At 63.5% G+C, this 220,551-nt stretch carries 223 protein-coding genes, 1 tRNA gene, 1 other RNA gene and 1 pseudogene (1 of these 226 only partly in view); 124 read left to right on the plus strand and 102 right to left on the minus strand.

Annotated features, from left to right (window positions below):
* Positions 1–98: 98 nt before the first annotated feature.
* Complete coding sequence (locus KG722_RS12690; protein ID WP_300998499.1) at positions 99–392, minus strand: TM2 domain-containing protein; 294 nt, start codon at positions 390–392, stop codon at positions 99–101.
* 129 nt (positions 393–521) lie between these two features.
* On the opposite strand from KG722_RS12690, the gene KG722_RS12695 reads away from it, so the two are divergent.
* Both KG722_RS12695 and KG722_RS12700 read left to right on the plus strand, forming a co-directional pair.
* Positions 522–758: a hypothetical protein gene (locus KG722_RS12695; protein ID WP_213272161.1), complete on the plus strand. Its 237-nt coding sequence runs from the start codon at positions 522–524 to the stop codon at positions 756–758.
* Positions 759–816: 58 nt separating this feature from the next.
* Entirely contained in the window at positions 817–1,317 is a 501-nt protein-coding gene (locus tag KG722_RS12700; protein WP_213272163.1) for a hypothetical protein, read from the plus strand.
* A 2-nt stretch (positions 1,318–1,319) separates the two neighbouring features.
* Here the strand turns inward: KG722_RS12700 and KG722_RS12705 are convergent, their stop codons facing one another.
* Positions 1,320–1,604, minus strand: a complete 285-nt coding sequence (locus KG722_RS12705) for a DUF6471 domain-containing protein (RefSeq protein ID WP_213272164.1) — start codon at positions 1,602–1,604, stop codon at positions 1,320–1,322.
* 95 nt (positions 1,605–1,699) lie between these two features.
* Here KG722_RS12705 and KG722_RS12710 point away from each other — a divergent pair.
* From KG722_RS12710 to KG722_RS12720, 3 genes and pseudogenes are all read left to right on the plus strand, one after another.
* A pseudogene (locus tag KG722_RS12710) lies at positions 1,700–2,661 on the plus strand (IS1595 family transposase).
* 309 nt (positions 2,662–2,970) lie between these two features.
* On the plus strand, positions 2,971–3,516 hold the full coding sequence (locus KG722_RS12715) for a hypothetical protein (RefSeq protein WP_213272166.1): 546 nt from the start codon (positions 2,971–2,973) through the stop codon (positions 3,514–3,516).
* Positions 3,517–3,745: 229 nt separating this feature from the next.
* A complete protein-coding gene (locus KG722_RS12720) occupies positions 3,746–3,937 on the plus strand; it encodes a hypothetical protein (RefSeq protein ID WP_213272168.1) in 192 nt (63 codons plus the stop codon).
* Between the two features lie 54 nt (positions 3,938–3,991).
* On the opposite strand, the gene KG722_RS15505 is transcribed toward KG722_RS12720, so the two are convergent.
* The 3 genes from KG722_RS15505 to KG722_RS12735 all read right to left on the minus strand — a co-directional run bounded on the left by KG722_RS15505 (position 3,992) and on the right by KG722_RS12735 (position 5,833).
* Positions 3,992–4,489: a GNAT family N-acetyltransferase gene (locus tag KG722_RS15505; protein ID WP_213272169.1), complete on the minus strand. Its 498-nt coding sequence runs from the start codon at positions 4,487–4,489 to the stop codon at positions 3,992–3,994.
* 367 nt (positions 4,490–4,856) lie between these two features.
* Complete coding sequence (locus KG722_RS12730; RefSeq protein WP_213272170.1) at positions 4,857–5,318, minus strand: hypothetical protein; 462 nt, start codon at positions 5,316–5,318, stop codon at positions 4,857–4,859.
* Positions 5,319–5,467: 149 nt separating this feature from the next.
* Complete coding sequence (locus KG722_RS12735; RefSeq protein WP_213272171.1) at positions 5,468–5,833, minus strand: PRC-barrel domain-containing protein; 366 nt, start codon at positions 5,831–5,833, stop codon at positions 5,468–5,470.
* 137 nt (positions 5,834–5,970) lie between these two features.
* On the opposite strand from KG722_RS12735, the gene KG722_RS12740 reads away from it, so the two are divergent.
* Both KG722_RS12740 and KG722_RS12745 read left to right on the plus strand, forming a co-directional pair.
* On the plus strand, positions 5,971–6,354 hold the full coding sequence (locus tag KG722_RS12740) for a DUF1330 domain-containing protein (protein WP_213272172.1): 384 nt from the start codon (positions 5,971–5,973) through the stop codon (positions 6,352–6,354).
* 53 nt (positions 6,355–6,407) lie between these two features.
* Complete coding sequence (locus KG722_RS12745) at positions 6,408–7,265, plus strand: 50S ribosomal protein L11 methyltransferase (RefSeq protein WP_213272173.1); 858 nt, start codon at positions 6,408–6,410, stop codon at positions 7,263–7,265.
* Between the two features lie 159 nt (positions 7,266–7,424).
* On the opposite strand, the gene KG722_RS12750 is transcribed toward KG722_RS12745, so the two are convergent.
* Positions 7,425–7,607, minus strand: coding sequence for a hypothetical protein (locus KG722_RS12750; protein ID WP_213272175.1), 183 nt, complete (start codon positions 7,605–7,607; stop codon positions 7,425–7,427).
* 166 nt (positions 7,608–7,773) lie between these two features.
* Between KG722_RS12750 and KG722_RS12755 the strand changes: the two genes are divergently transcribed.
* Positions 7,774–9,585: an aminopeptidase P family protein gene (locus KG722_RS12755; protein ID WP_213272177.1), complete on the plus strand. Its 1,812-nt coding sequence runs from the start codon at positions 7,774–7,776 to the stop codon at positions 9,583–9,585.
* 80 nt (positions 9,586–9,665) lie between these two features.
* On the opposite strand, the gene KG722_RS12760 is transcribed toward KG722_RS12755, so the two are convergent.
* Entirely contained in the window at positions 9,666–10,790 is a 1,125-nt protein-coding gene (locus tag KG722_RS12760; RefSeq protein ID WP_213272179.1) for an alpha-L-fucosidase, read from the minus strand.
* Between the two features lie 21 nt (positions 10,791–10,811).
* Positions 10,812–11,543 (minus strand): DUF2459 domain-containing protein, encoded by a 732-nt coding sequence (locus KG722_RS12765; protein WP_213272180.1) that lies wholly within the window; start codon positions 11,541–11,543, stop codon positions 10,812–10,814.
* Positions 11,544–11,675: 132 nt separating this feature from the next.
* On the opposite strand from KG722_RS12765, the gene KG722_RS12770 reads away from it, so the two are divergent.
* A complete protein-coding gene (locus KG722_RS12770; protein WP_213272182.1) occupies positions 11,676–13,355 on the plus strand; it encodes a DNA repair protein RecN in 1,680 nt (559 codons plus the stop codon).
* Positions 13,352–15,457 (plus strand): NAD-dependent DNA ligase LigA, encoded by a 2,106-nt coding sequence (ligA, locus tag KG722_RS12775; protein ID WP_213272183.1) that lies wholly within the window; start codon positions 13,352–13,354, stop codon positions 15,455–15,457. The genes KG722_RS12770 and ligA overlap by 4 nt, the downstream gene beginning before the upstream one ends.
* Positions 15,458–15,486: 29 nt before the next feature.
* On the opposite strand, the gene KG722_RS12780 is transcribed toward ligA, so the two are convergent.
* Positions 15,487–16,320, minus strand: coding sequence for an outer membrane protein assembly factor BamD (locus KG722_RS12780; RefSeq protein ID WP_213272184.1), 834 nt, complete (start codon positions 16,318–16,320; stop codon positions 15,487–15,489).
* Between the two features lie 222 nt (positions 16,321–16,542).
* Here KG722_RS12780 and KG722_RS12785 point away from each other — a divergent pair, with 222 nt between their 5' ends.
* On the plus strand, positions 16,543–16,983 hold the full coding sequence (locus KG722_RS12785; RefSeq protein ID WP_213272185.1) for a helix-turn-helix transcriptional regulator: 441 nt from the start codon (positions 16,543–16,545) through the stop codon (positions 16,981–16,983).
* Positions 16,984–17,042: 59 nt separating this feature from the next.
* Here the strand turns inward: KG722_RS12785 and lpxC are convergent, their stop codons facing one another.
* The 7 genes from lpxC to KG722_RS12820 form a co-directional block, all read right to left on the minus strand.
* A complete protein-coding gene (gene lpxC / locus KG722_RS12790) occupies positions 17,043–17,954 on the minus strand; it encodes a UDP-3-O-acyl-N-acetylglucosamine deacetylase (protein ID WP_213272186.1) in 912 nt (303 codons plus the stop codon).
* A gap of 289 nt (positions 17,955–18,243) precedes the next feature.
* Positions 18,244–19,716: a cell division protein FtsZ gene (ftsZ, locus tag KG722_RS12795; RefSeq protein WP_213272187.1), complete on the minus strand. Its 1,473-nt coding sequence runs from the start codon at positions 19,714–19,716 to the stop codon at positions 18,244–18,246.
* 136 nt (positions 19,717–19,852) lie between these two features.
* Complete coding sequence (ftsA, locus tag KG722_RS12800) at positions 19,853–21,148, minus strand: cell division protein FtsA (RefSeq protein ID WP_213272189.1); 1,296 nt, start codon at positions 21,146–21,148, stop codon at positions 19,853–19,855.
* Entirely contained in the window at positions 21,148–22,023 is an 876-nt protein-coding gene (locus KG722_RS12805; RefSeq protein WP_213272191.1) for a cell division protein FtsQ/DivIB, read from the minus strand. The genes ftsA and KG722_RS12805 overlap by 1 nt, the downstream gene beginning before the upstream one ends.
* Entirely contained in the window at positions 22,011–22,919 is a 909-nt protein-coding gene (locus KG722_RS12810) for a D-alanine--D-alanine ligase (RefSeq protein WP_213272193.1), read from the minus strand. Before KG722_RS12810 ends, KG722_RS12805 begins: the two co-directional genes overlap by 13 nt.
* 381 nt (positions 22,920–23,300) lie before the next feature.
* Complete coding sequence (murB, locus tag KG722_RS12815) at positions 23,301–24,248, minus strand: UDP-N-acetylmuramate dehydrogenase (RefSeq protein WP_213272195.1); 948 nt, start codon at positions 24,246–24,248, stop codon at positions 23,301–23,303.
* 71 nt (positions 24,249–24,319) lie between these two features.
* Positions 24,320–24,892, minus strand: coding sequence for an EF-hand domain-containing protein (locus KG722_RS12820; protein ID WP_213272197.1), 573 nt, complete (start codon positions 24,890–24,892; stop codon positions 24,320–24,322).
* A gap of 257 nt (positions 24,893–25,149) precedes the next feature.
* Between KG722_RS12820 and KG722_RS12825 the strand changes: the two genes are divergently transcribed.
* Positions 25,150–27,597: a PAS domain-containing sensor histidine kinase gene (locus KG722_RS12825; protein ID WP_213272198.1), complete on the plus strand. Its 2,448-nt coding sequence runs from the start codon at positions 25,150–25,152 to the stop codon at positions 27,595–27,597.
* 122 nt (positions 27,598–27,719) lie between these two features.
* Here the strand turns inward: KG722_RS12825 and KG722_RS12830 are convergent, their stop codons facing one another.
* Positions 27,720–29,033, minus strand: coding sequence for a dicarboxylate/amino acid:cation symporter (locus tag KG722_RS12830; protein WP_213272199.1), 1,314 nt, complete (start codon positions 29,031–29,033; stop codon positions 27,720–27,722).
* 125 nt (positions 29,034–29,158) lie between these two features.
* Here KG722_RS12830 and hrpB point away from each other — a divergent pair, with 125 nt between their 5' ends.
* Positions 29,159–31,597, plus strand: a complete 2,439-nt coding sequence (hrpB, locus tag KG722_RS12835; protein ID WP_213272200.1) for an ATP-dependent helicase HrpB — start codon at positions 29,159–29,161, stop codon at positions 31,595–31,597.
* Between the two features lie 22 nt (positions 31,598–31,619).
* Entirely contained in the window at positions 31,620–33,062 is a 1,443-nt protein-coding gene (dacB, locus tag KG722_RS12840; RefSeq protein WP_213272201.1) for a D-alanyl-D-alanine carboxypeptidase/D-alanyl-D-alanine-endopeptidase, read from the plus strand.
* 12 nt (positions 33,063–33,074) lie between these two features.
* On the opposite strand, the gene KG722_RS12845 is transcribed toward dacB, so the two are convergent.
* Entirely contained in the window at positions 33,075–33,503 is a 429-nt protein-coding gene (locus KG722_RS12845) for a hypothetical protein (protein ID WP_213272202.1), read from the minus strand.
* Between the two features lie 279 nt (positions 33,504–33,782).
* On the opposite strand from KG722_RS12845, the gene KG722_RS12850 reads away from it, so the two are divergent.
* A complete protein-coding gene (locus KG722_RS12850) occupies positions 33,783–34,340 on the plus strand; it encodes a hypothetical protein (RefSeq protein ID WP_213272203.1) in 558 nt (185 codons plus the stop codon).
* 383 nt (positions 34,341–34,723) lie between these two features.
* Here the strand turns inward: KG722_RS12850 and KG722_RS12855 are convergent, their stop codons facing one another.
* The 6 genes from KG722_RS12855 to KG722_RS12880 form a co-directional block, all read right to left on the minus strand.
* The gene (locus tag KG722_RS12855; protein WP_213272204.1) at positions 34,724–35,371 is read right to left on the minus strand and encodes a pseudouridine synthase; all 648 of its coding nucleotides are present in this window, start codon (positions 35,369–35,371) and stop codon (positions 34,724–34,726) included.
* Positions 35,368–36,792, minus strand: a complete 1,425-nt coding sequence (locus KG722_RS12860; protein WP_213272205.1) for an ATP-binding protein — start codon at positions 36,790–36,792, stop codon at positions 35,368–35,370. The genes KG722_RS12855 and KG722_RS12860 overlap by 4 nt, the downstream gene beginning before the upstream one ends.
* 61 nt (positions 36,793–36,853) lie before the next feature.
* Positions 36,854–38,287: an FAD-dependent oxidoreductase gene (locus KG722_RS12865; RefSeq protein ID WP_213272206.1), complete on the minus strand. Its 1,434-nt coding sequence runs from the start codon at positions 38,285–38,287 to the stop codon at positions 36,854–36,856.
* Positions 38,280–39,029: a VTT domain-containing protein gene (locus KG722_RS12870; RefSeq protein ID WP_213272207.1), complete on the minus strand. Its 750-nt coding sequence runs from the start codon at positions 39,027–39,029 to the stop codon at positions 38,280–38,282. Before KG722_RS12870 ends, KG722_RS12865 begins: the two co-directional genes overlap by 8 nt.
* Before the next feature lie 67 nt (positions 39,030–39,096).
* Positions 39,097–39,924: a DUF547 domain-containing protein gene (locus KG722_RS12875; RefSeq protein WP_213272208.1), complete on the minus strand. Its 828-nt coding sequence runs from the start codon at positions 39,922–39,924 to the stop codon at positions 39,097–39,099.
* 124 nt (positions 39,925–40,048) lie between these two features.
* Positions 40,049–41,227 carry a serine hydrolase domain-containing protein gene (locus tag KG722_RS12880; RefSeq protein WP_213272209.1) on the minus strand — a complete coding sequence of 393 codons (1,179 nt, stop codon included), beginning with the start codon at positions 41,225–41,227 and terminating at the stop codon, positions 40,049–40,051.
* A 194-nt stretch (positions 41,228–41,421) separates the two neighbouring features.
* On the opposite strand from KG722_RS12880, the gene rpmH reads away from it, so the two are divergent.
* From rpmH to dapD, 10 genes are all read left to right on the plus strand, one after another.
* On the plus strand, positions 41,422–41,556 hold the full coding sequence (gene rpmH / locus KG722_RS12885; RefSeq protein ID WP_011645442.1) for a 50S ribosomal protein L34: 135 nt from the start codon (positions 41,422–41,424) through the stop codon (positions 41,554–41,556).
* A gap of 38 nt (positions 41,557–41,594) precedes the next feature.
* The gene (gene rnpA, locus KG722_RS12890) at positions 41,595–41,960 is read left to right on the plus strand and encodes a ribonuclease P protein component (protein ID WP_213272210.1); all 366 of its coding nucleotides are present in this window, start codon (positions 41,595–41,597) and stop codon (positions 41,958–41,960) included.
* Between the two features lie 55 nt (positions 41,961–42,015).
* On the plus strand, positions 42,016–43,836 hold the full coding sequence (yidC, locus tag KG722_RS12895; protein WP_213272212.1) for a membrane protein insertase YidC: 1,821 nt from the start codon (positions 42,016–42,018) through the stop codon (positions 43,834–43,836).
* Positions 43,837–43,839: 3 nt separating this feature from the next.
* A complete protein-coding gene (gene yihA / locus KG722_RS12900; protein ID WP_213272214.1) occupies positions 43,840–44,502 on the plus strand; it encodes a ribosome biogenesis GTP-binding protein YihA/YsxC in 663 nt (220 codons plus the stop codon).
* A gap of 36 nt (positions 44,503–44,538) precedes the next feature.
* Complete coding sequence (locus KG722_RS12905; RefSeq protein ID WP_213272216.1) at positions 44,539–45,000, plus strand: GNAT family N-acetyltransferase; 462 nt, start codon at positions 44,539–44,541, stop codon at positions 44,998–45,000.
* 101 nt (positions 45,001–45,101) lie between these two features.
* Entirely contained in the window at positions 45,102–45,248 is a 147-nt protein-coding gene (locus KG722_RS12910; RefSeq protein WP_213272218.1) for a hypothetical protein, read from the plus strand.
* Between the two features lie 103 nt (positions 45,249–45,351).
* Positions 45,352–46,245: an acetylglutamate kinase gene (gene argB, locus KG722_RS12915; protein WP_213272219.1), complete on the plus strand. Its 894-nt coding sequence runs from the start codon at positions 45,352–45,354 to the stop codon at positions 46,243–46,245.
* Positions 46,220–47,254 carry a DUF1036 domain-containing protein gene (locus KG722_RS12920; protein WP_213272220.1) on the plus strand — a complete coding sequence of 345 codons (1,035 nt, stop codon included), beginning with the start codon at positions 46,220–46,222 and terminating at the stop codon, positions 47,252–47,254. The genes argB and KG722_RS12920 overlap by 26 nt, the downstream gene beginning before the upstream one ends.
* Positions 47,251–47,994, plus strand: a complete 744-nt coding sequence (locus KG722_RS12925; RefSeq protein ID WP_213272221.1) for a pyrimidine 5'-nucleotidase — start codon at positions 47,251–47,253, stop codon at positions 47,992–47,994. The genes KG722_RS12920 and KG722_RS12925 overlap by 4 nt, the downstream gene beginning before the upstream one ends.
* A 16-nt stretch (positions 47,995–48,010) precedes the next feature.
* Complete coding sequence (gene dapD, locus KG722_RS12930; protein ID WP_213272222.1) at positions 48,011–48,838, plus strand: 2,3,4,5-tetrahydropyridine-2,6-dicarboxylate N-succinyltransferase; 828 nt, start codon at positions 48,011–48,013, stop codon at positions 48,836–48,838.
* 385 nt (positions 48,839–49,223) lie between these two features.
* Here dapD and KG722_RS12935 read toward each other — a convergent pair whose 3' ends face one another.
* Entirely contained in the window at positions 49,224–49,988 is a 765-nt protein-coding gene (locus KG722_RS12935) for an alpha/beta hydrolase (RefSeq protein WP_213272223.1), read from the minus strand.
* An 86-nt stretch (positions 49,989–50,074) separates the two neighbouring features.
* On the opposite strand from KG722_RS12935, the gene KG722_RS12940 reads away from it, so the two are divergent.
* Both KG722_RS12940 and KG722_RS12945 read left to right on the plus strand, forming a co-directional pair.
* Positions 50,075–51,214: a glycosyltransferase family 4 protein gene (locus KG722_RS12940; protein ID WP_366910242.1), complete on the plus strand. Its 1,140-nt coding sequence runs from the start codon at positions 50,075–50,077 to the stop codon at positions 51,212–51,214.
* A 4-nt stretch (positions 51,215–51,218) separates the two neighbouring features.
* A complete protein-coding gene (locus KG722_RS12945; protein ID WP_213272226.1) occupies positions 51,219–52,256 on the plus strand; it encodes a glycosyltransferase family 9 protein in 1,038 nt (345 codons plus the stop codon).
* Between the two features lie 27 nt (positions 52,257–52,283).
* Here KG722_RS12945 and KG722_RS12950 read toward each other — a convergent pair whose 3' ends face one another.
* Positions 52,284–54,800 carry a zinc-dependent metalloprotease gene (locus KG722_RS12950; RefSeq protein WP_213272228.1) on the minus strand — a complete coding sequence of 839 codons (2,517 nt, stop codon included), beginning with the start codon at positions 54,798–54,800 and terminating at the stop codon, positions 52,284–52,286.
* A 186-nt stretch (positions 54,801–54,986) separates the two neighbouring features.
* Here KG722_RS12950 and infC point away from each other — a divergent pair, with 186 nt between their 5' ends.
* The 12 genes from infC (at position 54,987) to KG722_RS13010 (ending at position 64,189) form a co-directional block, all read left to right on the plus strand.
* Entirely contained in the window at positions 54,987–55,529 is a 543-nt protein-coding gene (infC, locus tag KG722_RS12955; protein ID WP_213272872.1) for a translation initiation factor IF-3, read from the plus strand.
* Between the two features lie 157 nt (positions 55,530–55,686).
* Positions 55,687–56,688 carry an HWE histidine kinase domain-containing protein gene (locus KG722_RS12960; protein ID WP_213272230.1) on the plus strand — a complete coding sequence of 334 codons (1,002 nt, stop codon included), beginning with the start codon at positions 55,687–55,689 and terminating at the stop codon, positions 56,686–56,688.
* Positions 56,689–56,841: 153 nt separating this feature from the next.
* Positions 56,842–57,042, plus strand: a complete 201-nt coding sequence (rpmI, locus tag KG722_RS12965; RefSeq protein ID WP_011645460.1) for a 50S ribosomal protein L35 — start codon at positions 56,842–56,844, stop codon at positions 57,040–57,042.
* A gap of 58 nt (positions 57,043–57,100) precedes the next feature.
* Complete coding sequence (gene rplT, locus KG722_RS12970; protein ID WP_011645461.1) at positions 57,101–57,463, plus strand: 50S ribosomal protein L20; 363 nt, start codon at positions 57,101–57,103, stop codon at positions 57,461–57,463.
* Between the two features lie 21 nt (positions 57,464–57,484).
* Positions 57,485–57,646, plus strand: coding sequence for a hypothetical protein (locus KG722_RS12975; protein ID WP_213272232.1), 162 nt, complete (start codon positions 57,485–57,487; stop codon positions 57,644–57,646).
* A 132-nt stretch (positions 57,647–57,778) separates the two neighbouring features.
* Positions 57,779–58,855, plus strand: coding sequence for a phenylalanine--tRNA ligase subunit alpha (gene pheS, locus KG722_RS12980; protein ID WP_213272234.1), 1,077 nt, complete (start codon positions 57,779–57,781; stop codon positions 58,853–58,855).
* Entirely contained in the window at positions 58,852–59,331 is a 480-nt protein-coding gene (locus KG722_RS12985) for an ASCH domain-containing protein (protein WP_213272236.1), read from the plus strand. Before pheS ends, KG722_RS12985 begins: the two co-directional genes overlap by 4 nt.
* Positions 59,328–61,721 (plus strand): phenylalanine--tRNA ligase subunit beta, encoded by a 2,394-nt coding sequence (pheT, locus tag KG722_RS12990; RefSeq protein ID WP_213272238.1) that lies wholly within the window; start codon positions 59,328–59,330, stop codon positions 61,719–61,721. Before KG722_RS12985 ends, pheT begins: the two co-directional genes overlap by 4 nt.
* A gap of 25 nt (positions 61,722–61,746) precedes the next feature.
* Positions 61,747–62,568, plus strand: coding sequence for an ion transporter (locus KG722_RS12995; protein WP_213272240.1), 822 nt, complete (start codon positions 61,747–61,749; stop codon positions 62,566–62,568).
* Positions 62,561–63,391, plus strand: coding sequence for a 4-hydroxy-tetrahydrodipicolinate reductase (gene dapB, locus KG722_RS13000; protein ID WP_213272242.1), 831 nt, complete (start codon positions 62,561–62,563; stop codon positions 63,389–63,391). The genes KG722_RS12995 and dapB overlap by 8 nt, the downstream gene beginning before the upstream one ends.
* A 100-nt stretch (positions 63,392–63,491) precedes the next feature.
* On the plus strand, positions 63,492–63,896 hold the full coding sequence (locus KG722_RS13005; RefSeq protein WP_213272244.1) for a PTS fructose transporter subunit IIA: 405 nt from the start codon (positions 63,492–63,494) through the stop codon (positions 63,894–63,896).
* Positions 63,896–64,189, plus strand: coding sequence for an HPr family phosphocarrier protein (locus KG722_RS13010; protein ID WP_213272246.1), 294 nt, complete (start codon positions 63,896–63,898; stop codon positions 64,187–64,189). Before KG722_RS13005 ends, KG722_RS13010 begins: the two co-directional genes overlap by 1 nt.
* 21 nt (positions 64,190–64,210) lie before the next feature.
* Here the strand turns inward: KG722_RS13010 and KG722_RS13015 are convergent, their stop codons facing one another.
* The 3 genes from KG722_RS13015 to KG722_RS13025 all read right to left on the minus strand — a co-directional run bounded on the left by KG722_RS13015 (position 64,211) and on the right by KG722_RS13025 (position 67,723).
* On the minus strand, positions 64,211–65,773 hold the full coding sequence (locus KG722_RS13015) for a 2-isopropylmalate synthase (RefSeq protein WP_213272248.1): 1,563 nt from the start codon (positions 65,771–65,773) through the stop codon (positions 64,211–64,213).
* A gap of 151 nt (positions 65,774–65,924) precedes the next feature.
* Positions 65,925–66,701, minus strand: a complete 777-nt coding sequence (locus KG722_RS13020; protein ID WP_213272250.1) for a VTT domain-containing protein — start codon at positions 66,699–66,701, stop codon at positions 65,925–65,927.
* 53 nt (positions 66,702–66,754) lie between these two features.
* Positions 66,755–67,723 carry an oxidoreductase gene (locus tag KG722_RS13025; RefSeq protein WP_213272252.1) on the minus strand — a complete coding sequence of 323 codons (969 nt, stop codon included), beginning with the start codon at positions 67,721–67,723 and terminating at the stop codon, positions 66,755–66,757.
* Between the two features lie 146 nt (positions 67,724–67,869).
* Here KG722_RS13025 and KG722_RS13030 point away from each other — a divergent pair, with 146 nt between their 5' ends.
* A complete protein-coding gene (locus tag KG722_RS13030; RefSeq protein ID WP_213272254.1) occupies positions 67,870–68,475 on the plus strand; it encodes a hypothetical protein in 606 nt (201 codons plus the stop codon).
* On the opposite strand, the gene KG722_RS13035 is transcribed toward KG722_RS13030, so the two are convergent.
* Complete coding sequence (locus tag KG722_RS13035; protein ID WP_213272255.1) at positions 68,472–68,948, minus strand: polymer-forming cytoskeletal protein; 477 nt, start codon at positions 68,946–68,948, stop codon at positions 68,472–68,474. The genes KG722_RS13030 and KG722_RS13035 overlap by 4 nt on opposite strands.
* Before the next feature lie 87 nt (positions 68,949–69,035).
* Here KG722_RS13035 and KG722_RS13040 point away from each other — a divergent pair, with 87 nt between their 5' ends.
* Positions 69,036–69,710, plus strand: a complete 675-nt coding sequence (locus KG722_RS13040; protein WP_213272257.1) for a glycoside hydrolase family 25 protein — start codon at positions 69,036–69,038, stop codon at positions 69,708–69,710.
* On the opposite strand, the gene KG722_RS13045 is transcribed toward KG722_RS13040, so the two are convergent.
* The 7 genes from KG722_RS13045 to miaA form a co-directional block, all read right to left on the minus strand.
* A complete protein-coding gene (locus tag KG722_RS13045) occupies positions 69,707–70,270 on the minus strand; it encodes a GNAT family N-acetyltransferase (RefSeq protein WP_213272259.1) in 564 nt (187 codons plus the stop codon). The genes KG722_RS13040 and KG722_RS13045 overlap by 4 nt on opposite strands.
* Positions 70,271–70,284: 14 nt before the next feature.
* On the minus strand, positions 70,285–71,304 hold the full coding sequence (ilvC, locus tag KG722_RS13050) for a ketol-acid reductoisomerase (RefSeq protein WP_213272261.1): 1,020 nt from the start codon (positions 71,302–71,304) through the stop codon (positions 70,285–70,287).
* 50 nt (positions 71,305–71,354) lie between these two features.
* Positions 71,355–71,972 (minus strand): hypothetical protein, encoded by a 618-nt coding sequence (locus tag KG722_RS13055; RefSeq protein ID WP_213272262.1) that lies wholly within the window; start codon positions 71,970–71,972, stop codon positions 71,355–71,357.
* Entirely contained in the window at positions 71,969–72,535 is a 567-nt protein-coding gene (gene ilvN, locus KG722_RS13060) for an acetolactate synthase small subunit (RefSeq protein WP_213272264.1), read from the minus strand. The genes KG722_RS13055 and ilvN overlap by 4 nt, the downstream gene beginning before the upstream one ends.
* Complete coding sequence (locus KG722_RS13065) at positions 72,532–73,230, minus strand: hypothetical protein (RefSeq protein WP_213272266.1); 699 nt, start codon at positions 73,228–73,230, stop codon at positions 72,532–72,534. Before KG722_RS13065 ends, ilvN begins: the two co-directional genes overlap by 4 nt.
* A 35-nt stretch (positions 73,231–73,265) precedes the next feature.
* Positions 73,266–74,999, minus strand: coding sequence for an acetolactate synthase 3 large subunit (locus tag KG722_RS13070; RefSeq protein WP_213272874.1), 1,734 nt, complete (start codon positions 74,997–74,999; stop codon positions 73,266–73,268).
* Between the two features lie 250 nt (positions 75,000–75,249).
* On the minus strand, positions 75,250–76,200 hold the full coding sequence (miaA, locus tag KG722_RS13075; protein ID WP_213272267.1) for a tRNA (adenosine(37)-N6)-dimethylallyltransferase MiaA: 951 nt from the start codon (positions 76,198–76,200) through the stop codon (positions 75,250–75,252).
* Positions 76,201–76,280: 80 nt separating this feature from the next.
* On the opposite strand from miaA, the gene serB reads away from it, so the two are divergent.
* Positions 76,281–77,180, plus strand: a complete 900-nt coding sequence (serB, locus tag KG722_RS13080; RefSeq protein WP_213272269.1) for a phosphoserine phosphatase SerB — start codon at positions 76,281–76,283, stop codon at positions 77,178–77,180.
* 6 nt (positions 77,181–77,186) lie between these two features.
* Entirely contained in the window at positions 77,187–77,657 is a 471-nt protein-coding gene (locus tag KG722_RS13085; protein ID WP_213272270.1) for an NUDIX domain-containing protein, read from the plus strand.
* On the opposite strand, the gene KG722_RS13090 is transcribed toward KG722_RS13085, so the two are convergent.
* The 5 genes from KG722_RS13090 to KG722_RS13110 all read right to left on the minus strand — a co-directional run bounded on the left by KG722_RS13090 (position 77,645) and on the right by KG722_RS13110 (position 82,776).
* A complete protein-coding gene (locus KG722_RS13090; protein WP_213272271.1) occupies positions 77,645–78,409 on the minus strand; it encodes a murein L,D-transpeptidase family protein in 765 nt (254 codons plus the stop codon). The two genes, KG722_RS13085 and KG722_RS13090, sit on opposite strands and share 13 nt — an antisense overlap.
* A gap of 291 nt (positions 78,410–78,700) precedes the next feature.
* Positions 78,701–78,844 carry an EAL domain-containing protein gene (locus tag KG722_RS13095; RefSeq protein ID WP_213272876.1) on the minus strand — a complete coding sequence of 48 codons (144 nt, stop codon included), beginning with the start codon at positions 78,842–78,844 and terminating at the stop codon, positions 78,701–78,703.
* 236 nt (positions 78,845–79,080) lie between these two features.
* Entirely contained in the window at positions 79,081–79,734 is a 654-nt protein-coding gene (locus KG722_RS13100) for a CDP-alcohol phosphatidyltransferase family protein (RefSeq protein ID WP_213272272.1), read from the minus strand.
* A 45-nt stretch (positions 79,735–79,779) separates the two neighbouring features.
* On the minus strand, positions 79,780–81,312 hold the full coding sequence (locus KG722_RS13105) for a TadE/TadG family type IV pilus assembly protein (RefSeq protein WP_213272273.1): 1,533 nt from the start codon (positions 81,310–81,312) through the stop codon (positions 79,780–79,782).
* 45 nt (positions 81,313–81,357) lie between these two features.
* Positions 81,358–82,776 (minus strand): pilus assembly protein, encoded by a 1,419-nt coding sequence (locus KG722_RS13110; protein WP_213272274.1) that lies wholly within the window; start codon positions 82,774–82,776, stop codon positions 81,358–81,360.
* A 159-nt stretch (positions 82,777–82,935) separates the two neighbouring features.
* On the opposite strand from KG722_RS13110, the gene KG722_RS13115 reads away from it, so the two are divergent.
* Positions 82,936–83,730: a thymidylate synthase gene (locus tag KG722_RS13115; protein WP_213272275.1), complete on the plus strand. Its 795-nt coding sequence runs from the start codon at positions 82,936–82,938 to the stop codon at positions 83,728–83,730.
* Positions 83,731–83,739: 9 nt separating this feature from the next.
* Here the strand turns inward: KG722_RS13115 and KG722_RS13120 are convergent, their stop codons facing one another.
* Positions 83,740–84,243 (minus strand): hypothetical protein, encoded by a 504-nt coding sequence (locus tag KG722_RS13120; RefSeq protein WP_213272277.1) that lies wholly within the window; start codon positions 84,241–84,243, stop codon positions 83,740–83,742.
* A gap of 150 nt (positions 84,244–84,393) precedes the next feature.
* On the opposite strand from KG722_RS13120, the gene aqpZ reads away from it, so the two are divergent.
* Entirely contained in the window at positions 84,394–85,074 is a 681-nt protein-coding gene (gene aqpZ / locus KG722_RS13125; protein WP_213272279.1) for an aquaporin Z, read from the plus strand.
* A 127-nt stretch (positions 85,075–85,201) separates the two neighbouring features.
* On the opposite strand, the gene KG722_RS15225 is transcribed toward aqpZ, so the two are convergent.
* Both KG722_RS15225 and KG722_RS15230 read right to left on the minus strand, forming a co-directional pair.
* Entirely contained in the window at positions 85,202–85,702 is a 501-nt protein-coding gene (locus KG722_RS15225) for a VUT family protein (protein WP_366910243.1), read from the minus strand.
* Positions 85,699–85,863 (minus strand): hypothetical protein, encoded by a 165-nt coding sequence (locus KG722_RS15230; protein ID WP_300998504.1) that lies wholly within the window; start codon positions 85,861–85,863, stop codon positions 85,699–85,701. The genes KG722_RS15225 and KG722_RS15230 overlap by 4 nt, the downstream gene beginning before the upstream one ends.
* A 140-nt stretch (positions 85,864–86,003) precedes the next feature.
* Here KG722_RS15230 and KG722_RS13135 point away from each other — a divergent pair, with 140 nt between their 5' ends.
* Together KG722_RS13135 and KG722_RS13140 are read left to right on the plus strand one after the other, a co-directional pair.
* Positions 86,004–86,534, plus strand: a complete 531-nt coding sequence (locus KG722_RS13135) for a dihydrofolate reductase (protein WP_213272281.1) — start codon at positions 86,004–86,006, stop codon at positions 86,532–86,534.
* Between the two features lie 292 nt (positions 86,535–86,826).
* Positions 86,827–87,747, plus strand: a complete 921-nt coding sequence (locus KG722_RS13140) for an SMP-30/gluconolactonase/LRE family protein (RefSeq protein ID WP_213272283.1) — start codon at positions 86,827–86,829, stop codon at positions 87,745–87,747.
* A gap of 102 nt (positions 87,748–87,849) precedes the next feature.
* On the opposite strand, the gene KG722_RS13145 is transcribed toward KG722_RS13140, so the two are convergent.
* The 3 genes from KG722_RS13145 to KG722_RS13150 form a co-directional block, all read right to left on the minus strand.
* Complete coding sequence (locus KG722_RS13145; RefSeq protein ID WP_213272285.1) at positions 87,850–88,530, minus strand: hypothetical protein; 681 nt, start codon at positions 88,528–88,530, stop codon at positions 87,850–87,852.
* A gap of 71 nt (positions 88,531–88,601) precedes the next feature.
* Positions 88,602–88,736 carry a hypothetical protein gene (locus KG722_RS15235; protein ID WP_300998505.1) on the minus strand — a complete coding sequence of 45 codons (135 nt, stop codon included), beginning with the start codon at positions 88,734–88,736 and terminating at the stop codon, positions 88,602–88,604.
* A gap of 141 nt (positions 88,737–88,877) precedes the next feature.
* Positions 88,878–90,089 carry an Mrp/NBP35 family ATP-binding protein gene (locus tag KG722_RS13150; RefSeq protein WP_213272287.1) on the minus strand — a complete coding sequence of 404 codons (1,212 nt, stop codon included), beginning with the start codon at positions 90,087–90,089 and terminating at the stop codon, positions 88,878–88,880.
* Positions 90,090–90,244: 155 nt separating this feature from the next.
* On the opposite strand from KG722_RS13150, the gene hflK reads away from it, so the two are divergent.
* From hflK to KG722_RS13185, 7 genes are all read left to right on the plus strand, one after another.
* Positions 90,245–91,393 (plus strand): FtsH protease activity modulator HflK, encoded by a 1,149-nt coding sequence (hflK, locus tag KG722_RS13155; protein ID WP_213272289.1) that lies wholly within the window; start codon positions 90,245–90,247, stop codon positions 91,391–91,393.
* The gene (locus KG722_RS13160; protein ID WP_213272291.1) at positions 91,393–92,289 is read left to right on the plus strand and encodes a protease modulator HflC; all 897 of its coding nucleotides are present in this window, start codon (positions 91,393–91,395) and stop codon (positions 92,287–92,289) included. Before hflK ends, KG722_RS13160 begins: the two co-directional genes overlap by 1 nt.
* A gap of 18 nt (positions 92,290–92,307) precedes the next feature.
* Positions 92,308–92,508 carry a DUF2065 domain-containing protein gene (locus KG722_RS13165; protein ID WP_213272293.1) on the plus strand — a complete coding sequence of 67 codons (201 nt, stop codon included), beginning with the start codon at positions 92,308–92,310 and terminating at the stop codon, positions 92,506–92,508.
* A gap of 89 nt (positions 92,509–92,597) precedes the next feature.
* Positions 92,598–94,076, plus strand: a complete 1,479-nt coding sequence (locus tag KG722_RS13170) for a Do family serine endopeptidase (protein WP_300998506.1) — start codon at positions 92,598–92,600, stop codon at positions 94,074–94,076.
* 259 nt (positions 94,077–94,335) lie between these two features.
* Entirely contained in the window at positions 94,336–95,328 is a 993-nt protein-coding gene (locus tag KG722_RS13175) for a sodium:calcium antiporter (protein ID WP_213272294.1), read from the plus strand.
* On the plus strand, positions 95,325–96,077 hold the full coding sequence (locus KG722_RS13180) for an SDR family oxidoreductase (RefSeq protein WP_213272296.1): 753 nt from the start codon (positions 95,325–95,327) through the stop codon (positions 96,075–96,077). The genes KG722_RS13175 and KG722_RS13180 overlap by 4 nt, the downstream gene beginning before the upstream one ends.
* 10 nt (positions 96,078–96,087) lie before the next feature.
* Positions 96,088–97,125, plus strand: coding sequence for a beta-eliminating lyase-related protein (locus KG722_RS13185; RefSeq protein ID WP_213272298.1), 1,038 nt, complete (start codon positions 96,088–96,090; stop codon positions 97,123–97,125).
* Here the strand turns inward: KG722_RS13185 and KG722_RS13190 are convergent.
* Positions 97,112–97,738 (minus strand): TetR/AcrR family transcriptional regulator, encoded by a 627-nt coding sequence (locus tag KG722_RS13190; protein WP_213272300.1) that lies wholly within the window; start codon positions 97,736–97,738, stop codon positions 97,112–97,114. The two genes, KG722_RS13185 and KG722_RS13190, sit on opposite strands and share 14 nt — an antisense overlap.
* Before the next feature lie 108 nt (positions 97,739–97,846).
* An RNA gene (gene rnpB, locus KG722_RS13195) (RNase P RNA component class A) lies at positions 97,847–98,222 on the minus strand.
* Positions 98,223–99,343: 1,121 nt separating this feature from the next.
* Between rnpB and KG722_RS13200 the strand changes: the two genes are divergently transcribed.
* Positions 99,344–100,225, plus strand: a complete 882-nt coding sequence (locus KG722_RS13200) for a YhjD/YihY/BrkB family envelope integrity protein (RefSeq protein ID WP_300998510.1) — start codon at positions 99,344–99,346, stop codon at positions 100,223–100,225.
* On the opposite strand, the gene KG722_RS13205 is transcribed toward KG722_RS13200, so the two are convergent.
* The 3 genes from KG722_RS13205 to KG722_RS13215 form a co-directional block, all read right to left on the minus strand.
* Positions 100,207–100,917: an N-acetylmuramoyl-L-alanine amidase gene (locus tag KG722_RS13205; protein ID WP_213272302.1), complete on the minus strand. Its 711-nt coding sequence runs from the start codon at positions 100,915–100,917 to the stop codon at positions 100,207–100,209. The two genes, KG722_RS13200 and KG722_RS13205, sit on opposite strands and share 19 nt — an antisense overlap.
* Positions 100,917–101,819 carry a DMT family transporter gene (locus KG722_RS13210; RefSeq protein WP_213272304.1) on the minus strand — a complete coding sequence of 301 codons (903 nt, stop codon included), beginning with the start codon at positions 101,817–101,819 and terminating at the stop codon, positions 100,917–100,919. The genes KG722_RS13205 and KG722_RS13210 overlap by 1 nt, the downstream gene beginning before the upstream one ends.
* Positions 101,820–101,984: 165 nt before the next feature.
* Complete coding sequence (locus tag KG722_RS13215) at positions 101,985–102,848, minus strand: MBL fold metallo-hydrolase (protein WP_213272306.1); 864 nt, start codon at positions 102,846–102,848, stop codon at positions 101,985–101,987.
* Positions 102,849–103,000: 152 nt separating this feature from the next.
* On the opposite strand from KG722_RS13215, the gene KG722_RS13220 reads away from it, so the two are divergent.
* From KG722_RS13220 to KG722_RS13245, 6 genes are all read left to right on the plus strand, one after another.
* On the plus strand, positions 103,001–103,786 hold the full coding sequence (locus KG722_RS13220; RefSeq protein WP_366910244.1) for a sulfite exporter TauE/SafE family protein: 786 nt from the start codon (positions 103,001–103,003) through the stop codon (positions 103,784–103,786).
* Between the two features lie 125 nt (positions 103,787–103,911).
* On the plus strand, positions 103,912–104,631 hold the full coding sequence (locus KG722_RS13225; RefSeq protein WP_213272310.1) for a hypothetical protein: 720 nt from the start codon (positions 103,912–103,914) through the stop codon (positions 104,629–104,631).
* Positions 104,631–105,257 (plus strand): class I SAM-dependent methyltransferase, encoded by a 627-nt coding sequence (locus KG722_RS13230; RefSeq protein ID WP_213272312.1) that lies wholly within the window; start codon positions 104,631–104,633, stop codon positions 105,255–105,257. The genes KG722_RS13225 and KG722_RS13230 overlap by 1 nt, the downstream gene beginning before the upstream one ends.
* 13 nt (positions 105,258–105,270) lie before the next feature.
* Entirely contained in the window at positions 105,271–106,098 is an 828-nt protein-coding gene (locus tag KG722_RS13235; protein WP_213272314.1) for a heme-dependent oxidative N-demethylase subunit alpha family protein, read from the plus strand.
* Between the two features lie 80 nt (positions 106,099–106,178).
* Positions 106,179–106,358, plus strand: coding sequence for a DUF4188 domain-containing protein (locus tag KG722_RS15510; RefSeq protein WP_213272316.1), 180 nt, complete (start codon positions 106,179–106,181; stop codon positions 106,356–106,358).
* Between the two features lie 10 nt (positions 106,359–106,368).
* Positions 106,369–106,806: an EVE domain-containing protein gene (locus KG722_RS13245; RefSeq protein ID WP_213272317.1), complete on the plus strand. Its 438-nt coding sequence runs from the start codon at positions 106,369–106,371 to the stop codon at positions 106,804–106,806.
* A gap of 3 nt (positions 106,807–106,809) precedes the next feature.
* Here the strand turns inward: KG722_RS13245 and KG722_RS13250 are convergent, their stop codons facing one another.
* Positions 106,810–107,340: a D-glycero-beta-D-manno-heptose 1,7-bisphosphate 7-phosphatase gene (locus KG722_RS13250; RefSeq protein ID WP_213272319.1), complete on the minus strand. Its 531-nt coding sequence runs from the start codon at positions 107,338–107,340 to the stop codon at positions 106,810–106,812.
* A 142-nt stretch (positions 107,341–107,482) separates the two neighbouring features.
* On the opposite strand from KG722_RS13250, the gene KG722_RS13255 reads away from it, so the two are divergent.
* The gene (locus KG722_RS13255) at positions 107,483–107,752 is read left to right on the plus strand and encodes a hypothetical protein (protein ID WP_213272321.1); all 270 of its coding nucleotides are present in this window, start codon (positions 107,483–107,485) and stop codon (positions 107,750–107,752) included.
* Between the two features lie 30 nt (positions 107,753–107,782).
* Here KG722_RS13255 and KG722_RS13260 read toward each other — a convergent pair whose 3' ends face one another.
* Positions 107,783–109,036 carry a TCR/Tet family MFS transporter gene (locus KG722_RS13260; protein WP_213272323.1) on the minus strand — a complete coding sequence of 418 codons (1,254 nt, stop codon included), beginning with the start codon at positions 109,034–109,036 and terminating at the stop codon, positions 107,783–107,785.
* A 101-nt stretch (positions 109,037–109,137) separates the two neighbouring features.
* Between KG722_RS13260 and KG722_RS13265 the strand changes: the two genes are divergently transcribed.
* The gene (locus KG722_RS13265) at positions 109,138–109,749 is read left to right on the plus strand and encodes a GNAT family N-acetyltransferase (protein ID WP_213272325.1); all 612 of its coding nucleotides are present in this window, start codon (positions 109,138–109,140) and stop codon (positions 109,747–109,749) included.
* A gap of 36 nt (positions 109,750–109,785) precedes the next feature.
* On the plus strand, positions 109,786–110,040 hold the full coding sequence (locus KG722_RS13270) for a hypothetical protein (RefSeq protein ID WP_213272327.1): 255 nt from the start codon (positions 109,786–109,788) through the stop codon (positions 110,038–110,040).
* On the opposite strand, the gene KG722_RS13275 is transcribed toward KG722_RS13270, so the two are convergent.
* A complete protein-coding gene (locus KG722_RS13275) occupies positions 110,037–111,218 on the minus strand; it encodes a VWA domain-containing protein (RefSeq protein WP_213272329.1) in 1,182 nt (393 codons plus the stop codon). The two genes, KG722_RS13270 and KG722_RS13275, sit on opposite strands and share 4 nt — an antisense overlap.
* 221 nt (positions 111,219–111,439) lie before the next feature.
* Here KG722_RS13275 and KG722_RS13280 point away from each other — a divergent pair, with 221 nt between their 5' ends.
* Positions 111,440–112,138, plus strand: a complete 699-nt coding sequence (locus tag KG722_RS13280) for a hypothetical protein (protein WP_213272331.1) — start codon at positions 111,440–111,442, stop codon at positions 112,136–112,138.
* Positions 112,139–112,199: 61 nt separating this feature from the next.
* Complete coding sequence (locus tag KG722_RS13285; RefSeq protein ID WP_213272333.1) at positions 112,200–112,952, plus strand: DUF2270 domain-containing protein; 753 nt, start codon at positions 112,200–112,202, stop codon at positions 112,950–112,952.
* Positions 112,953–112,955: 3 nt separating this feature from the next.
* Here the strand turns inward: KG722_RS13285 and KG722_RS13290 are convergent, their stop codons facing one another.
* Both KG722_RS13290 and KG722_RS13295 read right to left on the minus strand, forming a co-directional pair.
* Complete coding sequence (locus KG722_RS13290; protein WP_213272335.1) at positions 112,956–113,282, minus strand: antibiotic biosynthesis monooxygenase; 327 nt, start codon at positions 113,280–113,282, stop codon at positions 112,956–112,958.
* Between the two features lie 125 nt (positions 113,283–113,407).
* A complete protein-coding gene (locus KG722_RS13295) occupies positions 113,408–114,292 on the minus strand; it encodes a MoxR family ATPase (protein ID WP_213272337.1) in 885 nt (294 codons plus the stop codon).
* Positions 114,293–114,658: 366 nt separating this feature from the next.
* Between KG722_RS13295 and KG722_RS13300 the strand changes: the two genes are divergently transcribed.
* From KG722_RS13300 to KG722_RS13310, 3 genes are read left to right on the plus strand one after another with little or no spacing between them, the layout of a single operon-like run.
* Positions 114,659–115,039, plus strand: a complete 381-nt coding sequence (locus KG722_RS13300) for a flagellar biosynthesis repressor FlbT (protein ID WP_213272339.1) — start codon at positions 114,659–114,661, stop codon at positions 115,037–115,039.
* Positions 115,036–115,350, plus strand: coding sequence for a hypothetical protein (locus tag KG722_RS13305; RefSeq protein ID WP_213272341.1), 315 nt, complete (start codon positions 115,036–115,038; stop codon positions 115,348–115,350). Before KG722_RS13300 ends, KG722_RS13305 begins: the two co-directional genes overlap by 4 nt.
* 11 nt (positions 115,351–115,361) lie before the next feature.
* Positions 115,362–116,012, plus strand: a complete 651-nt coding sequence (locus KG722_RS13310) for a MarC family protein (protein WP_213272343.1) — start codon at positions 115,362–115,364, stop codon at positions 116,010–116,012.
* Positions 116,013–116,027: 15 nt separating this feature from the next.
* Here KG722_RS13310 and KG722_RS13315 read toward each other — a convergent pair whose 3' ends face one another.
* Entirely contained in the window at positions 116,028–117,401 is a 1,374-nt protein-coding gene (locus KG722_RS13315) for a hypothetical protein (protein ID WP_213272345.1), read from the minus strand.
* A 227-nt stretch (positions 117,402–117,628) separates the two neighbouring features.
* On the opposite strand from KG722_RS13315, the gene dksA reads away from it, so the two are divergent.
* Positions 117,629–118,075: an RNA polymerase-binding protein DksA gene (dksA, locus tag KG722_RS13320; protein WP_213272347.1), complete on the plus strand. Its 447-nt coding sequence runs from the start codon at positions 117,629–117,631 to the stop codon at positions 118,073–118,075.
* Positions 118,076–118,360: 285 nt separating this feature from the next.
* Complete coding sequence (locus tag KG722_RS13325; protein WP_213272349.1) at positions 118,361–119,440, plus strand: FliM/FliN family flagellar motor switch protein; 1,080 nt, start codon at positions 118,361–118,363, stop codon at positions 119,438–119,440.
* Here the strand turns inward: KG722_RS13325 and KG722_RS13330 are convergent.
* Positions 119,418–120,080: a YceI family protein gene (locus KG722_RS13330; protein ID WP_213272351.1), complete on the minus strand. Its 663-nt coding sequence runs from the start codon at positions 120,078–120,080 to the stop codon at positions 119,418–119,420. The two genes, KG722_RS13325 and KG722_RS13330, sit on opposite strands and share 23 nt — an antisense overlap.
* Positions 120,053–121,912: a DUF885 family protein gene (locus KG722_RS13335; protein WP_213272353.1), complete on the minus strand. Its 1,860-nt coding sequence runs from the start codon at positions 121,910–121,912 to the stop codon at positions 120,053–120,055. The genes KG722_RS13330 and KG722_RS13335 overlap by 28 nt, the downstream gene beginning before the upstream one ends.
* Positions 121,913–122,105: 193 nt before the next feature.
* On the opposite strand from KG722_RS13335, the gene KG722_RS13340 reads away from it, so the two are divergent.
* Positions 122,106–124,706, plus strand: coding sequence for a response regulator (locus KG722_RS13340; protein ID WP_213272355.1), 2,601 nt, complete (start codon positions 122,106–122,108; stop codon positions 124,704–124,706).
* 34 nt (positions 124,707–124,740) lie between these two features.
* Here the strand turns inward: KG722_RS13340 and KG722_RS13345 are convergent, their stop codons facing one another.
* Positions 124,741–125,478 carry an alpha/beta hydrolase gene (locus tag KG722_RS13345; RefSeq protein ID WP_213272357.1) on the minus strand — a complete coding sequence of 246 codons (738 nt, stop codon included), beginning with the start codon at positions 125,476–125,478 and terminating at the stop codon, positions 124,741–124,743.
* Positions 125,479–125,482: 4 nt separating this feature from the next.
* Positions 125,483–126,379, minus strand: coding sequence for an HAD family acid phosphatase (locus KG722_RS13350; RefSeq protein ID WP_213272358.1), 897 nt, complete (start codon positions 126,377–126,379; stop codon positions 125,483–125,485).
* Positions 126,380–126,547: 168 nt separating this feature from the next.
* Here KG722_RS13350 and KG722_RS13355 point away from each other — a divergent pair, with 168 nt between their 5' ends.
* From KG722_RS13355 to KG722_RS13390, 8 genes are all read left to right on the plus strand, one after another.
* Positions 126,548–127,525 carry a nitronate monooxygenase family protein gene (locus KG722_RS13355; protein ID WP_213272360.1) on the plus strand — a complete coding sequence of 326 codons (978 nt, stop codon included), beginning with the start codon at positions 126,548–126,550 and terminating at the stop codon, positions 127,523–127,525.
* Positions 127,526–127,674: 149 nt separating this feature from the next.
* A complete protein-coding gene (gene rmuC, locus KG722_RS13360) occupies positions 127,675–129,012 on the plus strand; it encodes a DNA recombination protein RmuC (protein ID WP_213272362.1) in 1,338 nt (445 codons plus the stop codon).
* A gap of 42 nt (positions 129,013–129,054) precedes the next feature.
* Entirely contained in the window at positions 129,055–129,585 is a 531-nt protein-coding gene (def, locus tag KG722_RS13365; RefSeq protein WP_213272364.1) for a peptide deformylase, read from the plus strand.
* 182 nt (positions 129,586–129,767) lie between these two features.
* Complete coding sequence (gene fmt / locus KG722_RS13370) at positions 129,768–130,709, plus strand: methionyl-tRNA formyltransferase (RefSeq protein ID WP_213272365.1); 942 nt, start codon at positions 129,768–129,770, stop codon at positions 130,707–130,709.
* Complete coding sequence (locus KG722_RS13375) at positions 130,709–131,197, plus strand: N-acetyltransferase (RefSeq protein WP_213272367.1); 489 nt, start codon at positions 130,709–130,711, stop codon at positions 131,195–131,197. Before fmt ends, KG722_RS13375 begins: the two co-directional genes overlap by 1 nt.
* Before the next feature lie 44 nt (positions 131,198–131,241).
* The gene (gene truA / locus KG722_RS13380; protein WP_213272882.1) at positions 131,242–131,985 is read left to right on the plus strand and encodes a tRNA pseudouridine(38-40) synthase TruA; all 744 of its coding nucleotides are present in this window, start codon (positions 131,242–131,244) and stop codon (positions 131,983–131,985) included.
* A gap of 73 nt (positions 131,986–132,058) precedes the next feature.
* Entirely contained in the window at positions 132,059–133,294 is a 1,236-nt protein-coding gene (locus tag KG722_RS13385) for an acyl-CoA dehydrogenase family protein (protein WP_213272369.1), read from the plus strand.
* A 17-nt stretch (positions 133,295–133,311) separates the two neighbouring features.
* Positions 133,312–133,680: an EthD domain-containing protein gene (locus KG722_RS13390; protein WP_213272371.1), complete on the plus strand. Its 369-nt coding sequence runs from the start codon at positions 133,312–133,314 to the stop codon at positions 133,678–133,680.
* Positions 133,681–133,683: 3 nt separating this feature from the next.
* Here KG722_RS13390 and KG722_RS13395 read toward each other — a convergent pair whose 3' ends face one another.
* The gene (locus tag KG722_RS13395) at positions 133,684–134,886 is read right to left on the minus strand and encodes a methionine gamma-lyase (RefSeq protein ID WP_213272373.1); all 1,203 of its coding nucleotides are present in this window, start codon (positions 134,884–134,886) and stop codon (positions 133,684–133,686) included.
* A gap of 110 nt (positions 134,887–134,996) precedes the next feature.
* Here KG722_RS13395 and KG722_RS13400 point away from each other — a divergent pair, with 110 nt between their 5' ends.
* The 8 genes from KG722_RS13400 to tsaB all read left to right on the plus strand — a co-directional run bounded on the left by KG722_RS13400 (position 134,997) and on the right by tsaB (position 144,459).
* Complete coding sequence (locus tag KG722_RS13400; RefSeq protein WP_213272375.1) at positions 134,997–135,467, plus strand: Lrp/AsnC family transcriptional regulator; 471 nt, start codon at positions 134,997–134,999, stop codon at positions 135,465–135,467.
* 35 nt (positions 135,468–135,502) lie between these two features.
* Complete coding sequence (locus KG722_RS13405; protein WP_213272376.1) at positions 135,503–138,346, plus strand: [protein-PII] uridylyltransferase; 2,844 nt, start codon at positions 135,503–135,505, stop codon at positions 138,344–138,346.
* Positions 138,347–138,369: 23 nt separating this feature from the next.
* Positions 138,370–139,926, plus strand: a complete 1,557-nt coding sequence (gene murJ / locus KG722_RS13410; RefSeq protein WP_213272378.1) for a murein biosynthesis integral membrane protein MurJ — start codon at positions 138,370–138,372, stop codon at positions 139,924–139,926.
* A 25-nt stretch (positions 139,927–139,951) separates the two neighbouring features.
* A complete protein-coding gene (trpS, locus tag KG722_RS13415; protein ID WP_213272380.1) occupies positions 139,952–140,986 on the plus strand; it encodes a tryptophan--tRNA ligase in 1,035 nt (344 codons plus the stop codon).
* A gap of 375 nt (positions 140,987–141,361) precedes the next feature.
* The gene (locus KG722_RS13420) at positions 141,362–142,420 is read left to right on the plus strand and encodes a hypothetical protein (RefSeq protein ID WP_213272382.1); all 1,059 of its coding nucleotides are present in this window, start codon (positions 141,362–141,364) and stop codon (positions 142,418–142,420) included.
* 80 nt (positions 142,421–142,500) lie between these two features.
* Positions 142,501–143,070: a NifU N-terminal domain-containing protein gene (locus KG722_RS15515; RefSeq protein ID WP_213272384.1), complete on the plus strand. Its 570-nt coding sequence runs from the start codon at positions 142,501–142,503 to the stop codon at positions 143,068–143,070.
* A 135-nt stretch (positions 143,071–143,205) separates the two neighbouring features.
* The gene (locus tag KG722_RS13430; RefSeq protein WP_213272386.1) at positions 143,206–143,805 is read left to right on the plus strand and encodes a malonic semialdehyde reductase; all 600 of its coding nucleotides are present in this window, start codon (positions 143,206–143,208) and stop codon (positions 143,803–143,805) included.
* 9 nt (positions 143,806–143,814) lie between these two features.
* Positions 143,815–144,459, plus strand: coding sequence for a tRNA (adenosine(37)-N6)-threonylcarbamoyltransferase complex dimerization subunit type 1 TsaB (gene tsaB / locus KG722_RS13435; protein WP_213272388.1), 645 nt, complete (start codon positions 143,815–143,817; stop codon positions 144,457–144,459).
* On the opposite strand, the gene KG722_RS13440 is transcribed toward tsaB, so the two are convergent.
* Complete coding sequence (locus KG722_RS13440; protein WP_300998512.1) at positions 144,456–145,751, minus strand: Hsp70 family protein; 1,296 nt, start codon at positions 145,749–145,751, stop codon at positions 144,456–144,458. The two genes, tsaB and KG722_RS13440, sit on opposite strands and share 4 nt — an antisense overlap.
* Positions 145,752–145,859: 108 nt before the next feature.
* On the opposite strand from KG722_RS13440, the gene KG722_RS13445 reads away from it, so the two are divergent.
* The 3 genes from KG722_RS13445 to KG722_RS13455 all read left to right on the plus strand — a co-directional run bounded on the left by KG722_RS13445 (position 145,860) and on the right by KG722_RS13455 (position 147,741).
* Positions 145,860–146,315 carry a GNAT family N-acetyltransferase gene (locus KG722_RS13445; RefSeq protein ID WP_213272390.1) on the plus strand — a complete coding sequence of 152 codons (456 nt, stop codon included), beginning with the start codon at positions 145,860–145,862 and terminating at the stop codon, positions 146,313–146,315.
* 72 nt (positions 146,316–146,387) lie between these two features.
* Positions 146,388–147,284 (plus strand): dienelactone hydrolase family protein, encoded by an 897-nt coding sequence (locus KG722_RS13450; RefSeq protein WP_213272391.1) that lies wholly within the window; start codon positions 146,388–146,390, stop codon positions 147,282–147,284.
* A gap of 46 nt (positions 147,285–147,330) precedes the next feature.
* Positions 147,331–147,741: a Fur family transcriptional regulator gene (locus KG722_RS13455; protein ID WP_213272393.1), complete on the plus strand. Its 411-nt coding sequence runs from the start codon at positions 147,331–147,333 to the stop codon at positions 147,739–147,741.
* Positions 147,742–147,834: 93 nt separating this feature from the next.
* On the opposite strand, the gene KG722_RS13460 is transcribed toward KG722_RS13455, so the two are convergent.
* The 3 genes from KG722_RS13460 to KG722_RS15255 all read right to left on the minus strand — a co-directional run bounded on the left by KG722_RS13460 (position 147,835) and on the right by KG722_RS15255 (position 151,988).
* Entirely contained in the window at positions 147,835–148,986 is a 1,152-nt protein-coding gene (locus KG722_RS13460; RefSeq protein WP_213272395.1) for a PQQ-dependent sugar dehydrogenase, read from the minus strand.
* A 141-nt stretch (positions 148,987–149,127) separates the two neighbouring features.
* Complete coding sequence (locus tag KG722_RS15250) at positions 149,128–150,708, minus strand: TonB-dependent receptor (protein WP_366910253.1); 1,581 nt, start codon at positions 150,706–150,708, stop codon at positions 149,128–149,130.
* Entirely contained in the window at positions 150,603–151,988 is a 1,386-nt protein-coding gene (locus KG722_RS15255; protein WP_300998513.1) for a TonB-dependent receptor plug domain-containing protein, read from the minus strand. The genes KG722_RS15250 and KG722_RS15255 overlap by 106 nt, the downstream gene beginning before the upstream one ends.
* Positions 151,989–152,218: 230 nt before the next feature.
* Between KG722_RS15255 and queC the strand changes: the two genes are divergently transcribed.
* The 4 genes from queC (at position 152,219) to KG722_RS13485 (ending at position 155,414) form a co-directional block, all read left to right on the plus strand.
* The gene (queC, locus tag KG722_RS13470) at positions 152,219–152,938 is read left to right on the plus strand and encodes a 7-cyano-7-deazaguanine synthase QueC (protein WP_213272397.1); all 720 of its coding nucleotides are present in this window, start codon (positions 152,219–152,221) and stop codon (positions 152,936–152,938) included.
* Positions 152,935–153,582: a 7-carboxy-7-deazaguanine synthase gene (gene queE / locus KG722_RS13475; protein WP_213272399.1), complete on the plus strand. Its 648-nt coding sequence runs from the start codon at positions 152,935–152,937 to the stop codon at positions 153,580–153,582. The genes queC and queE overlap by 4 nt, the downstream gene beginning before the upstream one ends.
* Complete coding sequence (locus KG722_RS13480) at positions 153,537–153,965, plus strand: 6-carboxytetrahydropterin synthase (protein ID WP_213272401.1); 429 nt, start codon at positions 153,537–153,539, stop codon at positions 153,963–153,965. The genes queE and KG722_RS13480 overlap by 46 nt, the downstream gene beginning before the upstream one ends.
* 84 nt (positions 153,966–154,049) lie before the next feature.
* Entirely contained in the window at positions 154,050–155,414 is a 1,365-nt protein-coding gene (locus tag KG722_RS13485) for a mechanosensitive ion channel domain-containing protein (RefSeq protein WP_300998515.1), read from the plus strand.
* 73 nt (positions 155,415–155,487) lie between these two features.
* Here the strand turns inward: KG722_RS13485 and KG722_RS13490 are convergent, their stop codons facing one another.
* Positions 155,488–155,958 carry a hypothetical protein gene (locus KG722_RS13490; protein WP_213272403.1) on the minus strand — a complete coding sequence of 157 codons (471 nt, stop codon included), beginning with the start codon at positions 155,956–155,958 and terminating at the stop codon, positions 155,488–155,490.
* 114 nt (positions 155,959–156,072) lie between these two features.
* The gene (locus KG722_RS13495; protein WP_213272405.1) at positions 156,073–156,768 is read right to left on the minus strand and encodes a pirin family protein; all 696 of its coding nucleotides are present in this window, start codon (positions 156,766–156,768) and stop codon (positions 156,073–156,075) included.
* A gap of 186 nt (positions 156,769–156,954) precedes the next feature.
* Between KG722_RS13495 and recQ the strand changes: the two genes are divergently transcribed.
* The 3 genes from recQ (at position 156,955) to KG722_RS13510 (ending at position 161,271) form a co-directional block, all read left to right on the plus strand.
* Positions 156,955–158,790 carry a DNA helicase RecQ gene (gene recQ / locus KG722_RS13500; RefSeq protein ID WP_213272407.1) on the plus strand — a complete coding sequence of 612 codons (1,836 nt, stop codon included), beginning with the start codon at positions 156,955–156,957 and terminating at the stop codon, positions 158,788–158,790.
* Positions 158,791–158,958: 168 nt separating this feature from the next.
* Positions 158,959–159,561: an ATP-dependent Clp protease proteolytic subunit gene (locus tag KG722_RS13505; protein ID WP_213272409.1), complete on the plus strand. Its 603-nt coding sequence runs from the start codon at positions 158,959–158,961 to the stop codon at positions 159,559–159,561.
* A 105-nt stretch (positions 159,562–159,666) separates the two neighbouring features.
* On the plus strand, positions 159,667–161,271 hold the full coding sequence (locus tag KG722_RS13510) for an ATP-binding protein (RefSeq protein WP_213272411.1): 1,605 nt from the start codon (positions 159,667–159,669) through the stop codon (positions 161,269–161,271).
* Positions 161,272–161,281: 10 nt separating this feature from the next.
* Here the strand turns inward: KG722_RS13510 and KG722_RS13515 are convergent, their stop codons facing one another.
* From KG722_RS13515 to KG722_RS13525, 3 genes are all read right to left on the minus strand, one after another.
* Positions 161,282–163,516, minus strand: a complete 2,235-nt coding sequence (locus KG722_RS13515) for a patatin-like phospholipase family protein (protein ID WP_213272413.1) — start codon at positions 163,514–163,516, stop codon at positions 161,282–161,284.
* 55 nt (positions 163,517–163,571) lie between these two features.
* A tRNA-Met gene (locus KG722_RS13520) sits at positions 163,572–163,648 on the minus strand.
* Positions 163,649–163,705: 57 nt separating this feature from the next.
* The gene (locus KG722_RS13525) at positions 163,706–164,836 is read right to left on the minus strand and encodes an NAD(P)/FAD-dependent oxidoreductase (RefSeq protein ID WP_213272415.1); all 1,131 of its coding nucleotides are present in this window, start codon (positions 164,834–164,836) and stop codon (positions 163,706–163,708) included.
* A gap of 63 nt (positions 164,837–164,899) precedes the next feature.
* Between KG722_RS13525 and KG722_RS13530 the strand changes: the two genes are divergently transcribed.
* Positions 164,900–165,649 (plus strand): TRAP transporter TatT component family protein, encoded by a 750-nt coding sequence (locus tag KG722_RS13530; protein WP_213272416.1) that lies wholly within the window; start codon positions 164,900–164,902, stop codon positions 165,647–165,649.
* Positions 165,650–165,658: 9 nt separating this feature from the next.
* On the opposite strand, the gene trxB is transcribed toward KG722_RS13530, so the two are convergent.
* The 3 genes from trxB to KG722_RS15260 form a co-directional block, all read right to left on the minus strand.
* On the minus strand, positions 165,659–166,630 hold the full coding sequence (trxB, locus tag KG722_RS13535; RefSeq protein WP_213272417.1) for a thioredoxin-disulfide reductase: 972 nt from the start codon (positions 166,628–166,630) through the stop codon (positions 165,659–165,661).
* 94 nt (positions 166,631–166,724) lie between these two features.
* Entirely contained in the window at positions 166,725–167,576 is an 852-nt protein-coding gene (locus KG722_RS13540; protein ID WP_300998516.1) for a cation diffusion facilitator family transporter, read from the minus strand.
* On the minus strand, positions 167,573–167,737 hold the full coding sequence (locus KG722_RS15260) for a hypothetical protein (protein ID WP_300998517.1): 165 nt from the start codon (positions 167,735–167,737) through the stop codon (positions 167,573–167,575). Before KG722_RS15260 ends, KG722_RS13540 begins: the two co-directional genes overlap by 4 nt.
* A 201-nt stretch (positions 167,738–167,938) precedes the next feature.
* Between KG722_RS15260 and KG722_RS13545 the strand changes: the two genes are divergently transcribed.
* Positions 167,939–168,664 carry a VOC family protein gene (locus tag KG722_RS13545; protein WP_213272418.1) on the plus strand — a complete coding sequence of 242 codons (726 nt, stop codon included), beginning with the start codon at positions 167,939–167,941 and terminating at the stop codon, positions 168,662–168,664.
* Positions 168,665–169,063: 399 nt separating this feature from the next.
* On the opposite strand, the gene KG722_RS13550 is transcribed toward KG722_RS13545, so the two are convergent.
* The 3 genes from KG722_RS13550 to KG722_RS13560 all read right to left on the minus strand — a co-directional run bounded on the left by KG722_RS13550 (position 169,064) and on the right by KG722_RS13560 (position 174,134).
* Positions 169,064–169,246: a DUF3008 family protein gene (locus tag KG722_RS13550; RefSeq protein WP_213272419.1), complete on the minus strand. Its 183-nt coding sequence runs from the start codon at positions 169,244–169,246 to the stop codon at positions 169,064–169,066.
* A 131-nt stretch (positions 169,247–169,377) separates the two neighbouring features.
* Entirely contained in the window at positions 169,378–171,822 is a 2,445-nt protein-coding gene (gene gyrB, locus KG722_RS13555; protein WP_213272420.1) for a DNA topoisomerase (ATP-hydrolyzing) subunit B, read from the minus strand.
* Between the two features lie 173 nt (positions 171,823–171,995).
* Positions 171,996–174,134, minus strand: coding sequence for a DEAD/DEAH box helicase (locus KG722_RS13560; protein WP_213272422.1), 2,139 nt, complete (start codon positions 174,132–174,134; stop codon positions 171,996–171,998).
* 131 nt (positions 174,135–174,265) lie between these two features.
* Here KG722_RS13560 and hemN point away from each other — a divergent pair, with 131 nt between their 5' ends.
* Positions 174,266–175,618 carry an oxygen-independent coproporphyrinogen III oxidase gene (gene hemN, locus KG722_RS13565; protein WP_213272424.1) on the plus strand — a complete coding sequence of 451 codons (1,353 nt, stop codon included), beginning with the start codon at positions 174,266–174,268 and terminating at the stop codon, positions 175,616–175,618.
* On the opposite strand, the gene fghA is transcribed toward hemN, so the two are convergent.
* Positions 175,615–176,457 carry an S-formylglutathione hydrolase gene (fghA, locus tag KG722_RS13570; RefSeq protein ID WP_213272426.1) on the minus strand — a complete coding sequence of 281 codons (843 nt, stop codon included), beginning with the start codon at positions 176,455–176,457 and terminating at the stop codon, positions 175,615–175,617. The two genes, hemN and fghA, sit on opposite strands and share 4 nt — an antisense overlap.
* Before the next feature lie 147 nt (positions 176,458–176,604).
* On the opposite strand from fghA, the gene KG722_RS13575 reads away from it, so the two are divergent.
* The gene (locus tag KG722_RS13575) at positions 176,605–177,696 is read left to right on the plus strand and encodes a glutathione S-transferase (protein WP_213272427.1); all 1,092 of its coding nucleotides are present in this window, start codon (positions 176,605–176,607) and stop codon (positions 177,694–177,696) included.
* A 9-nt stretch (positions 177,697–177,705) separates the two neighbouring features.
* Here KG722_RS13575 and KG722_RS13580 read toward each other — a convergent pair whose 3' ends face one another.
* From KG722_RS13580 to KG722_RS13595, 4 genes are read right to left on the minus strand one after another with little or no spacing between them, the layout of a single operon-like run.
* The gene (locus KG722_RS13580; protein WP_213272428.1) at positions 177,706–177,996 is read right to left on the minus strand and encodes a hypothetical protein; all 291 of its coding nucleotides are present in this window, start codon (positions 177,994–177,996) and stop codon (positions 177,706–177,708) included.
* Between the two features lie 21 nt (positions 177,997–178,017).
* Positions 178,018–178,395: a VOC family protein gene (locus KG722_RS13585; RefSeq protein WP_213272429.1), complete on the minus strand. Its 378-nt coding sequence runs from the start codon at positions 178,393–178,395 to the stop codon at positions 178,018–178,020.
* Between the two features lie 31 nt (positions 178,396–178,426).
* Positions 178,427–178,894 carry a GFA family protein gene (locus KG722_RS13590; RefSeq protein ID WP_213272430.1) on the minus strand — a complete coding sequence of 156 codons (468 nt, stop codon included), beginning with the start codon at positions 178,892–178,894 and terminating at the stop codon, positions 178,427–178,429.
* A complete protein-coding gene (locus KG722_RS13595; RefSeq protein ID WP_213272431.1) occupies positions 178,894–180,000 on the minus strand; it encodes an S-(hydroxymethyl)glutathione dehydrogenase/class III alcohol dehydrogenase in 1,107 nt (368 codons plus the stop codon). The genes KG722_RS13590 and KG722_RS13595 overlap by 1 nt, the downstream gene beginning before the upstream one ends.
* A gap of 130 nt (positions 180,001–180,130) precedes the next feature.
* Here KG722_RS13595 and KG722_RS13600 point away from each other — a divergent pair, with 130 nt between their 5' ends.
* Both KG722_RS13600 and KG722_RS13605 read left to right on the plus strand, forming a co-directional pair.
* Positions 180,131–181,282, plus strand: coding sequence for a hypothetical protein (locus KG722_RS13600; protein ID WP_213272432.1), 1,152 nt, complete (start codon positions 180,131–180,133; stop codon positions 181,280–181,282).
* Positions 181,282–181,764 (plus strand): MarR family transcriptional regulator, encoded by a 483-nt coding sequence (locus KG722_RS13605; protein ID WP_213272434.1) that lies wholly within the window; start codon positions 181,282–181,284, stop codon positions 181,762–181,764. Before KG722_RS13600 ends, KG722_RS13605 begins: the two co-directional genes overlap by 1 nt.
* On the opposite strand, the gene recF is transcribed toward KG722_RS13605, so the two are convergent.
* The 6 genes from recF to KG722_RS13635 form a co-directional block, all read right to left on the minus strand.
* Positions 181,761–182,873, minus strand: a complete 1,113-nt coding sequence (gene recF, locus KG722_RS13610) for a DNA replication/repair protein RecF (protein WP_213272436.1) — start codon at positions 182,871–182,873, stop codon at positions 181,761–181,763. The two genes, KG722_RS13605 and recF, sit on opposite strands and share 4 nt — an antisense overlap.
* A 6-nt stretch (positions 182,874–182,879) precedes the next feature.
* Complete coding sequence (locus KG722_RS13615) at positions 182,880–183,275, minus strand: putative quinol monooxygenase (RefSeq protein ID WP_300998519.1); 396 nt, start codon at positions 183,273–183,275, stop codon at positions 182,880–182,882.
* A 3-nt stretch (positions 183,276–183,278) separates the two neighbouring features.
* Positions 183,279–184,400 (minus strand): DNA polymerase III subunit beta, encoded by a 1,122-nt coding sequence (gene dnaN / locus KG722_RS13620; protein WP_213272438.1) that lies wholly within the window; start codon positions 184,398–184,400, stop codon positions 183,279–183,281.
* Between the two features lie 183 nt (positions 184,401–184,583).
* Complete coding sequence (locus tag KG722_RS13625) at positions 184,584–186,035, minus strand: chromosomal replication initiator protein DnaA (RefSeq protein WP_213272440.1); 1,452 nt, start codon at positions 186,033–186,035, stop codon at positions 184,584–184,586.
* Positions 186,036–186,587: 552 nt separating this feature from the next.
* A complete protein-coding gene (gene rpsT, locus KG722_RS13630) occupies positions 186,588–186,851 on the minus strand; it encodes a 30S ribosomal protein S20 (RefSeq protein ID WP_213272442.1) in 264 nt (87 codons plus the stop codon).
* Between the two features lie 117 nt (positions 186,852–186,968).
* A complete protein-coding gene (locus tag KG722_RS13635; protein ID WP_213272444.1) occupies positions 186,969–187,751 on the minus strand; it encodes an enoyl-CoA hydratase-related protein in 783 nt (260 codons plus the stop codon).
* 587 nt (positions 187,752–188,338) lie between these two features.
* Between KG722_RS13635 and KG722_RS13640 the strand changes: the two genes are divergently transcribed.
* Positions 188,339–188,656, plus strand: a complete 318-nt coding sequence (locus KG722_RS13640) for a BrnA antitoxin family protein (protein WP_213272446.1) — start codon at positions 188,339–188,341, stop codon at positions 188,654–188,656.
* Positions 188,657–188,704: 48 nt separating this feature from the next.
* On the plus strand, positions 188,705–190,069 hold the full coding sequence (locus KG722_RS13645; RefSeq protein WP_213272448.1) for an AarF/UbiB family protein: 1,365 nt from the start codon (positions 188,705–188,707) through the stop codon (positions 190,067–190,069).
* Positions 190,070–190,213: 144 nt separating this feature from the next.
* Here KG722_RS13645 and KG722_RS13650 read toward each other — a convergent pair whose 3' ends face one another.
* Entirely contained in the window at positions 190,214–191,488 is a 1,275-nt protein-coding gene (locus tag KG722_RS13650) for a cytochrome P450 (protein ID WP_213272450.1), read from the minus strand.
* A 111-nt stretch (positions 191,489–191,599) separates the two neighbouring features.
* On the opposite strand from KG722_RS13650, the gene KG722_RS13655 reads away from it, so the two are divergent.
* Positions 191,600–192,274, plus strand: coding sequence for a TetR/AcrR family transcriptional regulator (locus tag KG722_RS13655; protein WP_213272452.1), 675 nt, complete (start codon positions 191,600–191,602; stop codon positions 192,272–192,274).
* On the plus strand, positions 192,271–192,447 hold the full coding sequence (locus KG722_RS13660; protein WP_213272454.1) for a rubredoxin: 177 nt from the start codon (positions 192,271–192,273) through the stop codon (positions 192,445–192,447). The genes KG722_RS13655 and KG722_RS13660 overlap by 4 nt, the downstream gene beginning before the upstream one ends.
* Here the strand turns inward: KG722_RS13660 and KG722_RS13665 are convergent.
* A complete protein-coding gene (locus KG722_RS13665) occupies positions 192,444–193,220 on the minus strand; it encodes a hypothetical protein (RefSeq protein ID WP_213272456.1) in 777 nt (258 codons plus the stop codon). The genes KG722_RS13660 and KG722_RS13665 overlap by 4 nt on opposite strands.
* An 83-nt stretch (positions 193,221–193,303) precedes the next feature.
* On the opposite strand from KG722_RS13665, the gene KG722_RS13670 reads away from it, so the two are divergent.
* Positions 193,304–193,774, plus strand: a complete 471-nt coding sequence (locus KG722_RS13670) for a PaaI family thioesterase (protein WP_213272458.1) — start codon at positions 193,304–193,306, stop codon at positions 193,772–193,774.
* A gap of 16 nt (positions 193,775–193,790) precedes the next feature.
* Here the strand turns inward: KG722_RS13670 and KG722_RS13675 are convergent, their stop codons facing one another.
* Positions 193,791–194,846: a TerC family protein gene (locus KG722_RS13675; RefSeq protein WP_213272460.1), complete on the minus strand. Its 1,056-nt coding sequence runs from the start codon at positions 194,844–194,846 to the stop codon at positions 193,791–193,793.
* A gap of 152 nt (positions 194,847–194,998) precedes the next feature.
* Positions 194,999–196,291: a chromate efflux transporter gene (gene chrA / locus KG722_RS13680; protein ID WP_300998561.1), complete on the minus strand. Its 1,293-nt coding sequence runs from the start codon at positions 196,289–196,291 to the stop codon at positions 194,999–195,001.
* A gap of 337 nt (positions 196,292–196,628) precedes the next feature.
* Between chrA and hisS the strand changes: the two genes are divergently transcribed.
* From hisS to KG722_RS13710, 6 genes are all read left to right on the plus strand, one after another.
* Positions 196,629–198,110 (plus strand): histidine--tRNA ligase, encoded by a 1,482-nt coding sequence (gene hisS / locus KG722_RS13685; protein WP_213272464.1) that lies wholly within the window; start codon positions 196,629–196,631, stop codon positions 198,108–198,110.
* A complete protein-coding gene (locus tag KG722_RS13690; protein WP_213272466.1) occupies positions 198,107–199,228 on the plus strand; it encodes an ATP phosphoribosyltransferase regulatory subunit in 1,122 nt (373 codons plus the stop codon). Before hisS ends, KG722_RS13690 begins: the two co-directional genes overlap by 4 nt.
* Positions 199,225–199,935: an ATP phosphoribosyltransferase gene (hisG, locus tag KG722_RS13695; protein WP_213272468.1), complete on the plus strand. Its 711-nt coding sequence runs from the start codon at positions 199,225–199,227 to the stop codon at positions 199,933–199,935. The genes KG722_RS13690 and hisG overlap by 4 nt, the downstream gene beginning before the upstream one ends.
* A 396-nt stretch (positions 199,936–200,331) precedes the next feature.
* Positions 200,332–201,522 (plus strand): aspartate aminotransferase family protein, encoded by a 1,191-nt coding sequence (locus KG722_RS13700; RefSeq protein WP_213272470.1) that lies wholly within the window; start codon positions 200,332–200,334, stop codon positions 201,520–201,522.
* A gap of 39 nt (positions 201,523–201,561) precedes the next feature.
* Entirely contained in the window at positions 201,562–201,921 is a 360-nt protein-coding gene (locus KG722_RS13705; protein WP_213272472.1) for a GFA family protein, read from the plus strand.
* Positions 201,922–202,209: 288 nt separating this feature from the next.
* The gene (locus KG722_RS13710) at positions 202,210–204,837 is read left to right on the plus strand and encodes an AAA family ATPase (RefSeq protein ID WP_213272474.1); all 2,628 of its coding nucleotides are present in this window, start codon (positions 202,210–202,212) and stop codon (positions 204,835–204,837) included.
* Position 204,838: 1 nt separating this feature from the next.
* On the opposite strand, the gene KG722_RS13715 is transcribed toward KG722_RS13710, so the two are convergent.
* Positions 204,839–206,041 carry a lipase family protein gene (locus KG722_RS13715; RefSeq protein WP_213272475.1) on the minus strand — a complete coding sequence of 401 codons (1,203 nt, stop codon included), beginning with the start codon at positions 206,039–206,041 and terminating at the stop codon, positions 204,839–204,841.
* A gap of 128 nt (positions 206,042–206,169) precedes the next feature.
* On the opposite strand from KG722_RS13715, the gene KG722_RS13720 reads away from it, so the two are divergent.
* Positions 206,170–207,012: a carbon-nitrogen hydrolase family protein gene (locus KG722_RS13720; protein ID WP_213272476.1), complete on the plus strand. Its 843-nt coding sequence runs from the start codon at positions 206,170–206,172 to the stop codon at positions 207,010–207,012.
* On the opposite strand, the gene nspC is transcribed toward KG722_RS13720, so the two are convergent.
* Genes nspC through KG722_RS13735 form a run of 3 tightly spaced genes read right to left on the minus strand, consistent with a single transcriptional unit; the run spans position 207,009 to position 209,856 of the window.
* A complete protein-coding gene (gene nspC, locus KG722_RS13725) occupies positions 207,009–208,136 on the minus strand; it encodes a carboxynorspermidine decarboxylase (RefSeq protein WP_213272477.1) in 1,128 nt (375 codons plus the stop codon). The genes KG722_RS13720 and nspC overlap by 4 nt on opposite strands.
* Positions 208,102–208,608, minus strand: a complete 507-nt coding sequence (locus tag KG722_RS13730) for a hypothetical protein (protein WP_213272478.1) — start codon at positions 208,606–208,608, stop codon at positions 208,102–208,104. Before KG722_RS13730 ends, nspC begins: the two co-directional genes overlap by 35 nt.
* Before the next feature lie 33 nt (positions 208,609–208,641).
* Positions 208,642–209,856 (minus strand): saccharopine dehydrogenase family protein, encoded by a 1,215-nt coding sequence (locus KG722_RS13735; protein ID WP_213272479.1) that lies wholly within the window; start codon positions 209,854–209,856, stop codon positions 208,642–208,644.
* Positions 209,857–209,992: 136 nt separating this feature from the next.
* Here KG722_RS13735 and KG722_RS13740 point away from each other — a divergent pair, with 136 nt between their 5' ends.
* Positions 209,993–210,313 carry an antibiotic biosynthesis monooxygenase gene (locus tag KG722_RS13740; protein ID WP_213272480.1) on the plus strand — a complete coding sequence of 107 codons (321 nt, stop codon included), beginning with the start codon at positions 209,993–209,995 and terminating at the stop codon, positions 210,311–210,313.
* A 4-nt stretch (positions 210,314–210,317) separates the two neighbouring features.
* Here KG722_RS13740 and KG722_RS13745 read toward each other — a convergent pair whose 3' ends face one another.
* Positions 210,318–210,701: a hypothetical protein gene (locus KG722_RS13745; protein WP_213272488.1), complete on the minus strand. Its 384-nt coding sequence runs from the start codon at positions 210,699–210,701 to the stop codon at positions 210,318–210,320.
* Between the two features lie 323 nt (positions 210,702–211,024).
* On the opposite strand from KG722_RS13745, the gene KG722_RS13750 reads away from it, so the two are divergent.
* From KG722_RS13750 to KG722_RS13765, 4 genes are all read left to right on the plus strand, one after another.
* Positions 211,025–211,279: a GlsB/YeaQ/YmgE family stress response membrane protein gene (locus KG722_RS13750; protein WP_213272490.1), complete on the plus strand. Its 255-nt coding sequence runs from the start codon at positions 211,025–211,027 to the stop codon at positions 211,277–211,279.
* Positions 211,280–211,454: 175 nt separating this feature from the next.
* Positions 211,455–212,381 carry an ornithine carbamoyltransferase gene (argF, locus tag KG722_RS13755; protein ID WP_213272493.1) on the plus strand — a complete coding sequence of 309 codons (927 nt, stop codon included), beginning with the start codon at positions 211,455–211,457 and terminating at the stop codon, positions 212,379–212,381.
* A gap of 65 nt (positions 212,382–212,446) precedes the next feature.
* Positions 212,447–213,382: a radical SAM protein gene (locus KG722_RS13760; protein WP_213272495.1), complete on the plus strand. Its 936-nt coding sequence runs from the start codon at positions 212,447–212,449 to the stop codon at positions 213,380–213,382.
* A gap of 115 nt (positions 213,383–213,497) precedes the next feature.
* Positions 213,498–214,418 (plus strand): Hsp33 family molecular chaperone HslO, encoded by a 921-nt coding sequence (locus KG722_RS13765; RefSeq protein ID WP_213272497.1) that lies wholly within the window; start codon positions 213,498–213,500, stop codon positions 214,416–214,418.
* A 38-nt stretch (positions 214,419–214,456) separates the two neighbouring features.
* Here the strand turns inward: KG722_RS13765 and KG722_RS13770 are convergent, their stop codons facing one another.
* Positions 214,457–215,950 (minus strand): M20 family peptidase, encoded by a 1,494-nt coding sequence (locus KG722_RS13770; protein WP_213272499.1) that lies wholly within the window; start codon positions 215,948–215,950, stop codon positions 214,457–214,459.
* Positions 215,951–216,071: 121 nt separating this feature from the next.
* Between KG722_RS13770 and KG722_RS13775 the strand changes: the two genes are divergently transcribed.
* The gene (locus tag KG722_RS13775) at positions 216,072–217,466 is read left to right on the plus strand and encodes an MFS transporter (RefSeq protein ID WP_213272501.1); all 1,395 of its coding nucleotides are present in this window, start codon (positions 216,072–216,074) and stop codon (positions 217,464–217,466) included.
* Positions 217,467–217,469: 3 nt separating this feature from the next.
* On the opposite strand, the gene KG722_RS13780 is transcribed toward KG722_RS13775, so the two are convergent.
* Entirely contained in the window at positions 217,470–218,081 is a 612-nt protein-coding gene (locus tag KG722_RS13780) for a DUF924 family protein (protein ID WP_213272503.1), read from the minus strand.
* Entirely contained in the window at positions 218,078–218,854 is a 777-nt protein-coding gene (gene ubiG, locus KG722_RS13785; protein WP_213272505.1) for a bifunctional 2-polyprenyl-6-hydroxyphenol methylase/3-demethylubiquinol 3-O-methyltransferase UbiG, read from the minus strand. The genes KG722_RS13780 and ubiG overlap by 4 nt, the downstream gene beginning before the upstream one ends.
* A gap of 94 nt (positions 218,855–218,948) precedes the next feature.
* Between ubiG and KG722_RS13790 the strand changes: the two genes are divergently transcribed.
* Entirely contained in the window at positions 218,949–220,196 is a 1,248-nt protein-coding gene (locus KG722_RS13790) for an aspartate kinase (protein ID WP_213272506.1), read from the plus strand.
* 24 nt (positions 220,197–220,220) lie between these two features.
* A protein-coding gene (gene ptsP / locus KG722_RS13795) for a phosphoenolpyruvate--protein phosphotransferase (RefSeq protein WP_213272507.1) crosses the window boundary here: on the plus strand, positions 220,221–220,551 show its start. 1,937 nt of this gene lie beyond the right edge of the window; the window shows 331 of its 2,268 coding nt (coding positions 1–331); its start codon is at positions 220,221–220,223; its stop codon lies off the right edge, out of view.

The raw sequence follows: 220,551 nt of genomic DNA on the forward strand, positions 1-220,551 counted from the left end.
AGCCGGATCAGGAAGGATGCACCGGATCGCAACGGGCCCCGGAGCAGGGGGAACTCCGGGGCCCTTGGGGCGCAGCTGCGGGAGGAGAACAGCTGCGGTCAGTAAGCGGAGCGGCGGCGGCGCATGGCCTGGGCCGCATCGGCGCGGGCGTCTTCCATCTTCTGGTCGATGATCGCCGGGATCAGGATCAGATCGAGCAGCCACCAGACAAAGCCGATGAGGAAGAAATAGCTGATGATCTGCAGGATCGCCGTGACCGGCTTGCCAAGATAGAAACGGTGGGCCGAGATCCAGCCGAGGAAGAACCAGAGGAGATAGGCGGCGCCGGCGCTTTTCTTCTCATTGGCGGCGCGCTGCTCGATCAGGATCATGTCTTCGGTGGTGAAGGCCATCTGTTTGGCTCCTCTGCTGTCTTATCGATAATCATATAATACTCGGGGAGCGGGTTTCCAGAAGTATTTATCGAAAAACGGCAATTTTCCGGTATCATGGAGCATACTCACCATATTTGGTGATTACCGATGAATGAAGATTTTCGCCCTATAACTCGATCAATGATATTGGCCGGCGCTGATGTCCTCGCCGAGCAGTGGGGAGTGATTGGCTCAGGCCCGGCCGCTGAAGAGTTGGCAGAAGCGGTATTCAAGGCGATGCTAGAAAAATCTATCGAATCGTTGGCCTCATTCGCCAATGGCCACGAAGCGCACCCCGGCAGAAATACAAAAGGCGCTCGAAATTCAGAGAGCGGCGATAACTGATTCTTGCGCAGCATTTGACAATGGAAAAAAATGGGAGGCCCTTCGGCTAGCCACTAGCGTGTACATCCTCGTTCATGATGGCGGCAAACGGAACAAGTCATTGCTGACGCAGCTTGGTGTTCGTGACCAAATGAAATTTCTATGCAGCGGTCATCAGATCGATGACAGGAACCTTACAAGCTCTAATCCGCTCGCTATGATGCATATGAGGGCATCCGAAGATCCAATGTTCGTCCCTATTCTGGACGAACATTCTGAGCGGTATCGTTGGTCATCCTTTGGCGAATGGTGGACACGAGATGCGATATTCAGCAGCGGGTCCGGCAAGAATTTGGTTTATCGAAAGAACCTTGTTTTCAATTTGAGAAACAAGGACGGCGGAGCGCACTATGACGAAACGCTGGGTGATATAGAATACCAAGAGATGGTGCGAGGCGGTGGCTGGATGATCATTAAGGGTAACCTGCCAGAGAGAGCAATGGTTGACCTTGAGCTGGTTTCTATGCGCCAAATAGCGCACGAAGTTTTAGCGAGTATAAAGCGAGCGGGTCTCGCTTAAGCCTAGATTTCATCGTCCAGCGCGTCGATGCACTGAAGAAGAAACGCCGCAGAAAAGCCCCCCCTGCTAATTTTGTTCTCCAGTCCCCGAGCGCTTATCTCTATGCCCATGGAGTTGAGCTTGTCCGCCAGCGACTGGTAATCGTTGTCCGTCTTTTTCAGCTTGGCCCGCAAGAGTTCCTTTGCGCGCTCCTCATAATGCGCATTTATCGGCAACGCTTTGCGTTCCTGCGGCATCGGCGGCAATGCCCGCTTGGGCTTGGGCTTGGGCTTGGTTTTGACGGCCATGGGCGCCTCCAACAAAATCACCTGATTTGGTGAAATACCACTTGACGCCCTGCCGGTCCAGCCATATCTAGAAATCACCAAATATGGTGATAAATATGGCGCAGCACTTCGTTCACTCCCCGCCGCGAAAACGCTCTCGCTCGCCAAGGTTTTGCGCATGTCGGACCAGGATGCAGAGAAAGCGTTCCGCGCGATCCGCTGGGCTGAAACAGATGGCGAGCCGGTCTGTCCTGAGTGCGGTTGCCTTGAACACTACAACCTGAAGAGCCGCCCTGTCTGGAAATGCAAGGGCTGCGCAAAGCAGTTCAGCCTGACGAGCGGCACCATCTTCCACAGCCGCAAGCTGAGCCTGCGCGATATTCTCGGCGCCATCGCCATCTTCACCAACGGCGCCAAGGGATACTCCGCCCTCCAACTGTCCCGCGATCTGTGTGTTGATTACAAAACCGCTTTCGTCATGCTGCACAAGTGCCGCGAGGCGATAGCGCTGGCTCGTCAGGAAGGCGCCCTAAGCGGCAACGTTGAAGTCGATGGCGCTTACTTCGGTGGCTATGTGAAGCCCGCCAACAATCGCGCTGACCGCACAGACCGCCGCCGCAAAATCAACCAGTCTGGCAAGCGCCAGGTCATCATCGCCGTGCGTGAGCGTGAAGGCCGTACACTGACGGCCGTTGCTGCGTCGGAAGCAGAAGGCGTTGCCGTTGTCCGCGAGAACGTCGCCGCTGGCTCTACCGTCCACGCTGACGAGGCTTCGCATTGGGACAAGCTGGCGGCTCACTTCCCCATAAAGCGGATAAATCACAAGCAGCACTATTCGCATGACGGCGCCTGCACCAACCAAGCCGAGAGCTTCTTCAGCCGCGTTCGCCGCTCTGAGATCGGTATACACCACCACATCGCAGGCAAGTACCTCTCTGCCTATGCAACAGAGCTTGCATGGCGTGAGGACGCTCGCCGCGTCTCCAATGGCAACCAGTTCGCCATGCTGGTCAGCGCGGCCGCTGTTGCACCGAAGTCTGCCGCTTGGTGCGGATATTGGCAGCGCCACTCAGCCTGATGTAAAGGCAGAGGTGAATGGGATATCCCATCCATGGAAGAGAGAAAAATGGGATATTCGGTGACGGCCTGTATCGCAAAGTGCAACAAAAAGAGGACGAGAAGAACAATAACAAGAGAACAGTCAAAAGTGCGATATCATAGGAAATCCTAGATCAAGAAACGCGGCAGTTGCCACAGGCGCGAATCTAAGGCAGAAATGAAAAGAGCCCGGACGTTTAACCGCCGTCAGGCGGCCCGTCCGGGCTCAAAAATCGGGTCAACGCTTTGTCGCCAAACTGCGCGAAGACCCGTCATAGGAGCTTGATTCATGTCAGATTTTGACGATTCTGTCAACAAGATCATCGCCCTTTTGGAGCGTTCCAAAAAGGTGCACGAAGACCGCGGCGACCGCGAAAGAGCGGTTGAGCAGGCTCGCCTTGCGCAAGACCTCAGGGCCTACCAGCGAGAGTTCCATCGTTTAGAGGAATTGCTGAAACCCATTCCTGTGTATGAGGGAGAGGACCTCTCGGACCTCCCGAAGGAGCTTCGCGCAGAACTGAGTGTCTCCAAAACGGATGAACTTGAGGATCAGCTCGCCACCGTAATTAATGCGGCGGGCCGTGAGGCCGACATCGACATGATCCTTATTTACCTGTTTCGAAAATTCAACGTAGTCCAAACGCGCCGTTTTCTGCAAAACAAGCTGTACCGGATGGTTCAAAAGGGCCTGCTGTATTCCGTGCCGGGCCGTAAAGGCGTTTATTCAACCTTGAAGCCAGATGAGCCGAACGAGACCTTTGTAGATACTCCGCAACTCGGCGGGAAACAGGTTTCGTCATCGTCCACAATGGACGATGACGAAGTACCATTTTGAGGAGGTGGTCCATCATGCCGATATAACAACCCTGGTCTAAGTGGGTCTCGTACACCCGCTTAGGTCAGCAGTCGCCACCAAGGGCGGCAGGGGCTGGGGGCCTCGGCTCTCAGTCCCACCTGTCACTAACCGATGACCGCTCAGCGGACATCACAAGCACATTGTATGTGATTCATTCTTACGAATCCGTCAACCCGCTGATCGGTCGCAGTCTTCAGAAAGGAAGACGATGAAAGACCGTAAGGTAACGCCGGACATGGTGCCGGTGATCAAATTGGCACGGGTGAGGAAGTACAACTACGCGCGTATCGCTTCGTACTTCCAGATCAACCAAGGCCGGATCGCAGACGTGATGAAGGGGCGCCTGTTCCCTGAAATTCCGCCTGCGAGTGACCTGCCCTCGGACTTCCCGATGGCATAAGCAACCGGAAGGGCGGCAATGCGCCGCCCTTTTTTTGCCCTTTGGCTTGTTCGACTACGGCGCTAGTGCGGCTTCAATATCTTTGCGAGATATGAACATGTCAGTGCTTGACCTGCCTCTTGGTTTCGTTCGTTCGAAGCCTAAGCGCCGATAAAACTCGCACGTAGCCTCATCAATTGCCGTTAGCCAAAGGCAGTGAACGCCAACGTGCTGTGAAATGGCAATCGTCCTGTGAAAGGCATCCACCATCATGGTGGTGCCCAGCTTGTTGCCGCGACATTTTTCAGTGACTCCCAAATTATCGAAGTAGATACCAGGAACGTTATCGAGGTGGTATTTAATGCCCTTTTTGCGGGGAAGCGCTTGAATAGATAAACTGTATATTCCTGCAACTATATCATCGCCAGCAGTAGCAACGAATACTTTGCATTGACCCTTATCATTATGGGACAATGAGTTTCGTCGGCACCATTTGTCTATTGGTTCGAAGCCACAAAAAAATTTATTTCTGTCGTGCTTTGCGCTCAATGCTGAAATTGAGAAGGCCGTCACAGAGCACAGTTCACAGTTCTACGCGGGCACTCTAGTTAGACGCGCCATGCCATCAGCAACAAACTTCTTAAGTTCGTCATTGGCCTTGCCAGCCTCAGCGCAGCGAGCGGCAACGGCTTTCAGCTCCCTGGCTGTTAGCTTAGTTGCTTTGGGTTTCGCGCGCGAAAGAACGCGAATTTTAAGCTTAGGCTTTGCCATATTGCGCCTCCTTCCTTGGAACATGATGTGAAATACATGATATCAAGAAAGAACCTAGTCAACATCGGGTTGACAAAGGCAAAAATTTGGTGTACGAGCCACGTGCTCTTGCTCGGTTGAGCAGTGACCCGCTAAGTGAGCGCCCAAATTAGCATAAAAATTTTCGTGATCACGAACTTTGAATCCGCCAAAGCTTATACGGCCCGTTCGCATCGTGATCCGTGGTCTGCCCCACGTCTTCCAGCAGCCCCTGATTTACGCTCGCCTTGATGCACGAGCTAATGCGGCGGCGCATGGCGTTGATGGTCGTCTCGTTGGGCTCATAGCCACACTCATGCGTCCACAGCTCGGCAAGCTGGCGCGAAGTCATCGGCCCTGAGGACTCCCGCAGGGTGTTCAGAACGAACCGCTTTATGCTGCCCTTCTTGGCCCGGTTATGGTTGTTCGGCTTGCTCCTGACGATACTGGCCTTGGGGTCCAGGATCAGGATTGCCTCTGAGATGTGGTAGAGGTGGAGCGTGAGCCTCTTCACAGCCTCGCGGTGCTCCTCCAGCGCAAGGCTTAGCTCGCGCTGCTTGGCGATGAGACCTGCAACGGTCAGCTCGCGGTCAAATACGGTTTCTTGTTCCATGACGGCAATTCACCATAAAAGGTGAGTTTACGTCAAGTCACCAAATATGGTGAGTTTGCTCCATGATACCGCAATTTTCTTCGGGCGGTCCACAAAAGGAAAAAGGCGGCGGCCGAAGCCACCGCCCTGATTCCAGTTACCGGCGGGGACTATAGCCAGTAGGGCTGGACCTTGTAGTAGGTGTAGGCCGCGTCGCGGGCCGCGTGGCCGTCATTCTTGGTCAGCTCTTCGATCGAATCGGCCGGGGCCTTTTCCAGCTGTTCCTTGCTGAAGGGAACAACGTAACCTTCCTTGTCCTTGCTGTAGTCGAGGGTCGACCACGGGACGGGATGGAACTTCTCCCCCATGCCGAGGAAGCCGCCAAAGCCGACAACGGCGTAGAGGATCGAATTGTCGGTCTTGTCGAGCATCACGTCTTCGACCTTGCCGATCTTGTCGCCGGCAGTGTTGTAGACGGATGTGCCGATGGTGCGGCTGGCGGGAATAGCGGTTGTGTGTCCGGTCGTGGTGGGCATGTGAGCCTCCTCTGAGGTTGCTTGTACAATTACAACGCCTGCGGCCCGCAAAGGTTGTGTTACATATTGGTAGGGACGGCGTGACGGCGCAGGCGGGGCATGCGAGGGTCGCCGGAGAGATCGTCCGGGAGGGGACTATGAGACGAAGTGTTCAGGCGGTAGTGGCCGGGCTCATGTGCGTGCTTGCGGCTTGCACCAGCGCGCCGTTGGCGGATGTTGCGCGAGTACCCAAGGGCTATGTGATTGCGGAAATAAATGTGACAGATCCTGAGCCCTACAAGGGATATGTAGCGGCGGTGACGCCGATGGTGGCCGCCTTTGGCGGGCGCTACCTTGCGCGCGGGGGCGCCGCCGAGGGGCGGGAGGGCGCCTCGCCGGAAGGGCGCATCGTCGTGCTGGAATTTCCGAGCCTTGAGGCGGCGCGCGCCTTCTTTGACTCGCCCGAATATGCCGCGATCGCCCGCCTGCGCCACGACAATGCGGTCTCGCGCCTGATGATCGTGGAAGGCACTGCGCCTTAACCTGCCGCGGGACCGCTTCCCATTCGCGGAGCGGCCTGCTAAGCGCCGCGTCCATGTACCAGATCACGGCAAAAGGCCCGCGGGGGCCAGTGGAAACGGCATGGGAGGCGCTCGCCTGGGTGGACCCTTCGCCCGCAGGCGCGGTCGATGCCAAGGAAGATGCGCGCGGGGCCTGGCGGCTCGATGCGTTTACCGAGACGATGGAAGAGGCCGAAGAGTGCGTCGCCCTCATCGAGGAGGCCGCGCCGGAGCTGACCGCGCGGATCGAGGAGATTGTCGAGCGCGACTGGGTGACGATGTCGCTGGAAGGCCTGCCGCCGGTCAATGCCGGGCCATTTGTTGTGGCGGGCAGCCACGCGCTGACCGCGTCCTCGCCGGGCAAGATTTCCGTTCTGATCGAGGCGGGCCCGGCCTTTGGCACGGGCCATCATGGCACGACGCTGGGTTGCCTTCTGGCGCTGGCCGAAGCGCGGCGCTACCGCAAGCCGGGGCGCGTGCTCGACCTTGGCACAGGCTCAGGCGTGCTGGCGATTGCTGCGCTGAAAGTGGGCGCGGAGATGGCGTCTGGCACCGATATTGACCGGGACTCTGTGTTCGTGGCGCGCGAGAACGCCAAGAAGAACCATGTCAGCCGGTTCTTCGTGCATCACGTGCGCGGGGCGAACAATCCGGCGATCCGGCAGGCGGGGCCTTATGATACGGTGTTTGCCAATATCCTGATGAAGCCGCTGATCGGGCTTGCCGCGGAGATAGAGCAGCTCTCCGCGCCGGGGGCGACGATCATCCTGTCGGGGCTGCTCCACCATCAGGCCTCGCCGGTGCGCGCTGCCTATGAAGGGCACAAGCTCCTCTTCCAGAAGCGCATCAAGCGCGACGGCTGGTCGACGCTGATATTCCGGAAGAAGGGGTGAGGATTTCCTGAAAGTTTTACCCTCCGGCCCATCCCGGGAAGGGGATGGGCATGGAGGGGATCGCGCCGGTGCGTCGGGGGGAGGAGGGTACGCTGTCCCGGGCGATCATCAGCTGCCGTTCCGGATGGGGTACGGGCGGGCAGTAGGCGGGTGGCAGAATCAGGCGCGGGCCGCGCGGCGATCCCACCGCTCCTGGCGGCGGGCGAGGATGTTGAGGCGGACGAGCGCTGCGCGCGCGCCTTCCCGGGCAGGCTGACGGGCCGCCGCAAGGTCCATTGTCGGGCGCTGGACACTCTCGATCACCATGTCGGCGGCGGGCGAGAGGTTGATTTCGGTTTTCATTGTTAATACCTTGTTAATACTTGTTTTGCTGCGCTGCAGCAACGTCTGTGTCCGGCCTATATAGGGTGCGAGCTAAACAAAACAGTATGGAATGCGCGAAATTAGCATGCTTATTTGCATAGCTCGATTGCTTCCCGGCGGCGGCAGATGACGCTATGTAGGCGGAATGAGACAGACATTCGACATCAAGGGCGGGCCGCAGGACGGCCGGGCCCATCTTCCGCTCCTTCGCCGTGAACTTGAGCGCCAAGGCCTCGATGGCCTCTACGTGCCCCATGACGACGAATATCAGAATGAATACCTGCCTGACGCAAATGAGCGCCTGGCCTGGGTGAGCGGGTTCACCGGCTCGTTCGGCTCAGCCTTCGTGTTCACGGATAAGGCCGTGCTCTTCGCCGACGGGCGCTACACCCTTCAGGCGGGCGACCAGACCGACCCGGCACTGTTTGAGGTGGTGGGCATTCCTGACCCCGGCGCGTTTGGCTGGCTGGCGCAGCAGAGCCTCAAGGGCAAGCGCGTTGGCTATGATCCCCGCCTGATGAGCCCGAATGATGTGGCCGCGCTGGCCGCCGCCGCTGCCAAGGCAGGCGCCGAGCTGGTGGCGGTTTCGGAAAACCCGATCGATGCGGCGTGGAAAGACCGCCCGCCCCAGCCGATGGCGAAGGTTGTTCCGCACGGCGTCAAACATGCCGGCGTTGCCCATACCGACAAGCTGGAAGCGGTTGGCGCGCAGCTGGCCCGGGACGGGGCGGACGCGGCTGTGCTGACCTCACCTGCTTCGCTCGCCTGGGCGTTCAATATCCGGGGCGGGGATGTCAGCTGCACGCCGCTGCCGCTCGGCCGGGCGATCCTCAAGGCGGACGGATCTGCCGAGCTGTTCATCGATGAGGAAAAGACCGACGGCACGCTGCGCCGCCATCTTGGCAACCGCGTGACGCTCCGTCCCCTGAGCAAGCTGGAAGAGGGACTGAAGGGTCTGGCCGGCAAGACAGTGAGCCTTGACCCGGATGTGGCCTCGTCCTGGTTCTTCGATACGCTGGCGGAAACCGGCGCAAAGATCCTGCGCCAGCGTGACCCGGTGGCATTGCCGCGCGCGTGCAAGAACGCCGCCGAGATCAAGGGCACGACCGCCGCCCATGCGCGCGACGGCATTGCGCTGACGAAATTCCTGCACTGGCTGGATACCGAAGCCCAGAGCGGCGAGGTGACCGAGATTGAAACGGTGATGAAGCTCGAAGCGTTCCGCGAGGAACTCGGCAATCTCAATGATCTCTCCTTCCCGTCGATCTCCGGCGCAGGCCCGAATGGCGCGTTGCCGCACTACCGGGTGTCGACCGCCTCTGACCGCAAGCTCGAGCGTGGCTCGCTCTTCCTGATCGATTCCGGCGGCCAGTATCTCGACGGGACGACGGACGTGACCCGCACGGTGCCGATCGGCAAGCCGACCGACGAGATGCGCGCCAACTATACCCGCGTCCTCAAAGGACATATTGCGCTTGCCGCCGTCCGTTTCCCACCGGGCACGACGGGCACGCATCTTGATGTTCTGGCGCGCCATGCATTGTGGCAGGCGGGACTTGATTACCAGCATGGCACCGGGCACGGGGTGGGCGTGTATCTCGGCGTGCATGAGGGGCCGCACCGGATTGCCAAGCCCTGGAACGGCGTTCCGCTGATGCCGGGGATGATCGTGTCGAACGAGCCGGGCTTCTACAAGGCCGGCGAATACGGCATCCGCATCGAGAACCTGCAATATGTGACGCCTGCGGAGCATATTCCGGGCGGCGAGATTGCGATGCACGGCTTTGAATGCCTGACCTTTGCCCCGCTGGCCCGTGATCTGATTGACGTTAAGCTGCTCTCGAAAGAGGAACGCAAATGGGTCAATGACTACCACAAGCGCGTGCTGAAACTGCTCGGACGCAAGCTCGATGGCGAGGTCAAGGACTGGCTGAAGAAGGCCTGCGCGAAGATCTGAGGCTCAGCCAAAAGCCCACAAGAAAGACGCCTCCGGTGATGTACACCGCAGGCGTTTGGCTATCCGGGAGGAAGCGCAGATCAGGATTTCAGATGCCGGCCCAGCGCGCGCAGCGGCGTTTTCTGAAGGTCCGGGATCGAGCCATCTGCCAGCGGGCCGATATTGATCAGCAGGTTGCCGCGCTTTGAGGTGACGTCCTCATAGAGGGCGATAACCTCGTCGCTCGACATATAGTCTTCCGGGATTTCAGCGGAGTTGTAGCCAAAGCCGAGGCCAAGGCCGCGGCAGGCTTCCCATTTGTGTTCCCTGGGCACGACGCCGAGGCCGAATTCGACGCAGCGATAGTCAGCGAAGGGGGAAGGAGTTTCTGCTTGCTGTCCGCCTGCGGAGCGTTCCTTCATCGTGTCATTGAAGCCCTTCAGGGTCTCAGGATCGCGCAGGGAGTTGAAGAAGTCGTGCGCGCCGAGCCAGCGGTCATTGGTGACGCCGTCGGGCACGGCTTTGTAGTAATAGTCTAGCAGGACGGGGACATCGTCGCCATTGGGCCAGCAGATGTCGTTCCAGAAGATCGAGGGTTTGTAGCGGTCGATCAGCTCCCTGGCCTGGGCGAGGGCGTATTCGCGGTAGTCCTGCTCGGTAGGCACGGCCGCGAACATTTCGCCGAGATTGGCGATGGGAGTGTCGCGGAAGGTCCAGTCGAGTCCACCGGAATAGTAGAGGCCGAAGCGCAGGCCGCGGGCGCGCACGGCGTCTGCGAGTTCGCCGACAAAGTCGCGCTCGCTATGCCAACCGGGGCGGTGGGGGTTTTCGACTTGCGTCGGCCAGAGGCAATAGCCGTCATGATGCTTGGCGACGAAGACGCAGTGGGTGGCGCTGCATTCGACGAAGAAGTCGGCCCATTCATTGGCGTCGAATTTCTGGGAAAGGACATCGAATTCGGGACGGAAGTCCGCATACGGCTTGTTGCCGTAGAGCTCTAGATGCCGCTTTCGGGTCTCGCTACCCTCTACGCGGACGGCATTGTCATACCATTCTGAATAGGGGGTCATCACCGCGCTCATGTAATAGTCGTCGCCATGAAGCTCATGAATGGCGCGGCCGCGCGGTGCCCAGGCGGGGATGGTGAACATGCCCCAGTGGATGAAGATGCCAAGTTGGGGCCGCGCAAACCATTCCGGACAGGGGCGGCCATTTGGACCAATCACTTTCTCGTCCCCTACATTATTCTATTCGACTAGTGTTATCTCTCCGGTACGCGTCGCCGGCGGTCCTTGCAAGGGTGACGTAACGTTCCATGCAAACGGCGCGAACAGGGAACGGGGCAGGCCCGCCTTGCCGAGCGCTGCCGCCGTCCACTGGTTGCAGGTATTGAACATGCTGTAGCGGCCGGTGGCGTGGACAAGGATTTCGCCGGGAACGGTGGTCGGGATGATGCTGAGTTCGCCCTCGGCGTCCCGCTCGAACGTCTCGCGGATATGGGCGATCAGTGCGGCGCGGCCTTCATCGTCCACAGACATGGGCGCGCAGTATTCGTACACCGAAGCGCCATCGACGGGCACGATGCGTACGGCGGTGTCATTCATGCCGGCAAGCGCGCTGAGCACGCGGCCGGCGGTCATGTCCTCGGGCTGAAGCACGCGGGTGAAGAAGACAGAGTCGCCCCAGCCGAAAAGGACATAAGTGTCCGGCGGCAGCCATGTGGGGAGTTCGTCCTTGAGCTCTTCCGACCAGTTGAAGAGGGGGTCGTAAAGGGGCAGGGCGATATCGGTATGGAAGGGCGCTTCGCAGAGATAGGTAAGCGCGGTGGCCTCGGTGACCTGCTGCGCGCGGCCGCTGGACGGGAACTTGCCTGAAAGCCAGGCAGCGCCGAGATACCAGAAACACAAGATGAGCAGCGCCGCGAGCGTCAGGCCGGCTCCCTTGAGGAATGTCATGATCTGCGCGCGCTGGATGGTCACCCCGCCTCCTGAATGCATTTCCCCACGAGGGCCCGGACGCAAGGATGAGGCCAAGCCGGGTTTCTGCGCAAGCCCGCGTGTTGCGATTGAATCCGGTTGTTCCTATTTTGTTCTCATGCTATAGCGCCCCTCATGTTACTCTCCGTCTCTATCCGTGATTTCGTGCTTATCTCCCGGCTCGATCTTTCGCCGGGGGAAGGCTTCACCGCCCTGACCGGGGAAACCGGCGCGGGTAAATCGATCATTCTGGACGCCATTGCGCTAGCCCTTGGCGGGTCGGCTGATCGCGGATTTATCCGAGCGGGCGCTGATCAGGCGAGCGTCGCGGCTGAATTTGACGTGGCGCGGGATCATCCGGTGCTGGCATTGCTACAGGCGCAGGGCGTGGCGCCAGGCGAAACGCTGACCCTCAAGCGGGTCGTGCGGGCGCAAGGCCCGGCGCGCGGTTTCATCAACGACCAGCCCGTCAGCGCGGCGCTGCTGGCCGAGGCGGGCGACCTGCTGGTGGAAATCCATGGCCAGCATGCCGCCTCCAGTCTGATGCGGCCTTCCTCTCACCGGCGCCTGCTTGATCAGTTTGCGGGCAATGAGGGGCTGCTGGCCGATTGCGCGGCGTCCTGGCAGGCGCTGGAAGCGGCGCGGGCGGCACATGTGGCGCTGAAGGCCGACCAGGCGGCTGCGCGGGAAGCGCGCGAATGGCTGGAAGCCTCGGTCGAGGAACTCGAACGCCTTGCGCCCCAGGCGGGCGAGGCCGAGCGGCTTGCCGAGGAGCGGATGCGCCTGATGCAGGCCGAACGGGTGCAGGAAGCCGTGGCGGAGGCTGAAGATGCCCTCGCCAAGGGCGGCTCTGAAACTGCGCTCGGCAAGGCAGCGCGGGCGGCAGAGCGGATCTGCCGGCTGCCAGGTTTTGAGACAGGCGATAGCCCCCTGGGGCAGGCCGCGCGGGCCGCTGCTGAGGCAATCGAGCGGGCGCTGATCGAAGTGCGCGAGGCCGAGCTTGCCGTGGCGCGGCTTTCGGCTTTGCCCGAAGCGTCCGGGGATCTTGACTGCGTGGAGGCACGCCTCTTTGCGCTGCGCGCGGCGGCGCGGAAATATGGCGGGGAGGCAGAACTGCTGCCTGCCCGGCTGGAGGCGCTCCGCGCGCGGCTCAACCTTGCCGAAGCGGGCGATACCGATCTTAAAAAGGCCGCAGCGGCCGAGAGCGCAGCGCTCGCACGCTGGCACGGCGCGGCGCACAAGCTGACACAGGCACGCAAGGGCGCGGCGGGGCGGCTGGAAGCCGCGATTGCCGCCGAACTCGTGCCGCTGAAGCTTGGCCGGGCGACCATCCGTGTGGCGTTCACGCCGCTGGGCGAAGCAGAAGCGGGCGCGGCCGGGGCCGAACGGGTGGAGTTTGAAGCCGAGACCAATCCGGGCGCAGGCTTTGGCCAGCTGCGCAAGGTGGCCTCGGGCGGAGAACTGGCGCGGGTCTCGCTGGCGCTGAAATGCGCGCTGGCCGAAGCAGGCTGCGCGGGCACGCTGATCTTTGACGAGGCAGACCAGGGCGTGGGCGGGGCCGTTGCCGCCGCCATTGGTGAGCGGTTCGAGCATCTGGCGCGCACGCGGCAAGTGTTTGCGGTCACCCATAGCCCGCAGGTGGCTGCGGCGGCAGATGGGCATTTGCTGGTGGAAAAACGCGCCGAGGCTGGCGAGACCAGTCTCACCTTGCTAGATGCGTGCGAGCGGCGGGAAGAGATTGCCCGCATGCTGTCCGGCGCGGAAGTCACCGATGAGGCGCGCGCCGCGGCAGGGAGGTTGATGGAGGATGCATGAGCGGGGACAAGCCAGTCGAGGCGCTGAACGAGGCAGAGGCAGCGGCGGAACTGGAGCGGCTCGCCCGGGTAATAACCGACGCCGACGCGGCCTATTACCAGAATGATGCGCCCGAGCTCACTGACGCCGAATATGACGCTTTGCGCCAGCGAAACCTTGCCATCGAGGCACGCTTCCCGGCGCTGAAGCGGGAAGACTCACCGACCGACCGGGTGGGCGCCGAAGCCGGGGACGGCTTTGCCAAGGCGCGCCACGGCGCGCCGATGCTTTCGCTCGACAATGCGTTCACGGATGAAGACGTGGCCGACTTTGCCGTCCGCATCCGGCGGTTCCTGGGGCTGCCGCCAGAGGAAAAGGTCGCTTTTACCGCCGAGCCCAAGATTGACGGGCTTTCGCTGAGCCTGACCTATGAAAACGGAAAACTGATGCGCGCGGCAACGCGCGGCGACGGGCAGACTGGCGAGGACGTAACCGCGAACGCTCGTACACTGGGCGACATTCCGGTCAAGCTGAAGGGCAAGGCCTGGCCTGAGCGGATCGAGGTGCGCGGGGAGGTCTATATGGCCAAATCCGCCTTTGCCGAACTCAATGCGCGGGAAGCCGAAGCCGGGCGCAAGACGTTTGCCAATCCGCGCAACGCCGCGGCCGGCAGCCTGCGCCAGCTTGATGTCGAGATTACCAGATCGCGTCCTTTGCGTTTTTTCGCTTATGCCTGGGCGGCGGCAAGCGAGCCCTTTGCGCAGACACAGTTTGACGCGGTCAAGGACTTTTCCGATTGGGGCTTCGTTACCAATCCCCGCATGATCCGTATCGAGACGGTTGAGGAGGTCCTCTCCTACTATGCGGAGATAGAGGCTCAGCGCGCGGGACTTGAGTACGATATCGACGGAGTGGTCTACAAGGTCGACCGGCTGGACTGGCAGCAGCGCCTCGGCTTTGTCAGCCGCGCGCCGCGCTGGGCGATTGCACACAAGTTTCCGGCCGAAAAGGCGGTTACCACGCTGCTTGGCATAGATATTCAGGTCGGGCGGACGGGCTCGTTGACCCCTGTGGCGCGGCTTGAGCCGGTCACGGTCGGCGGGGTCGTCGTCTCCAACGCGACGCTGCACAATGAAGACGAGATTGCCCGCCTTGGCGTGAAGCCTGGCGACAAGGTCGAGATCCAGCGGGCCGGGGACGTGATCCCGCAGGTGTTGCGTGTGGTTGAAGTCGGGCAGGGCGCGCCTTGGGCGATGCCGGATGTGTGCCCGGTCTGCGGGTCTGCGGCAGTACGCGAGATTGATGACGCGGGCCGCGCCGATGTGCGCCGGCGGTGTGCCGGCGGGCTCATCTGCGCCGCGCAGGCGGTCGAGCGGCTGAAGCATTTTGTCTCGCGCAAGGCGCTCGACATTGACGGGCTTGGCGAGAAGCAGGTCAGTCTTTTCCATGAAAAGGGTGTTCTGAGAGCGCCGCAGGATATCTTCCGCCTGAAGAAGAATATAGAGGCCGCCGGCCTGCCGCCGCTGGAGGAGTGGGAAGGCTTCGGCGCCCAGTCTGCGAAGAAGCTCTACAGCGCGATTGATGCACGCCGGAAAGTGCCGTTTGCACGCTTCCTGAACGGGCTTGGCATCCGCTATGTGGGCCAGACGACGTCGTCCCAGTTCGCGCGCAGTTTCCTCAGCTGGCAGAGCTTCTGGTCGGCGGTGAAGGCTGCTGAAGAAGGCGGGGTTGAGAGCGAGGCGTATAACGAGCTGATCGGCATTGATGGCATCGGCCAGGCGGCCGCGCGGTCGCTGATGGCGTTCGAGGGCGAGCCGCACAACAGGGAAATGCTGGCCGCGCTTCTGGAAGCGGTCGAGGTGGAGGACGAGATCCCCGCCGTGACCGGCAGCCCGGTGACGGGCAAGACGGTGGTGTTCACTGGCACACTGGAGAAGATGACGCGCGATGAAGCCAAGGCGCGGGCGAGCGGGCTGGGCGCAAAGGTCGCCGGGTCTGTTTCGGCCAAGACCGATATCGTGATTGCGGGACCGGGCGCGGGGTCGAAGCTTGCCAAGGCCGAGCAGCTCGGCCTGACCGTGATGACCGAAGACGAATGGCTCGCCCTGATCGGGGAGGCCTGAAGCGGCAAGCCGGGCAGGGCGCCGGCGGCTTATCTGCCGCCGGGGATCATCCGCTGGAGGAAGGTCCGGCGCGTTGTCTCGTCAACCGCTTCGGGGTCGAGCCCCTCTTTGGTCAGGAGACGGTAGCTCGCGTCGTACCAGTCGCTGCCCGGATAGTTGTAGCCGAGCGTTGCACCCGCCACGAGGGCCTGGTCGCGCAGGCCGAGTGTCAGATAGGCTTCGACGAGGCGGTGGAGCGCTTCTTCCGAGTGGGACGTGGTCTGATAGTCGGTCACCACCTTGCGGAAGCGGTTGACGGCCGAGAGCGTCTGGTTGGAGCGCAGGTACCAGCGGCCGATGGTCATTTCCTTGCCGGCGAGCTGGTCATTGACCATGTCGAGCTTGACGCGCGCGTCGCGGGCATACTCGCTTTCCGGGAAGCGGCGGATGACTTCGAGCAGGGCGTTGCGGGCACTCTCGGTGGTCGCCTGGTCGCGGCCGACATCGGTGATCTGGTCGAAATGGTTCAGCGCGATCAGATAATAGGCGTATTCGGCTTCAGAGCCGCCCGGATGCAGGGAGAGATAGCGCTGCGCCCCGGAGATCGAGCTCGTATAGTCGCGCGAGCGGTAGGAGACATACGCCGACATCACCATCGAGCGGCGGGCCCATTCCGAATAGGGGTGCTGGCGCTCGACTTCCTCGAACAGGAGTTTGGCGCGCGGATAGTCGCGCCGGTCAAGCCGCTCGGCCGCCTGATTGTAGAGCTGCTCCACAGGGCGCTCGACATAGGCAAGTTCCGGGTTCCGGCGGTTGGAAGCGCAGGCCGTGACCAGCAGGGCACTGGCGAGGATCACGAGGGGAAGGGGCGTCAGTTTCGGCATTCAGTGCGGCCTCGCGCTGTCGGAATGGTTCTCCAGATTGATTAGACCGGAATGCGCGGGGTTTCCAAGGCCGTTTGTCATCTCCAGCACGCAGGGGCGTTTGCGGCATTGCCCTTGTTCTCGCGGTGCTGCGCCCTAATTCCCCGAAGACATCGAGTGCGGTCCTTGCGCTGTGCCGCCGAGGCCCTTGTTGGAAACAGATTGGCGGAGACTGGACTTCCCATGAGACCGATCAAACTGAGTGATGCAAATCTCGTGGACCGGCAGGTTGGCGAGCGGATGCGCCGACGGCGCATTCTCCTGGGGCTGACCCAGGACCAGGTGGCCGACGCCCTGGGCATTTCCTATCAGCAGATCCAGAAATACGAGACCGGCGCCAACCGCATCAGCGCGGGGCGCCTGGCGCAGATTGCCGAAGTCCTGGAAGTCCAGCCCGGCTGGTTCTTCGGAGCGGTCGAGGCGGCGGATGCCCCGGCGAGTTCCTCGCGGGCAGTGATTGAGCTCGTGCGCAATTTCGCGCGGATCGAGGATGAACGCGTGCGGGCGCATCTCACCGCGCTGATCCGGTCGCTTACCGGGCAAGCGGAGTTGGAGCAGTCCGCAGGGGATGGGACGCAAGATCTGCGGCCGCATACCAATGGCAGCATCAGCGGTCAGGCCTGAAGCTGTCAGGCCAGAAGCGGCATGGTCTTACGCTTTAAATTTCTGAATTTAAAGGAAAATCAGACGGCGACGCGAATGCTTTCGGCCGCTTCAACCGGCTGTCCGGCCTCTTCCCAGCACCAAGCCGACGGATTGGCGAGCAGGGCGCGCACGAGCTTATTGTTGATGCCATGGCCGGGCTGGACAGCGTCATACGCCCCGGCAATCGGCGCGCCGGCGAGCATCAGGTCACCCACCGCATCGAGCATCTTGTGGCGGATGAACTCGTCTTCGACGCGCAGGCCTTCGGGGTTCATGATACCGTCTTCGCCGATGACAACAGCGTTTTCGAGCGAGCCGCCACGGGCAAGGCCCATCGAGCGGAGCATGTCGACATCGCGGGCAAAACCGAACGTGCGGGCAAAGGCGAGATCGCGGGCAAAACTGCCGGGCACGAGGCGCAGGGCCATCTGCTGAACGCCGATGGTCTGGTCGGTGTATTCGATGCGGGCGCGCATGGTGAGGCTGTCATCGGCCACAGGTGAGAGGGAGGCGCGCTTGGGGCCTTCCACGACTTCGACGCGCTCCAGAACGCGGATGCGGCGGCGAAGGGCGCTCTGGGCCTTGAGGCCGGCCAGCATCATTATTTCGTAGAAGACCGAGGAGGAGCCATCCATGATGGGAACTTCGGCGGCGTCGATCTCGATTATGAGGTTGTCAATGCCGAGGCCGGCAATGGCGGCGAGCAGGTGTTCAACAACGGCAATGGAGACGCCGTGTTCATTGGTGATCGTGGTGCCGAGCTGGGTGTCGCTTACGGTTTCGGCATGGGCGAGGACCCGGCCCTTGCGGTTCTCCACATCGGTACGCCGGAACACAATCCCTGTGTTTACAGGGGCCGGGCGCAGGGTCAGGCGGGCGCGGATGCCACTGTGCACGCCGACGCCAGCGCAGCTGACGGCTTTTGCGAGGGTGTGTTGCATGTCGGCCATGACGTATCGCACCTGACTGCGGCTGCACCTGTCGCAGCCTTCGGGTTCCATTTGGCAAGGGTGGGGGAAAGCATCAAAACACGGGATGTTGCGTGTTGTTACAGGATGGGGCTGTGGAGGGAGTTATAGCTCTGAAATATATGGATATTTCATTGTAACAGAGGCTGTCGCAAACGGGTCACACCCGCGCCAAAACTGACAAATCAGGGGACACATCCGGCCACTTCCGGCCAAAACGGGACACGCCCGGACAGGGCCGGGCGTGGGAGGGTCAATTTACATGAGACGCTCAGTTGTTGGCTGACCGGCGCAGAAAGGCCGGGATTTCCAGATCGGCGTCGTCGAACGGGGCCGGCTTGGGATGGTCGTCCGGGGAGGTGACAATCTGGCTCGGCACGGCTGGGACGTCGGCGGTGTCGTTCTGGCCCTGAGGGGGCGGGCGGCGCCAGCCGAAGAGGTTGGCAAAGCCCGCCGGGCGGTCTGCCGCCGGGGCTTCCTTGCGGTCGGAGAAGACGGCCGGCATCTCTGCGGGCTCTTCCTCTTCTTCTCCAGATTCGGCCTCGGGTTCAGCCGCGGCCAGGACGGGACGGGCAGGCTGAGGACGCGTGATCACGACCGGGCGGTCCTCGTCATTGTCTTCGGCGGCGGTGGCGGGTTCGGCCTCCTGCGCGTCGGCAGCGGCGTCGGCTTCGATCAGGCGCTCAAGCATTTCCTCGACACCGGCGACGGGGTGGGCGGCAGCGGGCACCTCTTCGACCGGGGCGGCGACCGGCTGGCGGACGCTGACAGTGGCAGGCTGGGCGGCGGGCAGGCGGCGGGCGGCTTCGTCGAGACCGGCAGCGACCACGGAAACACGGATGCGGCCTTCCAGTTCGGTGTCGAAGGCCGAGCCGATGATGATGTTGGCTTCGGGGTCTGCCTCGCGGCGGATCTCGTTGGCGGCTTCATCGAGTTCGAACAGGGTCATGTCATACCCGCCGGTGATATTGATCAGCACGCCTTTGGCGCCGCGGATCGTGACATCGTCGAGCAGCGGATTGTCGATGGCGGCGCGGGCGGCGTCGAGCGCGCGGGTTTCGCCGGTGGCTTCGCCCATGCCCATCAGGGCGGTCCCCATGCCGCGCATGATGGCGCCAACGTCTGCGAAGTCGAGATTGATGAGGCCCGGCATGACGATGAGATCGGTGATGCCGCGCACGCCGTTGTAAAGCACGTCATCGGCCATGCGGAAGGCGTCGGCAAAGGTGGTGCGGTCATTGGCGACGCGGAAGAGGTTCTGGTTGGGCACCACGATCATCGTGTCGACATGGCTGCGGATTCGCGCGAGGCCGTCCTCGGCAAGCTTCATCCGGTGGGTGCCTTCAAAGCCGAAGGGCTTGGTGACGACGGCGATGGTGAGGATGCCGAGTTCCTGGGCGGCGCGGGCGATGACCGGCGCTGCGCCGGTGCCGGTACCACCGCCCATGCCCGCGGCGATGAAAACCATATGGGCGCCGTCAAGGTGCAGGCGGATTTCCTCCAGCGACTCTTCAGCTGCGCGGGCGCCGATTTCAGGACGCGCACCGGCGCCGAGGCCGCCGGTTGTCTCAAGGCCGAGCTGCAACTTCATGTCGGCGCGGGACCGGGCGAGGGCCTGAGCATCGGTGTTGGCAACGACGAACTCGACACCCTGAAGGTTGGCTTCGATCATGTTGTTGACGGCGTTGCCGCCAGCCCCGCCTACGCCAAAGACAACGATTTTGGGTCTGAGTTCCTGGGTCATCGTGCGCCTGTTCTCACAATTTCGCGTCCCGCCGGACCGTATGAGGCTCCACCATCGCGTGGCGGGCCTAAAAAACGCTTAAGTGAACGTGGAGAACGCCAGAAACTTTTCAGGGAAACTTTCCCGGGAATTTTCCCTAGAAGTTTTCCTTCAGCCAGCGCAGCGCTGTGTTCACCAAAGTGCCCGATCCGGCAGCATCCTCTGTTGATGCAACGCCAGCCCGCGCAGCATCTGCAAACCCCAACTCCGGATAGAGTATCAGGCCCGAGGCGGTGGAGAAAGCCGGTGTTGCCAGTGCCTCGCCCAGAAATTCGGCGATGACCGGTTTGCCGAGGCGCACCGGCGCGCGCAGGTAGCGGCTGGCGACCTCCCGGATGCCGGGCAGCTGGCTAGCCCCGCCTGTCAGCACGACGCGGTGGGGGAGGACCTTGCGCACATCACTTGTCTCCAGAAGCTGGGCGACAAGCTCGAACGTCTCTTCGATGCGCGGGGCAATGATGCGGGCAATCTCGCCGCGCTCGGTGCGGGTGGCATGCAGGCGGCCATCATCACCGAGGCGGGCGGCCTCGACGCGCTCGGCAAGGCCGGGGCCTTCAAGATCTGCGGTGCCAAAAACGGTCTTGATGCGCTCGGCGGCTGCAAAGGTGGTGCCAAGGCCCTGGGCAAGGTCTGCAGTGACATGCTGGCCGCCGGCGGGCACAAGGCCGAGCCAGGCGGGCGCGCCATTGAGGAAGACCGAGACAGCGGTCACGCCGGCGCCCATGTCGATGCAGATCGTGCCATTCTCAAGCTCGTCCTCGATCAGCGTGCCAAGGCCTGAGGCGATGGGGGAGGGGACAAGCCGCGTGATGCCCAGATGGGCCCGGCCGACGCATTCGATCAGGTTGCGCACAATTGATCTGGGCGCAGTGATCACCGCCATGCGGACATGCAGCGTGTTGGCAATCATGCCGACGGGCTGGCGGACGCGGCCGGCGGCGCGGTCGATGGTGTAGACCACGGGCCAGGCGGCGAGCACTTCGGAATTCTTCTGCGGCACCCGGGCAATCGCCTGGGCATGCAGGCGGCGCACATCGCGCTGGGTGACCGGGCGTCCGCCCGGCTCGATCTGGGCTTCCACCAGGCAGGAGACAACATGCGGGCCGCTGACGCCGAGGATGACTTCGCTGATCGGCTCGCCTGCTTCGCGCTCGGCGTCTTCAACGGCCACGCGGATGGTGCGTTCCAGGCCTTCCATGTCGGAGATGCCTGCGCCGGAATAGCCGCGCGTCTGCTGGCGGCCGGTGCCGAGGATCTGCATGCGGCGCGGGCCCGACCCATCAGGGCGTCCGATGAGGCAGGTGGTTTTCGAGCAGCCGATATCAAGCGCGGCCAAGGTGCCGGCGCGCTGGCTCTGGAGGCGGGCGAGGCGTTTGGCCGAGAGGTTTGCCATCAGGTGCGCTCACCGGCCGGGGTGAGGGGGCTGGCGAGTTTTGCCTCTTCGGAGACGCGCAGATAGACGCGGCCGCGCGAGCGCAGGTCGATCATGTCGAGCGGGCGCTGGGTGAGGGCGGTGCGCACCTGCAGCTTGGCGAGGCGGTCCATGGCGGGCTCGAGCGCTTCATCTTCGGGCAGTCGAACCGTCACGCCACTGACGAAACGCATGTCCCAGCGGCGCTCGCCCACACGGGTGGCAACAGCGACGCGGTCGCTTATGTCGGGCGCAGCGGCGAGGGCGCGGGTGAGCTGCGGGGCCGCTTCGGGCGCGCCGAGACCAGCCAGGCGCAGGAGGTGGCCATGATCATCTGCCCTGGCATCGGGCAGGATGCGGCCGAGGCCGTCGACGACTTTCCAGTCGCGCCCGTCATGCCAGAGGGCGACCGGTTCAGCCGCTTCAGCGAGGATCACGACCTGACCGGGCCAGAGACGGTGTACACGGACGTTGAGGACGTTCTTGGTAGCTTCGACGCGGCGGCGGATGACATAGGGGTCGGCGCGGAACATGTTCTCGCCCGGCTCGATCATCGCGGCGGCGCGCACTTCATCGGCCAGCGCAGGGTTCAGCTCCAGGCCAATCACGGAGACCGAGCGCACGTCCACGCCGGCAAGACGGGCGGTATCATCCATGAAACCGCCAAAGCGCGAACCGATCTGCGACATCGATCCCCCCATCCAGGCGGCGGTGGCGACAAGGATGGCAACCAGCAGCACGATGCCGAAAATCACCGATGAAACGCGCACTTCCTCCCCGGTGGTTTCGTCGATGATCGTGGCGGGCGGTGCGCGGCGGCGGCCGGGAACGGTCTGGTTGCGCTCTATCTTTGGCATGAGGCGTCCTCGATCATCCAGGCGACGAGGTCCTCGAATGCCATGCCCATATGCGCGGCCTGCTCGGGAACGAGCGAGGTCGGCGTCATGCCGGGCTGGGTATTTGTCTCGAGGATCACGAGCCGGTCCTTCTCTTCATCATAGCGGAAGTCAGACCGTGTCGCTCCGCGGCAGCCAAGGGCCTGATGCGCAACGAGCGCGGCGTCCATTGCCGCTTTCGTTACCTGCGCGGGCAGCTCTGCCGGGATCACATGCCTTGATCCACCAGCTGCGTATTTTGCATCAAAGTCGTAATAGTCCCTTAAGGTCGTGATCTCGGTGACGGCGAGGGCCCGGTCGCCAAGGACCGCGACGGTCAGCTCGCGGCCGGGGATGTATTCTTCGGCCATCAGATAGTCGCCATAACGCCAGTTCGGGCCGGTCAGTTCCCGGGGTGGGCGGTTGGTGCCCTCGCGCACGATCAGCACGCCGAAGCTGGAGCCTTCATTCACCGGCTTGATGACATAGGGTGGGGGCAGGGCATGGGACGCGGCGGCCTCGGCGCGGGTGACGCGCTTGTCGGCGGCCACATCGAGACCGGCGCCGCGATAGACGGCTTTCGATTTGAGCTTGTCCATGGCCAGGGCAGACGCGAGCACGCCGGAATGGGAGTAGGGGATGCCCATCACCTCCAGCACGCCCTGGACGCAGCCATCCTCGCCCCAGGGGCCATGCAGGCCGTTGAGCACCACATCGGGCTTTGCGGCGGCGAGCTGGGCGGCGAGGTCGCGGGTCACGTCGATCTCGGCAACGTCATAGCCGGCCTTGCGGGCGGCAGCGGCCATCTGCTGGCCGGAAGACAAGGAGACAGGCCGTTCCGAAGACCAGCCGCCATAGATCACTGCTACCCGTTTCATGGGAAATTCCTTCTGCCGCCTGCTGCCGCGCTTTGCCTCTGTTGATGAAGTGATGCGGTGAACAGCGACTTAAGACGCGGCCCGGGGCGCGTGTCAGGCGGGGGCGGGGCGGTTTTGCGGCGGATTACCGAAATATCATGAGGCGGTGGCACCTGAAGCGGGCGGCACGGAACGTTCCGTTTGTTCGCCGGCATGACCGGCGCGGTGGCGCTCGCGCCTTCAGGCCGATCTTCACGGTGGAGATGAAGGGGAAGTTTTGAGGGCGTGGGGGGTGAGCGGAGCGATACCCACCGGTTTGCGTGGAGGATGGTGGGTTACGCCTTCGGCTAACTCACCCTGCGCGGTCTGTCTTGCCAGGGTGTGCCTGGCTGAGAGGTGCTCCTAAACCCTCTGCACACGGCCCATGCGGCGAACTTCCCAGCGGAGGTCTACGCCCGACGTTTCCAGAACGCGTGCCCGGACGAGTTCGCCGAGGGCTTCAAGGTCGGCCGCCGTGGCCTCGCCCGTATTGATCAGGAAGTTGCAGTGGAGGGGGGAGACCTGCGCGCCGCCGACTTTCAGGCCGCGGCAGCCGGCCGCGTCGATCAGTTTCCAGGCGGAGCGTTGGTCCGGCGTGCCCGGAGGGTCGGGGTTGGCGAAGGTGGAACCGGAGGTTTTTTCCTTGATGGGCTGGGTTTCGGCGCGGCGGGCCTGAAGGGCGGCGATGTCTGCGTTGATCTTTTCCGGATCGCCCGCGCCCGTGCCTTCCAGGATCAGGCGGGTGACGATGAGGTCGTCCGGCAAATCGGTATGCCGATAGGAAAAGTGGGCCTCGGGCAGGGCGCCGGGCTTGCCGGGGCCGCGATAGGCGGCGCGGCTGCCATCGCGGCGGAAGCCATGCAGGGCGACGAGCCGGTCGCGCAGCTCGGCGCCATAGCAGCCGGCATTGGTGCGGGTCGCCCCGCCGAGCGAGCCGGGGATGCCGGAGAGGAATTCCAGGCCCGTGATGCCATTGGCGGCGGCGGTCTTTGCGACGGCAAGGTCGAGCGCGCCGGCGCGGGCCGACAGCGTTATGCCATCGGTGGCTTCGATCTCGCCCCAGTATTTGCCCATGAGGCGGATGACAACACCTTCGATGCCGCCATCGCGCACGATGAGGTTTGAACCGACACCCAGCACGGTGACCGGGACAGCTGGGTCGAGCGCGGCGAGGAAGGTGGCAAGGTCTTCTTCATCGGCGGGCAGGAAGAGCGCGTCTGCCGGGCCGCCGACGCGGAACCAGGTATAGGGGGCAAGCTCGGCGCCGGGGATCAGCTTGCCGCGCACGGATGGGAAAGAAAGCAGGGTCATGGGCGAAACTGGGTTTCCTGAACCGCGCGGAGTGTCAAGCCGCCCGGAAAGGCCCGCGGGAAGGAGAAGCGTTAGCGGGACGGCCCGCCGGGGGGCAGCTCGCCGCGCGGGAGGCCGCCTTGCGCAAACCGGCGGTCTTCCTTCTCGGGCCGCTCGGGCGCGATGAGGCTCACCAGCGTGATCTCGCCCGCGCCGTCCTGGTAGGAGGCGGCCAGTTGCAGGATCACGGTGAAGAATTCTTCATAGGTGACGATCCGGTCGAGATTGGGATCGAAGCGGACCGGATTGGCGAGGGTATCATCGCGCACCGGCATGTTGGCGGCCCAGGCCTGCTGTTCCAGCGCGGTGAGCTCGCCATCGCCATTGGCGTCGGCCAGCGTAAAGGCTGCGGCAATGCCCTCCCTGAGCTCGTCCTGGGAGAGCACGCCGTTGCCGTCCGCATCAAAGCTCGCGATCAGCACGCCGCCGGGAACGAGGCGTTCCGCCTTACCGCCGCGCAGGGCGATCTTGTCGGGCTGGCCGGCCTGCTGGCCCGGGAGGCGCACGATTTCGTCGGTTTCGGTGCCGTCTGCCTCGTTGCCGGAGGCGCCCGCCGTCAGCGGCAGGGCAAGGGAAAGAACAAGGCTGGCAATGAGGGCGCGCATGCCGGGAAGGCTCCTGTGAGGCCGGTTTCGTTAACGTAAGTGGGTGTGGCAGGTTTGCAACACCAATCTGCAGGGCCGGCGGCTCCGGGCCCCGGGGGATCTGCTGGCAGCGTGACGGAGCCTGTATTAACCCCGCCTTAACGCTCGCGGCACCATTCATTAACCAGTATAAACCTTCGCGAGTCGCGGCGCCCGTTCGCGTGCGCGGCCGGCAATGACCGGCAATGTTTTGCCAACGATAGAGGCCCGCTAGCTCGATGACCGCTGAACAGATGCCCATCCTGATGGCAATTGGCACTGCGCTGCTGGCGCTGGGGGCGCTGCTCTGGGCGCTCCGGGTGTCGGACGGGGCGCGGGGGGCGGCCAAACGCTACCGCGAAGTGGCGGGCGACCGCGAAACCGAGAATGCCGGGCTCAAATCTGTGTTAGGTGCCCATCCGGGGGTCATTCTCGTCTGGCAGGGCGACCAGCTGGAGCTGGACGGGGACGAAATCACCCCGCCGGAGCTTTACGGATCGCCCGTGGCGCTCGCTGGATTGCTGAGCTTTACCGATGACGCGATCTCGCCGGACCCGGCAGTTCGCATCGTCGAGGGGCTCGCGGATCTTGAGGCGCGCGATTCGGCCGGTCAGGACACCACGCTGCGCATCCGCCTGCGGGAGCTGCGCGAGAGCGGCCAACCTTTCTCGCTGACCATCATCGGCACCTCGGGCCGCTTCCTGGAGGCGGACGGGCGCACGGCCGGGGTGCGCGCGGTGGTTTGGATCAACGACACGACGATCAAGGGGCTGGAGGAAAGCTCGGCCCGGGGCAAGCTCGAAGAGGCGCGGCAGGTGATTGCGCGCGACCCGACGGCCTTCCTCGACATGCTGGGCAAGGCGCCGTTCCCGGCCTGGCGCGTGTCCGGCATGGGGCGCCTGCAATGGGCCAACCCCGCCTATATCGAGGCGGTCGATGGCGGCCATCTCGACCGGGTGCTGGAGCGGCAGATCATGCTGGACCAGGCGGTCAACGAGCAGGCGCGCAAGACGATCACCGACGGCGCCGAGCATGACGAGACCCGCCATATCGTCATCAATAACCAGCGCCGGGCCATGCGTGTGCTGACCTTCCCGCTGTCGGGCGGGGCAGGGTGCATGGCGTTCGATGTGACCGAGCAGGAGAACTCCCGCGAGGAGCTTAACCGCCATGTGCGCGCCCATGACGAGACGCTGAACCATGTGGCCGATGCTGTCGCCATCTTCGGGCCGGACCGGAAGCTGAACTTCTACAACAAGGCCTTCCGCGACATGTGGGACCTGGAGGAGACCTTCCTGCTGGACCGGCCCAGCCATGGCCAGCTGCTCGACCGGCTGCGCGAGAAGCGCAAGCTTCCGGCACGGATGAACTATGCCGAATGGCGCGCCGAGGAGATTTCCTACTATCTCGACATTGACGGGGTGAAGGAAGACAAGTGGTCGCTGCCGGATAACCGCACGCTCTCAGTTACGCGCCAGCGCCACCCGATGGGCGGGCTGCTGGTATTGTTCAAGGACATTACCGACCATCTCTCCCTGCAGACGCGCTTCAACGCGCTGATCAAGACGCAGTCGTCCACGCTGGACAATCTGCACGAGGCGGTTGCCGTGTTCGGATCGGACGGGCGGCTGAAGCTGCACAACCGCGCCTTCGAGCGGGTGTGGGACATTCCGTCTGACCGGCTGAAGGACAAGCCCGACTATGACGATGTGATCCGGGGCTGCGTGCCGCTGTTCCACGACATGGACATCTGGGAAGCGATAAAGGTTCACATCACTGACCCTACCGCGCGCCAGTCGACCACCGGCGAAATGCGCCGCTCTGATGGCTCGCTGCTGACCTATCTCACCCATCCGCTCCCGGATGGAAACACGATGATCGCCTTCGCCGATGTGACCGCCACGCGGCGGGTGGAATCAGCGCTGCGCGACCGGGCTGAGGCCTTCGAGGCGGCCGACCGGCTGAAGACCGAGTTCGTGCGCAATGTGAGCTACCAGCTGCGCTCGCCGCTGACCACGATCTTCGGCTATGCCGAACTTCTGGAGACTCAGCGCAATGGCCCGCTGACCGAGCGCCAGACAGATCATGTGCGCGCCATTCTTTCCGCGTCAGACCATCTCAACAAGCTGATCGAGAACATTCTCGACCTCGCCCTGATCGAGGCCGGGCGGCTTGACCTTGAACTCAGCGATCTCGACCTTGAGGAAGTGATCCACCAGAGCGTCGAACTGGTTGTCTCGAAAGCCGAAGACACCGAAGTATCCGTACGTGCAGAGATTACCGGGCGGCTTGGCCAGATGCGGGGCGATGAGCGCCGGATCAAGCAGGTCCTGTTCAACCTCATCTCCAACTCGCTGCGCTTCACCGAGCCTGGCGGAGAAATCGTGGTGGCGGCTCAGCGCATGGGCGACATGATCACTCTCAGCGTCCGCGATAATGGCGCAGGCCTTGAGGCGGAAAAGCGCGCGACCAGCTTTGACAGCTTCGTCTCTGGCGACCAGCGCGGCGCGGGTCTCGGCCTGGCACTGGTGAAACATTTCATCCATCTGCATGGCGGCACGGTCGGCATGAAGTCGGTCGATGGCGGGGGCCTTGAGGTCACCTGCTGGCTGCCCTCGCAAGCCCCGGTCACGGCTTCCCTGCCGCCCAGCCAGAGCAGCTTCGAGCCCCAGCCCACCGCGCATTGAGCGGGCCCATCGCCTAACAAACAAAAGCCCGGCCTCTCATAGCGAGGCCGGGCTTTTTTTCAGGTCTGTGAGCCCCTCATTCCCCTCCTCCCCTCTCCCCGGGTGGAGAAGGAGCTTGAAGATCACACCGGATCTTTCGCCCGGAACACGTTCTCGTCGAGGTCGCCTTCCCATTTGGCGACGGCGGTGCCTACGGCGAGGTCGCCGGTGATGTTGGTCACGGTGCGCATCATGTCGAGGATACGGTCGAACGGGAACAACACGGCGATGATCAACACGATCTGCTCCGGGCTTGCCCCGACGATGCTGAGCGTGGTGGTGGCCAGCAGCAGGCTGACCGAGGGAACACCCGCCGTGCCGATCGATACCAGCGTCGCCATGATGATGATGGTGAGATACATCCCCGGCTCCATCGGGATGCCGAGCGCCTGAACCGCAAAGAGCGCGATCAGGCCCTGATAGAGCGCCGTGCCGTCCATGTTGATCGTTGCGCCGAGCGGCAGGACCGAGGAGGCAACCGGCTTGCCGATGCCGAGATTCTTTGTGGCGCAGGAAATCGTCATCGGCAGAGTGGCGTTGGATGAAGAGGTCGAGAAGGCGACCATCTGTGCGTCAAACACGCCCCGGAAAAAGGGGATCAGCGGCAGGCGCAGCACGCCCTTCACAATGAAGCCATAGGTGAACAGGATGTGCAGGAGGCAGGCTGTGTAATGGGCCAGTGTCATCTTGCCGAGCACCGTCAGCACGCTGAGCCCCCGGTCGCCCATCACCCAGGCCATGAGGGCAAGCACGCCGAAGGGGGCAGTCTCCATCACGATCAGCGTCAGCTTCATGATCGCCTCGGAGGCAGAGTTGAACAGCTTTTCGACCGGCTTGCCCGCCTCGCCGGCCATCATGATGCCGATGCCCAGGAGGATGGCGAAGAAGATGATCTGCAGCACATCGCCCCGGGCGAGGGCATCGATGGGGTTTTTGGGAATGATCGAGAGCAGTGTGTTCATCAGCTGCTCACCCACAGTGCCAGGAGGCGCGTTGGCGGCAAGGCGTGACCGGGTCGATTCAATGTCGCTGGCCGAGGCAATGGACGTGTCAAAGCCCGCGCCGGGCTGGACGAGCGTGCCCATCAGGAGGCCGAAACAAATGGCCAGAACCGTGGTCCCCATATACATCGCCAGCGCCTTGCCGCCGAGGCTGCCGAGGCGTTTGGGGTCGCCCATCGCCAGCACGCCGGAGACCAGCGTAGTGAAGATCAGGGGCACGACGAGCATCTGGATAAGGCTGATGAAGGCGTCGCCAATCGGCTTGAACCAGGTCGTTACGATCTCGCTGGCCCGCTCCGGGCCGAAGCCATAGCGAAAGGCTAGACCTATCAGCGTGCCCAACACGAGGCCGACCAGCACCCGCTTCCACAGATCGATTGCAAACCAGGCCTTCATACGCCACTCCCAGCAGTTACCCGGGGGCGACGGTAGGCGGCAGGGCATCAGAAGGCAACCGCCAGGTCTGATGTGCCGCCGTCAGCGCTTGCCATAAGGGCAGGGGCGGCCCTATCAGCGGGCAGATGACGCGCGCCGAGGCCCTTCCCATTGATGAGGTGATGCCGGAAATTCTCCGGGCATTGGCGGCAGGCCCGCGCCTTGTGCTGGCCGCCCCGCCGGGCGCAGGCAAGACAACGCGCGTTCCGCTCGCGCTGGCAGGGCTGCTGGGGGCACCCGGAGTGATTGAAGGCCGCATCCTCCTGCTGGAGCCGCGCCGGGTGGCAGCGCGCATGGCGGCCGAGCGGATGGCAGCCTCACTCGGCGAGCGTGTCGGACAGACGATAGGCCTCACCACGCGGGTCGACCGGAAAGTCTCGGAGAACACGCGCATCGAAGTCATCACCGATGGCCTTTTCACGCGTCGCATTCTGGCCGATCAGGAACTGACCGGCATTGGCGCTGTGCTGTTCGACGAATTCCATGAGCGGCGCCTCAATTCCGATCTGGGCCTTGCCCTTGCGCTGGAGGTCCAGTCAGTTCTGCGCGAAGACCTCCGCCTCCTGATCATGTCCGCCACGCTGGATACAGCCGCAGTTTCCTGCGCCATCAGCGCACCGGTGATAGAGAGTGAAGGCCGGATGTATCCGGTAGAGACGCGCTATCTCGGCAAGTCTGACGACCGGATCGAAGACCGGATGCCGAAAGTCATCCGCCAGGCATTGCGGGAGGAAGAGGGCTCCGTGCTCGCCTTCCTGCCCGGCGCGCGGGAGATCAACCGCGCGGCCGAAGCGCTAGCCGGTCTAGGGCCGGACATTATCCTCGCGCCGCTCTATGGCGCGCTCTCGCCGGGCGAGCAGGATGCGGCCGTTTCGCCCGCCCCGCCCGGCAAACGCAAGATCGTGCTCGCCACCGACATTGCCGAAAGCGCGCTGACGATCGAGGGCGTCCGCATCGTGATCGATTCAGGACTGTCGCGCGTGGCGGAGGAAGACCTTGGCGGGCTCGGCAGCCGGCTCACAACCGTGCGCGCCTCGCGGGCTTCGGCTGACCAGCGCCGGGGCCGGGCCGGGCGCACCGCGCCGGGTGTCTGCTACCGCCTCTGGGATGAAGCGGCGACGCGCGGCCTGATGGCTGCGCCGACGCCGGAAATTCTGGTTACGGACCTTTCCGGGCTTGCCCTGACGCTGGCCGAATGGGGCGCGCCGGACACAGGCGCGCTCACTTGGATGGACGCCCCGCCCGTCGGTAAGCTGAAAGGCGCGCGCGCCCTGCTCATCGCGCTGGGCGCGCTGGAGGAGGACGGCGCGCTGACGACAAGAGGCAAGGAAATGGCGCGCCTGCCACTGCCTCCGCGTCTTGCCGCGCTGGTCGCCTCAGCGCCCGGCCTGGCGGAAAAAGCGCTCACCGCCGAGGTTGCCGCCATGATGAGCGAGCGTGGCATGGGCGGGGACAGCAGCGATCTGACCCAACGCTTGCAGCGCTTCCGTGCCGATGGCAGCCAGCGCGCCCGCGCCCTGAAACAGCAGGCGAAAAGCTGGGGCGGGGGCGAGACGCCGGGCGGCGATCTGGCAAAACTGCTGGCCCGCGCCTGGCCTGACCAGGTCGCACGGCGCAGGCCGGGCAGCGCGGGCAGCTATCTGATGGCATCGGGCCGCGCCGCCGGTGTTCAGCCCTCGGATGGCCTCGCCAAATCAGACTGGCTGGTCGTAGCCGATCTCGGCGGCGCCGCGAAGGAGCCGCGCATTCTGCTGGGGCTACCCCTAAGCGAGGCTGAAGCGCTCAGCAGCCAGAAGGCATTGACCGAGGAGCGCGCGGCCTTTGATCCCAAGACAGGCAAGTTCACCGCCCGCCGCGTCAAGGCGCTCGGCGCGATTGTCCTCTCCGAAGCGCCCCTGCCGAAGCCCTCGGCGGAGGCGGCGGCCATCGCCATGCTGGCGGCTATCGAAACCGAGGGTTTTGCTGCCATCGGGTCAGGCGAGGTGATCGAGGAAACGCTGAGCCGCCTGGGCATCCTCGCCGAAGCCGGGCTGATCGAAGCGCCGGGCCTGACGGTTGAGGCCCTTTTGGCAACCGCGCCCGACTGGCTGAAACCCGCGCTGAAGCGGCGCGGCGCGCAGCTACCCGAGGCTCATGATGTGCGCGACGCGCTCGTTCAGTCGCTGGGCTGGACCCTGCAGGAAGCCCTGCGCAATCATGCCCCGCTCAGCCTTGAGCTGCCGTCCGGCCAGAGCGTGCGAGTGGACTGGCTCGATCCGCGCGCGCCGCTGGTCTCGGCCCGGGCGCAGGCGTTCTATGGCCTGACCGAACATCCAAAGATTGCCGCCGGGCGCGTGGCTGTCACCGTAGAACTCCTTTCGCCCGGCATGAAACCGGCCGCCACCACACAAGACCTCGCGCGCTTCTGGGGCGCAGGCTACAAGGACATGGCCAAGGACATGCGCGGGCGCTATCCAAAGCATGACTGGCCGGAGGATCCGGCAAATGCCCGCGCCCATGAGGGGCGTACCAAGAAGCGCCTCTAGGCAGTAAAAAGGACGGTTACGGATGATCAGGTTCCGCTTCCTCTCCGGCGCGCTCGCCGCCGCCTTCCTGGGGCTTGGCGCCTGTACCACCACGCCGCCCGAGCCTCCCCCGCCGGCGCCGTTCGCGTCAATGGACGTGGAAGGCGTACGCTGGGGCGTCTCCGTGATGACACTGGATGGCCGGGAAGTGTTTTCCCGCAGCGCGGACGAAAGGTTCATCCCGGCGTCCAGTACCAAGGTCTTCACCTCAGCTGCTGCCTTTCATTACCTTGACGCTCTCGACACGCCGGACCCTTCCGCGGGCACCTCGCTTTGGCTGGAGGCGCGCGGGGAGGGCGAGGCGCCCGATCTCGTGCTGATGGGCGCAGGCGATCCGGGCCTCAGGGATGGTCCCGATTGCCTCGACAATTGCCTGCATCAGCTGGCTGATGCTGCCGTTGCAGCAGGTGTCACCCGTGTGCGCGACGTGATCGGGGACGATACGCTTTTGCCCGCTGCGCTCTGGGGGCAGGGTTGGAGCTGGAACAACTTCGTCTGGTACTACACCGCTCCGGTCTCTGCCCTGACCGTCAACGAGAACACGCTCGGCGTCATCGTCTCGCCGGGTGCAGCGCCGGGGGACCCGGCCATGTACCGCTGGGCGCCCGGGGACGATCTGCTCCTCGTTGACAACGACCTGATCACCGGGCTGGCAGGCAGCGAGCCAACCCTGCGCCTTCAGCGTGTGCCGGGGCTCGAGATACTCAGGCTCACCGGCTACGTCCCGGCAGACGCGGCCCCGCGCACCTATGCCGTGGCTGTCCGCGATCCGGCGGAATCGGCGGCGCTGCGCCTGATCGTCCTTCTGAGTGAGCGCGGCGTGGCGGTGGAGGGGATGATGCGCGCGCGCCATGAACCCGCCGCAGATGCGCCGCCGCCCTCCCTGATTGCCCGCCTCACGCCTGCGCCGGTCTCTGACAGTGTCCGTCGCATTCTCGTCAACAGCCAGAACCTCCATGCCGAGCTGCTCCTGCGCCGCATCGCGCTGGCGCGCGGCGAACTTTCCCCCGAAGGTGGCCCCGAGATCCTCACCGCGCTGGTGGCAGAAGCCGGCCTCACGCCGGTTGAAGCAGAACTCTTCGATGGCTCGGGGCTTTCCACCTATAACCGCGTCACCCCGCGCGGCATGGCGACATTCCTGCGCTGGGCCGCCGCCCAGCCCTGGGGAAATGACTGGCGCGCGATGATGCCCGTGGGCGGGGCGGACGGCACGCTGGCGCGCCGATTCAGGGGCACGTCGCTGGAGGGCAAAATCTTTGCCAAGACCGGCTCGCTCCACGGCGTCAACGCACTCTCTGGGTTCATGATCGCGCGCAGCGGCCAGACGCTGGTGTTTGCGGTGTATGCGAACGATCGCCCGGCCGAGGCGCCCTCGATCATTGGAGAGATGGACGCAAATCTCCTGCGGATTGCCGAAGAGAATTAGGCCGCAGACAGATCAGTTCGGGCGGCGGGTCGTCTCCTCGCCCCAGTCCATGCCCATGGACCGCTTCATCCAGTCGGAGAAGGTGGCAGGTTTCTTCAGCGCGTTAGCCTCCAGCGAGCCATAGGAGACAAGCGCGCCATCCTTGCCCTCCAGTCGCACGCCGCGAATGCGCTCGCCTATATGGCTCCAGTCATAGGATTGGGCTGGATCGAGGATCAGCATCACCTGCTCGCCGCCCTTGCCTTCAAGGTCGCGCCCGAAGACGAGACCGTAGACCTTCTCGCGGCCCCAGAGGCCGTGGCTGGCCGCCTGACGCTTGCCATCGAGCAGGACTTCGTCCCAGAGGAGATTGCGCCGCCATTGCAGCACATGCATCCGCTCACCCGAAACGATCTTGATATCGACTTCGTGCAGCGCAACGCGAACGAGTTCAGCATGCATGGAACGGCTCCTTGTGAATTTTATCGTTTTTCAATATATGAACGAGCCACCTCCGTCAACATACGTATTACGCTCCAGACCGCCATGAGCGACCTGATATATTCGCATCTGGCCCATTCGGGTGCTTCAGGAATGCGCCTTCAACGAGCGCTTCATTGAAAGGCGCTGAAGGAATGCGTGAGATGGGCAGTCGAAGATATTTGAACCCGCTGAGCCTGAATGGCCACGTTATGGGGGAAGTCTCGTTCCAGAGGATGGTAAGCGATGAAGGGTGGGGAAATGCAGATGGTTCGTGAGGCGGTTGCCGTTTTCCAGACCGAGAAGGACATGCAGGCAGCAATTGATGATTTGCTGAACCATGGCTTCAATCGAGCGGAGATGAGTCTCCTTGCTTCTACAGAGGCCGTTGAAACGAAACTCGGTCACAGGTTCCGTTCTGTGCGGGAATTGGAGGACGACCCGGAGGCCGCCACCATTGCCTATTCCACGGTCGAGGTGTCTGGTGCAGCTGAAGGCGCTGTCATCGCCACACTCACCTATCTCGGGGCTTTGGCGGCTTTCGTTCCCGTGGTCGCTGGCGGGGGCGCCCTTGCCGCTGCGCTCATTGCTATGGGAGTCGGCGGTGGGAGCGGGGCCACAATCGGCGCGCTTCTGGCCCGGCTGATTGAGAAAGACCATGCCGACTATATTGCAGACCAGCTTTCACACGGCGGTCTGGTCCTGTGGGTTCGAACCTGGAATTCGGACGATGAAGCCGCGGCGATGAGGATCCTGAAGTCGCATTCCGGCGAAGACGTGCATGTCCACGGCGTACAGACCCCTTCTTCGGATTCCTAGAAGGCTTTAACGCAGCCCAGCTTCCTCGAAACACACCATGGCATCCCGCCAGGCGTATTCCAATGTGCTGCGAAGAGCAGCAACGGAACTTGGCTGTTGCGGGTCCATCGCATCAGTTACCAGCTCTATAAACTCGAACACGGCTTCTGAGCTGATAACGCAGGTCCATACAGGCGCAGGGCCCTTCGGAAGCAGAGGACAAGCAAAACCAGCTCTTCGGGGGTCAGAGAAAACTCTCCGAATGGCTCATTCGCGGTCATAGCAACCATATCTCTATTACAAGCTCGGTCTGGGCGGCTTATCAGCAAAGATAGGCGGCCAAGCCTGCGTGTGCTGGAAGGCAAGTTCAATACGCCAGCTCCGATCGGTTTGTGTGAGCCAGATCAGAAAGGGCAGGGCGCCTCAAATTCCATCCGTTCATTCGTGGCCGGATGGGCTAAGGCGAGCTGCGCCGCATGCAGCGCCAGGCGGGGCCGCGCCGCCAGAGCTTCGCCGCTCGCATAGAATTCATCCCCCAGGATCGGATGGCCGATGGCGGCCAGATGCACGCGCAGCTGGTGCGAGCGCCCGGTCAGCGGCGTGAGTTTAAGCCGCGCAGTTCCAGCCGTAACAGAAAGCGTTTCATAAAGCGTTCGGCTCGGCTTGCCTATCTCGGGGTCGACCTTCTGCAGGGGCCGCCTTGGCCAGTCGGTGATCAAAGGCAGGTCAATCTCGCCGCTGGCCGGCTGAGGCGTCCCCCACACATCGGCAAGGTAGCACTTCTCCACCTCGCCGCGCTCGAAGAGGCCCGAGAGCGCGCGCTGCATCTCCTTGCTGCGCGCCATCATGAGGAGGCCACTGGTCGCCATATCCAGCCGGTGCACGGTCAGCGCATCGGGAAACTCTGCCTGCACGCGGGTAATGGCGCAGTCGGCCTTGTCTGCGCCCCGTCCGGGCACGGAGAGAAGACCCGAGGGTTTGTCGATCAGGATCAGATGCGCGTCGCAGTGGATATAGCATACCGGCCCGGGCGCCGGGGCATAAAGGCTCATGCTTCAAGGCCCGGTAGCGCCAGCCGGAACACGGTGCCTTCTGGTCCGGTGCTGGCGAGCGTGAGGCCGCCGCCCAGCGCCTGCGCCAGTTCATTCGCAATCACGAGGCCAAGCCCCGTTCCGCCCATCCGGCCGGAGCCGGAAAAGGGGCGGAAGAGGTTTTCCTGCGTCTTCTCGGGCAGGCCCGGGCCATTATCGGAAAAGATGAGCGCGCCGTCTTCGATCCGTATCCGGATTTCCGGATCGGGTGTGTCGGTCTGGCGCATCGCCTCAGCCGCATTGCGGATGAGGTTCGCCGCGATCCGGTGGAGATGGTCGGCGTCCGAGCGGATCACCAAGGTCTCGTCCACGCCGATCTCGATCCCCATGCCGTTCTCGACCAGCGCTTCTTCGGCCGCGCCCTGCAATACGCCCAGGAGGCGCACGGTCTGCATCACCGGCGCGCGGGGAGCGGCCTTGCCATAGTCGAGCGTGGCGGTGGCCAGTTCGATGGCGCGTTCCAGCGCGCGTTTGAGGCGCGGCGCGGCGCGCTGCACGCGCGGGTCTTCAGACCGGGCAAGCCCGTCGGAAACCAGCTGCGCCGAAGCAAGCGAGTTGCGCAGATCATGATTGATCTTGGCGACCGCGCTGCCGAGTTCAGCCAGATGCGCGCGCTGGCGGAAGGAGTCAGCGACGGCCTCTTCCATGCCTGCCAGGGCGTTCTGCGCGCGGCCGATCTCGTCGCGCCGCTTGGTGGGCGAGAGACGGCGGGTCCAGCTGCCGGGGTCGCGGCTGAACTGCTCAACGCTCACCGTCACTCGCCGCATCGGGCGCACGACAATGGCGTCCAGCACCAGATAGATGACGAGCGCCGCCACCAGTGCAATGATCAGGGAAAGACCGGTCACGCGCCAGGCAAGGTTCACCATTGTCTTTTTCAGCGGCGCCTGAGGCACCAGCACTTCGATCACGCGGCCTGGCTCGGAGCCTTCGGCAACGACCACCAGCATCTGGCCTTCGGGAGCAAAATATTCGCTCATCGCCGCCACGCTCTGGCCCAGCATGGTGGGCGCGCGTAGGTCCACAATCCGGGTGGGCGCTTCTTCCACGGGCTTGGCCGGGGCCAGCAGCTGGATGCGCATCTCGTCTTCCAGCTCGGTCACAGCGAGCACTTCGGCCCGCTCCAGAAGGCTCTCGGAAAGCTCCTCGGACACTTCCCGCATCGGCGCAGCCTCCAGCGCCAGCGCTGCAATGCGGGCCGCCTGTACCCGCTCGCCCAGCCATTGCGTGCGTACATTGCTGGCCGACGGCACGAAGATCAGCGCTTCGGTCAGCAGGATCGCCCCCAGCGTCAGCGCGAACAGGCGCGCAGCCAGGCTCTCCGTCAGGCGCCGGGCGCGGCGCTGCGGAGGCAGGTTCGGGGAAGGGCCAGGCTCACTCACGGGCGCAGGCTTATGCCAAAACCGCCGCAAGGGAAACTGCGCCAGAAAATGTGAGCAATCCTCAGGGGATCTTCTGCAGGATCCCCACCAGCGTGCGCGCCGGCGCTCCAAAGACGCTCGGCGTGAAATAGGCAGAGGCGGCCCGTTTCACCACTTCTGTGCGCGTGGGATAGGGCGAGATGAAATTGGTCAGCGCCGTCAGTTTGAGGCCGTTGGACATGGCGAGCCCCACCATCTGGATGATGTCGCCCGCGCCTTCGCCGACAATTGAGGCGCCCACCAGCTTGCCCTTGTGGAGGACAAGCTTGGCCTCGCCCAGCGTCTTGCGCTCGGCAATGGCGCGGTCATTGTCATGAAAGGGGAAGGCGGAGGTTTTCACTGCCTCGCCGAACTTCTCCCGCGCTTCGGCTTCGGTGAGGCCGACCTGCGCCACTTCCGGGGAGGTGTAGGTGACCGCCGGCAAGGGCAGGCTCGAGGCTTTCGAGCCCTGCTTGAAGAATGCCCGGCGCACGAATACCGAGGAGTGCCATCCGGCAAGGTGGGTGAACTGGCCTTGCCCGGCAATGTCGCCCAGCGCCCAGACGCGCGGATTGCTCTTTGAGCGGAGATTATCACCCACCGTGATACCGGCGGGCGTGTAGTCCACCCTGCCTTTTTCGAGGTCCAGCCCCTCGGTCACGGCGCGGCGCCCGGCAGCGACGAGGATATGACTGCCGGTGAGGGTCACTTCGCCGTCCGGGCCGCTTGCGGTAAGGGTGATCCGTCCGCCCTCGGCGGAAACACGCGACGCCTTGTGGCCTTCCAGCAGGGTCACACCTTCGGCGCGGATGGCGTCGACGGCGATCCTGGCATGGGCCGCATCAGCCCGCGGCAGGGCGTGGCCCATCTCCACCACGGTGACCTTTGAGCCAAGACGGCAGAAGGCCTGCGCCAGCTCCATCCCGATCGGCCCGCCACCAAGGATGATCAGTTCACGGGGAAACTCCGGCGCTGAAAAGATCGTCTCATTGGTCAGATAAGGCGCCTCGCTCAGGCCGGGCACGGGCGGGATCACCGCCCGGCTGCCGGTGGAGACGATGATGCGCCGCGCCTTCACGCGCACGCTGTCAGAGATCAGCGTGTTCCTGTCCTCAAACCGGGCCGCCTCACGGATCACCGTGCAGCCGAGGCCCTCGAACCGCTCCTGGCTGTCGACCGGCGCGATCGTCTCGATCGCGCCGCGCACATGGGCTTTCACTTCGTCCCAGTTCACGACCGCCGCAGGCAGGGAAATGCCATAGCGGGCGGCCTCTTCGGGCGCATGCGCAACCTTGGCCGCCGAGATCAGCGCCTTGGACGGCACGCAGCCAAAGTTGAGGCAATCGCCCCCCATCTCGTGCTTCTCGAACAGGACCACCTTGAGGCCCAGCATCGCCGCGCCCGCCGCTGCAGAAAGACCGGCAGAGCCAGCGCCGATGACCGCAAGGTCAGCCTTCAGGGTAGTGAGTTCAGACATTGGCGGGGGCTTTCCTGGGGAAGAGTTTCTTATAGGCCGCCGGAATCAGCGCGACGATGCCGAGCGCCACGAAGGCGGGCAGGAAATTACTGGCGAGCGACCCGATGTCCGGCGTGCCGCCCTCCAGGAGGGTCCCTTTCACCGCCGCCCCGATCCAGGTGTAGGCAAGGGTGCCGGGAATGATGCCGAAGAAGGTCGTGATCGCATAGTCGCGGTATCTCGCGCCCAGGAGGGCGGGCGCAATGTTGACCGCCGCAAACGGAAAAAGCGGGATGAGGCGCAGGGCGAACATGTAGGAGAAGGGGCTCTCGGCAAAGCCCGACTGCATCTTGCCGAGGAACGGCCCGGCCACCTCGCGCAGCACGGCTCCGATGGAGGTCTTGGACGCAAAGAACAGGATCGAGGCGCCCAGGGTTGCCCCGATCACGGTCGCCGGCGTGCCCAGAACGAGACCAAAGAGGAAGCCGCCCCCGATGGTCAGCGCGCTGCCCGGGATCATGAAAGCCGTCGCCGCCGCATAGACGAGCACATAGGCGGCAAGCGCCAGCAGAAGGTTCTCCCGCACCATCGCGTCGAGCGCGACGGCATTGTCGGAAAGCGACTGGAGACTGAGATATTCGTCCCAGCCTTGCGAGAGGGCAAGGCCGAGCCCGGCGAGGATGATGTAGATCGGCCAGAGGCGGACCCAGAGCGGTGCCGGCTTCTTGGCGCCGGTCTCGTCTGCGGGGGGAGTGTCTGTCACGTCAGGGCTCTTTCGTTGGCGTTTCGGCGGGCGTCATCGGAGTTCTTTGCTCGCTTATGCACGCTTTTTAACGGATTGAAGCATCATTGAGTGACCAGTCATAACTGTCCCTTACGATCTTCGGATTGGCCCGAATGTCATCTGCGAGACTTGGAGCGGCATATTTCTCAAGATGGGCAATCACGGCCTCTTTGGAGCCTCCGAAATCAGCCTCGAACCAGTCATAAATCGATGAAACAACAAGGCCCCTGGGGGTCACCGTCACGCCGCGCGGATGATTTACATAGTCCCGCGCCGCCTGGTCGAGATCGGCCGCCAGCGTGGCCGTTTCCCAGGCTTTCCGGGGCAGGTTCGGGCAGCTGTAGGAGGCGCAATTGATGGCATAATGGACTTCCGGCGTGCCCCAGACCTTGCGCAGGATCTTGTGCTCGATCCCGTCGAGACTGACCTCCTGACGCCCCGCGCGCAGCTTGATGCCCTTCCACGGCCCGCCGATCAGATGGCCGTCCTTTATGGACTTTACCGGATACTTTTCAAGGATATAGCGTACGGTTACGGCGTTGTAGATATTCGCCCAGGCGGCAAAGTTGGCGTCCGTACGAGCCGAGAGGTCGGCTTCGGCGAAACCTGCGATATAGGCGTCGAGCGCCGCCCGGTCGGCCTTGCTGGCGGCGAACGCGGCATAGTCCACCCGGGTGATCCCGTCGGGCGAGGCCTTCACGTATTTGGCCAGCAGCTTTGTCCATGCGGTGTGCTCGGCCTTGGCCATCGGGGCGTCCTTTGTTGCAGGCGGGCGTGTGTCCGCTGTCTGGGCCTGCGCCGCAAGAGGGGCCGCCGCCAGGCAAAGCGCCAGCAGGCTGAGACGGGCGAGGGCAATTGGCCGAGAGAAGGTCATGGACGCAGCACCTTTGAAAACGGGATTGCCCGCCTCATAGCGCCCAGGCGCCGCAAAAGCGCCTCACGACCTTGAGATGTCAGGTCAAACCCGCGTGATCTGACGCGAACGCAGCAGGCAAAGCTTACTTCGCGGCCCCGGCTGCGCCCGCGTCGAGCCCCATCCAGTCGCGGGGCGGCAGGCCATAGATCATGTCCATGACTTCCAGCTCGATGCCCACCGGGCGCCGGGAGTTGGAGTTCCAGAGCGCCACCACACCTGAATCAAGTTCGGGGTCGAACAGCATCAGCGACCGGTAGCCCTCAACGGCCCCGCGATGGCCGACCACCTTGTTGCCAGTCACATCATACTTGTAGGCGCGCCAGCCAAGGCCGTAGCGGGCGTCCTGCATCCGGCTCTCAAACTGGTTGCGCAGCCGCGACTGCTCGCGCGGAGTGTAGACGCGCGGGGTGTGCAGTTCGCTCAGCGTTTCCGGCGCCAGCACATTCGGCGCCAGCCCCATCTGGGCGCGCGCAAAGAGCGCCAGGTCATGGATCGAGCCATTCACCCCGCCCGCCGCAGGCACCTTGTAGTAGGGGTCCTTCACCGTCCGCAGGGACGGCAGGAGATCTCCGCGCCGGCGTTCGTATGGTTTTGCCCAGGAGGCCGAGCTTTCCAGTGCGGCCCGGCCGGTGCTCGCGGTGGTCATCTTCAGCGGCCGGAAAATTATGATTTCAGCTGCCGCGGCATAGGTCAGCCCGGTCGTTGCCTCGACGACCTCGGCCAGGGCATCGAAGGCCACATTCTGATAGGAATGGCATTCCCGGATCGGGCAGACGACCTTGAGGCTGCCGAGGCGCCGCCGGATATCGGCCGGGTCGCCGCCATCTTCCAGGAGGGTGTCATAGGCGTTCGACACGACGCCCACCTTGTGGGCCATGAGGTCTTCCAGCGTCGCAACCCGTTCGCCCCCGCCCGGCAGGCGCAGGCTGGTCTTGAAGGAAGCAATCGTGTCGGTCAGCGAGAACCGCCCCTCCATCGCGAGCTTGGTGACAAGGCTCGTCGCCACGCCCTTGGAGAGGGAGGCCCAGCGGAAAACCGTATCCTTCGTAACCGGGCCTTCGCCCTCGGCCGTGATGCCATAGCCCCGCACGAAGGTGATCTCGCCATTCTCGATGACACCGACGGCGAGGCCGACAATCTCATCTTCCCGGGAAAGTTGGCTCAGGCGCTGGTCGAGCCGGTCATAATCGACCGCCTGCGCGCTTGCGCCGCCTGTCACAAAGACCAGAAAGCCGAGCAGAAGCGCGTAAAAACGGACCATTCCCATCCCTCGGGCTGACAAGCATTCGGAGAGAATTAGGCGATGGGGGACACCAAAGTGTAAAGACCGAAGGCGCATGCCAACTGCATTTGGCGCGCAGAAGCGGCGCGGAATCACGTTCGCCCCGCTTGACCTGCCTCCGCCCGCCCTGTATTGGCCGCGGTTTCCAGAATTCAAGCCGTCAGGGCCGTCCGATGAAACGCACATTCCAGCCGAGCAACCTCCGCCGCGCCCGCACCCATGGCTTTCGCGAGCGCATGTCGACGAAGAACGGCCGCAAGGTCCTGGCGCGCCGCCGCGCGAAGGGCCGCAAGACCCTGACGGCCTGACGGATTTTCCCTGCGCCGGCAGGTCCGGCGCCTTGGTAATGCCGCCCGATCTCATCCCCATGCCAGAAGTGCGCCGGCTCCGCCGCCGCCCCGAATTCACCTATGTTCGTGACGGGATCACCGAGCGACGCAAGACGCTTGTGGTTCAGGCCCGCGCCCGCCGGGGAGACGAACCGGGCGGGCATGTCGGGGAGGGGTTCACCGCCACCAAGAAGGTTGGCGGCGCGGTCGACAGAAACCGCGCCAAGCGCCGCCTGCGCGAGGCAGCACGGCGGCTTCTCGCCCAGCATGGCCAGCCAGGATGGGACTATGTGTTCATCGCCCGGGAAGCGACACTTGATACCGGCTGGGCACGTTTGCTTGACGATATGGAAAGCGCGCTGATAAGCCTCGCGCGCACTTGACCCTAAAGCCCCGCGCCTGCCGACCGGCACGCTCTCAGCCCCGCGGACACCTGACATGGAACCACAAGAACAGCGCAACTTCCTGATCGCCATGGCGGCGATGATCGCGTTCGTTTTCCTGTACCAGTTTTTTGTGATGGAGCCCGCCCAGAAGCGCTACGAAGCGCAAGAGGCTGCCCGGGCCGCAGCCGAGCAGGTTGCCGGCACCGATACGGGCGCTGCCGCCGTGCTGGGTCCCAAACCGCTTGAGGAGGCCCTCGCCGAAGACGGCCGGGTGAAGATTGACGCCAATTCGGTGGACGGCACGATCCGTCTGGCCGGCGCGCGCATCGATGATCTTAGCTTCAAGCAGCACTACACGACCGTCGAGCGTGTCACGGAAATCCGCCTCCTGCGCCCCGAGGCGACCGAAGGGGGCTATTTCGGGACCTATTACTGGGCCGATGGCAGCACGCTGCTGGCCGGGCGCAATTCTGCCTGGACACAGGTCGCCGGTGACACTCTGACGACCGCCACCCCGGTCACCCTGCGACTTGAAGCAGAGGGCATGACCATCGACCGGGAGATCTCGGTCGACGAAAATTACATGTTCACCTTCCGCGACACGCTGACCAACACATCGGCGGCCGCGCGCAATGTCCGCGCCATCGGTTCGATCGAGCGCCACGGCGACTGGAAGCGATTCCTCGAGATCACCGATCCGGCCTCTGCCACCAGCGGCGGCCCGGCGCATCTCGGGCTGATGGGGGTGGTCGACAGCGAACTGCGCCTCCAGAAGTACAAGCCACTCCTGCAGTCCAAGAAGATCAGCGGCGAAGCCCAGGACGGGACCTTCTTCTCCGATGAAGGCGGCTGGTGGGGCCTCACCGATATGTACTGGATGGGCGCCCTCGTGCCCGAGCAGACCCGCGCCTTCACCGCCAGCGTCAACCGCGCGAGCCTTGCGCGCAACGGCCCGCTCGAAGTGCGCACTGAAGGCGCCGCCGTCGAGATCGCGCCCGGCGCGAGCATCACGGCGGAGAACCGCTTCTTTGCGGGCGCCAAGGAGTTTGAAGTGCTTCAGGGCTATGAGAAGTCCGGCCTGCCGCGCTTTGTCGATGCCATCGACTGGGGCTGGGCCTACTTCCTCACCAAGCCGTTCTTCTACGTGCTGCATTGGCTGAACGGCTATCTCGGCTCGTTCGGCTGGTCGATCCTGGCGTTCACCGTCCTTGTGAAACTCCCGCTCGTGCCGCTCTATAATGCGAGCTTCAAATCCATGGCGAAGCTGAAAAAGCTCCAAGAGCCGATGAAGCAGCTCAATGAGCGTTTTGCAGCCGATCCCCAGCGCAAGCAGCAGGAGCTGATGAAGCTCTACAAGGAGGAGGGGGCCAACCCGATCGGCGGGTGTCTGCCCATCCTGGCGACAATCCCGATCTTCTACGCGCTCTACAAGGTGCTCTATATTTCGCTGGAAATGCGCCATGCGCCCTTTGCCTACGTGAAGGACCTTTCAGCGCCGGACCCGACCGCCATCGGCAACCTTTTCGGCCTCATCCCGTTCTGGTCGGGCGCCGACGTGAAGAGCATACCGATCATCGGCATCATCATCGGCATCGGTATCCTGCCGATCCTCTACGGCGCGACAATGGCGGCCCTTCAGTCGCTTTCCCCGCCGCCGCCCGACAAGATGCAGGCCCGCATCATCATGGCGATGCCCATCGTCTTCATGTTCGTCTTCGGCGGCTTTGCCGCAGGCCTCGTTATGTACTGGGTCTGGTCGAACGTGCTCACCTTCATCCAGCAATACATCATCATGCGGATGAACGGGGTTGAGACCGAGCTTGGTAAATTCGTTGCCACGCGCCTCGGGCTCAAGAAGGCGCAGGCGGAATAGACCTTGGACGCGGCCGCAGCCCCGGAATTCACCGAAGAAGCCATGGAGGCCGGCCGCCTGCTGTTTGCCGGCAAGGCGGAATTTGTGATGGGCGTTGTAAGCCTTTCGGGCCTGCCGCCGGCTGACCGCTCTGAAGTCTGCTTTGCCGGCCGCTCGAATGTCGGCAAGTCCAGCCTGATAAACGCCCTCACAGGCCGCTCCAAGCTCGCCCGTTCGTCAGCCGAGCCGGGGCGGACGCGTGAGCTCAACTATTTCGAGATCGGCGACGAAGGAAGACTGTTCCTCGTCGACCTTCCTGGCTTTGGCTATGCCAAGGTTTCCAAGACCCAGACCGCCGCCTGGACCAAGCTGATCAAGTCCTACCTGCGTGGACGGCCCAGCCTGCGCCGGGTGTTCTTGCTGGTGGATGCGCGGCGCGGCGGCCTGATGGACACCGACGAAGAGGTCATGAACTTGATGGACGGGGCCGCCGTTACCTATCAGGTCATCCTCACCAAGGTCGACAAGCTGCCCAAGGGCGAGGTCGAGAAGACCGTCACCAAGATTGCCGAAAAGCTGAAAAAACGCGGCGCGGCCCATCCGGTGGTGCGCATGACTTCGGCAGAGAAGGGGTTTGGCATCCCCGAACTCCGGGCTGAGATTGCAGCCCTCGCCGCGCTCGGCTAGCGATTCGAGCCAGGCTTTTCTGGCAAGGCGTCTCGCATGACCATCGACATCCGCCCAGACGATCTTTCCGGCCCGGAGATGGCCGAGCTGATCGCCATTCACGCACAGACCATGCTGGCGGCCTCGCCGCCGGAAAGCTGCCACTTCCTGCCTATCGAGGGCCTGCGCCAGCCTTCTGTCAGTGTCTGGTCGATGTGGGAGTACGGCGCCCTCATCGGCTGCGGCGCGCTGAAGGAACTCGGGGATAGCGCCGGCGAGATCAAGTCAATGCACACCCGCGCGCACCTGCGGGGCAGGGGGCTCGGCCGATTGATGCTGGAACACATCCTCGCGGTTGCCCGGGCGCGCGGCTATACGGATCTGTGGCTGGAAACCGGCTCTATGGATGCCTTCATCCCGGCCCGCAAACTCTATGCGACCTACCGATTCCGGGAGTGCGGCCCGTTCGGCGATTATGCTGAAGATCCCAGCAGCGTCTTCATGCATTTGCAAATATGACAGGCAGTTTCCATCTTACCGGAGTGTAACGTTCAACCGGTCTTGACGCTAGATTCCGAATGGTTCTTAAGGGCGCTGCGACACACAATCTGGGAGCCCGCATGCTGGTTGGACCGCTCATACTTCTCGCCATTCTTGTCGCCGCGCTGTTCTATCGGCAGACCCGGAAAGCCGGGCGGGAACTGGAACTCCTCCGTATCCAGAGCCAGCTGGCCGCCCTGTCCCGTTCGCGCCAGGCTGAAGAGTAAAGCCCCACTCGGGCTGGGCCTCGCCTGGCGCCTGTGCATGCGAGCGCCATCTTTAGCGACAAAGCCGTTTCACCTTGCCGAAAACCGCGATAAGGGGCGTCCCATGACGACCCAATCCGACGCCCAGTTCACCGCCCGCACCCTCTCCGAGGCTCTGCCCTATATCCAGCGCTATGCCGGCCAGACCATCGTTGTGAAATACGGCGGCCATGCCATGGGCGACGCCACCCTTGCCCTCTCCTTCGCGCGCGATGTGGTGCTGCTGAAGGCGCTGGGGGTAAACCCCGTGATCGTGCATGGCGGCGGCCCTCAGATCGGCAAGCTGCTGGACAAGCTTGGCATCGTTTCCGAATTCAAGGACGGCCTGCGCGTGACCGATGAGGCGACGATGGAAGTCGTCGAAATGGTCCTCTCCGGCCCGATAAACAAATCCATCGTCCGCGCCATCAATCAGGCCGGCGGCAAGGCGGTTGGCCTCTCGGGTGCCGACGGCAATCTTCTGCGGGCAGAGAAGGCAACGCGCACCACGCGCGATCCCGACAGCCATATCGAGCAGATCGTCGATCTCGGCTTTGTCGGCGAACCGAGCGCGGTCGATACCAGTGTCCTCAACGCCCTCTTGCAGGCCGATGCCGCGCTTATCCCGGTGGTTGCGCCGGTGGGTGTCGGCGCCGATGGTGCCCGCTACAATGTCAACGCTGATACGGCCGCCGGCGCGCTCGCCTCGGCGCTGAAAGCCAGCCGCCTGATCCTTATGACGGACGTCGCCGGTGTCCTCGACAAGCAGAAGCACCTCATCCGCGAGATCCCCGCTGCGCAGGTCGAACTGCTGATCAAGGACGGCACAGCTGTCGGGGGTATGATACCAAAGCTTGAAACGGCGGCACAATCTGTAAATCATGGTGTTGGGGCGGCGGTTATTCTGGATGGGCGTGCGCCGCATGCCCTGCTCATGGAGCTGTTCACCGAACATGGCGCTGGAACGCTGGTTTCTTAGGATTGTCGCGCTGGTCATCGCTTCGGTGGTGGCCCTGCTTCTGCCTGCCGAGGCGCAGGAAGGTGGCGAAGGCTGGAAGCTGTGCAATCGCACGAGCTTCGTGATAGAGGCCGCCGTCGGCCATCAGGAGGGCACCGGCATCACGGTTGAGGGCTGGACCAAGCTCCACCCTGGTGCCTGCCGTATCGCCCTGCCGGGTCCGCTGAAAGCCGGCGTGCATTACCTCTACGGCCGCACCTCCACCGCCCATCTCGGCGGCGGGCGCGAATGGGGTGGACGCCAGGAACTCTGCGTTGATCCCACCGGCGGTTTTTCGCTGGAAAGCCCGCCAGACTGCGCTGCCATGGGCCTGGAGGCCCAGGGCTTCCGCCCGGTGGACATCTCCAAGGATGGCAGCTGGACCAACCTCTTCACCGAGGTCGAGAATTATACAGAAGACTCCGCCCGCAATGCCGGCCTGCAGCGCCTGCTGGACGAAGCCGGCGTCATTTCCGGCAACATCGATGGCTTTATCGGCCAGCGCACCCGCGCGGCGATTGCCGACTTTCTCAAGCTGCGCGGCCTGCCGGCAAACCTCTCTGACGCCGATCTGATCGACTATCTAGAACAGGCCGCCGAAGAGCGCGGCCGCAATGTCGGCTTCACGCTGTGCAACCGTACCAAGAACCGCATCTGGAGTTCGATTGCCCGGCGCAGCCCCGAAGGCTGGGAAAGCCGCGGCTGGTGGCGGATCGAGGCAGGCGGCTGCGCCCGGGTCATCGACCGCCCGCTGCGCGGGTCCGAACACTTCGTCTATGCCGAGATGGAAGACGGCGCCCAGCTTCGTACGCTGGCCAACGCCAACGAAGCTTTCTGCGTCGGTCGCGCAAAGTTCGCCATCACCGGCCGCGAGGATTGCGAGGACGCCGCTTACCGCACCGCGCTCTTCACGCGCACGCCCGCCCCGGTAGAGCGCAAGCTCGTCTATGAATTCTTCGCGCGCGACTTCACTGAAACGGCAGGCCAATGAAGCGGCCGGACGGGGGCAAGGGCGAGGGCTTCGGCCATGTCGAAGACTGGGTGTTTGATCTCGACAACACTCTTTACCCCGCTGAATGCGATCTGTTCGCCGAGATCGACACGCGGATGACCGACTTTGTTTCCCGTTTCCTGCAGATGGAGCGGACCGATGCCCGCGTGCTGCAGAAATCCTATTACGCAAAGTACGGCACCACGCTCTCAGGCCTGATGCAGGTCCACAAGCTCGATCCGGCAGAGTTCCTCCACTATGTCCACGAGATCGACCTTTCTCCGCTGCCCGACCTGCCGGACCTGCGAACCGCCATTGCATCGCTGCCGGGCCGCAAATTCATCTATACCAATGGCTCACGTCGCCATGCCGAGCGGGTAACCGAAAAGATGGGCCTCGCCCACCTCTTCCATGACAGTTTCGGCATCGTAGAGGCCGCCTTCCGGCCCAAGCCCCATCTTGATGCCTACCAGGCCTTCTGCCAGCTCCACCGGGTCAAACCGGAGGGCGCGATCTTTTTCGAGGATCTTGCCCGCAACCTGAAGCCCGCTAAGTCCCTCGGCTTCACCACAGTGCTTGTCCACTCGGAGAAAGACTGGAGCCACGAACCCATCGAAGCCCGTCCTGCCGGGGCAGGGGACGCTTTCGGGGATGACGGCTCAGGGCACATCGATTATGTCACCGGCGACCTCGCCGGTTTCCTGAACACGGCGGTATCGAGCCTGCCCGTGAAGAAATAAGCTGAAGAGAGATGCCATGACCGATGCCCTTGCCCGTGTAATCGATGCTGCCTGGGAGGGCCGTGACCTCCTTTCCACCTCGACCACTGGCGAAGTGCGCGACGCGGTCGATGCCGCCATCAGCCTGCTCGACAGCGGCGAAGCCCGCGTCGCCACCAAAGAGGCAGACGGCAGCTGGACCGTGCATCAATGGTTGAAGAAGGCCGTGCTGCTGTCCTTCCGCCTCAACGCCAACGGCGTCATCAATGGCGTGCCCGGCGGCGGGACGTGGTGGGACAAGGTGCCCTCCAAGTTTGAAGGCTGGGGCGCAAAGGAATTCCAGGAAGCCGGCTTCCGCGCCGTGCCGCCCTCTGCCGTGCGCCGGGGCGCCTATGTGGCGAAAAACGCCGTGCTGATGCCGTCCTATGTGAACATCGGCGCCTATGTCGGCGAAGGCACGATGATCGATACCTGGGCTTCGGTCGGCTCCTGCGCCCAGGTTGGCGCCAACTGCCACATTTCTGCCGGCACCGGCATTGGCGGCGTGCTTGAGCCCCTCCAGGCCAACCCCACCATCATCGAGGACAACTGCTTCATCGGCGCGCGCTCTGAAGTCGTCGAAGGCGTTGTTGTCGGCGAAGGCTCGGTCCTCGCTATGGGCGTGTTCATCACCCAGTCGACCAAGATCGTCCATCGCAGCACCGGCGAGATCATCTATGGCAAGGTCCCGCCATTCTCCGTCGTCGTGCCCGGCACGTTGCCCGATCCCAAAGGCGGCCCCTCGCTCGCCTGCGCTGTGATCGTGAAGACGGTGGACGCGCAGACCCGCTCGAAAACCGCTGTCAACGAGCTGCTGCGGGATTGACCCTGCCGCTCTCTGACCCTGCCGCTCTCTAACCCTGGTCGTCATCGGGCTCATCCTGCACGAGCTCGGGACGGACGCTGCCAAGTACGGAGCGCTGAGCGTCCCGGCTGGAAGGGTTTCCCTCAGCTGGCCGAAGGGCAAGGAGCCGGAGAGTGGCGGCGAAGTTCTTGTTATCGACTGGCAGGAAACCGGAGCCCCGGCGCCGAAGCCATCCCCCGCCACCTCCCGCGGATTTGGCTCGACACTGGTGACCCGCGTCATCGCCAGCGCCGGCGGACACACGGATATAGAATATCCGGAGACCGGCGCTTTCATTCGCATGACACTTCCGACCGAAATGCTGAACCCGGTAATCGACGTCAGCTGAAAGGGACGAGGCGGCGCGTCAAACGCCCGCCGCAACCAATGCGGCAACATCCCCGCACGCCGCCAGCAGACGCGCCACATCCTGATCGCGCGAAAGACGGTGATCGCCGTCCTTGATCAGGGTAAGGACGACATCGGGAGAGGTCAGCCGCTCATTGATCTCCAGAGCATGTGGCCAGGGCACATCCGGGTCCTGCATCCCCTGAAGGATGCGGACCGGGCCATCAAACGTGATCGGCGCGTCGAGGATCTGCCAGCTCCGGCCATCCACGATCAGCGCCCTGGTAATCGGATCCGGCGTGCCATAGTCTGACGGGCGCATCGTGACGCCCTGCGACATGATCTCTTCCTGCTGTGCCTTGGTAAGGCCAGCCCACATCAACTTCTCGGTGAAGTCCGGCGCCGGCGCAATCAGCACGAGGCCCTTCACGCGCTCCGGCCGGGCCAGCGCGGCGAGCAGCGCCATCCACCCGCCCATGCTTGATCCCACAAGAATGAGCGGGCCTTCGGAATGTGCGTCAATTGCCGCCAGCGTATCCTCCCGCCAGGCGGAAATTGTTCCGTCCTCGAAACGGCCATCTGATTCGCCATGGCCCGAATAGTCAAACAAAACAGCTCCAAGCCCGGAGTTCCCGGCCCAGGATTTGACCGCCTGCGCCTTGCCGCCAGACATGTCAGACCTGTAGCCGGACAGCCAGATCAGGGTCGGCCCGCCATTTGCCGGTTCGATTTTTCGGAAAGCGAGCCGGCGGCCCTCGGGTGATGTGAAATATTCCGTTGTCATAAGGGTTGCCTTCCGTCATCTCTCTCGCCTGTCAAGCGAGTAGTCAGGGCCGCGTTTTGGGCGAACTTCCGGATATGAAAAGCAGGGTGATCCTGCAAGTCGCGCCCGAGCTTTCGGCGGGCGGGGTTGAGCGCACCGTGCTGGAAGTCACCGAGGCCATCGTGGAGGCCGGCGGGCGCGCCCTGCTTGCGAGCCGAGGTGGAAGGCTGGAGCCGGAGTTCGAGCGCCTTGGCGGCGAACTCTTCCGTATGGATGCAAAAAGCCGCAACCCGCTCACTATCCGGATAAACGAGGGAAAACTACGCAAGATCATCCGTGAAGAGAAGGTCGATCTCGTTCACGCCCGCTCCCGCGCGCCTGCCTGGAGCGCGTATGGTGCTGCAAACGCAGAAGGCGTGCCCTTCGTTACAACCTATCACGGCGCCTATTCCGGCACCTCCGGCCTCAAGCGCGCCTATAATTCGGTGATGGCAAAGGGCGACCTCGTCATCGCCAATTCCAACTGGATCGCGGCCCATATCCGCGAGGTCCACGAAACCCCGGCCGAAAAAATCATCACCATCCCACGCGGGGTGGACCTTGCCGTGTTTGATCCCAAGGCCGTTCCCAAGGCCCGTGTCGATGCCATCCGCGACAGCTGGAGCCTCCTGAGCGATCCGCGCCTCACCCTGCTGCTGCCCGGCCGCCTCACCGAGTGGAAAGGGCAGGGCCTCGCCATCGATGCCTTCGCCTCCCTTGCGCCGGACGAGCGCGCCGGCATGGTACTGGTGCTTGCCGGTGATCCGCAGGGGCGCGACCACTATGTCGACCAGCTCCAGCACAAGATCACCGCGATGGACCTGGAAGACGCCATCCGTATCGTCCCTCACATCTCCGACATGGCCGCGGCCTATCTCGCCTCCGACATCGTGCTTGCCCCCTCTATCCGCCCGGAGGCCTTTGGCCGGGTGGCAGCCGAAGCAGCCGCCATGGAGCGCCCGGTGATCGTCTCTGACCATGGCGGCGGGCGCGAAACCGTCATCGAATACGAGACCGGCGCGCGGGTTGCGCCCGGCGACGCCAATGCCCTTTCCGGGGCGCTGCGGGCCATGATCGGGCTTGGTCCCACGGTGCGCGCGGCCATGGGCTCTGCCGGCCGGGCCCATGTCATGCGCCATTTCTCCAAGAGGGGGCTTCAGACGGCGACACTGACCGTCTATAAGCGCCTGTTGGAGAAGGGGAATTGATCACTTGTCGAGCGCGCGCGGAGACGCCGCCAGCCCGGTAAATCCCGGTGTCAGGGCGAAGGAAGTGCTGGTCATCAAGCTCAGCGCGCTGGGAGACTTTGTCCTGGCGCTCGGGGCCATGCGCGCCGTACGCGAATTCCACCCCTCGGCCCGGATCACGCTTCTGACGACCCCGCCCTTTGAAGAGTTCGCCAGAACGTGCCCGTATTTCGACGTGATCGAAACCGACGGACGGCCAGAAGGCCTCAAAGCCACCAACGCGCTGCTTTCCCGCCTGCGCAGGGCAAAATTCGATATAATTTATGATTTCCAGACCAGCGGGCGCACGAAGAACTACTTCTCCGTCCTCTCGCGCGGGGGCAAGACGCCGCTCTGGTCAGGCCATCATGAGAAGGCCGCCTTCTACCACGATAACCCCGCCCGCGGCGGCATGCACTCGATCGACCGGCTGGCCGAACAGCTCGAAGTTGCCGGGGTCGCGCCCCAGGGCCGCTGGCTCGGCAAAACCAAGCCCGTCCCGGATCTTGGCTGGGTGCGGCCCAAGCTCGGCGACCCGCCGCGCCTCAGCCCGGCCTATTTCGGCATCCAGAAACCCTACATGCTGCTCATCCCCGGCGCTTCGGAACACCGCGAAGCCAAGCGCTGGCCGATCGAGAACTATGCCGAACTCGCCCGGCGCATCGCCGACGCCGGCATCACGCCGGTGGTCCTGGGCGGCAAGGCCGAAGGCAACATTGCCCAGGAACTGGTAAAGCGCGAACCCCGCGTCAAAAGCCTCGTTACCCGCACCGACCTTTTCCAGATCGTCACCCTGGCCGAAACCGCCCTCTTCGTTGTCGGCAACGACACCGGCCCGATGCACATGGCAACGCTCGCCGGCGCACCCGGTATCGCCCTCTTTGCCCTCACCGAAAGCAACCCCGACCATTCGGCTCCCCGCGGCCCCAATACCGTCATCGTCAACTCCGCCCCGACGCTGAAGGAGCTCTCGGTCGACGACGTCTGGCAATCGGTTCGCGCCCTCGGCGTCCTGCCGGGCTGACACAGCTTATCCACGGGATAAGTCCGCCTAGTCCGCGTCGCAGAACCAGCAGTCTTCGGTCTGGCCCATGGCGCCGGTCATCGATCCGATGGGGGCTCCGGCGGGGGCAGGGGGCGCCGGGCGCAGGATCGAGGCGGGCAGGTCGTCGCCCGCCAGATGCTTGCCGATCATGTCCGCAAGTGACCGCGAAGTGTCCGGATCTGGCCGGAATTGTCCTCTTTTTGGCGCGGAAAGGCGCGTCTGGAGACCGGAAAGGTAACCATCTGTCACGGCTTTGACGCCCGTTGACGCGCTTTCATGGCGCGACAGCGCGATCAGATCGGCCACAAAGCGCGTCTGCACGATCTGCCCGAGCGCGGCGAGGCGCGGGTTTTTCTCTTCAGCAAAGACAGAAGCCTCCAGCGCGCCGATCACTTCCTTCAGCGTCAGGGCGTCCGGCCCCCGCTGTTCATACGCCATCAGCCGGTTGGCGCGGGCCGGATCGAGCACCGCAGATAGCGTCAAACCTGCAGCAATCTCTGCAGAAGCGGCCAGATCGAACACGGGCCCGGTCCGGTTAGGGAAAAGCTCCTCGATGCTGGCGCCGCCCGCATAGCCGGTATCGCCGGGGGTCAGGTAGTTCAGCGTCTCGTCCGACAGGTCCAGCGCTGCCGGCTTCAGTGTCTTCACAAGGGCTTGCAGCGCCCGGCGCTGCTCGGCAGGGGCCACCGGAACGGCCGGCGCCTCGTCTTGTCCCTTTATCCTGTACCGGAACTCCAGCCCGCCAATGCTCTTGGCTGCGGCCTCCACCTGATAGCGGTGGTAAAGATAGATCGGCACGATGACAGCGTTGAGCTCCGACATCGCCCGCCCGTCAGCGAGCGCTCCGGGGCCAAAACCCTCCAGCGCAATCCGGCGGACTTCCATCACCTCATCCAGCATCGCGATGGGGTCTGCGCCATTGTCCCAGACCGCGCCGAAGGGGTGGCCTGTGTCCTTGCTGCGGGCATGGTCGTCGGAGACAAAGCGCAGGCCCGCGCCATAGGCCTCCTCCACCATCCGGTTGAGCGCGGGCAGGTTATCCCCGCCTTCCGGGAACTGGCCGTAGAGCCATTTCACCGTGAACACGTCCCAGGCGCCAAGGCCGGACGCATAAGCATCGCTAAAGTCGAGCCCGCCGCCATCCGAAGGCCGCACATACGGCGCCGGGTAATCCATCACCGAAGCCCGGTCATTCGTGCTGGCGGCGAAATTGTGCGCAAAACCAAGGGTATGGCCCACTTCATGCGCCGAGAGCTGGCGGATGCGCGCGAGCGACACCTCCACCGGATCATCCGCCGCCCCGGTGCCCGTTCTCGCTGCGCCTGCCAGGCCTTCAAAGATCATCCGGTCCTGGCGCACCCGCTGCGATCCGAGGATGACGTTCGCCTTGAGGATCTCCCCCGTGCGCGGGTCCATCACGCTGCCACCATAGGACCAGCCGCGCGTCTGGCGGTGCACCCAGTTGATGACATTGTAGCGAACGTCCAGCGGATGGACGCCCTCGGGCAGGACCTCCACCCGGTAGGCGTCTTCAAAGCCCGCCGCTTCAAAGCCCTCGCCCCACCAGGCTGCTCCTTCAATCAGCGCGTCACGGATTTCCTCCGGTGCGCCATTGTCGACATAGAAGACGATCGGTTCCTTCACCGGGCCGGAGGCAGCGGCCGGGTCCACCCGTTCCAGCCGCATGCGGGGCGAAAAGCGCGAGACGAGCGGGGCGCCCAGCGGCGCGGAGAAATCGTGATAGCCCATGCCGATGCTGGCGGTGCGCTGGTCAAACAGGCGCGGCGTGTAGGCGTCATCCGGCAGGCGCACGAAGGAATGGTGGAGCACCAGGGTTATCGCGCGGGCGTCGGCGGCCGTCGCATAGGTCTGCGCGTTGGGCTTGGCGGTCTCGAAGGTCAGGAACGCGTCGATCTCGGCATTGTCCGGGAAGGAGAGGACGCCGGCGGGGTCGGGCATCGAACGGTCTGCGGCGAGGCGATAGTCGCCGGCATCCTTGCCATGTTTCAGCGCGCTGGCGATGTCGCCCGCGTCGCGCGTGAGGAAGCCGGAAAGGTCGATCAGCAGCTTGCCGTCTGTACTCGTCGCTTCGATGCCGGTGGACCAGAGGAAAGAGCTCGCAAAGCTCTGGCGTACGGAGCGTTCCTCATCACTGCGGCCCGATGTGGCACGGTATTTCCAGTTTTCGGTCTCGGCGACCACCTTGCCGCCGATCTTGCGGAAGCGGACAATATCCCCGGAAGAGGCGTTGCCCCGGTCGAGCCCGATGGGGTTGGAGCCAAGCCCGGCGGTCAGTCCCGTGGAGTAGATGAAGCGGACCGAGACGCCGTCCGGGTCCGGCGCGGGAAGGGCGGCGAATACCTTGCCGGCTGCCTCGTCCACATAAAGCTCAAGAAAGCCGGGCTTTGCCTCAAGGCTCTCGACCTTCCCGGCGAAGGAGACAGGCGCCTCCGGCTTGGCCTGCGCGAGGGCCGGGCCAGACAGGATCAGACAGGCGGCAGCAAGGATTGCGTCAAGTTTCATGGCAGGGCCCCCGGGGCAGTTTCGATTGCCCAGCGATTAAAGCCATCTTGACCGCAAGAGCAATGAAGGGGCCCAACATTGGCAGTTGCATTGCCTGGCGGCGGCTGCCAAAGCCTCGCGCCTTGAAGATTGCCCCGAACACAGGCATATTCCGGCAACTTTCTGAGCAACCATAGGAGATCTCCCATAGCTCGCAGACCTGAAGCCGATGCGCCGCCCAAGAAACAGGCTGGCCCCCGCATCAACGAAGAAATCCGCGCCGCAAAGGTGCTGCTGATTGACGAGAATGGCGAGAAACAGGGCGTGATGCCGCTGGCCGCTGCGCTTGACGCGGCCCGGGAAGCGGCGATGGACCTCGTCGAGGTCTCCGCCGGCCAGGAAATTCCGGTCGTGAAAATCCTCGATTACGGCAAGCTGCGCTTTGAAGAGCGCAAGAAGAAAGCCGCAGCCCGGAAGAAGCAGAGGTCTTCCGAACTGAAAGAGATCAAGGTCCGCCCGAACATCGACACGCATGATTATGATGTAAAGGCCCGCGCCATCCACCGCTTCTTCGAAGAAGGCGACAAGGTGAAGATCACCCTGCGCTTCCGCGGCCGCGAGATGGCCCACCAGCATCTCGGCATGGAACTGCTCGAGAAGATGAAGAAGGATTTCGAGGAGATCGCCAAGGTCGAACTCGAGCCCAAGCTCGAAGGCAAGCAGATGACTATGGTGCTGGCGCCGCGCTAGCGCCGAGCCCTTCGTGCTGTTTGAAAAGCCCCCGCCTGGCGGGGGCTTTTTGCTTTTTTGGCTGTGGGAGGCGGTCTTTGCCCAGGATCTTCCGTATGGATTCAAAGCTGACTCGACGAGCCAAACCATGCAAAGGTCTGCCGGAGGAGGCTCATCTATGAAGCCTGGCCAGTCAGATCAGTCGGTCTGGAACGAAAAACGTCTGCGATTTGCCATTGAAGGCGCCGGGGTCGCACTCTGGGCCTGGAACGTCGATACGGATGAACTCATTCTTGATGAGTGCGGCTGCGACATGTGGGGTGTGCTGCGCGATAAGCAGGTAACCTTCGAAGATCTCTCCGCCCATATCCATCCCGCTGATCGCGACCGGGTAGGGGCCGCGTTTGCCGCCAGCCGCGCAGCAATCGGGCAATACGAGATCGATTTCCGTATTCTTGTCGGGGATGAAGTCCGATGGATTTCCGCGCGCGGGCAGGGCGAAGATGACGGCATGGTCGACCGCACGATGTTCGGTATCTTTCTGAACGTCACCGGCCGCAAGCAGGCCGAGGAAAGCAATGAACTCCTCGCCGGAGAGATGAGCCACCGGGTGAAGAACCTTCTGGCCATTGCCTCGGGCCTGACATCGATCACGTCCCGGTCAGCGTCTTCCACCGAAGACATGGCAAAGCAGCTTACCAACCGCCTCACGGCGCTGGGGCGCGCGCATGATCTGGTCCGCCCGCTTCCCGGTCACGCCAAGACCGATGCGCTGCTCGGCGACCTCCTGTCCGTTTTGCTTGCGCCTTACGATGATCTTGGTGCGTTCAGCGGGCGTATCCGGGTTTCCGTTCCGCGCATGGGGGTGGGCGCCGCGTCCGCGACTACGCTTTCGCTGGTTATCCACGAACTGGCGACCAATTCGCTCAAATACGGCGCGCTTTCCTGCGAGACCGGCACGCTGGACGTGTCTTCAACCAGCCATGAAGGGGAAGTCGTCGTCGTGTGGACCGAGAGGGGCGGCCCGCCGGTTGAAACGCCGACAGGGCAGGGCGGCTTTGGCAGCAAGCTCATAAACCGGGCCATGTCGATGCAGCTGGGCGGCACACTCAGCTTCGACTGGGCCGCAGAAGGTGTTGTGGTCACCCTGAAGATGGACCGGGAGAGCCTGGAGCGCTGAAATGATGGGGCGCCTTCACACGCCCCCTTGATTCCTTGCTCCGCCTCCGCCATAAGCCGCCACTTCCGGACTTTGGGGCGACGGCATTGCCCCCTGTCCGTATGTCCTGGGCCGCCAGATCTGGTGTGAGCTCTACAGATCAAGGAGACAAAGATGCCGAAGATGAAGACCAAGAAGGCCGCTGCAAAGCGCTTCAAAATCACAGCAACGGGCAAGCTCAAGCACGGCGTCGCTGGCAAGCGTCACCGCCTGATGAGCCATAACGCGAAATACATCCGCCAGAACCGCGGCACGTCCGTCGGCGCCAAGGCAGATGAAGCCCGCGTGAAAAAGTACTTGCCCTACGGCCTCTGAGGCTGGGCATATCCCATATAACCCGTTGATTTTGAACACTTTCTGACAGGAGGCCACCATGCCCCGTTCCCGCGCCAAAGTACCCGCCCACGCCCGCCACAAGAAAATCATCAAGCAGGCCAAGGGCTTCCGTGGCCGCCGCAAGAATACTTTCTCCAACGCCGCTGCTGCTGTCTGGAAAGCCGGCGAGTATGCGTATGTTGGCCGCAAGGTTAAGAAGCGCTCGTTCCGCTCGCTCTGGATCCAGCGCATCAACGCGGCTGTCCGCATCCATGACGAGAACCTGAACTATTCGACCTTCATCAACGGCCTGACCAAAGCCGGCATCGAAGTTGACCGCAAAGTGATGGCCGATCTCGCCGTGCGCGAGCCGGAAGCCTTTGGTGCCCTCGTTGCCCAGGCCAAAGCAGCGCTCGCTTAATCCGAACCGGAGAGACCTCAGATGTCTAAATCACCCAGCGCCGTTCTTGATGCCGGCAAAAAGCCCCGCGTAAAGCGCCGTAACGCAAAATGGACCGGTAACCTCGCGAAACGCGCGAAGATCAAGATTTTTGGCAACACCAAGCGCGCACGCCTTGCTCGCAAGAAGGCTGCGCGCGCCTGATACGGCGCCCCGGCCTCGCCTCGTTTCCTGAGACGCCCGTGGGTTCCTGCCCGCGGGCGTTTTGCTGATTGCCTCGCCCTTGCCTGAGCGACTAGAAAGCCGCGACGGTCCGACCTGAAAGGGAAATTCCAAGTGTCCGACATAACCGCGATCGAACAGGAAGCGCTGGCCGCTGTGGCCGCTGCTGCCGATCTTGCTGCGCTAGACGCCGTGCGCGTGGCCGAGCTTGGCAAGAAGGGGCGGGTCTCCGCCCTGATGGGCGCGCTGGGCAAGATGAGCCCGGAAGAGCGCAAGGCGCAGGGGCCTCTGCTCAACGCCCTGAAGGACCGCGTCGATGGCGCTATCCGCGTGCGCAAGGAAGCGCTCGAGAGCGCCGCGCTGGAAGCGCGCCTGGTGACCGAGCGGGTGGACCTCACCCTCTCCCCGGCTCCCGGCCCCAGCGAGGGCGCGCTCCACCCGGTCATGCAGGTGTTCGAGGAAATCGCCGCCATCTTCGGCGACATGGGTTTTACCGTGGCCGAAGGCCCCGACATAGAAGACGACTGGCACAATTTCACGGCGCTGAACTTCCCCATCGGCCACCCGGCCCGGGAAACGCACGACACCTTCTTCATGAAGGCGCTCGAAGGCGACACCCCCAAGGTGCTCCGCACCCATACCAGCCCCGTGCAGGTGCGCACGATGATGGAAGAAAAGCCGCCGATCCGCATTCTCGTGCCCGGCCGCGTCTATCGCAATGACTGGGACGCAACCCACACGCCGATGTTCCATCAGGTCGAAGGGCTCGTCATCGAGAAGGGTATCCATATGGGTCACCTCAAAGGCTGTCTCATCGATTTCGTGAAGGCCTTCTTTGAAGTGGATAATGTGGAATCCCGCTTCCGGCCCCACTTCTTTCCGTTTACGGAGCCTTCGGCCGAGATGGACGTGAAATACTCCCGCAAGGGCGACGCCATCGAGATTGGCGCGGGCGATCGCTGGATGGAAATCCTCGGCTGCGGCATGGTCCATCCCAATGTGCTGCGAAATTGCGGCATCGACCCGGCTATCCATCAGGGCTTCGCTTTCGGCATGGGGGTGGACCGGCTCGCCATGCTGAAATACGGCATGCCGGACCTGCGGCCCTATTTCGAAGCCGATCCGAAATGGTCTCGCCATTACGGCTTCTCGCCCTGGCTTACGCCGTCCGTCAGCGGAGGGTTGTCGTGATCCTCTCTCCGGACCGGGCAGATCTGAAGCAGTTTCGCTTCGGTGACAGTCCCGAACTGGCCGATCGTCTGGCCGCCCTTGTTGTGGCCGGGGTCAAGACGGCCACCTGTTCGGCCGTGGCAAATGGATTCGAGGCAGCTCTCGGCGAGCAGCAGATTGTGCTCAGCGGTGAAGGCTACCCTGTCGCCATCATCGAAACGCTTTCCCTGGATGTGCTGCCTTTTGAACAAGTGACGCCGGCTCAGGCCGCGCAGGAGGGCGAAGGCGACCTCAGCTACGCTTACTGGCGGGATGCCCATGAGGCCTACTTCCAGCGCGAGGGAACCTACGCCCCGGATATGCAAGTCATCTTCGAAACATTTCGCCTTGTCGCTCTTCTCGATGAAGGGTTTGCCAAACAGGCAGAAGACGAAGTCAAAGCCGAGCGCGCAGAGGCGCATCTGGCAGGATACACAGCTCTTGGAGCGGACACATGAAATTCTCCCTTTCCTGGCTGAACGATCACCTTGTCACCAAGGCGTCGCTTCAGGACATTCTCGACCTGATGCTCAAGGCCGGCCTTGAGGTCGAAGAGGTCATTGATCCGCGCGAGAAGCTTGCGCCCTTCACCGTCTGCAAGGTGATCGAGGCCAGGCCCCATCCAGATGCTGACAAGCTGCGCGTTTGCAAGGTGGAAACCGTCGACGGGGTCAGGCAGATCGTCTGCGGCGCCCCCAATGCGCGCGCCGGGATGACAGCGATCTATGCCCCGCTCGGCACGTTCATTCCAGGCCTCGACTTTGCGCTGGACAAGAAGCCCCGCGCCATTCGCGGCATCGAGAGCCATGGCATGATGTGTTCCTCGCGTGAGCTTGAGGTGGGCGAGGACCATGACGGCATCCTTGATCTGGACGACAGCCTCAAAGTCGGCACGCCGGCCGCCGAAGCCCTCAGCCAGACCGATCCGGTCATCGATTTTGAAGTCACCCCCAACCGCCCCGACTGGCTCGGCGTGCAGGGCATTGCGCGGGATCTGGCGGCGGCCGGGGCAGGGCGGTTTCTGCGCAACGACCCCAAGAAGATCAGCGGCAGCTATGACTGCCCGGTCGAGATCAAGCTCGAAGCGCCAGAGGCCTGCCCGATGTTTGCCGGCGCGCTCATTCGCGGCGTGACCAATGGTCCGTCTCCGGACTGGATGCAGGCGCGCCTCAAGGCGGCTGGTCTGCAGCCCAAATCGCTGCTGGTTGACGTGACGAATTATATCTCGCTCGACCGGGCCCGCCCGCTGCATGTCTATGACGCGGCAAAGCTCTCCGGCGCTGTCGTCGCCCGCCTCGGCAGGAAAGGCGAAAAGCTCGAAGCGCTGGATGGCAAGACCTATCCGGTCACGGAAGACATGTGCGTCATCGCTGATAATTCCGGCGCCATCGGCCTGGGCGGTGTGATGGGCGGCGTCTCGACGGCAGTGTCCGCCGAGACGACCGACGTGTTCATTGAAGCAGCCTGGTTTGATCCGCTGCGGACCGCGCGCACAGGCCGCGCCACCGGCATCCATTCGGACGCCCGCTACCGCTTCGAGCGCGGCGTTGATCCGCAAAGCTGTCTCGACGGCCTCAATCTCGCGATTGCGCTGATCCTGGAATATGGCGGCGGCCAGGTTTCCAAGGCGAAGATTGCCGGCTCCATTCCGGTCCGGACGCAGAAGGTCACTTTCTATCCGAAAGATGTCGAGCGCCTTACCGGCCTCGTCGTCAAGACGGCGGAAATGAAGCGCATCCTCAAGGATCTCGAATTCGATATCGAAGACGCCGGCGACGCCTGGTATCTTCTTCCGCCGTCGCACCGGTTCGACATGGAACAGTCTGCGGACATCGTTGAGGAGGTTGCGCGACTGATCGGCTTTGACCAGCTACCGACGACATCCCTGCCGCTGCCCGAAGGCGGGCGCCGGGTGATCACCACCCCGCGCCAGGCGCGCGTCGCGATCTCGCGCCGTGTGATGGCCGCGCGCGGTTTCCTTGAGGCGGTCACCTGGAGCTTCATGGCGAAGGAGCACGCCGCCCTCTTTGGCAAGACCGAAGAAGCGCTCTGCGTGGCCAATCCTGTCGCCAGCGAACTCAACTACATGCGGCCCTCGGCGCTGGGGAATCTTGCCCAGGCCGCCCAGCGCGCCCGCAATCGCGGCGAGCGCACGGTGCGCCTGTTCGAAGCGGGTCCGGTCTATCTCGGCGATGGCCCGAAAGATCAGCGTACGGTGATTGCCGGTCTCGTGCTGCCAGCGGCCGAGCGCCACTGGCAGGGCCTCGCCGCGCCTTATGACGCGTATGCGGCAAAGGCAGACCTCTTTGCGCTGCTCTCCGCGCTCGGCCAGCCTGGTGACCGCTTCCAGGTTGGCCCGCCAACCCAGCCCCAATGGCACCCTGGCCAGGCCGCCAGCCTCAAGCTCGGCCCGAAGATGACCGTCGCCAATTTCGGCGCGCTGCATCCCGGCGTGCTCAAAGCGCTGGATATCGAAGGCCCGGTCTATGCATTCGAGCTGAACCTCAACGCCTTGCCGGTTATGAAGGTCAAGGCGACCAAGACCAAGCCGGTCCTGGAACGCGCAGAACTCACCCCCATCCGCCGCGACCTCGCTTTCGTCGTCGATGCGGGCGTTGCTGCCGGCGAGATCGTCCGTCACGCCCAGTCTGCTGAAAAGCAGCTGATCGCGGCGATCGACGTGTTCGATGTGTACCAGGGCCCCGGCGTTGCCGATGGCAGCAAGTCTGTCGCCATCGAAGTCACGCTCCAGCCGAAGGAAGCCCTGAAGGACGACCAGATCCAGCAGGTGATCGAGCGTATTGTCGCCTCGGTCGCCAAGGGAACGGGCGGCGTGCTAAGAGGCTAGGTACGGTAGCAAGGGGACAGCCGGGATGGAACTGAAACGGCAGCTTTACGAAGCCTTGGCCCCAGAGGCGCGCCGGTCAGGTCTCTCGATGACGAATGCCTGTATTGTCGGGCTGGTCATCCTGAGCTTTCTCTTCCTGGCGTTGGAGACCGAGCCGGTCCTCCAGGCCGTACCGGGCTGGAAACAGGCCTTCGACATCTTCAACATCACGGTCGTCGTGATCTTCGCGCTGGAATATGTCGCGCGTGTCTGGTGCGCCGGGATTGATCCGCAGTACCGCGGGCTCGGCGGGCGCCTGCGTTACATGGCGAAATTCTATTCGATTGCGGACCTGCTCGCCTTCCTGCCCGAACTTGTCCTGATGGCGATGGGCCATGGGTCCAGCCTGCTTGTTCTGCGCGTCCTGCGTCTTGCCCGCCTGATGAAGATCGCCCGCTTTATCCCTGCCTTCGGGGCGCTCGGCGCCGCCGTAAGGCGGGCAAGCTCCCTGCTTCTCACATCGCTCGCCCTTGCGGTAACGCTCGTCTATGTCGCCGCAGTCCTTCTGTATTTCGTCGAGGGCGTCGGAGGCGAGCAGCAGGAGGCCTTTGCGTCCATTCCGCGCGCCATCTGGTGGTCGGTGGCCACACTGACGACTGTGGGCTATGGCGATGTCTACCCGATAACCCCGCTCGGCCGCTTCTGCGCAGGCATCATTGCGATTGCAGGAATTGGCGTCGTCGCCCTGCCGGCAGGCGTATTCGCCAGCGCCTTTTCCGACGAGCTGCGCGAGCGCGAGCTTGCCCGCCTGCGGGAAGAACTGGAACAGACACGGGCAGACACTGCAGCGGAGAAAATGGATGACTAACCCTGAAGGTCCCTTGAGCGTTGCCATTGCCGGTATTGCCGGGCGCATGGGGCGCCAGCTCGCCGCCGTCTCGATTGACCGGGGCATCAGGATCACCGGCGGAACCGAAGTCGCCGCGGCCAACGCCTATGGCGAGGATATCGGCATCCTGGCCGGGCGCCGCGCGGTCGGCCTTCATCCGGTCGCTGACGCCGCCAGCGCGGCCGCCGATGCTGCCGTCTGGATCGATTTCACCCGGCCGGAAGCCACGATCGCAGCATTGAAGTCCCTGGCTGCCACTTCCGTGCGCGCCGTTGTCATCGGCACCACCGGCTTTAGCGCCGCCGAGGAAGATGCCATCGCGTCGGCATCTTCGCGCTTTGCCATTGTGAAGGCCGGGAACTTCTCCATCGGCGTAAATCTCCTGGAGGCGCTCACCCGGCTAGCCGCCAGCCGTCTCGGCACGGACTGGGACATCGAAGTGCTCGAGACCCATCACCGGATGAAGGCCGATGCGCCCTCGGGCACGGCCCTGATGCTGGGCGCAGCCGCGGCAGAGGGCAGGGGCGCCCCTCTGGGCGAGCTTCGCTCTGCCCCCTATGACGGGCCGGACGCAAGGCGGGAAACCGGCAGGATCGGCTTCTCCGTGCGCCGCGCGGGCGGGGTCATCGGCGAGCATGAGGTCACGTTCGGCTCCGAGAAGGAGTTGATCCGCCTTTCCCATACGGCCCTCGACCGTTCGGTCTTTGCCGAAGGCGCGCTGCATGCGGCCATCTGGGCGGCGGGGCAGGCGCCCGGCCACTACGACATGAATGATGTGTTGGGTCTCGGCCACACCGGCTGAGGAAAGCGCCGCGCCATCAGCCGAATGCGCCTTGACGCGCCGCAGCATCGTGACAACGTGACGGGAGTTTAACGTTCAGGGTTGCGTCCCAAGTAGCGGAATGATCGGCATTGTTGTTGTCAGCCATGGAAGATTGGCCCACGAGCTCGTCGCGGCAGCGGAGCATGTTGTGGGCCGCCTTCGGCGTGCGCGGGCTGTTTCCATCGATTCAGATGACGACCTCGACCTCAAGCGGGAACAGATCCTCGCTGCTGTCAAAGCCTGCGATGACGGGCGCGGTGTCGTTGTCCTGACCGACATGTTCGGCGGGACGCCGTCCAATCTCGTTCTCTCCATCCGGGGCAGCGTACCGATGGAAATCGTCTCAGGCGCCAACCTGCCGATGCTGATCAAGCTGGCAGAAGTGCGCGAAGTGCTCAGCCTTCAGGAGGCGGCTATCGCCGCAGCCGAGGGCGGGCGCAAATATGTGACCATCGCGTCCGAGCTCCTCGCCAGGCTGCCCTGATGTCGACCTCTGTGCCGGCCGCTTCTGCGCGTGTGACCATCGTCAATCGCAAGGGCCTGCATGCGCGCGCTTCCGCAAAGGTCGCCAAACTCGCCGCCGAATATGATGCCCGCGTGATCGTGCGCCATGAAGGCGAGCAGGCCGACGCCCGCTCGATCATGGATCTCCTGATGCTGGTGGCCCATACCGGCTGCGAGATTGAGCTGTCAGGCTCCGGCCCGCAAGCGGCAGAAGCGGTCGAAGCCATCGCCGCGCTGGTCGCCGATGGCTTCGGGGAACGCGACGGGGGCTGATCGCCCGGCGTCAATACCGCGTCAGGCAGCCCGGCTGCGCTTGGCCTTGCGAACCTCGAACTTGTTGAGCGCGTGCAGATAGGCCTTGGCGCTTGCAACCAGCGTGTCGGGATCCGACGACCGGCCCGTCGCCATGATGCCATCCCCGTTCAGCCGTACAGAGACGGTCGCCTGCGCGTCTGTTCCCCCGGTCACGGCATGCACCTGGTAAAGCTCCAGGACCGCATGATGCGGCACCAGCTGGCGGATGGCATTGAATACCGCGTCCACCGGGCCATTGCCGCGCGCGATGGAGTATTTGTCCTCGCCGTCGATCGTCAGATCGATTTCGGCCGTCTGCGGACCTTCCGTGCCGGCGACCACGCGCAGGCGCTTGAACCCGATCCGCTCACCTTCAGCCGCCAGCTGTTCGTCAACCAGCGCGATGATGTCATCGTCAAACACGTGCTTCTTGCGGTCGGCCAGGTCCTTGAAGCGCTTGAAGGCATCATTGAGGGCGTCGGCTTCGAGCGTATAGCCCATCGATTCCAGCTTGTCGCGGAAGGCATTGCGGCCAGACAGCTTGCCCATGACGAGCGAGGTTTTTGCCACGCCCACGTCTTCGGGCTTCATGATCTCGTAGGTTTCGGAATTCTTCAGCATGCCATCCTGATGGATGCCGCTTTCATGCGCGAAGGCGTTCTTGCCGACGATGGCCTTGTTGTACTGCACCGGAAAGCCGGTGATCCGGCTCACCATTGCCGAGGCGCGGGCAAGATAGCTTGTGTCGATATTGGTATCGTAGGGCAGGGTGTCCCCGCGCACCTTCATCGCCATGACGATCTCTTCGAGCGCCGCATTGCCCGCCCGCTCGCCGAGGCCATTTATGGTGCATTCGATCTGGCGTACGCCATTGGCCATGCCCGCCAGCGAGTTGGCGACGGCGAGGCCAAGGTCGTTATGGCAATGGGCCGACCAGATCACTTTATCTGAGTTCGGGATGTTTTCGATCAGCCGCCGGATCAGCGCGCCATACTCGTCCGGGTGGGAATAGCCCACGGTATCGGGCACGTTGATGGTCGTCGCGCCCGAGGCAATCGCGGTGTCGATGCACTTGCAGAGGAAGTCAAACTCGGTGCGGGTCGCGTCTTCGGCGCTCCACTCCACATCGTCCACCAGATTGCGCGCCTGCGCCACCGAGCGGCCAACCGCTTCGAGCACGGCATTGGGGCCCATCTTCAGCTTGTGCTTCATGTGCACGGGGCTGGTGGAGATGAAGGTGTGGATCCGCGGGCGGGCAGATTTTCGCACCGCTTCTCCGCACCGGTCGATATCGCTCGGCGTCGAGCGCGAAAGCCCGCAAATGACGGCGCTCTTGGACTGGGCGGCAATCGCGCTGACAGCGGCAAAATCGCCAGCCGAGGCTGCCGGGAAGCCCGCCTCGATGATGTCCACACCCATATTTTCCAGCAGGTTTGCCAGCTCAAGCTTTTCGTTGAGCGTCATGGAAGCGCCCGGCGACTGCTCGCCGTCGCGCATCGTGGTGTCGAAAATCAGTACGCGAGGCTTCTTTGCGGCGGTCGCGGCGGGTGTCTTGGAGGTCATGGATTTGCGTAGCTCTGCGGAAAGGAGGGAAGAAAGCGGTTCTTTTTCTCAGATCCCCTGGCCGCGCGGCCGCCCTCAGACTCGGGCGTCCGTCCCCGGCCAGGGGCCGGTAAGCAGAAGGAGAAGGGGTAGAACTTTGCGCATGGCCACTCTAATCAACGGCTTGGCGGGTGCTGTCAACCGGCGGTGCGCTGGTGTCCGCAATAATTTGCCCTGCCCGGGCAGCCCGGCGCCGGAAATAGAGATACCCGGCAATGTAGGTGCCGACGGCCGCCACCGCTGCCAGCAGCGCGACGAGGATATTGCCCTGAAGCGCCGCCAGAAGGCTGCGCCCGGCAAAGGCGATCAGGGCGATCTTCGGAATGATGCCGAGGCCCATGCCGATCCAGTAATCGCTGAATTTGGCGTTGCTGACGCCAAACGCCATGTTCACCAGCAGGAATGGTCCGGTTGGCACATTTCGCACGATCGCGCTCGTCAGCATCGCATTGCGCCCGACAAAGCGCGACAGCCTCTGCGCGCTCGCCCCGGCATAGCGACGGAAAGCCTGCTCCCCGGCGGCCCGCCCGATCCAGAAGGTCATCGCGCCCGACACCATGTTGGCAACCCAGGAATAGCCTGCCCCATACCAGGGCCCGAACACGGCGATGGTCGTCGCGATCAGGGCAAATTGCGGGATGCCGACAAAGGCGGCAACGCAGAACACCGCAACCACTGCCAGGAGCCCCCAAGGACTGTCATTGAGGGATTCCATCCAGCCGGTCACGGTCTCTGCGTCCGGCAGCAGGCCGGCCTTGCCAGCGCCAAACACGGCGATGATCACCGCCAGCAGCCCCAGCCCCAGGAAGATCGCGCGCCGGGACGCGGCCGGCCGGGCGCCGTCCTGAAGGTCAGTATTCGGGCTGGTCTGTGCCTCGCTATCGCTCATGGCGCTCTCGTGCGCTGAAAGCCCGTGGGCGTCAATCTGAACCCGGCAGGGCTTTAGGCACTGGCGAGAAATGCCCCGCTCATCGCCCACAGCTTCTCGGCGCGGGCATCATCGCTGATCCATTCCCTGGCATGCTGATAGCGCAGGCTGTCGGGCGTTGCGGCCTGGGCAATGTCGCAGTCTTCGCAATACACCCCGCCCTTGCCGGACAGCCCGGAAGACGTCGCCGCCCAGACGGTTGTGGAAGCGCCCTGTTCCGGCGTCTTGAACGAGGCCTTGATCCGCTCGGGCAGGCTGCCGTCCGGATTTTTCCAGCCCAGCACGACCATTTCCTCATCCGGCAGGTGGCGCTGCAGGTTCGTGAAGATGCCGCCAGGATGCACCGAGAAGGCGCGGATGCCATTGCCCTTTTCACGAAGGTCCACCCCCAGGGCAAACAGCGCATTGGCGGATTTGGATTGTCCGTAGGCTTCCCATTTGTCGTATTTGCGCGACTGGTAGTTGGGATCATCCCAGATCACGTCAGAAAGGATGTGCCCGGTGGACGAGAGCGCCACAACCCGCGCGCCTTCCGCTGCCCGCAGCGCTGGCAGGAGGCCCTGATAGAGCGTGAAGTGACCGAGGTGATTGGTGCCGAACTGGCTCTCCCATCCCGGGCCGATGCGGGCGAGCGGGCAGGCCATGATCCCGGCATTGTTAATCAGCAGATGCACCTTGCCCTGGGTTGCGACATGGTCGTCTGCAAATTTCCGGACGCTGGAAAGGTCGGAAAGGTCCATCGCCGCAACAGTGACGCCGTTGATGCCGGCCAGGGCCTCGCGCGCTGTGTCCGGGCGCCGCGCCGGAACGGTCACGCGCGCGCCAGCTCCCGCCAGGGCGCGAACGGTCTCAAGCCCGATGCCGGAATACCCCCCGGTGACCACCGCGTTTTTCCCCGAAAGGTCGATCCCCTGCACGACTTCCTGCGCAGTGCTCTTTGCATGAAAGCCCGAGCCCATAGGCACCTGATCTTTTGCGGCCATCGTCGCATCTCCCGTCTGTTTTGGAATAGTTGAGGCGATGCTAGTCCTGCGCGCCCTGTCAGGCTACTGCAATCTGACGGGCGCCTTGCCCCAGCCTTGCCTAATTTTGCCCCTAGAACACCACACAGGAAAAGGAGACCCGACCCATGAAAAAGGTTCTCATGATGCTTGGCGCAGCCCTCATGGCTTCGGCCCTGGCCCTGCCGGTGTGGGCGCAAGGGCTTACCGGGCGTGTCGAGCGCACACAGGCGGAACTCGCCCTGGAAAAGGCAGAAGGCGAGTTTGCGCAGCTGAAAGCAGCGCGCGAAGAGGCCCGTACAAAATGCGCAGCCCGCGAATACCAGGCCTGCTACGAGCTGGCAGAATTGCAGCGCAAGGGTCTGGGCGGCATGCAGGATCTTGCCGGGGCCGCCTCCAGCTACAAGAAGGGCTGCGATGCCAAGGACGCGCGCGGCTGCGCAGGCCTTGCCTATCTCACCGTCCAGGGCCGGGGCGTCACCGCCAATCCGGCCGAGGGCCGCCGCCTCTACGAGAAGTCGTGCGAGCTTGGCGAAGTCAGCGGCTGCGCGGCCTGGGGCAACATGGCCTATACCGGCACCGGTGGCCCTAAGGATGTTGCCGGCGGCACGCGCGCGCTGAAAGAAGCCTGCGACAAGGAATATCAATGGGCCTGCGAGCGTCTTCAGACGCTGGGCGCGTTCGACGCTGACGACGACACGATGCAGCGCCTGCGCAACATCCGCAACAACTAGGCTCCGGTGACCGTGGCGGCCGGCTCGCCTGCCGGTTTCTGGGCTGTGAGTGCTTTCGCCCGCTCGGCATGGGCGGGCGAACGTTCCGGCGCAATCAGCAGGTCGCCGTCCACACACGCATTGCCCTCAACCCGCATCGACGGTGAAAAGATTGATCCCTCGATCCGGGCGCCCCTGGAAACCTCGATCCGGCGCGCCGCGACGATCTCACCGACCAGCGTGCCCATCACGACGATTTCAGCCGCACTTACCCGTCCCCGGATGCTCGCCCCGGCTTCGACCGTCAGCGCGCCCTCGCAGGTCACATCACCCAGCACGTCTCCGCCAAGGCGGAGCGAACCAGAAATTGTCAGGTCTCCGACAATCCGGCAACCGGCCGCGATAACGTTTCCTGTCCCGTTCTGGGGCGCAGGTTTTGCTGGCGCAGGCGGGGTGGCCTGGGGCGGTGGGGTTCTTGATTTGTCGGTGGCCATGCTGCGTCTCCCAATATCCACCCGTTGATGAGGGGCCATCATGTCCAAGGTGATCCAGTTCGGGACAGTCATGCGGGGCGCGGGGACATGAACATGCCCCCTGGCGCCCTCTCCGTGCTGGCCACACTGGTGATGCTTGCATCCTGCGGGCCAAAACCGTCCCCTGTCGAGCCAGATCGCGCCCTGCCGCTCGCACCGGGCGCAGAAGGCATCGACCTGTCCCATCACAACGGCCCGGCTGACTGGCCCCTCCTGTCTGCGGCGGGGCTGGACTTTGTCTATCTCAAAGCCACCGAAGGGGAGGGGCATGTCGATACGCGCTTCCAGGAAAACTGGCAGGGCGCCGTGCGCCATCACTGGCAGGCAGGCGCCTACCATTTCTACCTCCTCTGCCAGGACGGGCGCCGGCAGGCTGCCAACTTCATCCGCCAGGTCGAGGTGCGCGCCGGCGCGCTTCCGCCAGCGGTCGATCTGGAGCACGCCCACAACTGTGCCCCGCGCGGCAGCCGCGCCGAAACCCTCGCGGATCTGGAAGTGTTTCTCGCCGCACTTGAGGAAGAATACGGCGCCGTCCCGGTCATCTACACGACGCCCGCCTTCCATGCCGAATGGCTTGCCGGGGAAGGGTTTGGCCGCCACCCTCTCTGGGTGCGCTCCCTCAGTGGCCCGCCGGACCTGCCCTACGCTATCTGGCAATATTCGATGAAGGGCAAAGTTCCCGGCCTCGACGGCCCGGTCGACCTTAATCGGGCGGCAGACTAAATCGCTTTTCCCATCCTCAACCCCGGCACGTCCACTCCGTTTTCCGAGGCGCTGATGATGTACTCGATTTCCTGATATCCGCAGGCGCGGTAGAGCGGTTTGCCCGCCAGCGTCGCCATCAGCTCGACGCGGGAGAAGCCTGCGGCCCGCGCCGCCTCCTCGCAGATGGCCAGCATGTAGCGGCCAAGGCCGCGCCGGGTAAAGCCGGGATGGGTATACATTGCGCGGATACGGGCAGCGTCTTCGCCGATGCGCAAAAGCGCGGCATTGCGCTGGGCCGTGGAATGGTCCCCGCCATAGAGCGTCGCGCGACGGCTCCAACCGCCCGACGCCACAAGAGCGCCGGTTTCATCGTCATGTATCAGAAAATAGGTGCCGTCGGCGATCAGCGTCCGGTCAAGCCCCATGATGGAGCGCGATACGACGACCTGCTCGGGGCTGAGAAACCCCTTGAGCAATTCGCCGATCGCCCGGTCCATCAGGACACTGATCTCCGCCTCATCCGACGCCGTCGCAAGGCGATGGCAGAACCCGGGAAGAGGCGGAGACCTGTCGGTCATGGAGCAGCGTTGCCCTAGTTACGGCTCTTGTCCACAAGCCGGTCATTCTGCGCCCAGTGCATCATGCCGCGCAGCTTCTCGCCCACTTCCTCGATCGGGTGGCTGCTCATGCGCTGGCGCATGGCGTGGAAGCCCGGCGCGCCGGCCTGGTTTTCCAGAACCCAGTTGCGGGCAAACGTGCCGTTCTGGATGTCCTCGAGAACCTTTTTCATTTCCTTCTTCGTCTCGGCGTTCACAAGGCGCGGCCCGGTGACATACTCGCCATACTCGGCGGTGTTTGAGATCGAATAGTTCATGTTGGCGATGCCGCCTTCATAGATCAGGTCGACGATCAGCTTGGTCTCGTGGAGGCATTCGAAATACGCCATCTCCGGCGCGTAGCCTGCTTCCACCAGTGTCTCGTAACCGGCCTTGATCAATTCGACGATGCCGCCGCAGAGAACGGCCTGCTCGCCGAAAAGGTCGGTCTCGGTCTCTTCCCGGAAGGAGGTCTCGATCACGCCCGCGCGGGTGTTGCCGATGGCCTTGGAGTAGGAGAGGGCAACGGCCTGGGCGCTCCCGGTTGCGTCCTGATGGATGGCGATCAGGCCGGGCAGGCCAAAGCCCATCTGGTACTGGTTGCGCAGCGTGTGGCCCGGGCCCTTGGGCGCCGACAGCGACACGTCCACATCCTTCCGGGGACGGATCAGATTGTAATGGATGTTGAAGCCGTGGCCGAACATCAGATGCTGGCCCGCGCGCAGGTGCGGCTCGATCTCGTTGGCGTACAGTACAGCCTGCTTCTCGTCGGGCACGAGGATCATCAGCACATCGGCCCATTTGGCCGCTTCGGTCACGGTCACGACCTCCAGGCCGGCCGCTTCGGCTTTCTTGCGCGAGGCGGAACCTTCCTGCAGCGCCACCTTGATCTGCTCTACGCCGGAATCCTTAAGGTTCAGCGCATGGGCATGTCCCTGGCTGCCATAGCCGACAACGGCGACTTTCAGTTTCTGGATCAGGGAGATGTCTGCGTCTTTTTCGTAGTAGATCTTCATGTGCTTGCAAAAGCTCCGGTGGATGAAAGTTGAGGGAGGGGCTTGTCAGGTCAGTCGGTACCGCAGATCCAGTCACTGCTGAAATTGGCAACACCGATAACGAGATTGTTGAGCCGGGAGATGTCATCTTGGGTCACGGCAAGGCGCGAGAAGGTCAGAGCGCCTTCGCCAGTTCCGAGGCGGGTGATAATGTCGTGGCTGTCGAGGATCAACCGGATGCTGCGCGAGCCATCGGGATTGACCGTCATCGCCTCGCGCGGACCATAGAGAGCAGGCGGCGCAGCCTTGATGGCCGCAGCGGCGTCCTTCACTTTTATCGCCACATCCAATGGCAGCGTCGTGCGCAGCTGGCAGGCCGGCGCGTTCCCGCCCGCATCCCGGCGCGGAACCGACCGCGCTTCCAGAAAGAGGTAGGGTTTCTCCTCGCTGACGGAATAAACATATGACGCCCCGCTCAGCGAGACAGTGTCGACAATCCGCAGCCAGTCTTCCGGCGCCGCACCAAACAGCTGCTCGCCGCGCGAAACGATGGCATCCGCGCGCCCGGCATCGCATGCCAGCCGCTCCTCATCACTCGTGAGCGGAGCACAGGGCGCTGCCTGCGCGGCCGCAGCCAGGGGAAGGGCTGCCAGAGCCAAGAGCAGGAAAGGAAGGCGCACGGCAATCATCCCTTTTCCTTGCCGCGCTTGATCGAGAGCACGCCGGTCCGGCTCACTTCGACGAGACCGAGCGGGCGCATGAGGTCAATGAACTGGGTGAGCTTGTCTGACGCGCCGGTCACCTCGAAGATGAAGCTTTCATTCGTCGTGTCGATGACATGCGCCCGGAAAATCTCCCCGATCCGCAGCGCCTCGACGCGCTTCTCGCCGGTTCCTGCCACCTTCACCAGCGCCAGCTCGCGCTCGATCCCGCGCTTGGAATTGGTGATGTCTATCACCTCGGCCACCGGCACCAACCGCAGAAGCTGCGCCTCGATCTGCTCCAGGATATGCCCGGTGCCCTGCGTCACGATGGTGATGCGCGAGCGGTGCTGGCTTGCGTCCACTTCGGCGACAGTGAGGGAGTCGATATTATATCCGCGTCCGGAGAACAAACCGACCACGCGCGCCAGCACGCCCGGCTCGTTGTCGACGATCACCGCCAGCGTACGGCGTTCAACTTCCTCATCCTCATGGGCAAGGAAGTAGGCTGATTTCGGCGCCTGACCGGGAGGGGGTGTGCCATCGCTCATTGGGGGCGCTCCGATTGGGTGTTGCTTGCAAATCCGCGATCCAGAACCACATTCGGCCGCCGCGCCAGAAGTTTGCCCCGCAGCGCGGCGGTCTGCTCCTTGGCATGGGCCCGGTTTTCTTTGGTGCGGTCATCATACCGCTCGACGATCTCGTCAAGGCGGCGCGGGTCGAGATGGGCCTGCAATTCGGAAACCAGCAGCCGGCGGCATTCGTCGATGAAGTCGGCGCACTCCTCCGAAGGCGGTCCGCCCTCCCGGGTCAGTGCCTCGATTTCCCGATAGGTGAACATCAGCGCATCAAGTATCGGTGGGCGCGATCCGCGATAGGCGCCTTCCTTTTCGACGCCTTTTCCGTCCGGATCTATGTTCGGGAAAAACATCCGTCCCCGGTCCACCAGGGTCGAGAGGACGATCATCATGTTGGTCTTGGCAGCGAGGAACGCCCCGTCATTGGCATGCATGTGACGGGTGCGGACAAAGGTCGCGCAGCGCGCCAGCGTGTCGATCGCGGCCCCGCCCCATTCGAGGCTGGCTGAGTCGATGCTCTGGCGCAGGCGCTCGGTCTGCAGCTTGCGCTGCCTGGCTGTCTCCCCGCGCGCCACGACCGCGCTGATCAGCGCGACAATGGCCGAAAGGATGCCGATGAAAATCTCGGCATTGCCCTTCAGCCAGTCAAAAATGCCTGCGGCGTCCATGAAATTCCCTCTGCTCCGGTCCTGACCGGAAAAACCTAGACCAGCCCGCGGCCAGCCTCTCCGATCTCGTTACCCGTTATCTCGCCGAGAATCATCTGGTTGTGCGCCGAGCCCGACGGAATCATCGGCAGGCAGTTCTCAGCCCGTTCCACCCGGCAATCGAACAGGACCGGCCCGGCATGGTTGATCATTTCCAGGATCTTCGCGTCGAGCTCTGCCGGATCATCACAGCGGATACCATGCGCGCCCAGCGCATCGGCGAGCTTCACGAAGTCCGGCAAGCTCTCCGAATAGGAATGCGAATAGCGCTCTCCATGCAGCAGCTCCTGCCACTGGCGCACCATGCCCATCCATTCATTGTTGAGGATGAACACTTTCACCGGCAGCTTGTGCTGCACGGCGGTGGACAGCTCCTGCATCATCATCTGGATCGAGGCTTCCCCGGCAATGTCGATGACCAGCGCGTCGGGGTGGGCGGCCTGAACGCCCACGGCGGCCGGCAGGCCGTAGCCCATCGTGCCGAGCCCCCCGGAGGTCATCCAGCGGTTGGGCTCCTCGAAATGATAGAACTGCGCGGCCCACATCTGATGCTGGCCCACTTCGGTCGTGATGTAGGCGTTCCTGTCCTTTGTCAGCGCATAGAGCCGCTCGACGGCGTATTGCGGTTTGATCACCTCGCTTGAGCCCTTGTAGGCAAAGCAGCGCCGGGCGCGCCAGGCGCCGATCTGTTCCTTCCAGGGCCCCATGTCCGGCAGCTTCGCCTTGCGCGCCTTCAGCTCCTTAAGGATTGCTTCGAGCGCCTGCCCGCAGTCGGCCAGCACCGGAACATCCACCCGCACGATCTTATTGATCGAGGAGGCGTCGATGTCGATGTGCACCTTCTTCGACTTCGGTGAGAACGCGTCCACACGGCCCGTCACCCGGTCATCAAACCGTGCGCCGACACAGATCATCAGGTCGCAGTCATGCATCGCATTGTTGGCTTCAAAGCTGCCATGCATGCCCACCATGCCAAGCCAGTCGGGATGGCTGGCGGGAAAGGCGCCCAGCCCCATCAGGGTCGAGGTTACCGGAATGCCTGTAAGTGCCTGCAACTCGCGCAGCAGAGCCGAGGCGCGGGGCCCGGAATTGATCACGCCGCCGCCGGTATAGAAAACCGGCCGCCAGGACTTGGTGATCAGGTCGACCACCGCCTTGATTGCCTCAGGCACTGGCTCAGTCTGGGGCACATAGGTCGGCTTCAGGATGCCTGCCTTGCCGACATAGGGCCCGGTGGCAAACTGGATGTCCTTGGGAATGTCGATGACGACCGGGCCAGGCCGGCCATTGGTGGCAATGTAGAACGCTTCATGGATCGTCCGCGCCAGCTGGTTCACGTCGGTGACGAGATAGTTGTGCTTGGCGCAGGTGCGGGTGATGCCGGTCGTGTCGCATTCCTGGAAGGCGTCGGTCCCGATCAGATGCGTCGGCACCTGCCCGGTGATCACCACCATGGGGATGGAATCCATCATCGCATCAGTGATCGGGGTGACCATGTTGGTCGCGCCCGGCCCGGAGGTGACCAGCGCCACGCCGCATTTTCCCGTCGAGCGCGCATAGCCTTCGGCGGCATGGCCGGCGCCCTGTTCATGGCGCACGAGGATGTGGCGGATCGCGTCCTGCCCGTAGAGCGCGTCGTAGATCGGCAGCACCGCCCCGCCCGGATAGCCGAACATTACCGATACGCCCTGCTCGCGGAGAGCTTCCACGACAATCTGCGCACCGGTCATCAGGCGCGGGGCGGAGGGGGGGGCCGTGTCAGCGGCGGGCTTGGCCTTCGTCTTGGTGGTCATGGGCTTCAGCTTCCGGGAGGAGGGTTTCTGCGTAGGGTTCAAAAAGGGCTCGGCCAAAAGAAAAAGGGCCTCCAGAGGAAGCCCTTTTGTGCGCGCACCCGCAACTGCCTGGTCGAAGGGCAGCTACGGGCACTTAAGAATTACTACTTTTTTGGCGCGCACTTGGCGTTTCCTCAATTACGGGAGTTCAGGCATAATCTTCCGCGTCGGCGGTGTCAATCTCACGATAGAGGGCAAAAATAACCCTCAGCCGGTCGCCGATTTCAGGGGAAGGGATGCGTGGCCATAACGGAAACTGCCGCCCGATCCAGGTAAATTGCCTTTTTGCATAACGCCGTGACTCGCGTTTGGCGCTTTCGGCGGCCTCTTCGGCGCTGATCTCACCGCGCACGAATGCGGCAATCGAGGGCATGCCCAACGCTTTCATCGCCGGCAGTTCGGGGTTGAGATCGCGGGCGACCAGCGCGCGGGCCTCTTCCACAGCGCCCTGCATCAGCATGCCTTCAAACCGCCGGTCTATCTTCTTGTAGAGCGCAGTGCGCGGCGGGGTGAGGGCAAAGCCTGTCCATTCGCCCTCCTTCAGCACCGGCGGCTGGCGCTCGGACTGGAAGTCGCTCAGCGGCCGTCCGGTCGCCAGCCACACCTCATAGGCCCGCGCCAGGCGCTGCTTGTCGCCGGTGCCAAGGCGTTCGGCAAGGTCGGGATCATGCGGGGCAATGCGCGCCCGCAGGCCATCTGCGCCTTCGGTGTCGGAGATGGCGCGCACTTCGGCGCGGATATCGTCGGGCACCGGGGGAATGTCGGAAAGGCCCTGCGTCAGCGCCAGCAGGTAAAGTCCTGTGCCGCCGACGATCACCGCATGCTTGTTCTGCCGCTGCAGGCGTTTGAGCACGCTGCGCGCCGCTTCCAGCCATTCGCCCGTCGAATAGCGCGTCGCTGCGTCGACATGGCCGAACAGATGGTGGGGCACGCCGGCCATTTCCTCCTCGGTCGGGCGGGCAGAAATGACCTGCAAGTCCCTGTAAACCTGCATGGAATCGGCATTGATCACCTCGCCGCCGAGCTTGCGGGCGAGTTCAATGGCAAGGGCGGATTTTCCGCTGGCCGTCGGGCCGTGTATCAGGATGGCAGGATGCATCCCCTACAACTAAGGACTTGCAGCCCTCGAGGAAAGCCACCTAGAGACGGCCAGCTTCGAAGAGGGCCTTGAGAATGCAGATGGGTTGGGTCTTGGTTGCTGTTTCCAGCGGGGCAGAGGCCCGCCTGGGCGAGCTTTCAGAAACATCTGTCCTCGCCGCTGGCGGCACGCCCAACGGCTGGACCTGCCTTTCCGATACCGGCCCGCTTCACGCGGGTGCCTTGCGCTTTACCGCAGCAACCGAAGGGCTCGGCGTCCTCCGCAATGCGCTGGAGGCTGCCGGCCCCATCGATGCCGCCATCCTGCCCGCAGCCCGCTTCGGCCGGAAACGCCTCCTCATCTCCGACATGGACTCCACCATCATCGGCCAGGAGTGCATCGATGAAATCGCCGACGCGGTCGGCCTGAAAGCAAAGATCTCCGAAATTACCGAACGCGCCATGCGCGGCGAACTGGATTTCGAGGCGGCCCTGACCGAGCGCGTCGCCATGCTCAAGGGGCTCCCTCTGGGCGCCCTCGCCCGCACGCTGGAAGAGCGCATCACCCTCAATCCCGGTGCCCGCACGCTGATCGCCACCATGAAAGCCCATGGCGCGGCCACCCTGCTGGTCTCCGGAGGCTTCACCTATTTCACGTCCCGCGTCGCCGAGCTCGCCGGGTTTGAAAGCCATCAGGGCAACACGCTGATCGATGACGGGGCCACCCTCACCGGCGAGGTCGGCCGCCCGATCCTTGGCCGCGAAGCCAAGCGCACGGCGCTCCTGGAAGCAGCCGCCGCCCTCGGCGCCAGCGCCGAAGAGACCCTCGCTATGGGCGACGGGGCTAACGATCTCGACATGATCCGTGCCTCCGGCCTTGGCGTCGCCTATCGCGCCAAGCCGGTCGTTGCGGCCGAAGCGGCCGGTTCCATCCGCCATACCGACCTTACCGCGGCCCTCTTCTTCCAGGGCTACAAAGCGTCCGAATTTGTCCTTGACTGACCGGTCATGTCAAAGATCCGTACCCGTCTCTTCCAGTCCTGGTTCCGCCTCAGCCGCCCTATGACGCTCGGTGTGCGCGCCGCGGTTGAGAATGAGGCGGGCCATGTCTTGATGGTGCGCCACACCTATATCCGCGGCTGGTACATGCCGGGCGGCGGCGTCGAGAAGGGTGAGCCCGCCCTCGACGCGCTCGGCCGGGAACTTGTCGAGGAAGCCGGCGTACGTCTCATCTCCGAGCCGTGCCTGATCAGCATCTACTCGAACCACCACAACTTCCCGAACGATCATGTCCTCTTCTACCGCCTGCCCTGGGGCAGCTGGGAGCCCGTCAAGGCCACGTCCCTCGGCGAGATTGCCGAGACTGCCTGGGTCGATCCGGTTCTGCCCCCGGAGGGCACAAATAAGGGCACCCGGATGCGCCTTGAGGAACTTTACGGCGGCCAGCCCATCTCGCCCTACTGGGCTCACCGCACCTGATACGCTCCGTTGCGTACACTGATGGCGGGCGGTGCGCCGGTCTGCGCAAACTTGTCCCAGCCCGGTTTCAGCCCCTGCCAGAACCCGGCATGTTCGCTGGCTGAATGCGCCACCAGATTGGCGTCCGTCAGGGGGAAGGGGAAGATGTGCACGTCCACGCCGGCTTGCCCGCCCTCGAAGGCTGCCTGCATCAGCGTCCAGATTTCCTCGATCCCCTCATCCGTCATCGCAAAACAGCCCACCGACGCGCACGCCCCGTGCACCATCAGGAAACTGCCCGTCCGCCCGGCGGCCCGGTCAAAGGCGTTGGGGTATCCCAGATTGAAGGAGAGGTGAAAGCTCGAGGCCGGGTTCATCTGCGCGGGCTTAACCTTGTAAAACCCCTCCGGCGCCTGGAAGTCGCCCTCCCGCATCTTTGGCCCCAGCCCGCCGGAAACTGCACAGACCGGCCAGGTCCGGAAGGGCTGGAACCGGCCCTCCTCGTCCCTCACAAACGCCGTCACTTCGCCCGGCTGCTTGGTGATCTGCAGGAAAACCGGGCTGCCCAGTGTCAGGCCCTTCTCCGCCAGCGCGGCCCTTATTGGCGCTTCCTGCGCCGCATAGACCGCCCGAGAGCGGGCAGTCTCAGGCACAACATCCGCATGGGCAAAGGCAAACAGTGCCGGCAGGCAGAGGAAAGCCAGCATCGCGATCAGGATCGCGAAGATGTTGGGCTGCGGGCGGCGGGGATGTTTCGGGCGAAGCAGGCTCATGGCCGGCAGGATTTCATCCCGATTGTGGCTGAAGCCGGGCGGCTTCGGGGAGGTCCCGGGACTTGAGGTTAAATGTCCGTCATCCGTCACCGGTCATTCTGCCGGGATAGGGTCCTGTCCGGACGGCTTTATCGGATGGCGCATCAACTGTTCCAATCGCGGCACGGGTGCAATCGAGGCGACCGATGGACGCGACAGGAAACAGCCCTGTATGAGCTCGACCCCCATATCCCGCAACACGACCAGTTCGCCGAGGGTTTCAATGCCTCACAGATAGCCTTGATGCTCAGATCATGCCGCATCTTCAAGCTTGGTCGGCTGCACATTGTCCTTATCAATATCGCGGATCAGCTCCATGTCGATCTTCACGAGGTCTGGCTTGAGCTTCGACAAAAGGTCAAGGCCGGCATAGCCTGCGCCAAAGTCATCGATCAGAGAAGGCGCGTTAAGATACCGCGCATGCGGGCGTTACCAGAAGCATCTGCCTGGCCGCCCGGAATGGAGTTCATTCCTCGTTAATAATTGAGGCGTAACCTGGGCACATGTCGGGTTTACCCCTCCCGCCATACTGAATGACGACCCTGCAAATCGGCGGCCGCGCACTCTCCCGCGTACAACCCCGCCCATCGACGTCGACGCCGGTCTGCTTCCCCAGACCGGCGTTTTCGCGTTCAGCGCCCGCCGCCCTGGATCGCCTTCACATATTGCGCGCCCGTCAGCAGGGAGAGCCCCGCCGCCGCCCACAGCGCCAGCACCAGCGCCCCCGTCGCCACCGCGCCCCAGGGCGCGCCGCCTTCAGTGCTCGCCGCCTCCGGCACCGGCCACAGCGCCAGCGGCAACATCAGGCCGGTAATTGCGAGCATTTCCGCAGCCGTCTTCCATTTGGCGAGCTTCGACGGCGCCACGATCCCCGCCGCTTCGGGGCGGGTGCGCAGCCAGGTCATGAACATGTCCCGCGCCAGGATCAGCGCCGCTGGCACGTAGATCAGCCAGGTCTTCAGCGCCAGGGCAAGCGCAATAAGCGCCGCGCCCACCAGCAGCTTGTCGGCAATCGGATCGAGCCACACGCCAAACCGGCTTTCTGCCTTGAAGGCGCGCGCAGCCCAGCCATCGAGGAAATCGGTCAGCATGCCGGAGATGAACGCCAGCAGCGCAAACTGGTGCCAGAGCTGCTGGAAGGTGGCATACCGCGCCCGCTCAAGGCCGGTCACGCCCGCGTCCGCCAGCAGTGGCTCAATGCCCGCCGCCTTGAAGGCACCAAACAGCACCAGCGCCGCGAACATGCAGCGGGAAATCGTCAGGGCGTTGGGGATCCAGGCAAACATGTCGCCCCGTCTGCCAGCGCCGGGCCGCCTCTGCAATGGCAGGTCTCACTGCTTCAGGCGCAGGTCCGAGATGGAGCGGGCGATCGAGCGATAGGCTTCGATCAGCTCTTCGCCGCTGTCAGCATTGAAGGCGTGATCGGCCGAGGTCGCGCAATATTCGAGGATCGTGCGACCGTCGCCGGTGCGTTGCACGCCGGAAGGCACCTGAAACCCGACGGTATAGATCTGTATCCGGCGGTTTGAGGCCTTCATCCCGTCGCAGAGATCCATCGACTGGCGGAAGGAATTCTTCGAGGCGGTGGGGTGCTGGATGTTGAAATCACCGTCCGTCATCAGGATCACGGCCTTGGAGGTTTGCGGCTCGCGATAGGGCAGGGGCTTGGAGGCTTCCGGCCAGATATCCGCCCATTCCGGGGACACAAGATACCAGCCCCAGGCAATGCCGAGATGGCCCGCCGTGCCGCCTTCGGCCACCAGATTGCTGATATGGGTCTTGAGCGCGACCTTGTCCTCTGTCAGGGGCACAGGGCCTGACGGCATGCACGTCCCGTGGCGGCCTTGATGAGCGCCGACATTGTATCCGGTCGCCCCCTGGTTCTCGACATTCTGCCAGCCGTTATACTTGTCATTGGCACTGTCATAGAAATTCCAGCGCGGATTGCCCGCCCCGATCCAGCTGCCATTGCCCGGCGCGGCATCGGTAAAGGCGTCCGTGCCCGTACGTTCATGCACGCAGCTGGTTGAAAGGCTCGTCTGGTCGAAGAAGCGCCGCGCCGCATTCCAGCTCCAGCTGGACGCGTAGCTGCAATTGCTCGTGCAGGTGCCGCGCTGGTAAAAGAAAAACCGCTTTCCGCTGGCCTGGTCGATCAGGCGTTTGGTGTTGTGGCTGTTGTACCGGTCGAGCGCGGTGGAGTTTGATCCGTCGGCAGACAGGGTCACTGTCTCGGTCACCGCATTGAGATAAGAGCCGGCATTGATTGCATGGTTGTAGCTGGCAATCGCCAGGCGCACCGTGCCATCGCGCGGCCGGCTGTCAGGCAGGAGCTCGTCGATCGCGGCGGCAGCCGCCGTCTTCAGCTGGGCGAGGCGGTTAAAGCTGTTCATCGAGCCTGACACGTCGAAGATGAACGCCACATCGAGCTTGCCCACCCCATAGGTTGAGGCCGAGGTCACATTGAACTCAAGCTCGTCATGCCCGATCAGGCTGGAAATGTAAGTCGGCTGGACACAGCGCACGGCGCCGTAGATGTCGAAATTGGCTTCATCGAAGGTGACATTGACAGCGTCGCATTCCAGTCCGCCGCCCTGATCAATGAACAGGGCTTCGGCATAGGTTTGCACGTCCACGGTCACTTCCGCCGGCGTGTTGCCCGCCTGCCGGCCAAGCGCGCCGGCCAGCACAGCCGAGTCCAGCGCAGCCTGTACCTTGGATTTCTGGCGAACGGTGTTCTGAAGATCAATCGCGATCCCTGCCAGTGCCACAATAGTCGGAATGACAAAGGCGGCAATCATGGCCACATTCCCGCCTTCGGCGCGCAGGGGCACGCAAAGGCGGGAGGTGAGGCGATGATGTCTCATCTGTCAGTCACTGCTCAGCAGGCAGAGGGCGCGTGCCATGTCAGGTCAGCGCGAGATGCGCAGGTCGGAGATGGAGCGGGCGATCGACTTGTAGGCTTCGGTCAGTTCCTGGCCATTGCTGGGCTTGAAGGCGAAGGCCGGGTTGGTGGCGCAATAGGCGAGCACTTCCTGGCCAGCCGTCGGCGCGCTGAAGGCCACCGTATAGATCACGATGTCATTTGCCTTCATCTGGTCGCACACCGCGCGGGCCTGGGTCGTCGAGCTCGGATTGCCACTGCCGGGGCGGGTCTGGTTGTATGCGCCATCCGACATCATGATCACAACCTTGGTGGCGTCCGGCTCGTCATAGGGCAGGGCCTTCGAGCCGCTTGGCCAGACAGTGTTGAAGTCGGGCGAGACCAGATACCAGCCCCAGGCGGTGCCGATATGACCCGCCGTCATGCCGACCGGTCTCATGCCGTCGATGAAATCGAGCAGCTTTTCGCGGTCATGGGTCAGCGGCACCGGAATGTCGGAATTGCAGTTGGGGTTGGCCGCACTATCCACCCGCCAGCTGTCATTGGTGTTGTTGAAGGTGGCCGTGATCGGCGTCAGCCAGCGATTGTTCGCCGGGCCCCGCCCGGTATAGCGGTCTGCGCCTTCACGTTCCCACACACAGGTCGAGGTGATGGTGTGGCTGCGGGAATGGGGCCCGGACCAGGCATAATTCCATTGAGTGCATTGGCCGCGCCAGTTCCTCCGGCGGCAGGTCGTTGCCTGGTAGATGCTGCCATAATAGCTGTAGGTCCGGGTCGGGTCCACATTCGTCACGGCCTTGAAGTAGGGCCCTGCATTGACCATCGTGTCATATGACACCATCGCCAGGCGCACATCTTCCGGGTCGCCGGAATAGCCTTCCACGGGAAGCAATGTATCGACCGCGTCCCGCGCAGCGGCTTTCAGATCGGTCATGCGATTGTTGGAGCCCATCGAGCCCGATACGTCGAACACGAAGGCGATCTCGAGCTTGCCGATGCCGTAGGTGGCCGCCGACGCCACGTCGAATTCCAGCTTCTGGATACCGGCCACCTGCGACAGCGTCGTCTTCTGCTCGCAGCTGGCCCGGCCTTCCATCTCTTCGGTGGCGTCGATGTAGATCAGGTCGATCTTGGTGCAGGTCAGGCCACTGTGGCTGGACTGGTTGAGGATGCCGGTAAAGTAATCGTTGGCTTCCTTCAGCGTGTAAGCCTTGTCCTTGCCGTCCTGCATCGATTTGGTCGCAGCCAGAACGGCGCTGTCGATGGCTTGCTGGACGCGTGCCTTCTGGGTCGTCGTCACCTGGAAGTCGATGGCAAATCCGGCAATCGTGACGATCGGAATGATGGTCAGCGCCGCGATCATCGCAACGTTGCCCGACTCATTGGCGGCAAACCCCTTGAAGATATTCCTCTGGCCCGTTTTCATCTTGACCTCTGTCCCATCCATGCGGTCGGACTCCGGGTCAGATTGCCCCCCCGATTGCCCGCCATCCCAGCGTTATGACAGATGTGGGTTGATGCCCCGTAAGGGCAGTGAGATGAAATTTGGCGGGCCGGTTCAGAATCTGTTAACCTCACCCGGCCCGAATCGAGAGGTCTCCGCCCCATGCACCAGTATCACGCCCTGATGAAGGACATCCTGGCAAACGGCCACCAGCGGGGCGACCGGACCGGTGTCGGCACAATCGGTGTCTTCGGCCGCCAGATGCGGTTTGACCTCTCCGAAGGCTTCCCGATGGTGACTACCAAACGCCTTCACCTGCGCTCGATCATCATCGAGCTGCTCTGGTTTCTGCGCGGCGATACCAATATCGCCTATCTCAAGGAAAACGGTGTTTCCATCTGGGATGAATGGGCCGACGAGAACGGCGACCTTGGCCCGGTCTATGGCAAGCAGTGGCGCAGCTGGGCCGCGCCAAACGGCGAAACCATCGATCAGATCCAGTGGGTGCTGAATGAAATCCGCACCAACCCCAACTCCCGCCGCCTGATCGTCTCAGCCTGGAACCCGGCGGACGTGAACGACATGGCCCTGCCGCCCTGTCACTGCCTGTTCCAGTTCAACGTCATGAACGGCAAGCTCAACTGTCAGCTTTACCAGCGCTCGGCGGACGTTTTCCTCGGCGTGCCCTTCAACATAGCCTCCTACGCGCTCCTCACCATGATGATGGCCCGCGCCACCGGCCTTCAGCCAGGCGAGTTCGTCCACACCTTCGGCGACGCCCATCTCTATCTCAACCATCTCGAACAGGCCGAGCTCCAGCTCACCCGCCAACCCCGCGCTCTGCCCACAATCTGGATGAACCCGGAAAAGACCGGCCTCTTCGACTGGACGTATGAAGACTTCCGCGTCGACGGCTACAATCCCCACCCGCACATCAAGGCGCCGGTGGCCGTGTAAGGCCGCGCCCTATTCGCTGATCAGCTCGCAATGTATATACCCGCCGGTCTCCACCGCGATCGGCAGGGCTTCTTCAAATTCGGTGCAGTAAACCACCGGCCCGCCCTCGGCATTGACGGCGGCGCTCACCTTGACCTTCGGGTCCCCGCTCACCTCGCGCGCCACCTGTCCGGCATCAAACCGCCCGGCCAGCGTGATGGACTGGTCGCGCGCGCTGATGTCGCGCGTTTCCGCGCCAAGGCTGACGAGGCCCTTGCCCCGGCGTGCCTTGCCCGAATAGTCAGCCTGAATGGCAAGCCTAGCGCCAGCTGCGTCCAGCGCCTGGTGCACATCGCCTGACATCGTCACGTCCAGCCGGAAGGGCAGGGCTGCCGGGCGCGGCTCATGGCTGGCTGGCTCGGCAAGGCTCGCCGCTTCACTGACCCCAGGCACCATCGCGCCGGCCGGCTCCCGGCTATGCCCGCAGGCAACCAGAAGCAGGACGGCGAGGAAGAAGGCGGTCAGGCGTGTCATGGTCATAACTCCTTGTCTTCCAGACAGTTGCGGGCACCGGCCTTTCTGGCAAGCCCCCATAAAGTTGCTTGCCGGAAGGTCAAAAGCTCTGCATCCTGACAGTGGCTTGAGGCGGCAATAAGACCGTCCCGGCCCAACAAGGAGGCATCCATGAAGATCCTGATTGCTGAACTTATCGGCACTTTTGCCCTTGTCCTGTTCGGCTGTGGTGCGGCCGTACTCGCGGGAGGCGACGTTGGCCAACTGGGAATAGCTTTCGCTTTTGGCCTGGCCATCGTCGCCATGGCCTATGGCATCGGCCCCATCTCGGGCTGTCACGTAAACCCCGCCGTCAGTTTCGGCGCGTTCATCGCCGGGCGTATGTCTGCGGGCACCATGTTCCAATACTGGATCGCCCAGTTTATCGGGGCCCTCCTGGGCGCCGCGGTCCTTTATTTCATCGCCTCGGGCAAGGCGGGCTATGACCTCGCCGCAAACGGCCTCGGCCAGAATGGCTGGGGGCCGGGGTATCTGGGCGAATACAGCCTTGTCGCTGCCCTCGTCTTCGAGGTCGTCGCCACCTTCCTCTTCCTCGTGGTGATCCTGGGCTCCACCCAGAAATCGGCGCCCGGAATGGTCGCGGGGCTCGCTATCGGTCTGACACTGGCAGTGATCCACATCGTCGGCATTCAGGTCACCGGCGTCTCGGTAAACCCCGCCCGCAGCTTCGGCCCGGCGGTCATAGTCGGCGGCGTGGCCATCAGCCAGCTCTGGCTGTTCTTCGTCGCCCCGCTCATCGGCGCGGCCCTTGCCGGTCTTCTCTTCAAGCAGAAGGTGCTGGAAACGGAATAGGTCTTACCTGGCCTCGCCCCGATAGGGGCGGGGCCATCCCAACCGCACGGCTGGGTACCCCACAATCAACGCGCAGGCACAGCGGCGCCGGGCCGAAAAGGCCCGGCAATAGCCGCGATCAATCCAACTATGCCTCATATGGCGAGACCAGCCCTTTGTCCTCGCGCCGGCGGATCACATACGACACGATCACCGCGCCCACCATCTTGCCAATCACGAACACAATCCAGTTGAGTGGGTGGAGGGAATTGCCCGGTTCAAGCCCGAGCTCCATCTGCTTGGCCAGGTCGGCCCCATAGAGGAACACGGTGGTGTCCACCGGCGTCGCCAGCGCGCTGGAAATCAGGATGCGGGTCGACAGGCGGTACTTGGTGAAGGTGTAGACCAGCCAGTCCACCATCTCGGAGACCGCAAATGCGATCCCGCTGGCCAGCGCAATCACTGGCCACGAATAGAAGAACGACCACGCCACCGCGATCCCCATCAGGATAAGCACCCTGTGCCCCATTTCCCGCTGCACGAAGTCGCGGATCACGAACACCATGCCCGTCACCATCGTCATCGGGTGCAGCGCGATGCCCGGCGCATAGTCCCCGCCCGGCGCCACGATCTGGGCTTCGGGAATCACCCGAATGACCAGTTGAGAAACGGGATCAGTGCCACATAGATGAAGGCCCACATCCGTCCGTTCAGGAACCAGATGGCGCAGAAAGTGAGCAACAGCGCGCCCAGCGCAGGCCCCAGCAGCTGAGGCTGTCCATTGGTTAACACACCCACTAGTCCCGACATTTATGAGCGCTCCCCCGCCGTGTCATTTAATGCAGTTGCCGCTGCGTTGCGCGCTTGCTTAAACCATGCGCGCAGGGTGAGGAAGCGCCCAAGTGGGAGCACGCCCGTCGGGACAGATGTGAAAGATAATAACCAGAGCAATGTCCACCGAAGTGAAACTCTGCCTGATTGTTGCGCAGGCGCGCAACCGGGTGATCGGCTCGTCCGGCGCGCTGCCCTGGCGGCTGAAGGATGACATGGCCTTCTTCAAGGCGACCACGATGGGCGCGCCCGTCATAATGGGCCGCAAGACCTGGGAAAGTTTCCCCAAGCGCCCGCTGCCTGGCCGCGAAAACATCGTTCTGACCCGGGACTGGGATTATGACGCAGCGCAAGCGCGCGTCTATTCCAGTTTTCCCGCAGCCATGAACGCCGCCCGCGCCATCGCTGCCCGCGAGGGCAAGGATGAAGCCTTCGTCATCGGAGGGGCCGAAATCTACGCTCTCGCGCTACCCTTTGCCGACCGGATCTACCTCACCGAGGTCGACGCCGAGATCGAAGGTGACACGCTCTTCCCTGAACTCGACCTGCGCCAGTGGCGCGCCGAGGATGTCACCGCCCATCCGGCCGGGGAGGGCAACGACCACGCCTTCACCATCCGCCGCCTCGACCGCGCTTCCGCCATCGTCTGAGCAAAACACCTCTTACCCCTCTCCCTCCGGGAGAGGCTGCCGAGGATAAGCGTTTGCGCCGCTAACGCCCCGAGAAAGAATGAAAGGGGCCTGCGCCCTTGCGGCAATTGCCGACACCTCCTGGCGCACACTGAGCTCGATATTCAGCTTCCCCCCCCCGGCCAGCCCAGGCTGCGTCCGGCCCTTTGTGCTGCGTGAAACGCAATACGCCTTCACCCGGCGGCAGCAATGGACACCGGCCTCGCCCCCGCCTTACCCTCCCGCAAAAGGAAGGCTCCGGAGGAACAAGAGCATGGATTTTGAAGTCATCGGATCGGGTCTCGGCTTTCCCGAAGGCCCCGTCGTCACGGAAGACGGCTCAGTCATTCTCGTCGAAATCCAGAAAGGCTGCATTTCCCGCCTCTGGAACGGCAAACGCGAAGTCATCGCCACGCCGGGCGGGGGGCCCAACGGCCTCGCGATCGGCCCGGACGGCGCGCTTTATTGCTGCAACAATGGCGGCTTTGAATACCATGAGGTCGGCGGCCTCACGATCCCGGGCAACTGCCCGCCCGACTATTCCGGCGGCCGCATCGAGCGGATCGACCTCTCCACCGGCAAGGTGGACCGCCTCTATGACGCCGTCGATGGCAATTCCCTGCGCGGCCCCAATGACATAGTCTTCGACAAGGAGGGCGGGTTTTACTTCACCGATCTCGGCAAGGGCTTCTCCCGCAACCGCGATCATGGCGGCCTCTATTACGCAAAGCCAGATGGCTCCCTCATCAGGGAAGTGGATTACCACCACATCTCCCCCAATGGCTGCGGCCTCTCGCCGGACGGCAGGACGCTCTACTTCGCAGACACGATGACCGCCCGCCTCTGGGGCTTTGCTCTCACAGGCCCTGGCGAATACACGCCTCATAAGCCCCCCTTCCTGCGCGGCCGTGTCGTGACGGGGCAGACGGAGCTTTGCTATTTCGACAGTCTTGCTGTGGCCGCCTCCGGAAACGTCTGTGTCGCAACCATCCTGAAAAATGGCGGCTATGGCGGCATCACCACCATCACGCCCGAAGGCACGTCCAGTTTTACCGAACTGCCCGACCCCTTTGTCACCAACATCGCCTTTGGCGGGGCAGACATGAAAGACGCCTATATCTGCGCTTCGGGCACCGGCCAGCTGATCAGGACCCGCTGGCCCGAAGCCGGCCTCAAGCTGAACTATAACGCCTGACCTTTACCCCTCTCCGGCTTGCGATCTTGTCAGGACAGGTGATCGCGTTGCGATCGCGCTGATAAGGGCAGGGGGTGGGGGCAAGTCGCTAAAGACAAAGCCTCAAGGCGCAACGCACCCCGTGCCCACCTGCCGGTAAGGGCGGTGGCATTGCCATCCGTCACCGGATGAATTGAGGTGGGCAAACTCTGGCACCGCCACCTTGTCGCAGATCCCCCCGCGCGCCCGGTATCCGCGCTCGCAGGTCCAGCCCGTGCCCGATCCACTGTTGGTCAGATAGGCGTTCGCCGGCAGGGAAATCGGCAGGCATCGGCTGCCGCTCGCGCGAAAGCCCCGGTCACATGCCCAGCCGCTGCCATAGCCGGCGCTGGTAAGGTAGCCGTTCTCGGGAACCTTGATCGGCGTGCAGGCAATGCCCGCCGCAACATAGCCGCGCTCGCACTGCCAGCGTGTGCCCGACGTGTCGAGATAGGCGTTGGCCGGAACCAGGATCAGCGCGCAGGCATTGTTCTCCAGCCGGTAGCCATAATGGCATTCCCAGCCGCTGCCATAGGTGCCACCGGAGAGGTAGGCATTGTCCGGAAGGATGATCACTTCACACTGCTTGCCTGTCTCTCGGAACCCCGCATCGCAGTTCCAGCCATCGCCATAGGCGCGGGAGCTGGCATTCTCGGGGGGAGGGGTTGCGGGGGCCTGGGCAGCGGCGCTGCCGGCCACCAGCAGAAAACTCCCCGCGGCAAGCAGGCGCGCCCAGCGGCGCAGGGCGGAATGAGAAAGTTTCATGATTGTCTTTCAGCCTGCCGGCGGCAGGCAACAGGGCGCGCCCGCACTATGGCGGCGGCGCCTTAAGGAGATCAGCCCTTGGAGGGGAACGCAGCGCTCTTCACGCGCGGCTCACCTGCCTGGGCCGACAGGATCATGCGCGGCGGCGAAGGGGCGGCATATTTGCGCTTCACTTCCCCGGCTGGCGAGTTTTTCTGACGAGGCATGGGCGCATCCTTCTGCAAGCAGAAAGTATGTCCTGCATGCTATGTATACCGCCAGCATCCCCCAATTAAAAGTCTTTGAAAGATATATATTATTTACCCGGAAATTCCGCATGGAAACAGGGTTGCAGTTTCTGCCGGCGCCTAATCCTCAAACACAATCTCCGGCGCCGGTTTCGTCACCAGCTCGTCCAGCGCAATCGCCACGCGCCGCGCAAGTTTCAGAAAAACGTCCGCGGCAGGACCTTTCACCAGCGCTGCCGGCGTGCCCGCGTCGCCCGCTTCGCGGATCGCCTGCAGCATCGGGATTTCGGCCAGAAGAGGCAGGCCCAGCGCCTTGGCCATCTTCGCTCCGCCGCCTTCGCCCATCAGGTAATGGCGGTTTCCGGCCGGGTCTTCAAACCAGCTCATTGTCTCGGCAATGCCGATCACGGGCACATGCGTCTTGGCAAACATCGCCGCGCCCCGGCGCACATCCGCGAGGGCAACTTCCTGCGGCGTCGTCACGATGATCGCCGCCGTCACCGGCACCTTCTGCGCAATCGCCAGCTGCGCGTCGCCCGTGCCCGGCGGGGTGTCAATGATGAGAATGTCGAGCGGGTCCTCCGCCGTGCCCCATTCGGCATCGTTCAGCAGCTGGGTAATCGCCGACATGACAATCGGCCCGCGCCAGATCATCGGGGCGTCCGGATCAGACAAGTATCCGATCGACAGCGTCTTCATCCCGTGCGCCTCCACCGGGATCAGCTTCTTGCCAGGGGAAGTTCCGGGCTCAGCGTTCACGGTCCCCAGCATGGTCGGGATGGAAGGGCCGTAGATGTCGGCGTCGAGCAGGCCGACCTTCATGCCTGCCTTGGCCATCGCGGCGGCAAGGTTCACCGCGACGGTCGACTTGCCGACCCCGCCCTTGGCGCTGGCGACCACCAGGATGCGTGCAATGCCCGGAACAGGTCTCATCGCGGTCGCAGGCGGCGGAGCGCCCTGGTTCATTGCCTCATCGGAAAGGCGCGCGCCCTTGGTCACGCGGCGTGTTCCCGCCGGCGGGGCAGGGGTCAGATAGAGGCCGGAGCTGGCCGGCTCTGGCGTCTTTTTTGTATGCGAATGGCGCGGGGCCGGCGCCGTTTCGGCGGTCAGCACGGTGGTCACTTTCTCGATGCCGGAAATGCGCGAGGCGGCGTTCTCCGCCTCGATCCGCCGCGCTTCGGCGGTGGCCGCGTCGGCCATGTCTGCCCGGATCACCAGGATCGCCCGGCCGTCCTCTCCCACAGTGACGGACTCAAGCCAGTCAGGCATCCCCAGCGCGCTGCGCACGGTGGCGGCGAGCTTCTCCCGGGCTTTCTGCCTTGATCCAAACATTAAGACTTCCTCGGCTAAGAACGGGATCAATCGGCCTGTACGGGCGCCCCTGCCCGCCGGAATGCGGCATTTTTGCTGCGCCGGGAAGCCGATTTAGCGTGCAGACTGCAACAGACACTCTATATAGGCGTCAAACGCAGATTTCAGGAGGCTGAATGCCCTGGGACGACAAGACTAAAGGCTCTGGCCCGTGGGGCGGGGGCGGCTCGGGTAACAATGGCGGTGAGGGCGGTTCTCCCTGGAACAGGCCCGGAAAACCCGATTCCGGTAAGGAAAAAGATCAACCCGCCGATCTGGAAGAACAGATGCGCCGCATGCAGGAGCGCTTTCGACAGCGCCGGAACGGCGGCGGTGGGGGCCGCAAGGGCGGCGCAGGCGGCGGCGGTCTTGGCCGCGGCGCGGGCCCGTTGGGCATCCTCGTCATCGTCGGCGTCGGCCTTCTGGCCTGGCTCTCGACCAGCATCGTGGTTGTTGACCCGACCCAGCAGGCCGCGGTCTTCCGCTTCGGCAAATGGCAGGCAAACTACGGCCCCGGCCTGCATTTCCACCTGCCAGCCCCGCTGGAAAGCCACCGGCTGATCCAGGTGGAAACCCGAAACGAAACCCGCATCGGCAACACTCAGGACGAGAGCCTGATGCTGACGGAGGACGAAAACATCGTCGATATCCACTTCTCCATTATCTGGAAAGTCGACACGCAGAACCCTGAAAACTACGTCCTGAACGTGCGCGATCCGGACATGACGGTCGCCATGGTCGGGGAGTCGGTGATGCGCGAAGTGGTCGGCAAGACCCGCCTTCAGGACATCATCACCACCGAACGCGACCAGGTCCAGCAACAGGTTGCCGAGCAGACCCAGACCCTGCTCAATGAATACCGCGCCGGCGTGCAGGTCCTGCAGGTGCAGATCGGCAAGGCCGACCCGCCCCAGCCGGTCATCGAGGCGTTCAACGACGTGAACGTTGCCGAACAGGACGCCGAGACACTCACCAACCAGGCCACCCAGTTCGCCAACCAGATCGTCCCGCAGGCCCGCGGTACGGCCTCCCGCCTCCAGCAGGAAGCCGAAGCCTACCGCGACCAGATCGTGGCCGACGCAAACGGTGAAGCCGCCCGCTTCGACCAGATCTACGAAGAATACCGCAAGGCGCCCCGCGTCACGCGCGAACGCATGTATCTGGAAACCATGGAGCGTGTGCTCGAGCGGTCCGACAAGCTGATCCTTGATCAGAATTCCGGCGCTGTGCCCTATCTGCCCCTTGAGCGGTCGCGGCCCCAAACCACTACGGGAGGAGATCGCTGATGCGCGCTTTCGGTTGGCTTATCCTGGTCCTGTCCATCGTTGGACTGGTCATTGCCTCAAACGTTTTCTACATCGTCCGCCAGTCCGAGCAGGCCATCGTGCTTGAAGTCGGCCGCCCGGTCGGCATCATCAATGCGCCGGGTACGGATCAGGCGGGTCTTCACATGAAGATCCCCGTCTATCAGCAGGTCGAGATTCTCGACAAACGCAACCTTGGTCTTGATGTCGAAGGCATCCAGGTCATCGCATCTGACCAGCGCCGGCTGCAGGTCGATGCGTTCGTGCGCTGGCGTATCAGCGATCCGCTCCTCTACTATCAAAGCTTCCGCACCGAGCGCGTCGCGGCCCAGCAGATCAACACGGTCACTGTCGCAGCGATCCGCGCTGTTCTGGGTGATGTGCCGGTTCCGGAAATCATCTCCGGACAGCGCGCCGCGCTGATGGGTGATATCCGCACTAATGTGAACCGGGAACTGGCAAAGGCCGGGGTCGACATCATCGATGTCCGTATCCGGCAGGCAGACCTTCCCAACGAAGTTGCCGAAGGCGTCTATGAGCGGATGCGGACAGCACGTCTGCAGGAAGCCCAGCGCATTCGTTCGGAAGGGGAGGAGCGGGCCCGCCTGATCCGCGCCCAGGCCGAACGCGAGCAGACCGTTCTGGAAGCCCAGGCTCGTGAAGCCGCCGAGAAGGTTCGCGGTGAGGGCGATGCCCGCGCCACCGAAATCTATGCGACGGCCTACAACAAGGATGCCGAATTCTTCCGCTTCCAGCGCGCGCTGGTGGCTTGCGAAAAAGCAATCCAGCAGGGAACGCAGCTGGTCATCAGCCCCGGTTCGATGGGTATCTGTGACCAGTTCTTCGACAGCGCCCGCGCTGCCGGAACCCCGCGCTAGCCGGCTGCGGGCTGCGCGATGAGCGCGATCACGCTCGCCCTTGCCGGTTTCGGCGTCTGGCTGCTGGTGGAAGGCGCGCTTTGCGCCATCGCGCCGGACTACATGCGCCGGATTGGCCAGCTATTGTCCAACATGCCAGCCCGCGATCTTGCGATCGGCGGGCTGGTGGTTGCAGCCCTGGGCGTCGGGCTCCTGATGCTGGCAGTGCGAACAGCCTGAGACTGTTGCAACTGGCGGCTAAAGCGCCATAGTCATCGTTAAAGACATTCCAGGCACGCCGGGCCTCATACCTGCCGCGCGCCAGAGAAATGACCGTGAAGGGAGTCACCTCCACCATGATCCGGACCGCCGCCGCGGTGTTTGCCCTGATATGCGTCATGGCCCCTGTCAGTCTCGCCCAGACGGGCGGCAGCCTGTCGCGTCCCGGCGTTCCGGCCGATGCCAGGACCGCGCCGCAAAGTTTCAGCGCGCTGTCGAAGCGCCTTATGCCGGCCGTGGTCAACATCTCGACCTCTCAGGTTGTGGCAACCCGCCTGCCGACCTTCCCGGAAGGCTCGCCAGCCGAGCGGTTCAACGAATATTTCGGCCGCAATGATGACGGCTTCCAGCGGCAGGGCTCACTCGGATCAGGCTTTGTCATCAGCGCGGACGGGTACATCGTCACCAACAATCACGTGATCGAGAAAGCAGACACGATCGAGGTGACCTTCTCCGACGGCCGCACGCTGGATGCCAAGATCATCGGACGGGACAAGGACACCGACATAGCTGTCCTCAAGATTTCCTCGCGCACGCCGTTGCCCTTCGTGGACCTTGCCGACAGTGACGAGGCCGAGGTCGGCGACTGGGTGATTGCCATCGGCAACCCGCTCGGCTTTGGCGGTTCGGTATCGGCGGGCATCATTTCGGCGACGGGCCGCGACCTCAATACGGGGCGGTCGGACAATTTCATCCAGACCGACGCGGCCATCAACCAGGGTAATTCCGGCGGGCCGCTGTTCAATCTGAACGGCCAGGTTGTGGGCGTGAATACGGCCATCATCTCCCAGTCGGGCGGGTCCATCGGGCTTGGTTTTTCGGTTCCCTCCAACACCGTCAAACGCATTTCCGCGGCGCTCATCAAGGATGGCCGGGTGAGCCGCCCCTGGCTCGGCGTGAACGTGCAGGATGCTGACGCGTCCCTGATCAAGGCCTACCGGGCCAAGGGCACGACCGGCGCGATTGTCACCCGCATCACCGATGCCAGCCCCGCCGCCAAGGCGAAGCTGGAAGTGGGGGATCTCATCCTCTCCATCGACGGTCGGACGGTCGCCGGTGTCCGCGACATGACCCGCCAGCTTTCGGAAAAGCCGATCGGCAAGGCGGTGACGTTCAGCATCGTGCGCGATGGCCGCCAGCGCGATGTTCCGGTGATCCTCGGCGAGCTGCCCGACGAGGACGAACCGGCAACTGCCGCTCCGTCTGAAACAGCCGGCATGTCGAATGATCTCGGCGCCGATCTCGTCGCGCTTGATGATGATGTCCGCCGCCGGTTCGGCGCGCCCCGCGACATGAACGGCGTGGCCGTGACGGCCGTGAGCACGCGCGGACGGGCCTACAACAAGCTGCGCAAGGGCGATGTGATCGTGGAAGTGAACTTCCAGCCGGTCAGCGCGGTGGCCGATGTGATCAAGCGGCTCGACACCGCCATGCAGTCGCCCAACCAGCCGATCCTGATCCGCGTGAAGCGGCGCGGCGAGACCGGCGGGTGGTTTGACCAGTTCGTCTCCATCGAGATCAAGAAATAGGGGAATTCTCCGGTGTTTTCAGGGCCTGGCGGGGATGACGCTGCGTCACAGTCCTGTCAAACATTAGGGAAAACATGCCGAATTGGCTCGCCAAGGGCGGCAACGCACGCTAAGGACTGCACAAACTGACCTTTTGACGGGCTGAGGCAGAGATATGATCCATCCTTCCCTGATTGCGATTGCCGCTATTGTTATTGTGTTCGCCATCCTGAATCTCATAGAGTTCAAGCGTCTCGATTAACGCTCAGGGGAGCAGGCGGTGCCCGATCCCATCCTGCTCATTTCCCTTTTTGGCGGGCTGCTGCTCATGGCGGTTGCCGGCGACCTGCTTGTGCGGGGCGCGCTCGGATTAGGCCGTGCGATGGGCGTCTCGCCCCTGGTTGCGGGTATCTTCATTGTCGGTTTCGGCACGTCGGCGCCCGAGATGTTCATCTCGGCCAATGCCGCACTTAACGGCAATCCCGGCCTCGCTATCGGCAATATCGTCGGCTCCAACATTGCCAACCTCCTCATGGTCGCGGCCATTCCGGCGCTGTTTTTCCCCTACCGTACAGGCGGGACCGGGCAGGGGCGGGCCTTGTTCATGCTGCTCCTCGCTACCGGCATCTGGATCGGCATGACGGCCATCATGCCGCTCGATCCGCTGATGGGCATCTGCTTCCTGTTCGTGCTGGTCGGCTATACCGGTCTCTCGATCTTTGCCGCGCGGCATGACGAACTCGCCGGGCGCGGCGTTGCCGATGGCGAGCCGGCCGTGACCATCAATCCTCCTGTCTGGCGGGCAATTTTTTATGTGCCGCTGGGCATTGCTGGCCTTCTCTATGCATCGGGCATGATCATTACCGGCGGTGAAGGCGTGGCGCGGCATCTGGGAGTGCCTGATGAGTGGATCGGTCTGACCATCCTGGCGCTGGGCACGTCGCTGCCGGAGATCGGCGCGGGGCTGGCGGCCGCATTCCGCCAGCGGGGCGATGTGGTGGCAGGAAACATCCTCGGCTCCAACGTGTTCAACCTTCTGGGCGCGGGCGGGATTGTGGCCCTCTTCGGGCCGTTTGAAGTGGCGCCGATGTTCCTGCGCTATGACCACTGGGTCATGGGGATAACGGCGCTGCTGTTCGCGGTGCTGATACTGCTGCGTGTGCGGATGGGACGGCTTCTGGGCGTTCTGCTGCTGCTGATCTATGCGGCGTACATCTACGGTCTGGTAACGGGCACGAACCTGCTGGCGCTGGCGCAGATGGTGACGGGATGACACCCAAAGGCGCGCTGGTGACAGGGGCGGGCGGCCGCCTTGGCCGGGCCATGGCCGAGGCGCTTGGCGCCGATGGATGGGCGGTAGCGGTGCATTACCGGGGCTCTGCCGAGGGCGCCGAGGAGACAGCGGCAACAATTCGCTCGGCTGGCGGACGGGCCGAAATCATCGCGTGTGACCTCTCTGACGAGGCCCGGAGGGCGTCACTGCTTGGCCAAGTCCGGTCAATCCTGGCCCTTCCGGTGACGCTTCTGGTCAATTCGGCCTCCACGTTTACCAGCGACAGCACGGCCGGGCATACACGCGAAGGCTGGGACCATCACTTCGAGCCAAACCTGCGCGCGCCGGTTCATCTTGCCCAGCAGCTGGCCGCAAACCTTCCCGATGGAGAGCGCGGGCTGGTCGTCAACCTGATCGACCAGAAGGTGCTCAAGCTCAATCCGCTGTTCTTCACCTATACCCTCTCCAAGGCGGCGTTGTGGCAGGCGACGCGGATGCTGGCGCAGGGACTGGCGCCGAATGTGCGGGTCAACGCCATCGCGCCAGGGCCAACACTGCAGAGCGTCCACCAGAGCGACGCGCAGTTTGCCGCCGAGCGGGCCGCCACGCTGACCGGCGAGGGCAGCAACCCGGAGGAGATCGTCCGGGCTCTGCGCTATCTGGTTTCGGCCTCCAGTGTGACCGGCCAGATGATTGCGTCGGATGGCGGTCAGCATCTCATGTGGCAGACGCCCGACACCCAGATTTGAGAGACTGACAATGAACTTTTCCTCCGACACGGCCGCGCCGGCCCACCCATCCGTGCTGGAGGCGATGATGCGGGCCAATAGCGGGCCTGCTCCCAGCTATGGCGCCGACAAAGTGACAGCCCGGGTCCGGGCACAGCTGGCGCGCGTATTCGAGACGGACGATTTCGATTTCTGGATCACGCCGTCGGGCACAGCGGCGAACGCGCTGGCGCTGTCCTGTTTCTGCCCGCCGATCCATTCGGTGATCTGTCACCAGGAAGCGCATATCCAGATGGATGAGCGCGGAGCCGTGGAGTTCTTCACCGGCGGCGGCCGGCTGCACCTCATGCCGGGCGAGGGAGCAAAGCTCGATCATGATCTGTTTGCGGAGTATCTGCTCAATTATGATCCAGGCTTTGTGCACGCCACGCCCCCGGCGGTGCTGTCGCTGACCAATCTTACCGAATGCGGCACAGCCTATTCGGCCGATGAGGTCGCCCGGTTTGCGAAGCGCGCAAACCTCGGCGGCCTTGCGGTGCACCTGGACGGTGCGCGCTTTGGAAATGCGCTGGCGCATACCGGCGCCAGCCCCGCGCAGATGAGCTGGCAGGCCGGCGTGGACGTGCTGACGCTGGGGCTGACCAAGACCGGCGCGCTCAGCTGCGATGTTGTGATCCTGTTTGGGCAGGCCAAGGCAAAGGGCAAGGAGCTGCGCGCGCGGGCCAAGCGTGCAGGCCACATGCCAGCCAAGATGCGCTTCCTGGCGGCGCAGGCCGAGGCGATGCTGGAGGGCGGGTTGTGGCTCGATCTTTCGCGCCACGCCAATGCGATGGCGCAGAAGCTGGCGGCGGTGTTCCGCGAGGACAGCATTGAGCTGGCCTGGGATGTTCAGGGCAATGAGGTTTTTGCTCTGCTTGACCCCCATGACATCGACAAGCTGCAGGAGGACGGCGCAGCCTTCTATGCCGAGTGGCCGGGCGGATCGAGCCGGTTTGTGTGTTCCTGGGCGACCACAGAGGCAGAGATCGAAAGTGTACGCGAAACGCTGAAGCGGCCTATGCGGAAGTAGGCGTTAGTGCCTTGCCGAGCCAGCCCTGCAGTGTGCTGATGACTTTGCTAAAGTCGATGGGGGCCGAGGTCGCGCCGCCGAGCAGCTCCTGGTGGAGGCTCATGACGAGCAGGGGAGAGAGGGCGGCCAGCGCCGCAGCGCGCAGGGCCGCCTCGTCCTGCGGGGCGCCGGGGGTGGCCCGGAGTTTGTCTGAAACAGCGTTCAGGGCAGGCTCGAGCACCTTTTCAAGGTACGCCTGGCCGATGGTTTCGTCGGCGAGGCCTTCGATCAGGCCGAAGGCGTGGGCCCGGATGAACCCGCCAAGGCGCATGCCGGCTTCAGAGATGCGGAAATATTCCTCGAAGGCGGTGGCTGGGTTGGCCGAGGGCAGGGCGACGACAGCCCAGAGGGGCGCGCCCTTGCGGCCGATGTTTTCGAGGATTTCGATGATGAGGCCCTGCCGGTCTCCGAAATAATGGCGCAGGGTCGGCTCAGACGCATTCATCGCCTGGGCGAACTGGCGCAGCGAGGGGCGACGCAAATCGGCGGAGAGGGCAAAATCGGTCAGCGCGTCGAGCAGGGCGGCGCGTTTGGCGTCAAAGTCATGATTGCGGGCGCCCGCTGGCCTTGGCATTCGCAAACTCTCCCTGCGGCGCCGGAATCGGGCGCATCCCCATTTCCTACATCACACCGGAGGCGATACCCGTCAACGCGGGCGATTCACGCGGGGCGGAGAGAAAATTAGACCAGATGGCCAATAAGCCGGGTTCTGTTCGTCCCTTGCGGGATCTGGCAGCCATTCCTCTGGGGCGTTCATTGCTGAACGCCTCGGCGCGACGCACCCGGGGCACGGGCGGCGGACAGCCCATATGTGCCCCCTACTTGGTCTTGCTCCGGGCGGGGTTTGCCATGCCAGCCCTGTTACCAGCGCTGCGGTGGGCTCTTACCCCACCCTTTCACCCTTACCCTCGGGCTGAAGCCTTCGGGCGGTTTCCTTTCTGTGGCACTTTCCCTCGGCTCACGCCGGGCGGCCGTTAGCCGTCGCCCTGTCCACCTGGAGCCCGGACTTTCCTCCAGCATGGGGTTACCCCCATACCAGCGGCTGCCCGGCCATCTGGTCTGGTGGGGGATATAGGGGAAGTGCAGGCGCAGCGCAAATCAAGGGCAAGTGAGGAGGGCGGTTGCAGGTGGGGCTGTCCCTTCCGTCCGCTTCGCCTCCATCTCCCGCGCTTGGCAGGGGAGGATGATCCCCTCGCCTGCTCGGGCGCAGCGGACAGACCGAAGGGGATGCTGCGCCACGATTCAGGCCCCAAACGCAAGAAGGCACGAACCCCTTTCGGACTTCGTGCCTTCCCGTGTGTTTCGAATCGGTCTACCGAGACACTGTGCTAGCACTCGATTTCGGTCTTCGATCGACATCAAGGCTCTGGAGACAATCCGTTCGAGCGGATTCCCTTTCATCACCTTCCAGACCCGGACGTTCGCCTTTTCAGGCGCACGGTTCCGTTTCCGTCGCCGCCGTGCACAACCGGGGGGTTGCCTGCACGCGGCTGACCGCCTGCGGTTACCATTGCTGGCACTCACTTCTTGGTCACCGTTTACGGATCGTGCCCCGTTACGGCATACGGCCCCGATCGGTGGGTCTAGTTCCCGCCTCACGGCCATCGCCTGCTTTATCCCTTCATCTCCGCCGGGGTCCTTTGCGTGGCCGGTCTCCCGGCTTTGCTCCTGACCCGGTTTCGTCCGGGGGCGATGGACTTGGCCTTCGGTTCCTCTGGCAGGTTTGCTCCTGCGGGGAGTTCCGTTGGCTTACCGAAACGATCTCACAAGGCCTCGCCTGAGTCGAGACCCTGTCCAGATTTTTTCTCGTCAGGCGAGAAGAATCTCACAGGTTTCGTTGCGGCTGTGGAATGATTTTGAGCCTCCAGAGAAAAACTTAACAAAATCAACCGGACAAGGATCAATCCTTTCCAGGCTTGCAGGCGCTCGGAGGTCCTGCGCAGGGGGTGTTCGTCCAACTCGTCCGCAGACGGTGTATTATTTGCGACGAGATCTAAGTGATATGTCCCTGGCTTCCCGGCTCTGCTCATCCGCAGAATGGCCGGGTGTCGGGATGCAGTTCCCTGCGGACAGGCACGCCTCATTTCCTGTCGCTCCTGTAATGAGTGCGGGCATTGGGCGCACCTACAACAGCTCCGCGAATGCAAGGTTTTTTTCTTGGGCGGAGCATGCCACAACCATGGGGATGCTCGAGCGCTGGCGACCCGACTTCATCGATCCTGCTGTCCGGGCTGTGCGCCGGCTGGTGCGCCCGGATGTGCGCATAGTGACCGGGGGCGTGGCCTTCTATGCGCTGTTTTCGATCTTCCCGCTTATCTACATGACGCTGACGCTGCTGACATTTTTCCTGCCGCCGGAACTGGCGCACCAGCTGGCCAAGCCTGTGACGAATTTCTTCAGCCAGAGTGTGGAGCCGCTGACCTTTGAGGAGGTGGACGCGATCCAGAAGATGACACCGGCAGGGCTGAGCCTGCGGGCGTTCCTGGCGGCGGTGCTGGTCCTCTTCACGGCGACCTCAGGGGCCAAGGCCCTGATTACCGGCATAAGGATGATTGCGGGCACGGCAGACCGGACGCGGTTTGCGCGGTTTCAGGGCACCTCGCTGCTGCTCACGGCCACGCTGATCCTTGGCGTTTGGTTGCTGGGCGCGATGCAGCTCATCGCGACGGTGGCGGTGCAGGAGGCAGGGGGCTTTGCGGTGCGCTTTGCCAACGAGATCACGACGCTTGTCGACTCGCTATGGATCTCAAAGGGGATTGCGAGCTTTGCCGTGTTCTACCTGATCCTCGTGATGTCGCTGCGCGGGCATGTGCGGCAGGGGACACGCGCGCTGGCGGCCGGGGCAGGGGTCGCGGCGGTTGCCTTCCTCGGGGTGACGTTCCTGTTCCAGCTTTACCTGCACTATTCGGTGCTGGGCACGATCTATGGCGCGATTGCCTCGCTGATCTTCGGCTTTATCTGGCTCTCGGCGTCGGTGTCTTCGCTGCTGCTCGGGGCGGCGCTGGCGACCGAATGGGCCCATGCCTGGGGCGAGGATGAGCCTCAGGAAGCCGGCGCGTAGGCCGCTGCGATCTGGGCGAGGCGGCGGAGGGTATCTGCGTCCGCCATGCCGGTGATGCTGGCGGGCATCCAGCGGCGCTGAAAGGCGCGCAGGGCAGCGGGGACATCCGTGATGTCATAGCCAATGGCAGCGAGATGCGCGTTGAGGCGCGAGGCGTCGCCACCCGACCAGACGCAAGCTGCGCCGGTATCAGGCTGGGGCCAGAGGCCGAGGCCCGCTTCGGCGAGGCGTTGCCAGGGGAAGTGCTCGCCGGGGTCGATCTTCCGGCTGGGGGCGATGTCGGAGTGGCCGACCAGGCCTTTGGGCGGGATCGCGTAGTGGGCCATGATCTGGCGGGAGAGGGCGATGACGGCCGCGACCTGGACGTCCGGATAGGGCGGGAGCTGGCCGCCGGGGGCGGGATAGTCATGGCCGCCATTGACGATCTCGATGCCGACGGAGCGGGAGTTGAGGTCGTCCAGGCCCTGCCATTTGGAGACACCGGCGTGCCAGGCGCGGCCATTCTCGGCCACCAGACGGACAATCCGGCCGTCTTCGCGGACCATGTAGTGCGCCGAGACCTTAGCCTCCGGATCGCGCATGCGGGCGAGGGCGGCGTCGCCCGATTCCATGCCGGTGTAGTGGAGGACGAGGAGGGAGACGGGGTGTTTCCGGTCGTCGAAATTCGGGCTGGGGGCGTCTTCAATATGCATCAGGAGTCTCCCGCGCCGGCCTTCTTGCCGAGGGCGGCTTCGGGCATTTTTTCGTTCGGGCGGAGCGCGATGACAAGTACGCCCGACAGCGAGACGATGGCGCCGAGGATGAGGCGCAGGGTGAGCGGCTCGTTCAAGAGGGCGATGCCGAAGATGACGCCCCAGATGGGGGTCATCAGGGTAAGCGGGGAGAGAAGGGAGACGTCATACTTCTTCAGGAGGCTGTAGAAGGCCGAATGGCCGAACACCGAGACGCCGAGGATGGCGAAGGCGCTGGCAGCCCAGACCATCCAGCCGCCGTCGATATAGGTCGCCAGCTGGTTTTCCTCGATGGCGAAGGAAAGAGCAAAGAGCGGCGCGAAGCTGAAGAGGCCGACCCAGGCCTGCATGCGCAGGCCGGAGATCTGCGGCATGCGCTTCATCACGATGCCGCCCGCCGAGCCGATGAAGGCGGAGGCGACGATGTAGAGGAGGCCGAAGGAGACCGAGAAGTTTGCCGGGTCCAGCGCGATGATGATGACACCGAGGAAGGCCAGCGTGATGCCGATGGCGCGGCGCCAGCGGATGACTTCGCCCAGGAACAGCATGCTCATCAAAGTGGAGAAAGGCACGCCGAGCTGACCTGTGACGGCGGCGGCGGAGGCGTCTGCGTGTTGCAGGCCGATGAAGAGCAGCGAGAAATGGACGCTGCCGATCATGATCGAGACGAAGAACAGCGTGCGCAGGTTGGGCGGGCGCGGGAAGAGGAACGGCACAAGGCAGACCGCGACGCCGAGGAAGCGCAGCGCGGCAAAGAAGATTGGCGGAATGGCCATGTCGGCCACAGCCCAGCGCGTGACGACGAGGTTCAGCCCCCAGACGAGGCAGACAGCGCAAAGCAGGATAAAGTCACGAACGGCCATGATGGGTTGGGCCCTATCAGGCTTTGGCGGCGATTGGCAGGGGGCGCGTGGGGGTAAGGCGGCAGGGAAGGTATGCCGGGGGCTGCCAGGTGGCGCGCGCCCCCTCCCTGGCCTTACCCCTTGTCTGGGAGAAAGGATGTGTCGTGCCTGGGCAGGCGCGCCCTGTTACTTGCCGAGACGGTTCACCGGTAAACGCAGGTAAGTCTGGCCGTCGGATTCAGCAGGTGGGAGGCGGCCGGCTCGGATGTTGACCTGCAGGGACGGAAGGATCAGGCGCGGGGCGGCGAGGGTCTGGTCGCGGGCAGTGCGCATGGCGACGAAATCTTTTTCTGTGATCCCGTCATGAACGTGGACATTGGCCGCGCGGTGCTCGGCGACGGTCGATTCCCAGGCATAGTCCGAGCGGCCTTCCGGGAGATAGTCATGGCCGGTGAAGATGCGGGTTTCCGGCGGCAGGGCGAGCAGCTTGCGGATCGATTGGTAGAGCGCGTGGGCATCGCCGCCGGGAAAGTCTGCCCGCGCGGTGCCATAGTCGGGCATGAAGACGGTGTCGCCGACAAAGGCCGCGTCACCGATCAGATAGGTGAGGCAGGCGACCGTATGGCCCGGCGTATGCAGTACTCGGATGGTTTCCTTGCCCAGCGTTATCTCGTCCCCCTCATTGAAGAGCGCGTCGAAGACGCTGGCGTCCGGCGTATCCGGCGTGGGGCCGAACATCGGGCGGAAGATTTTCTGGACATCAGTAATGTGGGCCCCGATGCCGACCCGGGCGCCGGTCATCTGGCGGATGTAATCGGCTGCCGAGAGATGGTCGGCATGGGCATGGGTGTCGAGCGCCCAGGCTATTTCCAGCTCTTTGGCTTTTGCCGCAGCAAGGACGGCATCGGCCGACTTCGTGGAGAGGCGCCCGGGGGCGGGATCAAAGTCCAGTACCGGATCGATGATGACCGCCTGGCGGGTGGCCTTGTCCCAGACGAGATAGGTGACCGTGTTTGTCGCGGAGTCGAAAAAAGCTTTGATCTCGGGCATCTCGGCCTCCTCTTCAGGGTTTGCGGACGTCTGTGTTCCTGCCAATATATGAAATACTTCTAAATTAGCAAGTTATCATATATTTGATACTGGACATGGCACGCAGACACGCGAAGGTGGGTCGGCCAGGGAGCGGGACGCAAACGGAACTTGTGCCAATCGTCATTCTCGCCGCGATCCTCAGCGGAGTGGTCGTCGGAGTTTTCCTCGGTACATTTGGCGGAGGCGGCAGCGTTCCGGCCGCGCCGCTGCTGATCTATGCGGTTGGCGTGAATGATCCGCACGTGGCAATCGGCACGTCAGCAGCGGCGGTGGCGGCGATTGCTGCGGTGAGCGTGATCGGCCATTGGCGGCCCAAGCGGGTGAAAAGGCCGTGCGCGGGGATATTTGCGCTGGCCGGTATTGCAGGGTCGATTGCCGGGTCGCAGCTTGCGCTGAGGGTGGATGGCCCCTGGCTGCTGCTGGCCTTTTCCGCGGTCATGGCCGCGATTGGCCTGTCGATGTTTCGCAAGCCCAAGGGTCTGGTGGATCCGGATGTGCGTATCACGGCGGCCATCATGGCGCGGATTGTGCCGCTGGGCGTGCTCACCGGGCTGGCGGCAGGCTTTTTCGGAATAGGGGGCGGGTTCCTCATCGTGCCCGGCCTTATGTCGGCGACGGGGATGACGCTTTCCAGTGCAATGGCTTCTTCGCTGGCCTCCGTGGCGCTGTTTGTGGCGACGACCTCTGCCAATTATGCCCTTGCCGGATATGTGGACCTGAAAATGGCCGGGCTGCTGCTGGCGGGCGGGACCGTGGGCGGGGTAGCAGGTGTGCAGGTGGCCAAGGTCCTGGCCGGGCGGGTTTCGCTGGCCCGCAAAGGCTTTGCTGCCATGATTGTGGGGGTGGCGGGCTATGTCGGCTGGAACGCTGTGCTTGGAATTGCCGCAACCTCCTGACTTATCGTGCGTTTAGAATTGCAGCGGCCCTGCGAAAGGTTGCTAAATCCGCCGCAAAGCGCTGATATATGAACCAGCAGGGTTAACTTGGCATGGGCCGCAGGGCCCCGCAGGGAGATTGAGTGATGGGCCTGATCTGGTGGATTATGCCATCGATTGCGGGGGTTATCGGCCTCCTTCTCCTGTTCGCAGGATTTGGGAAGCTGGCAAACCTCAAGCCGTTTGCCGGCGTGACCCGGCTGGCTTTCGGCACCGGCTTTGTCGGGATTGCCGGAATGGTCGCCTTCATCGGGCTGAACATGCAGACCTACAAGCGGCTGACCTATGAACGCCCTGTAGCAGTCGTGAAGTTTGTAGCCGTCCCCGGGCAAGAAGATGCGTTCACCGCCGACGTGACCTTTTCGGACGGGACGCAGCTCCTTCAGGCGGACGGGACACAGCCGGTGTTTCGTGGCAACGAATGGCAGATCGGCGCGCGGGTGATCAAGTTCAAGCCAATGGCGAATATCCTCGGATATGACTCGGTTTACCGGATCGAGCATATGCGCTCGACCAATGCCATGCAGTTTTCCTCCGAGGCCGTGACCGAAGGCAAGATTGACGGCATACGGATCGTGACCGAAGAGCCGGGCATCGACATTTCCAAGCTGGCCGATACCCATGGCTCGCGTTTCGGCATCGACGCCGAATACGGATCGGCGACCTATCAGCCGATGGGTGACGGGTTTGAATATGAAGTCTCGATCACGCAGGACGCCCTGATCGCGCGCCCGACCGAGGCAACCCGCACGGCGATCCAGTCCAATGCCTATCCGGGCTTTCTTCCCTCCAAAAAGGCAGACTGATGAACCCCTGGGAGCGATATGTTGTCCCCAGCCTGATCTCATGCGCGTGCTCGACCAAGCCGATCATGAAGCAGCGGGCGAAAGTTGTTCCGAAGGCGGACGGGGTTGTGCTGGAGCTCGGCTGTGGATCGGGTACCAATTTTGCGATGTATGACGGCGCGAAGGTCGACCATCTTTATGCGCTGGAGCCGGCGCCGGGGATGATCGCCAAGGCAAAGCGCACGGCGAGCGAGCTGGGCATCGGCAAGAGTATCGACTTTCTCGAGACGGGCGCAGAAGCCATTCCGCTGGCGGACAATTCGGTGGATACCGCCGTGATCACTTTCGTGCTCTGCACGATCCCGGACTGGAAGTCTGCGCTGGCCGAGACCAAGCGCGTGCTTAAGCCCGGCGGCAAGATACTCTTCACCGAGCACGGGCTGGCGCCCGACGAAGGTGTTGCCAAATGGCAGCGCCGGGTGGAGCCCGTCTGGAAGGCGCTGGCGGGCGGGTGCCATCTGACGCGCGACACGCAGGCGATGCTGCGCGCGGCGGGGTTTGAGCCGCAAGGCGCTGAGACAATGTATCTGCCCGGCACGCCGAAATTTGCCGGCTATGTCAGCTGGGGTGCGGCACGGGCCGTCTGAGGCGGGCCTGACGATGCGCCGGCCGCCCTATCTTCCTTTCCTGAATGGTCCTTTGAGCCTTGCGCCGGGGCTGCGTCCGATTGCGCCGGAAAGCTGGCTGTGTCCGGATACAGAAGCGCATGTTCTGCAAGAAAAGCGGGCGCTGATGGCCGCCCGGCGCGGCGAGGTGTATGGCGCGCGAGATGGCAGCGAGCTGGCGGCGCTGGAGCTGGCAGCGGCCGTGCACGGCTTGGCGGGGCCGGCGGCGGGGGTGTGGAAGAGCGCGCTGGAAGGGGCGGCGAGCGCGGTCTCCGATGATATCTGTATACTGATCAAGGACAGGGAGGGGCTGTGGCGGCTGGAGGCAGCATGCCTCTGCGCACCGACGTTCTGGCGGCTCGACGAGAAGCTGGGCGAACCTCTGGGCGGGTTGCACGGGCCGGTGCCCGGGGCCAATCCGGGGATGGTGGGGCGCATTCACCGCATGTTTGACGCGCTGCGGCCCGGGCAGGTGCTGGAGCGGTTCAACTGGACGGTTCAGCCTGGGACGGAGCGGTTTACCCCGTCACAGGCTGGGTTCACGGCGGTGGCCGCCGGAATGGATGAAGCGGGCGCGCTGGACGCGCTCTGGCTGCGAGTGGAGCGGCAGACAATCTCGAAGCTGGAAATTTCAGGCGCGGTGGTATTCACCATCCGGGTGGCGATTGATCCGCTGCGGGCGGCGCTGGAGGGGGCAGAAAGGTGCGAGGCGTTTGCGGCCGCGTGGGACGGGATTGATCCGGTGCTGGCAGACTATAAGGGCTGGCCGCATTATCAGCGGCTGGTTCGCGCGGCGCTGGCGCAGGCGGGGAGCGCGCGCTAAATTGTGCTTCGCGGGAGGACATAAGGCAGCTGTCTGAAGCAAGGGAACGCTGCTGGGTCGCGGAGTTTGAGGGCGATTTCGTGATCTTCCTGCCTGACTGGAAAGCCTTCAACCAGCCGGTTGCCAAGAACGGGGATGTTGGTATCTGGCAAGAGACTTGTACGATTCGCCCCGGAAGCTGCCGCAACATATATGGCGACATGCCCGCCTATGGACTTGGCCTGGCGGCCCCATTGAGGCCGGCGGGCGGAAAACACTGAGGACCTGCAGATGCAATACTGGCTGATGAAATCGGAGCCTGACGCCTGGAGCTGGGAGCAGCAGGTAAAGAAGGGCGAGGCCGGCGAGATCTGGTCGGGCGTGCGCAATTACACCGCGCGCAATCACATGCGCGAGATGAAGCTTGGTGACCAGGTGTTCTTCTACCACTCCAATATCGGGCTGGAGATTGTTGGCGTGTGCGAGGTGTGTGAGCTGTCAAAGCCCGATCCGACGACGGACGATGCGCGTTGGGATTGCGTGACCATCCGCGCGCTGGCGCCGATGCCGAAGCCGGTGACGCTGAAGGACGTCAAAGCCAATCCGAAGCTGTCGGAGATGAGCCTTGTTGCGTCGTTTCGTCTGTCCGTGCAGCCGGTGACGGCGGCCGAATGGAAAGAGGTCTGCCGCATGGGCGGCATGGACCCGAAGACGCTGAAGGCGGTTTAGGGCTCAGCCCCTGTTGCCATCCTCAAAGCTCGCCAGTGTCCATTCGGCGAAGCGTTCCAGATTGCCGCCGGTGAAGAGGAAGCCGGCGACGCCGGCGGCCTTGGCCGCTTCGATGTCGGCCTCCTTGTCGCCGATGAGGAAGCTGGCTTCGCGTTTCACCGGAAAATCCGACATGGCGCGCAGGAGCATGCCGGGCTTGGGTTTCCGGTCGAAACTGTCCTTCCGGTAACGGAGGTTTTCGCCTTCCTCATGGAAGGGGCAGAAATAGATCCGGTCGATGCGCGCGCCCTTTTCGGCAAGGCGCGCCTGCATCCAGTCATGCAGGGCGTGCATGTCGTCTTCTGTGTAATAGTTACGGGCAATTCCGGACTGGTTGGTGACGATGAAGACGTACCAGCCGCGCCGGTTAAAGGCGGCGATGGCCTCGGCGGCGCCTTCGATGAATTCGAAGTCGCCGATGCGGCTGACATAGCCCCGGTCGATATTGATGACGCCGTCTCTGTCCAGGAAGAGGGCGGGGCGCTGTTTGCTCATGGGCTCTATGTGGCAGCTTCGCGGGAGGATGCAATCCTCTCCAGAGGCGCGAAGGGCATCGACAGTCAAGGTCTTCTGCGGAACAATCGTGTTCCGGGGCAGGCCGGGGAACGCCTTTGCAGCAAAATGACAGGGGACAGTGATGGAAGCATACATTCCGCTGATCGTGAGCGCGCTGGGCGGCACGATCCTCGGGCCGGTTTTGTCGAAGCTGCTGGGTGGCAGCGCCATGATGGGCGTTTTCGGCGGCATTCTCGGGGGTGTCGGGGCTCATTACGGGGCTGACGCGGCCAGCACCGGGCAATTACTCGGCAGTTCACCGGTCATGGTCCACCTGCAGGATCTTCTGGAAGGCGGCATTGGCGGGGGCATTGTCGGAATGCTCGGCGGCGCCCTTCTCAGGAAGCCCTGAAACACGCCTGCCCGGTGCCGGCATGCCTTGTCAGGCAGATGTCGCGGGCAGGGCGCCCCGGTTTGCCGCCACCCCGCGCAGGAATGGCAGGAACGCGGCCGCAGTGAGCAGCCCGGCGAGCAGGAAGGCGGCGCCGCCAAACTGGACCGGTGCCCCGTCATGCGAAAAGCTGAACAGGGCGGCGCTCATGATCAGGGGACCGATGATCATGCCTAGGGCGTTGAGGCTGGAGGCGGCGCCCTGCAGCTCGCCCTGGGCGTCAGGCGGGGTGAGGCTCGACATGAGGGCATTGGTGGCCGGCATGGTCACGCCGCCGAGCGCGCTGATTGGAATGATCAGATAGGCCAGGAGAGGCTGGCCGGCAAAGGCAAAGCCGAGCATGGCGATGATGTTGACAATGTAGCCGAAGACGATTGTGCGCACGCTGCCAAGACGCTTCAGGATAAAGCCCATGAGGCCGGCCTGGACAACGGCTGCGCCGACGCCGACTGCGCCGAGGGAGAGGCCGATCTGCATGGGTGACCAGTCATAGCGGATTTCGCCATGTATCGACCAGGTGGCTGGATAGACGGTGTGCGCGAGGAAGAATATGCCGCTGGCGATGAGGAACCAGGAGACCTTCGGAAGTTTGGAGAAATGGCGCGCGGCGCCCAGCGGATTGGCGCGTTTGAAGGCTAGCGCGCGGCGGCGCTCCCGTGGCAGGGATTCGGGCAGGACAAAGACGCCATAAATGAAATTGAGCAGGGCAAGCGCGACGGCCGCGAAGAAGGGGATACGGGGCCCAATCTCGCCCAGCAGCCCGCCGATCACCGGGCCGAAGATGAAGCCCAGCCCAAAGGAAGCGCCGATGAAACCGAAGGCGCGGCCGCGTTCTTCCGGTGTGGTGGTATCGGCGATATAGGCATTGGCGGTTGAGAAGGTGGCCCCGGAGATGCCCGCCAGTGCGCGGCCGAGGAAGAGGATCCAGATGTTTGGGGCAAGTGCCATGAGGAGGAAGTCGAGCCCCAGCATGGCCATGGAGACAAGCAGCACCGGGCGGCGGCCAAACCTGTCTGACAGGGCGCCGATCAGTGGGCCGAAGAGGAAATTCATCACGGCATAGGTGGCTGCCAGGGCGCCGATCCACAAAGTGGCACCGGAGGCGGGAACATGGGCGAGGTCCTGGATGAGGCTCGGCAGGACCGGTATGATAAGGCCAAAGGCCAGATGGTCGATGAAGACCGTCACCAGCACGAAGAAGAATGCGTTTCGGCCCGGGCGGCGGACGGCGGCGGTGTCGGTCATGGCCCGGACTGTCGGCAAGGCGCAGCCCCAGTCAAACGAAATTGTGCATCATCTGCGCGGGGGGCTTGGCAGAGGCCGGGGAAAGCTGCGATTCAGGAGCGATGGCGAGCGAGCTTCCGATCACGCGAAACCCTGCAAGCGCTGAAACCGCAGAGGCGGTCCGCTGCGCCGTGCGGCTGGCGACACAGATGGGCAGCTCGCGGCTGGCGCGGATCGAGGACGCGGCGGGGCTTTATACGCTGCTGTCTGACCCGGCGGTGCATGCGCCGATCTATACACTGCCGCGGCCGCTGACGGAGCGCAGTGTCGAGGACTTCATCGAGACGCATCTGCTTGAGCGCGAAGTGGGCATTGGGCTGCTGTTCCTGCGCGAGGGTGAGGGCGGGCAGATCCTCGGCTATTCGGATGTGCAGGTCTGGCCGGAGTTTGGGGCAGGCGAGCTTGGCGGGGCCTTGCATCCCTCCCTCCATGGGCAGGGGAGCGGCGCGCGCGGGGCGGCTGAAAGCTTTGGCTGGATGTTCGAGGCGCTGGGGCTGGGACTGATCTGCGAGACAGCGTCGCTCGACAATGTGGCGACGCAGCGTCTGCTGGACGGGCTGGGCTTCCGCCGCATGGGGGAGGTGACGAGCCTGCGCAGCGACGGGACGAGCCGGGCGAGCCTTGTCTGGGAGATGACCCGGAGCGAGTGGGAAGGCCGTCACCGTAAAGACTGATTGCCAGCGCGCGGGAGACCGGCTAGCGGGCGCGCCATGACGATCACGGAAATCCTGATTGAAGCGGCTGGCTGGTCCGGCGCGGTGCTGATTCTGGGCGCCTATATCCTCTTGTCGCTCGGGCGTCTGCAGGGGAATTCACCGGCCTATCAATGGGCCAATGTGATCGGAGCGGCAGGGTTTATCCTCAACAGCGGTTATCACGGGGCAATCCCGTCAGTGGCGATCAACATCCTGTGGGTGGCGATCGGCGTGTTCGCGCTGTGGCGGATCTACAAGGCGGCGGCCTAGCGGCTGAGTTCCTTCATCGCTTCGTCGAGGCCAGCGAGGGTCAGCTCGAACATGCGGTGGGGGCCGATCAGTTCGCGGATGAGCTTGATGGAGCCGGTGTATTCCCAGGCGCCTTCCTTGGTGGGGTTGAGCCAGACGAAGTTTGGATAGCGCTCCACGAAACGCTGCAGCCAAAGGCCGCCGGCCTCTTCATTCCAGTGTTCGACCGAGCCGCCGGCATAGGTAATTTCGTACGGGCTCATCGTTGCATCGCCCACGACGATCACTTTGTAGTCTGACGGATATTTGTTCAGCACGTCCCAGGTGGGGATGCGGTTGTTCATGCGGCGGCGGTTGTCGCGCCAGAGGCCCTCATAGGGGCAGTTGTGGAAGTAGAAGTATTCAAGGTTCTTGATCTCTGCGCGGGCGGCAGAGAAGAGCTCTTCCATCACGCGGATATGCGGGTCCATCGAGCCGCCGACATCGAGCAGCAGGATGACCGAAATCGTGTTGCGCTTTTCCGGGCGCATCTCGATGTCGAGATAGCCTTTGCGGGCAGTGTTGCGGATCGTGCCGTCAAGGTCGAGTTCGTCAGGGGCGCCCTTGCGGGCCCATTTGCGCAGGCGCTTCATGGCGACCTTGATGTTGCGCGTGCCGAGTTCGAGCTTGTCGTCGTAATTCTTGAATTCGCGCTTGTCCCATACCTTTACGGCGCGGCGATGGCGGGACTTGTCCTGGCCAATGCGCACGCCTTCGGGATTGTAGCCATTGGCGCCGAAGGGCGAGGTGCCGCCGGTGCCGATCATCTTGTTGCCGCCTTCGTGGCGTTTCTTCTGCTCCTCGAGGCGCTTCTTCAACGTCTCCATGAGCTTCTCGAAGCCGCCCATGGCCTCGATTTCTTCCATTTCTTCCTTGGTGAGGAATTTCTCGCTCATCTTCTTGAGCCATTCCTCGGGAAGGTCCTGCACGTTGACCGCGTCGCCCAGCGTGTCGAGGCCCTTGAAGGTATGGGAGAAGACGCGGTCGAACTTGTCGATGTTTCGCTCGTCCTTCACGAGGGCCGCGCGGGAGAGGTAGTAGAACTCCTCCACCTCCATATCGATGACCTGCTTGTCCATGGCCTCCATGAGCATCAGGTATTCCTTCAGCGTGACCGGGACTTTCGCCGCGCGCAGCTCGTTGAAGAAATTCAGGAACATCGGCAGGGCCTTTCTGCTTCTCGAACGAGGAAGATAACCCTCATGGGGGCGTCTGTCCAAGCTGACGCTGGGAAAAGTGTGGTCATTTGCGGTTCATGCAGGCCGGGTTAGGAAAAGAGATGCTTCGGGTGGCCCTTTTCTCGTGTTTTCTGGTGGTTGGCGCATGTGCGGCCACGGCGGCGCCGTCCGGCCCGCCGCCTGCCCGAATGGTGCCGCAGGGTATGTCGATGCAAGCCGATTGCAGCGGCCCGGGTGAGGCAGGGTGTTTGCTGGACGCGGCCTGGCAGGCGGCCGGGCTGTTGCCCGCCGACAAGCAGGCACGCCTGAAACCGGCCTTTGCCGAAGCGACCCGCGGGCTGAAGGACAAGACGCTCGCCTCAAAATGGCAGATGCGGCTGGGGCAGGTGTCCCTGCCCCAGCCGGCGCCGGATTTTGCCCGTGAGCAGGCGCAGGCGGCGATTGCCGAATATGGCTGGGAAGGATTTTTCCAGCGGGCCCGGCAGGGCCAGGCGCCGCTGAACATGGGTCGGCCGGAAATCATGGCAGCAGCGATTGATATGGCGCCCAATGCAATGGAACGCCTCCGCCTGATCGACATGATGTTTTCCTTCGCAGGTGTGCCAAAGCCCGGCACGATGGGGCAGTTCAGCCAGGATGATTTCGAGCGCGCTTCCTTCAGCCATGTGCTGGCTGAGCAGATGATGGAGGATTGCAAGCTGGATGAGTTTGACCGGGCACGAGACCGGACTGCCGCGCCACAGTCCATCCGTTATGAGCTTTGGCGGGCACGGATTGCCGGCGGGGCAGGCAAGCTTGCGCCAAAGATCCGCCAGGGCGATGGCAGCACTGACACGACCTTCGTGCGCCATGTTCTGGAAGGGTATGGGCCGATCCTGCGGCAGGGATACTGCCCGGGCTGATTGCCGCGTTCCGGGCGGCGTGACTTTTCCCGGCGGCATTCCTGAGGCATAGGGTTTCTGCATGGATACCATGGACGAAACAGACGCCGACCACGAATTGCCCCCGGCCGAGGGGCTGTGTGGTCCGTCCGAAGTGACGGCGCTGTCGCATCTCTACCGCGCGGAAGTCTACCGCTCGACAGTGTGGCGTCAGCGGCTCGACCAGACGACGAACTGGGCCGTCATTTCCACCGGCATCGGTCTATCGGTGGCATTTGCCAATGAGCGGGCTTCACCCTTTCCGATCGTGCTGGTGGGGATGCTGTGCATCGTGTTCCTGATGCTGGAAGCGCGGCGCTACCGGTTTTTCTATGTCTGGCGGTTCCGGGCGCGGGTGATCGAGATTGCCTTTTATGTGCCGATCCTGCGCGGAGAGGGGACAAAGATCCGCCTCGACCGCGGAACAGCGTTGTCGGACGACTACGAGAAGCCGCAATACAGGATTTCGATGATCCGGTGTGTGGGGCGCAGGCTCAGGCGGAACTATGGCTGGATATTTGCCATTCTGGGCGCGGCCTATTTTGCCAAGATCGCCATCCATCCGGTTGATGTGACCTCCTGGGAGCAGCTCTTCCGGCGGGCGCATATCGGGCCGATCCCGGGCTGGGTCGCCATCTCGTTTGGCTTCGCGTTTCATCTGGGATGGATATTCCTGGCCTGGAAAACCTGGTGGGACGAGCGAACCGACAAGACCAAGATGGCTGACTTCCTGAAGAGCCGGGAGGACGTGAACTATGTCAGCGCCGCGAACGCTCACGATTCGGCGCTGGGCTGAGGCTCAGCCGCTGGCCCGGTTCAGCAGGTCATCTGTCACTTCCATGGTGAAGACCGGGTCGTTGCCGGGCGGGGTTTCGCAAACGGCGTCTGAGAAGGCGGCGCGGGTTTCGGGCTCGTCATAGATCATCTTCTGGTCATACGCCTTGCGCCAGGTTTTTTCGTCGGGCCATTCGGCATAGCCGACGAACCGGCCGTCCTTGTCCTGGTGCAGGCGGGAGCCATAGCTGCCATAGCGCTCGCCGATGAGATGGGTTCCGCGTACCCAGGCCTTGCGGAACTGGTCTTCCTTGCCCGGATGGACGCGCCACCAATAGACCGCGACGAACATGGGGTGCCTCCTTCAATTCTGTGGCTTTCCTCACATGCCAACGCGCCGGGCGGAGATATGATCCGTCAAACGCAAAAAGCCGGGACAGAGTCCCGGCTTTTCGAATGTCCTGAGGGGCGTTCGCCTCAGCCTGCCGGGCCGCGGCGGCCGCCGCCGGTGTTGCCGCCCCCGTCCTGACGGCGGGAGAGGAAAGCGAGGCGTTCGAAGAGGGCGACGTCCTGCTCGTTTTTCAGGAGCGCGCCGTGGAGTGGCGGGGTGAGGCGCTCGGGGTCTTTTTCGCGCAGGGTTTCCAGGTCGACATCCTCGTTCATGAGGAGTTTCAGCCAGTCGAGCAGCTCGGACGTGGAGGGCTTTTTCTTCACGCCGGGCAACTCGCGCATCGAGTAGAAGGTGGCGAGGGCGTCGGCGACGAGCTTTTTCTTGATGCCCGGATAATGGACGTCGATGATCGAACGCATGGTCACTTCATCCGGGAACTTGATGAAGTGGAAGAAGCAGCGGCGCAGGAAAGCGTCGGGCAGCTCTTTCTCGTTGTTCGAGGTGATGATCACGATCGGGCGCTGAACGGCTTTGACCGTTTCGCCGGTTTCGTAGACGAAGAATTCCATCCGATCGAGCTCCTGCAAGAGGTCGTTCGGGAATTCGATGTCGGCCTTGTCGATCTCGTCGATCAGGAGGACAGGGCGCTTGCCGGCGGTGAAGGCCTCCCAGAGCTTGCCCTTCTTGATGTAGTTCTTGACGTCCTTGGCGCGCTCTTCGCCCATCTGTCCATCGCGCAGGCGGGAGACGGCGTCATATTCGTAGAGGCCCTGATTTGCCTTGGTTGTGGACTTGATGTGCCATTCGATCAGCTCTGCGCCCAGCGCCTTGGCCACTTCAATGGCCAGCACGGTCTTGCCGGTACCCGGCTCGCCCTTCACCAGCAGCGGACGCTCCAGCGTGATGGCGGCGTTGACGGCCACACGCAGGTCATCTGTTGCGACATAATCCTTGGTGCCTTCGAACCGCATCCGCCTCGTCCCTTCATCCTGATTGCTGGCTGGCACAATAAGGCCGCGCGAGGCGCGGGCAAGCGCTGACCTGAAGGAAACTGCTGCAGTGCAGAATCGAATTTCCTTAAGGGAAGGGCAAAGCTGTGGTAAACAGGATAGGCCATGCGCGCCGCCACAGAGGCTCAAGCTTCACGCTTAGCGTCGCGCCGGTATCAGGGTGGCTGGCCGGTCCGGTTGGCCCGAAAGATGCCGGACCAGACCTTATGATCCAACTGCCCCCGGTTGACGGGCGCATGGCTCCCAACCCCCGGGTAACTATCTGGAAAGCAAGCGTTAACGCCTTTGTGTGAATTTCACACAATCCGAACCATGGGGGCCGGACGCATGCCGCTCAAACTTTCTCTCAAGCCAGGCGAAACCTTCGTGGTGAACGGCGCTGTCGTCCGCAATGGCGACCGGCGCGGCGTGCTGCTGCTTGAAACCCAGGCCCGTATACTGCGCGAGAAGGACATTCTGGCCCCGTCAGCGGTCTCGACCCCGGCCGAGCGCGCCTATTTCGCGGTTATGCAGATGTATCTGCTCGGCGAGGTCGATGGGCCGCTCTATACGCAAACTGCCGAGGCGCTGGCCGGTCTGATCGCCGGAATGCCCGATGCGCGCGACGATGTGCTGCAGATTTCCGCCGATGTGGTGGCCGGCGACCTCTACAAGGCGCTGAGCCGGTGCCGGAAACTGATGCCCCCCCTCGGATCGGAGGCCGCATGATGGCCGACGGCAGCCAGGTTCAGGCGCGCACCCTGCGCGCAGAAGCAACAACAGGTCTTGAAGAGGCCATCCGCAAGCTTGAAGCCGGTTCCGGCGAGGGGCTGGCGGTTGATCTGGGCAATGGCCGGATCGCCCGGGCTGACAGCCCGCGGGGCAATGAAGGTCTCCTGCAGCGCCTTCGCGGCCACAGGATGTTGCTGGCGCTGGCAGCGGGGGGCGCTGACCTGTCCCGGTTCAAGGCGGCGCCTGGTGAAGTGCAGGTCGCGCTGGCCGTGCGCGAAATCCTTGACGCAGCGGCACGCAAAGCCTAGCGCGTCGCCGCATGTCGCCAGAACTGATTTCCCTTTTCACCGCCGCGTTCGTCACCTTCTTCGTGCTGATTGATGCGCCGGGGGTGGCGCCGATCTTTGCGACGCTGACAGCGAAGGGCTCGCCTGCCTATCGCCGCAAGATGGCGTACAAGTCGGTGCTGGTGGCGACGATCATCATGCTGCTGTTTGCCTTTGGCGGCGCATGGCTGCTGGATGCGATGCATATCTCGATCGATGCGTTCCGCGCCGCGGGCGGGGTGCTGCTGTTCCTCATCGCGCTCGACATGGTATTCGAGAAGCGCACCGAGCGCCGCGAAAACCGCGCCGAAGAGGTGCTCGAGGAGCACCGCAATGATCCGGAGCCGGAAGATGTGTCGGTCTTCCCGATGGGCATTCCGATGATTGCGGGTCCAGGCTCTATTGCCACGGCCATGTTCTACATGTCGGAAGCTGAAAGCATGGCCCATCAGGGCGTGGTGCTGGCGGCGATTGGCCTGAACCTTCTGATCACGCTGGTGATTTTCCTGCTCGCGACGCCGATTGTCCGGCTCATGGGCGCCAGTGTAGCCGGCGCGCTGACGCGCATTCTGGGCGTCATCCTGGCGGCGCTTTCGGCGCAGCTGATCATTGATGGTATCCGCGGCGCGTTTGGGATCGCCTGATATATTGCCGGGATTTCAGGCGCCCTGCGGCTCGGCTCGCGGTTTGGGCAGCTTGATGTAGAGCCGCACGGTCGAGAGCATCACCCAGAAGAGCAGCATGCCGGCCGCCGTCAGGCTCATGATTTCGAGCACCGTGTTGCGGTTCCAGCTGATACCGGCGTCGGCGATCTTCAGGGACTCGCGGCCCTGTTCCCTAACCAGCACGATCAGGCGCTCGCCGCCTGCTTCGGCCAGGAGCCGCGCGCGCTGCAGGTCTGCGCCGTCTTCGATGACTGCCAGGATCGTCAGGGCGCCGCCCGGGCTGGTCTGGGCAGCCAGGCGCTGGATCTGGTCCAGATCGCCTTCGAGGACGGCCAGTCCTGTCCGGTCGACGGACGCCTCGTAGGCCGCGCGCACCCGTTCGGCGCGAACATCGGTGGTAGCAAGTTCAGCGAAGGCTTCCCCCAGCGCGGGCTGCAGCCTTTCATCGGGCAGGGCGGCGTCCACATGTTCGTCGAGATAGGCCGAGAAGCCGGGCGTCAGGCGCTGAGAGCGGCGGGCAGACTTCAGAATGGAGACCGAAAGAGCTGCGGCATCCGACAGGCCGTCGCTGTAATCCTGCTGAACAAGGCCGAGGCCAGTCAGCTTTACAACCAGCTCGTCAGAGCGGTCGCCCTCGATCCAGCGCTGGGACATGTTGGAGAGGTCGGCATAGCTGCCGAGGATCTGGAAACGGCGCTCGTCTTCACTGCGCACATTGGCCTGGAGAACGATGGGCTCTCCTTGGGGCGCAGGCTCGGAGAGCGGGATAGTCTCTTCTGCGGTCGGAGTGGGCGTGGCTTCCGGGCCAGAGGGCTCGCTCGTTTGCGCTTCGGGCCTCTCCGCCGCGCCTGGATCGCCTGCAGGCATATCGGATACCGCATCTTGGACTGACGGGCTCGCTGCCGGAGGATTGAAGCGCTCGGTCTCCAGGATGCGCGTGGCGACGCTTTCGGGCAGTTTCTGCATGGCGGCGCGGATCAGGCGCTCGTCAGGCGTGCCGGTGACTTCGGCTTCTGCACGAACCCGGATCTGTTCGCCCAGATCCCGGCCGAGCATCTGGGGGGCTGCCAACATGTAGCCACGTACGGCGGACATGTTGCGGGCGTCGAGTTCTGCCACGATCCGGTCCTGCCAGTAGGGGAGCTTGCTGTTCTCGTCGCGCGGGCCAATCGTGGCGAGTTCGTCCAGCAGCTTTTCACTGGCATGCTGAAGCGCTTCGGCAGCGCCCTCGCGGGACGTAAGGTCCTGATCGTAGGCATTCGCGACAGCTCGCGCACCAATCACCGGCAACAGAATCAGCAGCGAATTGAACATCACTGCCAGCATCCAGCCAGCTTTTCGGGAATGTACTTTCCGTTGGCGGGCCATTCCGACGATTTTACCGTTTGGGCAACTGTGGGGGAGGATGCCCATAGAGCGTGCCGGGGGGTGAAAGATCAAGTGCTGGTGTGCAACTTGCACTGTGCAGGAACGCCGTTGTGGGGCATTGAAGCGTTTACTGACAGCATTTCGGCATTTTTTTGTCGTAATTGTCTGAAATTACAGGATTTAACACCGCAGTCACGGAGATTGCAGTGAATGGAGGTCCGCTCTATATGGCACGCAAACGAGTGAAGGAGTCTGCCGTGAGTATTGATCTCTCAGACGATTATCGCCCCTCGGAAGACGAAGAGTTCATGAATGAACGCCAGCTCGCCTATTTCCGGCGGATGCTGGAAGCTTGGAAGGCCGACATCCTCGACGGCGCCAAGCAGACCATTCACAACCTTCAGGACGAGTCCGGCTCTCTCCCCGATATCGTCGACCGCGCTTCAGCGGAAAGTGACAAAGCCCTTGAACTGCGCACCCGCGACCGCCAGCGCAAGCTGATTTCCAAGATCGACTCCGCCATTCGCCGGATCGATGATGGCAGCTACGGGTACTGCGAAGCGACCGGTGAGCCGATCGGCCTGCGCCGTCTGGAAGCGCGCCCGACGGCGACCCTGAGCCTTGAGGCGCAGGAGCGTCACGAGCGCAAGGAACGCACCCTGCGGGACGACTAGTCGCTCAACTTTTCCTGCCTTGCAGACAGCAAAAAGGCGGCGCTCCAGATCGGAGTGCCGCCTTTTTTCCAGTCATCTTCCCCACGCCTTTGGCGGATTTTTGTACGAGCTTCTTTGGCCGCACGACCAATATGACGCCAAGTTCCGAATCGCCCCTTACCAAGGCCTGAGCAGAGGGTAAAAATCCCCAGACTTGAGTGAACGGTTGGGGCAGACGCTGTTAATAGTTGCCCGTCGAGCGAGTTTACTAACGCGCCGTTAACCTTCTCAGGGCGACTAATAGGTATGACCATGGCGTCCGCCTCTTCCGTGAAGAGTGTATCCCTGCAGGACAATGCGGAGGATGGCTGGGACGTTTCACCCCGGCTGCGGCGCCGCATAATGACGGATACCCCGCCGATGCGCGAACCGATGCCCCCGGACCGGCCCCTGCCCACCTCGCGCGGCGTGCTGTCGGCTGCCGAGATCGAGATGCTGCTGCGCCCGGACCTGTCGGACATGGACGACCTGCCGGAAGAGGCCCCCGCTCCAAGGCCCGTGCCGGAATTCACTGCCGCGCCAGCCAGGGCCAGATCTGGCCGGGAAGACGCGGCCCGGCGGATCGCGGCGCGCCTGTCGAGGTCAATGCGGGAAACATGCGGGATTGCGGCGGCGTTCACGGTTAAACGTCTGTCTCCGGCCAGCCTGGCGCAGGCAGTCTCCAACCGGGAAGAGCAGGGACAGGCGATTGTCTGCTGCGCCGGTTCGGACGGCGATGTGGCCGCCATGCTGGTACTCGGGGCGGGGCTCGCCCAGATCATGATCGAGACCGCCTGTGGCGGTCCGGTTCCCAATGGTCAGCCCAGGCAGCTCAGCCCGATTGACCTCGCCCTGATTGAGGGGCTGACGCGTCCCCTGGCGCCCTTCATCGGCAGCGGGCTCGGCTTTGCCGGGGTCGAAACCGATCCCTTGTTTGCCGCATCGATCGCGGCGCCAGGCGCGGCCTATGAAATCCTGTTTTCCGTGAGGGCGGGCGGGGCGGACTGGCCCGCATGCCTCCTGATCCGCGAGGCCTTGCTGCCGGACACGGCAGAAGAAACGCAAGTGAACAGGCAGGATGCAGGCAAAGCGCGTGACCTGACGGTTCTGATGACGGCCCGTGTGGCACGGGTCGAGATGCCGCTGTCAAAGCTGAGCAGCCTGCGCCCTGGGGCAACGCTCCTTCTGGGCGTGCCGGCAGACCAGCCAGTGGAGCTGCTTTCGGGCGGGCTGGACGGGGACGTTGCCGCCGAAGCCCAGATCGGGCGCAAGGGAAACAAGATGGCCCTGCGCATATCGCGGCGTGGCCCGGCGCTGCGGGCGCTCAATCCGGCGTTTGCCGGATAAACTCCGCTTCGATTTCGATCCGGACGGTATCTGTCAGGAGCCCTGACAACCGGTCCACGCCGAACGCGGCGCGACTGATTTCTGAGGTTGCTGAAAAGCCGACCACGTCGGCGCGGCGCAGCGGGTCATAGGCGCTGCCATTGAAGCGGGCAGAGAGTGTGACCGGCCTTGTGACGCCCTTTAGGGTAAGGTCGCCGGTGATGATTGCGGACGTTTCCCCGGTCAGTTCTATGGACCGTGACCGGAAGATTGCCTGAGGATGGGCGTCCGCATCAAACCAGCCGGGCCCCATCAGCTCTGCGGCAAACTCCGGATTGGCGATATTCAGCGAGGTCATGTCGATGATGGCTTCAAGCCTGGCCTCTGCCGGAGAGGCCGCGTCGCCGCGGAGGCTGGCTTCAAAGCGGTCAAACCGGCCGGCATAGTCTGCAAAGCCAAGATGATTGATCCGGAAGAGCAGGGCCGCGTGGGTGGTATCGAGCACAAAGTCGCCGGGGGCAAGCGAGGCAGCCGCGGTATCGATCTTCGGCGCCAGGAAAGCGCTGGCGATTGAGGTGCACCCCGCTAGGCACAACATCGCCAGGCCAATGGCTGCGCCGGTGCTGCGGCGGTTCAAGCGCCCTTTGTCTGTGCGATCCATGCGTCCACATTCTCCTCCAGAATGGCGAGCGGCACGGCGCCGTCCCTGAGAACCACATCATGAAAATCACGGATGTCGAAAGCCTCGCCAAGTTCTGACTTAGCGCGTTCGCGCAGTTCGACGATCTTCAGCATGCCAATCTTGTAGGCAGTCGCCTGGCCCGGCATCACGATATAGCGGTCGATGGCCTTGCGGGCATCACCTTCGGGATTGGGCGTGTTCTCCATAAGATACTGGACGGCCTGCTCGCGCGTCCACTGTCTGGAGTGAAGGCCGGTATCGACAACGAGACGGGCGGCCCGCCAGATTTCCATGGCGAGACGCCCAAAGTCTGAATACGGATCGGAATAATACCCGATCTCCTTGGGCAGGAGTTCGGAGTAGAGCCCCCAGCCCTCCGAATAGGCGGTATAGCCGCCATATTTTCGGAAGCTCGGGACGTTCTCCAGTTCCTGGGCAATGGCAATCTGCATGTGGTGGCCCGGAATGCCTTCATGGAAGGCGAGGGCCTCCAGCTGATAGGTCGGCATGTCGGCCATCCGGTAGAGGTTGGCGTAATAGACACCAGGGCGGCTGCCATCGGGGGCGGGGCGGCTGTAGAAAGCCTTTCCGGCCGACTTTTCGCGGAAGGGCTCAACAGCCTGGACGATCATGCCGGCCTTGGGGAAGGTGTTGAACAGGCTGGGCAGGTCGGCTTCCATCCGGGCGATCGCGGCGCGCGCCTCGGCGAGATATTCCTCGCGGCCCTCAGGCGTTTCGGGTTTGTAGAAGCGCGGATCAGTCCGCATGAACTGGAAGAAGTCCTGAAGGTCCCCTTCAAAACCAACCTGCACAATGATGGCGCGCATCTCCTCATGGAGGCGTGCGACCTCGTCCAGCCCGATCTGATGGATTTCGTCAGATGTCAGATCGGTCGTGGTCATCGCCCTGAGGCGGGTGTCGTAATAGGCCGCGCCATCGGGCAGCTTCCAGATGCCGTCATCGGCGGTGGCGTTGAGCTGCTGACGGCTCAGCTCTTCAATGGTGGCCTGATAGGCCGGGCCGACAGCGTTCAGCAGCGCCGCTTCGGCGCGGGCGATGAATGCGTCTGCTTCCTCCTGTGTGAGCGTGGCATTGGTGACGAGGGCGCCGGTCTTGCCGCGGAAATCTGCCATCAGGGGGCTGTCGGCCGTACCGTCTGATGCGCCGGAAAAGGGGTGGCCGGTCAAAAGGCGCTGCGCATCTGAGAGGACATAGTCATAGACGAAAGATGGTGGCTGAATCCCTTTTTCGGATGCACGATTTGCGTTCTCTAAATGCTGGCCAAGATACGCAGGCAGGGCTTCCAGCCGGGAGATGTAGGCGTCGAGGTCAGCGGCGCTGGTCGCCTTATGTTGGTTGATGAGGAAGGCGGGAATTGAAGACTGGACCCCGAACATCTGGTTGAACGTGTAGCCGTGATCGCGGAACGACGCGTTTGCTTCGGCGCGTTCCAACTCGTAGACAGCCAGTCTCCAGGACAGTCTGCCTTGCCCGTCCAGCTTGTTGAAATCGAATTTCTCCTGCATTTCCTGAACAGTAGCCTTTTGCAGGGCGAGGCTTTCCGTGTCGAATTCGGGCGATGGATCGGTCCATTCCCCATATCGCTCGCGCCGCCCCAGAGCGGTCAGGCGCATCGGATCGCGGGCAATGGCTGCTTCGAACTTCTCCTCGAACCAGGCATTCAGGCGCGCTGATTCCGTCTCTACGATCTCGGCAGAATATTCCGGGACACGGGGCTCACGATGGGCGGGCGCGCCGCAGGCCGCTGTCAGCAGAAGCGCTGCGAGGAGCGCGATCGGTCGTGATACCATGATAAGCCGAATCCTGTTCAGATGAGGAAGATTGCCCGGTCTCTATTAACGGCTTTTTCGGGTTCGTTAACCTTTGCCGTGCGAGAACTGGTAGTCTAGGTGACGGCTTGGCATCGAGTTGCGTGATGCCAGCCTCGCATATGGCGTGGCCGTGCCGGGCAGTGGCGCTGGCCGAATGGAATGGCGGTAGACCATGAGTAAAGATGCAGACACGCTTGAGCTGACACTCGCGGCAGTAACGCCGGGCGAGGAAGCCGACGCAGCCAAGGCCGGAGACCGCGACGGGCGGCGCATCGACTTCCTGCAGCTGGGCTTCTGGGGATGCCTTCTCCTCTCTATTGCTGCTGCCAGCATTTCGCTCGCCTGGCCCAACGCGTCTGGCGCGACAGGTTCCATCCTTCTGATCACCATGGCATCGGGCGGGCTTGTCTTCCTGCTGTGGACGGTTCGAGGGGCAGGGCGGTTCATCGGGCTCTTCCCCGAGAAGGGCGCAGCCGCGCGCGTGGCCAATGCCAGCGCGCCGCGCTTTCCGTGGATCGAAGCGCTCGACGAGGCTGTTCTGGTAACAGATCCTGGCGGCGCGCCGGTCGCGGCGAACGAAGCCTATGGGGATCTCACCCGGCTCGCATTGATCGCAGGCACCTCGGAAACCGGGCCTGTCACCGTGGATCGCCTCTTCGGCGCCAATCCAGGCCTTGCGGCACCGGTTTACCGGTTGTCGAAATCGGCCAAGGCGGGTGTGCAGCGCCGGGAAGTGCTTCCTCCGCTGACGCTTGGGCCGGAACAGGTGCCGGCGCAGTTTGAAATCAACGTCTCGCCCCTGCCGCGTGGCCGCGTGCTCTGGCGCATCCGCCGTATTGCGGGCCAGCTTGAGGCGACGGGCGCCTCGGACCTGAAATCCCTCTATGTCGAAGACGCTCCGATGGGCTTTTTCGCTGCCAAGCCGGACGGCACGATCACCTATGCCAACGCCTGGCTGCGCGAGCTGCTGGGCCTGCCGGAAACGGCCAAGAACATCCGCACCGACGACATCATGCGGCCTGAGTTCGTGAAGATGCTGGCGCGCGACCGCAAGTCCGGCGCGCCCGGCCGCGCGGACATCCAGCTGCGCGCCCGCGACGGGGTGGAAATCCCCGTGCAGGCGATCACCAGCTGGTCGGGCCGCGGCGTGGACGCTGCCGGCCGCACGATTATCCTGGCCAGCCCGCAGGTTTTGAATGGCGGCGAGGAACGCTTTGCGCTGCAGGCTGCCTCGCGCCCGCCGCGCCTGGACGGCGACCCGATGTTTGACGACGCACCCTTCGGTGCCGTTCGCCTGGACGGCGACCGTGTAGACGGGGCCGTCATTCTTGATGCCAACCGTGCCCTGATGGAAATGACCAGCGGCCGGGCAACGCCAGGGACACGCTTTTCGGACCTGTTCGTTTCCGATGACGGGGAAGACACGCTGGCGACCCTGCTGGTTGATGCGATCGACAAGCCTGTTGCGCTCAAGACAGCCGGCGATGAAGCCCGGCATGTGAATGTCTTCGTGACGCTCAATTCCACGGGCCGGCCATCGGTGGCCTATATCATCGACATCACCGAGCAGCGCATTCTGGAAACGCGCCTCGCACATGGCGAGAAGATGCGCTCCATCGGCCAGCTGGCCGGCGTCGTCGCGCACGACTTCAACAACGTCCTGCAGGGCATCATCTTCAACTATGAAGAGCTGATGACGCGCCACCCTGTGGGCGACCCGTCCTATGAATATCTGCAATCGATCCACGAGTTCTCCTCGCGGGCCCGCGAACTCGTCCGCATGTTGCTCGCCTATGCCAGGGCACAGACCTTCAAGCGGGAGATTTTCAACGTCACCGATTTCCTGTCGGAGTTCTCGATCCTGCTGCGCCAGGTGCTTGATGAGCGGGTTGAGCTGGACGTGAAGCATGGCCGGGATGTGCCATGGATCAAGGCCGACAAGAACCAGCTCGAAACGGCGATCATCAACCTCGCCACCAATGCCCGCGACGCGATGATCTCACAGCGCAACGGCGGCAAGCTGTCGATCCGCACGGCCCGCGCAACGGGCAAAGATGCCCATGCAAAGGGCTTCAACTATGTCGAGGATGGCGAGTATCTGCTGATCGAGGTCGAGGACAATGGTTGCGGCATGCCGCGCGATCTGCTCGACAAGATCTTCCAGCCCTTCTTCACCACCAAGGAGCAGGGCTCGGGCACAGGCCTTGGCCTCGCCACGGTCTACGGCATCATCAAGCAGTCTGGCGGGTACGTCTGTCCGGTGTCGGCCGTCGGCAAGGGCACGACCTTCTACATCTACCTGCCGGCGCTCGCCGCTGAAGACATTCCCGAGGCGTCCGACTTTGCCGAACAGGCAAAGGTCGTCGTACGCCCGATGGATATGTCCGGGCGCGGACGTATCCTGCTTGTCGAGGACGAAGACGGCGTGCGCTCCATCGCGGCAACCCATCTGCGCCAGCGCGGCTATGAGGTGGAAGAGGCGTGCGACGGCGAGGAAGCCCTGGACATTCTCACCGACATGCCAGGCTCCTTCGATCTTATCATCTCGGATGTGGTTATGCCTGGTATGGACGGCCCCACGCTGATCCGCGAAGCCAAGGACAAGCTGGGCCATGCCCGGGTGATCTTCATTTCCGGCTATGCCGAGCGCGACCTCGCGCAGCAGCTGGACGACCGCGCGGTGTCCTTTCTGCCCAAGCCCTTCACGGTTCGTCAGCTCTCTGAGCGGATCAAGCAGGAACTGGCCGGTATTGGCGGCAAGGAAGCGGCCTGATCAAGTTGTGGAAAAAGTTGCAGGGGCCGGCTTTTCAGCCGGCCTTTTGCCATAGAGCCTTCAGCACGGCTGCGAAATTTTCCGCCCGATCATGGCAGGCCCAGTGGCCTGTGCCGCGCTCGACATGCAGCGGTGTGCCGTGGCGTTTGGAGAAGCGCTCCGCCACCGGCAGCTCCACATAAGGATCATTCTCGCCCCAGAAGAGCTGGCCATGCTCGGGCAGATTGGCGAGGTCTTCGACCCAATGCCCGCTGAAACGCAGGCCAATGGCCGAGCGGTAAAGACTGAGGATCGACTGGCGCATCTGCTTGTCGATATGGGGTACTTCCTGCTCCGCCAGTTCCCGCGGCATGCCGCCCTGGACAAGGCCTTCGATCAGGCGCGGCTTGTTGCGCATGTTCAGCATCACGAACTCGCCAAGCAGGGGCGTTGCCCACATGCGTGCTGTTCTGTGGCCGGAATAATCCGGATCGATGACCGCGTTGGTGACGCACCAGCTTTTCACGAGGTCGGGGCGAAGGCTTGCCACGCGCAGGGTAAGGAGGGCGCCCCAGTCATGGCCTACGATATGGACCGGTCCGTTCGCCGCGTCCATCTGGGTGATCAGCCAGTCGGCATACTCATCCTTGGTGCTGCGGAATGCCGGCGGCTTGCTCCGTCCGAAGCCGGGAAGGGCGGGCGCCATATACTCGCCAGACTTGATCCCCAGCGCTGCAATCAGCGGGTCCCAGAGAATAGGCGTGTCAGGTACGCCGTGTACGAACAGGATCATAAATTCAGTCCTTTGTGCCGGGTTCCCAGAAGGTTTCAGGCGGGAAGATTTCATCCATGGTGCCGTCGATCGACGGTCCATAGAGCGGATTGGGCAGGAGGAACCAGCCTTTGCCCCACATGGCGTCAAAGGCTGGCGAAGCAGAGAGTTGTTTGCGATCTGCCGGGCGCAGGGATTTCTCATTGAAGATGTCTGCGATGTCGCCGAGCTGATCACCGGCGAGCGCGACGACACAATAGTTTTCCGAGATGGCAAGGCGGCGGCCATCCTTGGCGGAGCCGCCGGGCGTGTCGCCCTTGAGGAAGAGAGTAGATCCGTGCACGAAATCGCCGATACCGGCCATACGCAGGGTTGCGATATTGCCCTTGACGTTCACGGCTTCGCGATTGGTATTGACGATAATTTCGACGTCCGCCGCGCGGATGCGCTGAAGGGCATCGAGGACGCCGGGGATCGCGACGGCCTTGCCTGCGCCGGTGCGCTCCCAATCGGCCCAGATCTCGGGCGTGTATTCGAGGTCCATCCGCCGGAAGGCGCCGGTTGAGCCGGTATTCCAGATCAGCGTTTCGTCGGCGTCGAAAACGGCGGCGAGGGGTTTATCCCCGCAGGCGAGGAATTCAGGCGCCGCTGGCGTGGCGCCGGGGGCGAGGATCACGCTGGCATTCGGGCGGTTGGCCGCTGTGGCTTCAACATACGCCGCGATGTCGTTCCAGGTCTGCACCATGATGATGCGCGCTTCGGCCGAGCCGAGCAGCCACTGCTCGCCGGCTGAAGGGACGGGCGCCTGGCTGACGGGGGTATCCGGTTCCATCGCAACGCTTTCGGGCTGGGGGACGGGCGGCGGTGCGGTATGGCAGGCGGCAAGGATCGCAAGCGAGAGGAGAGGGAGGGCGGCTTTCATGAGGGCTCCGTCTGTCGGCTGGGTATTGGGGGTAGAACTGTTTCGCGGCCCTCGCAATGGTGGTGAGAAAGCTGACCTGGGTGCAACTTTCCCCAATGACAGTCTTGCGGCGGGCGGGTCCGGTGTTCAAGGATGGCGCCAGCGAACAAGCCTTCTGGAGGAGACTCAATGAAAACCCGCATTACAGAAATGCTCGGCATCAAGCACCCGATCGTACAGGGCGGCATGCACTTTGTCGGCTTTGCCGAAATGGCCGCGGCCGTTTCCAATGCGGGGGGCCTCGGCATCATCACCGCGCTGACCCAGCGCACGCCCGCTGATCTTGCCAACGAGATCGCGCGTTGCCGTGACATGACCGACAAGCCGATCGGCGTGAACCTGACCTTCCTGCCATCGGTGAACCAGCCCGATTATCCTGGCTATGTGAAAGCCATCATCGAAGGCGGCGTGAAAGTCGTCGAGACGGCCGGCAACAATCCGGTTCAGGTGCTGCCGGTCCTTAAGGACAACGGCATCAAGGTCGTCCACAAATGTACCGCTGTCCGCCACGCCCTGAAGGCGCAGAAGATCGGTTGTGACGCAGTGTCGGTCGATGGCTTCGAGTGCGGCGGCCATCCCGGCGAAGATGATGTGCCAAACTTCATCCTGCTGCCGCGCGCGATGGACGAGCTTGAAATTCCCTTCATTGCGTCGGGCGGCATGGCCGATGGCCGCTCGCTGGTGGCCGCCATGGCGCTGGGCGCCGAGGGCATGAACATGGGCACGCGCTTCATCGCGACGAAGGAAGCGCCGGTCCACGAGAATGTGAAACAGGCGCTCGTGGCCGCCTCCGAACTCGACACCCGCCTCGTCATGCGCCCGCTGCGCAATACCGAGCGTGTGCTGACCAACCCGGCAGTTGAGCGTCTCCTGCAGAAGGAAAAAGAGCTCGGCTCCAGCCTCAAGTTCGAGGACATCATCGAGGAAGTCGCCGGCGTCTATCCCAAGATCATGCTCGACGGGCAGATGGATGCGGGCGCCTGGTCGTGCGGAATGGTCGCCGGCCTCATCTATGACATCCCGACCTGCCAGGAGCTGATCGACCGGATCATGGCTGAGGCCGAAGAGATCATCACCAAGCGTCTTGCGGGCTTTGTGAAGGGCTGATGCAGCCTCTGTTTGTTCAGAGAGACTGTTAACCCTTGATTTCCGGACTGCGAAATTCGCCTGTGGGGCCAGTATCGCTCGCCCCACAGGTGTAGACAGCGCATGTTCGTTCCGATTATGTTCTTTGGGCGCCAGTTGAAGGACAGTCGATGCCGCCTATCGTCATTATCGGATCGCTCGAACTCGACCTGATCCATGTCGTCCTGCTGGCGCTGACGGCGGGGCTTGGCGTATACCTTTGGCAAGCCCGGCAGGGCGGGGCGCTGGAGCGCCAGAGACTGCTGGCCGAACGTGACGGGGCGCAGGGTGAAGTCGCCCGGCTGCGCCAGCGCGAACAGGCGCTCGACGCCGCGGCGCGGGACGCGCAGCTGAAACTTGCCGCCGCAGAGGCGCGCAGCGCCGAGGATGAGCGCAAATTTTCCGAGCTCGCCCAGGGCGTCCTGGCGCGGGCCAACACGATCTTCCTTGAGCGCGCTGAAGAGACCTTCAAACGCCACCGGGAAGGGGCCCAGGGCGAACTCAAGGAGCTGATGAAGCCCATCGGCGAGAATTTCGAGACGTTCCGCCAGAAGGTCGAAGCCCTGGAGAAGGTGCGGATCGAAGACAAGTCGCTCCTGTCTGAACAGGTGAAAGCCATCGGCGAAAGCCTGCATCGCAATACGGCCGAGACCGGCAAGCTGGTGAATGCGCTGACTGCGCCCAAGGGCGGTGGGCGCTGGGGCGAGATGACCCTTCGCAATGTCATGGAACAGGCGGGGCTTTCGGCCCATTGCGATTTCAGCGAGCAGGTGCACGACGACACTGAAGAAGGCCGCCAGCGCCCCGACGCGATCATCCGCCTGCCAGGCGACCGTCAGATTGTGATCGATTCCAAGGTGTCGCTCGCCTCCTACATGGCCGCAACCAATACAGATGACCCGGCCGAGCGGCAGGCGCATCTCAAACAGCACGCAAACAGTGTCCAGCGGCACGTGACAACGCTCGCCTCGAAGGACTATCAGTCAAATCTCGGCAACCGCTTTGACTACATCGCGATGTTCATTCCCGGCGAGAATTTCTTTGCCGCCGCGCTGGAGCAGGCGCCTGACCTGATCGAAAAGGCGATGAGCCGATCTGTCATCGTCACCACGCCAACCACGCTGATCGCGCTGGCGCGCACGGTCGCCCATCTCTGGCGCCAGCATGAGATGAACGAGAATGCCCAGGCCGCTTCAGAGCTTGGGGCAGAACTTTACACCCGTATGGGCGTGCTGCTCGGGCATACGGAAAAGCTTGGAAAGTCCATCAATTCTTCGGTGGACCATTATAACAGCCTGCTCGGTTCGCTCGACAAGCGGGTCATGCCAACCCTGCGCAAGTTTGAGGACATGCAGATTGCCCCGCCCGGTAAGGTGCCGCCTGAGGCCAAGCTGATAGAGGCGCGGGCAAATACGCCGGATACAGGCCAACTTCCGCTGGAGCCTGCCAAGAAGCTGCCCGCAGAGTGATCGCCCGTTGACGCTGGCAGATGGGCTGCATATCTGACACTCATGGCTATTCGCGAAATCCTCACCGTCCCAGATCCGCGCCTGAAACAGGTGTCCAAGCCCGTTGAGGGCGGGGTTACCGATGACATCCGCGCGCTCATGGATGACATGCTCGAGACGATGTACGACGCGCCGGGCATTGGCCTGGCTGCAATCCAGGTCGGCGTGCCGCTGCGCGTGATCGTCATGGACCTTGCGCGCGAGGGCGAAGAGCCCGCGCCGCGCTATTTCGTGAACCCGGAAATCCTCGAGACCATCGAGGAAACAAAGCCCTATGAAGAGGGCTGCCTTTCTGTTCCGGACATATTCGACCAGGTGGAACGCCCGGCCCGGTGCAGGATCCGTTATCTGAACTATGATGGCAAACAGGTCGATGAGTGGGCCGAAGACCTCTACGCGGTCTGCATCCAGCACGAGATGGACCATCTTGAAGGCACACTCTTCATTGATTACCTCTCCCGCCTGAAGCGGGACCGCGCCATCGACAAGGTAAAGAAAGCCCGCATCCGCGCCATTCGCGAAGACGCCAACTGATGCGCTTTTTCCGGGACATGCGGTTCCGGTGGCTGGTTGCAACGTTGATTGCTGCGACGATCGTATTCTGGCTCGGTTCCAATCAGGCCGTCGGGATCCCTGGATGGTCCTGGCTCGGACGCACTTGACCCGCGTGCCTCGATAGTGTCGCGGTGGGGCCTAACCCGAAGGAGCCAGCTCCCATGTCCCTCCGCATCGCTTTCATGGGAAGCCCCGGCATTGCGCTTGGCGTGCTCGACGCGCTGATCGCGGCCGGACACGACATCGCCTGCGTCTATTCCCAGCCGCCGCGCCCCTCGGGCAGGGGTCAGAAGCTGACGCCGACGCCGGTGCATGCCTTTGCAGAGGCGCGCGGCCTGGACGTGCGCACGCCAAAGTCCCTGAAGAAGGCTGAGGAGCAGGAAGCGTTTGCTGCGCTGAACCTCGATGCGGCCGTGGTCGTCGCCTATGGCCTGATCCTGCCGCAAGTGGTGCTGGACGCGCCGCGGCTTGGCTGCCTCAACATGCACGCCTCGATCCTGCCGCGCTGGCGGGGCGCTGCGCCGATCCAGCGCGCCATCATGGCGGGCGACACGGAAACCGGCGTTGACGCGATGATGATGGAAGCCGGGCTCGACACCGGCCCTGTCCTTGCTTCTGTCCGTACACCTATCACCCCGCAGGATACTGCCGGCACGCTGCATGACCGGCTCGCTGTCCTGGCTGCAGAGCTCGCGCCGCGTGCCCTGGCCGGCCTTGCCGAGGGCAGCGTGAAGCCGATCCCCCAGACAGAAGAGGGCATGACCTATGCCTTGAAGATCACCGCCGAAGACCAGCGCATCGACTGGACGAGACCGGCCGCCGAAGTGGACTGCCAGATACGCGGACTTTCGCCTTCGCCAGGAGCGTGGTGTGAGGCCGATCTGGGGCAGGGGCCTGTGCGGCTGAAGGTTCTGCTCAGTGAGCTGACGGACCTCTGGAACCTGGCTGCACCCGGAACACTCCTCGACGACCGCCTCTCTGTCGCCTGCGGCGATGGCCGCGCCGTGCGGCTCCTCAGGCTGCAAAAGCCGGGCGGAAAGCCGCTGGATGCAAGGGACTTTCTGGCTGGAAACAGTGTTGCGTCAGGGACGCTCTTCTGCTGATGGATATAGGGCTACGCCCTTTTCGTCCGGACTATCTGGACGCTATCGTGGAGGTCAACGAGGCTGGGTTCGGCCACGCGGATGAGGGCCGCATCACGCGCGCGCTGCATGCCGATGGAGACAGCATTCTCTCTCTCGTTGCGACTGGCAATATCGAGATTGTCGGGCATATCGAATTCTTCCGGATCAGGATCGATGGCGCGCCGGTGGGGGTGGGGCTTGGCCCGATGTGCGTGTTGCCAGAGCTGCAGCAGACGGGCGTGGGCGCGCGCCTCATCCGGCTCGGCTTGAAAGCCCTCGAAGGCGCGGGCGAAAGCCTCGTCTTCGTCCTGGGCCATAACACCTATTACCCCAAATTCGGCTTCAGCGAGGCTGCAGCCAAACCCTTCACCAGCCCCTGGTCCGGCCCACATTTCATGGCGCTCAGGCTGGCACCGGTCGGCCCGGAAACCGGCACGCTGACCTATCCCAAAGCCTTTGGTGGCTGAAAGCCCGGTTGACCCGGAAGCGCAGCTTTGGCACCGGGCTTGCCATGCCACGCTACAAACTCCTCATCGAATACAATGGCGGCCCCTACCAGGGCTGGATGCGCCTGCCGGGCCTGCAAACGGTGCAAGGGGCACTGGAGGCGGCGGCCGCGCGCCTTGATGGCGGCCCGGTTGAGGTGGTCGGCGCAGGCCGCACCGATGCCGGCGTGCACGCGACCGGCCAGATTGCGCATATGGATCTGCGGCAGGACCGGCCCAACAAGGTGGCCGATGCGATGAATTTCCATCTGCGACCCCATCCCATTGCCGTTCTGAAGGCCGAAAGGGTGGAGGAGGATTTCCATGCCCGCTTCTCGGCCACGGCCCGGCATTATCGCTATGTCGTGATCAACCGGCGTGCAGATCTGACAATCGACCGGGGCATCGCTTGGCGCGTACCGTCCAAATTGATCGCTGAAAAGATGCATGAGGCGGCACAATTGCTCGTTGGTACACATGATTTCACGACCTTCCGCGACACTGAGTGCCAGGCGCTTAGCCCGGTGAAAACGCTTAGCCGCTTTGACGTGGCGCGCTATGGAGACCGGATCGAGTTTACCTGTTCGGCGCCGAGCTTCATTCACCGCCAGGTCCGCTCGATCGTGGGAAGTCTTGTGGAGGTCGGCCGTGGCCGCCACCCCGTTAAGTGGGCACGCGAGATCCTTGAGGCTGCAGAGCGCGCGCGCTGCGGGCCTGTCGCGCCCAGCGATGGGCTCTTCCTGGAGCGCGTGGATTACGCGCCGGGCTGACGCGAAGGCAATCTGTGCAGGCCCGGATTTCGCGGTTAGCCTCTCCCCATAAAGATTGAGGAGGAGCGCCCCGATGGCGATTGATTTCACGATTCCCGAAGAGGCAAAGGAAGTGCGCGAGCGGGTGCGCCGCTGGGTGCAGGAGGAATGCATTCCGGCTGAGCGCGAGATGTCCGGCGGCCGCGCCTACAAGGACGTGCTGGCCGACCTGCGCAAGAAAGCCCGCGCGCAAGGGCTCTGGCTTCCCTTCATCCCGAAGGAACAGGGAGGCATGGGGCTTGGCCCGCTGGCCAATGCGCTGGTGCAGATGGAACTCGGCCAGAGCCATCTGGGCGCCCTGTCGATGAATTCTCAGGGGCCGGACGATGCAACCATGCTGACCCTGCTGGCCCACGGTACCGATTTCCAGAAAGAGAAATATCTCAAGCCCATCCTCGAAGGCCAGAAACGTGTCTGTTACTCGATGACCGAGAAGGCCGCCGGGGCTGACGCCACCGGCATGCAGACAACCGCCGTAAAGGACGGGAAGGGCAATTATGTCCTGAATGGAGAGAAGTGGTTTTCCAGCGCTGCAACGGCAGCAGACATTGCCGTCGTGATGGCCAAGACCAATCCCGACGCTCCGCGTCACCAGCAATTCTCCACCTTCATCGTGGAACTGCCCAATCCCGGCTACAAGATCCTCCGCGACATCCCGACCATGGCGGTCCACGGCCCCCACTATGCCGAAATGGGCGGCGGGCATGCCGAGGTGAAGATCGACAATCTCGTCGTTTCCGAAGCAAACCTGCTGGGCGGCGAAGGAATGGGCTTTGCCATGGGCCAGCACCGTCTTGCCTATGGCCGCCTTCGCCACGGGATGCACAATGTGGCCATGGCCCAGCGCGCACTTGATCTGGCTACGGAGCAGGTAACCAGCCGCTCGACCTTCGGAAAGGGTCTGGAAGACCGTCAGGGCGTCCAGTTCATGCTCGCCGAATGCGCCAGCCAGCTTTACATCGCACGGCTCATGCTGATGCACATCGCCTACAAGGCCGAAAACGGCATGGACATCCGCCAGGAAAACGGCATGGCCAAAGTGTTCCTCGCAAATATGGTCCACAAGGTGGTCGATACCGCGATCCAGCTGCACGGCGCGCTCGGCTATTCGCTCGATACGCCGCTGGCCGCCTGGTACACGCATATACGCTCGCAGCGTCTCGTCGACGGGCCCGATGAAGTGCACAAGTGGATCACCGGCAAGAATGTCATCCGCGCCTACAAGAAGGATGGCACCACGGCTGCGGCCGCTGGCGGCGACCTGCTCTGAGCCAGGGAGGGCGCGCGATGATCAAGCTCACCTTCTGCCTGCGGCGCCTGCCGCATCTCAGCCGGGAGGAGTTTCAGCGCTATTGGCTGGGCACCCATGCCCCGCTGGTAGCCGCCAGGGCCAAGACGCTCGGCATTCTCAAATACGAGCAGATCCATGCCGGGTTTGACGAGATGAGCGCGGCCGCCCGCGCCTCGCGTGACGCCTCAGAGCCCTATGACGGGATCGCGGAGCTCTGGTTTGAAAGCGAGGAGGCGATGCGTGCCAACGCTCAGAAGCCCGGCGTGGCAGAGGCCGCGCGGGAGCTGCTGGAGGACGAACGCAAATTTATTGATCTTGCCAACTCGCCCCTCTGGTATAACCGCGTCCACACGATTGTGGGGTGACCCTCACCCCTCATTCGTGCCCAGAGCATCGGCGAGGTCGGCGAGAATGTCCTCGGCGTCTTCCAGGCCAACGGAGAGGCGCACGAGGCCGTCGCTGATGCCATGTTCGATACGCTCTTCGCGGCTGTAGGTCGAGTGCGTCATGCTCGCGGGATGCTGGACGAGGGTTTCAGCGTCCCCCAGGCTGACGGCGCGGCGGATCATCCGCAGGCGGTTCATCATGGCGATGCCCGCTTTATAGCCGCCTTTCAGCTCCAGCGCGATCATGCCGCCAAAGCCCGGCATCTGGCGCTTGGCGAGGTCATGCTGCGGATGGCTTTCCAGGCCCGGATAATAGACCGTCTCGACGCCGGGCTGGGCTTCCAGCCACTGCGCGATCCTGAGTCCGCTTTCGCAATGGCGCGCCATGCGCAGCTGCAGGGTCTTCAGGCCGCGCATCACCAGCATCGCATTGAAGGGCGACATGACCGATCCGGTCATGTCCTTCACACCCACCATGCGCACTTCCTTGATGGCCTCGGCGCGGCCAAGCACGATGCCCGCCACAAGGTCGCCATGACCGCCGAGATATTTCGTGGCTGAATGGACGACGAAGTCAGCGCCAAGTTCAATCGGCCGGGTGAGCAGGGGGGTGGCATAGGTGTTGTCTACGGCAACCAGCGCGCCGGCCTGATGGGCAATGCGCGCGGCGGCGCGAATGTCCACCAGGCGCATGTTGGGATTGGCCGGCGTCTCGAAATAGACAAGGCGTGTCTTCTCGCTGATCGCGGCAGCGAGGTTTTCCGGTTCGCGCAAGTCTACATGGGTGATCTTGATGCCGAAGCGGGAAAGCCCGTCGCGCATGAAGGCAAAGGTGCAGCCATAGAGCGTCTTGTCGGTGATGATCTCGTCGCCCGGCTTCAGCAGGGTCCACATCAGGGATGAGATCGCCCCCATGCCGGAAGCGGTGGCGAGACCGGCTTCGGCGCCCTCCAGGTTGGCAATCCGCGCTTCCAGCAGGGCCACGGTGGGGTTGGAGATGCGCGAATAGATGTGGCCTTCGGCTTCCCCGGCAAACAGGGCGCCGCCCGTTTCAGCGTCAGGGAAGGCGAAAGTGGAGGTAAGGTGCAGGGGCGGGGTCAGCGCGAAGTCGTTCTTTGCCGGGTCGTATCCGTGATGGATCGCGCGGGTCGCCGGGCCGAGCGGGCGGGAAGCGTCATAAGCCATGGCCAGTTCTCCTGAGTTTCTGGTATCGTAACAGAAAACCAGCGGCCATACTTGCCATAGATGCCCATGTTATGCTCATATTTTGGCATAATATGCCAATGAGGTGCCTCATGGACGCCATAGATGCCAAAATCGTGCGCGCGTTGCAGCGGGATGGGCGGCTGACCAATCTGGAACTGGCCGAGGAGGTGGGCCTCTCGCCCTCGCCCTGCCTGCGGCGGGTGAAGAATCTCGAAGCAGCCGGCATAATTCAGGGATATTCTGCGCTGGTGGATCAGAAGGCCTGCGGCTTTCCCATCACCTGCCTTGTTCGTATCCGCCTCGCCAATCACGCGCAGGACACGGTCCGCGCCTTCGAGCAGAAGATTGCTGAAACCGACGCCGTGCTGGACTGCTACCTGATGACCGGCGGGGCCGACTATGAGCTGCGCGTCGTCGCCCGTAGCCTGGACGATTATGAACAGCTTGTGCGCCAGACCATCCAGACGCTGCCCGGCATTGCCTCAATTGAAACCAGTTTTGCGTATGGCGTGGTCAAGAAGTCGCGAATTCTTCCGGTCATTGCCGAAAAGGGTGCATAGCGGCCCGCCACGAAAACCTGCTAAGTAACCCCTTGATGACGCCTCCGACAAAATCCCCCCCGACGCTCCTGTCTGCTGGCCGCACGCCAGCTTCCCGCCGGCCCGGCAAATGGCGCATTGCCGACATCATCGATGGCCGCGCCCTGCGGGTGAAGCTGACGGCCGCGGCGCTGGACAATCTCGGCCATGATGCGGCGGCGCGGAAATCGGCGCTCAACCTGCTGCACGGGGCCATGTTCCGCGGCCGCCTGATTGCGCAGGAGCGTTTGCAACAGGGGGCCGATGGTCTCGACACCGCCCGCCTTCTCGCGGCGGTTCAGGACGAGGTGATCCACGCGCTTTACGATTTCACGGTGACGCACGTTCACCGTGCGTCCAACCCCACTGAAGCCGAGCGCCTCGCAATCCTGGCCACCGGCGGCTATGGCCGCAGCGTCATGGCGCCGTCCTCGGATACCGATCTTCTGTTCCTGCGCGCCTACAAGGCAAGCCCGCATACCGAGAGCGTGATCGAATACATGCTCTATGCCCTCTGGGACATGGGACTGAAAGTCGGAAATGCGTTCCGTACACCCATCGATTGCGTGAAGCTGGCCGCTGATGACGTCACCATCAAGACCAGCCTCCTGGACGCGCGCTTCATCTGCGGCGACGAACTGCTCGCCAATGACATGATGGCGCTGTTCCGGAAGGATGCCATCAAGGGCAAGGATGCCCAGTTCATTGCCGACAAGCTGGCCGAGCGCGATGCCCGCCACACAAGGATGGGTGATGCGCGCTATGTCGTCGAGCCTAATGTGAAGGACGGCAAGGGCGGCCTGCGCGACCTGCAGACACTCTACTGGATCGTCAAGCACATGTATGGCGGGCGCACGCTGGAAGATGTGATGCGCACCGGACCGTTCACGGACCATGAGTATGCGATCTTCATCCGCGCCGCTCGTTTCCTCTGGACGGTGCGCTGCCATATGCACTTTGTGACCGGCCGCGCCGAAGACAGGCTCAGCTTTGACCTGCAGCCCGAGATTGCGTCCCGCATGGGCTATCGCGACCGGGAAGGGCAGCAGGGGGTGGAGCGCTTCATGAAGCGCTACTTCCTTGTGGCCAAGGATGTTGGCGGCCTGACGCGCATCCTGGCGGCCAAGCTGGAAGCCGATCACAAGAAGAAACCCGAAGGCCTGCGCCGTTTCCTGCCCTCGCGCCCGCCCCAGCCGCTCGCCGAAGCGGGCTTCCTGATCGAGACCGGCCGGATCAACATCACCGAAGACAAGGTGATGTCGGAAGATCCCCTGAACATGCTGCGCCTGTTCACGATTGCCCGGCGCGAGCAGAAGGATATCCATCCCGGCGCCCTGACGGCACTAACCCGGAATCTCCGGGGGCTGAGCGAGGCTGTGCGGGAAACAGAAGGCGCGCGCGCCCTGATTCTCGACGCGATCCTCGGCGGGAAGGAACCGGGCCCGATCCTGCGCCGTATGAACGAAGCCGGGGTTCTGGGCCGTGCGATTCCCGAATTCGGCTCAATCGTCGCACAGACGCAGTTCAACATGTATCATCACTATACGGTCGATGAGCATACCCTGCGCGCTGTCGAAACGATTGCCGATCTCGAATATGGCCGGGGCAATACGGCGCCGCTCGCAACCGAGCTGTTTGGGCAGATCGAAAACCGCCGCGCGCTCTATCTGGCCATGCTTCTGCATGACACCGGCAAGGGGAAGGGCGACCAGCAGGAAGCAGGCATGCGCACATCGCGCCGCGCCTGTGAGCGCCTCGGCATCCCGGACGAGGAGACCGATCTCGTCGTCTGGCTTGTCGGCCACCATCTGGAAATGAGCGAAACTGCTCAGAAACGCGATATTGCCGACCCGCGTACCGTGGCGACTTTTGCCCGCCTTGTCGGTTCTCTGGAGCGGCTGCGCCTCCTTTACATTCTCACCGTGGCCGACATCAAAGCGGTCGGTCCGGCCGTCTGGAACGCGTGGAAAGGCCAGCTGCTGGCCGACCTTTACCACAACACAGCCGCCGCTCTTCGCGGGGGGCGTACGGATGAGGCCGCTGTTCTCTCCGAGCTGGAGCGCCGGGCCGAAATGCGCCGCGAAGCCCTGGTGGAACGCATCGGCGCCGTGCCGTCACTCCTGCTCGAGCTGGAAACCGCCTACTGGACGGGCTTTGATCCTGATGACATCGCCTGGCATGCGGCCGCGCTCGCCACGGGCGGCGATGTCGTCACCTCCCGCATGGCGCCGGAAGGCGGGGCCGTCGCCCTGCTCGTCTCGGGGAAGGACCGCACCGGCCTCTTCGCAGACCTTGCCGGGACGCTCGCGCGTATGGGCGCCAACATTGTCGCCGCGCAGGTCTTCACCTCCAAGGGCGGGCGCATCGTTGACGTCTTCATGCTGCACGATGCCCGCGGCCTGCCCTATGGCGAGGGCGACGGGCCGCGCCTTGCCAAGCTTGAACAGGCGATCCTCGGCGCGCTCGGCGGCAAGGTGCCGGGCGGGGCCGTCAAGTCCCGCTCCGGGCGGCGCGAGGCAGCCTTCCTCGTCCAGCCTTCGGTCCAGATCCATGACGAAGTCTCGCTCGACTACATGGTGATTGATGTGGCCGCCCGCGACCGGCCGGGCCTCCTGCATGAGGTCGCCGAAGTGCTCGCCGACATGAAGCTTTCGATCCATTCGGCGCATGTGGGCTCCTACGGGGAGCGCGTGTTCGATGCGTTCTATGTAAAATCCGACAGCGGCGCCGCGACACTCTCGAAAGCCCGCAAAGAAGCACTCCGCGAACGTCTTCTCGCCGTACTTTCCCGCGAAGAACCCGAAGGCCCGCACACCCCGGCCCGCAAGCTCAAACGCTCGCGCGCCGTGGACAGCTTCTGAGAATTGGTTCAACCGGGGAAACCATGAGCCTCGCCCGAAACACTGCCGTTCAGGCCTCGCTGACCCTGGCGAGCCGCATCCTCGGCCTCGCGCGGGATGTGATCCTCGTCGCGAAGATTGGCGCAGGCCCCGTGGGCGATGCCTGGGCAACCGCCCAGCAGTTCCCGAACCTCTTCCGGCGCGTCTTTGCCGAAGGCGCCTTCGCCTCTGCCTTCGTGCCATCTTATGCGCGCACGCTGGAAGCCGAAGGGCCAGAGGCTGCCCGGCAGGTGGCAGAGGACGCCTTGCGTGTCCTTTTCGCGATGACGGCGGCGTTGACCATCCTCGCCCAGATTTTCATGCCCTGGGTCCTGCTCCTCATCCATGGCGGGCAGGCGGACGATCCGGAACACTATGATCTCGCGGTCCTGCTCACGCGGATCACGATGCCCTACCTTACCTTCATGGCGATCGGCGCCTTGCTCTCAGGCGTGCTGAACTCTGCCGAGCGGTTCATTCTTTCGGCTGGCGCGCCAACGGTTCTCAATCTCTGCCTCATACCGGCAGGCCTTCTGGGCACTACGCCGGTCATTACGACCCAGTATGCGGCGGTTGCCTTTCTCATTGCGGGCTTCCTTCAGGCAGGCCTCCTCTGGTGGGGCGTGGCCCGCCAGAAAGTCCGGCTGAGCCTGATCGGCTGGCCGCGTCTGACACCTGCAGTGAAGAAAATGCTGCTGCTGGCCGTGCCAGGCACGATTGCCGCCTCGGGCACCCAGATCAACATCATCGTCAGCCAGTCGCTCGCGAGTTTCGAGGTCAGCGCCAAGAGCTGGCTTTATGCGGCAGACCGTCTCTATCAACTTCCCCTGGGCCTTGTCGGTGTCGCGGTGGGCGTTGCCATCCTCCCCCGCCTCAGCCGCGCAGCGCGGGCAGGGGATGGGGACGCGGGAAGCCGCACCATGGATGAAGGCCTTGGCCTGGCAATGGCGCTGACGCTCCCGGCCGCTGCCTCGCTGATGATGGCGCCGGTCTTCCTGATCGACGCCTTCTTTGCGCGCGGCGCGTTCACGGAGGCAGACGCCGTCGCGGCCGGCGCGGCCCTCTTCCACTTTGCCTGGGGCGTGCCCGCCTTTGTGCTGATCAAGGTGCTCGCCCCGCCCTTCTTTGCAAGGGAAGATACCAAGACCCCGATGCGCTTTGCCCTTGTCTCGGTGGCCATCAACACGGTTCTGGGGGCAGGGCTTTTCTTCTGGCTGAAGCAATCAGGACAGATGGGCTTTACCGGCCTCGCCATCGCCACCAGCGCAGCCTCCTGGGTCAATGCCCTCCTGCTGGCGGCGACCCTTGCCCGTCGCGGCTGGTACAGGCCCGGCGCCCGCGCCGTTTCCGGCATCGTGCGGGCCTTTCTGGCCACGCTTATCCTGTCTGCGGCCATCTGGGCCATGCTCTGGCAACTGCCCGCCATCCAGGGCGCGCTCGGGGGCTCCAAGGAGCTTGCCGCCGCAATCATCGTGCTTGCCGGGGGCTTCATTTACACCTTCGCCGCCTTCCTGACCGGCGCCGTCCGTCTTAGCGACATCCGGCAGGCTTTGCGCCGCTGATCAAACGCGCTAAAGGCGCCGGATCATGACCGACCAGACCCAAGCCTATACCGGCCCGAAACGCGTATTCTCCGGCGTCCAGCCAACCGGCAACCTCCACCTCGGGAACTATCTCGGGGCGCTCAAGAAGTTTGCCGACCTTCAGCGCGAGGGCCATGACTGCATCTTCAGCGTCGTGGACCTGCACGCGATCACCATGCCTCTGGAGAAGGGGGCCCTGATCTCGCATACCCGCCAGATCGCGGCCGCCTTCATTGCCGCCGGGGTTGATCCGTCCAAGTCGATCATCTTCCCGCAGTCTTCGGTGCTCGCGCATGTGGAACTCGCCTGGATCTTCAACTGCACCGCCCGCATGGGCTGGGTCGAGCGGATGACCCAGTTCAAGGACAAGGCCGGTAAGGATGCCGAGCGCGCCTCTGTGGGCCTGTTCACCTATCCGGTGCTCCAGGCCGCAGACATTCTCGCCTACAAGGCAACCCATGTCCCCGTCGGCGAGGACCAGAAACAGCATCTGGAGCTCAGCCGCGACATCGCCGAGCGCTTCAACCGCGACTACGATGTGCCAGGCTTCTTCCCGCAACCTGAGCCGATGATCAAAGGCCCCGGCGCGCGGATCATGAGCCTCAAGGACGGCACGAAGAAGATGTCGAAGTCTGACCCTTCTGACCTCTCCCGCATCAATCTCGTGGACGATGCCGACACGATCTCAAAGAAGATCAAGAAGGCGACAACCGATGCCGGCGTCATTCCGGGTACGGTCAAAGAACTTGAGGGCCGTCCAGAAGTCGAAAACCTCGTCGGCATCTACGCCGCCCTGTCCGGCCGCACGGCAGAAGGGGTCCTCGCCGAGTTTGAAGGCAAGGGCTTTGGCGTGTTCAAGCCGGCGCTGGCCGATGTGACAGTGGCGCATCTGGCGCCGATCACCGCAAGGTTCCGCGAGATTCTCGACGACGAGGCCGGGCTTGACCGCGTGCTCGCCGATGGCGCGGCCCGGGCGAGTGCTCTGGCCGCCCCGATCATGGAGGATGTGCGCCGGATCGTTGGTTTCTGGCGCGCCTGACGCGCCCCCGGCCACTTTGGACACTTCAAAAGCAGGCGCGCCTTAAAAGCGCCGCACGCGCCCTGCATCTCTTTCAGCTGTGCGGGGAATCAACCCATCCTCGTAAGGAGAGTTCTTTTCGCGGGGATGGCGAATGGGGATCAAGGGGCTGCCTCAGAGGCGAGTTGGCTGGCGGGCCGGGACACCTTCTGCTGCTGGAATTGCGACAGAAAGCGGTAAATTGGTGCTTGAATTAACCACATCGCCTTGCTTGCTGAAATTTCATGCGCAACTGGCCTGTTAATAACGGTTTAACAGCTTCATAAACGGCACAGGATGAACAAATCCACAGCACCCCAGAAGAAGCGGCGTAAAAGCATGGCAGCAGCGGCGGCAGTGAAACTCCCTCGGGCCTATGAAGAGCGCGAGCACGCTCCCGCCCCGGCGGACGACCCGACACATTTCATCTCGCTCGACTATGCCGAGCCCAGCCCGATCATGATCGGCTTTCAGAAGGGCTGGCGCACGGTGAAACGTACGCTGAAGATCGGTCTCGTGGCCGCCGCGGTTGGCGCCTATCCGGCTGCGGTTGTTCTCTCCAGCTACGTTGACGACAAGCCCATCGGCATTCCCGCCGAGCAGAGCTGGGCTGTGCCGGGCATTGCCGTGGCCATTCACAAGATCGCGCGCGAGCTCGAAGGCGCCGGCTGGGCGGCCAATCGCCCGACCTGGCATCCCCAGGCACGCCTGACCGCGCTGCCCGCCTGGCAGTCGGGCACGGCAGACGCCTTGTCCCAGCATGTCCAGCTGATCTCCGAACTGGCGCCTTATGAAGGCGCCCCTGACAGCGATCTGGCCGCTGCCTCCCGTCTGCTCTCGGAAGTCCCCGGCGAGCCGATGCGCCCCCGCCTCACGGCGGCAGCCGAAGCGCTCAACCGCTTTGACACACGCGCCTCGCGCGGCCTGGCCATGCGGCCGATGCCCGAAGAGATCATGACGCGGGAACTCGCCCTCTTCGCAGGTTGGGCGAGCGAAGATCGCGCCGCCCTCTCTGACCGCATCAATGCCCGTCAGGAAGGCGGCTGGCCTGCCAGCAAGGAAGACATCGCCGCTTTCTACCGCGCCAAGGCTCACGCCCATGTCGCCCATGAGATGTTCGCCGCCAATGTCGACAAGGCATTCACGCTTTCGGATACGGCTGTTCTGGTGGCGGCCGACCGGGTCGAGGCCGCCTGGGAGCGTGCCGCCGAAATGAAGCCGATCTTCGTTTCCAACCAGTCGGACTCCGCTGTCCTAACGCCCAACCACCTTGCCAGCATGGCCTACTTCCTTCTCGAAGCCGAAGAAGCCTCCCGCCACCTCATCAAGCTGATGGAACCGGCAGCGGAAGATGAGGTAATTGAAGAGACTTCGGTTGCCCAGACCGACGCCGATGCCGAGATCGCGCTGCCCTGATCTGTCGCCAATGCCCCGCGCTCCCTTGATCTGAAGGGAAGGGCGGGCCATGTCTGGGTCGAGACAGGGAAGGCCCCGACATGTTTATCCAGACCGAAGCAACGCCAAACCCCGACACGATCAAATTCCTTCCGGGACAGCCGGTTGCCGGAGATCGGGGCCCGTTCGACTTTCCCGATGCCGCCAGCGCCCGCACCAGCCTGCTGGCCCGCGCCCTGTTTCAGGTCGAAGGCGTCGAGCGTGTCTTTCTGGGAAGCGATTTTGTCAGCATAAACAAGGTGCAGGACAAAGACTGGCGGCATGTCAAGCCGATGGTGCTGGCCGCCATCATGGATCACTTCATGTCCGGCCTTCCGGTCGTGGAAGAGGGAACACCAAGTCTCTCAGATGAAACCGAATATGAAGGCGAGACGGCTGAAATCGTCAACGAGATCAAGGAATTGATCGAAACCCGCGTGCGCCCGGCCGTGGCTCAGGATGGCGGTGACATCACCTTCCAGCGGTTTGACCCGGAAACCGGCATCGTTCATCTCTCGATGCGGGGCGCCTGCGCCGGTTGCCCGTCCTCGACCATGACCCTGAAACAGGGCATCGAGAACATGCTGCGCACCTATGTGCCCGAGGTGACCGCCGTGGAGGCAGCGCTTTAAAAAGCCGCCAGAAAAACTCCAACGGTTACTCCAACAAGCGGCCAGAAAAACTCCAACGAGTTTCCAGCCAGAAAATCCGGCCCAGATCCTGCCGCCACCGCCGGGTCTTTGCCGCCATCAAGGAAGGAACTGCCCATGGCCCACCCGGTCAACGATCACGCGCTCGACATCATCTTTCGCGATGCCCGCAGCCAGAACGGCTATCTTGACCGGTCCGTCCCCGAGGTCCTCATCCGCGCGGTCTATGACCTCGCCAAGATGGGCCCCACCAGCGCCAACTGCTCGCCCGCCCGCTTCGTGTTCGTCACCACATCGGAAGGCAAGGAGCGCCTCCTGCCCTTCATGAGCGAAGGCAACCGCGCAAAGACTGCGTCAGCGCCCTGGACGGTCATCATCGCCCACGACATGCGCTTTGCCGACAGGATCCCGCAACTCTTCCCGCACAATCCGGATGCCAAACACTGGTTTGACAACAATGCCGAAGAAACTGCCATACGCAACGGCACGCTTCAGGCAGCCTACCTGATGCTGGCGGCCCGCTCGCTTGGCCTCGATTGCGGCCCGATGAGCGGTTTCGACATGCCCGGCGTAAACCGCGAGTTCTTCCAGAGCCAGGACGGCGAGGAACAGCACTGGCGCGCCAATTTCATCTGCAATCTCGGCTATGGCGACAAGACCAAGCTGATGGACCGTCTGCCGCGTCTGGAATTTGACGAAGGCTGCCGCATCCTCTAACCGGCGAGGATGCTGATCCTTGCCCTGAACACGGCCTTTACGACGATGGAAGCCGCGCTGGTGCGCGATGGCGAAATCCTGGCTGATGCGCGGGAGACTTTACCGCGTGGCCAAGAAAAGGCGCTTCCGGGCTTTGTCGAGGCGCTGCTGAAGGAAGAGGGGGCCAGTTTCGCCGATGTGTCCCGCCTTGCCGTCGTCACAGGGCCTGGCAGCTTCACCGGCCTGCGCATCGGCGTTGCTTACGTGCGCGGCCTCGCCCTCGTCACCGGCGCGCCTGCGGTCGGCATCACCAGTCTCGAAGCGGCCATCCCCGCGGGTATGGAAGGGGCGAGCCTCGGCGCCCTGATGGCCCAGCGGCGCCCGCCCGACCAGACCTGGTGGGTGCAGGGCATCAGCCAGGACGCCGGCATCGCCCCGGTGCAGGAGGTAGGCCTTACCGCGCTCTCAGCCATGCTCGAAGGCTTCCATGCGCCGATCTTCATGGATGGGGCTGAGGCGCTCGGCGAGCAGGCCGCAAAGCTCGACATCCGCCCGATGCGCCCCAGCGCCGTCACCGCCGCCCTTAAGGCCGGGCGGTTTGATCCGGCAGATCATCCGCCCACGCCGGTCTATGCCCGCGAGCCGGATGCGACGCTGCCAACGCCGAAATCCTAAGGCCGCCGCGCCAGCCAGGGCTCAAGGTCATCCTGCTGCGCAATCAGCGCCAGGCCATGCGCGATCGAAACGAACTGGTCACCGGTCTCGACTTTCTCTGCGCCAAACCGTTCCTCGAAACTCTCGCGCAGCGCGCGAACGTAGGATGTGCCCCCGGTCAGGAACACCCGGTCAATCCCGCTTGGCGAGAGGCCCGCGCGGCTCAGCGCCGTATCAACTGTCTCGCCGATGGCGCTCACGTCTTCGGCGATCCAGCCCTCAAACTCGGCGCGGGTGATGTCCCGCTCGATGGTCAGGCTGCCGGCGCGAAGGCTGAAGGTCGCCGTCTTCGCTTGCGAGAGCTGCGCCTTAACCTGCGCCACGGCCCGGTAGAGCAGGTAGCTCGCGTCGGCATCAAGGAAGTCGATGAAGGACTGGATCAGGCGCGGCTCGTTTGACGCCTGCAGCAGTTTCTGAAGGTCAGCATAATCGCGCGTGTGCCGCATGATCGAGAGCTGATTCCACTGCGCAAACCGGCTGTAGAAGGACGAGGGCACGGGCAGGGTTTTCTCCCCGCTGCGGAAGGTGCTGCTCTTGCCAAAGAGCGGCGCCACCACATGCTCGATGATCTTCTGGTCAAACGCGTCGCCCGCAATTCCGATACCGGAATGGGAGAGCGCCTGCGCGCGCAGCTTCCCGCCCGAGGGATCAAACCGGACGACCGAGAAGTCGCTGGTTCCGCCGCCAAAGTCTGCCACCAGAATGGTCGAGGCGTGCGTGAGGCGCTGGGCATAGAAAAAAGCAGCGGCGACCGGCTCATACACATGATGGATGGTTTCAAAGCCGATCCGCTTCAGCGCGGCTTCATAGCGGGACTGGGCAAGCGCCTCGTCCGGCTGGGCACCTGCAAAGCGCACCGGGCGGCCCATCACCACGCGTGTTGGCCAGGGCGTGCCCGCCCGCTCCGACAGGCGGCGCAGATAGGCGGCCAGAAGGTCTTCAAACTGCCAGTTGCGGTTATGGATCAGGGTCGAAACGAAAAGCGGGCTCGCCGCAAAGGTCTTGAACGACTGGATGAAACGGCAATCCCCGCCCAGCTCCAGGAACTGGTCGATCGCCCAGGGGCCGATCTCCATCATCGCGCGCGCTTCGTCTTCATCGCGCCAGAAGCAGAGCACGGAGCGGCAGGCCGAAAAGACGTCCTCGCCATGGCTGAAGCTCATGGCCTGCGCGGTGCCATCGGGCGCGGCGAGGGAGGCAACGCTGTTGGTCGTGCCAAAGTCGAGGCCGAGCGTGGAGATCGCCTGGGTCATGATTTCGGTCTTGTGCTGGAGCAGAGGGCAGGCGAACTAGCAGGGGTAGGCCAAGGCAATCAATCCCGGATGTCTGCCTTCTGGAAATTTTGGCAAAGCCCGACCGGCATGACACACACAATCCGCCGCCTTACGCGCGCTGATGCAGGCCCTGCAGCGCAGCTGCATGCCGCAGGATTTGCCGATCCGTGGAGCGCCGCCTCGATTGAGACGCTGATCGATACGGACAATGTGCTCGCCCTCGGGATCGAGGGGGAGGGCGGCCTTCTTGCCTTCGTGCTGTTCCAGTCCGCGGCGGGCGAGAGTGAACTCCTCACCATCGCCACTTCGCCCGCCCGGCGCGGAGAAGGGCTTGCGGGCCAGTTGATCGAAGCGGCCATCCCGGTACTGGCCGGCGCAGGCAACACCCGCCTGCTGCTCGATGTGGCCGAGGACAACACTCCCGCCCGGCGCCTCTATGTGCGGCTGGGCTTTACCGAAGACGGCCGCCGCAAGGGTTATTACAGCGCCGGGCGCCCCTCGCCGGTCGACGCCCTGCTCATGTCGCGCGCCATCGGCGGGTAGGCGCGCCGGGCGAAAGGCTGGCCCTTCGGGCCGTCTGGTCTATACTCGCCTGAGGAGAACGGGAGAGCGACCATGGCCGATGGCAACCAGAGCAAAATCGAGATTCCGGCGGAAGTTTTCCGCCTCTACGACGCCTATTGCCACGGCGATCTCTCCCGGCGGGCCTTCTTCTCCCGCCTCAGCGCGTATGCGGGCGGGGGCATCACGGTGTCGATGCTCGCAGCATGCGTGATGCCCGATTACAGCAAGGCCCAGACCCTGACTGGCGAGGCCGACCTCATCGAGGAAGACATCACCTATACCACGCCGAGCAGCGCGGGCACGATGGGCGGCTATCTCGTGCGCCCGGCAAATGCCGCCGGCCCGCTCCCGGCCATCCTCGTGATCCATGAGAACCGGGGCCTTAACCCTTACATTCGCGACGTGACCCGCCGCGCCGCCAAGGCCGGCTATGTCGCTTTCGGGCCCGACGCGCTCCATCCGCTCGGCGGCTATCCGGGCAATGATGACGAAGGGCGCACCCTGCAGGCCCAGCGCACGCGGGAAGACATGTTCGCCGATTTCGTGGCAGCCGCCGAGCTGCTGCGCGGGCATGAGGCCGTCAATGGCAGCGTCGGGGTGACCGGTTTTTGCTTCGGCGGCGCCATGGCCAATCAGCTCGCCGTCAGCCTGCCCTGGCTCAAGGCATCGGTGCCCTATTATGGCGGCTGGCCGGCCGATGAAGACGCGGCGAAACTGGAGGTGCCCCTCCAGATCCACCTCGCCAGCGACGATCCGCGCGTGAATGAGGGCTGGGTTTCTTATGAAGCGGCGCTGAAAGCGGCGGCAAAGCCCTATGAGCTGCACTGGTATGAGGGCACCCAGCACGGGTTCCACAATGATACAACGCCGCGTTTCAACCCCGAGGCGGCCGCGCTCGCCTGGTCGCGCACGCTGGAATTCTTCGGAAAACACCTGCGCGGCGCGTGACAAGGTTGAACTGGACTTTCCGGCAATGCGAGGGCATTTAGGGGCCATGGACAGACTAGAAAAACTCTGCATCGAGAAGGGCCTCCGCATGACGGAGCCCCGCCGCATTATAGCCCGGATTCTTTCCGTCGCCGATGATCACCCCGACGCGGAAGAACTGCACCGCCGCGCCAATTCGCTCGACGCCTCGATCTCGCTCGCCACCGTCTACCGGACGGTCAAGCTGTTCGAGGATGCCGGTATCATCCAGGCGCACGATTTCCGCGATGGCCGCGCCCGGTATGAGGAAATGCCGGCCGAACATCATGATCACCTGATCGACGTGAAGACCGGCCAGGTAGTCGAATTCCATTCCGAAGAGATCGAGAAGCTGCAGGAAGAAATCGCCCGCAAGCTTGGGTACAAGCTGGTCGATCACCGGCTGGAGCTTTACGGCATTCCGCTCGCCGAGAAATAACCTCGCAGGCGTATCCGCCGCGTCCTGACTATCCCCCAATGAAAACGGCCCCGCCATCTGGCGGGGCCGTTTCGTTTTGTGGGCGCGCGGGGCTTATTCCTGCGGCACGACGCGGAATATGCCGTCGAAATCCTTGTTCGCCACATAGAGATAGCCGTCCGGCCCCTGCACGACATCCCGGATCGACATCTCACCCTTCAGCAGGGCTTCCTTGCCGGCGACTTCGCCGTTTTCCAGGTCAATCCGCATAAGGACGAGGCCTTCGGGGCCGTTCATGCCGCCGGAGAAGAGGTCGCCCTCCCAGCCCGGATACTTGTCGCTGGTCACCATGGTGAGGCCCGCCGGCGCAATCGACGGCACCCAGTAGGTTTCAGGCTGCGCCATGCCTTCAGCTTCAGTTTCCCTTGTGATGATCGTGCCGTCATAATTGACGCCATAGGTGATTTCCGGCCAGCCATAGTTGACGCCCGGCTTGACGATATTGAGCTCGTCGCCGCCGCGCGGGCCGTGCTCTGTTGCCCAGAGCGTGCCGGTGGCGCCGTCAAAATACAGCCCCTGCACATTGCGGTGTCCATAGGACCAGACTTCCGGCTTGCCGTTCACGCCGTCCGCAAACGGATTATCGGCTGGAATGGTGCCGTCCGGATTGATACGAACAATCTTGCCATGGGTGGTCTTGGGGTCCTGCGCATCGGCCATGTATTTGAAGCCCTCGCCGAGGGAGACAAACAACGTGCCGTCCGCTCCAAAGACGAGGCGCGAGCCATAGTGATAGGCAGTATCCTGGTCATCGGCCTTGAAGATCTGCTCGGCATTTTCCAGCGCGCTGTTGTCATCGCTGAGGCGCCCGCGGAATACGGCCGTGGAGTTGGCCGCTGCCGTGCCGGTGGCGAGCGAGACATAAACCAGGCGGTTCGTCTCGAAGCCCGGATCGAGCGCAATGCCTAGATAGCCGGCCTGGCCTTCGACATAGGCCTCCGGCAAGCCCGCCACGGAGGCTGGCTGGCCGCCGGCTGCGAAGAATCTGAGCCCGCCTTCCTTCTCGGTGAAGAGGAGGCCGCCATCGGGCAGGAACACCATGCCCCAGGGCTGTTCGGCCGGCGCCACCTGCTCGAGGCTGATACCGGAAAACGCGGCCGGAGTTGCGGCCGGAACGTCCTGTCCGGCCGGGGCAGCGGCTTCTCCGCAGGCGGACACGATCAGGGCAAGCGGGCCGAGGACGGCGAGGCGGGCAAAGACGGACATACCGGCTCCTTTGGGGTGGGGCCCCGGAAGGGGGCTTTGAAAATCAGATGTGGCGCAGAGATAGGCTGTTCCGGTGCAAGCGCCAATAAAAAAGGGGGCAGCCCCGAAAGGCTGCCCCCCGATGTCAGGCAGGATGCCCGCTTACCAGGACTTCGTCACTGATACGCCATAGGTGCGCGGCTCGGTCAGGAAGATGTTGGTGAAGAGACCCGAGGAGTCATCCGTCAGGTAGGCACCGGTAATGACGTTCTCGTCTGCGATGTTCTTGCCAAACAGTTCGACCCGTATGCCGTTTTCATCGTTATACAGCGCCAGCGAGGCGTTGATATTGTCCCAGCTGGAGAGCTCGTCGCGCTGGGTGTTCCAGACCCGGCTGAAGCTGGAGGACTGATTGTAGTAATCAATCCGTCCGGTAAGGCCCCAGGCTCCGAAGGCACCTGGCTCCCAAGTGTACTCGGCCCCAAAGTTGAAGGTCGATTCCGGAGCACCCGGCAGGGATCTGCCATCGAGGTCCTTGGCCTCGCCATCGAACGGCGTAAAGCCGGCAATGGTCGACTGTGTGCCGTCGGAATTGGTAACGGTCACGCTTGCGACCGGGCTACCTCCGTTGAACACCGCAAGAGCGGCTTCCTGCCCGACAAACGCCCCAGAGCAAAGCCCGCGGGATGCTCCGGCTGGCAGGGCGCCTGCTGCTATGCCTTGAAGCACGGTCGCGTAGCCTTGCGCCGACACCACGCAGTTGGAGAAGCTAGCGGCATTCTTCAGTACGACGAGGTCTGCGCGGCCGTTGGTACGGTCGAGCACGTCAATACCCCAGCTATCCTGAATTTCTGAATCCAGAAGGCCGAGATTGGCGTTAAGGACAAAGGTTGAGACCGGGTTCCAGATCGTTTCAACCTCGATGCCCTTGATCTTGGCGTCGATGTTGAAGTTTGCCGAGGTGCGGTTCACGATCTGCGTGATCTGGTAGCCTTCATAGTCATACATGAAGCCTGTTGCATTAAGTTGCAGCGACCCATCTGCCAGCGTGTTCTTGGTCCCGATTTCGTAGGAGTTGATGAACTCCGGATCGAAGAGTTCCGGGAAGAGATTGGCGCCTGCCGGTTGGGGCGGGTTGATACCACCGCCCTTGTAGCCCCGTGAATAGAAGGCGTAAATCAATGTATCATCCGAGAAGGCCAGGTCCGGCGCCCAGTCGAGGCCGGCGCGGCCGGTGACTTCCTCAAACTCGGCTTCCGCCACGCCGGTCGGCTCAATCGAGCCCCCCGGAGTAAAGAGGATCGACGGGATCCGGTCCTGCTTCTTGTTATCGCTCGTATACCGCAGGCCGACCGTTGCTTTCAGCGAGTCGGTGATGTCGTAATATCCCTCACCAAAGACAGCAAAAGAGTCGAGCGTATAGGGTGACAGCGAGCGGAAATAGTTGCCGCCATCCCCAACAACCGCCCCGGCAAAAGCCGGTGCGCCGCCAGTGCCGTCGTCAATCGGAACCTGCCCGCCAAAGAAAGCGCCGCCCGCAGCATTGTTGATCTGGGTCAGTGCGGTCAGCGAGTTGGAGAGCACGTAATACCCTGCAGACGCCTCAGCCGGGTCGATGGCTTCGTAGTCAACCTTGATCACGCCAAGGTTGAAGTTGAACGGGCCATCATAGGAAGACTGAAGGCGCAGCTCATGGGTCGTCTGCTCACTTGATCCGCCCGAAATGTCGAATGTGCGGAAGATATTGGAGGCACCCAGCTGAGGGTCATTGACGGTGCCGTTCGGGAACAGCAGCGAGTAAAGCGGGGGACCGCAGCGAACGCGCCCGCCGTTGCATTGAACGCAATGGTTGGGGCAACCTTGTTGTAATCTTCAAAAGAAGCAACTTCGGTTTCGCTATAGCTGCCAAGGTAGGTCAGCTTGAGCGCGTCAGTGACGTCGAATTCGCCTTTCCAAGTATAGAGGGTCTGCTCGGCTTCGTATTGCGGATCGAACGCTGATTCAATCTGGCGAAGGTCCGGATTGATTGGGGCCGTAAAGGCATCGCCGTTCAGAAGGCCCGCTGTGATGGCAAGACCGCCTCCCAGCGTGGCAACCGAGTTTACACGGTCGTTCATTGCGCTAAGCGGGGCTTCCAGGCAGCCGATCGAGGTAACAAGCTGATCGAGCGGACCGATTGGCAACCCACCAAAGGAGGTTTTCAGAGGGTCCTTGTCGCAAAGTTGCTTGCCTGAGCGGATACGGCTGTCGTCTTCCTTGAAGTAGTCGGCGATAAACAAGCCGCGGAGGCGGTCGGTTGGCTCAAACGCCACCGAGGCCCGGAGGCCATAAAGCTTGCGGGCGTCGATGTCGTTACCCGTTACCGTATTCTCCACGAACCCGTCGCGCTCAAGGTAGGTACCTGCCACACGGATGGCGAGCTTCTCGCCAACCGGGACGTTCAGCATACCTTTGTATTTGGCTGTGCCATAATTACCAAGTGTTGCCGAGGCGTTGCCCAGCCACTCTTCCATGACGGGCTTGGCTGTGATCGCATTGAACACGCCGCCCGTGGCGTTACGGCCATAGAGCGTACCCTGAGGACCGCGCAGGACCTCAATTCGCTCGGAATCAAAGAACTCAGCTTCAAAAAGCAGGTTGCCGGTCAGTGGCACATCGTTCTGGTGGATACCAACGCCGGCGTCACCGGATTGGGCAACCGCATCAACGCCAATCCCGCGGATCTTGAAGTTGTAGCCCGTAAAGTTGCCTTTAGAGAAGGTCACGTTCGGTATGGACTTAACAAGATCAGGACCGCCGGCCAGCTGAAACTTGTTGAGCGCTTCCTCGTCAAAGGCCGAGACCGCGATCGGAACGTCCTGGATCGACTGCTCTACCTTCTGTGTGGTGACGGTGACGGTACCAAGGCGCCGGGAATCATCCGGTGCGGTCTCTTCCTGGGCATAAGCGGTACCGATGAAGCTCAGAGCAAGCGCCGAGGCCCCTGCCAACAAGACGTATTTCGAGTCTGTGTTTCGGCTCATTTCGATTTTTCCTCCCCTCGGGCCGATCATCCGGTCCCGAAAACATTGATGTATTTTGAGCCAACCTCTTTGGCGGACCGGCTTCAATCACATCACAAAGCCATGGCGCGCCCCCTGTCAATTGTCCTGTCCCCACGTCAAGGTGAAACTATTTGCATGGGTGTCAAAAATGTGACGCCTTTTTTTGCCTGGCCTTGGCCAGTCCCGGCCGCCCTGATACAGCGGCGACCATGACGCATTCCCTTTCTTCCGCGCTGGTCCTGTTTTCCGGAGGACAGGATTCGGCCACCTGCCTCGCCTGGGCACTGGGCCGGTTTGACCGGGTCGAGACGATCGGCTTCGACTATGGCCAGCGCCATGCCATCGAACTCGCCTGCCGGCCGAAAGTGCTCGCAGCGACTCGCCAGCTGAGCCCCGTCTGGGCGGCAAGGCTGGGCGAGGATCACCTGATCGATGCCGCCGTCCTCAAATCGCTCGGCGCCACGGCCATGACCCATGAGGTCGAGATCACGATGACTTCGGCGGGCCTGCCGAGCACCTTCGTGCCCGGCCGCAACCTCCTCTTCTTCACCCTTGCCGGCGCCCTCGCCGTGCGCCGGGGCATCGGCGTGCTGGTCGGGGGCATGTGTGAGACCGACTATTCCGGCTATCCCGACTGCCGGGCCGATACGCTCAGGGCACAGGAACAGACCCTCCGCCTCGGCCTCGACGCCGACATCCGCATCGACGCGCCTCTGATGTATCTCGACAAGGCCGCCACCTGGCAGCTTGCCGAGGAACTCGGCGGAGACGCGCTGGTGGCCGTGATCGGGGAAGAAACCCATACCTGTTATCTGGGGGAACGCGGCGCGCGCCATGCCTGGGGCTATGGCTGCGGCACCTGTCCGGCCTGCGAATTGCGCGCAAATGGCTGGCAGCGCTGGCAGGCAGGCAAGGGGAGCGCCCCATGACCTATTCGGTCAAGGAAGCCTTCTACACCCTGCAGGGCGAAGGGGCCCATACCGGCCGCGCGGCGGTGTTCCTGCGCTTTGCCGGCTGCAATCTCTGGAGCGGGCTGGAGCGCGACCGGGAAAAGGCCGTCTGCCGCTTTTGCGACACCGATTTTGTCGGCACGAACGGGGCAGGGGGCGGAAAATTCCGGGCGCCCGCTGACCTCGCCGCGCATGTGCAGGCCATCTGGGCGGCCAATGCGTCTTCCGGCGGGCGCCCCTACGTCGTCTGCACCGGCGGCGAGCCCCTGATGCAGCTCGATGAGCCCCTGATCGACGCGCTGCATGAAGCGGGCTTTGAAATCGCCATCGAGACCAATGGCACGCTGCCCGCGCCCGCATCGATCGACTGGATCTGCGTCAGTCCCAAGGCCAACGCCCAACTCGCCCAGAAATCAGGCAATGAGTTAAAGCTCGTTTACCCTCAAACCGAGCCGGAGGCGCAGCCAGAATGCTTTGAAACACTGGACTTTGAGCACTTTTTCCTCCAACCGAGGGACGATGGACCCAGCGTCAGCCATGTGGCGGCGGTGGCCGCTTATTGCTTGAAGAATCCCAAATGGCGACTGAGCTTGCAGACACACAAACTGGCCGGGCTTCCTTAAAAGCCGAAGGTCAGATTTTCGAGATCTCGAAGGCGGTGTTCTTCGAGGCAGCCCATTTCATGGGCGGCAAGCCTGAAGGCCATCCCTACCGCTCCGTGCATGGCCATTCTTTCCGCCTGGAAGCCACCGTCGCCGGCGTCGTGAAGCCGGGCGAGCAATGGGTGGAGGATTTCAGCCACCTCACCGCCATGCTCGAGGCAACCGCCGCCAAGCTCGACCACAAGCTCCTGAACGACATAGAAGGCCTCGACGTCCCCACCCTCGAGCGCATCTGCCTCTGGGCCGCCGCCGAGCTCGGCAAGACCTTGCCCGGCCTCGCCCGCGTCGCCGTCGCCCGCCCCAGCCTGAACGAGCGCTGCGAACTGGTGCTCAAGCGCATCTGACGCGCAAAGGCAGGGTTGCATGCATAGGCGAGCCCGATAAGGTTTCCCCTTGTCGATTCAATGCCTTTGAGGATTGCCACAAGCATGAGCCTCGACCTGCTCCAGCCGGAAACGGCGGCTCCGCTGATTGCCGAACTCCAGGAGTCGGTCACCCGGTTCATCGACGCGGCCCGCGACGAGCTGAGCTCGCCGGACACACTCTGGCAGGTTGGCGCCCTGATCCTCTGCGCGGGCCTCGGCTTCCTGATTTCCCGCTTTCCGAAGAAGATGCTGATGGAGGCGGCGGAGAAGCGCGGGCGGATCGATTTTGTTCTCCTGACCTACCATTCCCTATCGCGGATCGTCTGGCCGGTCTTCACCGTCATCCTGCTGGCAGGGGCCACCGCCGCCTTCGAGGCGCTCGGCCTTGGCAACAATACGCTGCACATCGTCACCAGCCTTCTCCTGGCCTGGATCATCGTGCGTATCTTCACCGCCAGCATGCGGCGCGGCTTCTGGTCGAAGGCGATTGCCTATTTCGCCTGGGCGATCACCGCGCTCTACATCGTCGGCTGGCTGCGCCCTGTCACCGGCTGGCTGAGCAGCGTCACTGTCGACTTTGGCGAGCATGAAGTCTCGGTGCTGCGCATCCTCGTCAGCATCGCGCTCGCCTGGTTTGCCCTCTGGCTCGGCCGCCTCATCGGCAATGTCGCTCAGTCCCAGCTGCGCGGCTCGCCCGAACTGCCCGCGTCCGTCGGCGGCCTGCTTGGCCAGAGCATCAAGATCGGCGTGATGATCGTCGCCGTGCTGGTGGCGCTGAATTTCCTTGGTGTGAACCTCGCCGCACTGACCTTCTTCTCCGGCGCCCTCGGTGTCGGCATCGGCTTCGGCCTCCAGTCGGTGTTCTCGAACTTCATCTCCGGCGTCATCATCCTGATGGAGAAGTCGCTGAAAGTGGGCGACTTCATCGAGCTCCAGTCCGGCCTCTCCGGCGTCGTGAAGGAGATCAACTTCCGCTCCACCGTCGTGATGACCAACGACAATATCGACATCGTTGTGCCCAACGAGGCGTTCATCAAGGCACAGCTGATCAACTGGACGATGACCGAAGCCCGCCGGCGCATCCATGTGCCCTTTGGGGTCGCCTATGCCACATCCAAGGAGCTGGTGGAGAAGGCGGGCCTGGAGGCTGCCGCCAGCGTGCCCTGGACGTTCGATGACCGGGGCGAGCATACGCCCCAGGTCTGGCTCGTGAAGTTCGGTGATTTCCGCCTCGAATTCGAGCTGATCGTCTGGCTCACCGATGAAGCCATCCTGCGCCCGCAAAAGGTGATGGCCGACTATGTCTGGGCCGTCCATTCGGCGCTCGAGAAGCACGGGATCCACATCTCGATGCCCCAGCGCGACCTGCACATCAAATCTCCGGATACACTCAGTGTCCGGATTGAAACGGCCAATCAGAAAGAGTGATGTCAGAAAGAGTGATGCCGCTGCCGCCTTATGAGGTGACGGCAGCGGCAGGGCGGCCCCAGGGGTGGAGGGCCTATTTCTTCAGATCCTTGGCAAACCGGCTCGCAAACCGGCTTGAGGCGCGGCTCGCATCATGCCAGGTCGTGAGGCCTGCATTGCGTATGTCATTTTCATACCAGTCATATTCCAGCTCACCGGCCGGCGCGCCCGAGGCGTCAAACGCCACCGCCTTAAGCTCCATGCCGCCGATGCTCACGGAACGGAACATGTCGAGGCCGGGCGTGTCGCTGCCCTGCTTGAAGGTCGGCCGGGAAGGCTTCGCGTCAAGGATGGTGACATCCACGCGCGCCACATCCACACCGGCTTTCCGGAGCTCCCGCTCAAGGTCGCGCTGGATACGCCCGGCGAGCACCTCGCCTTCCTTCATACCATAATCATCGGCCAGTTTTTCGGTAAACTCGGGAGAGTAGCTCACCGCGATTTCACCGGCGGCGGCCACTGGCGCAGCCGCCAGAAACAATAGGGCAAGGCCAGCCGTTTTCATGTCAGCACTCCTTCTTCCTTCTTTAGTTCTCTCAGCGTGATCCCGGCGGGATCCCCGATCTGGCCAAACCCTATCAGGAACCCGCCGGGGGAAGAAGTCACGAGGGTGTGAGCCTCACACCGTGTCGACCAGGACCAGCTCGGCCGAGTTGACGCCTTCCAGCGTGATCGTCTCGCCGCCGGAGATCGCCGCGCCGTCGCGCGCCTTTAGAAGCTGTCCGCTCAGCGTCACCTCGCCATCGGCCACCACCAGATAGCCAAAGCGGCCTTTGGGAATGTCATAGCTCAGCGTTTCGCCTGCCTTGACCGTCGCGCCAAGAACCCTGGCGTCCTGGTTGATGGCGAGGCTGTCGTCTTCGCCGGTGCCCGAAGCAAACACGGCCCATTTGCCCGACCGGTCGCCCTTGGGAAACTTCCGCGCGCCCCAGCTCGGCTGGCCGCCGCGAACCTTCGGAATGATCCACAACTGGAAGAGCTCGGTCACCTCGTCCTCGGCATTCCATTCCGAATGCTGCACGCCGGAGCCCGCGCTCATCACCTGCACATCGCCTGCTTCGGTCCGGCCGTGATTGCCAAGCGAATCCTTGTGGGTGATCGCGCCCTTGCGGACGTAGGTGATGATTTCCATCGAGTCGTGTCCGTGCGGGGGAAAGCCGGTGCGGGGCTGGATCTCGTCATCATTCCACACGCGCAGCGCGCCGTGATGCACGCGGGAGGGGTCATGATAGCCCGAGAAGGAAAAGTGATAATGCGCGTTCAGCCAGTCATTACGGAACCGGCCAAGCTTCTCGAAGGGGCGGAGTTCGATCATGGGATGTCTCCTGTCCATGAAGGGGTGTTGTTGACCGGTATATGGGATGTCCGGCGGGGGAGGGCAGCCCGCGCCGCCAGATAGCATTCATGCGCAGCGCGCATGAATTGGCGCGATCAGCCCGCCGGGCTTTTCTCTGCCCGCCCCTTGCCCGAATCCCCGCATCTCCCCAGAACAGGGGCGATCATGTCTTCGCCCCCGACCCTTGCCGATGCCCGCGCGCTCCTGAAGCGCGTCTATGGCTATGACGCCTTCCGCGGCCTGCAGGAGCATGTGATCGCTGACACGCTGGCGGGCCGCGATGGCCTTGCCGTCCTGCCGACCGGCGGGGGCAAATCGCTGTGCTATCAGATCCCCGCACTTCTGAGAGACGGCATCGGCATTGTCGTCTCGCCGCTGATCGCGCTGATGGCCGATCAGGTCGATGCGCTGAAACTCGCCGGCGTGCGCGCCGAACGCCTCGACAGCTCGATGGATTTCAATGCCCGCACGGCAGCCCTTGACGCGGCCCAGCGCGGCGAGATGGACCTGCTCTACGTTTCGCCTGAAGGGCTCGGCAATGGTCTGGCAGACCGGCTCTCGCGGATGAAGGTCTCCCTGATCGCCGTGGATGAAGCCCACTGCGTCAGCCAGTGGGGCCATGATTTCCGCCCGGACTACCGCGCCCTTGGCCGCCTCAAGGGGCTCTTTCCCGGTGTGCCGCGCCTGGCTGTGACCGCCACCGCCGACGCGCGCACCCGCGACGACATCCTTGCCCAGCTCGACCTCACAGACCCCGCCGTCCATGTCGCAAGCTTTGACCGGCCAAACCTCATCCTCGCCGCCGAGCCCAAGGAGGGCAACCGCACCGCCCGCGTTGTTCAGCTGGTCAAAGCCCGGACAGGGGCCAGCGGTATCGTTTACGCCGCCACCCGCAACGCCGTCGAAGACCTCGCCGACGCGCTGGAGAAAGCCGGCGTTCCCTCGCTCGCCTATCATGCTGGCCTCGACGCAGGTGTACGCGCCGAGCGCCAGCGCCGGTTCCTGCTGGAGGAGGGGCTGGTGATGTGCGCCACTGTTGCGTTTGGAATGGGCGTCGACAAGCCAGACGTGCGCTTTGTCATCCATGCCGATCCGCCAAAGACGCTGGAAGCCTACTGGCAGGAAGTCGGCCGCGGCGGGCGCGATGGCGACCCTGCCGAGGGCGTCGCCCTCTTCGGCCCGGCGGACATGAACCGGTCGCTGCAATGGACCTACTCCAGCGACGCGCCCGATGAGATCAAGCGCGTCCAGCTCACCAAGACGCGGCAACTCTTTGCTTTCCTAAATGGCGATGAATGCCGCCGGGGCGCGGTCCGGCGCTATTTCGGCGAAGAGAAAGTCGACCCCTGCGGCGTCTGCGATGTCTGCCGGGGCGAAGTCGGCGAGCGCCATGACGCCACCCGCTACGCCCAGATGGCGGTCTCCGCCGTCCTGCGCTGCGGTCAGCGCATCGGGCGGGGCCGCCTCGTCCAGCATCTTCTGGGTGAAGCGAAGGATGATTTTGACACCGACCTCTCAACGCTCTCCACCTTTGGCATCGGCAAGGAGCTTCCAAGACAGGGGTGGAACCGCGTCTTCGATGCCCTGATGTTCGAGGGCCTGATCGCCGAAGGCGGCGAAGCCATGCGTCCGGTCGTCATCGTCCCGGACGCGGACGCCGCCAAGGCCCTCTTCAGAGGGGAACGCCCGGTCTCGCTGCGCGAAGACCTCGCCTCCACCCATCGCCGCCGCCGCTCGAAGGGCGCTGCCCGCACCGCCGTCATGGCCGACCTCTCCGAACGCGACTTCGCCGTCTTCGAGGCACTCCGTCTCTGGCGCACCGGCCTCGCCAAGGAACGCGGCGTGCCGCCCTATGTCATCTTCCATGACCGCACCCTCGCCGAGATTGCGCGCGAGCGCCCGGCCAGTGCCGACGCGATGCGCGAGATCAGCGGCGTCGGCGAGAAGAAGGCGCACGCTTATGCGTCCGAGGTCGCACGGGTCATTTCGCAGGCCGCTTAAGTGTCCTGTTTGGTATCCGGCTTTGTCCCCAAATGGCCGGGACTGCCCGGAACTGGCCGGATTTGTCCCGCTGCTGGCTGGGGAATAGTGAGCCGCGCGCCTTGACCCGGCGCCCCCGGCACCGCACCTATACGGCCAGAATTAAAAGAGATTCCTTCCGGAGCCTGCATGACCCCCTTCCGCCTAGATGACGATGACGAAAACGAATCGACCCCGGCCAACGGGCCAAATACCCTCGTAGAATCAGCGCTGTTCAAGTCGCGCACGATCCTCCTGACCGGCGGTATCGACTTCAAGCAGGCTCGCATGGTCTGCGAGCGCCTCCTCGCCCTGTCGGCTGAGAGCGACGAGCCGATCCTGATGATCCTTTCCTCGCCCGGCGGCCATGTCGAAAGCGGCGACATGATCCACGATATGATCAAATTCGTCACCGCCCCGGTCAAAGTCCTTGGTTCCGGCTGGGTCGCCTCGGCCGGCGCGCTGATCTATGCGGCTGCCCAGAAGGAAAACCGCTACTCGCTGCCCAATACCCGCTACCTGCTGCATGAACCCCGCGGCGGCGTCGGCGGCCAGGCCACGGATGTCGAGATTCAGGCCCGCGAAATCATCAAGATGCGCGAACGCCTGAACCGCATTTTTGCCGAGGCCACCGGCAAAACCGTGGAGCAGATCAAGAAGGACACCGAGCGTGACTTCTGGATGGGCGCCCAGGAAGCGGTTGACTATGGTCTTGTCAGCAAGATCATTCGCAACCGCCGCGAGATCAGCTGAATTTAAAACGCGGGGTGTTTGCCGGAAGGTAACACTTGTTCGGGATGATCGGGCATTAACCATATTGCCCGGTCACCCATGCCCGTACGTCTCCAGGAAATCGCCTTGCCTGTTCCCGCCGTCCCGTCGACCACGACCGGGGCTGCAGCGCTCTCCCTGTTCCTCTCCGATCCGGCCCTGTTTGCCCTGCCGGTGCGGATCGAGTGCGGGGAGGGGATTAACCCTGACATTGCCCATATTACCCGGGCGCGGCTGACCGAAGCGCTCGCCGGTCCCAATGGGCGCGACATCTTCGCGGCCCGCCCGATCCAGCATCTTATCACCCCGTCGCCGGTCATCGCGGAAGGCACCACGCCTGTCGCCCTGATCGCAAAGCAGGCGGCAGAGCAGGGAACAAGCGCGCTCACGGACGGCGTCATCGTGGTCGAGCAGGGTGTCTATCAGGGCCTCGTATCGCCCGCTGCGCTGCTCAAGGCACTGGCCGAGGAAAACACCGCCCGGGCGCGCAACCAGCAGGTCAGCCAGCGCCGGATCGAGGAACTGAAATCCCGGATGCAGGTCCTTGCCGAAGGGCGCTCCCGCTTCCTCGCTTTTGTCGGCCATGAAATCCGCACGCCGCTGACCGGCATTCTGGGCGTGGCTGACCTCCTGAAGGACCAGGCCACAAGCGGCGAATCAAAACGCCTCGCCGAGACGATCTCCAACAGCGGCCAGCATCTGGAGCGCCTTCTGACTGATCTGCTGGATCTCTCCCGGCTGGAAGCGGGCAAACTTCCTGTTACCCTGCAGCCTTTCGAGCTGCGCCAGTTCGCCTCCGAAACCCGCGACCTCTGGCAGCCCAAGCTCGACGCCAAGCGCGTTGGCCTGCGCATCGCCGTCGCCCGCAGCGCCGAGGCTCGGATCGAGAGCGATGCCGGGCGCCTGCGGCAGATCCTGTTCAATCTCGTCAGCAACGCCGTGAAATTTACCGAACGTGGCCATGTCACCGTGCAGATGTCGACCGCGCCAGCTGGCGACGGCCTCTCGCTGGTGATGACGGTCGCCGATACCGGGCGCGGCATTTCCGACGCTGACAAAGTGCGCCTGTTTGAAGAGTTCGAGCAGGCCGATGACACGACCGCGACAACCCATGGCGGCTCAGGCCTTGGCCTCAGCATTGCACGCGCCCTGACGCGCCGCCTTGGCGGGGACATTGCGCTGGCCGACAATGCCGGGGGCGGGTGCCTCTTTACTGTGACCGTGCCGGTCCAGAAGGCGGGTCCGCGTCTGGCGGTCGAGAACCCGCAGCCTTCCGGCGCAGGGCGCTTTGACCTCGGTGAAATTCTCGTGGCCGAGGATCATGACACCACTGCCTTCGTCATCCGCGAGGCGCTGATTGCGGCTGGCTGGCGCGTGGAATGCGTGCCCGATGCAACGGCGGCCGCCGAGCGGCTGGCAGTGCGGCGCTATCAGGCCGTGCTCAGCGATGTCCACATGCCTGGCGGTGGCGGCGAAGCGGTCCTGCGAGCCGCGCGCTTCGGCCCTGGCCACAACAGCCGCATTCCGGTCCTCGCCCTGACGGCTGACGCGACGGCTGAGCGGCGCGAAGCCTGCGAAAAGCTCGGATTCTCCGGTCTCATCGAGAAGCCTGTCCGCCCGCGCGCGCTGGTTGCCGCGCTCGCCGACACCTTGCTCAATACCTCGCGCGAAAAGCAGGCGAAAGCAGTCTGACCGCGCCTGCCTAAAACGACCGCCCGATCACCAGATAGGCCGACTGTCGCCCGCCCTTCGACCGGCCGAAGGCGAGGTAGACCGGCCCGAGCGCCGTATTGGCGCCGACATAGACACTGCCGCCCACGCGCAGATCGTCGAAGGTGAAATCCTCCGGGGACGACCAGACTTCCCCCGCCTCCAGCGACCCGCCAACGAACAGAGGCACACCGAAGATCGCGTCCTCGCTCATCAGTGACCGGCGGTAGATCAGGCGGGCGGCCGCGAAGTTTTCGCCCGCCAGCTCATCCAGCCGATAGCCGGACAGGCTGAAAAGGCCGCCGATCCGGTAAAGCGTATCAATGGGCGGCGCGCCGCTGAGGCGCAGGCCGCCGGAGACAGAGGTGAGCAGCGTGTTGCGCCCGAAAGTGTAGGCATGCAGGCCCGAGACCGACAGCGTCTGATAGTCGGCATTGTCCCCCAGGCCCTCCAGGCCTTGCGTCCAGCGCGCCTTCGCGGTCAGCCCCGTGGTCGGGAAGAAAGGGTTGTCGAGCATGTCGAGCCCGGCCGAGACAAAGACCCGGCCAGTGTGGATATCGACTTCGGAAATTGGGCCTGCGCCCTCGTTCAGCTTGGCGCGTCCGGTGCCGAGCTCGGTTCCGGCACGGATTTCGGCGATATTTCCGAATTGCCGGCCCGCATCGATCCCAAGGAGGCCATAGGTGAGGTCATAGCCCGCCGTCTTGAAGCCGCGCTGTGTGTAGATGTTGACCGGGCGGTTCTCGATTTCCGCGCGGGCAGCGGCAAACCAGCTCTGTGCCGGCTCCAGCAGGCGGAAGTATTCCAGGCCAAACTCGTTTATGTCGCCGATCGTGGCGATGGCGCGGATTTCCGAGCCATAGGCGTCCAGCGCCGCGCTGCGATAGTCCACCGAAACGGCAACATCGGACTCGGTATTGAAATCATTCTCCACGATCATGCCGAGGCGGACCCGGCCGGCATTGCGCCGCGAGTCTTCAGCCCGCACCACGAGGCCGGTGAGCCCGTCCTGCTCGGCCATTGTGTAGTCTACCCGCTCGAACGGTCCGAGGGCATAGATCCGGTCGAGCGCTTCATTGATTTCGGTGGTGTCCGCAGGCTTTCCCAGGACCGGGGACATGCGCTCTTCCAGCAAAGACTGGCTGAGCCGCGATGTGTTCTCGATACGGACAAAGGAGACGACAGGCGCCGGGGCATCACCCAGCCCGGCATAGCTGACCGGGCCGCGTCCTTCGGCGACAGGCGAGATCCTTCCGGCCTGAGCGCGGATGGAGGCGCGGCCAGCTTCGATCAGTTCCTTGCTGCGCGTGAAGGCGGCAGGGCTGATCTTGCCTGTATCCATCTTCACCAGAACGTCATTTGGTCCGAGCGATGCAATCGAGGCGCGCTCATTGGCAAGGATCAGCAGGCTGACGGTCTGCGAGAGCACATCAACCACCGAGCCGATCTGTTCCTGTTGCAAGAGTTCGTTCGGCGTCCAGAGGGCGATGACGATGTCAGCTCCCATCTCGCGCGCCACGCTGACCGGGATGTTGGCTGCAAGTCCCCCATCGACGAGCAACCGGTCGTCCAGCTGGAAAGCCGGGAAGACGCCGGGCACGGACATGGAGGCGCGCATCGCCATTGGCAATTCGCCCGAGCCGATGACCACGGCCTCTCCGGTGGCAATGTCGGTGGCCACGGCGCGGAAGGGAATGGTCAGATCGTCGAAATCTTTCACCGCCATGCGGGCCGGGGTTACGCGGCGCAGTTCCTTCATCAGGGCCTGGTCGGAGATCGCCCCGGTCGGCAGAAGCAGTCCGGCGCCGGAAACCCCGAGACTGGCGGTCCCGGGAAAATCCACCTGCTGCTGCTTCTGGCGGTAGGTGAGGTTGTCGCGCTCAGGGGAGGGGTTGAACACGCCCGACCAGTTGGCGCCATTGACGGTCTCTTCCAGCTCGGCGCTGCTCAGGCCGGAGGCGTAAAGCCCGCCGATGACAGCGCCCATTGAGGTGCCGACCACGAAATCGGGCCGGATACCCATCGCTTCGAGTTCCTGGATCGCGCCGACATGGGACAGGCCGAGCGCCCCGCCGCCCGATAGAACAAGCGCCACTTTCGGCCGGTCTGGCCCGGTTTCCAGAGGCTCCTGGGCGGTGGCGCCTGCAGCCAGCAGGACAGCTCCCAGCAAGGCCAGGATCAGCCGGACAAACGGGAAGGGGCGCTTCGGGGAGACGGTCTGTGTCATCGGGCGATCCTCTGGCCTGTTAGCGGGCGGCGCAAGGGGGATCGCGTGCTGGGCGTGGTGGTTCGGGAGAGACTTGAACTCTCGACCTCGCGATTATGAGTCGCGCGCTCTAACCAGCTGAGCTACCGAACCCTACGCCGCATCAGCGAAGGCGCCTGATACACATTGGAGCGGGGGCGCGCAAGCACCCTATCCTGCCAGCTCTGCCACATGTTCGGCGATCGCCAGCGAAGAGGTGAGCCCCGGGCTTTCGATGCCCAGGAGGTTAACAAGGCCCTGGCTGCCATGGGCGTCTGCGCCTTCTATGCGGAAATCGCCCGAAGGAGCCCCCCTGGGCACGATTTTAGGACGGATACCTGAATAATCGGGTGTCAGCCGGGCAAGCGTCAGGCCTGGCCAGTAGCGGCTGACTTCGCCGTGGAAGATGGCCGCCCGGGCCGGGTCCACCCTGTAGTCAAAGGGCGGGGCGGCCCCTTCGGGCAGCCATTCAGCGTCCGGTCCCACCTTGCCGCGCCCGCCCAGATCGATGGTCAGGTGCAGGCCGAGGCTTGAGGAGGTCGGCATGGGGTAGATCAGCCGGGAGAAGGGCGTGCGGCCGCTGATACCGAAATAGCTGCCCTTCGCGAAATGGGTTTCCGGAAGGCCGGCCGTGTGGGGGCCTTCGATGGTGGCGGCGATATGGGGGGCGCAATGGCCCGCTGCGTTGACCACGGTGCGGGCGCGGATGGTGGCCGGATTGTTCCCGCCGGTTTCCAGCCGGATATGGCCGGTCTCCACGGCGCCGGAGAGGACGGGCGTATTGAAGGCGATCGAGCCTCCGGCGTCTTCCAGCTCGCCCTGGAGGGCGAGGAAATAGGCGTGGCTGTCAAAGATACCGGAGACCGGCGAGTGGATGGCGGCGGCGACATCCGGGCTGAGCGCGGGCTCCATGACGCGCGCTTCGGCCCCGTCAAGCAGGCGCAGCTCTTCGACGCCGTTCGCCTGTGCCCGGGCGAGGATGTTGCCAAGCTCGCCGGCCTCTGCCTCGCCGATAGCCACAACCAGCTTGCCGCAGCGATTCACTGCGACGCCGTGCGCATCGAGATAGTTGTAGAGCATGCGGCGGCCATTGACGCAGTGGCGGGCCTTTAGGCTGCCGGTGGCGTAATAGAGCCCGGCATGGATGACCTCTGAATTGCGCGAGGAAGTGTGGATGGCGATCTGGTCTTCGGCTTCCAGCACGATCACCTCGCGCCCGGCGCGGGCAATGGCACGGCCGCAGGCAAGGCCGATGACGCCTGCCCCGATGATCACCACATCTGCCTCGAAACTGTCTGCCATCGTGATGTTACTCGCCGGAAACCCTGTTTGAGACTAGTATCAACTCAAATGCAGCTACGCAGCTTGATTCTGTTTGCTTTTGCCCTGCTGGCAGCCGCGCCGGCCTTTTCCGACATTGAAGCGGCCGCCGAAGCCTTCCGGGCGGGCCGGTATGACGCCGCCTTCGAGCAGGCAGCGGGCGAGCCGGGCGCCGATTCCCATGCTTTCCGCGCGCGCACCCTTCTGGCCAAGGCGATGTGCGGGGAGGGCGAGCCTTCGCGCACACTGATCGACAAGGCGCTGGCCGAGGCCAATGCCGCGCTGAAGGCGCAGCCCGGCCATGGGGAAGGGCGCCTCCAGAAGGCGATTGCCCTGTCGCTGATCATTCGGCCAATGGGCCTCAGTGAAGCCCGCAAGACCGGGTACGGAGAAGAGTCAAAGGCGCTGGCCGAGGCGGTGCTGGCAGAGGATCCGGCGAATTTCTATGCGCATGGCTTCCTGGCAGTCTGGCATGTGGAGGTCGAACGCCGGGGCGGCCTGATCGGCGCGGCCATGATGGGCGCGAGCCTCAAGGCGGCGCGGCGCCATTATGAAGAGGCGATCCGTCTTTCCCCGGAGGATATCGGCCTGCGCTGGCAATGGGCCCGGGCGCTGGCGGCGCTGGACGCGAAGAAGCACCTGGCCGAGATCCATCAGGCGCTGGAAGCGGCGGTGAACACCGACCCGGCGAGCGACCTCGACCGGGTGATGCAGGTCCGCGCGGCGCGGCTGCTGGACGTGGTCAGCCACAAGAAGCCAGGCGAGGTGGAACGCATGGCTTTGGCGATGCTCTAGGGCGGGTGCCTATTCGGCCGGAACAGCCGCGTCGGCATGGGCTTCCTGCTCGGAGAGGAAGCGTTCGGCGTCGAGCGCGGCCATGCAGCCCATGCCGGCAGCGGTGACGGCCTGGCGGTAGGTTTCATCCGTCACGTCGCCTGCCGCGAACACGCCGGGGATGGACGTACGCGGCGAGCCTGGCTCGGTGATCAGGTAGCCATTGTCCTTCATCGGCAGCTTGCCCACGAAGAGCTCCGTCGACGGGGCATGGCCGATGGCGACGAAGATCCCGTGCACAGACAGCTCCCGGATGGCGCCGGTGGCTACGTCCTTGATACGCGCAGCGGTAACGCCGAGCGGATTTTCATCACCGATGACTTCTTCCAGCGCATGGTTCCAGATCACTTCGACCTTGGGGTTCTTGAACAGACGGTCCTGCAGGATTTTCTCGGCGCGGAAATGGTCGCGGCGGTGGATGACGGTGACCTTGGAGGCAAAGTTTGTCAGGAAAAGCGCCTCTTCCACGGCCGTGTTGCCCCCGCCGATGACGAGGACTTCCTTGCCGCGATAGAAGAAACCGTCACAGGTGGCGCAGGCGGAGACGCCAAAGCCCTTGAACTTTTCCTCGCTCGGCAGGTCGAGCCATTTGGCCTGCGCGCCGGTGGAGATGATCACAGAATCGGCCGTGTAGAGCGTGCCGCTTTCACCCAAGGCCTTGAACGGGCGGGCGCCGAAATCGACCGAGGCGATGTGATCATTGGCGACCTTGGCGCCCATCTTTTCGGCATGTTCCTGCATCTTCACCATGAGCTCGGGGCCCTGGATGTGCGACTCGCCCGGCCAGTTCTCGACTTCGGTGGTGATGGTGAGCTGGCCGCCTGGCTGCATACCGGTGACGACGAGGGTGTCGCGCAGGGCGCGAGCGGCATAGACGGCGGCGGTCCAGCCGGCGGGGCCTGATCCGATGATCAGGATTTCGGCATGTTGTGTCTCGGCCATCGGGGCCTCCTTAAAGCGTCTTGCCCGTTAATCTGAGCCCATATGGGGCATCTTGGGCGAGGGTTAAAGCGCTGTGAGGCCTGCGGCAAGGCAGCTATTCAGGCGATGACATCACTTCGACGGTGGCATGGGAGACTTTGAAGGCGCTGGCGAGGCGGGCCTTCACATCCCGGCGCAGGGTTTCGGGATTTGCGCCTGGCGCGGCGGTAACTTCCAGCGTCACGAGCGGGCGCGATTCGGTCAGCGACCAGGCATGGACGTGGCTGACCCGCGCCAGGCCGGGGACATTTGCGGACAGATCCCGGACAATGTCGGTCACCGAGAGCCCATCCGGGGTCCCTTCGAGCAGGATGTGGCCAGACTGGCGCATGATGCGGACACCCGCCACGATCACCAGCCCGGCGACGAGCGCGGAGAGGATCGGATCGGCTGGCATCCAACCCGTCCAGAGAATGATACCCGCGGCAAGGATGGCGGCGACCGAGCCGAGGAGGTCTCCGGCGACATGCCAGAGCGCGCCGCGCATGTTGAGGTCTTCCCGGTCTCCGCCATGCAGGACGGCGAAGGCGGCGATGTTGACCAGCAGGCCGCCGGCCGCGACCAGCAACATCAGCCCGCCCATCACTTCGACCGGGGCGAGGAGGCGGTGGACCGCTTCCCAGATGATCCAGACGCCCAGCAGGATCAGCAGCACACCATTGGTGAAGGCGGCGAGGATCTTCATCCGCGCAAAGCCATAGGAGCGGTGGGGGTCTGCCGGGCGTTCGGCGAGCTTGTAGCCGATCCAGGCAAGGATCAGCGAGCCGGCATCGGTGAACATGTGGGCCGCGTCTGCCAGCAGGGCGAGGGAGCCGGAGATGAGGCCGCCGGCGATTTCGGCAAACATGAAACCGGCCGTCAGCGCAGCGGCGATGGCGACGCGGCGGCGCGAGTCGGTACTGGTCATGTCGGCATGGTGTTCATGCGAATGGCCGGCATGGCTGTGGTCATGCCCGTGACTGTGATCATGGCCGTGCCCGTGAACATGCGCGACGGGGTCAGGGGGGCAGTCCAGACCCTGCATTTCTGCAGAGCCATGGGCGTGATCATGATCGTGGTCATGATCATGGGATTTGATGCTGACGGCGCCGGGGCCGGGAGGTTTTGCACGAGAATTGGTCATCTTGGGGGCAGGCGTGGCGCCTTCCGGCGGGGAAATCAATGCATGCGTAATAGCATAACCTTGTTTACCTTGCGTCGTTGTTGCGGCGTTTGTTCTGCCCGTTAGGGTCTCCTCAAAAGAAAATGCCCTTGGGGAGTATGACAACCATGACCATGCCGCGTCTCCGACAATTGGTGATCGCCGCGCGCAGCCTGAAGAGCGCTGACCAGCTGGCCGAGCTGCTCGGTCTTGGCGAACCATTCATTGACACCGGTGTCGAGGAGTTCGGCCTCGTCAACCGTGTGTTCCCGATCGGGGACCAGTTCCTCGAAGTTGTGGTGCCCACCAGCGATAAGGCGCCGGCCGCCCGGTTCATCGAGCGCGGCGGGGAGGGGGGCTATATGGCGATCTTCCAGACAGAGGATCTCGCCGCCGCTCGCGCGCGGGTCGACAAGCTCGGCGTGCGCCGCGTGTGGAATGTGGACCTTGAGGACATTGCCGCCAGCCACCTTCACCCGGCCGATGTGGGCGGGGCGATTGTCTCCATCGACGAGGCGCGCCCGGCGGCAAGCTGGCGCTGGGCGGGTCCGGGCTGGCAGAAGCGGGCAAGGCAAGGCGCCCTGCGCGGCGCGGTGCTGGCGGGGCCGGACCCGGAAGGCATGGCAGCCCACTGGGCTGAAATTCTGGACGTGTCCAAAGGGCGGCGCTACCTGCGCGTGGCCGATGAGGCGGGCATCGAATTCCGTCAGGGGCCGGAAGAAAGGCTGATCCAGTTCCAGATCGCCGTGAAGGAACCGCGCGTAATCCTGCAACGGGCGCGGGGCATGAACCTCTGCGTAGTGGACAAGGTGGTGAAAATCGCCGGGTTGGGGCTGGAGCTGCAGGCGCTTTAGGGGGGACCTGTGGTTCATGCAGCATCGGGCGCTGGCGGGTCTTGAAGCTCCACCTCGATGACCGGCAATACCAGGCCTTGTCCGCCCGGGCACCTCGCCCGCCAAGCCCGCCACCAGCAGGCCGCAGCAGAGCCCGTAGGCGATGTCGCGGCTTAAAGGGTATCTCATCTCGCCTGGCACGGGCTGACGAGCGCACGCGATGGCGTCCAGCGCCACTCGCGGGTTGGGTTCGCGGGTTATGGCCAGTCCTTACTTTCCATATTGGAAAATGAGCGCAGCGTCGCGAAACAGCGCTCGATCATCACCGCCTCGACGCGCCGCGCGTCTTACCTCTCTCTCGCCAAGTGGGAGAGGGGGACAACGCAACGCAATGGCAGGTGCGGGCTCTGCGCTCGCGGCCTAACTCTTCGGTTCCGGGATCTTGTCATGTTTGGTGGAGGCCATGTCCTCGAGTTCCTTCCTGGTCATGGTCTCGTACATCTCTTTCGAGGCACCCTGGAGCCTGGATTTAGGCGTCTCGCCGCGCTTGGCCGATAGGGCCGCGCCGGCGGCTTTCTGCTGGGCTTCAGACTGGGCTTTCATGGGGCTCGCTCCTTGCGTTTGGCGTCCTCCCAGGGAGGATTTAACGCGCGGGGCCGGGAAAGGTTGCGCCTGCCAGAGCGAGAGAAGGTCCCGGATCGGCCTTTGGCCGTCCGGGATGACACCGGGAAGGGTTAGACGTCGACTTCGGCTTCCAGCGCAAACTCCTCGATGAATTCGCGGCGGGGTTCGACGACGTCGCCCATGAGTTTGGTGAAGAGTTCGTCGGCTTCGTCGGCATGTTCGACTTTGACCTGCAGCAGGGTGCGGGCGTTGGCGTCCAGCGTGGTTTCCCAGAGCTGGCTGGCGTTCATTTCGCCCAGACCCTTATAGCGCTGGATTTTCAGGCCCTTGCGGCCTGATTCCAATACCGCGCTGAGGAGGGTTGATGGTCCGTTCACGGCAATTTCTCCGCCTTTCTCATGGCGCAGGATCGAGGGCTCTGCATAGAGCTCGGCGAGGCCGATGGCCCGTTCCGAGAGGCGCATCGCGTCCTGGCTGGCCATCAGGGCCGGGGGCAGGACGGAGGTTTCATCGACGCCGCGCACCGTGCGCTGCAGGACAAGGGCGCCTTCGACAAAGCGGCCCACCCATGTGTCTTCGCCTTCTTCGGCGAGGCGGTTGAGACGGGCGGCGGTTGCCTCGGCTTCGGCCTGGCCGGCGCCGGGCTTCATGGCGCCGGTCAGCGCCGCATGCTCGATCAGCTCGGCCGGCGCGCGCAGGGCGAGGCGGCGCAGGCTGGCGCGGAAATTGGCCGCCTGATGAACCTGCTCGCGCAGGTCAGCGGCGCCAATCTGGGTGCCGTCGGCCAGGATCAGGGTTTCCCCGCTGGTGCCTTCCTCGATGAGGTAGGATTCCAGCTCGCCATCATCCTTGACATAGCGCTCGGACCGCCCGCGCGTGACTTTGTAGAGCGGGGGCTGGGCGATGTAGAGATAGCCGTTCTCAATAATCTCCGGCATCTGACGATAGAAGAAGGTGAGCAGCAGGGTGCGGATGTGGGCGCCGTCCACGTCCGCATCGGTCATGATGATGATCTTGTGATAGCGCAGCTTCTTGATATCGAACTCGTCCCGGCCGATGCCGGCGCCGAGCGCCATGATCAGTGTGCCGATCTGGTCGGAGCCGAGCATCTTGTCAAAGCGCGCACGCTCGACGTTGAGGATCTTGCCGCGCAGGGGGAGGATCGCCTGGTTGTCGCGTGAGCGGCCCTGTTTGGCAGAGCCACCGGCGGAGTCACCCTCGACGATGAAGATTTCAGATTTCGCCGGGTCTTTTTCCTGGCAGTCCGCCAGTTTGCCGGGCAGGGAGGTGATGTCGAGCGCCGATTTGCGGCGGGTGAGCTCGCGCGCCTTGCGGGCGGCTTCGCGCGCGGCGGCGGCCTCGACGATCTTCTCCATGATGATCTGGGCTTTCTTGGGATTCTCCTCGAACCACTCGCCCAGCTTCTCGTTGATCAGGCTTTCGACAACCGGGCGCACTTCGGAGGAGACGAGCTTGTCTTTCGTCTGTGAGCTGAACTTGGGGTCCGGCACCTTCACCGAGAGCACGCAGGTCAGGCCCTCGCGGGCATCATCTCCGGAGATCTCGACCTTGGATTTCTTCGCCACGCCGGTTTCGTTGGCGTATTTGTTGATGATCCGTGTGAGTGCCCCGCGGAAGCCGGCAAGGTGGGTGCCGCCATCGCGCTGGGGTATGTTGTTGGTGAAGCAGAGGACCGATTCGTGATAGGTGTCGGTCCATTCCAGCGCAGCTTCGACGGTGATGCCGTCCTTCTCGCCGACGACATAGATGGGCTCTCCGATCAGGGAGGATTTCTGCCGGTCTATATGCTGCACGAAAGCTTTCACGCCGCCTTCATATTCGAGCACGATTTCGTAGGGATCAGCTTCGCGCTCGTCGCGGAAGATGATCTTTACACCGCTGTTGAGGAAGGCGAGCTCGCGCAGGCGGTGCTCCAGGGTCTTCCGGTCATAGTCGGTCATCGTGAAAGTAGAGGTGGAGGCGAGGAAGCGCAGGGCCGTGCCGGTATAGGCCTTGCCGTTTTCGCGCTTGGGCGAAGCGCCGCGCGTGACGAGCGGCGCCTCGACGCGGCCGCCCTCGACGAAGCGGACGAAGTGTTCCTTGCCTTCACGGTGGATGGTCAGCTCCAGCCAGTCGGACAGGGCGTTGACGACCGAGACGCCGACGCCGTGAAGGCCGCCTGAGACCTTGTAGGAGTTCTGGTCGAACTTACCGCCGGCGTGCAGCTGGGTCATGATCACCTCGGCGGCCGAAACGCCCTCGGTGGGGTGGAGGCCGACGGGGATGCCGCGGCCATTGTCGGTGATCTGGGCCGAGCCATCGGGGTAGAGCGTGACGGTGACATGATCGGCATGGCCAGCGAGGGCTTCGTCGATCGCGTTGTCGACGACTTCGTAGATCATGTGGTGGAGGCCGGAGCCGTCATCCGTGTCGCCGATATACATGCCGGGGCGCTTGCGCACGGCATCAAGGCCCTTGAGGACCTTGATGGAGCCCGCGCCATACTCGCCTTCGCCGCCCTCTTCGGGGGCTTCGGGGTTTACGTCTTCGGCCATGGGAACTGCTTTCTCGATGATTCTTCGAAATTCCCCTTAAATATAGGGGATTTACGCGCCGCTGGGAACCGGAACGGCAATCATTTTGCAGCGCCGCAAGGGCGCCCAAAAATCTTTTTGAATCAGGGAATTATTGAAGGTTTTCAAGGCGCGCTGAACGCCCTGCCAGCCGCTCAGGCGCGCGGCTTCTTCAGGCCCTGGAAAGTCTTTGGTTTGACGCCCTTGCCGCCGGCCGGTTTGCCGCCGGTTTTCGGCTTGCCGGGGCCTTTGCCCGGACCCTTTGAGGGGCCACTGAAGGACTTTCCTTTCGGGCCGCTCCAGGGCGCCTTGGCGGGCCTGTCACCATCTTCACGGGGGCGGTCACTGCGCGGGGCGCTGCGCGTGTCGGCGCGCTTCTCATAGGGTTTGCCGGCGGGGCGGTCTGCGCGGTCGGGGCGGTCTGCACGTTCCGAGCGCGGGGCGCGCTCGGCAGGGCTCCAGTCAGACTTGCGCTCGAAACTGCGTTCCGGGCTGCGCTCATAGCTGCGCTCGGGGCGGCTGGCCGGTGGGCGGTCCGGGCGGCGGTCGCGCTCACGCGGGGGCGGCGCGCCGGGATCTTCGCGCTCGGGGATGCCTTCGAGCGGAAACGCCTGCAGGCTGCCCTCGAGGCGGCCATTGACGGCGTTCTCGAACAGGCGTTGGGCCCCTTCCGGGGTCAGCTCGACATGGGTGTTACCGTTGTTGATGCGGATCTGGCCGATCTGGTCGCGGTCAATGTCGCCGGCCTTGCAGAGCATCGGCAGCAGCCATTTGGGGTCAGCGTTTTTCTTGCGGCCGACATTGATGGCGATCCAGACGGCGCCTTCAAGGCTGGCGCGTTCGCGCTGCGGGCGCGGCGCGCGCGGCTCGCGGGGTTCACGCGGCTCGCGGTCGCCCCAGTCGCGGGTGGCGCGCTGAGGTCGTTCCTGCCAGTCGCGCTCGCCGCGCTCTTCGCGGGGCTTGCGGGCAGGGCGGTCGTCGACCTCACGCAGGTCTTCGGGCGCCGAGCGGCCGGCGCGGGCCTTTCGGATGAAGGCGGCGGCGATCTGCTCGGGCGTGTGTTCCGACATCAGGCGGGCGACAAGCTCGGCTTCCTTTTCCACCATCGGATTGGTGAGCGCGGTATCGGCCAGGAGGCGGGCATCATCGCGGGCGCTGACATCATCGGCCGAAGGCGGACGGCCCCAGCGGGCCTCGACCTTGGCGTCCTGGAGAAGGCGCTCGACCCGGCGGCGGGCCTTGGGTGCAACGATCAGTGTGCTGATGCCCTTGCGGCCTGCCCGGCCTGTGCGGCCTGAGCGGTGGAGGAGGGTGGCCGGATCGCGCGGCAAGTCGGCATGGATCACGAGATCGAGCTTGGGAAGGTCAAGGCCGCGGGCGGCGACATCGGTGGCGATGCAGACACGGGCGCGGCCGGAGCGCAGGGAAGAGAGGGCGTTGGCACGTTCTTTCTGGCTGAACTCGCCCGACAGGGCGACGACGCTGAAGCCACGATTGCCGAGGCGGGAAACGAGATGATTGACCGAGGCGCGCGTGGAACAGAACACGATGGCGCTTTCGGTGTCCGAATGGCGCACGATGTTGACGATGGCGTTTTCCTCGTCCCCCGGGGCGACCATCACCGCTTCATACGCGATGTCGGCATGTGCGGTGGTATCGCTGTCTGTGGTGATACGCAGGGCATTCTTCTGGTATCGCGTGGCGAGCGCGGCGATGCCCTTTGGCACGGTGGCCGAGAACATCAGCGTACGGCGTTCACTGGGCGTGTCTTCCAGGATGTGCTCAAGCTCCTCGCGGAAGCCGAGATCGAGCATCTCGTCGGCCTCGTCCAGCACGACGGCGCGGATGGCAGACGTTTCGAGCGAGCCGCGATTGATATGGTCCGACAGGCGGCCGGGGGTGCCGACAACGATATGGGCGCCGCGTTCCAGCGCCCGGCGCTCGTCGCGCATGTCCATGCCGCCAACGCAGGTGGCGATTTCAGCGTTCGTGTTGGCGTAGAGCCAGCGCAGTTCGCGGGCGACCTGCAGGGCAAGCTCGCGCGTGGGGGCGATGATCAGGCCGAGCGGGGAGGCAGCGCGGATGAGGAAGGTATCTTCCCCGCCGAGGAGTTCGTTGGCGATGGCGAGGCCGAAGGCGACCGTCTTGCCCGAACCGGTGCGCGCGGAGACCAGCAGGTCGCGCCCTTCCAGTTCCGGCGCCGTTGCAGCCGCCTGCACTTCGGTCAGGGTTTCGTAACCACGTTCAAGGATCGCCGCGCGCAGCGCAGCAGGCAGTGTTTCAGGCAGATTCATGGGGGGAGAAGACTTTCAGGCGTCACAATCGGTGCCCAATGGCACGAAAACGGCGCCGGGGCTATGGCAGAGCGCCACATAGGGGAGAATACTTACAGTGAACATCCCTGGGCGATGATATTTCGCCGGGCATGAAAGACGCCTGGATCCCCTACGCCGCCCGGCCTGTGCCGCGCTATACCAGCTATCCGACCGCGGCGGACTTTACCCCGCAGACGGGGGCGGCCGCCGCCCGCGCCTGGATGGCGGCCACAGCGCCCGGAGAGGCGATTTCGGCCTATCTGCATATCCCGTTCTGCGAGAAGCTCTGCTGGTATTGCGGTTGCGCGACCAGTGTTCCCAATGGTTACCGGCGCGTGGGCGAGTATACAGACCTTCTGCTCAAGGAAATTGCCCTGAAAGCAGCGGCGATGGGCCCGCATGGGGGGATCGCGCACCTGCATTTCGGGGGCGGATCGCCCAATATCCTCAGCCCGGCAGACTTTCTCGAACTGACCGATGCGGCGCACCGCTGCTTCGGGATCCGGGAGGGGGCCGAGATCGCCGTGGAGCTTGACCCGCGCACGATGCAGAAGGGGCAGGTGGCCGCCTATGCACGCGCGGGCGTCAACCGAGCGAGCCTTGGCGTGCAGACACTCGCCGAAGATGTGCAGCATGCCATCAACCGCGTTCAGCCGCGTGAGATGGTGCTGGGTCTGGTCGAGGAACTGCGCGGGGCGGGAATCGAGGCCATCAACATGGACCTGATGTATGGCCTGCCTTACCAGACGACGCAGCATGTGGCGGAGGCTGCCCGCTTTGCCGCCGAGATGGGCGCGGCGCGGGTCTCGGTGTTTGGCTATGCGCATGTGCCGTGGTTTGCCAAGCATCAGCGCGCGATTGACGAAAATTCCCTGGCCGGGATGGGTGAACGGTTCACGCAGGCGCGCGTGGCGGCGATGACCCTGGAGGCGGCCGGCTATGTTGCCATCGGGCTCGACCATTATGCCCGGGCCGATGACGCGCTGGCGATTGCTGCGCGCGAGGGGCGCTTGCGCCGGAACTTCCAGGGGTATACGGATGACCCGTGCGAGACCCTGATCGCTATGGGCGCAACTGCCATTTCCCAGTTTCGCGAAGGCTTCAGCCAGAACCTGAAGGACCGCAAGGCCTGGGGCGAGGCGATCCGGGCCGGGCGCCTGCCCGCCGAGCGCGGCATTGCCATCACGGCTGACGACGCGCTGCGTGCGCGGGCGATCGAAACGCTGATGTGCGGCCTGGAGGTAGACGTGGCGGCGGTGTGCGAAGCGATGGGCGCTGCCGTGGGGAGCCTTGACGACGCGCTGGAGAGCGCCCGTGCGCTGGAGGCAGCCGGGCTTTGCCATGTATCAGGAGCGGTCATCACCGTGCCCGAAGAGGCACGCATCATGCTGCGCACCGTGGCGCAGTGTTTCGATGCGCGGTCACCCGCAAGCGCGCAGCAGCGCCACGCGAAGGCGGTCTAGGCCTTCAGCGCCTCAGCATGGTGGGCGATGTGTTCGTCCATGAAGGTGGCGATGAAATAATAATCGTGGCCATAGCCCTCGCGCAGGCGGTAGTCGAGGCGCTGGCCGTCCTTTTCGCAGGCCTTGATGAAGATTTCCGGCTTGAGCTGGGTTTCGAGGAAGCTGTCGGCCGTGCCGGTATCGACCAGGATGAGCGCTTTTGACTGGCGCTCCTTCACGAGCTCCGTGGCGTCATACTGTTCCCAGGCAATTGAAGGCGCGCCGAGATAGGCGCTGAAGGCTTTCTCGCCCCAGGGCACGCGAGCCGGCGAGGTGATCGGGGAGAAGGCCGAGCAGGATTTGTAGGTGTCGGGATGTTTCAGGTGCAGCGTGATGGCGCCGTGGCCGCCCATCGAGTGGCCGAAGATACCTTGCCTGCTCATGTCGGCGGCGGGGAAGTTTGCCGCGATGAGGGCGGGGAGTTCACCGGTGATGTACTGGTCCATCTTGTAGTTTTTGGCCCAGGGCGCCTGCGTGGCGGTCAGGTAAAAGCCTGCGCCTTGTCCCAGATCGTAGGCTTCGTCATTGGGGACGTCTTCGCCGCGGGGGCTGGTATCGGGGGCGATGATAATCAGGCCATGGCGGGCGGCGTGCTCCTGAATGCCGCCCTTTTCCATAACATTCGCCCAGGTGCAGGTGAGGCCGGAGAGATACCACAGGACGGGGACGGGGCCGTCTTTGGCCTGCGGGGGAACGTAGAGGGCAAAGCGCATGGTGCAGCCCAGCAGGGTGCTTTCATGATCGTGGACGGAGAGCGCGCCGCCAAAGGATTTCCAGGATGAAACTTGCGTGAGGGTCATGGGGCGCTCTCGAGGCTGGCTGCAGGAGGGGGAAGGGCCTTCTGGCCCTTTGGGGGCAGGCAAGTCAAGGAAGGCGCGGGAGGGGGGTTGCCGGAAGGGCTGGCGTTTGAAATGACGAGGGGAAGAAGAAATTCGAAGGGACGGGAGATGAGCGAGTACACGCTTTACGGGGCCGAGGTCAGCTATTTCACCGGGAAGGCGCGGGCGTATCTGCGCTGGCGCGGTGTACCGTTTCAGGAGCTGCCGGCGACGCAGGCGGTTTACCGCGATATCATCCTGCCCCATGTCGGCTGGCCGGTGATCCCGGTGATGGTGACGCCGGACGGCACGGTTGTGCAGGATAGTGCCGACATTATCGACACGGTGGAGACGCGGGAGAAGCTTAGCCCCCCGGTCATTCCCGATACGCCGCTGCAGCGCTTTGTGGCGCAGCTTCTCCATCTCTATGCGGATGAATGGCTGACGCTGCCGGCGATGCATTACCGGTGGAGCTATAATGAGGACTGGGCGTATGGGCAGTTCGGGGCGCTGTCGGCGCCGCAGGCGAGCGCGCCGGAGCAATACGAGATCGGCAAGAAGAACGGGCAGCGCTTCAAGGGCGCATTGCCGGTTCTGGGGGTTCACCCTGAAACCATTCCGGGTATCGAGAAATCCTATGAGGCGTTTCTCGATGAGTTTTCGGCTCACCTTGAGGCCCAGCCCTTCCTGCTGGGCGGGCGGCCGTGCCTGGCGGACTTCGCCTTCATAGGCCCGCTCTATGCGCATCTTTACCGGGACCCGACGTCTGGCGAGATGATGAGGCGGCTGGCGCCGCGCGTGGCAGACTGGGTGGAGCGGGCCCATGCCGGGGAGGCGGGGACAGGCGATCTGTTGGCAAAGGATGCGATCCCGGAGACGCTGGAGCCGATCCTGGCGCGGCAGATGCGCGAGCAGTTTCCGGCGCTGGTGGAGACCGTGGAGCTTTATGCGCGCTGGGCAGCGGACGCGCCGCCGGGGGCGTTTGTGCCGCGGAGTCTCGGCGAGATATGGATCGAGATTGAAGACGCGCGCGGTCCGGCGCAGGCGCGAACCTTTCCGCTCTACCGGATGCAGGCGGTTACGGATGCATATGACGCAATGGACGGGGCCGCCAAGGCGCGCGCGGATGGGCTGCTGGAGCGGGTGCTGGGCGAGCCGCTGAAAGACTTCCGCCTGCCCAAGCGCCTTGTGCGGACGAATAGCCGGCTGGCGGTGGTCTGAGATCCGGCGTCAGCGCGGCCGGGGGAAGGAGATGGCGAAGGCGCCCTCGATATAGCCTTCGTCAGGCTCGCTATGCGGTGTGCCGGACTGGATGAAGTATTCCAGGGCGGGCCAGTGAGCGGCGATTCTTACTTTCAGGTCGGGGGTGAGGCCGTCTCGCATATGGGCGACGAGGGCCCTGGTCCATGGGGCGAGGACGGTGATCTCGTTGCCGTTGCGCCGGGCTTCCTCGACAATCCAGGCGATGGCTTCAGACTGAATGCGCGAGAGGTCGGGAGTATCCGGCTGCTTGTGGGCCATGGCCCGATACCCCCGTTTCCCTTAGCCGCGCATCATGGTGCAGAGCTTGTTGCCGTCGGGGTCGCGCAGGTAGGCGAGGTAGAGGCGCATGCCGGTGCCTTCGCGCCAGCCTGGCGGGTCTTCAATGGCCGCGCCGCCGGCTTCCACGCCGGCCTTGTGCCAGGCGTCTGCCTGCTCGGTGGAGGTCACGCCAAAGCCGATGGTGCCGCCATTGGCGTGGCAGGCGGGCTTGCCGTCGATCGGCGGGGTGACCAGGAACATGCTGCCATTGTGGATGTAGATCAGGCGGCCCTTGGGATCTTCGATCGCCGGCTTGCCGCCGAGCGCGCCGAAGAGGGCGTCATAAAATTTCTTGGATCTGCCGATGTCGTTAGACCCGACCATTACGTGACTGAACATATGGGTATTTCCTCCGTTTGTTGATCTTGATTCAAAGTGCTGGTGGCCGCGCGCCATGGTCGGCAAAAGCTGCCATGGCCGGAGCATAGTCTTCCGGCGCGGGGAAGTCCTCATAGCTCAATTCTGCGCCGGTCTGAGCGTAGGGAAGGCGTTCCCGTGTCATCGTCTCGATGATGGGGCGTACCCAACTGGCATCTGCCAGCATGCCCGGCCGGAAATTTACGAAAGGCTGGCCGGGAAGCCGCGTGAACAGCCAGTTCTTGCAGTGCGGGCAGAACATCTGCTGGGTCTCGGCATGCCGGCCGCCGATTTCCGGGGCGCCTTCTGTTACCTCAAAACCACTTGCCGGTAGCAGGAGTGACAGCGAATACGGGCCGCTCGTCAGTTTCTGGCAGCCTTTGCAATGGCAGGCCATCGAGACCAAAGGCGGGGCCGTGATCTTCATCTTCACTTGTCCGCACAAGCAGCTTGCCGACCAGGGGAGGCGCCATTCGTCCATCAGTACACTACCACGCTCCGGATCGACTTTCCTTCGTGCATAAGGTCGAAGGCGTCGTTGATTTTGTCCAGCGTCATGACGTGGGTGATCATCGGGTCGATTTCGATTTTGCCATTCATGTACCAGTCGACGATTTTCGGGACATCCGTGCGGCCTTTTGCGCCGCCAAAAGCTGTGCCGCGCCAGTTGCGCCCCGTCACCAGCTGGAAGGGACGTGTGCTGATTTCCTTGCCCGATTCGGCGACCCCAATGACGACCGATGTGCCCCAGCCGCGATGGCAGCATTCGAGCGCCTGGCGCATGACGGTGGTGTTGCCGGTGCAGTCAAACGAATAGTCTGCGCCGCCGCCGGTCAGCTCGACGATATGGGCGACAATATCGGAAACGTTTTTCGGGTTGACGAAATGCGTCATGCCGAATTTGCGGCCCCAGTCTTCCTTGTCCGGATTGATGTCGACACCGACAATCATGTCGGCGCCCGCCATGCGCGCGCCCTGGATAACGTTGAGGCCGATGCCGCCGAGGCCGAAGACGACGACATTCTCGCCGACCTGAACCTTGGCCGTGTTGACGACCGCGCCGACGCCGGTGGTGACGCCGCAGCCGACATAGCAGGCTTTGTCAAACGGCGCGTCTTCGCGGATCCTGGCGACTGCGATTTCGGGCAGCACAGTGAAGTTCGAGAAGGTGGAGCAGCCCATATAGTGGAAGACGGTCTGGCCTTTATAGCTGAAGCGGCTGGTGCCGTCGGGCATCAGGCCTTTGCCTTGCGTCGCGCGAATGGCCGTGCACAGATTGGTCTTGCCAGAGAGGCAGCTTTTGCACTGGCGGCATTCGGGCGTGTAGAGCGGGATGACGTGATCGCCGGGCTTTACCGAGGTGACGCCTGCGCCGACCTCGCGGACGATGCCGGCGCCCTCATGGCCGAGGACGCTTGGGAAGATGCCTTCTGAGTCGAGCCCGTCGAGCGTGTAGGCGTCGGTATGGCAGATGCCGGTCGCCATGATCTCGACCAGTACTTCGCCGGCCTTTGGCCCTTCAAGGTCAAGCTCGACAATTTCGAGCGGCTTCCTGGCTTCAAAAGCAACGGCGGCGCGGGTTTTCATCGGACAACTCCTTGTTTCGAGGTCTTACCTAGTCCGCCGCGCCGCCCGGGTCCACTGCCTGTCGAGGGGAAGGTTGACTATAGTTTGATATCAAACTATAAGAGTGCCATCAACCTGAATGGAGTTTGTCATGGCCTCCCGGCGCGGTGTTTTGAAACTGATTGGCGGCGGGATTGTGCTCGCCGCGGTGGGGGCGGGCACCTTTGCCGCGCTGAACCAGCCAAGCCATGCGGCGCGGGCGGCCTGGCGGGACGCGGGACAGGAGGCCGAGTATCGCCGCCGGTTCCTCTCCTATGCGCTGCTGGCGCCCAACCCGCACAACACCCAGCCCTGGCTGGTCGAGCTCGTCGGTGAAGACAGCCTCCTCCTCTATTGCGATCTTGAGCGCCGCCTGCCGGAGACCGATCCGTTCGACCGGCAGATCCTGCTCGGGCATGGCTGCTTTCTTGAACTGCTCGCTCTGGCCGCCGCCGAGGAGGGCTACGCCGCCGACATCACGCCGTTTCCGGAGGGCGCGCCGGATATGGCCGGCCGGCTGGACGCGCGACCGGTGGCGCGGGTGGTGTTTCGGGCGGGCGCCGCAGTGCCCGATGCGCTCTTTGGGTCTGCGCTTTCCCGCCGCACCAATCGCACCGCTTTTGACGACCGCGAGGTCAGCGCCGGAGATCTGGCGACGCTGGCCGCGGCTGCCTCGGTTTACGGGCTCTTCGCCGACGCTATCGGGGAGGGCGAGACGGCCGCTGCGCTGCGGGACCTGACCTGGCGCGCGCATGAGCTTGAGGTGCGTACACCCGCGACCTGGCAGGAGAGCGTCGATGTGATGCGCATCGGTCCAGCGGAAGTCGCGCGCCATCGCGATGGCCTGTCGATGGAGGGCCCGATGCTGGGCGCGTTGAGCGCCGCTGGCATTCTTACGCGCGAGACGCTGGCGGACCCGGACTCGCAGGCATTTAAGCAGGGGCTGGACATGTTCCGGCCATTGGCAGCCTCGGCGCGTGCTTTCGCCTGGATCGCCAATGACGGGCAAAACCGGGAAGGCGAGCTTGCGTCCGGGCGCGCCTATATGCGCCTCGCATTGCAGGCCGAGGCGCTCGGACTTGCGCTGCATCCCTGGAGCCAGGCCCTGCAGGAATATCCGGAGATGGCTGATCTCTTCGGCGAGGTGCATGAACTGATCGGTGACGGCCGGCGTTTGCAGATGCTGGTGCGGGTCGGCTATGCCGGCCGTGTCGGACCCTCGCCCCGCAGGGGGCTCACTGCCCATCTGTTAACGGAGACCTGATGCCCAAACGCGCCGCACCGCCTGGTCCTGCATCTGCGCCTCTGCCACCAACGCCGGACCTTTACTTCCGCCTCTTCACCGAGATCGGGATTCTTGCCCAGCTATCGGGGAACCGCTTCGAGCGCGCGTTGCCCCATGGTCTCACTGTCGCGCAGTTCAGCCTGCTGCATCACTGCATGCGTCTGGGCGATGGCTGGACCCCGGCGCGTCTTGCCGCCGCCTTTCAGGTGACACGTGGCACGATGACCAGCACGCTGCAGAAGCTGGAGGCGAAGGGGTTCATCCGCATAGAGCCGGATACGGAGGATGCGCGATCGAAGCGTGTTTTCCTGACGGCGGCCGGGCGGTCTGCGCGAGAGGCTTCGCTTGGTGCGCTGATGCCGGATATTGCGCCGCTGCTGGGCGTGCTGACTCCAGCGGAAGTTACTGGCGTCCTGCCGGCGCTGGAAAAGCTTAGAGCCTGGCTCGACGCCAATCGTTAGTCCGACAGGGCTGCGGCGCCTTCGGTGATATGGATGCGCTGGGCGCGGTCGCCGAAGGCTTCGAAGAGGAAGGCCTCTGTGCCTGTGAGCCAGGCCTGCCCGCCCAGAACCGTGAGTTCGTCGAAGAGGGCGGCGCGTCGGTCCGGATCAAGGTGGGCGGCGGCTTCATCCAGCAGCAGCAGGGGCGAAGGGCCCGAGCCGCCTGCCGAGAGGGCGGTTGCCGAGGCGAGCACCAGCCCGATCAGCAGTGCTTTCTGCTGGCCGGTTGAGGCTTCGCCGGCTGGCGCGGCGGTCGGGCGGTGGATGACGGTGAGGTCTGTGCGGTGGGGGCCCGACAGGGTACGGCCTGCGCCGATGTCTCGGCGGCGGCCGCTGTGATAGGCGTCGACCAACAGGTCGAAGATGGTTCGGAAGTCTTCCCCCTTGAGGGCAGCGGCTTCAGCAGCGCCTTCCAGGGTGAGATCGGCTTTCGGGAAATGGCCTTCGGGGCGGGCGTCGATGGCGATCTGCAGGGCTTCGAGAACAATGGCGCGGTTGATGGCCATTTCGGTGCCGGCTTCAGCCAGGCGCGCCTCGATGGCGTCGGCCCAGGCGGGATCGACATGGCCGCGCTCGATCAGGGCGTTGCGTTCGGCCAGCGCCTTGTCATAGCGGGCGGCGGCTTTGCCATGAGCGGGGAGGTGGGCCATCACCAGCCTGTCGAAGAAGCGGCGCCGGTCAGACGCGCCGCCGCGGAATACCCCGTCCATTGCCGGGGTGAGCCAGACGATGCGGACGCGTTCGGCAAGGTCGCCCGGCGAAGCTGAGGCGCCATCGATGCGGACATTGCGCTTGGCGCTGCCTGCCCCGTCGAGATGGATCGAGATCTTCTGCTCGTCGTCCAGCGTGGCGGCGAGCGCCCAGCCGCCGGGGGCATCGCGCCGGGTCATCTCTGAGAGCTGCGCGCTGCGCAGGCCCCGGCCGGGCCCGAACTGGCTGACGGCTTCCAGTAGGTTCGTCTTGCCCGCGCCATTGGCCCCATAGAGGCAGACATGGCGCCCATCGAGGCGCAGGGTGAGGCCCGCATAATTGCGGAAGTCCGTCAGGCTGAGGCGGGTCAGGGCGGTCATGCCGTCTCAGCTGCCGGAGGGAAGTCCGTGCCCGCCCTGTGGCGTTGTCTCGGCGATGCGTTCCATGCCTGCAATAAGAGGCCGGGCTTTCCCGATAGCGGCCTGAACCTGCGGCAGGGCGAGGGAGGCCTTATGGCTGCCGGCATCGGTCCAGGCTTCTGTGACCCAGATGGTGGTTTCATCCGCCGGATCGCTGGCCACGATGTAGCTGAGGCAGCCGGGCATGTCGCGCAGGCCCTCCAGCAGGTAGCCGATAAGCTCGTCTCGCTTGCCGTCTGCTGCAATGAACTTGCCGATCAGGCCGTACATGCCCGTCTCCCTTGGTTCCGCATGGCCGGGCAATCCGGCGAGCGCAGCTGTGGCGAGCGCGCCGCCCATGAAGATGCGGCGGCCTGCTTCCATGTCCTACACCCGCAGCGGCATCACCACAAAGCGGGCCGAGCCGTCGGATGGGTCGAGCACCAGGGCGGGCGAGGCCGGGTCGTTGAACATGAACTCCACATCGGGCGATTCAATCTGGCTGGCGATGTCGAGCAGGTATTTGGCGTTGAAGCCGATTTCCATCGGATCGGCCTCATACTCTGCTTCGATCTCTTCATTGCCCGCGCCGGTTTCGGCATGGTTCACCGCCAGGGTAAGCCGGCCATTGGAGACCGAGAGCTTCACCGAGCGCGAACGTTCGGCCGAAACGGTCGAGACGCGGTCAACAGCGGCCTCGAAGGCCTTGTTATCGACAGTCATCTTCTTGTCGTTCCCTTTGGGAATGACCCGGGCATAGTCCGGGAAGGAACCGTCGATGAGCTTGGAGGTGAGCACGGCGCGGCCGGCGCGCAGGATGATCTTGGTGTCGGAGACTTCGATCTCGACGTCTTCGTCGAGGCCATCGACGAGGCGGCGGGCTTCACCGACGGTCTTGCGCGGCACGATCACGCCGGTGAGCTTTTCGGCGCCCTTGGGCGCTTTGAGCTCGGCCAGGGCGAGGCGGTGGCCATCGGTGGCAACGGTGCGCAGTACAGCAGAGCCATCATCGGCCTTGGCGGCGTGCAGGAAGATGCCGTTGAGATAGTAGCGGGTCTCTTCGGTGGAGATGGCAAAGCGGGTCTTGTCGATCAGGCGGGCGAAGTCCTTCGCCGCGATCTTGAAGCTGACGGCGCCCTCATCGGGCGTCATGGTCTGGAAGTCGGCGGCCGGAAGGGTCGGCAGTTCGAACATCGAGCGACCGGCGGTGATGGTCAGGCGCTGGGACTCCGGGTTGAGCTCAAGCTCGACCTCGGCGCCCGAGGGCAGCTTGCGCACCACATCGAATAGCGTGCCGGCCGGGGCGGTGACCGAGCCGGGCTTGGAAACCTTCGCCTCGGCGGAGTCTACCGCTTCGATGTCGAGGTCGGTCGCGGTGAGTTTCAGCGCGCCCTTGGTGGCCTCCAGCAGGACGTTGGAGAGGATCGGAATCGTCGTCCGGCGCTCGACAATGTTCTGGACATGGCTGAGGGCGTCCAGAAGGTCTCCGCGTTCGATCGTCAGTTTCATCGTCTCATCCGTTCTTCAAGGAGCCGGCCGGGCTCCGCTGCGTCGTCATCGCCGGTTTCTGTCTGGAGTCTGCTCCACCAGGCAAGGCGGGAATCAGCCCGCTCCGGGCAGGAGCGGGCTGATGAGCCTTAACGAAGTTGCAGGAAAAGCCAAGCGCCCGGCAGCCCGTGCGCTCAAAATGGCTCAGATTTGTCCGCTTTCCATCAACTCGTGGATGACGGCCTGAACCTTTGAAATGTCGCAGGCCAGTTCCTGGTCCTTGCCGAGGTCCCCATCCATACGCCGATAGGCGTAAAGGACCGTTGTGTGATCGCGTTTGCCGAAGGCGCGGCCGATCTGCGGGAAGGATTTCCGGGTCATGGTGCGGCAGAGATACATCGCAATCTGGCGCGGATAGACAAAGCCACGCATCTTGCTGGGGCCTTCCAGATCGGATTTCGCGATCGGGAAGACTTTCAGCGTTGCCCGCTTGATCACCTCGATCGAAGGCTCGCGCTGCTCGCCGGCATGACGGCGGATGATGCGGTCAAGCATCTCCATCGTTGGCGCCCGCTCGCCGAAGCCGGCCTCCGTGTAGAGGCTCCACACGGCGCCGGTAAGCTCGCGGCCGGGACCGCGGATGCCGTTGTTGAGGCGCTGCATCATCTCCTCGGTCAGCACGAAGGCCGGATGGGTTTCGGCAATGTGGCCGGCAAGGCGCGTCAGGATTTCCAGGCGCATGCCGGAATCGGGCAGGGCGACCTCAACGGCGGTGGCACCCTTGATCTCGCTGCGCATGCGCTGGCCAAAGCCGGCCGTTTCACCCGGGGCAGAGTCGCCGACCAGGACAACCTGACCGCCATTGGAGGTCACTTCGCGGATGTTCTGATAGAGCTCTGCCTCGGTGCCAGGCTTGCCGGCGATGCGGTGCAGGTCGTCGATCAGCAGGATGGAGGCGGCGCGCAGGCGCTTTTTCAGATCGCCCGTGTCGCGCGCTTTGACGCCGTCGAGATAGGCCGACATGAATTCCTCCGCCGTCAGATAGACGATCTTGCGCGCCGGGTCGCGGCGGGCGGTCTCCTGACGGAGTGCCTGCATCAGATGTGTCTTGCCGGTGCCCGGAGGCCCGTAGATCAAGGTCGTTGCTGTGCCGGCCGGGAGGCCGGCCGCGATGCGCTTTGCCATCGTCACGGCGATCTCGTTGGACGGGCCGGTGACGAGCGTGTCGAACGTCATGGCCGGGCCTGCGCCGGTCGAAACGGCAGCCTGTGGCGCTTCCTGCACCTGAACAGCCGGAGCCGCCCAGGGGTCGTTGACGAGGTCGCGCAGATCGGAGGGCGCATTGCGCCAGCAGACAAGTTTCAGCGTGCGCTCTGCCGGGTCAGCGGCCGCCCACAGCTTCTCGATCACGCGCAGATGCTGGCTGCTGACGCGGTCGAATGCGAGCAGATCACGTGCGGCCAGAATCATCGCGCCGTCATGTTCGGCGACGAGGCGCAGGTCCTCGATCCAGCGGGAGAATTCGGAACCGGCCACTTTGTCCCGCAGGACATCGCGTACATCATTCCAAATCATCTGACCTGTCGCTTCATAGGCGTCACCGCCCTGTGTCGTCTCAATTCCAAATGGCGAGACAGTTGTTTCGTTTCGGTCCATCACCGAGCCCCGTTTCTAATTATGATCGCTCATTACAGCCAGTACACGACACACCCGGCAGGCCCCCGCCTGAAACACAAAAAACTCTGTACCGGGACTAAATTGGCTGGTATGGAGAAATTATTCCCGGGGGATTTTTCTGGCAAGTACTAACTTTATTTGACAGCCGCATTTGGCGTGTTGACAACCGGGTACCTGAAAAAAAAACGGCAGAGATTCATATGACTGGCATCTGCAAAATTTTTTGAAGTGATCGTTCGCTTACTTATGTTCGCATTTGTTCTGTCAATACGGAAAGCTTTCCATGGCCTGTGGAATACAGTTTTTTTGATGTCCCTCTGGCAGGGCTGCAACATGAGCGGGCGGCGCCCCTGTCACGGCATCATTAAGTCCGCTCCAGGCCCATCGGGCCGGAGTGACGGATTTGCAATCATAATGAGAAATCTACAGGGGCGCGCTGAAAAGCCGAAAGAAAAACCCGCCAGGCGCGTTACCAGGCGGGCTGTCTTTTCAGCTGCCCGGGAAAAGCCGGCAGCGGGCCTTGCGCTGGCCTCAGGCCATTGCCTTGACGCGGGCCGAAAGGCGCGAAACCTTGCGGGAAGCGGTATTCTTGTGGGTCACGCCTTTGGTCACGGAGCGCATGATCTCAGGCTGGGCCACTTTAAGGGCTTCCTGAGCAGCAGACTTGTCACCGGATGCAATCGCTTCCTCGACCTTGCGAACGAAAGTGCGCACGCGCGAGCGGCGGGCTTTGTTCACATCGGTGCGCGCAGCGATCTTGCGCACCATTTTCTTGGCTGAGCGGGTATTCGCCATAACAAACTCCTGGCGCCCGGCGGGATCTCCCTCGGGCAGAAGGCGCGGAGATACATAAAGGGCCTGCAGGCGTCAACCGCCATCGTGACGGAAAAGCAGCCTTTTCACCTGCGCCGGTCAGCGGTCCCGGAAATGGGCCGAGCGCTTTTCGACATAGGCTTTCATGCCTTCCTTCTGGTCATCGGTCGCAAACAGCGACTGGAACAGGCGCCTCTCGAACTGAATCCCCTGTGAAAGAGGGGTTTCGAAGGCCGCATTGATGGCCTCCTTGGTCATCATGGCAGCGGCGCGGGGCATGGCGGCGATGGTGGTGGCGAGGGCCTTGGCCTCGGTCATCAGGTCGTCGGCAGGCACGATCCGGGCCACCAGGCCGCACCGTTCGGCCTCGTCAGCCTCCATCATGCGGCCGGTGAGGCAGAGTTCCATGGCCTTGGACTTGCCGACCGCGCGGGTCAGGCGCTGGGTGGCGCCGGCGCCGGGCATCACCCCGAGGCGGATTTCCGGCTGGCCGAAACGGGCATTGTCGCCCGCCAGGATGATGTCGCACATCATCGCAAGTTCGCAGCCCCCACCGATGGCATAGCCGCCAACCGCTGCAATGATGGGCTTGCGGGCACGGGCAGCGCGTTCCCAGTTCCGGGTTATGAAGTCCTCGTAATAGGACTGCGGGAAAGTCTTGGCCTGGATCTCGCGGACATCAGCGCCGCCTGAGAAGGCGCGCTTGCTGCCGGTCAGGATCATACAGAGGACGGTGTCGTCGGCCTCAAACCGGTCGAGCGCCTGGGTCAGCTCGCTCATCATCTCCTCGCAGAGGGCGTTGAGGCTCTCCGGGCGGTTCATCTGGATGAGGGCGTACCCTTCCTCGGTGTTCACTTCGGTGATGAGGGTCTTGTAGGCCATGACGGGTCCTTGAGGGGGAAGGCGGCTGCTCTGCTGCCGCGGTCTTTATGGTGTGGAAGGGGTCGCTGCGGGCTCGTGTCGTTCAGGCCACAGGATGGGCCGGTCTGGAAAACGTGCAGTTAAAGATGCAGGGCGGGGCCTCAGCAATTGTGGCGATCTCGGGGCGGCGTATACGCCTGCATGAACACTTTGTCACCCTGGGGGCTGCAGCTTGACTTGATATACGATTGTATATACAAATTTCTGATCGCAGTGGACCTGCAATACCCCAAGGAGAAATTGGAGCTACCCTGGCTCTGAGTTTGACCCTTAAACCAAAGGGTCACTGTCATGCCCAAGCCATTCCCGTGCGAGCCCCCTGCATGCGGACATCAACTGGTCTGAAGAGGACAACACACGCAACAGCGAGAGATACGGTATCCGCTTCGAGGACATCCAGTCCGGCTTCGCCAGGCCGCATGTGCGCACGGCGATCAGCAGGCAGGGAGACTTCCGCGCGCTCATTGAAGTCGAAAACATTGTTTTCGATGTGCGCTGCCGGATCGAGCGGAACCTCACCCTCATCGCTGCCGATGTTGCAACAAAAGATGCCCAAGCAATCTACCACCAAACTCTATCTCAATCCTCCTAAGGCGCGTGCGTCCGGCAAGACGGACTTCAGGAAGCTTGGCGCGATGACGGACGAAGAAATCCGGGCGCGGCGCGCCGGCGATGCGAACCTTCCGGAGATCGACTGGGACGCAGCTGAGATCGAGATGGTTGAGCCCGTGGTCAAGACGGCCGTATCGATCCGGCTGGATAGCGACGTGATCGAGTTCTTCAAGGATGCCGGCAGGGGCTACCAGACACGGATCAACCAGATACTGCGCTCCTATATGGAGCATCAGCAGAATAAGACTGGCTGAGCGTCGCAGGCGGATGCCCTTGCATCGAAAACAGCCTATATCGGCTGCATGACCGATCATCCTTCCGATACCTCCGATCCTGAGCGCAACCGCCTTGCCGGGCGCATCGCCCGTACCGCCAAGGTGGGCGCCAATCTGTCCGGGGCGGGGCTGACCTTTGCGGCGCAGTCCCTGTTCGGCGGGGACAAGGGGGATGAGCGGATCGCAAGGGCGATGGCTGCGGCGCTGGGAAAGTCCAAGGGGCCGCTGATGAAGGTGGCGCAGATGGTGTCCACCGTGCCCGACCTGTTGCCGCCTGAATACGCCGCCGAGTTTGCCAAGCTGCAGGCCGAGGCCCCCGCGATGGGCTGGCCTTTCGTGAAGCGGCGGATGCGGGCGGAACTGGGCGCGGACTGGGAGGGCCGGTTTGCGGAGTTTGGCAAGGAGGCAAGCCATGCCGCTTCGCTCGGCCAGGTGCATGAGGCGACGCTGCATGACGGCCGGAAGGTTGCCTGCAAGCTGCAATATCCGGACATGGCGAGCGCGGTGGAGTCCGATATCGGCCAGCTGCGGACGCTGCTTGGCCTTTTCAAGCGCATGGACGGCTCGATTGATGCCGACGAGATGGTCGAGGAGATCACCGACCGGTTGCGCGAGGAACTCGATTACGCCCGTGAGGCCAGGCATATGGCGCTCTACCGCGACATGCTGGCGGGCAAGGCTTTCATTGCCTGCCCGGAGCCGGTGGCGGAGCTCTCGACCGCTCGTCTGATCACCATGACGTGGATGGAAGGGGAGCGGCTCGACGCGTTTCAGGACGCCCCGCAGGCGGCGCGCAACCAGATTGCCGAGATGCTGTTCTGGACCTGGTGGGCGCCGATGAACTCCTACGCCGTCATCCATGGTGATCCGCATCTGGGCAATTACCAGGTGACCGGCGGCGGGGAGGGGATCAACCTTCTGGACTTTGGCTGCGTGCGCATCTTTCCGCCGGCCTTCGTGGCGGGCGTTGTCGATCTCTACCGGGCAATGCTGCACGATGATTTTGACGCGGCGTATGCGGCTTATGAAGCCTGGGGGTTCCAGAACCTCTCGCGGGAGCTGGTCGAAGTGCTGAACGTCTGGGCGCGCTTCATATATGGGCCGATCATCGACGACAGGGTACGCACGGTGGCCGACGGGGTATCGGCGGGCGAGTACGGGCGGAAAGAAGCGTTCCGGGTGCGCCAGCTGCTCAAGGAGAAGGGGCCGGTGAAGATCCCGCGCGAGTTCGTGTTCATGGACCGCGCCGCCATTGGTCTGGGCGCGGCGTATCTGCGGCTGGGGGCGGAGCTCAATTTCCATCAGCTGTTTGAAGAGAGCCTTGCGGGCTTCTCGGTGGAGAAGGTAGCTGCGCGCCAGGCCGGGGCGCTGGCGAAGGCCGGATTGGCCTGAGGATGGGTTTAGTGTGTGAGAAGCAGACCCGGCGGATACCTTTCCGCGAAATTCCTGGCAGAGCGCGGCATTAACGCCAATCAGGACGCGCGCGGGAGCCGGACAGGGGCGCGCTTGTCCTCAAACAGCGCCCCTGCGGCCATATCAACTCATCCGGAAGCGGATCGGCACTGATTTGGGGCCGCTGACGAAGTTGGCCTGGGTGCGGGAGGGTTTGCCGGAGAGTTCGACCGACTGGAGACGCGGGAGGAGTTCTTCCCAGAGGAGGCGCATTTCCATCCGGGCGAGGTGCTGGCCGAGACAGACATGGGCGCCATAGCCGAAGGCGACGTGCTTGTTGGGCGAGCGATCAACCTTGAACTGGAAAGGATCGTCAAACACGGCCTCGTCGCGGTTGCCCGACGGGTAGGCGAGGAACAGCCAGTCGTTCCTGGCGATCTTCTGCCCGGCGATTTCGGTGTCATCGGTGGCTGTGCGCATGAAGTGTTTCACCGGCGTTTCCCAGCGGATCGACTCCTCCACCATCGATGGGATCAGCGAGAGATCGTCCTTCACCTTCCGGAACTGGTCAGGGTTTTCGGCGAGCGCCCACATCGCGCCGGCGGTGGTGTTGGAGGTGGTGTCATGGCCAGCGGTGGCGGCTATGATGTAGTAGCTCATCGCTTCGAGATGGCCGAGCGGCTGGCCATAGACGGCCCCGTTGGCGATGACACTGGCAAGGTCTTCTCGAGGGTTCTGGCGGCGGTCTTCGGTCATGGTGTTGAAATAGGTCATGAAGTCGACGATCGTTTCATTGATCATTGCCAGGGCGTCGTCTGCACTGCCGACTTCCTTGCCTGCGCGGTTCACGTCCGGGTCCTGCGTGCCGAAGAGTTCCTGGGTCAGCTTCAGCATGCGCGGCTCGTCGGCAGGCGGCACGCCAAGCACTTCCATGATCACGTGCAGCGGATAGAGGAAGGCGACATCGCGGGCGAAATCGCATTCGGTGCCTTTCTCCGCCATCTTGTCGATGAAGCCGCGGGCGATCTCGCGGACGCGGTCTTCCAGCTTGCGCAGGTTCTGCGGCATGAACCAGGCCTGGGTGAGGCGCCGGTACTGCATGTGGTCGGGGTTATCCATCTGAACCAGCGAGCGCAGGATGTTGGGCTTGCCGCCCATCATGGCGCGTACGCGCTTGTCCGCCTCGATCGTGGTCAGCGTCGCCGAGCGGTCCTCGTTATGAAAGAGGTCATTCTGGCGCTCGATACCGAGGATGTCGGCATGGCGGGTGACCACCCAGAAGGGATCGAACCCCTCGACGGTGGCGACATCGAGCGGCGCGTTGGCGCGCAACCAGGCAAAGGCTTCGTCAACGCGTTTGCCGTCTGCATAGGCTTTCGGATCGACTATTTCGCGGGCAATCTGTTCAGGTATGGCCATGGTTTTCTCCTCCCGGTTCCGGACTGGCTGCTGGCGTGGCACCGTTATCCGATCTGAACCCGCAATATCATAAACTTGCTATACAGCCAACAAATATGTAAAGAGGTGCGTATGTCTGACACAGGCCCGGCCACAGATATGAAAGCAGCAGCGCCCGCCCAGCGGCTCACGCAGGCAGAGCGGCGCGACCGGTCCGGGCGCGAACTGCTCGGCGCGGCCATCCGGGTTGTGGCAGGGCAGGGCGTGTCTGCGGCCACTTTCGATGCCATCGGCCGGGAGGCGGGCTTCTCGCGCGGCCTCGTTACCCAGCGGTTCGGATCGAAGGAAGGCCTGATCGCGTCGCTGATCGCGCATCTGCACGCGTGGCAGGCTGACAGTCTTGATGATGCGCAGGTGTCGGAAATGGACGGTCTGACGGCGCTCTGCGCCTTTGTGCGCCTGCATTGCGAAACGATCCGCAGCTCGGCGGAGGCCGACACCTATTTCATGCTGCTGGCGGCGGCTGTTGCTGACCGGCTGGAGACGCGCGAGGCGTTCCGCGGCTCCCATGAGGTGGAGCGCGTGCTGATCCGCAGCTTCATCGAGCGGGGGCAGGCGAGCGGCGACATCCGAAAGGACGCCGACGCCGACGCCGAAGCGCTGCTGGCAGGCTGCTCGCTGCTGGGCATGCGGATGCAGGCGCTGATCGATCCGGATTTTGATGCGGCGCCCGTGCAGGACGCCCTGATTGCATCCCTCAAGGCACGCCTCGGCCTGCCGGGCGGGGACGGGAGGAGCAAGACATGAGCGAGGCCTACAAGACCTGGCAGTGCCGCACCTGCGGCTATCTTTATGACGAGAAGGACGGCGATCCGGGCGAAGGGCTCGCGCCGGGTACGCGGTGGGCGGATATTCCCGAAGACTGGATCTGCCCGCTCTGCGGCACGCCGAAATCGGATTTCGACATGGTTGAGATCTAGGGCGCCACTCTCCGGCAGGCACCCGTGGCCGTTTCGCAGTCCATGCGGTCGAGGCTGACGAGGTCGCCGAAGGGGTTGAGCGAGGCGGGGTCGTCGGCTTTCAGCGTGAGGGCGTAGGCGGCGCCGATGTTTCCGGCGCTGCGGAAGAGGGACAGGTTTGTGCCCGCGCAGAGCCTGCGGGTCTCGCCCGGTTGCAGCGCGGCAGATTTGAAGGCCGGGGCGGTGGCGATCCACTGACCTTTGGCGTCATGCAGGGTGAGATAGTAGCGCAGCTTGCGGTTGGCTGTGTTGGTCACCTCGCTGCAGGCTTCCAGATGCGGCGTGCCCCCGCCGGAGGTCGTGCGTTGGTTGACGGGGCCAAGCGCGCCGTCTGTGCGCCCGCCAGGATAAAGCAGGGCGCCGAAGCGGGAATTGACCGCCTTGTGATAGGTGGCGGCGGCCACCCGGCAGGCGGTGTTCTGAGGCGCGGCGCGGCTGACGGGATAGTCGGCGTCGCAGGCGGTCTGCATGTCGGTTAGGAAGTCCGCGTCGCAGCGGCCCTGGTCGAGCGCGCCGGAACGGTAGCAGGCGTCGTGGAACCTGCAGGCGTCCAGGAAAGGCCCGTCGGGCACGATGCTGTCGAGGATCTTGCGGCCCCCGCATGCGTCGAGCGGTTGCTGCGCGGCGAGGATGGAGCCGCTCACGAGGGCTTCATCGCGCGCGCGGGGCTCCGCCTCAGCCACGCCGGACACCAGCGCGAAAAAAAGAATGAAAGCAGCCACCACGCGCGTCATGGGCAAATTTTTTTGACGAACGTTGCGGCAATTTCAAGGCAGGTCTTGCCGCCGGGCAGAGGCCGGGTCTATGGCGCTTGGCCATGACAGATGATTTCAATCGCTACCAGACCACAGAGCTTCCCGAAGGCTATAGCCAGCTTGCCTGGCATCGCGGATTTGGGCGCCAGATCGGCCCGCTGTTCGAGAAGCGCGAAGACGGCATCCTGATGCGCGCCTTCCGGGTGGAAGAGTATCACACCAACGGCATGATGAACGCCCATGGCGGCATGATGATGACCTTCGCGGACATGGCCTGGGGCGCGGCGGTGGAGAAGGACGACGACACCTGGTGGGTGACCGTGCGCCTGATGTGCGACTTCGTTTCCGGCGCCCCGCTTGGCAGCTTTGTCGAGGGCAAGGGCGTGATCGTCGGCCGGCAGGATGATATCTTCACGGTCGAGGGGCGTATCTGGACGGGCGACAAGCTGCTGATGCGCGGCACCGGCATCTTCAAGGTGATCCCGCGCCGGGAAGAGGGGAAACCCTTCGTCAGGACCAGGGAAGGCGCCTGATGAAGGGCTGTCTGCCTCAGGTCTGGTGAGGGCTTTCCTTCCCGCCGGTCTTCCAGAGGGAGAAGAGGATCGCCCCGCCCAGGAGCGCGATGGTCATCATCAGCGACCAGTGGGGTTCAAGGTAGGGCACGATGTGGAGTTCCTTGTAGAGCAGGAAGTTCCAGAAGATCTTGATACCGATCAATACCAGCACGCCAGCAAGGCCGTATTTGAGGTATCTGAACCGCGCCACAGCCGCTGACAGCATGAAATACATCGAGCGCAGGCCGAGGATGGCAAAGATGTTCGAGGTGTAGACGATGAACGGGTCGCGGGTGACGGCAAAGATCGCGGGCACCGAGTCGACCGCGAAGATGATGTCCACAATTTCCACCATCAAGAGGGCGAGCAGGAGGGGCGTCGCATAGCGGGTCATCTTGCCGGTCAGCGGATCGGGCTTTGTGACGATGAAGTTGTGGTTGGTAATCTCGTCGGTGACGCGAAGGCGCTTCTTGAGGAATTTGAGGATGGGGTTGTTCTGGAGGTTTAGCTCTTCGGGCTCGTCATCCCCCGCGCCGGAGAGCAGCATCTTGCCGCCCGTGTAGAGCAGGAAAGCGGCAAAAATGAAGAGGACCCAGGTGAACTCGTTGACGATGGCTGCGCCCAGCGAAATGAAGATGCCGCGGAAGACGATGGCGCCGAGGATGCCCCAGAACAGCACGCGGTGCTGGTATTCGCGCGGCACGGCGAAGAAGGTGAACACCATGCCGATGACAAAGATGTTGTCAAAGGCAAGGGCGGTTTCCAGGAGATAGCCGGTGGCGAACTGGACGGCGGCCTGCTGGTTTAGGTTTTCCGGGCTGTTGTAGAAGGCCGGGTCGGGCTGGTAGCCGAAATAGATGTAGAAGCCGAAAGCGACGGCGAGCGAGGCGAAGCACGCCCACATGACGGCGCTTTTCTTTGCGGAGACGACCTCGTCCTTCTTGTTGAGGAGGCCGAGATCGACCCAGAGCAGGAAGCAGATCAGCGAGAGGAATGCGGTCCACAGCCATAGGGGTTGCGCCGCAAATTCGACGGTCAGGAATTCGGGCATTGGGGGAGTGCCACCTTCAAGGAGGCGCGCCGCGTCCGCGCAATTTCATGGGGTATCCGACATCGCGCTTGCCGCCGCAAACGCCAGAGGGGCCCGGAACCATCTGAACTGCGCCCTAGGGTAGAGGCGACACTTGCCGCGTCAAGCGGGCGTCACCAGAGAAGGCTGAGAAGGCCCGCCAGGGCGCAGGCGATCACCACCAGAACGATATTGGTCTTGAAGCGGATGAGGGCGGTGGCGGCGCCCGCCGCGATGGCGATGGCGAGGAAGTCGGGTGAGGCAAGGTCCGGCAGGGTCAGCGCGCTGCCCCAGGGCAGGAGCCTGCTGGAGGCCTCCCGAAACAGCACCGCGAAGCCGAACACGGCAGCCACCTTGGCGATGATGCCGAAGACGGCGGCCGTGATCGCGGCGAGCACGCCTGCTGCCAGGGGGCTGCGGCGCAGGGCCTCAGAGAAGGGCGCCCCGGCAAAGATCCACACGAAGGAGGGCGCGAAGGTGCACCAGCTGGCCATCAGGGCGCCGGCAAAGGCGAGCGCGAGCCCGCCGCCCTCGCTCTGCCAGCCTGCCATGAAGCCGACGAACTGGTTGACCAGCACCAGCGGCCCGGGCGTTGTTTCGGCAAGGCCGAGGCCGTCGATCATCTGCGGCGCGGTGAGCCAGCCTTCGGCTTCCACCGCTTCCTGCTGGAGATAGGCGAGCACGGTGTACGCCCCGCCAAAGGTCAGCATAGCGAGCTTCGAGAAGAACACGCCGACGCGGGTGAGCACATGATCTGGCCCGAGCAGCAGGAAGGCGGTGACCAGCGGCGCCGTCCAGACCGCGCCCCAGCCGAGGGCTGCGGTAAACGCCTTGCGGGCGCTGGGCCTCTTCTGGCGGGCTCCTTCGGTAAGGGGCGGGGCGGGCGGCTTGCCGAGGCTGCGCGCGAGGCCGATGGCAGCGGCAAAGCCGATGACCAGGGGAAACGGCAGCTGGAAGAGGAATAGGGCGAGGAAGGCCAGCGCGGCGATGGCCACATCCTGAGGCCCTTTCAGGGCCCGGCGGCCGACCTTCACCAGCGCCTCCAGAATGAAGCCGATCACGGCGGCCTTCACGCCATAGAAGAGGGCGGCAACGACCGGCAGTGCGCCCCAGGTGGCATAGAGCCAGGTGAGGCCGAACACGATCAGCGCGCCGGGCAGCACGAACAGCAGCCCGGCAATCACCCCGCCGGCGAGGCCGTTGAGGCGCCAGCCGGAATAGGTCGCCAGCTGCTGCGCCTCCGGCCCGGGAAGGAGCATGCAGTAGTTAAGGGCGTGGAGATATTCGGCTTCGCTGATCCAGCGTTTCTCCTCGACGAAGATGCGGTGCATCAGGGCGATCTGCCCGGCCGGCCCGCCAAAGCCGAGACAGCCGATGCGGAAGCTGGCCGAGGCAAGCGCTTTCAGGCTGGGCGCGGGGGTAGGCATATCGCTCACCTGTGCCTCTTGGCCGATAAGTCCAGCCGGGTGCAAGGGGCAGGATGGCCCGCCCCCGGTTGACTTTGCCTGCCCGGCTGCGTATCGGCGGGCGCAATGAACACAGGCATGCACCACCACCATCATCACGCATGACGCGCCGGAAAGGCGCGAACCGGTCCGGCTGCGCCCTCTGACAAGTGTTCCTTCATGAGAACCGATCCAGATGAGGCAGGCCGCGAAGGGTCCGCGCTCCGCCAGCCTTTGTGCCGCCTTTCCAACCCGGGCAGCTGCGTTTATGCGGGGGCCCAGATAGCCAAACTGGCTGCCAACAGGATCTGAGACGACCATGAGCGACAAGGAAAACCAGCCCCTCAGTGGCAAGGATCTCGCCCGCAAACCGCGTGGCTTTCCGGACAAGCGGGAGGGTCTGATCCATGCCCAGGCGCGGCTGGTGGAGACAGTGACCGGAGTTTACCGCCAATGGGGCTTTGAAGCGCTTGAGACGAGCGCGTTTGAATATGCCGACGCGCTCGGCAAGTTCCTGCCCGATGCCGACCGGCCCAATGCCGGGGTTTTCTCTCTGCAGGATGATGACGAGCAGTGGATGGCGCTGCGCTATGACCTGACAGCGCCGCTCGCGCGCTTTGTTGCCGAGCAGGGGCAGGGGCTGGGACGTCCTTTCCGCCGGTATGCTGCCGGGCCGGTCTGGCGCAACGAGAAACCAGGGCCGGGCCGGTTCCGGGAATTCTGGCAATGCGACGCCGATACGGTTGGCGCGCCGGGCTTTCACGCGGACGCCGAGATGATCGCGATGGGCGCTGAGGCGCTGCGCGCCATCGGCATGAAGCCCGGCGAGTTTGTGATCCGGGTGAATACGCGACGCCTTCTCAATGGCGTGCTCGACGACGTTGGCGCGACCGGCGCCGATATCCGTCTCGCCATCCTGCGCGCACTCGACAAGCTCGACCGGCTTGGCGCTTCGGGCGTTGCAGACCTCCTCGGCGCAGGCCGCAAGGACGAGAGCGGGGATTTCACCAGGGGCGCCGGGCTTGGCGCCGGAGAAGTCAAACGCGTGCTCGCCTTTGCGCAGGCGGGCGCGGACACGCGCGCAATGACGCTCGCCAACCTGGCGAAGGCCATTGGCAGTACGCAAGAGGGCAAGGCGGGTCTGGCCGAACTCGAAGCCATTGCGCTGGCGCTCGAAGCGCTGGGCGCGCCGGAAGACGATGTCAAGATCGATCCATCCGTGGTCAGAGGGCTTGAGTATTATACCGGCCCTGTCTTCGAGGCAGAGCTGCTGCGCGAAGTCGCCGGGGAGGACGGCAAGACCTACCGCATAGGTTCCATCGGCGGGGGCGGGCGGTATGATGATCTTGTCGCGCGCTTCACCGGTGAGACGGTGCCTGCGACGGGGTTCTCCATCGGCATCTCGCGGCTGGCGGCAGCGCTCGCAATCATGGGCGAGGGCGGAAAGCTCGACGGCCCGGTGGTGGTGCTCAATCTGGACAAGGACAATCCTGGCATTGCGCTTGGCCTCGCGGCAGATCTGCGTCGGGGCGGCGTTCGCGCCGAAGCCTATATGGGCGCCTCCGGCATGCGCCCGCAGATGAAATATGCTGACCGGCGCAACTCACCTGCGGTGGTAATCGTTGGAAGCGACGAGATCGAGAAGGGCACGGTCACGATCAAGGATCTGGAGATCGGCGCGCAGAAAGCTAAGGCGATTTCCTCCAATGAGGAATACCGCGAAGCCCGTCCCGGCCAGATCGAAGTGCCGCGCGCCGGAATGGTCGAGGCGGTGCGCGCCATTGTCGAGGCGCAGCGATGAAGCCTGACGCGCTGGTGGCAGTTGCCCGGGCTGTGTTTGAAGCGGCGGGCGGCACGCCGATTGATCCAGACTATGTTCTGCCAGCGGACATCCCGCTGGAGCTTTCGGGCGAGGCCGTCCGCGCCCGGCTTTGTCTCTTTACCGATCATCGCGGCGCGGAAATGGTAATGCGGCCTGATCTCACGCTTCCTGTGGCGCAGCGCGAAGCGGCGCGCCGGGAGGCCGGGGAAGGCGGCGCGCGGACCTATACCTATGCTGCCCGCGCTTTCCGCCAGCCGGTGGCGCCCGACGACCAGCTTGAGTTTACGCAAGTGGGGCTCGAGCGCTTCGGCTATGAGGCGGGGCCGGACGCGGACGCAGAGCTCTTTGCGCTGGTTCACCGCGCGGTGGAGGCCTGCGGCGTGCAGCCTTCGGGCGTCATCATGGGCGATCTGGCGGTTTTTCCCGCCTTCATCGATGCCCTCGGCCTGCCGGCCGTGACGGCGGATCTGCTCAAGCGCGCCTTCCGTCAGGAGGGCGGCGTGCGCGCCGTGCTCGACGCGGCGGCGCGGCCGCTGGAGCCGGACGTTGCCTCTGTTCTGGACGCGGCTGATCCGGCCGGGGCGCTGTCGGCGCTGCTGGCGGCGCGCGGCATTCCGCTGGCAGGCGGGCGGAGCCTTGCGGAGATTGTCGAGGGGCTTGCAGCCCGGCAGGCGGCGATTGAGGCAGGCGGGCTCACTTCCGGCGCGCGCGAAATCCTCCAGGCCCTGCGCGAGGTGGATTGTCCGCTGGCAGAGGCTGCAGCGTCCCTCTCGGCGCTGGCCGGGGCGCATGGGCTTGACGGAGCAGGCGCAGCGATTGACGCGCTTGGCGCGCGCGCGCAGGCAGTGCTTGCCCGCGTTCCGGCCGCCGGGCTGACGGCACGGTTCCGCACCGGCTTCGGCCGACGGTTCACCTATTATGACGGGTTCGTTTTTGAAGTGCTGGCTCCGGGCCTTGCCGAGACCCAGCCGGTAGCGGCGGGCGGACGGTATGACGGCCTGCTCTCTGGCCTGTCGGGCCGGCGGGCCAGCGCGACCGGGGTTGGCGGCGTGGTTCGTCCGGACCGTATGGTTCGTGTACGGAAAGGTGTATCATGAGCCGGATAACGATTGCCATTCCCTCCAAGGGGCGCCTCAAGGAGCAGACCGAAGACTGGCTCGCCAGCATTGGCCACAGCGTGCGACAGATTGGTGGGGAGCGGGGCTACACCGCCGAGATCGACGGCATCGACGCCGAAGTGCGGCTTCTCTCTGCCAGCGAGATTGCGCAGGGCCTCATCGATGGCAGCCTGCACCTGGGCGTGACGGGCGAAGACCTCCTGCATGATCAGGCCCCGGACGGTCCTTCGGACTTTGAAGTCTTGAAACGCCTCGGTTTTGGCGGGGCTGATGTGGTCGTTGCCGTGCCACAGGCCTGGTTTGACGTTGACACGATGGCAGACCTCGAAGCGGCAGGCGCCGCCTTCCGCAAGGCCCATCACCGACGGCTGCGCGTGGCGACCAAATACCTGCGTATCACGCGGCGGTATTTTGCGCAGAAATCGGTCGGCGAATACCGCCTGGTGGAAAGCGCCGGCGCGACCGAAGCGGCGCCCGCGACGGGGACGGCCGACGTGATCGTCGACATTACCACGACCGGCGCAACCCTGCGGGCCAACGGGCTCAAAGTGCTCGATGACGGGGTGATCCTGAAGAGTGAGGCCTCGCTGACCCGGTCGGTGAGGGCGCCGTGGAGCGAGGCGGCAGAGGCTATCGCAGCCTCTTTGCTGCGTCAGCCCCGCGCAGGGACAAAACGCCCTATTTGATTTTTTTTTGGACACATTCTTGACACATCGCAGAAATCGTTGCCGTATGGCTAAGCAAGTTTCTGGGAGGAAACGCTGCAAACGGTGGAGAGGCGTAGCGACCGGGGACGGAGCTGCGCCTCTTTTTCTTTTCCGGGTCAGTTGCGAGGGGGCGCCGGAGGTGAAAGCCGAGACCAGCAGGGCGGTGGTTCAGGGGGAGTCGAGGGGCGTTGTCACCGCGCCGCCGATCCCGGCTTCACGAATAACAATATGCACTTATCGATAAACGTCAAGCGCTTTTATCGTTTTTCGATTAAATCCTTGTAATCCTGCGCCTTGAGTTGACTCGCCCTGCGGCCCGTCCCATGCGTGGCGCCACAAAAACCCCGGATCATCGACATGTCAGAGGAGACCCAGATGGTAGATCCCCGCCAGCACATCCTTCCCGTTTACCGCCCGCCGGAGGAAGTGTTCGTGCAGGGCGAAGGCGCCTACCTCTTCACCGAGGACGGGCGACGCTACCTGGACTTCATCGCCGGGATCGCGGTCAACGCGCTCGGCCACGCCCATCCGGCGATGGTCGAGGCCCTGCGCGACCAGGCCGGCAAGCTCTGGCACACCTCCAACATGTTCCGCGTGAAAGGGCAGGAGGAGCTGGCTGACAAGATCTGCCGGGACACCTTTGCCGACCGCGTGTTCTTCACCAATTCGGGCACCGAGGCGATCGAGTGCGCCATCAAGGCCGCGCGCAAGTTTCACTGGGCGGCGGGCAATCCCGAGCGGCTCGACATCATAACCTTCACCGGCGCCTTCCATGGACGCTCCATCGGGGCGATCAATGCCGGCGGCAATCCGAAATATCTGGAAGGCTTCGGCCCGAAACTTCCCGGTTTCGTGCATCTGGAATGGGGCGACCATGACGCGCTGAAAGCCGCCATCGCCGCGTCCACCGCCGCGGCGGTCCTGGTTGAGCCCGTGCAGGGCGAGGGCGGCGTGCGCGCCATGCCCGAGCAATGCCTCAAGGGCCTGCGCGACCTTTGCAACGAGCACGGTGTCCTCCTGATCTATGACGAGGTCCAGTGTGGCATGGGCCGCACCGGCCAGCTCTGGGGCTATCAGTGGGCGGCCGGGTCCGATCCGGACATCCTGTGCGCCGCCAAGGGCATCGGCGGGGGATTCCCCTTCGGCGCCTGCCTAATGACCGAAGCGGTCGGCGAACCGATGCAGCCGGGCAGTCATGGCTCGACCTATGGCGGTAACCCGCTGGCGATGGCGGTCGGCAATGTGGTCTGGGACATCATCTCCAGCGAGGAGTTCCTCGCCAATGTCCGCCGCGTCTCCGGCACGCTTCAGCAGGGGCTGAAAAGCCTCGCCGACAGCCATCCGGACAAGGTTGAAGCGGTGACCGGCAAGGGCCTTCTGACGGGCCTGCGCCTGAAGGCAGACCCCAAATCGCTGCAGGGCATCTGCCGCGATGAGGGCCTGCTGGCGGGCGTTGCAGGCAACAATGTACTGCGTCTCGCCCCGCCGCTGGTTGTCGATGACGACCAGGTGCGCGACGCCATCAGCATGATCGACGCCGCGCTGACCGAGTGGACGCCGGGCTGACGCATGGAGGTCTGGCAAGGTTCCTGCCATTGCGGCGCGGTGCGTTTCCGCATTGAAGCAGACCTTGTCGATCTTTACCGCTGCGACTGTTCCCTCTGCCGCATGAAGAATGCGCTGATAACCAGCGTGCATGAGGATCGGTTCATGCTCGTTTCTGGCGAAGAAAGCCTGTCCGAATACAACTGGAACACGGGTGTCGCCCGGCACTTTTTCTGTGCCCGGTGCGGCATCTATCCGTTCCACAAGAAACGCTCGATGCCCGATCATTACGGAATCAATGTGAACTGCCTTGAGGGATTTTTTCCTGAGGCCCGCCCCGTGCGCCAGGCCGATGGCAAGGCCATGACTGTGAAAACCGGGGGCGCCCGCAGCCTCTGGACCGGCCCGCCGGCGGACTGAGCGGCGTTGCTCCAGGAAAGCAAATCCTGTTTCAATACCTTGAGTTTACAGAAAAGAAAAAGGGACAGGCAGAGAGAGCAACGCCTGTCCCTTGATTGACGCGCGTGCGTTTCCCCCACACTCGCTGAGGCTTGTCTAACAAATCTGAGGGATGCTCGCGTCCGTGCTGGCACCTATATTTTGGCGCGGCCTACCCATTTTTGAGCTTTTCTGCGGCCGATCAACGGTTAAACTCGGTGTCTTCGCGTCCTCTCAGGGGAATTCGGGGCGCGAGGGGGAGATATCCGGGTGCTGATAGAACGCGAACGGGAACTCGAACAGCTGGGCGCGATGATCAAGGCTGCGGCCCGGGGGCAGGGCGCGGTCGCTCTCGTCAGCGGCGAGGCCGGTATCGGCAAGACCTCTCTCATCCGCCGCCTGTTTGAAGGCCTGCCAAGCGGCTGGCGCGCGGCGGCCGGGGGCTGTGACGCGCTGTTCACCCCGCGCCCGCTCGGGCCAGTACGGGACATGGCTGGCATGCTCGGCCCGGACGTGCGCGCGCAGCTGGAGGGCGGAGACCGCCAGCAGCTCTTCGGCGCGGTGCTCGACACTGTGAGCTGGTCAAACGCGCCCATGCTGATGGTCTGGGAAGACATGCACTGGGCAGACCATGCGACCCTGGACCTCTTGCGCTATCTCGGCCGCCGCATCTCGTTCCTGCCGCTGCTGCTCGTTCTGACCTACCGGGATGACGAGGTGGGGGACCAGCATCCGCTGATGCGGGTCCTCGAGGAACTGCCGCCCGCCGTGCGCGCGCAGGTGCCGCTGAGGTGTCTTTCGCCAAGAGCCGTCAGCGCGCTGGCGCGCAAGGCGAGCCTGCCGGGCGACTGGCTCTATCAGAAAACGGCCGGAAATCCGTTCCAGGTATCGGAGATGCTCGCTGCCGGGCAGGGCGCGAGCCACAGCCTGCCGGCCTCCATCCGGGAAGCGGTCACCGTGCGCCAGGGCCGGCTACCCGGCGGGGCGCGCGAACTTCTGGAACTTATCAGTGTCATTCCGGCGGCTGTTCCGCCTGAACTCTTCCTCGAACTCGGCGGAGAAGAGGCCGCGCTGATCGCCGGTGACCTGACAGGGTCTGGCATTCTGCAGGCCTCCGCGGCCGGCGACATCCGCTTCCGGCACGAGATTGCCCGCATTGCCACGCTGGAGCGCATCCCGTCAAAGATGCGCCGTGCCCATCATGCCCGCATTCTGGAAGCCCTTCAGGCGCTCGGCGAAAACGCCCCGCTCGACCAGATGGTGCATCATGCGGCCGGGGCGCTGGACGGGGCCGCCGTGTTGGCGATCGCGCCCGAAGCGGCAAGCCGCGCCGCCGCCAGCGGCGCCCACCGGGAGGCGGCTGCGCATCTGGGCACGGCTCTGCGCTTTGTCGAAGAGGCAGACGTGGAAACGGCCGCGCTGCTGCACGAGCGCTGGGCGTATGAAAGCGCGCTTGCCGCCCGGATTGATGACGAGGTGCTCAATGCCCGCCGTCATGCGATCACGCTCTGGCAGGTTCTTGGGCGTCAGGACAAGGTGGGCGAGAACCTCCGCTGGCTCTCGCGCATGCACTGGTATCGCGGCGAAGCCCCGGAGGCTGCCCGCCTCGCCGATCAGGCGATCCGCGTGCTGGAAAGCATTCCGCCCTCTGCCGAACAGGCAATGGCCTACTCGCTGCGGTCTCAGCTTCACATGCTCAACGACCAGATGGAGGAGGCGGTCTATTGGGGGGAGCGAGCGCTCGCCCTGGAGGCAGACTTTCCAAGGCCGGACCTGCGTGCCCATGCCCTCAACAATATCGGAACGGCGCTGGTGTTCCGGGGTCGGAGGGAAGGCGTCGCGATGCTGCAGGACAGCCTCGATATTTCCCTCGTCCATGACCTGCATGAGCACGCCGCCCGCGCCTATACCAACCTTTCCGAATATGCCGTGGAATTCCGCCAGTTCGAGCTCGCCGAAAAAGTGATCGCCAGCGGCATCGCCTATGACATCGACAATGATCTTGATGCGTGGACCTATTATCTCCAGGGCCGTCTTGCGCTCCTGCGGATGGAGCAGGGACGTCTGAAAGACGCCGTCACCATGGCGCGGGCGATTACCGAGCGCGAAAACCTGACCCTTGTGGTGCGCCTGCCTGCTTTGCTCGTTCAGGCCCGCGCGGCGATGCGCCTTGCCGCACCCGAAGCGTCCCGCCTGATGGAGCAGGCCTATGCCGACGCCATGGCGACCGATGAGCTGCAGCACATCGTTCCGGCCCGCCTCACCCTGATCGAGCATGCCTGGCTCACGGGCAATGTCACCCTCGCAAACGAACACCTCGATGCGCTCTTTGCCCTGTCGGAGGGCGACCGCCATCCCTGGAATATCGGGGAGCGCGCCGTCTGGGCGCGCCGGCTGGGCTGCGTGAAGCCGGGCGTCGATTCGGCGGCCCTGCCGGAACCCTTCCGGCTGGAACTGGAAGGAAAGATCGAGCCAGCCGCGCAGGCCTGGCGGGGGCTAAGCATGCCCTATGCCGCTGCGCTTGTCTGCCTGCAGACTGATGATGGCGACCTGCTTGGCCAGGCGGTGCATGACCTGCAGGCTATGGGCGCCGAAGCGGGCGCAGCCTTTGCCCGCCGCCGCGCCTCTGAACTCGGCGCCACCCGCCGTCTGCCGCGCCCCCGGCGTGGCAACTACAAGGCGGCCCGGGAACATCCCCTAGGCCTCACCCGGCGCGAGCAGGATGTCCTGCGCCTGATCGTCAAGGGATGCTCCAACCGCGAGATTTCCGAAACCCTTGGTCGCTCGCCGCGCACGGTGGAGCATCATGTCTCCGCCGTTCTCTCCAAGCTCAACGCCCAGAACCGGATGGCGGTTATGCTCCGGGTCCAGAACGATCCCTGGCTTCTGGGGGAGTGACCTATTTCGGGCAGATGGCCGGGGCGGTGATCCCGGCAAAACGCGCCTGGGTCCACTTGATGAGGACCGGCACGGTGGGGGCATCGGCGGCCACGATCGAAGTGTGGTCGAGCCTGTCAAACTGCTGATAGTCCACCGTCTCTCCCGCCGCGCACCGATCCCGGGCATAGCCTGCCTGCACCCGGGCGCTGACCACATCATCCCGCCGCCCCTGAAGGATCAGCACCGGCGCGCCGATGCTTCGGGCCGGGATGTTCTCGGCAAGGCGCTTGCGGAAGCTGGTGGCGGTGTCGCCGCCCCTAAAGATCGAGCCTTCGATGAACCTCTCTGCCAGGATCTCCGGGGCCACCGCCCGCGCCCCGGAGAGGCAGCGCTTTGAAATCTCGTTTGCCGGCCAGCGCGCCTCATTGCGCACAATGCCGGTGAAATAGAGGTCTGGATAGGTGTCGGCATATGCGCGCGCCACAAAGGCGGAGAAGATACGGCCCTCCGGGGTTGTCTCGATCCGGGCGAGGAGAGCCGGAAGGTCCGTTGCCGGAGCAAGCGCGGCAACGCCCTTAACCTGCAGCTCCGGCGCGTAGCTGCGCGCCATGATGCCGCTCCAAAGCGCCGCATGCCCGCCCTGAGAGTGACCCCAGATCACCGTCTCCAGGGAGAGTGTCAGATCGGTAAGGTCATGCGCCGCGCGGGCTGCGTCGAGCACCGAGCGTGCTTCACCGTCGCCGATCAGGTAAGGGTGGGGCCCGTCTGTCGTAAGGCCGGCATAGTCGCTGGCCACCAGAACCCAGCCTTCTTCCAGAAGCTCCCGGAAGGCGGGAATATACGCGTAAGGATTGGCCTGCATCGAGGCCCCGCACCCCGGCGCCGTGCCCAGCGTGCCATGGGCCCAGAGGATCACGCGGCGCGGCGTGGTTTCGTCCTCAAGGGTCTTCCACACCACCAGGGCGCTGGCCGTTGCAGGCACGCTGCCGCTCAGCGTGGTCGTATAGAGGATGCGCCGCGCGCTCGCCCCTTCGGGCAGGTCGCGCGTGTAAGCCTGCGCCCGGATCAAACTCCCCGGCACCGTTCCGGCGGCCACATCAGCGTTAAAGAATTTCCCCGGCGCAGGCGGATAAGACCAGAGCCACAGGAGGGTCATGATTAACAGCATAAGGAGGATGAGGCCGCCGACGATATTGCGCGCGAGTTTTACCCAGCCCTGCATTGCCTCTCCCCCGTCGCCCTTCCGCAGAAGGTCAGGGCAATGCTACCAGAAGCGATCGCGCCCTGCCAGCATTCCCTTGGCAAGCGAGACGCTGGCGGCGGCCGGCGGAGCGCGCTAGTCTGGTGCCCATGAAACTCACCGCCGCCTGTATCCAGATGCGCTCGGGCACCGAGCCCGCCGCAAACCTCGCCGCCGCCACGGCGCTTGTCCGGCAGGCAGCCGGGACTGGCGCGCGTTTCATTGCGACGCCCGAGATGACGAACCTGCTCGACATCCGCCCCGGCATGGCCCGCCCGAAGGTGCGCGCTGAGGCAAGCGATGAAAGCCTGCCCGCCTTTCGCGCGCTCGCCGCCGAGCTTGGCATCACGCTGCTCATCGGCTCGCTGGCCATCGCGCTTGAAGACGGCGCTGACGACCGCTTCGCCAACCGCTCTTTCCTGATCGGCCAGGACGGCGGCGTCATTGCCCGTTACGACAAGATCCACATGTTCGATGTCGAAGTTGGCGACGGCCAGACTTACCGGGAGTCTCGCGCCTATCGCCCCGGCGAAACCGCTGTGCTCGCCACTGCGCCCTTCGGAAAACTCGGCCTCACCATCTGCTATGATGTCCGCTTCCCTCATCTCCACCGTGCCCTCGCCAAGGCAGGCGCCGACATCCTGACCATCCCCGCCGCCTTCACGAAGGTCACCGGGCAGGCCCACTGGCACACCCTGGTGCGCGCCCGCGCCATCGAGACGGGCTGTTTCGTGCTCGCGCCCGCTCAGGCTGGCAAACACGATGACGGCCGCGAAACCTTCGGGCACTCGCTGATCGTCTCGCCCTGGGGCGAGGTGCTCGCCGAAGGCAGCGCCACGGAGCCGGGCATTGTGATGGCGGAGCTGGATTTGGAAGACGTTGCCAAGGCGCGCGGCCGCATCCCGGCGCTCGGCAATGAGCAGGTGTTCAGCCTGAAGACGTTTGGAGTCTAGCGCCCCAGCCGACGCCGGAATTCGCCATAGCCAAAGTCCGACACCTGCTCGACGCGCCCGTCTTCCCAGCGGATGGCGAGATTGGCAAGCGGCGTGCCGTTGAAAGTGTTGGTCTTGACGAAGCTGTAATGCATCTGGTCGGTAAAGATGATCGGGTCACCCGGCGCCAGCTTCCTGTCGAAGGAATAATCCCCGATCACATCGCCCGTCATGCAGGTCTTGCCGCCAAAACGATACGTGTGCGCAAGCTCACCGGGCTGCCCCGCGCCGATCACATCAGGGCGGTAGGGCACTTCCAGAACATCCGGCATATGCGTGGAGGCCGAGGCATCGAGAATGGCAAGGTCCATCTCGTTCCAGTGCAGTGCCAGAACGGTCGAATGCAGCTCGCCGGTGTTGACCACCAGCCCCGCGCCCGGCTCCAGGATCACCTCGATGCCAAACCGCGCCGTGAACTTTTTGATCGCCGCAATCAGAGCGTCGACATCATAGCCCGGCTTGTTGAGAAAATGCCCGCCGCCAAAGTTCACCGCCTTCACCTGTTCCAGATAAGGCGCAAAATGCTCCGACACGTATTCGATCAGGCCTACCGAGCCTTCATGCAGGCTCTCGCACAGTGCATGGACATGGAATATGTCCACGCCCGACCAGTTCACCTGCGCGAGCTTTGACGGCACTTCGCCAAACCGGCTCGTCGGCGCGGTGGGATTGTAGAGATCCCCGCCCAGCGTCGCATTGGAATAGCCGGGGTTCACCCGCAGGCCCACTTTGCCTCCTGCGTCCCGCGCAATATCGCCAAACCGGCCCAGCTGCTCGGCCGAATTGAAATAGATGTGCTGGGCGACCTGCGTCAGACGACGGACTTCATCCTCGGTATAGGCGGGTGAATAAACATGTACTTCCTTGCCGAATTCCTCGGCGCCCATGATGGCTTCCTGCTCGCCGGACGCCGTCGTGCCATCGAGATAATCGCGCATCATCGGAAACACGGCCGGCATCGCAAACGCCTTGGTGGCCAGCAGCACCTTGCAGCCGGCCTCTTCGCGCACGCGCTGAGCTGTCTCCAGATTTTTCCGGAGACGGGCGGCATCAAGGACGAAGCAGGGGGTCTGAATGTCTGTCATTGATTTTCCTCGATATGTTTATCAACGCAAAGGCTGAGAGGGCGGAAAAGAATACGCCTAGGAAGAGTCCGCTCCAGGCTCCAAAATATCTGGCGTTGCGTGTATGTTGTATGGAGACAACCACGGTTCCATCGGCAGTGCGTAATTCCAGTATGCCCGCCCGGCGCCTGTCGGTCACAAACAGCACTTCCTGGCCGATCAATGTCCGGGCTTCTTTCCTGATCCGGCGGTTTTCGTTGATCTTGATCGAAGACTTTACTTGTAGACGAAGCTCTTCACCGGAGTCGTCTTCTATAACCAGCCATGTACTTTTGGGGCGGCGAAACATGGGCTCGGGCATGGAAACCAACGTTCCGGCGCGCACCGGCTCGGGATATACCCGGTCGGCAATGGCTAGCGAGACACCCCCGGCCAGGATCAACAACGCGCCACAAACGGCCATCACAACCGAAATGGCGAACGTAAGTTGCAAACGGTGGCTGGTAGCGGCGCCCCGCATGACAGCTTAAGTCACCACCTCGAACAGCGGGTCCTGATCGCCGGGCGCGACATCCACAATCGTCGTTGGCAAGCCGCGCTTGGCCACGTCTTCGAGGAACGGGGCAGACGGGAACTCCTCGACGTTGAACACGCCGGGGCCTTTCCAGATGCCCTTGAAGAACATCGCCGCGCCCGAGACCGGGGGCACACCCGTCGTGTAGGAAACGGCCTGCGCGCCGACTTCCCTGTTGGTTTCGGCATGGTCGCAAACGTTGTACAGCATCTTGGCAATCTGCTTGCCATCCTTCTTGCCACGGATGATCACGCCGATCGACGTCTTGCCCGTATAGCCTTCGGCGAGCGAGGAGGGCGGGGGCAGCAGGTCGCGCAGGAACTCCATCGGGATGATGTCCATGCCTTTATGCTTGATCGGTTCAAGGCTGATCAGGCCGATGGATTTGAACACTTCAAGGTGCTTGATGTAGGCCTCGCCGAAGGTCATCCAGAAGCGGATCTGCTTCAACCCGCGGATGTTCTTCACAAGGCTTTCCTCTTCCTCATGATAGATGAGGTAAGAGGCGCGCGGGCCGACTTCGGGATAATCCACCATCGTCTTGATGCTGAGCGCCGGGATCTCGATCCACTCGCCATTCTTCCAGTATTTGCCGTCCTGGGTCACTTCGCGCAGGTTGATCTCCGGATTGAAGTTGGTCGCAAATGTCTTGCCATGGTCGCCGGCATTGCAGTCCACGATGTCGATATACTCGATCTCGTCGAAGAGATGCTCCTGCGCATAGGCGCACCAGATGTTGGAGACGCCGGGGTCAAATCCGCAGCCGAGAATTGCGGTGAGGCCAGCGGCCTTGAACTTGTCCTGATAGGCCCACTGCCAGGAGTATTCAAACTTCGCCACTTCGCGTGGCTCATAGTTGGCCGTGTCGAGATAGCTGACGCCGGCTTCAAGGCAGGCGTCCATGATCGGCAGGTCCTGATAGGGCAGGGCCATGTTGATGACGAGGTCAGGCTTCACCTTGTTTATCAGCGCAACCGTCGCGGCCACGTCATCGGCGTCCACTTGCGCGATGTCGATCGGCGTCACGCATTCCTTGGCGACCTTCTCGCAGCTCTCAATGCGGCGCGAGGCAAGGGTGATGTGCTTGAAGGTATCACGGTCCATCGCGCATTTCTTGGCGACGACCGAACCGGCTGCGCCGGCGCCGATGATGAGAACTCTGTCCATATCTGGGCTAACTCCCGGAAAGGGTTGAAACAATGCGCCTCCCATAGGGCAGTTTGAACCCCGGCGCTAGAAGGGGGGCTAGATGGGATCCAGCCTGCCATGCGACAATGACGGAGCTGTGAAGAGGAAGGTCGTCATGATCGCAAAAACACCGCAGGCGCCTTATTGGGCGGTCATCTTCACTGCCGTCTTCTCAGGCCGGGAGGCGGAGGAATATGCCCAAACGGCTGCCCGCATGGTCGCCCTGATGAAGACGGTGCCGGGCTATCTTGGATATGAAACCGCGCAGAGCCCGGGCGGGGGCGAAATCACCGTTTGCTACTGGGAAAGTGAGGCTGGCATCCGCGCCTGGAAACAGAATGCCGAACACCTCGCCGCCCAGAAGCGCGGCCGCGACGCCTTCTACAGCGCGTACCATATCCGCGTGGCGAAAGTGGAGCGTGCCTATGGCTTCTGACCCATCAAAGATGGCCAAGCGTGGCAAAGAACTCGTCCACCGACATCCAGACGCCCCGCGGCGTACACGGGCTGGAGGCGAGCGCAATGCGCTGCGGCCGGTCGCCAAACCGTCCGCGCAGATGCTGCTCCAGCGCGCGGGAGAGGCCGGCCGGCGTGGCGAGATCGCCTTCATCATCCGCCGCCCGGACCAGCACATCCGCAATGAAGTGCTCGATAAGCTCATCGCCGCCTTCCCGGCTGCCATAGAACAGGCCTGCGCACGCCCGCAGGGCCGGCAGGCAGTGCTGCATGCAATCGGCAATTGAGGCAAAACGGCCTGAATCTGCCTTTATTTCATACCACTTTAGGTTGCTATCGACTGCGAAATGCGGGTTGGGCATCATCATGGCGCGCCCTCCCGTATCGCGCACAGCGCCCGGGCCGAGATCTCTAATATTTGCAGAGAATTTTGAGTTTCCTCATTGCAGTTTTGCATGGTCTTTCCCCTTGTCGTTGGGGATTGGAACGGCCTGGCAGCGTGCTTGTTCCCTGAACGCTACATTTAGGGATTGAAAAATCGGCCGGTGCGCCCTTCGGGCAACACACGGCTCCGGAAACTTTTTCAGTCCCGCCCCGGCCCTATCACGCCTCGCCGGCGCCATGCATCCTTTTGGGGGCTGGCGCGTTAGGATCGCGGGGGGCTGATCCCCCATGCCTGGGAATTAGCACCATGACTGTAGAAAGCCTCATTATTTTCCTGCTGATCGGCGCTCTCGCCGGCTGGCTGGCCGGCGTGATCGTCAAAGGCTTCGGCTTCGGCCTTGTCGGCAACATCATCATCGGCATCCTCGGCGCCTTCATCGCCGGCTATCTCTTTCCGGCCCTGAATGTCAGCCTCGGCGCCGGTATTATTGCTTCGATCCTGCACGCCACCATCGGCGCAGTTCTGCTCCTGCTCGTCGTGCGGGTCATCAAGCGCGCCTGACCCGGCGCCACACGCCTGGCTGAAACCTGTCCCGCCTGCGTCCAGCTGGCGGGGCAGGGGCTTCCTGTTTCCCGCTCGCCAACAAAGACTTCCCAACAAAGACTTCCCAACAAAGACTGGCGATGCCCCCCGAAACGCGCTATGCGGCCCCCTTTCTTTTGCGGGGGCCCCGCCCATGACGATCCGCCATTTCCTCGACATCTGGCCGCTGGAGAGCGCAGAACTCCGCGCAATCCTCGATCAGGCCCATGCCATGAAGAAGGCGCGGCTCGGCTGGCCGAAGGGCAAGGTCGACCCCGGCGCCCCGCTCGACGGCCATACCCTGGCGATGATCTTCGAGAAGTCCTCGACCCGTACGCGCTTCTCCTTCGACATGGCGATGCGCCAGCTCGGCGGCGCGTCCATCACTGCAACGTCCAGCGACATGCAGCTCGGCCGCGGCGAAACGGTGGAAGACACCGCCCGCGTCCTTTCCCGCTATGTCGACGCCGTGATGATCCGCGCCAACGACCATACCGAGGTTGAAGCCTTCGCCGGGGCGGCCTCCGTGCCCGTCATCAACGGCCTCACCGACCGCTCCCACCCCTGCCAGATCATGGCCGACCTGCAGACGCTGGAAGAGCACGGCCTTACGCTGAAAGGCGCCCGCATCGCCTGGGTCGGCGATGGCAATAATGTCTGCGCCAGCTTCATCCATGCTGCGCCCAAATTCGGCTTCTCCCTCGCCATCGGCACACCGGCCCGCTTTGCTCCGGATGAGGATGATCTGGAAATCGCTGCCGAGCTTCAGGGCCGGATCGATCTCTATGGAACCGCCGAGGAAGCCGTCGCCGGCGCCGATGTCGTTATCGCCGACACGTTTGTCTCCATGGGCGATACCGACGCTGAACGCCGCCTGCAGATTCTCGAGCCCTTCGCTGTGACCGAGGAGCTGATGGCGCTGGCAAATGGAGGCGCGAAATTCCTCCACTGCCTCCCGGCCCACCGGGGTGAGGAAGTCGACGCCGAAGTGATCGACGGACCGGCAAGCCTCATCCTCGACGAAGCGGAAAACCGCCTCCACGCCCAGAAGGCCATCCTGCGCTGGTGCCTTGGAAAATAGAACTGCCCATCACTTTTGCGCGCCCCCCGCTTGGCGGGTACGGGCACGCGCCCTAGGGTCCCGCCATGGCTGACACACTTTCCACCCCTGCAAAGTTCTCCCATCCTCACGTCACCGCCAAGGGTGAGCCCCGCGCGAGCGTCGCCTGGACCGGCCTGAAAACCCTGTGGCTGAACACCGGCACGCTCTGCAATATCGAATGTGCCAACTGCTATATCGAGAGCAGTCCGAAGAATGACCGTCTGGTTTATCTGACCCTCGCCGATGTCCTGCCCTTCCTGGACGAGCTGACACAGCCTGCCGAAATCGGCATCACCGGCGGCGAGCCTTTCATGTGCCCGGACATTCTGGCTATCATGGACGCCGCGCTGGAACGCGGCCACAGCCTCCTTCTCCTCACCAACGCCATGCGCCCGATGATGCGCCCGCGCATCCAGGCAGGCCTTCAGGACATCGCCGCCCGCTACGGCGCCCGCATGACCCTGCGCGTCTCCCTCGATTCCCATGACGCGGCCCTCAACGATGCCGAGCGCGGGGCAGGGGCCTTCACCGAGGCCTGCGCCGGGCTTGCCTGGCTTACGCAGGCAGGCATTCCGCTGGCGCTTGCCGGGCGCCAGTCGCTGCACGAAAGCGAGGCTGCCGCGCGCGAGGGCTACCACGCGCTCATCACGCGTCTCGGTCTTCCCATTGACGCCGATGACCCCAGACAGCTGGTCCTCTTCCCGGAGATGATCGCGCGCGACGATCCGCCTGAAATTACCACCGCCTGCTGGGGCATCCTCAATAAGTCGCCTGACAGCATCATGTGTTCCAGCCAGCGCATGGTCGTGCGCCGCAAGGGCGCCTCCGCCCCCCGCGTGCTCGCCTGCACCCTGCTGGTCGACGACCCGGCCTTCGACCTTGGCAACACCCTGCGCGAAGCCACCGCCGCCCCGGTCAAGCTCAACCATCCCTGGTGCGCCAGCTTCTGCGTGCTGGGCGGGGCAAGCTGCTCGGCCTGAGGGCGTCAGGAAACTGCTGCAAATCAGCCCATTGCGCCCGCCCCCTTGTCCTTTGGGGCCCTCGCTGCCACATGGGGCGCCTTGAAAGACCCGTAGCCCGAAAGGGGCATGTCCCATGACCCAGCCCGCCTTCCAGACCACAGATTTCACCGCCAGCTTCCAGATCCATGAACGCCCCATCCGCGGGCGCGTCGTGCGCATGGGCGAAGAGAGCATCACACCCATCCTGGCGCGGCATGACTATCCGGAAAATCTCGCCCGCGTGCTGGGCGAGGCCGTGGCCCTGGCGGCGCTGGTCGGCTCGTCCCTGAAATTCGACGGGCGCATCCTCGTTCAGGCCGAAGGCGATGGCCCTGTGCGCATGCTGGTGGCCGAATACAGCACCAGCGGCGGCGTGCGCGGCTATCTGCGCTTTGATCAGGAAGCCTGGGCAAATCTTGACCGGCTCAACAAGGGCAAGCCGCCCCACATGCCCCAGCTCTTCGGGCGCGCGGGCCGGCTCGCCCTCATCCTCATGCAGGACAATCCGAACATCCAGCCCTATCAGGGCATCGTGCCGCTCAACAAGGGTACGCTCGCCCAGTGTGCGGAGGATTATTATGCAATGTCCGAGCAGGTGCCCTCACGCATCCGCCTGTCGGTCGAGCCCCTCGCCGGAGGCGGCTGGACCTGCGGCGGCATGATGATCCAGCGGATCGCCGGCGATGAAAACCGCGGCGACACCAGCGAAGACTGGCGCGAAGCCGAAGCCCTCTTTGCCACGCTCACCCCGGCCGAGCTGATCGATCCAGGCCTTCCGGTGACGGATCTTCTATTCCGCCTGTTCCATGAACAGGGCGTGCGTCTTGAAGAAAGCCGCATCGTGGACGACCGCTGTACCTGCAATGAGGACCGCCTCCTCACCACCCTGCGGGCAATGCCCGAAGAGTCGCTGCGCGATCTCGTCGAGCCCGACGGCAACCTCGCGATAGACTGCCAGTTCTGCAGCCGCCATTACGCCCTCCCGATCGAGCGCGTCACCGGGCCGGTGAACTGACCGCGCAAGGCCCGGTCCGGCCCCTGCGAACTGCCAGCTTACTCGCCCGCGTCCATTGCCAGGATGATCTGGGAATAGCCTGTCGCCAGCCGGCCCATATTCTCGACCGCGAGGCGTTCATTCGTGCCGTGAAAACCGGTCAGGTCATCGGGTGACATGATCGCAGGCGCAAAGCGGTAGACATTCGGGGTGATCGCGCTGGCATAGCGCGCATCCGTGGCACCCAGAACAAGGCCCGGCGCGGCCGGCGCGCCGTCCGCCGTCGCCTCGGCGACACTTGCCAGCACCGCATAGGCGAGATTGTCCGTGGGCGAAACCGGCGAGGCGCCCTGACCGCGGATGCCCTGCTGACCGATCTCGATCTCGATGCCGTCTATCCCGGCGGTCACCTTGCGCACATGCTCGATGATGTCTTCTTCGGTATCATTGGGATGTATACGGAAGTTCACCATCGCGCTGGCGCGCTGGGCCAGCACGTTCTCCTTCGCTGATCCCGCCAGCATCGTCGGCGCGGTCGTCGTGCGGATCATGGCGTTGCCTGCGGCGATGCCGCTCATCTGCTGGTCGATCATGCCTTCAAAGAGCCAGGTATTGGCGAAAGCCATTTTCTGCAGGAACGGCATGTCATTGGCGGCCGAGCGGAAAAGATCAGACACCGGAGGTTTGGAAAAGTCTGCCTTCATCTGGTTGTCGTCGAGCGCCACCACGGCCCGGGCAAGGCGTACGGCGGCCGAATCGCGCGGCGGCGTGGACGAGTGCCCGCCCGCGCCGGTCGCGATGATTTCCAGTGTCAGGTATCCCTTTTCGGCAATTCCGATAAAGCCCATCGGCTTGCCTGTCAGAGGCGAGGGGTCAACGATCATGAAGCCTTCGTCCAGCGCCATTTCCGGCTCGATGCCGCGCGCCTTCAGAAGGGCAACGCCCGCTTCCGCGCCCGATCCGGAAACTTCCTCATCATGGCCGAACATGAAATAAATCGTGCGCCGGGGCTGAAACCCCGAAACGGCAAGCGCCTCGGCCGCTTCCATCAGCGCAACGAGTGAGCCTTTGTCATCAATCGTGCCGCGCCCATAGACATAGCCATCCACGATTTCGCCGTCGAACGGCCCGCCGGTCCAGTCGCGTTCGGTGCCGATGTTCACCGGCACAACATCCTGGTGCGCCATCAGCAAAATGGGGTTGAGGCCCGCGTCAGATCCCTGCCAGGTGTAGAGCAGGGTCAGCGTGCCTGGCACCAGTTCCTTTTGCATCGCAGCATGGGCGGCCGGATAGGTTTCCTCCAGCCATTGGTGAAGCTCGAGCCACGGTCCTTCCTGGCCCGGGCGCGGATCGCCGGGCGCCAGCGTGATGGTGCGGAACTGGATCGCGCGGGAAAGATTTTGTGCGCCGCGCTCGGCCGAGATCGCCGGGGCTTCGGGAAGTTCGACGCGCGCGCCAACCGGATCGGCGCCATAGCTCGCCGTGCGGAACAGGATGACGGCCAGCAATATGCCGATGATGCCGCCCAGGCCGACCAGAATGTTGCGGATCATGGCGACGCCTCTCCTTCCTGCTTTTGGAACTGCAGTTTGCGTGGCATCGCTTCCACGTCAAGCGAGGCGGCAGTTAAAAAATGACTTGGCCGTCACCTTGGCTCAAGGCAGTGTGCGCGCCATGTCCCAATCCGGTTCCAAGCGTTTGTCGTTCCCGCGAGTGCTGGCGTTTGCCTCGCTCAGCATCCCCATCGCCGGCGTCGGCCTGCCCCTCGGTGTCTATCTCGCGCCGCTCTACGCCAATGAAGCGCCCAACGGGGTGGGCCTTGGCCTTGAGCTGACCGGCCTGCTCTTCATGCTGCTCCGCTTCTGGGACATCTTCACCGATCCCATCATGGGTTACATGGTCGACCGCTACCGCACACCTCTGGGCCGCGTGCGCCACTGGATCATCCTCTGTGTACCAATCCTCGGCATCTCCACCTTCTTCGTCTACATGCCGCCCGTTGGGGCAGGGCCGGCTTATTTCATCGGATGGATGCTGGTTTTCTATATCGGCTTCACGTTGCTGCAGACGTCCCGGTCATCCTGGGTGCCTGCCATTGCCAGCGATTATGACGACCGCTCGCGGCTGTTTCTCTGGCCTGAGATCATATCCGTTTTCTCCATGCTCGCCCTTTTGGCCACCCCGCTCATTCTCTCCACAATTGGCGTGGAGGCGGACCGGTTCGGTCAGGTTGCCGTCATGGGCTGGGTGATGATCATCGCGCTACCTATTGTGGCAGCACTGGCTTGCTTCTTTGTGCCCGATCCTCCTTTGCGCGGCGAGTCCAAGCAAGTCGAGAAGTTCGAGCTCCGGCCCTTGCTCCAGGCCATACGCGGCCCGATGTTCAGCCGGCTTCTGACGATTGAGCTCCTCGTCTCAACCGCCATTTCGGTGACCGCCGCCAACTTCCTCTTTGTTGCCGAATACGCCTTCGGCGCCAGCGACGCGCAGACCAGCCTGACACTCATGCTGTTCTTCGTCATGGCAATCATCGCGCTGCCTTTCTGGCTGTGGCTCGCCAAGAAAACCGAAAAGCGCACCGCCTACTTTATCGCCACCACCTTCTCCGGCATCGCCTTCATCGCCTTCATTCCGCTGGCGCCTTATGGCAACTTCACCACCTTCCTGATTGCCTCGCTGATTGCGGGCATCCCGTTCAGCGCGCCGATTTTCCTTGCGCGCGCGATGACGGCAGATGTCGTCGAATGGCAGGCCGCCGAGACCGGGGAAAACCGCGCAGGCAATTTCTACGCGCTGCTCACAAGCTTCAACAAGGTCGGCTCCAGCCTTGCCTTCGGTGTAGGCTATTTCATCGTCGGCCGGATTGCCGGTTTCCGGCCTGGCCAGGAGAATTCGGACGCGGCCGTCTTTGGCCTCGTCCTCGTCTTCGGCTTCCTGCCGGGCTTGCTGTATCTGCTCGCTGGCTTCCTGGCGCGCGGCTATCCGCTGACGCGCGCCGTGCAGGAAGAAACCTCCCGACGGCTTGAGGGCAGGGTGGAAGTCTCCTCCGCCCCGCCACCGGCCGACTGATCGTCAGAAGCCGCCGCCCTCGGCGAGCCATTCCTGCTCGTCCGGCGTGCTCTCGCGCCCGACGGCTGCATTGCGGTGCGGGAACCGGCCGAACTGGGCGATAGCGTGGAGATGCTGGTGGGCATAGTCGAGCGTGTTCTTGGCAAAGTCCCTGAACTCGTCGCGCGCTTCGCTGGCAAGGCGGGTGAAGAGGGCCACGGCCTGTTCCTGATCAGCCATCGCCTCGGAGTGCTCGAGCGGCAGGTAGAAGAATACCCGTTCGGTCTCGGACAACCCGCGATCCTCGCCTGCCGCCAGGCCTTCCTTGCACAGATGAAGCGCCAGCATGTCCTGCGCAAATGCTCGCGGGCTACCGCGAAAGATGTTCCGGCTCATCTGGTCGAGCACGATAATGGCCGACAGTCGCTGGCGCGCCCCGCGCGCGGCCCAGTCGCGGGCGAGCGGCCCGGCCGAGAGCGTTTCGAGCAATGGCTGGAACTGCGCCGTCAACAGGCGGTCAAACGCTTCCCCGCCCTTGAACCAGAGGGGTGCATGGGTCTTGAGCACGTCTGGCGAAGAAGCCGAGCCGCCAAACCAGAAGGCATGGACGGTCGAGGGTGAGGGCAGGGCGATCACGGCGCAGGCCTCCGGGCGACGACCATATAGTTTACGCTGGTATCGCCCGACAGTTTCCACGCGCCGCTTAGGGGCTGGAAGCTGACACCGATGGGCGGATCGGTTTCCATTCCGGCACTCTGGAGCGGCCCGGACACATCTTCCGGCGCGAGGAATTTCGACCAGTCATGCGTTCCGCGCGGCAACCAGCGCAGGATGTATTCGGCCCCGATCACCGCCGTGGCGAGCGCCTTGGCAGTCTTGTTGAGCGTTGCGACGATCATCAGCCCGCCGGGCTTCACCAGCCGGGCGGTGTCCATCAGGAACCTGGAGGGATCAGCCACATGCTCGACCACTTCCATGTTGAGGACGATGTCGAACGCGGCTTCGCCCGCCGCCAGAAGGCCTTCTGCGGTGCCGGCGCGGTAATCGATGTTGAGGCCCTGCTGGCTCGCATGGGTAAGGGCGGTCTTGATATTGGCCTCGGAGGCGTCCACCCCGGTGACTGCTGCGCCGAGACGCGCCATCGGCTCGGAGACGAGGCCCCCGCCGCAGCCGATGTCGAGCAGGCGCAGGCCCTTGAGCGGGGCCAGTTGACCCAGGGGCAGGCCAAAATGCCGCTCGGCTGTCTCGCGGATGAATTTCAGCCGGGTGGGGTTGAACCGGTGGAGCGGCTTGAACTTGCCGTTGGGGTTCCACCAGTCTGCTGCCATGGCCGAAAATTTGGCCACCTCATCCGGGTCGATGCTGGGGGTCACCGGCAGGGCGTCAGACGCGTCAATTGTTCTCGCCATTGTTTAGCAATCCTGTTTGATCCCGGCCGAACTTTCTTCTAGAGGGGCCGATATATGAGCGGGCCTCAAGGGGCCATAAGGTATTTGGGGCGAAATGGCGCGGACAGTACTCAAATTCGGCGGCACTTCGGTCGGCGATCTCGACAGGATTGCGAATGTAGCTGAGATCGTCGCCGCCCGCGCGGCCAAAGGCGAGAAGATGGCTGTTATTGTCTCGGCCATGTCGGGCGAGACCAACAAGCTGGTCGCCCTCGCGGACGGAGCCGCCGGCAAGGACCTGCCGCGCCACCTCTATGACGATGAATATGACGTTGTGGTCGCCTCCGGCGAGCAGGTCACCGCCGGTCTCCTCGCGCTTGCGCTGCGCCGCCGGGGCCTGAAGGCCCGCTCCTGGCTCGGCTGGCAGCTGCGCCTGAAGACCGACAACAGCCATGGCCGCGCCCGCATCATGGGCTTTGACGACAGCTCGCTGCCTGATTCCATCGACAGCGGCGAAATCGCCGTCGTTGCCGGGTTCCAGGGCGTGACCGATGACTTCCGCGTTACCACGCTCGGCCGGGGCGGGTCCGATACCAGCGCCGTGGCCGTCGCCGCCGCGCTTGGCGCGCGGATGTGTGACATCTACACCGATGTGGACGGGGTCTACACGACCGATCCGCGCATCGTTCCCAAAGCCCGCCGCATCGACAAGATTTCCTATGAGGAAATGCTCGAAATGGCCTCGCTTGGCGCCAAGGTGCTTCAGACGCGCTCGGTTGAGCTGGCGATGAACCATGGCGTTCCGGTGCGCGTGCTGTCCAGTTTTGTGAAACCCGGCGAGGAGAGCCCCGGCACCCTCGTCTGTTCAGAGGAAGAGATCGTGGAAAAACAGGTCGTCAGCGGCGTTGCCTATTCCCGGGACGAGGCCAAGGTCACGCTTTACGGCGTGCCCGACAAGCCGGGCTCGTCGGCCAAGATCTTCTCCGCGCTCGCCCGCGCCGGCGTGAATGTGGACATGATCGTCCAGGCCTCCTCCCGCGAAGCCTCCAAAGCCAACCTTGTCTTCACCTGTACGGACCGGGACAGCCCGTTCGCCCGCGAAACGCTGGAAAAGCTCCAGGCAGATGTCGGCTATGAGCGGATTGAGGTGATCCGCGACGTATCGAAGATCTCGATCATCGGCGTCGGCATGAAGAGCCATACCGGGGTTGCGGAAAAGATGTTCACTGCCCTTTCGGAGAAAGGCATCAACATCGATGTTATCGCCACCTCGGAAATCAAGATTTCCGTTCTGATCGCCGCGCCCTATACAGAACTGGCGGTACGCGCACTTCACACAGCATTCGGGCTGGACGCAGACTGACGGGTCACCGTAGACCGGGAGAGCATGCCGTATAACCTGCCGGCCACCCGAGTTCTGATGAACAGCCTTCGCCAGGTGATGGCCGAGGAGGGTGACGCACGTTCGCGCCTTGACCATGTCGTGCGCATCATTGCCTCCACCATGGTCGCAGATGTGTGCTCGATCTATCACCGCGAAGCCGACGGAACGCTCCTGCTGATCGCCACCGAGGGTCTCAAGCCCGAAGCGGTCAACAAGACACGCATGGGCTCCAGTGAAGGCCTGGTGGGCTATGTTGCCCGCACCGCCGAGCCGATTGCGATTGAAGACGCGCCGCGCCATCCGGCCTTCTCCTACCGCCCGGAAACGGGCGAAG

This window comes from Hyphomonas sp. (assembly GCF_018402285.1).
Classification (GTDB): domain Bacteria; phylum Pseudomonadota; class Alphaproteobacteria; order Caulobacterales; family Hyphomonadaceae; genus Hyphomonas.

Bases quoted from the DNA above. Each gene is read 5' to 3' on its own strand.
- dapB (WP_213272242.1), top strand. From the start codon at position 62,561: ATGACTAACCCTGAAGGTCCCTTGAGCGTTGCCATTGCCGGTATTGCC.
- KG722_RS13735 (WP_213272479.1), bottom strand. From the start codon at position 209,856: ATGGACAGAGTTCTCATCATCGGCGCCGGCGCAGCCGGTTCGGTCGTC.
- KG722_RS13675 (WP_213272460.1), bottom strand. From the start codon at position 194,846: ATGCCCGAATTCCTGACCGTCGAATTTGCGGCGCAACCCCTATGGCTG.
- rnpA (WP_213272210.1), top strand. From the start codon at position 41,595: ATGCCGCCCGATCTCATCCCCATGCCAGAAGTGCGCCGGCTCCGCCGC.
- KG722_RS13690 (WP_213272466.1), top strand. From the start codon at position 198,107: ATGAAGCCTGACGCGCTGGTGGCAGTTGCCCGGGCTGTGTTTGAAGCG.
- KG722_RS13300 (WP_213272339.1), top strand. From the start codon at position 114,659: ATGCCGCTCAAACTTTCTCTCAAGCCAGGCGAAACCTTCGTGGTGAAC.
- KG722_RS12770 (WP_213272182.1), top strand. From the start codon at position 11,676: ATGTTACTCTCCGTCTCTATCCGTGATTTCGTGCTTATCTCCCGGCTC.
- argF (WP_213272493.1), top strand. From the start codon at position 211,455: ATGACGATCCGCCATTTCCTCGACATCTGGCCGCTGGAGAGCGCAGAA.
- KG722_RS13655 (WP_213272452.1), top strand. From the start codon at position 191,600: ATGTCTGACACAGGCCCGGCCACAGATATGAAAGCAGCAGCGCCCGCC.
- KG722_RS13305 (WP_213272341.1), top strand. From the start codon at position 115,036: ATGATGGCCGACGGCAGCCAGGTTCAGGCGCGCACCCTGCGCGCAGAA.
- KG722_RS12830 (WP_213272199.1), bottom strand. From the start codon at position 29,033: ATGAAGGCCTGGTTTGCAATCGATCTGTGGAAGCGGGTGCTGGTCGGC.
- KG722_RS13150 (WP_213272287.1), bottom strand. From the start codon at position 90,089: ATGTTTGGATCAAGGCAGAAAGCCCGGGAGAAGCTCGCCGCCACCGTG.
- KG722_RS12950 (WP_213272228.1), bottom strand. From the start codon at position 54,800: ATGAAACTTGACGCAATCCTTGCTGCCGCCTGTCTGATCCTGTCTGGC.
- KG722_RS12810 (WP_213272193.1), bottom strand. From the start codon at position 22,919: ATGAAACGGGTAGCAGTGATCTATGGCGGCTGGTCTTCGGAACGGCCT.
- KG722_RS13745 (WP_213272488.1), bottom strand. From the start codon at position 210,701: ATGATGATGCCCAACCCGCATTTCGCAGTCGATAGCAACCTAAAGTGG.
- KG722_RS15255 (WP_300998513.1), bottom strand. From the start codon at position 151,988: ATGAGCCGAAACACAGACTCGAAATACGTCTTGTTGGCAGGGGCCTCG.
- KG722_RS12695 (WP_213272161.1), top strand. From the start codon at position 522: ATGAATGAAGATTTTCGCCCTATAACTCGATCAATGATATTGGCCGGC.
- KG722_RS13215 (WP_213272306.1), bottom strand. From the start codon at position 102,848: ATGCCCGAGATCAAAGCTTTTTTCGACTCCGCGACAAACACGGTCACC.
- KG722_RS12820 (WP_213272197.1), bottom strand. From the start codon at position 24,892: ATGCGCGCCCTCATTGCCAGCCTTGTTCTTTCCCTTGCCCTGCCGCTG.
- KG722_RS13625 (WP_213272440.1), bottom strand. From the start codon at position 186,035: ATGGACCGAAACGAAACAACTGTCTCGCCATTTGGAATTGAGACGACA.
- KG722_RS13085 (WP_213272270.1), top strand. From the start codon at position 77,187: ATGTCAAAGATCCGTACCCGTCTCTTCCAGTCCTGGTTCCGCCTCAGC.
- recF (WP_213272436.1), bottom strand. From the start codon at position 182,873: ATGACCGCCCTGACCCGCCTCAGCCTGACGGACTTCCGCAATTATGCG.
- KG722_RS13550 (WP_213272419.1), bottom strand. From the start codon at position 169,246: ATGAAAGCCCAGTCTGAAGCCCAGCAGAAAGCCGCCGGCGCGGCCCTA.
- KG722_RS13455 (WP_213272393.1), top strand. From the start codon at position 147,331: ATGGACAGACTAGAAAAACTCTGCATCGAGAAGGGCCTCCGCATGACG.
- KG722_RS13430 (WP_213272386.1), top strand. From the start codon at position 143,206: ATGGCCCACCCGGTCAACGATCACGCGCTCGACATCATCTTTCGCGAT.
- KG722_RS13135 (WP_213272281.1), top strand. From the start codon at position 86,004: ATGTCCACCGAAGTGAAACTCTGCCTGATTGTTGCGCAGGCGCGCAAC.
- KG722_RS13450 (WP_213272391.1), top strand. From the start codon at position 146,388: ATGGCCGATGGCAACCAGAGCAAAATCGAGATTCCGGCGGAAGTTTTC.
- KG722_RS13765 (WP_213272497.1), top strand. From the start codon at position 213,498: ATGACCCAGCCCGCCTTCCAGACCACAGATTTCACCGCCAGCTTCCAG.
- KG722_RS13560 (WP_213272422.1), bottom strand. From the start codon at position 174,134: ATGAATCTGCCTGAAACACTGCCTGCTGCGCTGCGCGCGGCGATCCTT.
- KG722_RS13210 (WP_213272304.1), bottom strand. From the start codon at position 101,819: ATGGCCGTTCGTGACTTTATCCTGCTTTGCGCTGTCTGCCTCGTCTGG.
- KG722_RS13285 (WP_213272333.1), top strand. From the start codon at position 112,200: ATGGATACCATGGACGAAACAGACGCCGACCACGAATTGCCCCCGGCC.
- KG722_RS13770 (WP_213272499.1), bottom strand. From the start codon at position 215,950: ATGATCCGCAACATTCTGGTCGGCCTGGGCGGCATCATCGGCATATTG.
- dacB (WP_213272201.1), top strand. From the start codon at position 31,620: ATGATCAGGTTCCGCTTCCTCTCCGGCGCGCTCGCCGCCGCCTTCCTG.
- KG722_RS13485 (WP_300998515.1), top strand. From the start codon at position 154,050: ATGAGCCTCGACCTGCTCCAGCCGGAAACGGCGGCTCCGCTGATTGCC.
- KG722_RS12910 (WP_213272218.1), top strand. From the start codon at position 45,102: ATGCTGGTTGGACCGCTCATACTTCTCGCCATTCTTGTCGCCGCGCTG.
- KG722_RS13385 (WP_213272369.1), top strand. From the start codon at position 132,059: ATGGCGATTGATTTCACGATTCCCGAAGAGGCAAAGGAAGTGCGCGAG.
- KG722_RS13205 (WP_213272302.1), bottom strand. From the start codon at position 100,917: ATGCATATTGAAGACGCCCCCAGCCCGAATTTCGACGACCGGAAACAC.
- KG722_RS13355 (WP_213272360.1), top strand. From the start codon at position 126,548: ATGAAAACCCGCATTACAGAAATGCTCGGCATCAAGCACCCGATCGTA.
- KG722_RS13390 (WP_213272371.1), top strand. From the start codon at position 133,312: ATGATCAAGCTCACCTTCTGCCTGCGGCGCCTGCCGCATCTCAGCCGG.
- KG722_RS13615 (WP_300998519.1), bottom strand. From the start codon at position 183,275: ATGGAAGCAGGCCGCCGCATCTTCATGGGCGGCGCGCTCGCCACAGCT.
- ftsA (WP_213272189.1), bottom strand. From the start codon at position 21,148: ATGGCAAACCTCTCGGCCAAACGCCTCGCCCGCCTCCAGAGCCAGCGC.
- argB (WP_213272219.1), top strand. From the start codon at position 45,352: ATGACGACCCAATCCGACGCCCAGTTCACCGCCCGCACCCTCTCCGAG.
- KG722_RS13235 (WP_213272314.1), top strand. From the start codon at position 105,271: ATGCGCCGGCCGCCCTATCTTCCTTTCCTGAATGGTCCTTTGAGCCTT.
- KG722_RS13595 (WP_213272431.1), bottom strand. From the start codon at position 180,000: ATGAAAACCCGCGCCGCCGTTGCTTTTGAAGCCAGGAAGCCGCTCGAA.
- def (WP_213272364.1), top strand. From the start codon at position 129,055: ATGGCTATTCGCGAAATCCTCACCGTCCCAGATCCGCGCCTGAAACAG.
- KG722_RS13250 (WP_213272319.1), bottom strand. From the start codon at position 107,340: ATGAGCAAACAGCGCCCCGCCCTCTTCCTGGACAGAGACGGCGTCATC.
- ilvN (WP_213272264.1), bottom strand. From the start codon at position 72,535: ATGAGCGATGGCACACCCCCTCCCGGTCAGGCGCCGAAATCAGCCTAC.
- KG722_RS13005 (WP_213272244.1), top strand. From the start codon at position 63,492: ATGATCGGCATTGTTGTTGTCAGCCATGGAAGATTGGCCCACGAGCTC.
- trxB (WP_213272417.1), bottom strand. From the start codon at position 166,630: ATGGCCGAGACACAACATGCCGAAATCCTGATCATCGGATCAGGCCCC.
- KG722_RS13495 (WP_213272405.1), bottom strand. From the start codon at position 156,768: ATGATCGAACTCCGCCCCTTCGAGAAGCTTGGCCGGTTCCGTAATGAC.
- dapD (WP_213272222.1), top strand. From the start codon at position 48,011: ATGACCGATGCCCTTGCCCGTGTAATCGATGCTGCCTGGGAGGGCCGT.
- rpmI (WP_011645460.1), top strand. From the start codon at position 56,842: ATGCCGAAGATGAAGACCAAGAAGGCCGCTGCAAAGCGCTTCAAAATC.
- KG722_RS13115 (WP_213272275.1), top strand. From the start codon at position 82,936: ATGCACCAGTATCACGCCCTGATGAAGGACATCCTGGCAAACGGCCAC.
- KG722_RS12935 (WP_213272223.1), bottom strand. From the start codon at position 49,988: ATGACAACGGAATATTTCACATCACCCGAGGGCCGCCGGCTCGCTTTC.
- truA (WP_213272882.1), top strand. From the start codon at position 131,242: ATGCCACGCTACAAACTCCTCATCGAATACAATGGCGGCCCCTACCAG.
- KG722_RS13025 (WP_213272252.1), bottom strand. From the start codon at position 67,723: ATGGCCGCAAAAGATCAGGTGCCTATGGGCTCGGGCTTTCATGCAAAG.
- KG722_RS13645 (WP_213272448.1), top strand. From the start codon at position 188,705: ATGACCGATCATCCTTCCGATACCTCCGATCCTGAGCGCAACCGCCTT.
- KG722_RS13015 (WP_213272248.1), bottom strand. From the start codon at position 65,773: ATGACCTCCAAGACACCCGCCGCGACCGCCGCAAAGAAGCCTCGCGTA.
- KG722_RS13325 (WP_213272349.1), top strand. From the start codon at position 118,361: ATGACCATGGCGTCCGCCTCTTCCGTGAAGAGTGTATCCCTGCAGGAC.
- KG722_RS12730 (WP_213272170.1), bottom strand. From the start codon at position 5,318: ATGGAACAAGAAACCGTATTTGACCGCGAGCTGACCGTTGCAGGTCTC.
- KG722_RS12745 (WP_213272173.1), top strand. From the start codon at position 6,408: ATGTACCAGATCACGGCAAAAGGCCCGCGGGGGCCAGTGGAAACGGCA.
- rplT (WP_011645461.1), top strand. From the start codon at position 57,101: ATGCCCCGTTCCCGCGCCAAAGTACCCGCCCACGCCCGCCACAAGAAA.
- KG722_RS12845 (WP_213272202.1), bottom strand. From the start codon at position 33,503: ATGCATGCTGAACTCGTTCGCGTTGCGCTGCACGAAGTCGATATCAAG.
- KG722_RS12995 (WP_213272240.1), top strand. From the start codon at position 61,747: ATGGAACTGAAACGGCAGCTTTACGAAGCCTTGGCCCCAGAGGCGCGC.
- miaA (WP_213272267.1), bottom strand. From the start codon at position 76,200: ATGCATCCTGCCATCCTGATACACGGCCCGACGGCCAGCGGAAAATCC.
- pheT (WP_213272238.1), top strand. From the start codon at position 59,328: ATGAAATTCTCCCTTTCCTGGCTGAACGATCACCTTGTCACCAAGGCG.
- KG722_RS12740 (WP_213272172.1), top strand. From the start codon at position 5,971: ATGAGACGAAGTGTTCAGGCGGTAGTGGCCGGGCTCATGTGCGTGCTT.
- fmt (WP_213272365.1), top strand. From the start codon at position 129,768: ATGTCCCTCCGCATCGCTTTCATGGGAAGCCCCGGCATTGCGCTTGGC.
- KG722_RS13350 (WP_213272358.1), bottom strand. From the start codon at position 126,379: ATGAAAGCCGCCCTCCCTCTCCTCTCGCTTGCGATCCTTGCCGCCTGC.
- rmuC (WP_213272362.1), top strand. From the start codon at position 127,675: ATGCCGCCTATCGTCATTATCGGATCGCTCGAACTCGACCTGATCCAT.
- KG722_RS13775 (WP_213272501.1), top strand. From the start codon at position 216,072: ATGTCCCAATCCGGTTCCAAGCGTTTGTCGTTCCCGCGAGTGCTGGCG.
- dnaN (WP_213272438.1), bottom strand. From the start codon at position 184,400: ATGAAACTGACGATCGAACGCGGAGACCTTCTGGACGCCCTCAGCCAT.
- KG722_RS13290 (WP_213272335.1), bottom strand. From the start codon at position 113,282: ATGTTCGTCGCGGTCTATTGGTGGCGCGTCCATCCGGGCAAGGAAGAC.
- KG722_RS13545 (WP_213272418.1), top strand. From the start codon at position 167,939: ATGACCATGCCGCGTCTCCGACAATTGGTGATCGCCGCGCGCAGCCTG.
- KG722_RS13650 (WP_213272450.1), bottom strand. From the start codon at position 191,488: ATGGCCATACCTGAACAGATTGCCCGCGAAATAGTCGATCCGAAAGCC.
- serB (WP_213272269.1), top strand. From the start codon at position 76,281: ATGGGTTGGGTCTTGGTTGCTGTTTCCAGCGGGGCAGAGGCCCGCCTG.
- KG722_RS13185 (WP_213272298.1), top strand. From the start codon at position 96,088: ATGAACTTTTCCTCCGACACGGCCGCGCCGGCCCACCCATCCGTGCTG.
- KG722_RS12880 (WP_213272209.1), bottom strand. From the start codon at position 41,227: ATGGTCCGTTTTTACGCGCTTCTGCTCGGCTTTCTGGTCTTTGTGACA.
- queC (WP_213272397.1), top strand. From the start codon at position 152,219: ATGACGCATTCCCTTTCTTCCGCGCTGGTCCTGTTTTCCGGAGGACAG.
- KG722_RS12875 (WP_213272208.1), bottom strand. From the start codon at position 39,924: ATGACCTTCTCTCGGCCAATTGCCCTCGCCCGTCTCAGCCTGCTGGCG.
- trpS (WP_213272380.1), top strand. From the start codon at position 139,952: ATGACCGACCAGACCCAAGCCTATACCGGCCCGAAACGCGTATTCTCC.
- KG722_RS15230 (WP_300998504.1), bottom strand. From the start codon at position 85,863: ATGTCGGGACTAGTGGGTGTGTTAACCAATGGACAGCCTCAGCTGCTG.
- KG722_RS13070 (WP_213272874.1), bottom strand. From the start codon at position 74,999: ATGACCGGTGCGCAGATTGTCGTGGAAGCTCTCCGCGAGCAGGGCGTA.
- KG722_RS13525 (WP_213272415.1), bottom strand. From the start codon at position 164,836: ATGGCAGACAGTTTCGAGGCAGATGTGGTGATCATCGGGGCAGGCGTC.
- KG722_RS13310 (WP_213272343.1), top strand. From the start codon at position 115,362: ATGTCGCCAGAACTGATTTCCCTTTTCACCGCCGCGTTCGTCACCTTC.
- KG722_RS13605 (WP_213272434.1), top strand. From the start codon at position 181,282: ATGCCCAAACGCGCCGCACCGCCTGGTCCTGCATCTGCGCCTCTGCCA.
- KG722_RS15260 (WP_300998517.1), bottom strand. From the start codon at position 167,737: ATGATCATGACCACGATCATGATCACGCCCATGGCTCTGCAGAAATGC.
- KG722_RS13165 (WP_213272293.1), top strand. From the start codon at position 92,308: ATGAGCGCGATCACGCTCGCCCTTGCCGGTTTCGGCGTCTGGCTGCTG.
- KG722_RS13055 (WP_213272262.1), bottom strand. From the start codon at position 71,972: ATGATTGCCGTGCGCCTTCCTTTCCTGCTCTTGGCTCTGGCAGCCCTT.
- KG722_RS13140 (WP_213272283.1), top strand. From the start codon at position 86,827: ATGGATTTTGAAGTCATCGGATCGGGTCTCGGCTTTCCCGAAGGCCCC.
- ubiG (WP_213272505.1), bottom strand. From the start codon at position 218,854: ATGGCGAGAACAATTGACGCGTCTGACGCCCTGCCGGTGACCCCCAGC.
- KG722_RS15515 (WP_213272384.1), top strand. From the start codon at position 142,501: ATGTTTATCCAGACCGAAGCAACGCCAAACCCCGACACGATCAAATTC.
- KG722_RS13405 (WP_213272376.1), top strand. From the start codon at position 135,503: ATGACGCCTCCGACAAAATCCCCCCCGACGCTCCTGTCTGCTGGCCGC.
- KG722_RS12755 (WP_213272177.1), top strand. From the start codon at position 7,774: ATGAGACAGACATTCGACATCAAGGGCGGGCCGCAGGACGGCCGGGCC.
- KG722_RS12825 (WP_213272198.1), top strand. From the start codon at position 25,150: ATGACCGCTGAACAGATGCCCATCCTGATGGCAATTGGCACTGCGCTG.
- KG722_RS13170 (WP_300998506.1), top strand. From the start codon at position 92,598: ATGACCGTGAAGGGAGTCACCTCCACCATGATCCGGACCGCCGCCGCG.
- ftsZ (WP_213272187.1), bottom strand. From the start codon at position 19,716: ATGACCCAGGAACTCAGACCCAAAATCGTTGTCTTTGGCGTAGGCGGG.
- KG722_RS13400 (WP_213272375.1), top strand. From the start codon at position 134,997: ATGGACGCCATAGATGCCAAAATCGTGCGCGCGTTGCAGCGGGATGGG.
- KG722_RS13180 (WP_213272296.1), top strand. From the start codon at position 95,325: ATGACACCCAAAGGCGCGCTGGTGACAGGGGCGGGCGGCCGCCTTGGC.
- KG722_RS13260 (WP_213272323.1), bottom strand. From the start codon at position 109,036: ATGACCGACACCGCCGCCGTCCGCCGCCCGGGCCGAAACGCATTCTTC.
- KG722_RS12785 (WP_213272185.1), top strand. From the start codon at position 16,543: ATGAGACCGATCAAACTGAGTGATGCAAATCTCGTGGACCGGCAGGTT.
- KG722_RS13265 (WP_213272325.1), top strand. From the start codon at position 109,138: ATGGCGAGCGAGCTTCCGATCACGCGAAACCCTGCAAGCGCTGAAACC.
- hisG (WP_213272468.1), top strand. From the start codon at position 199,225: ATGAGCCGGATAACGATTGCCATTCCCTCCAAGGGGCGCCTCAAGGAG.
- KG722_RS13700 (WP_213272470.1), top strand. From the start codon at position 200,332: ATGGTAGATCCCCGCCAGCACATCCTTCCCGTTTACCGCCCGCCGGAG.
- KG722_RS12780 (WP_213272184.1), bottom strand. From the start codon at position 16,320: ATGCCGAAACTGACGCCCCTTCCCCTCGTGATCCTCGCCAGTGCCCTG.
- KG722_RS13145 (WP_213272285.1), bottom strand. From the start codon at position 88,530: ATGAAACTTTCTCATTCCGCCCTGCGCCGCTGGGCGCGCCTGCTTGCC.
- KG722_RS13225 (WP_213272310.1), top strand. From the start codon at position 103,912: ATGGGCCTGATCTGGTGGATTATGCCATCGATTGCGGGGGTTATCGGC.
- ligA (WP_213272183.1), top strand. From the start codon at position 13,352: ATGAGCGGGGACAAGCCAGTCGAGGCGCTGAACGAGGCAGAGGCAGCG.
- KG722_RS13375 (WP_213272367.1), top strand. From the start codon at position 130,709: ATGGATATAGGGCTACGCCCTTTTCGTCCGGACTATCTGGACGCTATC.
- rpmH (WP_011645442.1), top strand. From the start codon at position 41,422: ATGAAACGCACATTCCAGCCGAGCAACCTCCGCCGCGCCCGCACCCAT.
- KG722_RS13720 (WP_213272476.1), top strand. From the start codon at position 206,170: ATGAAACTCACCGCCGCCTGTATCCAGATGCGCTCGGGCACCGAGCCC.
- KG722_RS13255 (WP_213272321.1), top strand. From the start codon at position 107,483: ATGGAAGCATACATTCCGCTGATCGTGAGCGCGCTGGGCGGCACGATC.
- hrpB (WP_213272200.1), top strand. From the start codon at position 29,159: ATGACGCGCGCCGAGGCCCTTCCCATTGATGAGGTGATGCCGGAAATT.
- KG722_RS13665 (WP_213272456.1), bottom strand. From the start codon at position 193,220: ATGACGCGCGTGGTGGCTGCTTTCATTCTTTTTTTCGCGCTGGTGTCC.
- KG722_RS13590 (WP_213272430.1), bottom strand. From the start codon at position 178,894: ATGGACGAATGGCGCCTCCCCTGGTCGGCAAGCTGCTTGTGCGGACAA.
- KG722_RS13190 (WP_213272300.1), bottom strand. From the start codon at position 97,738: ATGCCAAGGCCAGCGGGCGCCCGCAATCATGACTTTGACGCCAAACGC.
- fghA (WP_213272426.1), bottom strand. From the start codon at position 176,457: ATGACCCTCACGCAAGTTTCATCCTGGAAATCCTTTGGCGGCGCGCTC.
- KG722_RS13030 (WP_213272254.1), top strand. From the start codon at position 67,870: ATGAAAAAGGTTCTCATGATGCTTGGCGCAGCCCTCATGGCTTCGGCC.
- KG722_RS13440 (WP_300998512.1), bottom strand. From the start codon at position 145,751: ATGACCCAGGCGATCTCCACGCTCGGCCTCGACTTTGGCACGACCAAC.
- KG722_RS13445 (WP_213272390.1), top strand. From the start codon at position 145,860: ATGACACACACAATCCGCCGCCTTACGCGCGCTGATGCAGGCCCTGCA.
- tsaB (WP_213272388.1), top strand. From the start codon at position 143,815: ATGCTGATCCTTGCCCTGAACACGGCCTTTACGACGATGGAAGCCGCG.
- KG722_RS13600 (WP_213272432.1), top strand. From the start codon at position 180,131: ATGGCCTCCCGGCGCGGTGTTTTGAAACTGATTGGCGGCGGGATTGTG.
- KG722_RS12715 (WP_213272166.1), top strand. From the start codon at position 2,971: ATGTCAGATTTTGACGATTCTGTCAACAAGATCATCGCCCTTTTGGAG.
- KG722_RS12960 (WP_213272230.1), top strand. From the start codon at position 55,687: ATGAAGCCTGGCCAGTCAGATCAGTCGGTCTGGAACGAAAAACGTCTG.
- hflK (WP_213272289.1), top strand. From the start codon at position 90,245: ATGCCCTGGGACGACAAGACTAAAGGCTCTGGCCCGTGGGGCGGGGGC.
- KG722_RS13460 (WP_213272395.1), bottom strand. From the start codon at position 148,986: ATGTCCGTCTTTGCCCGCCTCGCCGTCCTCGGCCCGCTTGCCCTGATC.
- KG722_RS13275 (WP_213272329.1), bottom strand. From the start codon at position 111,218: ATGTTCCTGAATTTCTTCAACGAGCTGCGCGCGGCGAAAGTCCCGGTC.
- KG722_RS12850 (WP_213272203.1), top strand. From the start codon at position 33,783: ATGCAGATGGTTCGTGAGGCGGTTGCCGTTTTCCAGACCGAGAAGGAC.
- KG722_RS13035 (WP_213272255.1), bottom strand. From the start codon at position 68,948: ATGGCCACCGACAAATCAAGAACCCCACCGCCCCAGGCCACCCCGCCT.
- KG722_RS13540 (WP_300998516.1), bottom strand. From the start codon at position 167,576: ATGACCAGTACCGACTCGCGCCGCCGCGTCGCCATCGCCGCTGCGCTG.
- KG722_RS13100 (WP_213272272.1), bottom strand. From the start codon at position 79,734: ATGTTTGCCTGGATCCCCAACGCCCTGACGATTTCCCGCTGCATGTTC.
- KG722_RS12925 (WP_213272221.1), top strand. From the start codon at position 47,251: ATGAAGCGGCCGGACGGGGGCAAGGGCGAGGGCTTCGGCCATGTCGAA.
- KG722_RS12905 (WP_213272216.1), top strand. From the start codon at position 44,539: ATGACCATCGACATCCGCCCAGACGATCTTTCCGGCCCGGAGATGGCC.
- KG722_RS13245 (WP_213272317.1), top strand. From the start codon at position 106,369: ATGCAATACTGGCTGATGAAATCGGAGCCTGACGCCTGGAGCTGGGAG.
- KG722_RS13090 (WP_213272271.1), bottom strand. From the start codon at position 78,409: ATGAGCCTGCTTCGCCCGAAACATCCCCGCCGCCCGCAGCCCAACATC.
- nspC (WP_213272477.1), bottom strand. From the start codon at position 208,136: ATGACAGACATTCAGACCCCCTGCTTCGTCCTTGATGCCGCCCGTCTC.
- KG722_RS13120 (WP_213272277.1), bottom strand. From the start codon at position 84,243: ATGACACGCCTGACCGCCTTCTTCCTCGCCGTCCTGCTTCTGGTTGCC.
- yidC (WP_213272212.1), top strand. From the start codon at position 42,016: ATGGAACCACAAGAACAGCGCAACTTCCTGATCGCCATGGCGGCGATG.
- KG722_RS13395 (WP_213272373.1), bottom strand. From the start codon at position 134,886: ATGGCTTATGACGCTTCCCGCCCGCTCGGCCCGGCGACCCGCGCGATC.
- KG722_RS13480 (WP_213272401.1), top strand. From the start codon at position 153,537: ATGGCGACTGAGCTTGCAGACACACAAACTGGCCGGGCTTCCTTAAAA.
- KG722_RS12750 (WP_213272175.1), bottom strand. From the start codon at position 7,607: ATGAAAACCGAAATCAACCTCTCGCCCGCCGCCGACATGGTGATCGAG.
- KG722_RS13040 (WP_213272257.1), top strand. From the start codon at position 69,036: ATGAACATGCCCCCTGGCGCCCTCTCCGTGCTGGCCACACTGGTGATG.
- KG722_RS15235 (WP_300998505.1), bottom strand. From the start codon at position 88,736: ATGCCTCGTCAGAAAAACTCGCCAGCCGGGGAAGTGAAGCGCAAATAT.
- KG722_RS12720 (WP_213272168.1), top strand. From the start codon at position 3,746: ATGAAAGACCGTAAGGTAACGCCGGACATGGTGCCGGTGATCAAATTG.
- KG722_RS13715 (WP_213272475.1), bottom strand. From the start codon at position 206,041: ATGCAGGGCTGGGTAAAACTCGCGCGCAATATCGTCGGCGGCCTCATC.
- KG722_RS13200 (WP_300998510.1), top strand. From the start codon at position 99,344: ATGGGGATGCTCGAGCGCTGGCGACCCGACTTCATCGATCCTGCTGTC.
- KG722_RS13340 (WP_213272355.1), top strand. From the start codon at position 122,106: ATGAGTAAAGATGCAGACACGCTTGAGCTGACACTCGCGGCAGTAACG.
- KG722_RS12705 (WP_213272164.1), bottom strand. From the start codon at position 1,604: ATGGCCGTCAAAACCAAGCCCAAGCCCAAGCCCAAGCGGGCATTGCCG.
- dksA (WP_213272347.1), top strand. From the start codon at position 117,629: ATGGCACGCAAACGAGTGAAGGAGTCTGCCGTGAGTATTGATCTCTCA.
- hisS (WP_213272464.1), top strand. From the start codon at position 196,629: ATGAGCGACAAGGAAAACCAGCCCCTCAGTGGCAAGGATCTCGCCCGC.
- ilvC (WP_213272261.1), bottom strand. From the start codon at position 71,304: ATGAAGATCTACTACGAAAAAGACGCAGACATCTCCCTGATCCAGAAA.
- KG722_RS13020 (WP_213272250.1), bottom strand. From the start codon at position 66,701: ATGAGCGATAGCGAGGCACAGACCAGCCCGAATACTGACCTTCAGGAC.
- KG722_RS13750 (WP_213272490.1), top strand. From the start codon at position 211,025: ATGACTGTAGAAAGCCTCATTATTTTCCTGCTGATCGGCGCTCTCGCC.
- KG722_RS13295 (WP_213272337.1), bottom strand. From the start codon at position 114,292: ATGCGGTTCGAAGGCACCAAGGATTATGTCGCAACAGATGACCTGCGT.
- murJ (WP_213272378.1), top strand. From the start codon at position 138,370: ATGAGCCTCGCCCGAAACACTGCCGTTCAGGCCTCGCTGACCCTGGCG.
- KG722_RS13160 (WP_213272291.1), top strand. From the start codon at position 91,393: ATGCGCGCTTTCGGTTGGCTTATCCTGGTCCTGTCCATCGTTGGACTG.
- KG722_RS13640 (WP_213272446.1), top strand. From the start codon at position 188,339: ATGCCCAAGCAATCTACCACCAAACTCTATCTCAATCCTCCTAAGGCG.
- KG722_RS13660 (WP_213272454.1), top strand. From the start codon at position 192,271: ATGAGCGAGGCCTACAAGACCTGGCAGTGCCGCACCTGCGGCTATCTT.
- KG722_RS13505 (WP_213272409.1), top strand. From the start codon at position 158,959: ATGACCCCCTTCCGCCTAGATGACGATGACGAAAACGAATCGACCCCG.
- KG722_RS13230 (WP_213272312.1), top strand. From the start codon at position 104,631: ATGAACCCCTGGGAGCGATATGTTGTCCCCAGCCTGATCTCATGCGCG.
- KG722_RS12855 (WP_213272204.1), bottom strand. From the start codon at position 35,371: ATGAGCCTTTATGCCCCGGCGCCCGGGCCGGTATGCTATATCCACTGC.
- KG722_RS13010 (WP_213272246.1), top strand. From the start codon at position 63,896: ATGTCGACCTCTGTGCCGGCCGCTTCTGCGCGTGTGACCATCGTCAAT.
- KG722_RS13670 (WP_213272458.1), top strand. From the start codon at position 193,304: ATGACAGATGATTTCAATCGCTACCAGACCACAGAGCTTCCCGAAGGC.
- KG722_RS12865 (WP_213272206.1), bottom strand. From the start codon at position 38,287: ATGTCTGAACTCACTACCCTGAAGGCTGACCTTGCGGTCATCGGCGCT.
- KG722_RS12805 (WP_213272191.1), bottom strand. From the start codon at position 22,023: ATGCCAAAGATAGAGCGCAACCAGACCGTTCCCGGCCGCCGCCGCGCA.
- KG722_RS13315 (WP_213272345.1), bottom strand. From the start codon at position 117,401: ATGGCCCGCCAACGGAAAGTACATTCCCGAAAAGCTGGCTGGATGCTG.
- KG722_RS13585 (WP_213272429.1), bottom strand. From the start codon at position 178,395: ATGTTCAGTCACGTAATGGTCGGGTCTAACGACATCGGCAGATCCAAG.
- KG722_RS13270 (WP_213272327.1), top strand. From the start codon at position 109,786: ATGACGATCACGGAAATCCTGATTGAAGCGGCTGGCTGGTCCGGCGCG.
- KG722_RS13580 (WP_213272428.1), bottom strand. From the start codon at position 177,996: ATGGCCCACAAGCAGCCGGATACTCCCGACCTCTCGCGCATTCAGTCT.
- recQ (WP_213272407.1), top strand. From the start codon at position 156,955: ATGTCTTCGCCCCCGACCCTTGCCGATGCCCGCGCGCTCCTGAAGCGC.
- KG722_RS13635 (WP_213272444.1), bottom strand. From the start codon at position 187,751: ATGGCCTACAAGACCCTCATCACCGAAGTGAACACCGAGGAAGGGTAC.
- queE (WP_213272399.1), top strand. From the start codon at position 152,935: ATGACCTATTCGGTCAAGGAAGCCTTCTACACCCTGCAGGGCGAAGGG.
- KG722_RS13280 (WP_213272331.1), top strand. From the start codon at position 111,440: ATGTCGATGCAAGCCGATTGCAGCGGCCCGGGTGAGGCAGGGTGTTTG.
- KG722_RS12975 (WP_213272232.1), top strand. From the start codon at position 57,485: ATGTCTAAATCACCCAGCGCCGTTCTTGATGCCGGCAAAAAGCCCCGC.
- KG722_RS13105 (WP_213272273.1), bottom strand. From the start codon at position 81,312: ATGAGACATCATCGCCTCACCTCCCGCCTTTGCGTGCCCCTGCGCGCC.
- gyrB (WP_213272420.1), bottom strand. From the start codon at position 171,822: ATGGCCGAAGACGTAAACCCCGAAGCCCCCGAAGAGGGCGGCGAAGGC.
- KG722_RS13790 (WP_213272506.1), top strand. From the start codon at position 218,949: ATGGCGCGGACAGTACTCAAATTCGGCGGCACTTCGGTCGGCGATCTC.
- KG722_RS13345 (WP_213272357.1), bottom strand. From the start codon at position 125,478: ATGATCCTGTTCGTACACGGCGTACCTGACACGCCTATTCTCTGGGAC.
- hemN (WP_213272424.1), top strand. From the start codon at position 174,266: ATGAAAGACGCCTGGATCCCCTACGCCGCCCGGCCTGTGCCGCGCTAT.
- rpsT (WP_213272442.1), bottom strand. From the start codon at position 186,851: ATGGCGAATACCCGCTCAGCCAAGAAAATGGTGCGCAAGATCGCTGCG.
- murB (WP_213272195.1), bottom strand. From the start codon at position 24,248: ATGACCCTGCTTTCTTTCCCATCCGTGCGCGGCAAGCTGATCCCCGGC.
- KG722_RS13490 (WP_213272403.1), bottom strand. From the start codon at position 155,958: ATGAAAACGGCTGGCCTTGCCCTATTGTTTCTGGCGGCTGCGCCAGTG.
- KG722_RS13760 (WP_213272495.1), top strand. From the start codon at position 212,447: ATGGCTGACACACTTTCCACCCCTGCAAAGTTCTCCCATCCTCACGTC.
- chrA (WP_300998561.1), bottom strand. From the start codon at position 196,291: ATGCCTACCCCCGCGCCCAGCCTGAAAGCGCTTGCCTCGGCCAGCTTC.
- KG722_RS12735 (WP_213272171.1), bottom strand. From the start codon at position 5,833: ATGCCCACCACGACCGGACACACAACCGCTATTCCCGCCAGCCGCACC.
- KG722_RS13335 (WP_213272353.1), bottom strand. From the start codon at position 121,912: ATGGTATCACGACCGATCGCGCTCCTCGCAGCGCTTCTGCTGACAGCG.
- KG722_RS13330 (WP_213272351.1), bottom strand. From the start codon at position 120,080: ATGGATCGCACAGACAAAGGGCGCTTGAACCGCCGCAGCACCGGCGCA.
- KG722_RS13110 (WP_213272274.1), bottom strand. From the start codon at position 82,776: ATGGATGGGACAGAGGTCAAGATGAAAACGGGCCAGAGGAATATCTTC.
- KG722_RS13575 (WP_213272427.1), top strand. From the start codon at position 176,605: ATGAGCGAGTACACGCTTTACGGGGCCGAGGTCAGCTATTTCACCGGG.
- KG722_RS12690 (WP_300998499.1), bottom strand. From the start codon at position 392: ATGGCCTTCACCACCGAAGACATGATCCTGATCGAGCAGCGCGCCGCC.
- KG722_RS12920 (WP_213272220.1), top strand. From the start codon at position 46,220: ATGGCGCTGGAACGCTGGTTTCTTAGGATTGTCGCGCTGGTCATCGCT.
- aqpZ (WP_213272279.1), top strand. From the start codon at position 84,394: ATGAAGATCCTGATTGCTGAACTTATCGGCACTTTTGCCCTTGTCCTG.
- KG722_RS13515 (WP_213272413.1), bottom strand. From the start codon at position 163,516: ATGACACAGACCGTCTCCCCGAAGCGCCCCTTCCCGTTTGTCCGGCTG.
- KG722_RS13740 (WP_213272480.1), top strand. From the start codon at position 209,993: ATGATCGCAAAAACACCGCAGGCGCCTTATTGGGCGGTCATCTTCACT.
- KG722_RS13045 (WP_213272259.1), bottom strand. From the start codon at position 70,270: ATGACCGACAGGTCTCCGCCTCTTCCCGGGTTCTGCCATCGCCTTGCG.
- KG722_RS13065 (WP_213272266.1), bottom strand. From the start codon at position 73,230: ATGGACGCCGCAGGCATTTTTGACTGGCTGAAGGGCAATGCCGAGATT.
- lpxC (WP_213272186.1), bottom strand. From the start codon at position 17,954: ATGGCCGACATGCAACACACCCTCGCAAAAGCCGTCAGCTGCGCTGGC.